This is a genomic window from Streptomyces venezuelae, from assembly GCF_008642355.1.
GTDB lineage: Bacteria > Actinomycetota > Actinomycetes > Streptomycetales > Streptomycetaceae > Streptomyces > Streptomyces venezuelae_B.
This window is the reverse complement of sequence record NZ_CP029193.1, coordinates 1,541,543-1,768,005: the sequence shown is the minus strand read 5'-3', so window position 1 is coordinate 1,768,005 and position 226,463 is coordinate 1,541,543. Positions and strand designations below refer to the sequence as shown.

The 226,463-nt window shown below is 71.5% G+C and carries 203 protein-coding genes, 3 rRNA genes, 3 pseudogenes and 1 riboswitch (2 of these 210 running past the window's edge); of the genes and pseudogenes, 122 read left to right on the top strand and 87 right to left on the bottom strand.

Features of this window, described 5'->3' with window-relative positions:
• On the top strand, nt 1-178 hold the 3' portion of the coding sequence (locus tag DEJ47_RS08190; RefSeq protein WP_150166382.1) for an alkene reductase. 896 nt of this gene lie to the left of the window's left edge; 178 of the gene's 1,074 nt are visible here — the last part of the coding sequence; the start codon falls outside the window, past its left edge; the stop codon is at nt 176-178.
• A gap of 59 nt (nt 179-237) precedes the next feature.
• Here the strand turns inward: DEJ47_RS08190 and thpD are convergent, their stop codons facing one another.
• The 6 genes and pseudogenes from thpD to DEJ47_RS08160 form a co-directional block, all read right to left on the bottom strand.
• On the bottom strand, nt 238-1,137 hold the full coding sequence (thpD, locus tag DEJ47_RS08185; protein WP_150166380.1) for an ectoine hydroxylase: 900 nt from the start codon (nt 1,135-1,137) through the stop codon (nt 238-240).
• Nucleotides 1,138-1,188: 51 nt separating this feature from the next.
• A complete protein-coding gene (locus DEJ47_RS08180) occupies nt 1,189-1,593 on the bottom strand; it encodes an ectoine synthase (RefSeq protein WP_150166377.1) in 405 nt (134 codons plus the stop codon).
• A 52-nt stretch (nt 1,594-1,645) separates the two neighbouring features.
• Nucleotides 1,646-2,917 carry a diaminobutyrate--2-oxoglutarate transaminase gene (ectB, locus tag DEJ47_RS08175; RefSeq protein WP_150166375.1) on the bottom strand — a complete coding sequence of 424 codons (1,272 nt, stop codon included), beginning with the start codon at nt 2,915-2,917 and terminating at the stop codon, nt 1,646-1,648.
• 122 nt (nt 2,918-3,039) lie between these two features.
• The gene (gene ectA, locus DEJ47_RS08170; protein ID WP_150166373.1) at nt 3,040-3,591 is read right to left on the bottom strand and encodes a diaminobutyrate acetyltransferase; all 552 of its coding nucleotides are present in this window, start codon (nt 3,589-3,591) and stop codon (nt 3,040-3,042) included.
• A 350-nt stretch (nt 3,592-3,941) separates the two neighbouring features.
• The gene (locus DEJ47_RS08165) at nt 3,942-4,466 is read right to left on the bottom strand and encodes a DinB family protein (RefSeq protein WP_150166371.1); all 525 of its coding nucleotides are present in this window, start codon (nt 4,464-4,466) and stop codon (nt 3,942-3,944) included.
• 63 nt (nt 4,467-4,529) lie between these two features.
• Nucleotides 4,530-5,626: pseudogene (locus DEJ47_RS08160) on the bottom strand (pyridoxal-phosphate-dependent aminotransferase family protein).
• A gap of 135 nt (nt 5,627-5,761) precedes the next feature.
• Between DEJ47_RS08160 and DEJ47_RS08155 the strand changes: the two are divergent.
• A complete protein-coding gene (locus DEJ47_RS08155) occupies nt 5,762-6,859 on the top strand; it encodes an amidohydrolase family protein (protein ID WP_150166369.1) in 1,098 nt (365 codons plus the stop codon).
• A gap of 318 nt (nt 6,860-7,177) precedes the next feature.
• On the top strand, nt 7,178-8,113 hold the full coding sequence (locus DEJ47_RS08150) for an SCO1860 family LAETG-anchored protein (RefSeq protein WP_150166367.1): 936 nt from the start codon (nt 7,178-7,180) through the stop codon (nt 8,111-8,113).
• 84 nt (nt 8,114-8,197) lie between these two features.
• On the opposite strand, the gene cobC is transcribed toward DEJ47_RS08150, so the two are convergent.
• Complete coding sequence (gene cobC / locus DEJ47_RS08145; RefSeq protein WP_150166366.1) at nt 8,198-9,664, bottom strand: Rv2231c family pyridoxal phosphate-dependent protein CobC; 1,467 nt, start codon at nt 9,662-9,664, stop codon at nt 8,198-8,200.
• 73 nt (nt 9,665-9,737) lie between these two features.
• Between cobC and DEJ47_RS08140 the strand changes: the two genes are divergently transcribed.
• Complete coding sequence (locus tag DEJ47_RS08140; RefSeq protein WP_150166365.1) at nt 9,738-10,469, top strand: ZIP family metal transporter; 732 nt, start codon at nt 9,738-9,740, stop codon at nt 10,467-10,469.
• A gap of 14 nt (nt 10,470-10,483) precedes the next feature.
• Here the strand turns inward: DEJ47_RS08140 and DEJ47_RS08135 are convergent, their stop codons facing one another.
• The 7 genes from DEJ47_RS08135 to DEJ47_RS08105 form a co-directional block, all read right to left on the bottom strand.
• The gene (locus tag DEJ47_RS08135) at nt 10,484-11,881 is read right to left on the bottom strand and encodes a cobyrinate a,c-diamide synthase (protein ID WP_150166364.1); all 1,398 of its coding nucleotides are present in this window, start codon (nt 11,879-11,881) and stop codon (nt 10,484-10,486) included.
• Nucleotides 11,875-12,483 (bottom strand): cob(I)yrinic acid a,c-diamide adenosyltransferase, encoded by a 609-nt coding sequence (cobO, locus tag DEJ47_RS08130; RefSeq protein WP_150166363.1) that lies wholly within the window; start codon nt 12,481-12,483, stop codon nt 11,875-11,877. Before cobO ends, DEJ47_RS08135 begins: the two co-directional genes overlap by 7 nt.
• Nucleotides 12,483-14,576, bottom strand: coding sequence for a putative cobaltochelatase (locus DEJ47_RS08125; protein WP_150166362.1), 2,094 nt, complete (start codon nt 14,574-14,576; stop codon nt 12,483-12,485). Before DEJ47_RS08125 ends, cobO begins: the two co-directional genes overlap by 1 nt.
• Nucleotides 14,573-16,150 (bottom strand): cobyric acid synthase, encoded by a 1,578-nt coding sequence (locus DEJ47_RS08120; RefSeq protein WP_150166360.1) that lies wholly within the window; start codon nt 16,148-16,150, stop codon nt 14,573-14,575. Before DEJ47_RS08120 ends, DEJ47_RS08125 begins: the two co-directional genes overlap by 4 nt.
• Complete coding sequence (locus DEJ47_RS08115) at nt 16,147-17,103, bottom strand: cobalamin biosynthesis protein (protein WP_150166357.1); 957 nt, start codon at nt 17,101-17,103, stop codon at nt 16,147-16,149. Before DEJ47_RS08115 ends, DEJ47_RS08120 begins: the two co-directional genes overlap by 4 nt.
• 36 nt (nt 17,104-17,139) lie before the next feature.
• A riboswitch (cobalamin riboswitch) is annotated at nt 17,140-17,283 on the bottom strand.
• 106 nt (nt 17,284-17,389) lie between these two features.
• Nucleotides 17,390-17,614, bottom strand: coding sequence for a hypothetical protein (locus DEJ47_RS08110; protein WP_150166355.1), 225 nt, complete (start codon nt 17,612-17,614; stop codon nt 17,390-17,392).
• 12 nt (nt 17,615-17,626) lie between these two features.
• Nucleotides 17,627-18,922 (bottom strand): inorganic phosphate transporter, encoded by a 1,296-nt coding sequence (locus DEJ47_RS08105; RefSeq protein WP_150166353.1) that lies wholly within the window; start codon nt 18,920-18,922, stop codon nt 17,627-17,629.
• A 314-nt stretch (nt 18,923-19,236) separates the two neighbouring features.
• Between DEJ47_RS08105 and DEJ47_RS08100 the strand changes: the two genes are divergently transcribed.
• The 3 genes from DEJ47_RS08100 (at nt 19,237) to DEJ47_RS08090 (ending at nt 22,658) form a co-directional block, all read left to right on the top strand.
• Entirely contained in the window at nt 19,237-19,959 is a 723-nt protein-coding gene (locus DEJ47_RS08100; protein ID WP_150166351.1) for a class II aldolase/adducin family protein, read from the top strand.
• Between the two features lie 10 nt (nt 19,960-19,969).
• Nucleotides 19,970-21,106, top strand: a complete 1,137-nt coding sequence (locus DEJ47_RS08095) for an alpha/beta hydrolase family protein (protein ID WP_150166349.1) — start codon at nt 19,970-19,972, stop codon at nt 21,104-21,106.
• A 100-nt stretch (nt 21,107-21,206) separates the two neighbouring features.
• On the top strand, nt 21,207-22,658 hold the full coding sequence (locus DEJ47_RS08090; RefSeq protein WP_161236041.1) for a hypothetical protein: 1,452 nt from the start codon (nt 21,207-21,209) through the stop codon (nt 22,656-22,658).
• Between the two features lie 28 nt (nt 22,659-22,686).
• On the opposite strand, the gene DEJ47_RS08085 is transcribed toward DEJ47_RS08090, so the two are convergent.
• Complete coding sequence (locus DEJ47_RS08085; RefSeq protein WP_150166347.1) at nt 22,687-23,577, bottom strand: neutral zinc metallopeptidase; 891 nt, start codon at nt 23,575-23,577, stop codon at nt 22,687-22,689.
• Nucleotides 23,578-23,804: 227 nt separating this feature from the next.
• Here DEJ47_RS08085 and DEJ47_RS08080 point away from each other — a divergent pair, with 227 nt between their 5' ends.
• From DEJ47_RS08080 to DEJ47_RS08065, 4 genes are all read left to right on the top strand, one after another.
• Nucleotides 23,805-24,560 carry a hypothetical protein gene (locus DEJ47_RS08080; RefSeq protein WP_150166345.1) on the top strand — a complete coding sequence of 252 codons (756 nt, stop codon included), beginning with the start codon at nt 23,805-23,807 and terminating at the stop codon, nt 24,558-24,560.
• Nucleotides 24,561-24,681: 121 nt separating this feature from the next.
• Entirely contained in the window at nt 24,682-26,280 is a 1,599-nt protein-coding gene (gene abc-f / locus DEJ47_RS08075; protein WP_150166343.1) for a ribosomal protection-like ABC-F family protein, read from the top strand.
• A 363-nt stretch (nt 26,281-26,643) separates the two neighbouring features.
• Nucleotides 26,644-26,865, top strand: a complete 222-nt coding sequence (locus tag DEJ47_RS08070; protein WP_055550175.1) for a helix-turn-helix domain-containing protein — start codon at nt 26,644-26,646, stop codon at nt 26,863-26,865.
• A gap of 135 nt (nt 26,866-27,000) precedes the next feature.
• Nucleotides 27,001-27,804 carry an enoyl-CoA hydratase/isomerase family protein gene (locus DEJ47_RS08065; RefSeq protein WP_150166341.1) on the top strand — a complete coding sequence of 268 codons (804 nt, stop codon included), beginning with the start codon at nt 27,001-27,003 and terminating at the stop codon, nt 27,802-27,804.
• Between the two features lie 12 nt (nt 27,805-27,816).
• Here the strand turns inward: DEJ47_RS08065 and DEJ47_RS08060 are convergent, their stop codons facing one another.
• Nucleotides 27,817-28,551 (bottom strand): nucleopolyhedrovirus P10 family protein, encoded by a 735-nt coding sequence (locus DEJ47_RS08060; protein ID WP_150166339.1) that lies wholly within the window; start codon nt 28,549-28,551, stop codon nt 27,817-27,819.
• Between the two features lie 108 nt (nt 28,552-28,659).
• Between DEJ47_RS08060 and DEJ47_RS08055 the strand changes: the two genes are divergently transcribed.
• The 5 genes from DEJ47_RS08055 to amaP are packed head-to-tail and all read left to right on the top strand — an operon-like array spanning nt 28,660 to nt 30,963.
• Nucleotides 28,660-29,154 (top strand): Asp23/Gls24 family envelope stress response protein, encoded by a 495-nt coding sequence (locus tag DEJ47_RS08055; RefSeq protein WP_150166337.1) that lies wholly within the window; start codon nt 28,660-28,662, stop codon nt 29,152-29,154.
• A 26-nt stretch (nt 29,155-29,180) separates the two neighbouring features.
• Nucleotides 29,181-29,366: a hypothetical protein gene (locus DEJ47_RS08050; RefSeq protein WP_150166335.1), complete on the top strand. Its 186-nt coding sequence runs from the start codon at nt 29,181-29,183 to the stop codon at nt 29,364-29,366.
• Nucleotides 29,367-29,369: 3 nt separating this feature from the next.
• A complete protein-coding gene (locus DEJ47_RS08045; protein ID WP_150166333.1) occupies nt 29,370-29,714 on the top strand; it encodes an Asp23/Gls24 family envelope stress response protein in 345 nt (114 codons plus the stop codon).
• On the top strand, nt 29,711-30,379 hold the full coding sequence (locus DEJ47_RS08040) for a DUF6286 domain-containing protein (RefSeq protein WP_150166331.1): 669 nt from the start codon (nt 29,711-29,713) through the stop codon (nt 30,377-30,379). The genes DEJ47_RS08045 and DEJ47_RS08040 overlap by 4 nt, the downstream gene beginning before the upstream one ends.
• Nucleotides 30,376-30,963, top strand: coding sequence for an alkaline shock response membrane anchor protein AmaP (gene amaP / locus DEJ47_RS08035; RefSeq protein ID WP_150166329.1), 588 nt, complete (start codon nt 30,376-30,378; stop codon nt 30,961-30,963). Before DEJ47_RS08040 ends, amaP begins: the two co-directional genes overlap by 4 nt.
• Before the next feature lie 12 nt (nt 30,964-30,975).
• Here amaP and DEJ47_RS08030 read toward each other — a convergent pair whose 3' ends face one another.
• The 6 genes from DEJ47_RS08030 to DEJ47_RS08005 all read right to left on the bottom strand — a co-directional run bounded on the left by DEJ47_RS08030 (nt 30,976) and on the right by DEJ47_RS08005 (nt 36,488).
• Nucleotides 30,976-31,731, bottom strand: a complete 756-nt coding sequence (locus DEJ47_RS08030) for an SDR family oxidoreductase (protein WP_150166327.1) — start codon at nt 31,729-31,731, stop codon at nt 30,976-30,978.
• 4 nt (nt 31,732-31,735) lie between these two features.
• On the bottom strand, nt 31,736-33,514 hold the full coding sequence (locus tag DEJ47_RS08025; protein WP_398334483.1) for a glycoside hydrolase family 15 protein: 1,779 nt from the start codon (nt 33,512-33,514) through the stop codon (nt 31,736-31,738).
• A gap of 133 nt (nt 33,515-33,647) precedes the next feature.
• The gene (locus tag DEJ47_RS08020) at nt 33,648-34,436 is read right to left on the bottom strand and encodes an SURF1 family protein (protein WP_150166325.1); all 789 of its coding nucleotides are present in this window, start codon (nt 34,434-34,436) and stop codon (nt 33,648-33,650) included.
• Nucleotides 34,437-34,485: 49 nt separating this feature from the next.
• Nucleotides 34,486-34,719, bottom strand: a complete 234-nt coding sequence (locus tag DEJ47_RS08015; protein ID WP_150166323.1) for a hypothetical protein — start codon at nt 34,717-34,719, stop codon at nt 34,486-34,488.
• A 106-nt stretch (nt 34,720-34,825) separates the two neighbouring features.
• A complete protein-coding gene (locus tag DEJ47_RS08010; RefSeq protein WP_150166321.1) occupies nt 34,826-35,821 on the bottom strand; it encodes a DEDDh family exonuclease in 996 nt (331 codons plus the stop codon).
• A 31-nt stretch (nt 35,822-35,852) separates the two neighbouring features.
• Complete coding sequence (locus DEJ47_RS08005; protein WP_150166319.1) at nt 35,853-36,488, bottom strand: TetR/AcrR family transcriptional regulator; 636 nt, start codon at nt 36,486-36,488, stop codon at nt 35,853-35,855.
• A gap of 83 nt (nt 36,489-36,571) precedes the next feature.
• Between DEJ47_RS08005 and DEJ47_RS08000 the strand changes: the two genes are divergently transcribed.
• From DEJ47_RS08000 to DEJ47_RS07975, 6 genes are all read left to right on the top strand, one after another.
• Entirely contained in the window at nt 36,572-37,369 is a 798-nt protein-coding gene (locus DEJ47_RS08000) for an acetoacetate decarboxylase family protein (RefSeq protein ID WP_150166317.1), read from the top strand.
• 1 nt (nt 37,370) lies between these two features.
• Nucleotides 37,371-38,255 carry an SDR family NAD(P)-dependent oxidoreductase gene (locus DEJ47_RS07995; RefSeq protein WP_150166315.1) on the top strand — a complete coding sequence of 295 codons (885 nt, stop codon included), beginning with the start codon at nt 37,371-37,373 and terminating at the stop codon, nt 38,253-38,255.
• 14 nt (nt 38,256-38,269) lie between these two features.
• Entirely contained in the window at nt 38,270-39,559 is a 1,290-nt protein-coding gene (locus DEJ47_RS07990) for an amidohydrolase family protein (RefSeq protein ID WP_150166313.1), read from the top strand.
• Nucleotides 39,556-40,800 (top strand): amidohydrolase family protein, encoded by a 1,245-nt coding sequence (locus DEJ47_RS07985; protein WP_150166311.1) that lies wholly within the window; start codon nt 39,556-39,558, stop codon nt 40,798-40,800. Before DEJ47_RS07990 ends, DEJ47_RS07985 begins: the two co-directional genes overlap by 4 nt.
• Before the next feature lie 146 nt (nt 40,801-40,946).
• Nucleotides 40,947-41,861: a sterol desaturase family protein gene (locus tag DEJ47_RS07980; RefSeq protein WP_150166309.1), complete on the top strand. Its 915-nt coding sequence runs from the start codon at nt 40,947-40,949 to the stop codon at nt 41,859-41,861.
• On the top strand, nt 41,858-42,577 hold the full coding sequence (locus DEJ47_RS07975) for a lysoplasmalogenase (protein WP_150166307.1): 720 nt from the start codon (nt 41,858-41,860) through the stop codon (nt 42,575-42,577). Before DEJ47_RS07980 ends, DEJ47_RS07975 begins: the two co-directional genes overlap by 4 nt.
• Here DEJ47_RS07975 and DEJ47_RS07970 read toward each other — a convergent pair.
• From DEJ47_RS07970 to DEJ47_RS07955, 4 genes are all read right to left on the bottom strand, one after another.
• Entirely contained in the window at nt 42,484-43,446 is a 963-nt protein-coding gene (locus tag DEJ47_RS07970) for a CopD family protein (RefSeq protein WP_150175494.1), read from the bottom strand. The two genes, DEJ47_RS07975 and DEJ47_RS07970, sit on opposite strands and share 94 nt — an antisense overlap.
• A gap of 214 nt (nt 43,447-43,660) precedes the next feature.
• The gene (locus tag DEJ47_RS07965) at nt 43,661-44,203 is read right to left on the bottom strand and encodes a hypothetical protein (RefSeq protein ID WP_150166305.1); all 543 of its coding nucleotides are present in this window, start codon (nt 44,201-44,203) and stop codon (nt 43,661-43,663) included.
• 82 nt (nt 44,204-44,285) lie between these two features.
• Entirely contained in the window at nt 44,286-45,863 is a 1,578-nt protein-coding gene (locus DEJ47_RS07960) for a S8 family serine peptidase (protein ID WP_223828269.1), read from the bottom strand.
• A gap of 14 nt (nt 45,864-45,877) precedes the next feature.
• A complete protein-coding gene (locus DEJ47_RS07955) occupies nt 45,878-47,422 on the bottom strand; it encodes a S8 family serine peptidase (protein WP_150166303.1) in 1,545 nt (514 codons plus the stop codon).
• Nucleotides 47,423-47,771: 349 nt separating this feature from the next.
• Between DEJ47_RS07955 and DEJ47_RS07950 the strand changes: the two genes are divergently transcribed.
• The 3 genes from DEJ47_RS07950 (at nt 47,772) to moaA (ending at nt 50,991) form a co-directional block, all read left to right on the top strand.
• Nucleotides 47,772-48,191, top strand: coding sequence for a DUF485 domain-containing protein (locus tag DEJ47_RS07950; RefSeq protein ID WP_150166301.1), 420 nt, complete (start codon nt 47,772-47,774; stop codon nt 48,189-48,191).
• Nucleotides 48,188-49,825 carry a cation acetate symporter gene (locus tag DEJ47_RS07945; RefSeq protein ID WP_150166299.1) on the top strand — a complete coding sequence of 546 codons (1,638 nt, stop codon included), beginning with the start codon at nt 48,188-48,190 and terminating at the stop codon, nt 49,823-49,825. The genes DEJ47_RS07950 and DEJ47_RS07945 overlap by 4 nt, the downstream gene beginning before the upstream one ends.
• Nucleotides 49,826-49,983: 158 nt before the next feature.
• Entirely contained in the window at nt 49,984-50,991 is a 1,008-nt protein-coding gene (moaA, locus tag DEJ47_RS07940) for a GTP 3',8-cyclase MoaA (RefSeq protein ID WP_223828268.1), read from the top strand.
• On the opposite strand, the gene DEJ47_RS07935 is transcribed toward moaA, so the two are convergent.
• On the bottom strand, nt 50,988-51,218 hold the full coding sequence (locus tag DEJ47_RS07935) for a hypothetical protein (RefSeq protein ID WP_223828267.1): 231 nt from the start codon (nt 51,216-51,218) through the stop codon (nt 50,988-50,990). The genes moaA and DEJ47_RS07935 overlap by 4 nt on opposite strands.
• 189 nt (nt 51,219-51,407) lie before the next feature.
• Complete coding sequence (locus DEJ47_RS07930) at nt 51,408-51,794, bottom strand: DUF3099 domain-containing protein (protein WP_150166294.1); 387 nt, start codon at nt 51,792-51,794, stop codon at nt 51,408-51,410.
• Nucleotides 51,795-52,019: 225 nt separating this feature from the next.
• On the opposite strand from DEJ47_RS07930, the gene DEJ47_RS07925 reads away from it, so the two are divergent.
• On the top strand, nt 52,020-52,295 hold the full coding sequence (locus tag DEJ47_RS07925) for a GlsB/YeaQ/YmgE family stress response membrane protein (RefSeq protein ID WP_150166292.1): 276 nt from the start codon (nt 52,020-52,022) through the stop codon (nt 52,293-52,295).
• 65 nt (nt 52,296-52,360) lie between these two features.
• Here DEJ47_RS07925 and tyrS read toward each other — a convergent pair whose 3' ends face one another.
• Genes tyrS through DEJ47_RS07910 form a run of 3 tightly spaced genes read right to left on the bottom strand, consistent with a single transcriptional unit; the run spans nt 52,361 to nt 56,598 of the window.
• Nucleotides 52,361-53,626 carry a tyrosine--tRNA ligase gene (gene tyrS / locus DEJ47_RS07920; RefSeq protein WP_150166290.1) on the bottom strand — a complete coding sequence of 422 codons (1,266 nt, stop codon included), beginning with the start codon at nt 53,624-53,626 and terminating at the stop codon, nt 52,361-52,363.
• Nucleotides 53,627-53,683: 57 nt separating this feature from the next.
• Entirely contained in the window at nt 53,684-55,078 is a 1,395-nt protein-coding gene (locus DEJ47_RS07915; RefSeq protein WP_150166288.1) for a metallopeptidase TldD-related protein, read from the bottom strand.
• Nucleotides 55,075-56,598: a TldD/PmbA family protein gene (locus DEJ47_RS07910; protein ID WP_150166286.1), complete on the bottom strand. Its 1,524-nt coding sequence runs from the start codon at nt 56,596-56,598 to the stop codon at nt 55,075-55,077. Before DEJ47_RS07910 ends, DEJ47_RS07915 begins: the two co-directional genes overlap by 4 nt.
• A gap of 186 nt (nt 56,599-56,784) precedes the next feature.
• Between DEJ47_RS07910 and fabG the strand changes: the two genes are divergently transcribed.
• From fabG to DEJ47_RS07895, 3 genes are all read left to right on the top strand, one after another.
• Nucleotides 56,785-57,504: a 3-oxoacyl-[acyl-carrier-protein] reductase gene (gene fabG / locus DEJ47_RS07905; protein ID WP_150166284.1), complete on the top strand. Its 720-nt coding sequence runs from the start codon at nt 56,785-56,787 to the stop codon at nt 57,502-57,504.
• Between the two features lie 4 nt (nt 57,505-57,508).
• The gene (fabI, locus tag DEJ47_RS07900) at nt 57,509-58,270 is read left to right on the top strand and encodes an enoyl-ACP reductase FabI (RefSeq protein ID WP_150166281.1); all 762 of its coding nucleotides are present in this window, start codon (nt 57,509-57,511) and stop codon (nt 58,268-58,270) included.
• Between the two features lie 140 nt (nt 58,271-58,410).
• The gene (locus tag DEJ47_RS07895; RefSeq protein ID WP_223828266.1) at nt 58,411-58,728 is read left to right on the top strand and encodes a hypothetical protein; all 318 of its coding nucleotides are present in this window, start codon (nt 58,411-58,413) and stop codon (nt 58,726-58,728) included.
• Nucleotides 58,729-58,734: 6 nt separating this feature from the next.
• On the opposite strand, the gene DEJ47_RS07890 is transcribed toward DEJ47_RS07895, so the two are convergent.
• Nucleotides 58,735-59,421 (bottom strand): FadR/GntR family transcriptional regulator, encoded by a 687-nt coding sequence (locus tag DEJ47_RS07890; protein ID WP_150166277.1) that lies wholly within the window; start codon nt 59,419-59,421, stop codon nt 58,735-58,737.
• 131 nt (nt 59,422-59,552) lie between these two features.
• Here DEJ47_RS07890 and DEJ47_RS07885 point away from each other — a divergent pair, with 131 nt between their 5' ends.
• The 4 genes from DEJ47_RS07885 to DEJ47_RS07870 all read left to right on the top strand — a co-directional run bounded on the left by DEJ47_RS07885 (nt 59,553) and on the right by DEJ47_RS07870 (nt 62,031).
• Nucleotides 59,553-60,860, top strand: coding sequence for a CynX/NimT family MFS transporter (locus DEJ47_RS07885; protein WP_398333123.1), 1,308 nt, complete (start codon nt 59,553-59,555; stop codon nt 60,858-60,860).
• A gap of 63 nt (nt 60,861-60,923) precedes the next feature.
• Nucleotides 60,924-61,040, top strand: a complete 117-nt coding sequence (locus DEJ47_RS37335) for an SGM_5486 family transporter-associated protein (RefSeq protein ID WP_150166275.1) — start codon at nt 60,924-60,926, stop codon at nt 61,038-61,040.
• A gap of 120 nt (nt 61,041-61,160) precedes the next feature.
• Complete coding sequence (locus tag DEJ47_RS07875; protein WP_398333117.1) at nt 61,161-61,424, top strand: hypothetical protein; 264 nt, start codon at nt 61,161-61,163, stop codon at nt 61,422-61,424.
• A gap of 88 nt (nt 61,425-61,512) precedes the next feature.
• On the top strand, nt 61,513-62,031 hold the full coding sequence (locus DEJ47_RS07870; protein ID WP_150166273.1) for a SixA phosphatase family protein: 519 nt from the start codon (nt 61,513-61,515) through the stop codon (nt 62,029-62,031).
• 58 nt (nt 62,032-62,089) lie between these two features.
• Here the strand turns inward: DEJ47_RS07870 and serB are convergent, their stop codons facing one another.
• Complete coding sequence (serB, locus tag DEJ47_RS07865) at nt 62,090-63,304, bottom strand: phosphoserine phosphatase SerB (RefSeq protein WP_150166271.1); 1,215 nt, start codon at nt 63,302-63,304, stop codon at nt 62,090-62,092.
• A gap of 631 nt (nt 63,305-63,935) precedes the next feature.
• The gene (locus DEJ47_RS07860) at nt 63,936-65,789 is read right to left on the bottom strand and encodes a streptophobe family protein (RefSeq protein WP_150166269.1); all 1,854 of its coding nucleotides are present in this window, start codon (nt 65,787-65,789) and stop codon (nt 63,936-63,938) included.
• 266 nt (nt 65,790-66,055) lie between these two features.
• Between DEJ47_RS07860 and DEJ47_RS07855 the strand changes: the two genes are divergently transcribed.
• On the top strand, nt 66,056-68,677 hold the full coding sequence (locus DEJ47_RS07855; RefSeq protein WP_150166267.1) for an FHA domain-containing protein: 2,622 nt from the start codon (nt 66,056-66,058) through the stop codon (nt 68,675-68,677).
• A 113-nt stretch (nt 68,678-68,790) separates the two neighbouring features.
• Here the strand turns inward: DEJ47_RS07855 and DEJ47_RS07850 are convergent, their stop codons facing one another.
• A complete protein-coding gene (locus DEJ47_RS07850) occupies nt 68,791-69,507 on the bottom strand; it encodes a transglycosylase SLT domain-containing protein (protein ID WP_150166265.1) in 717 nt (238 codons plus the stop codon).
• Nucleotides 69,508-69,945: 438 nt separating this feature from the next.
• Here DEJ47_RS07850 and DEJ47_RS07845 point away from each other — a divergent pair, with 438 nt between their 5' ends.
• The 4 genes from DEJ47_RS07845 (at nt 69,946) to DEJ47_RS07830 (ending at nt 72,466) form a co-directional block, all read left to right on the top strand.
• Nucleotides 69,946-71,091: a GAF domain-containing sensor histidine kinase gene (locus tag DEJ47_RS07845; protein WP_150166263.1), complete on the top strand. Its 1,146-nt coding sequence runs from the start codon at nt 69,946-69,948 to the stop codon at nt 71,089-71,091.
• Nucleotides 71,084-71,746, top strand: coding sequence for a response regulator (locus DEJ47_RS07840; RefSeq protein ID WP_223828265.1), 663 nt, complete (start codon nt 71,084-71,086; stop codon nt 71,744-71,746). The genes DEJ47_RS07845 and DEJ47_RS07840 overlap by 8 nt, the downstream gene beginning before the upstream one ends.
• Before the next feature lie 149 nt (nt 71,747-71,895).
• Nucleotides 71,896-72,141, top strand: coding sequence for a chaplin (locus DEJ47_RS07835; RefSeq protein ID WP_150166261.1), 246 nt, complete (start codon nt 71,896-71,898; stop codon nt 72,139-72,141).
• Between the two features lie 76 nt (nt 72,142-72,217).
• Nucleotides 72,218-72,466 carry a chaplin gene (locus DEJ47_RS07830; RefSeq protein ID WP_150166259.1) on the top strand — a complete coding sequence of 83 codons (249 nt, stop codon included), beginning with the start codon at nt 72,218-72,220 and terminating at the stop codon, nt 72,464-72,466.
• A 77-nt stretch (nt 72,467-72,543) separates the two neighbouring features.
• On the opposite strand, the gene DEJ47_RS07825 is transcribed toward DEJ47_RS07830, so the two are convergent.
• On the bottom strand, nt 72,544-73,335 hold the full coding sequence (locus DEJ47_RS07825) for a hypothetical protein (protein WP_150166257.1): 792 nt from the start codon (nt 73,333-73,335) through the stop codon (nt 72,544-72,546).
• Nucleotides 73,336-73,456: 121 nt separating this feature from the next.
• Between DEJ47_RS07825 and DEJ47_RS07820 the strand changes: the two genes are divergently transcribed.
• From DEJ47_RS07820 to DEJ47_RS07810, 3 genes are all read left to right on the top strand, one after another.
• A complete protein-coding gene (locus tag DEJ47_RS07820) occupies nt 73,457-74,254 on the top strand; it encodes an ABC transporter ATP-binding protein (protein ID WP_150166255.1) in 798 nt (265 codons plus the stop codon).
• A gap of 45 nt (nt 74,255-74,299) precedes the next feature.
• Complete coding sequence (locus DEJ47_RS07815) at nt 74,300-74,728, top strand: NfeD family protein (protein WP_150166253.1); 429 nt, start codon at nt 74,300-74,302, stop codon at nt 74,726-74,728.
• Between the two features lie 125 nt (nt 74,729-74,853).
• Entirely contained in the window at nt 74,854-75,792 is a 939-nt protein-coding gene (locus DEJ47_RS07810) for an SPFH domain-containing protein (RefSeq protein WP_150166251.1), read from the top strand.
• A gap of 29 nt (nt 75,793-75,821) precedes the next feature.
• On the opposite strand, the gene DEJ47_RS07805 is transcribed toward DEJ47_RS07810, so the two are convergent.
• The 3 genes from DEJ47_RS07805 to DEJ47_RS07795 all read right to left on the bottom strand — a co-directional run bounded on the left by DEJ47_RS07805 (nt 75,822) and on the right by DEJ47_RS07795 (nt 77,865).
• Entirely contained in the window at nt 75,822-76,328 is a 507-nt protein-coding gene (locus tag DEJ47_RS07805) for an HNH endonuclease (RefSeq protein ID WP_150166249.1), read from the bottom strand.
• A 167-nt stretch (nt 76,329-76,495) separates the two neighbouring features.
• Nucleotides 76,496-77,035 carry a YbhB/YbcL family Raf kinase inhibitor-like protein gene (locus DEJ47_RS07800; RefSeq protein WP_150166247.1) on the bottom strand — a complete coding sequence of 180 codons (540 nt, stop codon included), beginning with the start codon at nt 77,033-77,035 and terminating at the stop codon, nt 76,496-76,498.
• Nucleotides 77,036-77,082: 47 nt separating this feature from the next.
• A complete protein-coding gene (locus DEJ47_RS07795) occupies nt 77,083-77,865 on the bottom strand; it encodes a sporulation protein (RefSeq protein WP_150166245.1) in 783 nt (260 codons plus the stop codon).
• 161 nt (nt 77,866-78,026) lie between these two features.
• On the opposite strand from DEJ47_RS07795, the gene DEJ47_RS07790 reads away from it, so the two are divergent.
• From DEJ47_RS07790 to DEJ47_RS36785, 6 genes are all read left to right on the top strand, one after another.
• Nucleotides 78,027-78,668 (top strand): DNA-3-methyladenine glycosylase, encoded by a 642-nt coding sequence (locus DEJ47_RS07790; RefSeq protein WP_150166243.1) that lies wholly within the window; start codon nt 78,027-78,029, stop codon nt 78,666-78,668.
• 536 nt (nt 78,669-79,204) lie between these two features.
• Nucleotides 79,205-80,730: ribosomal RNA gene (locus DEJ47_RS07785) — 16S ribosomal RNA — on the top strand.
• Between the two features lie 310 nt (nt 80,731-81,040).
• Nucleotides 81,041-84,164: ribosomal RNA gene (locus tag DEJ47_RS07780) — 23S ribosomal RNA — on the top strand.
• Nucleotides 84,165-84,302: 138 nt separating this feature from the next.
• A 5S ribosomal RNA gene (rrf, locus tag DEJ47_RS07775) occupies nt 84,303-84,419 on the top strand.
• The 16S, 23S and 5S rRNA genes sit together here, the layout of an rRNA operon.
• A gap of 183 nt (nt 84,420-84,602) precedes the next feature.
• Nucleotides 84,603-85,889 (top strand): hypothetical protein, encoded by a 1,287-nt coding sequence (locus DEJ47_RS36790; RefSeq protein ID WP_223828792.1) that lies wholly within the window; start codon nt 84,603-84,605, stop codon nt 85,887-85,889.
• Nucleotides 85,781-86,548, top strand: coding sequence for a tetratricopeptide repeat protein (locus DEJ47_RS36785; RefSeq protein ID WP_161236379.1), 768 nt, complete (start codon nt 85,781-85,783; stop codon nt 86,546-86,548). Before DEJ47_RS36790 ends, DEJ47_RS36785 begins: the two co-directional genes overlap by 109 nt.
• Nucleotides 86,549-86,616: 68 nt before the next feature.
• Here DEJ47_RS36785 and DEJ47_RS07765 read toward each other — a convergent pair whose 3' ends face one another.
• Nucleotides 86,617-87,909: a DUF1015 family protein gene (locus tag DEJ47_RS07765; RefSeq protein ID WP_150166238.1), complete on the bottom strand. Its 1,293-nt coding sequence runs from the start codon at nt 87,907-87,909 to the stop codon at nt 86,617-86,619.
• Nucleotides 87,910-87,981: 72 nt separating this feature from the next.
• Here DEJ47_RS07765 and DEJ47_RS07760 point away from each other — a divergent pair, with 72 nt between their 5' ends.
• Nucleotides 87,982-89,034 carry an HAD hydrolase-like protein gene (locus DEJ47_RS07760; RefSeq protein WP_150166236.1) on the top strand — a complete coding sequence of 351 codons (1,053 nt, stop codon included), beginning with the start codon at nt 87,982-87,984 and terminating at the stop codon, nt 89,032-89,034.
• 51 nt (nt 89,035-89,085) lie between these two features.
• On the opposite strand, the gene DEJ47_RS07755 is transcribed toward DEJ47_RS07760, so the two are convergent.
• A complete protein-coding gene (locus DEJ47_RS07755) occupies nt 89,086-89,919 on the bottom strand; it encodes a siderophore-interacting protein (RefSeq protein ID WP_150166234.1) in 834 nt (277 codons plus the stop codon).
• A 93-nt stretch (nt 89,920-90,012) separates the two neighbouring features.
• Here DEJ47_RS07755 and DEJ47_RS07750 point away from each other — a divergent pair, with 93 nt between their 5' ends.
• Genes DEJ47_RS07750 through DEJ47_RS07740 form a run of 3 tightly spaced genes read left to right on the top strand, consistent with a single transcriptional unit; the run spans nt 90,013 to nt 92,992 of the window.
• Nucleotides 90,013-91,053 (top strand): FecCD family ABC transporter permease, encoded by a 1,041-nt coding sequence (locus DEJ47_RS07750; RefSeq protein WP_150166232.1) that lies wholly within the window; start codon nt 90,013-90,015, stop codon nt 91,051-91,053.
• The gene (locus DEJ47_RS07745) at nt 91,050-92,078 is read left to right on the top strand and encodes a FecCD family ABC transporter permease (protein WP_150166230.1); all 1,029 of its coding nucleotides are present in this window, start codon (nt 91,050-91,052) and stop codon (nt 92,076-92,078) included. The genes DEJ47_RS07750 and DEJ47_RS07745 overlap by 4 nt, the downstream gene beginning before the upstream one ends.
• Nucleotides 92,075-92,992: an ABC transporter ATP-binding protein gene (locus DEJ47_RS07740; protein ID WP_398338732.1), complete on the top strand. Its 918-nt coding sequence runs from the start codon at nt 92,075-92,077 to the stop codon at nt 92,990-92,992. Before DEJ47_RS07745 ends, DEJ47_RS07740 begins: the two co-directional genes overlap by 4 nt.
• Here DEJ47_RS07740 and DEJ47_RS07735 read toward each other — a convergent pair.
• Nucleotides 92,976-93,323 (bottom strand): alkyl sulfatase C-terminal domain-containing protein, encoded by a 348-nt coding sequence (locus DEJ47_RS07735; RefSeq protein ID WP_150166226.1) that lies wholly within the window; start codon nt 93,321-93,323, stop codon nt 92,976-92,978. The genes DEJ47_RS07740 and DEJ47_RS07735 overlap by 17 nt on opposite strands.
• A gap of 42 nt (nt 93,324-93,365) precedes the next feature.
• On the opposite strand from DEJ47_RS07735, the gene DEJ47_RS07730 reads away from it, so the two are divergent.
• Genes DEJ47_RS07730 through DEJ47_RS07720 form a run of 3 tightly spaced genes read left to right on the top strand, consistent with a single transcriptional unit; the run spans nt 93,366 to nt 95,420 of the window.
• Nucleotides 93,366-93,680 (top strand): hypothetical protein, encoded by a 315-nt coding sequence (locus DEJ47_RS07730; RefSeq protein ID WP_150166224.1) that lies wholly within the window; start codon nt 93,366-93,368, stop codon nt 93,678-93,680.
• Between the two features lie 7 nt (nt 93,681-93,687).
• Nucleotides 93,688-94,503, top strand: coding sequence for a TlyA family RNA methyltransferase (locus tag DEJ47_RS07725; protein ID WP_150166222.1), 816 nt, complete (start codon nt 93,688-93,690; stop codon nt 94,501-94,503).
• An 11-nt stretch (nt 94,504-94,514) separates the two neighbouring features.
• The gene (locus DEJ47_RS07720) at nt 94,515-95,420 is read left to right on the top strand and encodes an NAD kinase (protein WP_150175489.1); all 906 of its coding nucleotides are present in this window, start codon (nt 94,515-94,517) and stop codon (nt 95,418-95,420) included.
• A 101-nt stretch (nt 95,421-95,521) separates the two neighbouring features.
• Here the strand turns inward: DEJ47_RS07720 and DEJ47_RS07715 are convergent, their stop codons facing one another.
• Complete coding sequence (locus DEJ47_RS07715; RefSeq protein ID WP_223828264.1) at nt 95,522-96,877, bottom strand: FtsX-like permease family protein; 1,356 nt, start codon at nt 96,875-96,877, stop codon at nt 95,522-95,524.
• A gap of 234 nt (nt 96,878-97,111) precedes the next feature.
• On the opposite strand from DEJ47_RS07715, the gene recN reads away from it, so the two are divergent.
• From recN to DEJ47_RS07695, 4 genes are all read left to right on the top strand, one after another.
• A complete protein-coding gene (gene recN, locus DEJ47_RS07710) occupies nt 97,112-98,839 on the top strand; it encodes a DNA repair protein RecN (protein WP_150175488.1) in 1,728 nt (575 codons plus the stop codon).
• A 50-nt stretch (nt 98,840-98,889) separates the two neighbouring features.
• On the top strand, nt 98,890-99,651 hold the full coding sequence (locus tag DEJ47_RS07705) for a hypothetical protein (RefSeq protein ID WP_150166218.1): 762 nt from the start codon (nt 98,890-98,892) through the stop codon (nt 99,649-99,651).
• 87 nt (nt 99,652-99,738) lie between these two features.
• Complete coding sequence (locus tag DEJ47_RS07700; protein WP_150166216.1) at nt 99,739-100,812, top strand: hypothetical protein; 1,074 nt, start codon at nt 99,739-99,741, stop codon at nt 100,810-100,812.
• A 200-nt stretch (nt 100,813-101,012) separates the two neighbouring features.
• The gene (locus DEJ47_RS07695; RefSeq protein WP_150166214.1) at nt 101,013-102,149 is read left to right on the top strand and encodes a glycosyltransferase family 4 protein; all 1,137 of its coding nucleotides are present in this window, start codon (nt 101,013-101,015) and stop codon (nt 102,147-102,149) included.
• 23 nt (nt 102,150-102,172) lie between these two features.
• On the opposite strand, the gene DEJ47_RS07690 is transcribed toward DEJ47_RS07695, so the two are convergent.
• Together DEJ47_RS07690 and DEJ47_RS07685 are read right to left on the bottom strand one after the other, a co-directional pair.
• Entirely contained in the window at nt 102,173-103,816 is a 1,644-nt protein-coding gene (locus DEJ47_RS07690; protein ID WP_150166212.1) for a PucR family transcriptional regulator, read from the bottom strand.
• Between the two features lie 176 nt (nt 103,817-103,992).
• Nucleotides 103,993-105,804 (bottom strand): glycoside hydrolase family 15 protein, encoded by a 1,812-nt coding sequence (locus tag DEJ47_RS07685; RefSeq protein WP_150175487.1) that lies wholly within the window; start codon nt 105,802-105,804, stop codon nt 103,993-103,995.
• A gap of 443 nt (nt 105,805-106,247) precedes the next feature.
• On the opposite strand from DEJ47_RS07685, the gene DEJ47_RS07680 reads away from it, so the two are divergent.
• The 11 genes from DEJ47_RS07680 (at nt 106,248) to DEJ47_RS07630 (ending at nt 118,797) form a co-directional block, all read left to right on the top strand.
• Nucleotides 106,248-107,924: a CTP synthase gene (locus tag DEJ47_RS07680; protein ID WP_150166210.1), complete on the top strand. Its 1,677-nt coding sequence runs from the start codon at nt 106,248-106,250 to the stop codon at nt 107,922-107,924.
• Between the two features lie 86 nt (nt 107,925-108,010).
• Nucleotides 108,011-108,637 carry an NUDIX domain-containing protein gene (locus DEJ47_RS07675; RefSeq protein WP_150166208.1) on the top strand — a complete coding sequence of 209 codons (627 nt, stop codon included), beginning with the start codon at nt 108,011-108,013 and terminating at the stop codon, nt 108,635-108,637.
• Between the two features lie 166 nt (nt 108,638-108,803).
• A complete protein-coding gene (locus DEJ47_RS07670; RefSeq protein WP_190415324.1) occupies nt 108,804-110,894 on the top strand; it encodes a tetratricopeptide repeat protein in 2,091 nt (696 codons plus the stop codon).
• A gap of 145 nt (nt 110,895-111,039) precedes the next feature.
• A complete protein-coding gene (gene ald / locus DEJ47_RS07665; protein WP_150166206.1) occupies nt 111,040-112,155 on the top strand; it encodes an alanine dehydrogenase in 1,116 nt (371 codons plus the stop codon).
• Nucleotides 112,156-112,479: 324 nt separating this feature from the next.
• Entirely contained in the window at nt 112,480-113,652 is a 1,173-nt protein-coding gene (locus tag DEJ47_RS07660) for a ParA family protein (RefSeq protein WP_223828263.1), read from the top strand.
• Nucleotides 113,637-114,224, top strand: coding sequence for a hypothetical protein (locus DEJ47_RS07655; protein ID WP_150166202.1), 588 nt, complete (start codon nt 113,637-113,639; stop codon nt 114,222-114,224). Before DEJ47_RS07660 ends, DEJ47_RS07655 begins: the two co-directional genes overlap by 16 nt.
• 19 nt (nt 114,225-114,243) lie before the next feature.
• On the top strand, nt 114,244-115,209 hold the full coding sequence (locus tag DEJ47_RS07650) for a segregation and condensation protein A (protein ID WP_150166200.1): 966 nt from the start codon (nt 114,244-114,246) through the stop codon (nt 115,207-115,209).
• Nucleotides 115,206-115,862, top strand: coding sequence for an SMC-Scp complex subunit ScpB (scpB, locus tag DEJ47_RS07645; protein WP_263398887.1), 657 nt, complete (start codon nt 115,206-115,208; stop codon nt 115,860-115,862). The genes DEJ47_RS07650 and scpB overlap by 4 nt, the downstream gene beginning before the upstream one ends.
• A 12-nt stretch (nt 115,863-115,874) precedes the next feature.
• Entirely contained in the window at nt 115,875-117,002 is a 1,128-nt protein-coding gene (locus DEJ47_RS07640) for a pseudouridine synthase (protein WP_150166198.1), read from the top strand.
• Between the two features lie 71 nt (nt 117,003-117,073).
• On the top strand, nt 117,074-117,799 hold the full coding sequence (locus DEJ47_RS07635; RefSeq protein ID WP_150166196.1) for an NUDIX hydrolase: 726 nt from the start codon (nt 117,074-117,076) through the stop codon (nt 117,797-117,799).
• The gene (locus tag DEJ47_RS07630; RefSeq protein WP_150166194.1) at nt 117,796-118,797 is read left to right on the top strand and encodes an ADP-ribosylglycohydrolase family protein; all 1,002 of its coding nucleotides are present in this window, start codon (nt 117,796-117,798) and stop codon (nt 118,795-118,797) included. Before DEJ47_RS07635 ends, DEJ47_RS07630 begins: the two co-directional genes overlap by 4 nt.
• Before the next feature lie 26 nt (nt 118,798-118,823).
• Here DEJ47_RS07630 and DEJ47_RS07625 read toward each other — a convergent pair whose 3' ends face one another.
• On the bottom strand, nt 118,824-119,588 hold the full coding sequence (locus tag DEJ47_RS07625; protein WP_150166192.1) for a DNA polymerase beta superfamily protein: 765 nt from the start codon (nt 119,586-119,588) through the stop codon (nt 118,824-118,826).
• Between the two features lie 240 nt (nt 119,589-119,828).
• Between DEJ47_RS07625 and aroH the strand changes: the two genes are divergently transcribed.
• The 5 genes from aroH (at nt 119,829) to der (ending at nt 124,284) form a co-directional block, all read left to right on the top strand.
• Nucleotides 119,829-120,191 carry a chorismate mutase gene (gene aroH, locus DEJ47_RS07620; RefSeq protein ID WP_150166190.1) on the top strand — a complete coding sequence of 121 codons (363 nt, stop codon included), beginning with the start codon at nt 119,829-119,831 and terminating at the stop codon, nt 120,189-120,191.
• Complete coding sequence (locus tag DEJ47_RS07615; RefSeq protein WP_150166188.1) at nt 120,188-121,273, top strand: prephenate dehydrogenase; 1,086 nt, start codon at nt 120,188-120,190, stop codon at nt 121,271-121,273. The genes aroH and DEJ47_RS07615 overlap by 4 nt, the downstream gene beginning before the upstream one ends.
• Before the next feature lie 111 nt (nt 121,274-121,384).
• Nucleotides 121,385-122,080, top strand: coding sequence for a (d)CMP kinase (gene cmk, locus DEJ47_RS07610; RefSeq protein ID WP_150166186.1), 696 nt, complete (start codon nt 121,385-121,387; stop codon nt 122,078-122,080).
• 56 nt (nt 122,081-122,136) lie between these two features.
• Nucleotides 122,137-122,724 (top strand): lysophospholipid acyltransferase family protein, encoded by a 588-nt coding sequence (locus tag DEJ47_RS07605; RefSeq protein ID WP_202456546.1) that lies wholly within the window; start codon nt 122,137-122,139, stop codon nt 122,722-122,724.
• Nucleotides 122,725-122,805: 81 nt separating this feature from the next.
• Nucleotides 122,806-124,284, top strand: a complete 1,479-nt coding sequence (der, locus tag DEJ47_RS07600; protein ID WP_150166182.1) for a ribosome biogenesis GTPase Der — start codon at nt 122,806-122,808, stop codon at nt 124,282-124,284.
• A 99-nt stretch (nt 124,285-124,383) separates the two neighbouring features.
• Here the strand turns inward: der and DEJ47_RS07595 are convergent, their stop codons facing one another.
• Together DEJ47_RS07595 and DEJ47_RS07590 are read right to left on the bottom strand one after the other, a co-directional pair.
• Complete coding sequence (locus DEJ47_RS07595) at nt 124,384-124,680, bottom strand: hypothetical protein (protein ID WP_202456539.1); 297 nt, start codon at nt 124,678-124,680, stop codon at nt 124,384-124,386.
• Nucleotides 124,681-124,855: 175 nt separating this feature from the next.
• Nucleotides 124,856-125,638 carry a hypothetical protein gene (locus DEJ47_RS07590; protein WP_150166178.1) on the bottom strand — a complete coding sequence of 261 codons (783 nt, stop codon included), beginning with the start codon at nt 125,636-125,638 and terminating at the stop codon, nt 124,856-124,858.
• 524 nt (nt 125,639-126,162) lie between these two features.
• Here DEJ47_RS07590 and DEJ47_RS07585 point away from each other — a divergent pair.
• The gene (locus DEJ47_RS07585) at nt 126,163-126,777 is read left to right on the top strand and encodes a transglycosylase family protein (protein ID WP_150166176.1); all 615 of its coding nucleotides are present in this window, start codon (nt 126,163-126,165) and stop codon (nt 126,775-126,777) included.
• 122 nt (nt 126,778-126,899) lie between these two features.
• Nucleotides 126,900-127,424, top strand: coding sequence for a transglycosylase family protein (locus DEJ47_RS07580; protein WP_398338747.1), 525 nt, complete (start codon nt 126,900-126,902; stop codon nt 127,422-127,424).
• On the opposite strand, the gene DEJ47_RS07575 is transcribed toward DEJ47_RS07580, so the two are convergent.
• The 3 genes from DEJ47_RS07575 to DEJ47_RS07565 are packed head-to-tail and all read right to left on the bottom strand — an operon-like array spanning nt 127,390 to nt 131,314.
• Nucleotides 127,390-128,091 (bottom strand): ATP-binding cassette domain-containing protein, encoded by a 702-nt coding sequence (locus DEJ47_RS07575; protein WP_150166172.1) that lies wholly within the window; start codon nt 128,089-128,091, stop codon nt 127,390-127,392. The genes DEJ47_RS07580 and DEJ47_RS07575 overlap by 35 nt on opposite strands.
• On the bottom strand, nt 128,092-130,776 hold the full coding sequence (locus tag DEJ47_RS07570; RefSeq protein ID WP_150166169.1) for an ABC transporter permease subunit: 2,685 nt from the start codon (nt 130,774-130,776) through the stop codon (nt 128,092-128,094).
• Nucleotides 130,777-130,780: 4 nt separating this feature from the next.
• Entirely contained in the window at nt 130,781-131,314 is a 534-nt protein-coding gene (locus DEJ47_RS07565; RefSeq protein WP_150175484.1) for a hypothetical protein, read from the bottom strand.
• 146 nt (nt 131,315-131,460) lie between these two features.
• Between DEJ47_RS07565 and DEJ47_RS07560 the strand changes: the two genes are divergently transcribed.
• The 5 genes from DEJ47_RS07560 to DEJ47_RS07540 all read left to right on the top strand — a co-directional run bounded on the left by DEJ47_RS07560 (nt 131,461) and on the right by DEJ47_RS07540 (nt 136,723).
• A complete protein-coding gene (locus DEJ47_RS07560) occupies nt 131,461-132,036 on the top strand; it encodes a hypothetical protein (RefSeq protein WP_190415322.1) in 576 nt (191 codons plus the stop codon).
• The gene (locus tag DEJ47_RS07555) at nt 132,011-133,303 is read left to right on the top strand and encodes an ABC transporter substrate-binding protein (protein ID WP_150166167.1); all 1,293 of its coding nucleotides are present in this window, start codon (nt 132,011-132,013) and stop codon (nt 133,301-133,303) included. The genes DEJ47_RS07560 and DEJ47_RS07555 overlap by 26 nt, the downstream gene beginning before the upstream one ends.
• 163 nt (nt 133,304-133,466) lie before the next feature.
• A complete protein-coding gene (locus tag DEJ47_RS07550; protein WP_150166165.1) occupies nt 133,467-134,729 on the top strand; it encodes a glycosyltransferase family 4 protein in 1,263 nt (420 codons plus the stop codon).
• Entirely contained in the window at nt 134,726-135,619 is an 894-nt protein-coding gene (locus tag DEJ47_RS07545) for a hypothetical protein (protein WP_150166163.1), read from the top strand. The genes DEJ47_RS07550 and DEJ47_RS07545 overlap by 4 nt, the downstream gene beginning before the upstream one ends.
• A gap of 27 nt (nt 135,620-135,646) precedes the next feature.
• Entirely contained in the window at nt 135,647-136,723 is a 1,077-nt protein-coding gene (locus DEJ47_RS07540; RefSeq protein ID WP_150166161.1) for a helix-turn-helix transcriptional regulator, read from the top strand.
• Between the two features lie 43 nt (nt 136,724-136,766).
• On the opposite strand, the pseudogene ctaD reads toward DEJ47_RS07540, so the two are convergent.
• Nucleotides 136,767-138,296: pseudogene (ctaD, locus tag DEJ47_RS07535) on the bottom strand (cytochrome c oxidase subunit I); the annotation flags it as partial.
• Nucleotides 138,297-138,758: 462 nt separating this feature from the next.
• Here ctaD and DEJ47_RS07530 point away from each other — a divergent pair.
• Nucleotides 138,759-138,974: an I78 family peptidase inhibitor gene (locus tag DEJ47_RS07530; RefSeq protein ID WP_150166159.1), complete on the top strand. Its 216-nt coding sequence runs from the start codon at nt 138,759-138,761 to the stop codon at nt 138,972-138,974.
• A gap of 136 nt (nt 138,975-139,110) precedes the next feature.
• Here the strand turns inward: DEJ47_RS07530 and DEJ47_RS07525 are convergent, their stop codons facing one another.
• Both DEJ47_RS07525 and DEJ47_RS07520 read right to left on the bottom strand, forming a co-directional pair.
• Complete coding sequence (locus DEJ47_RS07525) at nt 139,111-140,139, bottom strand: phosphatase PAP2 family protein (protein ID WP_150166157.1); 1,029 nt, start codon at nt 140,137-140,139, stop codon at nt 139,111-139,113.
• 248 nt (nt 140,140-140,387) lie between these two features.
• The gene (locus DEJ47_RS07520; RefSeq protein WP_150166155.1) at nt 140,388-141,536 is read right to left on the bottom strand and encodes a mannosyltransferase family protein; all 1,149 of its coding nucleotides are present in this window, start codon (nt 141,534-141,536) and stop codon (nt 140,388-140,390) included.
• 230 nt (nt 141,537-141,766) lie between these two features.
• Between DEJ47_RS07520 and DEJ47_RS07515 the strand changes: the two genes are divergently transcribed.
• Complete coding sequence (locus tag DEJ47_RS07515; protein WP_150166153.1) at nt 141,767-143,398, top strand: MFS transporter; 1,632 nt, start codon at nt 141,767-141,769, stop codon at nt 143,396-143,398.
• Nucleotides 143,399-143,641: 243 nt separating this feature from the next.
• On the top strand, nt 143,642-144,838 hold the full coding sequence (locus DEJ47_RS07510; RefSeq protein ID WP_150166151.1) for an acyl-CoA dehydrogenase family protein: 1,197 nt from the start codon (nt 143,642-143,644) through the stop codon (nt 144,836-144,838).
• A 10-nt stretch (nt 144,839-144,848) separates the two neighbouring features.
• On the opposite strand, the gene DEJ47_RS07505 is transcribed toward DEJ47_RS07510, so the two are convergent.
• Nucleotides 144,849-145,298: a cell division protein SepF gene (locus tag DEJ47_RS07505; protein WP_150166149.1), complete on the bottom strand. Its 450-nt coding sequence runs from the start codon at nt 145,296-145,298 to the stop codon at nt 144,849-144,851.
• Between the two features lie 291 nt (nt 145,299-145,589).
• On the opposite strand from DEJ47_RS07505, the gene DEJ47_RS07500 reads away from it, so the two are divergent.
• Nucleotides 145,590-146,906, top strand: coding sequence for a DUF5685 family protein (locus tag DEJ47_RS07500; RefSeq protein WP_190415320.1), 1,317 nt, complete (start codon nt 145,590-145,592; stop codon nt 146,904-146,906).
• 21 nt (nt 146,907-146,927) lie between these two features.
• On the opposite strand, the gene DEJ47_RS07495 is transcribed toward DEJ47_RS07500, so the two are convergent.
• A complete protein-coding gene (locus DEJ47_RS07495) occupies nt 146,928-147,890 on the bottom strand; it encodes an ABC transporter substrate-binding protein (RefSeq protein WP_150166145.1) in 963 nt (320 codons plus the stop codon).
• Nucleotides 147,891-148,389: 499 nt separating this feature from the next.
• Here DEJ47_RS07495 and DEJ47_RS07490 point away from each other — a divergent pair, with 499 nt between their 5' ends.
• The 10 genes from DEJ47_RS07490 (at nt 148,390) to adhE (ending at nt 161,339) form a co-directional block, all read left to right on the top strand.
• A complete protein-coding gene (locus tag DEJ47_RS07490; protein ID WP_150166143.1) occupies nt 148,390-149,256 on the top strand; it encodes an amino acid ABC transporter permease in 867 nt (288 codons plus the stop codon).
• Entirely contained in the window at nt 149,253-151,034 is a 1,782-nt protein-coding gene (locus DEJ47_RS07485; protein ID WP_150166141.1) for an FAD/NAD(P)-binding protein, read from the top strand. Before DEJ47_RS07490 ends, DEJ47_RS07485 begins: the two co-directional genes overlap by 4 nt.
• Entirely contained in the window at nt 151,018-151,794 is a 777-nt protein-coding gene (locus DEJ47_RS07480; RefSeq protein WP_272924188.1) for an amino acid ABC transporter ATP-binding protein, read from the top strand. Before DEJ47_RS07485 ends, DEJ47_RS07480 begins: the two co-directional genes overlap by 17 nt.
• Before the next feature lie 16 nt (nt 151,795-151,810).
• A complete protein-coding gene (locus DEJ47_RS07475) occupies nt 151,811-152,872 on the top strand; it encodes an LLM class flavin-dependent oxidoreductase (protein ID WP_150166139.1) in 1,062 nt (353 codons plus the stop codon).
• Nucleotides 152,869-154,188, top strand: coding sequence for an NtaA/DmoA family FMN-dependent monooxygenase (locus DEJ47_RS07470; RefSeq protein WP_150166136.1), 1,320 nt, complete (start codon nt 152,869-152,871; stop codon nt 154,186-154,188). Before DEJ47_RS07475 ends, DEJ47_RS07470 begins: the two co-directional genes overlap by 4 nt.
• Nucleotides 154,189-154,193: 5 nt before the next feature.
• Nucleotides 154,194-154,997: a DUF1684 domain-containing protein gene (locus tag DEJ47_RS07465; RefSeq protein ID WP_161236814.1), complete on the top strand. Its 804-nt coding sequence runs from the start codon at nt 154,194-154,196 to the stop codon at nt 154,995-154,997.
• Between the two features lie 172 nt (nt 154,998-155,169).
• Nucleotides 155,170-156,075 (top strand): S1 family peptidase, encoded by a 906-nt coding sequence (locus DEJ47_RS07460; protein WP_150166132.1) that lies wholly within the window; start codon nt 155,170-155,172, stop codon nt 156,073-156,075.
• A gap of 153 nt (nt 156,076-156,228) precedes the next feature.
• Nucleotides 156,229-157,110, top strand: coding sequence for a slipin family protein (locus DEJ47_RS07455; protein ID WP_150166130.1), 882 nt, complete (start codon nt 156,229-156,231; stop codon nt 157,108-157,110).
• A gap of 277 nt (nt 157,111-157,387) precedes the next feature.
• Nucleotides 157,388-158,467, top strand: coding sequence for a S1 family peptidase (locus tag DEJ47_RS07450; RefSeq protein ID WP_150166128.1), 1,080 nt, complete (start codon nt 157,388-157,390; stop codon nt 158,465-158,467).
• Nucleotides 158,468-158,732: 265 nt separating this feature from the next.
• The gene (adhE, locus tag DEJ47_RS07445) at nt 158,733-161,339 is read left to right on the top strand and encodes a bifunctional acetaldehyde-CoA/alcohol dehydrogenase (protein WP_150166126.1); all 2,607 of its coding nucleotides are present in this window, start codon (nt 158,733-158,735) and stop codon (nt 161,337-161,339) included.
• An 81-nt stretch (nt 161,340-161,420) separates the two neighbouring features.
• On the opposite strand, the gene DEJ47_RS07440 is transcribed toward adhE, so the two are convergent.
• Together DEJ47_RS07440 and DEJ47_RS07435 are read right to left on the bottom strand one after the other, a co-directional pair.
• Nucleotides 161,421-162,569 (bottom strand): AAA family ATPase, encoded by a 1,149-nt coding sequence (locus tag DEJ47_RS07440; protein ID WP_150166124.1) that lies wholly within the window; start codon nt 162,567-162,569, stop codon nt 161,421-161,423.
• A 45-nt stretch (nt 162,570-162,614) separates the two neighbouring features.
• Nucleotides 162,615-163,670 carry a DUF3533 domain-containing protein gene (locus tag DEJ47_RS07435; protein ID WP_150166122.1) on the bottom strand — a complete coding sequence of 352 codons (1,056 nt, stop codon included), beginning with the start codon at nt 163,668-163,670 and terminating at the stop codon, nt 162,615-162,617.
• A gap of 193 nt (nt 163,671-163,863) precedes the next feature.
• Here DEJ47_RS07435 and DEJ47_RS07430 point away from each other — a divergent pair, with 193 nt between their 5' ends.
• The 3 genes from DEJ47_RS07430 (at nt 163,864) to DEJ47_RS07420 (ending at nt 169,395) form a co-directional block, all read left to right on the top strand.
• Entirely contained in the window at nt 163,864-167,316 is a 3,453-nt protein-coding gene (locus DEJ47_RS07430) for a DNA polymerase III subunit alpha (RefSeq protein WP_150166120.1), read from the top strand.
• Nucleotides 167,313-168,341 (top strand): DNA polymerase thumb domain-containing protein, encoded by a 1,029-nt coding sequence (locus DEJ47_RS07425; protein WP_150166118.1) that lies wholly within the window; start codon nt 167,313-167,315, stop codon nt 168,339-168,341. The genes DEJ47_RS07430 and DEJ47_RS07425 overlap by 4 nt, the downstream gene beginning before the upstream one ends.
• Nucleotides 168,342-168,528: 187 nt before the next feature.
• Nucleotides 168,529-169,395 (top strand): esterase/lipase family protein, encoded by an 867-nt coding sequence (locus tag DEJ47_RS07420; protein ID WP_150166116.1) that lies wholly within the window; start codon nt 168,529-168,531, stop codon nt 169,393-169,395.
• Between the two features lie 52 nt (nt 169,396-169,447).
• Here DEJ47_RS07420 and DEJ47_RS07415 read toward each other — a convergent pair whose 3' ends face one another.
• Both DEJ47_RS07415 and DEJ47_RS07410 read right to left on the bottom strand, forming a co-directional pair.
• Entirely contained in the window at nt 169,448-170,461 is a 1,014-nt protein-coding gene (locus DEJ47_RS07415; protein WP_150166114.1) for a lytic polysaccharide monooxygenase, read from the bottom strand.
• A 201-nt stretch (nt 170,462-170,662) separates the two neighbouring features.
• Nucleotides 170,663-171,370, bottom strand: a complete 708-nt coding sequence (locus tag DEJ47_RS07410) for a response regulator (protein ID WP_150166112.1) — start codon at nt 171,368-171,370, stop codon at nt 170,663-170,665.
• A gap of 143 nt (nt 171,371-171,513) precedes the next feature.
• On the opposite strand from DEJ47_RS07410, the gene DEJ47_RS07405 reads away from it, so the two are divergent.
• The 4 genes from DEJ47_RS07405 to DEJ47_RS07390 are packed head-to-tail and all read left to right on the top strand — an operon-like array spanning nt 171,514 to nt 175,019.
• Entirely contained in the window at nt 171,514-172,497 is a 984-nt protein-coding gene (locus DEJ47_RS07405) for a Bug family tripartite tricarboxylate transporter substrate binding protein (RefSeq protein ID WP_150166110.1), read from the top strand.
• Nucleotides 172,494-173,042 carry a tripartite tricarboxylate transporter TctB family protein gene (locus DEJ47_RS07400; RefSeq protein WP_223828262.1) on the top strand — a complete coding sequence of 183 codons (549 nt, stop codon included), beginning with the start codon at nt 172,494-172,496 and terminating at the stop codon, nt 173,040-173,042. The genes DEJ47_RS07405 and DEJ47_RS07400 overlap by 4 nt, the downstream gene beginning before the upstream one ends.
• A 1-nt stretch (nt 173,043) precedes the next feature.
• Nucleotides 173,044-174,549 (top strand): tripartite tricarboxylate transporter permease, encoded by a 1,506-nt coding sequence (locus DEJ47_RS07395; protein WP_150166106.1) that lies wholly within the window; start codon nt 173,044-173,046, stop codon nt 174,547-174,549.
• A complete protein-coding gene (locus DEJ47_RS07390) occupies nt 174,546-175,019 on the top strand; it encodes a GNAT family N-acetyltransferase (RefSeq protein ID WP_150166104.1) in 474 nt (157 codons plus the stop codon). The genes DEJ47_RS07395 and DEJ47_RS07390 overlap by 4 nt, the downstream gene beginning before the upstream one ends.
• Nucleotides 175,020-175,043: 24 nt before the next feature.
• On the opposite strand, the gene DEJ47_RS36350 is transcribed toward DEJ47_RS07390, so the two are convergent.
• From DEJ47_RS36350 to DEJ47_RS07380, 3 genes are read right to left on the bottom strand one after another with little or no spacing between them, the layout of a single operon-like run.
• On the bottom strand, nt 175,044-175,184 hold the full coding sequence (locus DEJ47_RS36350; protein ID WP_165283996.1) for a hypothetical protein: 141 nt from the start codon (nt 175,182-175,184) through the stop codon (nt 175,044-175,046).
• 43 nt (nt 175,185-175,227) lie between these two features.
• Complete coding sequence (locus tag DEJ47_RS07385; protein ID WP_150166102.1) at nt 175,228-175,776, bottom strand: DUF402 domain-containing protein; 549 nt, start codon at nt 175,774-175,776, stop codon at nt 175,228-175,230.
• Nucleotides 175,757-176,692 (bottom strand): GNAT family N-acetyltransferase, encoded by a 936-nt coding sequence (locus tag DEJ47_RS07380; protein WP_150166100.1) that lies wholly within the window; start codon nt 176,690-176,692, stop codon nt 175,757-175,759. Before DEJ47_RS07380 ends, DEJ47_RS07385 begins: the two co-directional genes overlap by 20 nt.
• Before the next feature lie 97 nt (nt 176,693-176,789).
• On the opposite strand from DEJ47_RS07380, the gene DEJ47_RS07375 reads away from it, so the two are divergent.
• Entirely contained in the window at nt 176,790-177,170 is a 381-nt protein-coding gene (locus tag DEJ47_RS07375) for a GntR family transcriptional regulator (protein ID WP_190415318.1), read from the top strand.
• 12 nt (nt 177,171-177,182) lie between these two features.
• Here the strand turns inward: DEJ47_RS07375 and DEJ47_RS07370 are convergent, their stop codons facing one another.
• Nucleotides 177,183-178,277: a DUF5925 domain-containing protein gene (locus DEJ47_RS07370; protein ID WP_150166096.1), complete on the bottom strand. Its 1,095-nt coding sequence runs from the start codon at nt 178,275-178,277 to the stop codon at nt 177,183-177,185.
• Nucleotides 178,278-178,383: 106 nt separating this feature from the next.
• Between DEJ47_RS07370 and DEJ47_RS07365 the strand changes: the two genes are divergently transcribed.
• Complete coding sequence (locus DEJ47_RS07365) at nt 178,384-179,808, top strand: GH39 family glycosyl hydrolase (protein WP_150166094.1); 1,425 nt, start codon at nt 178,384-178,386, stop codon at nt 179,806-179,808.
• 31 nt (nt 179,809-179,839) lie between these two features.
• Here DEJ47_RS07365 and DEJ47_RS07360 read toward each other — a convergent pair whose 3' ends face one another.
• The 6 genes from DEJ47_RS07360 to DEJ47_RS07335 form a co-directional block, all read right to left on the bottom strand.
• On the bottom strand, nt 179,840-183,730 hold the full coding sequence (locus DEJ47_RS07360; protein WP_398338768.1) for a lipopolysaccharide biosynthesis protein: 3,891 nt from the start codon (nt 183,728-183,730) through the stop codon (nt 179,840-179,842).
• A complete protein-coding gene (locus DEJ47_RS07355; protein ID WP_190415316.1) occupies nt 183,723-184,526 on the bottom strand; it encodes a polysaccharide deacetylase family protein in 804 nt (267 codons plus the stop codon). Before DEJ47_RS07355 ends, DEJ47_RS07360 begins: the two co-directional genes overlap by 8 nt.
• Complete coding sequence (locus DEJ47_RS07350; protein ID WP_150166093.1) at nt 184,523-185,572, bottom strand: glycosyltransferase family 2 protein; 1,050 nt, start codon at nt 185,570-185,572, stop codon at nt 184,523-184,525. Before DEJ47_RS07350 ends, DEJ47_RS07355 begins: the two co-directional genes overlap by 4 nt.
• Nucleotides 185,569-186,411 (bottom strand): glycosyltransferase family 2 protein, encoded by an 843-nt coding sequence (locus DEJ47_RS07345; protein ID WP_150166091.1) that lies wholly within the window; start codon nt 186,409-186,411, stop codon nt 185,569-185,571. Before DEJ47_RS07345 ends, DEJ47_RS07350 begins: the two co-directional genes overlap by 4 nt.
• A gap of 362 nt (nt 186,412-186,773) precedes the next feature.
• Entirely contained in the window at nt 186,774-187,895 is a 1,122-nt protein-coding gene (locus DEJ47_RS07340) for a GNAT family N-acetyltransferase (protein ID WP_150166089.1), read from the bottom strand.
• Between the two features lies 1 nt (nt 187,896).
• Complete coding sequence (locus DEJ47_RS07335) at nt 187,897-188,340, bottom strand: DUF1616 domain-containing protein (RefSeq protein ID WP_223828261.1); 444 nt, start codon at nt 188,338-188,340, stop codon at nt 187,897-187,899.
• 235 nt (nt 188,341-188,575) lie between these two features.
• Here DEJ47_RS07335 and DEJ47_RS07330 point away from each other — a divergent pair, with 235 nt between their 5' ends.
• Entirely contained in the window at nt 188,576-189,397 is an 822-nt protein-coding gene (locus DEJ47_RS07330; protein ID WP_150166087.1) for an SGNH/GDSL hydrolase family protein, read from the top strand.
• 18 nt (nt 189,398-189,415) lie between these two features.
• On the opposite strand, the gene DEJ47_RS07325 is transcribed toward DEJ47_RS07330, so the two are convergent.
• The 4 genes from DEJ47_RS07325 to DEJ47_RS07310 all read right to left on the bottom strand — a co-directional run bounded on the left by DEJ47_RS07325 (nt 189,416) and on the right by DEJ47_RS07310 (nt 195,600).
• On the bottom strand, nt 189,416-191,104 hold the full coding sequence (locus tag DEJ47_RS07325) for a serine/threonine-protein kinase (protein ID WP_150166085.1): 1,689 nt from the start codon (nt 191,102-191,104) through the stop codon (nt 189,416-189,418).
• A gap of 31 nt (nt 191,105-191,135) precedes the next feature.
• Nucleotides 191,136-192,542, bottom strand: coding sequence for a nickel transporter (locus tag DEJ47_RS07320; RefSeq protein WP_223828677.1), 1,407 nt, complete (start codon nt 192,540-192,542; stop codon nt 191,136-191,138).
• 41 nt (nt 192,543-192,583) lie between these two features.
• Nucleotides 192,584-193,918: a tetratricopeptide repeat protein gene (locus tag DEJ47_RS36345; RefSeq protein WP_190415314.1), complete on the bottom strand. Its 1,335-nt coding sequence runs from the start codon at nt 193,916-193,918 to the stop codon at nt 192,584-192,586.
• 128 nt (nt 193,919-194,046) lie between these two features.
• Nucleotides 194,047-195,600 carry a DUF4331 domain-containing protein gene (locus tag DEJ47_RS07310; protein WP_150166082.1) on the bottom strand — a complete coding sequence of 518 codons (1,554 nt, stop codon included), beginning with the start codon at nt 195,598-195,600 and terminating at the stop codon, nt 194,047-194,049.
• 109 nt (nt 195,601-195,709) lie between these two features.
• Between DEJ47_RS07310 and sigK the strand changes: the two genes are divergently transcribed.
• Together sigK and DEJ47_RS07300 are read left to right on the top strand one after the other, a co-directional pair.
• The gene (sigK, locus tag DEJ47_RS07305; protein WP_398338808.1) at nt 195,710-196,333 is read left to right on the top strand and encodes an ECF RNA polymerase sigma factor SigK; all 624 of its coding nucleotides are present in this window, start codon (nt 195,710-195,712) and stop codon (nt 196,331-196,333) included.
• A gap of 490 nt (nt 196,334-196,823) precedes the next feature.
• A complete protein-coding gene (locus tag DEJ47_RS07300) occupies nt 196,824-197,093 on the top strand; it encodes a hypothetical protein (RefSeq protein WP_150166078.1) in 270 nt (89 codons plus the stop codon).
• A gap of 221 nt (nt 197,094-197,314) precedes the next feature.
• Here DEJ47_RS07300 and DEJ47_RS07295 read toward each other — a convergent pair whose 3' ends face one another.
• Nucleotides 197,315-198,097: an ABC transporter permease gene (locus DEJ47_RS07295; protein ID WP_150166076.1), complete on the bottom strand. Its 783-nt coding sequence runs from the start codon at nt 198,095-198,097 to the stop codon at nt 197,315-197,317.
• A 70-nt stretch (nt 198,098-198,167) separates the two neighbouring features.
• A complete protein-coding gene (locus DEJ47_RS07290; protein WP_150166073.1) occupies nt 198,168-199,100 on the bottom strand; it encodes an ATP-binding cassette domain-containing protein in 933 nt (310 codons plus the stop codon).
• A 64-nt stretch (nt 199,101-199,164) separates the two neighbouring features.
• Here DEJ47_RS07290 and DEJ47_RS07285 point away from each other — a divergent pair, with 64 nt between their 5' ends.
• Nucleotides 199,165-199,884, top strand: coding sequence for a TetR/AcrR family transcriptional regulator (locus DEJ47_RS07285; protein ID WP_150166071.1), 720 nt, complete (start codon nt 199,165-199,167; stop codon nt 199,882-199,884).
• A 9-nt stretch (nt 199,885-199,893) separates the two neighbouring features.
• Here the strand turns inward: DEJ47_RS07285 and DEJ47_RS07280 are convergent, their stop codons facing one another.
• From DEJ47_RS07280 to hmgA, 3 genes are read right to left on the bottom strand one after another with little or no spacing between them, the layout of a single operon-like run.
• Nucleotides 199,894-201,099, bottom strand: coding sequence for a type ISP restriction/modification enzyme (locus tag DEJ47_RS07280; protein ID WP_190415312.1), 1,206 nt, complete (start codon nt 201,097-201,099; stop codon nt 199,894-199,896).
• A 25-nt stretch (nt 201,100-201,124) separates the two neighbouring features.
• The gene (locus DEJ47_RS07275; RefSeq protein WP_150166067.1) at nt 201,125-201,874 is read right to left on the bottom strand and encodes a GntR family transcriptional regulator; all 750 of its coding nucleotides are present in this window, start codon (nt 201,872-201,874) and stop codon (nt 201,125-201,127) included.
• 27 nt (nt 201,875-201,901) lie between these two features.
• On the bottom strand, nt 201,902-203,251 hold the full coding sequence (gene hmgA / locus DEJ47_RS07270) for a homogentisate 1,2-dioxygenase (protein ID WP_150166065.1): 1,350 nt from the start codon (nt 203,249-203,251) through the stop codon (nt 201,902-201,904).
• Between the two features lie 212 nt (nt 203,252-203,463).
• Between hmgA and DEJ47_RS07265 the strand changes: the two genes are divergently transcribed.
• The 3 genes from DEJ47_RS07265 (at nt 203,464) to DEJ47_RS07255 (ending at nt 206,883) form a co-directional block, all read left to right on the top strand.
• Entirely contained in the window at nt 203,464-204,051 is a 588-nt protein-coding gene (locus DEJ47_RS07265) for a TetR/AcrR family transcriptional regulator (protein WP_223828675.1), read from the top strand.
• A 169-nt stretch (nt 204,052-204,220) separates the two neighbouring features.
• Complete coding sequence (locus tag DEJ47_RS07260; RefSeq protein ID WP_150166061.1) at nt 204,221-205,648, top strand: CitMHS family transporter; 1,428 nt, start codon at nt 204,221-204,223, stop codon at nt 205,646-205,648.
• Complete coding sequence (locus tag DEJ47_RS07255; RefSeq protein WP_150166059.1) at nt 205,648-206,883, top strand: MFS transporter; 1,236 nt, start codon at nt 205,648-205,650, stop codon at nt 206,881-206,883. Before DEJ47_RS07260 ends, DEJ47_RS07255 begins: the two co-directional genes overlap by 1 nt.
• Here DEJ47_RS07255 and DEJ47_RS07250 read toward each other — a convergent pair.
• Nucleotides 206,867-208,075, bottom strand: coding sequence for a S8 family peptidase (locus DEJ47_RS07250; protein ID WP_150166057.1), 1,209 nt, complete (start codon nt 208,073-208,075; stop codon nt 206,867-206,869). The genes DEJ47_RS07255 and DEJ47_RS07250 overlap by 17 nt on opposite strands.
• 398 nt (nt 208,076-208,473) lie before the next feature.
• Nucleotides 208,474-209,526, bottom strand: a complete 1,053-nt coding sequence (locus DEJ47_RS07245) for a sulfotransferase family protein (RefSeq protein ID WP_223828260.1) — start codon at nt 209,524-209,526, stop codon at nt 208,474-208,476.
• Nucleotides 209,527-209,777: 251 nt separating this feature from the next.
• Between DEJ47_RS07245 and DEJ47_RS07240 the strand changes: the two genes are divergently transcribed.
• Together DEJ47_RS07240 and DEJ47_RS07235 are read left to right on the top strand one after the other, a co-directional pair.
• Nucleotides 209,778-211,172 carry an aldehyde dehydrogenase family protein gene (locus DEJ47_RS07240; RefSeq protein WP_150166053.1) on the top strand — a complete coding sequence of 465 codons (1,395 nt, stop codon included), beginning with the start codon at nt 209,778-209,780 and terminating at the stop codon, nt 211,170-211,172.
• 47 nt (nt 211,173-211,219) lie between these two features.
• Nucleotides 211,220-212,299: a Zn-dependent alcohol dehydrogenase gene (locus DEJ47_RS07235; protein ID WP_150175477.1), complete on the top strand. Its 1,080-nt coding sequence runs from the start codon at nt 211,220-211,222 to the stop codon at nt 212,297-212,299.
• A 17-nt stretch (nt 212,300-212,316) separates the two neighbouring features.
• On the opposite strand, the gene DEJ47_RS07230 is transcribed toward DEJ47_RS07235, so the two are convergent.
• Nucleotides 212,317-213,336, bottom strand: a complete 1,020-nt coding sequence (locus DEJ47_RS07230) for an urea transporter (RefSeq protein ID WP_150166051.1) — start codon at nt 213,334-213,336, stop codon at nt 212,317-212,319.
• A 172-nt stretch (nt 213,337-213,508) separates the two neighbouring features.
• On the opposite strand from DEJ47_RS07230, the gene DEJ47_RS07225 reads away from it, so the two are divergent.
• Nucleotides 213,509-214,084 (top strand): TetR/AcrR family transcriptional regulator, encoded by a 576-nt coding sequence (locus DEJ47_RS07225; protein WP_150166049.1) that lies wholly within the window; start codon nt 213,509-213,511, stop codon nt 214,082-214,084.
• Nucleotides 214,085-214,117: 33 nt separating this feature from the next.
• Here the strand turns inward: DEJ47_RS07225 and DEJ47_RS07220 are convergent, their stop codons facing one another.
• Nucleotides 214,118-214,765 (bottom strand): TetR/AcrR family transcriptional regulator, encoded by a 648-nt coding sequence (locus DEJ47_RS07220; RefSeq protein ID WP_150166047.1) that lies wholly within the window; start codon nt 214,763-214,765, stop codon nt 214,118-214,120.
• A 72-nt stretch (nt 214,766-214,837) separates the two neighbouring features.
• On the opposite strand from DEJ47_RS07220, the gene DEJ47_RS07215 reads away from it, so the two are divergent.
• From DEJ47_RS07215 to DEJ47_RS07205, 3 genes and pseudogenes are all read left to right on the top strand, one after another.
• A complete protein-coding gene (locus DEJ47_RS07215) occupies nt 214,838-215,989 on the top strand; it encodes an acyl-CoA dehydrogenase family protein (protein WP_150166045.1) in 1,152 nt (383 codons plus the stop codon).
• A gap of 70 nt (nt 215,990-216,059) precedes the next feature.
• A pseudogene (locus DEJ47_RS07210) lies at nt 216,060-216,272 on the top strand (YiaA/YiaB family inner membrane protein); the annotation flags it as partial.
• 78 nt (nt 216,273-216,350) lie between these two features.
• A complete protein-coding gene (locus tag DEJ47_RS07205; RefSeq protein WP_150166041.1) occupies nt 216,351-216,989 on the top strand; it encodes a TetR/AcrR family transcriptional regulator in 639 nt (212 codons plus the stop codon).
• On the opposite strand, the gene DEJ47_RS07200 is transcribed toward DEJ47_RS07205, so the two are convergent.
• A complete protein-coding gene (locus DEJ47_RS07200; RefSeq protein WP_150166039.1) occupies nt 216,980-217,444 on the bottom strand; it encodes a MaoC family dehydratase in 465 nt (154 codons plus the stop codon). The genes DEJ47_RS07205 and DEJ47_RS07200 overlap by 10 nt on opposite strands.
• Before the next feature lie 94 nt (nt 217,445-217,538).
• Between DEJ47_RS07200 and soxR the strand changes: the two genes are divergently transcribed.
• A complete protein-coding gene (soxR, locus tag DEJ47_RS07195; protein WP_150166037.1) occupies nt 217,539-218,009 on the top strand; it encodes a redox-sensitive transcriptional activator SoxR in 471 nt (156 codons plus the stop codon).
• 121 nt (nt 218,010-218,130) lie between these two features.
• Nucleotides 218,131-218,649: a hypothetical protein gene (locus DEJ47_RS07190; RefSeq protein WP_150166035.1), complete on the top strand. Its 519-nt coding sequence runs from the start codon at nt 218,131-218,133 to the stop codon at nt 218,647-218,649.
• A gap of 12 nt (nt 218,650-218,661) precedes the next feature.
• Here the strand turns inward: DEJ47_RS07190 and DEJ47_RS07185 are convergent, their stop codons facing one another.
• Entirely contained in the window at nt 218,662-219,270 is a 609-nt protein-coding gene (locus tag DEJ47_RS07185; protein ID WP_150166033.1) for a hypothetical protein, read from the bottom strand.
• A 303-nt stretch (nt 219,271-219,573) separates the two neighbouring features.
• Here DEJ47_RS07185 and DEJ47_RS07180 point away from each other — a divergent pair, with 303 nt between their 5' ends.
• On the top strand, nt 219,574-222,414 hold the full coding sequence (locus DEJ47_RS07180) for a penicillin acylase family protein (protein ID WP_150166031.1): 2,841 nt from the start codon (nt 219,574-219,576) through the stop codon (nt 222,412-222,414).
• 12 nt (nt 222,415-222,426) lie between these two features.
• Here the strand turns inward: DEJ47_RS07180 and DEJ47_RS07175 are convergent, their stop codons facing one another.
• Both DEJ47_RS07175 and DEJ47_RS07170 read right to left on the bottom strand, forming a co-directional pair.
• A complete protein-coding gene (locus DEJ47_RS07175) occupies nt 222,427-223,692 on the bottom strand; it encodes a serine-threonine protein kinase (protein WP_150166029.1) in 1,266 nt (421 codons plus the stop codon).
• Between the two features lie 55 nt (nt 223,693-223,747).
• Nucleotides 223,748-225,001, bottom strand: a complete 1,254-nt coding sequence (locus tag DEJ47_RS07170; RefSeq protein WP_150175476.1) for an MFS transporter — start codon at nt 224,999-225,001, stop codon at nt 223,748-223,750.
• 234 nt (nt 225,002-225,235) lie between these two features.
• Here DEJ47_RS07170 and DEJ47_RS07165 point away from each other — a divergent pair, with 234 nt between their 5' ends.
• Both DEJ47_RS07165 and DEJ47_RS07160 read left to right on the top strand, forming a co-directional pair.
• Nucleotides 225,236-225,937, top strand: coding sequence for an alpha/beta fold hydrolase (locus DEJ47_RS07165; protein WP_150166027.1), 702 nt, complete (start codon nt 225,236-225,238; stop codon nt 225,935-225,937).
• Nucleotides 225,938-226,037: 100 nt separating this feature from the next.
• Nucleotides 226,038-226,463 carry the 5' portion of an SDR family oxidoreductase gene (locus tag DEJ47_RS07160; protein ID WP_150166025.1) on the top strand. It continues 342 nt past the right edge of the window, so 426 of the gene's 768 nt are visible here — the first part of the coding sequence; the start codon lies at nt 226,038-226,040; its stop codon lies beyond the right edge, outside the window.

Genomic DNA, 226,463 nt, shown 5'->3' with positions numbered 1-226,463 from the left:
CCTGGTCGAGGACGGCACCGCGGACATCGTCGCCTTCGGCGCGCTGTTCCTCGCCAACCCCGACCTGCCGGCCCGCCTGAAGGCCGGCGGCCCCTACAACACCCCGGACCGCGCCACCTACTACGGCGGCACCGAGAAGGGCTACACCGACTACCCCTCCCTGACGCAGCGGCCGTGACACGGCGAACGGCCCGGCTCCCCGCATGGGGAACCGGGCCGGACTGGCCACCTATTGCGTCACTTCACGGGGGTGAAGTCCCGCGCCCCGATGTACTCGGGCCTGCGCACCGGCGCCGCGAACGGCTCCACCGCCGTGTTCTCCACGCTGTTGAACACGATGAAGACGTTGCTGCGCGGGTAGGGCGTGATGTTGTCGCCCGAGCCGTGCATGGCGTTGCAGTCGAACCACGTCGCCGAACCGGCCTCGCCCGTGAACAGGCGGATGCCGTAGTCGGACGCGAGGTGCGTGAGCGTCTCGTCCGACGGGATGCCCGCGTCCTGCATCTGCAGGGACCGCTTGTAGTTGTCCTTCGGCGTGGCGCCCGCACAGCCGAGGAACGTCTTGTGCGACCCCGGCATGATCATGAGACCACCGTTGGTGTCGTAGTTCTTCGTCAGCGCGATGGACACCGAGACGGTCCGCATGTTGGGCAGGCCGTCCTCCGCGTGCCAGGTCTCGAAGTCCGAGTGCCAGTAGAACCCGGAGGCGCCGAAGCCCGGCTTCACGTTGATCCGCGACTGGTGGACGTACACGTCCGAGCCGAGGATCTGCCGCGCCCTGCCGACGACCCGCGGGTCCGCCGCCAGCCTCGCGAAGACCTCACTGATCTTGTGCACCTCGAAGATCGACCGGATCTCCTGGGAGCGCGGCTCGACGATGGAGCGCTCGTTCTGACGCATCGCCGGATCGTTGATGAGCCGTTCCAGCTCGGAGTGGTACACGCTCACTTCGTCCGGGGTGATCAACTGGTCGATCGCCAGGAAACCGTCCCGCTCGAACCCGGCCAGATCCCCGGCCGTGATCGGCCCCGCTGCACCCGGCTCGGACCACACGACGGGGTCCTTGCGCTCGATCAGCACCTCTTCGGTGCCTCGCGTCGGGTACAGGTCACTGGTGCGTTCGGGTGCGGTGGTCATGGTGTTGCCTGCCTCTCCTCTCGTACGGCCCTGTTCGGGATGTAGGTGGTGTCAGTCCGCTTCCGGCTCCGTGAGCAGCGGGTACACGCCGTTCTCGTCGTGGTCCTCACGACCCGTGACGGGCGGGTTGAAGACACAGATGCAGTGGAAGTCCTCCTTGATCCGCATCGTGTGCTTCTCGTGCCCGTCGAGCAGGTACATGGTGCCCGGCGTGATCGTGTACTTCTCGCCGGTCGTGTCGTCGGTCAGCTCCGCCTCACCCTTGGTGCAGACGACGGCCTCGATGTGGTTCGCGTACCACATCGACGTCTCCGTGCCCGCGTACAGGATGGTCTCGTGGACGGAGAAGCCCACGCGCTCCTTGGCGAGGACGATGCGCTTGCTCTCCCAGGTGCCCGAAGCGGCCTTCACATGCCGGTCGGTGCCTTCAATGTCCTTGAACGAACGGACGATCACGGTGAGTTGGTTCCTTTTCTCTTACGGTGCCGGGGCTCGGTAGGGCGCTCGGTCAGGCGGTCTCGCGTACCGCGCGGGCCAGCGTGCGCAGCCCCTCGTCCAGCTCGTCGGGGGTGATCGTCAGCGCCGGAAGGAGCTTGACGACCTCACCCTCGGGGCCGGAGGTCTCGATGAGCAGGCCCAGTTCGAAGGCCCGCTTCGCCACGGCGCTCGCCCGGTCCTTGTCCAGGAACTCCATGCCCCAGACCAGGCCGCGACCGCGGAACTCCTTGATGTCGGCGCGGTTCTCGTCGGCGATCGAGGCGAGCGCCTGCTCGACCTGCTCGCCGCGGGCGCGGGTCTGCTTCTCCATCGCCGGGCCGTCGGTCCAGTACGTCTCCAGGGCCGCGGCGGCCGTCACGAACGCGGGGTTGTTGCCGCGGAACGTGCCGTTGTGCTCGCCCGGCTCCCACACGTCCAGCTCCGGCTTGAACATGCAGAGCGACATGGGCAGGCCGTAGCCGCTGATGGACTTCGACACCGTCACGATGTCCGGCGTGATGCCCGCCTCCTCGAAGGAGAAGAAGGCACCGGTGCGGCCGCAGCCCATCTGGATGTCGTCGACGATCAGGAGCATGTCCCAGCGCTCGCACACGTCGGCGAGCTTGCGCAGCCACTCGGCGCGGGCGACGTTGATGCCGCCCTCGCCCTGCACCGTCTCGACGATCACGGCGGCGGGCTGGTTGAGGCCGGAACCCTGGTCCTCCAGGAGCCGCTCGAACCAGATGAAGTCGGGGGTCTGACCGTCGAGGTAGTTGTCGAACGGCATCGGCGTGCCGTGCACCAGCGGGATGCCGGCGCCCGCCCGCTTGAAGGCGTTGCCGGTCACCGCGAGCGAGCCGAGCGACATGCCGTGGAAGGCGTTCGTGAACGACACGATCGACTCGCGGCCCTTGACCTTGCGGGCCAGCTTCAGCGCCGACTCCACGGCGTTGGTGCCCGTCGGGCCCGGGAACATGACCTTGTACGGCAGGTCGCGCGGGCGCAGGATGACGTTCTGGAAGGTCTCCAGGAAGGCGCGCTTCGCGGTCGTCGACATGTCGAGGCCGTGCGTGACGCCGTCCCGCTCGATGTAGTCGATGAGGGCGCGTTTCAGGACCGGGTTGTTGTGGCCGTAATTGAGCGACCCGGCTCCGGCGAAGAAGTCGAGGTACTCGTGGCCGTCCTCGTCGTACATGCGGCTGCCCTGCGCGCGGTCGAAGACCGTAGGCCAACCGCGGCAGTAGCTGCGCACCTCCGACTCCAGGGTCTCGAAGACGCTCAGGTCGGGCTGGGTGATGGTCACAGCGGATCTCCTGGGAGATGGAAAGGCGTGGGAGGTGGGGGGAGTTACGGGTGGTGCTGACGGTGCGAAGCGTGCTGGTGGTGCGTGTCTCGCGGGCATCGCCTGGGGGGAGCGAGGGCGGATCAGTGGTCCAGTGGACCGATGCGGTACAGCACCTCGGGCTCGTGGCCGTCGTCGGGGAAGAGCCCCGCGTCGAACAGGACCTTCCGCTCGACCGACGCGCCGTGTCGCCGCGCGAAGGAGAGGAAGAGCCGCTCGGACGCGGTGTTCGAGGGCGCGATCGTCGTCTCGATCCTGGTCAGCGCACGGCCCGCGGCGACCCTTGCGGTCAGTCCTTCGAGCAGGGCGCCGGCGAGGCCGCGGCCGCGCTGACCGTGGTCGACGGCCACCTGCCAGACCATCAGGACGTCGGGGTGCTCGGGCCGGATGTAGCCGGTGATGAACCCGACCGTCTCCCCGTCGGCGTCCCGGGCCACGACGGACGTGGCCGCGAAGTCGCGGCACCACAGCAGATAGCTGTAGGACGAGTTCAGGTCGAGGACCTTCGAGTCGCGGGCGATCCGCCAGATCGCGGCGCCGTCGGCGACATCGGGACTGTCGAGTCGCAGCCCCTCCGGCAGTTTTTGGAATTTCGCTTGCAGGTCGGTCGGTAGATCGGCTTGTGCAGCGGTCATGCGGAGTGAATTTACCGAGCAATTTCTTGAATTGCATCGGGGGGAGGGGTTACACAAGGGCGCCTCATGTGTTATCAGGCGTGGGTGCGCGCCCGCATGAGGTCTTGGCCTTTTAGGGTATTTTGTCCCGTACAAACTTCGCGAAACGGACGCGATGTGGAGTACGTCACATGGATGTGACGTGTCTTGCACGCGTCCGAATTGGGGGGTTTGATGCTGTCGAAATCTTAGTGTTTAGGCCCCGGGAAAGCGGGCAGAAGAATACGGGAAGCTGTGCTTCTCAGTTTATAAATAATTCGTGAGAACGTGCGCGGGAATTCAAAGTGACGCAAAGGAGCGGAGGCGTGGATTCACGATCCGGTGACCCCGTCGATACGCTCCCTGAGCAGATCGGCGTGACCGTTGTGCCGGGCGTACTCCTCGATCAGATGCACCAGGATCCAGCGCAGGCTCACGACGTCCTCGCCGCCCATGACGGCCGCCTCCTCGGCGCCGAGCCGCCCCGTGTCGTCGGGCGAACGCCCCGCGCAGATCCGCCGGTTCACCGCCACCTCCCGCTCCCACACGGCGAAGACCTCGGCGAACGTCCGGGACCGGTCCAGGGCGAAACCGCTGCGGTCCCCGTAGAGCGGCGGCACGTCACGCCGCGCGAAGACCCGCTGGATCCAGTTCCGCTCCACCTCGGCGAGATGCTGCACCAGGCCGAACAGCGAGAGCGGGGACGGCTCGACGGGCGTCCGCAGCGTCTGCTCGTCGACGAGCCCGGCGCACTTCACCGCCAGAGTGGCGCGGTGCAGGTCCAGCCAGCTCATGAGCGTCGTCGGCTCGTCGGCGGTCAGGGGCGGGATGATGCGGCCGTCCGGAAGTGTGGTCACGACAAGCACGGTGCCATGACGCGGCGGACGGCCGCAGGTGTTCCGTGCGGAACGAGGGCGGGTTCAGGCCGTCTCGAAGACGTCCGTCACCGCGCGGCGGGCGCCCTCCAGGTCCACCACGACGCCCGTCTCGCCCAGCGCGGCACCCAGCGCGGCCAGCGACGCGTGGACGACGCCACGGGTCGCTTCGGGGCCGTAGTGGTTGACCCGGATCATCTCCTTGGCGAGCGCCCCGCCCCCGGCGACCAGCGGAAGCGCGGGATCGGCGGCCAGCGCCCCGGCGACCAGCGCGGACCCGGCGGCGTCCGCAGCGTCGTGGCGACCGGCGCCGCGTCCACCGCGTCGTGCACGTACGGCTCAAGACCCCCGCCGAGCGCGATCGCCCCCGCCCGGACCGCCGCGGCGGCCGCGGCGTGCCGCGCCATCAGAGCCTCGAGACCCTCCGCCTCGATGCGCTCCACGCACGCCTCCAGCGCCAGCATCTCCAGCTGCGCCGGCGCGTGCAGCAGCGCCTTCCTGCCGCCGTCGATCCACCGCTCCTTCCAGTCCAGGAGGGAGAGGTACGAACGGCGCGGCGCCCGCGGGTTCGCCGCGATGCGCTCCCACGCCCGCTCGCTCACGGACACCGCGGAGACCCCCGCGGGACCGCCCATCGCCTTCTGCGCGCCGATCACGCACAGGTCCACGCCCCACGCGTCCGGCAGCAGCGGCTCTGCGGCCACCGAGGCGACCGCGTCCAGCATGAACAGCGCGCCGTGCTCCCGCACGACCGCGCCGATCTCCGCCACGGGATTGGTGTTGCCGGTCGCCGCCTCCGCGTGCACCAGCGACACGAAGTCGATCTCCGGGTGCTCGGCGAACGCCTCACGCACCTGCTCGGCCGTGACCGCGGTGTGGAACGGCACGGCGAGATCGATGACGGTCGCCCCGCAGTCGCGCAGCCAGTCACCGAACGTCCGGCCGTACGGACCGGTGATCACGTTCAGCGCGGTCGTGTCCGGGCCCGCCGCGCCCCGGATGCATCCCTCCAGGGGCAGCAGCGCCTCGCCCTGCATGATCACGACGTCCTGCTCGGTGGCGAGCAACCGGGCCACCCGTGCCTCGATGGCGGCGAACTGCTGGGCGCTCAGCGGCGCCAGGTCCAGGAAGGGGTGCGTCACAGTACTGCTCACGTCACTGCTCATTTCGCTCACGAGTTCGTCCGGGATGCCGTACCGAGCGTACCGATCGGCCGTCTCCCGGGCGCACCGACCGGCCCCGTACCGGGCGTTCCGGGTGCCTCCTAAGCTGCTGCCATGAGCGATCACGCGGTGCTGCACGTGAAAGGGCGGGTGCTCGTCGGACCCGACGACGTACGGGACGAGTTGTGGGTGGTCGGGGGGCGGGTGACCTACGACCGGCCCGTCGGCACCGCCGCCGACGACGTCCGTACGGTCGAGGGCTGGACCCTGCCCGGCCTGGTCGACGCCCACTGCCACGTCGGCCTCGACGCGCACGGCCCCGTCGACGCGGACACCGCGGAGAAGCAGGCCCTCACCGACCGCGAGATCGGCGCCCTCCTCCTGCGCGACGCGGGCTCGCCCTCCGACACCCACTGGATCGACGACCGCGAAGACCTCCCGAAGATCATCCGCGCGGGCCGCCACATCGCGCGCACCCGCCGCTACATCCGCAACTACGCCCACGAGATCGAACCCGACGAACTGGTCGCGTACGTCGCGCAGGAGGCCCGGCGCGGCGACGGCTGGGTCAAGCTCGTCGGCGACTGGATCGACCGTGAGGCGGGCGACCTCACGGCCTGCTGGCCCCGCGACGCGGTGCGCGCGGCGATCGCGGAGGCGCACCGCCTCGGCGCCCGCGTCACCGCCCACTGCTTCGCCGAGGACTCGCTGCGCGACCTGGTCGAGGCGGGCATCGACTGCATCGAGCACGCGACGGGCCTCACGGAGGACACGATCCCGCTCTTCGCGGAGCGCGGCGTCGCGATCGTCCCGACGCTCGTCAACATCGCCACGTTCCCGGACCTCGCCGCCGGTGGCGAGAAGAAGTTCCCCCGCTGGTCGGACCACATGCGCCGGCTGCACGCACGCCGATACGACACGGTGCGGGCCGCCTATGACGCGGGCATTCCCGTCTTCGCGGGCACCGACGCGGGCGGCTCGCTGCCGCACGGCCTGGTCGCGGCGGAGATCGTCGAGCTGACCCGCGCGGGCATCCCCGCGCTGGACGCGCTCTCCGCGACGACGTGGGGTGCGCGGGAGTGGCTCGGCCGCCCGGGGCTCACGGAGGGCGCGCCGGCGGACCTCGTGGTGTACGAGGCGGACCCGCGCGACGACGTGCGCGTGCTGGCGGCTCCGCGGCGGGTCGTGCTCAACGGCCGGGTGGTGGGCTGAGGGGTTGACCTGGGCGTTACGCGGGGGCGGTGCGGCTCGTTGGGTGTGGCCGCCGACGCGGCGGGGGCGCTCCTTGGCCCGGTCCGGACTGTTGCTGAGGTGCTCCCTGGGAACGCCTGTGCCGCAGGATTCGAATGGAAGGCCGGAATCATCCCGTTGGAGTGAACTCACGTCAGGTTGCTGACCGTTCACTCTGTGTGCGTAAAGATTCCGGCGTCGTCCCTCGTCGATGTCGGGACGACGCCATCGGCGCGCACGCGATGTCCCCATGTGGCGTGCGCACCCGGTGGCCCCTTTCTCTCGTGAGGTCCCACCACAGTGAACAGCCAGACCTTCTGTAACGCCCTCCGCGCGCATGGCCGTCGTCTCTCCGCCGTTGCCGTCACCACCGCGCTCGCCGCCGGTCCCGCGGCGCTCGCGGGTGCGGGGTCCGCGCACGCCACGGGCGGCGACAGCCACAAGGGCGGGCGGGCCGACGCCGTCGTGCTCCGCACCGGGCTGAACGTCGCCCTGCTCAACAAGACCGTGAACGTCCCGCTCAAGGTCGCCCTCAACGAAGTCCGGGCACCCGCGAGCGCGGAGAAGACCGCGCTGACCGCCCGCCTCGACGGCGTCGACGGCGGCCGCCCCTTCAGCGTGCTGCGCGCGGACGTCGCCACGGCGAAGGCGACGGTGCGGGGCGGCACGGCGCGGGGCTACAGCAACATCGCACGCGCCAAGGTGCACGTACCCGGACTTCCGCTCCTCTCCCTCGTCGAGGTCGAGCAGGTCACGTCCAAGGCGGTCTGCACGGAGGGCGAACGACCGGTTGCCGAATCGAATCTGCTGGGTGCGGTGACCGTCCTCGGCAAGAAGGTCACGCTGACGGCGAAGGGCACGACGGAGGTGAAGGTGCCGGGGGTCGGCGAGGTCACCCTCGCCCTCTCCAAGACGCACACGACATCACGCACGGCGGCGGCGTCGGCGCTGGAACTCACGGTCTCCGTGAACCCGCTGAAGCTGAACGTCGCCGAGGTGACGGGAACGGTGACGCTGGCCGGGGCGGGCTGCGAGACACCGGTGGGCGTGACGCCGCCGAAGGAGGAGGGCGAGAAGCCGCAGGGTGAGCCGGAGAAGCCGATCGAACCCAAGACGGAGGCGAACCTCGCGGAGACGGGCGGCAACTCGCTGACACCGTATGTGGCGGGGAGTGCGGTGGTCCTCCTGGTGGCGGGCGGCGGAGCGGTGACGCTGGCGCGGCGCAGCAGGGGTTAACCACGGAACACGGGGGCGGGTTCAGGCGCCCGCCCCCACTCCCACGGGAGGGTGCGTGGGTGTGATCCGTCGCGGAGCGGCGGCCTAGTCCGCACCCCCCAGCGCAGCGACAAACGCCTCGAGAAACGCAGCCGACGTGAGCCGATCCCTGACGGCGAGCCGTATCCAGTCAGGCCCCAGCCCAGGAAACGTGTCGCCACGCCGCACAGCGAACCCCCGCCCCCGAAGCCGTTCCCGGACAACACCGGCCCCCGGCACCCGCACCAGCACGAAGGGGCCCTCCGCGGGCTCCACCACGCGGACCCCGAAGGGGCCCAACTCGGCGAGCCCTGCGAGGAGGTGCGCACGGTCCGAGGCGACGCGGTGCGCCGCATGCCCCGCCTCCGCCACCGCACGGGGCCCCACGCACGCCCGCGCCGCCACGAGCGCGGGCGTCGACACCGGCCACAGCGGCTGCGCCTGCGCGAGGGCTTCGATCGTGTCGGGGGAGGCGAGGACGTACCCGATCCGAAGCCCCGCGAGCCCCCACGTCTTCGTGAGGCTGCGCAGGACGACGAGCCCGGGTACGTCCGTACGCCCCGCCAACGCCTCCCGCTCGCCCGGCACCGCGTCCATGAACGCCTCGTCGACCACCAACGTCCGCCCCGGGCGGGCCAGTTGAGCGATCGACGCGGCCGGATGCAGTACGGACGTCGGATTGGTGGGATTGCCGACGACCACCAGGTCGGCTTCCTCCGGCACCACCGCCGCGTCGAGCCGGAACCCGTCCTCCTCGCGCAGCAGCACCCGGCCCACCTCGTGCCCCGCGTCCCGCAGCGCCGCCTCGGGCTCGGTGAACTGCGGGTGGACGACATACGGGTGCCGGACCTTCAGCGCGCGGGCGAGCAGCACGAACGCCTCCGCCGCGCCCGACGTGAGCAGCACGCGGTCCGGCGTGAGGCCATGGCGCGCCGCCACCGCCTCCCGCGCCTCCCGGCCGTCCGGATACGCCGCCAGATCGTCCAGGGACGCGGCGATGAGTTCCTTGAGCCACGCCGGGGGAGTGTCGGACCGTACGTTCACGGCGAGATCGGTGAGGTCCGCACCGTCGTCGCGTACCTCCGCGTCCCCGTGGTGCCGCAGGTCGAAGGACGCGGCCGAACCCCCCGCGGCAGAACCCCGAGCGCGAGCCACGACCGCACACGTCGCCATCGCGGGACGCCCCGCGGGCGCCGACTTCCGCTTCGGCACGAGGAGTTCACCGCCGCCCCGCAGCGCCGCCGCCTCCGCCACGGACGGCGTACCCACCGCGGCGCGGGACCGCGCGGTCGGGTTCGGCACCGTCACGTCCGACAGCTCGGCCGCCGTGTACGTCACGACCGGCACCCCGAGCCGCGCCGCCGCCCCGACGATCCCCGGCTCCGCGCCCTTCACGTCGACCGTCGCCAGCTCCGCGACCGCGCTCTCGGCGAGGCCCGCTTCGCGTACCGCGTCCCGGACCAGGCCGAGCACCTCCTCCACCGGCGCGTCCTCGCAGGCGCCGACGCCGACGACGAGCACGACGTCCTCCATGGAGTGGGTCCTTTCGTGTGGGGTGGGGGCGGTGGATGTGCGGAGCAGGGGGTCAATCGGCTAGCAAGGGGCCATGGCGGTGTTCGTGGCGCTCGGCGCCTTCCTCATGACCCTGGTGGGCGGCTGGACGGCCCAGCGGGTCACCGACCGGCGCCATCTCGTCCTCGGGCTCGCGGGCGGCCTGATGCTCGGAGTTGTCGGCCTCGACCTGCTGCCGGAGGCGCTGGCCGCCGCGGGGCGGCCCGTCTTCGGCGTACCGGCTGCCCTGCTCCTCTTCGTGGCGGGCTTCCTCGTCGCCCATCTGGTGGAACGGCTCCTCGCGGGACGCCGGGCCGCCCACGGCGCCGACGAGCACGGGGGCGGGCGGGTGCCCGAGGTGGGGCTCACGGCCGCCGCGGCGATGGTCGGGCACAGCGTGATGGACGGCGTCGCGATCGGCGCGGCGTTCCAGGTGGGCGGCGGCATGGGCGTGGCCGTGGCGCTGGCCGTCGTCGCCCATGACTTCGCGGACGGCTTCAACACGTACACGCTCACGAGCCTGTACGGGAACGCCCGCCGCAAGGCGCTGGCCATGCTGTTCGCGGACGCGGTGGCCCCCGTGGCGGGCGCCGCGTCGACCCTGCTCTTCACCATTCCGGAGCAGTTGCTCGGCAGCTATCTGGGGTTCTTCGGCGGCGCGCTGCTCTACCTCGCGGCGGCGGAGATCCTGCCCGAGGCACACCACGACCACCCGGCCCGCTCGACCCTGCTGTGCACGGTGGCGGGCGCGGCGTTCATCTGGCTGGTGGTGGGCATCGCCGGCTGAGCCGCCGCCCGCGGTCACGGCGTGCACCGCTCGACGAACCGGCGCGCGACGCCCGGCTCCGCGGCCCAGTGCGTGTGCAGGTAGCTGGCGTGCACATTGCCCTGTACGAAGCCTTCGACGCGCCGCTCGGGCCGGTGCAGGCCCCACGCGGGAACGGGTCCCGCCCCCGGCTCCATGACGGTGCGGTGGAACTCGTGGCCCCGCATGCGCGTGCCCGCGGGCGCGAGGACGCTGTCCGACACGGCGACGGCCTCGCGGTACCCGAGCGTCAGCCGCTCCGACATCCGCGCCCCGGCGTCGAGCACCCCGCACATCGGCTTCCCGTCCAACTCACGGGAGAGGTAGAGCAGCCCCGCGCACTCGGCGGCGACGGGTGCCCCGGAGCGGGCGAGCTCGGCCACGGCCTTGCGCAGCGTCTCGTTGGCCGACAACTCCGGCGCGTACACCTCGGGGAATCCGCCCCCGATGACCAACCCCGCCGTGCCGTCGGGCAGTTGCTCGTCGTGGAGGGGGTCGAACGTGACGACGTCGGCTCCGGCGGCGCCGAGCAGCTCGGCGTGTTCGGCGTACGAGAAGGTGAAGGCGGGCCCACCGGCGACGGCGACGAGCGGCCTCTCCCGCGTGTCGGAGGCTTCAGCCCGTCCGGCGCTCAAGGATGAACCCGGCGACGCCGGTGATGTACCGGGCCCCGCGTGGGGGTCCCACGCCTCACCCGGCAGGGACGGCGCACTGCGCGCCAGCGCGAGAAGCCCCTCCAGGTCGCACCCTTCCCGCACCCGCGACGCCAGCGCCGCCACCGACTCCACCGCATCGCCCCGCCGCTCGGCGACCGGCACGAGCCCGAGGTGCCGCGACGGCGTCTGCACCTGCGCGGCACGCCGGAGCACACCGAGGACCGGAACCCCCGCCTCGTCCAGTGCCTCCCGCAGCAGCGTCTCGTGCCGGTCCGAGCCCACCTTGTTCAGGATGACGCCCGCGACCCGCACCTCCGGGTCCCATGACGCGAAACCGTGCACCAGCGCCGCCACCGACCGCGACTGCGACGACGCGTCGACGACCAGGACGACCGGCGCCCGCAGCAGCTTCGCGACGTGCGCGGTGGAGGCCAGCTCGCCCTGGCCCGCCGCCCCGTCGTACATCCCCATCACGCCCTCGACCACGGCGATGTCGCACCCGGCCGCGCCGTGCGCGAAGAGCGGCGCGACGAGGCCGGGCCCGCACAGGAACGCGTCGAGGTTGCGGCCGGGCCGCCCCGTCGCCAGCGCGTGGTAGCCGGGGTCGATGTAGTCGGGCCCGACCTTGTGCGGGGAGACGCTGAGCCCCGCCGCCGTGAAGGCGGCCATCAGACCCGTCGCGACGGTCGTCTTGCCACTGCCCGACGACGGCGCCGCGATGACGAGGCGAGCTACCACTCGATGCCCCTCTGGCCCTTCTGCCCGGCGTCCATCGGGTGCTTGACCTTCGACATGTCGGTCACGAGGTCGGCGAAGTCGATCAGCTTCTGCGGCGCGTTGCGGCCGGTGATGACGACGTGCTGCGTCCCCGGGCGGTCGCGCAGGACCTCGACGACCTCGTCGGTGTCGATCCAGCCCCAGTGCATGGGGTACGCGAACTCATCGAGGACGTACAGCTTGTACGTCTCCTCGGCGAGGTCCCGCTTGACCTGCTCCCAGCCCTCGCGGGCCTTGTCCTCGTTGGTCTGCTCGCCCTCGGCGGGGGCCCGCTGGATCCACGACCAGCCCTCGCCCATCTTGTGCCAGGCGACCGTGCCGCCCTCGCCCGTGGCGCCGAGGACCTTCAGCGCGTTCTCCTCGCCGACCTTCCACTTCGCCGACTTCACGAACTGGAAGACGCCGATCGGCCACCCCTGATTCCAGGCTCGCAGCGCGAGCCCGAACGCGGCGGTCGACTTGCCCTTGCCGACGCCCGTGTGGACGAAGACGAGCGGACGGTTGCGGCGCTGGCGCGTCGTGAGACCGTCGTCCGGCACGACGCTCGGCTGTCCCTGCGGCATTAAGCGGCCCTCCTGGAAGGCGAGTTCATTCCCTGTACGTCCTTGACGAGGCCGGCGATCGAGTCCGCCCGCAGCTCGTCGAGCGTCACGACCGTCCCGCCGAGCTCACCCGCGAGCTGCCCCGCGAGACCGAGCCGTACATAGCCCGACTCGCAGTCCACGACGACCGAGGCGACCCCGTCGGCCGCGAACAGCCCCGCCGCACGGCCCGCACGCGCCACCGGCTCCACGCCCCCGGTCGCCCGCCCGTCCGTCACCACGACGACCAGCGGACGCCGCGCGGCGTCCCGAAGGCGTTCGACGCGCAGCACGTCGTGCGCCTTCAGCAGACCCGCGGCCAGCGGTGTCCGCCCGCCGGTCGGCAGCTTCTCGAGACGGGCTGCCGCCGCGTCCACCGACGACGTCGGCGGCAGCGCCACCTCCGCCTCCGTGCCGCGGAACGTCACGAGCCCCACCTTGTCGCGCCGCTGATAGGCGTCGAGGAGGAGCGAGAGCACGGCGCCCTTGACGGCGCTCATCCGCTGCCGCGCCGCCATCGACCCGGAGGCGTCCACGACGAACAGCACGAGGTTGCCCTCGCGGCCCTCCCGCGTCGCCTGCCGCAGATCGTCACGGCGTACGACGAGACCGGCGCCGGAGCGCCCGCGCGCCTTCTGGTGCGGGGCCGCGGCCTGCACGGTGGCCGCCAGGTGCAGCTTGGTCAGGGCACCGCGGGGCCGCCGCGAACCGGTGGTGCGGCCGTGCTCGGTGCGGGCGCGCGAACGGCGTCCCGCGGCGCCCTCGCCGACGCCGGGGACGCTCAGCATCCTGGTGCGGAACGGCTCGGCGGCGCGTACGGCCTGCTGCTCGCCGGGGCCCGACGGGGCGCCCGCCGTGGGGGCGGGCTCCTGCGGGGCGGACGAGTCGTCGCCCGGAGTGTCCTGCGCTTCCGGTGCGTCCGGGCCCTGGTTCTGCGCGGGCAGCTCAGGGGAGTCGGGGCCGTCACCGGCCGGGGGCTGCCCGCCGCCCCCGTCAGGACCGTCGCCGTCCGGGCCGCCTCCGTCGGGGTCGTCGTCGCCCTCCGGCGGCTCGGGCTCCTCGTCCTCGCGCGCGTCCTCCAGCGCCTCGTCGAGCTTGTCCTCGTCGAGTCCGGGCGCGTCGAAGGGGTTGCGGCGCCTGCGGTGCGGCAGCGCGAGCAGCGCGGCCTGCCGCACGTCCTCGCTGAGGACATCGGTGCGGCCCGCCCACGCGGCGAGCGCCGTCGCCGTGCGCGCCATCACGATGTCCGCGCGCATCCCGTCGACCTCGAAGGCCGCACACGTCGCCGCGATCTGCCGCAACGCCCCGTCGCCGAGGACGACTCGGGGGAGCAGTGCCCTGGCCGCCACGACCCGGTCGCGCAGTGCCGACTCGTCCTCGGACCAGCGGCCCGCGAAGCCCTCGGGATCGTCGTCGTACGCGAGCCGTCGCCGTACGACCTCGACGCGCTGGTCCGTCTCGCGGGACGCGGCCACCTCGACGGTGAGACCGAACCGGTCGAGCAACTGCGGCCGCAGCTCGCCCTCTTCGGGGTTCATCGTGCCGACGAGCAGGAACCGCGCGGCGTGCCGCACGGACACGCCCTCGCGCTCGACGTACGAGGCGCCCATCGCGGCGGCGTCGAGCAGCAGGTCGACCAGGTGGTCGTGGAGGAGGTTGACCTCGTCCACGTACAGGATGCCGCGGTGCGCGTCGGCGAGCAGTCCGGGCTCGAAGGCCTTCACGCCCTCCGCCAGGGCCCGTTCGATGTCGAGGGCGCCGACGAGCCGGTCCTCGGAGGCGCCGACGGGCAGCTCGACCATGCGCGCGGGCCGCGCGGTGGCACCCGCCGACTCGTGGGGGCCGTCGGGGCAGTTGGGGTCGGGAGCCGCCGGGTCGCACGAGAAGCGGCAGCCGGCGACGACCGGCACCTCCGGCAGCAGCGCGGAGAGCGCGCGCACGGCGGTGGACTTGGCGGTGCCCTTCTCTCCCCGTACGAGTACGCCTCCCACGGCGGGCGATACGGCGTTCAGCAACAGCGCGAGCCGCAGGTCGTCCTGCCCGACGAGGGCGGTGAACGGGTACGGGGTACTCACAGAGCCTCCTTGGTGCGTTCCGGTGCCGCCGGCGGCGCGCCGGGCGCGATGAACGGCAGGCCCGCCGGCGGTCCCTGTTCGATCAGGTTCCACAGCGCGTCCGTGTCCGCGTGTTCTTCGATCAGGTCGCCCAGCAGGTCGAGCTGCTCCTCCCGCAGCGCGCCGAAGCTGGTGTCGGGGGCGGGCACGAAGCGGCGGCCCGCCGCGCGGGCGACCTCGGTGAGGAACCGGCGCCGGAACGCGTCGCTCTCCAGCGACCCGTGCCAGTGCGTGCCCCACACCTCGCCCACCCGGCAGCCGTCCAGGAAGGGTTCGCCGCCCGTCACCTCGGCGACGCCGTGGTGGATCTCGTACCCCTCGACGGGTTCGCCGAGTGCCTCGCCCACCGGCCGGGCGAGGGTCTTCTCGCGGGCGAACCGCACCCGCACCGGCAACAGCCCCAGCCCGTCGACGGAACCGGCGCGCGACTCGACGTCGTCCTCGATGTGCTCGCCGAGGACCTGGAAGCCGCCGCAGATGCCGAGCACGGGGCGGCCCTCGGCGGCGCGGCGCGCGAGGGCGTCCGCGAGGCCGCGCTCACGCAGCCACCGCAGCGCCTTCACGGTCCCGCGCGTGCCCGGCACGATCACGAGGTCCGCGTCGACGAGCTCCTCCGCCCGGTCCACGAACCGCACGACCACACCGGGTTCGGCGGCGAGCGCGTCCACGTCGGTGAAGTTGGACATCAGCGGCACCGCGCACACGGCGACGCGCAGCACGTCCTCGCCGACCGGCGGCGCCACCACGGACTCGCGCACGGCGCCCCGCAGGGACACCCGCAGGCCGTCCTCCTCGTCGATGCCGAGCCCGTGCTGGAACGGCAGCACGCCGTACGTGCGCCGTCCGGTGAGACCGAGCAGCATGTCGAGCCCGGGTTCGAGGAGGGAGACGTCGCCGCGGAACTTGTTGACGAGATACCCGGCGACCAGCTCCTGGTCGGCCGCGCTCAGCAGCGCCGTCGTCCCGAAGAACGAGGCGAAGACCCCGCCCCGGTCGATGTCCCCGACCACGAGCACGGGGAAGCGCGCGGCCCGCGCAATGCCCATGTTCACGATGTCCGTGCGCCGCAGATTGATCTCGGCGGGGCTGCCCGCGCCCTCGCAGATGACGGCGTCATACGTGCTCCGGAGCTCCTCCAGGCAACCCACGACGGTGTCGAGCAGCGCCGCCTGGCGTCCCCCGTGCAGCCTGTCCCCGGGGGACGACCCCTCAGACCCCCCGAAGAACCCGCGCGCACTCATCTCGCCCACGGGCTTGCCCATGAGGACGACCTGGCTAGAGCGGTCGCCGCCCGGTTTGAGCAGCACGGGGTTCATCAGCGCGCTCGGCTCGACGCGGGCGGCCTGCGCCTGCATGGCCTGCGCCCGCCCGATCTCGGCTCCCTCGCGCGTCACGAACGAGTTGAGGGACATGTTCTGCGCCTTGAACGGCGCGACGGACACCCCCTTGCGCGCCAGCCACCGGCAGATGCCGGCGGTGACGACGCTCTTCCCGGCGTCCGATGTGGTTCCGGCGACGAGCAGTCCACCGCTCACGAAGCTCTCCTTGACCTCAGTCGGGCGACGCCCGCGACGACCGCGACGCCGAGCGCCAGCCCGCTCACCCGCCGGGACAGCTTCACCGCCCGCTCGATGTCCCTCACCTGTACGTCGCGCCCGTCCGCGTTGAGCACGGGCCGGTGCTCGACCCGTCCCGCGTACGAGAGGGTCCCCCCGAGGCGTACGCCCAAAGCCCCCGCGAAAGCGGCCTCGACGGGACCGGCGTTGGGGCTCGGGTGGTGCGCGGCGTCGGAGCGCCAGGCGCGCACCGCCTCCGCGGGCGCGTCGCCCGCGACCACGGCCAGCGCGGCGGTGAGCCGCGCCCCGGGCCAGCCGAAGACGTCGTCGAGCCGGGCGGAGGCCCATCCGTAGCGCCGGTAGCGCGCCGACTTGTGGCCGACCATCGCGTCGAGGGTGTTCACGGCACGGAAGGCGACGAGCCCCGGCACGCCGCCGAGCGCGCCCCACACCAGGGCTCCCACCACGGCGTCGGAGGTGTTCTCGGCGACGGACTCCACGACGGCCCGCGCGATCCCGTCGGCGTCCAGGGCCTGCGGGTCCCGCCCGCACAGATGGGGCAGCCGCTCCCGGGCGACCTCGATGTCACCGGCTTCCAGGGCCCCGCCGACGGCCCGCGCCTCGCGGCCCAGCGAGGTGCCGCCGAGCACGGCCCACGTCGCGGCGGCGGTGAGCGCCACGGTTCCGGCACGGCCCGCGGCGGAGCGGCGTACGAGAGCGGAGGCCAGTGCGGCGGCGCCCGCGGCGCCCCCGGCGCACACCGCGGTGTGCAGGGCGCCCCACCCGCGGTGGTCCCGCCACAGCACCTGTTCGACGGCGCCCGCCGCCCGGCCGAACGCGGCGACCGGATGGCCTCGGCGGGGATCGCCGAGCAACAGGTCACCGAGGAATCCGGCGGCGGCGCCGTACGCGAAATCGCGATCGGCACTCATGGCGTTGTGTGTCCTCACTCAGGGTGTCCGCGCCCTGGTTCGACGTGAATCGGCGGCGAGAGTTCCTGGCTTCCGGGGAGTGGCTCCCCGGTGACAGTGGCGGGACCGCGCCGGATTCGCACCGGCTTCCTCTTCTGCCGCCGTAGTTGGCCCGGGCAGTCCACCACGCCCCGCGAATGCCCGTCAACTCGCTGTTGACCTGCGACGGGAGAGTGTGTTGGGGCCCACACACAGGAGGGGTGCGGAGCGTTTCGTACGCTCCGCACCCCTCCGGGAAACCTTGCCGTCAGGCGACGATCAGATAGATCCCGTACGCCACGGCCGCCGCGCACAGCGCGAAGCACGCGTACGCGCCGGTGCGCGCCACGGCCGCCGAACCGCCGGAGGCGGCGGTCGCCTTCTCCTGCTGGGAGAGGCCGACGATGCCGAGGGTGAAGAGGCCCACGAGGGCGACCGTCACCGCGAGGCTGACGCCGAAGACGGAGCCGAGAGCTGCCCAGTCGATGTTCATGCTGGTCTGTCCTTACACCGTCGCGGGCCGGGCGGGGTCCGCCATGGCGCCGGTCGTGGTCGTGGTCGGGGCCGAGACGCCGGCCTTGACGGACGTGTCCGGGACGGGCGAGGCGGCCAGGGTGCCCGCGGGGGGCGGCGTGACGGCGGCGATCGCGGTGGTCACGACGCCGATGGGCTCGGCCGGTACGCCCCCGTCCGTGCGGACCTCGTCGTCGGTGACGTTGGTGTGGTCGATGGCGTTGCGCCGCGAGAGCACCCAGATGACGGCGGAGCCGCCGACGAGGAGCGCGGCCGTGGCCGCGATGCCCCAGGGGCCCTGCTTGGTGAGGAACTCGGCGCCCGCGCCGACCAGACCGGCGGCCGGCAGGGTCAGACCCCACGCGACGAACATGCGGGTCGCGGTCGACCAGCGGACGACGCCGCCCTTGCGGCCGAGGCCCGCGCCCATCACGGCGCCGGAGCAGGACTGGGTGGTGGAGAGCGAGAAGCCCAGGTGCGAGGAGGCGAGGATGACCGTCGCGGCGCTGGTCTGGGCGGCGAAGCCCTGCTGCGGCTGGAGGTCGGTCAGGCCCTTGCCCATGGTGCGGATGATGCGCCAGCCGCCGAGGTAGGTGCCGAGCGCGATGGCGACACCGGCGGAGACGATGACCCACATCGGGGGGTTCGCGCCGGGGTTGAGGACACCGCCGGTGACCAGGGCGAGCGTGATGATGCCCATGGTCTTCTGCGCGTCGTTGGTGCCGTGCGCCAGCGAGACGAGGCCCGCGGAGGCGATCTGGCCCACGCGGTAGCCCTTGGCGGTGGCCTTGGTGTCGGTGTTGCGGCCGATCCGGTACGTCAGGCGCGTGGCCAGCATCGCGGCGACACCCGCCACGAGCGGCGCGGCGAGGGCCGGGATCAGGATCTTGGTGACGACGGTGCCGCCGTTGATCGACGACCAGCCCATCGACATGACCGCGGCGCCGATGAGGCCGCCGAAGAGCGCGTGGGAGGAACTGGAGGGCAGGCCGACCAGCCAGGTCAGGAGGTTCCAGAGAATCGCGCCGACGAGCGCGGCGAAGATGACCTCTGTCTTGAGGCCGTCCTCGTTGACGATGCCGCCGGAGATCGTCTTGGCGACTTCCACCGAGAGGAAGGCACCGACGAGGTTGAGCACGGCGGACATGGCCACCGCCGTCTTGGGCTTCAGAGCGCCGGTCGAGATGGTCGTCGCCATCGCGTTGGCAGTGTCGTGGAAACCGTTCGTGAAATCGAACACGAGAGCGGTGACGATCACGATCCCGAGGAGAAGCGTGATGTGTTCCATTTACCCAGGCTTCTGTTGGACGTCAGTGGCGAGTTGAACGTAGGCATTCCGGGTGAACGGAAAGTGAACTGGGCCGGGCGGTGCGGTGACTCGAAGCGGAGTCCCGCCACCTCGTCCCTTCCCGGCGTTCGACAGCGATCGTAAGGAGCGGGGGCCGGGGGCCCGCAAACCGGCCGGAGTGTCGGCCTCCGCCATCCGGTGGCCGCCCCCGCGACGCACCGCTTCGAACAGTCCGACAAGCCCGCCGAAGAGATACTGATCACCCCGCGTCCCGCGCCCCCCGGTGTCCGACGGGCGGCTGGCAGGATCGCCGCATGACTGAGCAGCAGCACGGAGACGGGGACGCCGTCGCGCAGGCCTGGGACGAGCTGGTCGACACGGCTCGCAGGACGGTCACGGACGGCCTGGTCGTCGGCACATCGGGCAACGTCTCGGTACGGGTCGGCGGCACCGTCCTCGTCACCCCGAGCGGAGTGCCCTACGACCGTCTGCGACCGCGGGACGCGGTCGGCGTCGACCTCGAAGGACGACAGCTCCTCGGCGACCTCTCACCCACCAGCGAGCTGCCCATGCACCTCGCGATCTACCGCAACACCTCCGCGGGCGCCGTCGTCCACACCCACGCCGTGCACGCCACCGCCGTCTCGATGCTGGTCCCCGAGCTCCCCGCGGTCCACTACATGGCCGGCATCCTCGGCGGCCCGCCCCGCGTCGCGCCCTACGCGCTGTACGGAACGGAGGAGCTGGCCCGGAACATGCTCGGAGCCCTGCGCGACCGCACGGGCTGCCTCCTCCAGAACCACGGAACGGTCACGTACGGAGACACCCTCTCCCAGGCGTACGACCGGACGGCCCAGCTGGAATGGATGTCCCGCCTCTGGCTCACCGCCGCCGCGGTCCCCGGCCACGCCCCGGCCCTCCTGTCCCCCTCCCAGCTGAGCGAAGCGGAAGAGCGGCTGAAGGGGTACGGACAGCACCGCGGCGATCCGGTCACCCCAGGGACGCCGCCCACTGGCCCCGAAGCCCTCCGCCCATAACACTGGGACGGTGCGCCCAGCCAAAGCGACGGCAGCGGCCGTCACCGCAGTAACAGCCGCCCTGGGGACGGCCGCGGCCGCCATCGCGGCGGGCCGTTTCGCCAGCGACGCCGCCCTCAGGGCGCCCGCCGGCCGGCCCCTGCCCACCGAGCCGCGCCTCACCGTGCACGCCACGGCCGCGGGCCAGGTCAGCCTCACCCGCGCCCTGGCGAGCCTGCGCCCCGGCACGTACGGCCTCAGCGGCAACGGCACCCACGCCATCGTCGGACCCGTCCTGGACTCCGCCCCGCACGAGGCCGACACCGTCGTGCGCCGCCTCGAAGCCGTCACCCACGGCACCCTGGAGCCCGGCGCCCGCGTCCGGCTCACGCCCCAGGTCCACATCGGCGACCCGCGCACCGCACTCGGCCTCGAACACTCCGACGTCGTCGTCCCCGGTGAACTCGGCGGCCTCCCCGCCTGGTTCGTGCCCGCCACCCGGGACACCTGGGTCATCACGGTGCACGGCCTCGGCACCACCCGCGAGCACCCCATGGTCGTCATGGACTTCCTCAACCGCCTGCGCATCCCCGTCCTCGACCTCGCCTACCGCGGCGACCTCGGCGCGCCCCGCTCCCCGGACGGCCTCGGCCACCTCGGCGAGACCGAGTGGCGCGACCTGGACGCCGCCATCCGCCACGCCGTGCGCAACGGCGCCGAGCGCGTCGTCCTGCACGGCTGGTCCACCGGCGCCGCCATGTGCCTGCACGCCGCGGCGCACTCGGCGCTCCGCGACCGCATCAGCGGCCTCGTTCTCGACTCGCCGGTACTGAACTGGGAGGTCACCCTGAAGGCCCTCGCCGGCGCCCGCCGCACCCCGGGACCCCTCCTTCCGCTTGCGGTCCGTGCGGCACAGGGGCGCACGGGCCTGCGCGGCGACCGCATCCTGGCGTCCGCGGGACCCGACGCCCTGCAGGTCCCCACCCTCGTCGTGCACGGCCCCGACGACGCCGTCGCCCCCTGGGTCTACTCCCTCAGGATGGCCGAACGGCGCCCGGACCTGGTCACGTTGCACCCCGTACCGGACGCGCCGCACGGCGCCATGTGGAACGCGGACCCCGCGGCCTACGAAGAGGTGCTGCGCCGCTTCCTCACCCCGCTGATCTGACCTTCGGAACCCTCGACGCGCGACATCCGCGCATCGCCTTCGAAGGCCCGTGCCGCCATTCCGTTTGGGTTTTCGGACCGTCAACAGGAAGACTGCTCCTGTGACGTCCCGTACCCCGCGCGACTCCAGGCTCCGACTTGTCCGCGCGCCCCGCCAGAGGGCCGAAGAGCGAGGAGAGGCCCGGCGCGACCCAGCACGGCCCCTGTCCGCCGCGCCCGGCGCGATGGGCAACCGCCGCACGCGCCGTCCCGCCCCCCGTCCGCCGGAGGGCACGCCCGCTCCCGCGGAGCTCGCGCGGGGCGCACGAGCCGTCCTCGCCGCCGCCGCACGCGTCGCCCGCTGGGCCGACGCGGCCCTCCGCCCCGGCCCCGGCGGCACCGGGGCGACCCCCGACGGAAAGGGCACCCTCTCCGACGCCACCGCCGAACGGGCCGCCGCCGAACTGGGACTGACCCCCGCTCAGGTCCGCGCCGACTGGGACACCGCCCGCCTCTCCGGCCTCATCGAGGTGCACGGCGACAGCGCACGCCCCGGCTGGCGGCTGCGCGTGTGGGACCGCGACGACACCGCCGTACTGCGCGGCTGGGTCGCCCTCTTCGACGCCTGGTCGCTCGCCCACCCCGCGCCCGACGACCTGGCCCCCGCGGCCGTCGCCGAGACCGTCGAGGCCATGCCGCAGGTCCTGTCCCTCCTCCAGCTGTCGGCGGGCCCCGTGCCCGTGCCGCAGCTCCTCGACCTCCTCGACCAGCGCGTCACGGAACTGCGCACCGAACGCTGCGAGATCGCCGACGGGCCCGAGCCGGAGACCCCCGCCGAGGCCCCGCGGGACGCCCCGCTCCCCGCCCTCCTCGACTGGGCCCTGCACGGCCTCGCCGCCGTGGGAGCGCTCACCTGCGCCGAAGGACAGGCGACGCTCACCCCGCTCGGCAGCTGGGCGGTCTGGGTCAAGCTCGAACAGATCTGCGTCGCCGCGCAGAGCCCCGCCGGGCACTTCGAGCAGTCCGCCGAGGACATGCTGCGCGGCTGCGCACGCCTGCGCCCCAACGCGGCCCGCGCCGAATACCGCGCCTGGCTCGCCGCGCGCCCCGTCGGCAGCGCCGTCACCGACCTCCTCACCGCCGCACGTGGCGAGGACGCCCTCCTGCGCGGCCTCGCCTTCGAGGCGCTGCGCGTCGTCGGCGCACCGGCCGAGCCGGACGTCAGGGCCGTCGTCGAGGAGTCCTCCCTGCGCCCCTACGCGCTGCTGTGGCTCGCCGAGCAGGAAGGCGCCGACCCCGAGGACGTCCATCTCGTGCTCACCCGCGAGGAGTCCACCTGGCTCTGGGTCGACACCGCGGCGGCCGTCGCCGACCACGGAGAGGCCGATCTCCTCGTCCGGCACCTGGAGTCGGCGGTCCAGCCCACCGTCCCCGCCCTCCTCGACGAGGTCCGCCGCGTCGGGCACCCCCGCACCGTGCAGGTCCTCGTCGCCCTCGCCGCGGCCCACCCCGACCCGGCGCTCGCCAAGGCCGTGCGCCGGGCGGCCTTCCAGGTCCACACCGGCGGCGAGTGAGCCGCAGCGCTCCGAAGCCGCGGATGCCTCAGCGGAACGTGTCGCACCGGCCCATGTCGCCGGTGCGGTACCCCTCGTAGAACCACTGCTGCCGCTGCTGGGCCGAGCCGTGCGTCCAGGACTCCGGCGTGACCCGGCCCTGGAACTTCTCCTGGATCCGGTCGTCGCCCACCGCGGCCGCCGCGTCCAGGCCGTCGCGGATGTCGTTGTCGTCGAGGCTGCTGATCAGCGGCCTGCCCGTGCGATCGTCCGGGCTGCGCGTCGCGTGCCGCGCCCACACCCCGGCGTAGCAGTCGGCCTGCAGCTCCACCTTCACGGCGTTGCTGTCCCGGCCCGTGCGGCCGTCCTGGGAGCGCTGCAGCGTACCCATCAGGTTCTGCACGTGGTGCCCGTACTCGTGCGCCACGACGTACGCCTGCGCGAAGGGCCCGCCGCTCGACCCGAACTTGGTCCGCAGGTCGTCGAAGAAGTCCAGGTCCAGATAGACCTTCCGGTCACCGGGGCAGTAGAACGGGCCGACCGCCGACGTGGCGGCGCCGCACGCGGTGCCCACGCGGCCCGTGAACAGGATGGTCCGCGCGGGGGAGTACGTGCCCTCCCGGCGCTGGAACTCGGGCCGCCAGAAGTCCTGCACGCTGTTGACCACCGCCACGATGCGGCAGTCCTCCTTGCTGTTCGCGTCCCGCCCCTTGTGGCAGGTCTGCTGCACCTGCGCCAGGGACGACGAGGTCGCCGCGGGCTCGTCGTTGCCGGAGGAGAGCCCCAGCTGGTCGGGGCCGACCCCGAAGAAGAGCCCCAGGAGCAGGGCGATCAGGCCGGCGATGCCTCCGCCCACCGTCGCCCGGCCGCCGGGGATCCGACTGCCGCGCACATCCTGCACCTCCGAGGTGTCCAGGTCGGCGTCGTCGTCGAACTGCATGGGCGTACCCCTCTGCCGCGCATCCGGAACGGCACCCGCCGTCCCGCGCCGGACCACCGGCCACTTCATCCTGATACGCCCGCCCCCGCCGAGCCCCGGAGGAAGGTCCGAACGGGGGACACGGAGCACCCCTCACGCCGTGTCGCCCCGCCGCACGGCAGGTACCCCCTGAGCCCGCGGCTACGCTCTGCGCCTGATCCATGGGCAGGGGTACCGAAGGGGGCGTCATGGCCGCTCTGCCGCTCGACGCGACGGGCCACGCCCCGGCCCGCCGGGGCACGCGCATCGCCCTGCCCGTCGCCCTCGCCGTGCTCGCCCTGCCCCTCATCACCGCCGCGCACCACTCGCGGCCCGCGCCCTACGGAGACCGCCTCACCGTCCACGCACGCGTGGACGACGCGCGGCCCGGCCGGGAACCCGCCCTTCGCGCGACGGACCGAGCCGTCCAGGCGTACGACAAGGAGAGCGGCGCCCCGCGCTGGACGTACACCCGCGCGGGACGCCGTCCCGTCACCCTCCTGCCCGCGCCCGGCCACGCCTTCACGCTCTGGAGCGACGGCCTGGTCACCGACACCGCGCGGGCCGACGGAGGCTCCGTGCGCTGGCACCGCGCCGTCCCCGCGAGCGCCGACTGGCTGCGCACCCCGGCCGCCCGAGCGGGCGCCGGGGTCCTCCAGCCGCTCACCCCGGACGCCGGCATGCTCGCCGTCGTCACCCCGCACCGCATCGCCGCCTACCGCACGGCGGACGGCGACCTGCGCTGGGTGCTGCCCGCGAAGACCGGCTGCTCCTTCGAACCGGCACGCTCCGTCCGCCGGGGCGGGGCGCTCCTGGTCGCCCAGCCCTGCACGGGCCCGGCCGCCGCCTGGACCGCGCAGGTCGTCGCCGTGGACGACTACGGCAGAATCGTTCCGGGCCGCACCCCGCTGGGCAACGGCGACCTGCGGCGGAGCCCCGGCGGCGCCGGGAGCCCGGAAAACTAGTTGCGACGGCCCGTTAGACTGGCTGTCATGGCAGCACCTCTCCTCAGTTGGACGGCATAGACACCGGTCCTGAGCACCTCAGTCGTCCCTCTCGCCGTCCACTCTGTTTCAGGAGAACCCCGTGATCACCGCTTCCGGCATCGAGCTGCGCGCCGGCGCCCGCATCCTCATCGAGAACGCCACCTTCCGCATCGCGAAGGGCGACCGCATCGGCCTCGTCGGCCGCAACGGCGCGGGCAAGACCACCCTCACGAAGTGCCTGGCGGGTGAGGGCATGCCCGCGGGCGGCACCATCTCCCGCTCCGGAGAGGTCGGCTACCTCCCGCAGGACCCCCGCACCGGCGACCTCGACGTGCTCGCCCGCAACCGCATCCTCTCCGCGCGCGGGCTCGACGTACTGATCCGCAAGATGCGCGAGAACGAGCAGCGCATCGCGAACGGCTCGGGCGCCACCCGCGAGAAGGCCCTCAAGCAGTACGAGCGCCAGGAGACGGAGTTCCTCACCAAGGGCGGGTACGCCGCCGAGGCCGAGGCCGCCACCATCGCCGCCGCGCTCAACCTCCCGGACCGCGTGCTCGGCCAGCCCCTGCACACGCTCTCCGGTGGTCAGCGCCGCCGTATCGAGCTGGCCCGCATCCTGTTCTCGGACGCCGACACGCTCCTCCTCGACGAGCCGACCAACCACCTCGACGCCGACTCGATCGTCTGGCTGCGGGACTACCTGAAGACGTACCGCGGCGGCTTCATCGTGATCTCCCACGACGTCGACCTCGTCGAGACGGTCGTGAACAAGGTCTTCTACCTGGACGCCAACCGCGCCCAGATCGACGTCTACAACATGGGCTGGAAGCTCTACCAGCAGCAGCGCGAGTCCGACGAGAAGCGCCGCAAGCGCGAGCGCCAGAACGCCGAGAAGAAGGCCGCGACGCTGCACTCGCAGGCCGACAAGATGCGCGCCAAGGCCACCAAGACCGTCGCCGCCCAGAACATGGCCAAACGCGCCGACAAGCTCCTCGCGGGCCTGGAGGCCGTGCGCCAGAGCGACAAGGTCGCCAAGCTGCGCTTCCCCGAGCCCGCGCCGTGCGGCAAGACCCCGCTGATGGCCGAGGGTCTCTCGAAGTCGTACGGCTCGCTGGAGATCTTCACCGACGTCGACCTCGCCATCGACAAGGGCTCGCGCGTCGTCATCCTCGGCCTCAACGGCGCGGGCAAGACCACGCTGCTCCGGCTCCTCGGCGGCGCCGAGAAGCCCGACACCGGCCAGGTCATCGAGGGGCACGGCCTGAAGCTCGGGTACTACGCGCAGGAGCACGAGACCCTCGACCCCGAGCGCACGGTCCTGGAGAACATGCGCTCCGCCGCCCCCGACCTCGACCTCGTCGAGGTGCGCAAGACGCTCGGCTCGTTCCTCTTCTCCGGAGACGACGTCGACAAGCCCGCCGGTGTGCTCTCCGGCGGCGAGAAGACCCGGCTCGCGCTCGCGACCCTCGTCGTCTCCTCGGCCAACGTCCTCCTCCTCGACGAGCCCACGAACAACCTCGACCCGGCCAGCCGCGAGGAGATCCTCGGCGCGCTGCGCACCTACAAGGGAGCCGTCGTCCTCGTCACGCACGACGAGGGCGCCGTCGAGGCGCTCCAGCCGGAGCGCATCATCCTGCTGCCCGACGGCGTCGAGGACCTGTGGGGCCAGGACTACGCAGACCTCGTGGCCCTCGCCTGAGACCCTCCGCGCCGTCCACCCTGCTTGATCGAATGACTGATCCACTGGGTATGGATCATTCGGCCGATCCGTGATCCCTCATCTGTGTGAGCCCGCCTCGTACCGAGGTGTGGCATACACGGATTTCCGCGCTGAGCTGCGACAAGGCGCGCCTTGGCGATGGTCACGGCGCTGACCTGGGGATTCGCTGTTCCGCGCGCTCCCTCGCGCGCGGAACGCCGCGCGGAATCGTTCACTCCGCTCGTGATGTCCGTCCCCGAGGGGACGAACCCCGCCGTACGGACCTTGTCGAATGGGTGGCCAGGAAGCCCGAGAGGGGTGATCATGAGAAGTCCAGAGCGCACTTCCCATGAGGAGGCACGGGTGGCCGAGACTCTGAAGAAGGGCAGCCGGGTAACCGGCGCCGCGCGCGACAAGCTCGCGGCAGACCTGAAGAAGAAGTACGACGGCGGTGCGAGCATCCGGGCGTTGGCCGAGGAGACCGGCCGCTCGTACGGCTTCGTGCACCGCATGCTCAGCGAATCCGGCGTCACGCTGCGGGGACGTGGCGGGGCGACGCGAGGCAAGAAGGCCGCCGCCGGCTGACGGCTGGCGGCACGCTGTCCCATGGTCCGATGGTGACCACCCGGTCGGTCGGCTGACCGGCCGGGTGGTTACTGTGCAGTCACTTACGGGCGCTCCCGGCGTCCGGCCCGACCGCACCCCCATCGGAGGCACCCCATGGCTTCGTCCGACAGCGAGCTCGCACCGGTTCTCGACAAGGACGGCGTACGCCTCACCATCGACGAGGCCGTCGCCACAGTGACGCTGACCAATCCGGCCAAGCGCAACGCCCAATCTCCCGCGCTGTGGAGGGCGTTGGTCGAGGCCGGTCAGCTGTTGCCGGGCAGCGTCCGCGTCGTGGTGCTGCGCGGAGAGGGCAAGTCCTTCTCCGCGGGGCTCGACCGGCAGGCGTTCACGCCCGAGGGCTTCGACGGCGAACCGTCCTTCATCGATCTGGCACGCGGTGAGGACGGCCTTCTCGACGCCACGATCACCGAGTACCAGGAAGCGTTCACCTGGTGGCGGCGGAGCGACATCGTGTCCATCGCCGCCGTCCAGGGCCACGCCATCGGCGCCGGCTTCCAGCTCGCGCTCGCCTGCGATCTGCGGATCGCGGCGGACGACGTTCAGTTCGCCATGCGCGAGACCAGCCTGGGCCTGGTCCCCGACCTCACCGGCACGCACCCGCTGGTGGGACTCGTCGGCTACGCCCGTGCGCTGGAGATCTGCGCCACCGGGCGCTTCGTCCACGCCGACGAGGCCGAGCGGGTGGGCCTCGCCAACCTCGTCGTGCCCGCCGACCAGCTCGACGCTGCCGCCACGGACCTGGCCGCCGCGCTCATCGCCGCGCCCCGCGACGCGGTCATCGAGACGAAGGCCCTGCTGCAGGGCGCGGTGGGCCGCTCCTACGAAGAGCAGCGCGTCGCCGAACGCGCCGCCCAGGGCCGCCGCCTGCGCGACCTCGCGGGCCTCGGCGACTGAACGTATCCGCCGTTACCGCACCTCGGTGACGAGCACCGCCACCGAGGGACCGTCCGGCAGGGCCGCGCCGACCGCTTCACGGACCGCCAGTGCCACGTCCAGGGCGCGGTGTTCGCGGTCCGTCGCGAGTTCCACGCGCGCGTGGCGGCGCGGCAGCGTGCCCGTCGCCGGGGGCTCCTCGAAGTGGACGGCGCGGCCCAGGACGCCGGTCAGGCGGGTCACACCGGGGACCGAAAGGGCGGCCCGTTCGGCGCGAGCCTCGTCGGTGTCGGCGCCCTCCGCAGGGGGCGGCTCGGGGGACGGGTGCGGGGGACCGTCGGCCGGCCGCGCCGGGGCCTCGTCCGTCCCGTCCGCCTCGTCGAGGAGCGCCGTCGCTTTCAGGTCCACCTCGGTCGTGACCAGACCGAGCCCGGCAGCCGCCTCGTACAGCGCCGCGCGCAGCCGGTCCGCCGCCGCGGGCAGTGGTTCACCGGCGACCGCCGCGAACTCCCCGGTGATCCGCAGCGGCCCTGGCCCCAGCGCGCTCGGGGGCGGCGGAACGGCGGGGGTCCCCGCCCGGTCAGGGGCGGCGAGCGCGATGCGCACCGCGCCGAGCCGCACCCCGGGCACCCGCTCAGCCATCTGGCGCAACGCGCCGTCCGCCGCCGATTCCGTCATCCACACGCCGTCCGCGGCACCGCCGAGCGGCAGCACCCGGCCGAGTCCCAGCTGTCGGCGCACCGCTTGCGTCCATCCCTCTCCCGTCATGGCCCCAGCCTGCCGCATCCCGGGCGCGCGGGCGCGGGGTCGCGCTTAATGTGGGCGGAGAAGCAGCCCCACTCGGGCAGTTCCCCTTTCGAAAGGGACGGGACGGCCATGACCGACACCGGACAGCGGAAGGCGTCGCAGACGCTGCAGAAGGACTCCCCGGACTCACCGGAGGAGAGCGCGGCCCGGTCCGCGCCCGGCCGGGGCGGCGGTGACCCCGGCAGCAGAGGCCGCACCACCATCGCGGACGGCGTCGTCGAGAAGATCGCCGGCCTCGCCGCGCGGGACGTCGACGGCGTGCACGCGATGGGCGGCGGCCTCGCCCGGACCTTCGGCGCCGTGCGCGACCGCGTGCCGGGCGGCTCGAAGTCCGTGTCGCGCGGTGTGAAGGCCGAGGTCGGCGAGGTGCAGACGGCGATCGACCTGGAGATCGTCGTCGAGTACGGCGTCTCGATCGCGGACGTCACCCAGGACGTACGGGAGAACGTGATCACGGCCGTCGAGCGCATGACAGGCCTTGAAGTCGTCGAGGTCAACATCGCGGTGAGCGACGTGAAGCTGCCCGACGAGGACGACGACGAGCAACAAGGACGCCTTCAGTAGGCAGCCCACACGAGGAGGGAGCGCACATGAGTATGGCCGTGATCGGCATGATCGCGGGAATGGCTCTGGGCTTCGCCGGATACTTCGGCGGTTTCGGGGCGTTCCTGCTGGTGGCCGCCCTGGGCGCCATCGGCTTCGTCGCCGGCAAGTTCCTCGACGGAGACCTCGAACCCGGCGAGTTCTTCCGCACCCGCGGCGACCGGCGGCGGTGAGCGGTGGCGGCACAGGTCGCGCCCCGGGAGCGCGGCGCGACCCGGATCGCCGACCGGGTCGTCGCGAAGATCGCCGCGCGAGCGGCACGTGAGGCGGTGGACACGGTCCCGGCCGACGGATCACCGCCCCGCGCCACGGTCTCCGTCCACCACGAGGCGGCCCGCATCCGCGTCAGCCTGGAGCTGGAGTACCCCTGCGACATCGGCGGGCAGTGCGGCGCGGTGCGTCGCCATGTCACCGAACGGGTAGAGGCGTTGGCGGGGATGGACGTACCCGAGGTGGCCGTTCAGGTGGAGCGGCTGCACTCCTCGCAGGTACGCGCCGCGGCACAGGGGAGGACACGATGAGTGAACCCCACGGGGGCGGCACCCAGCCGCTGCCGGTCGTCGAACAGTCGGACGGCGAGCTGCGCCAGTCCGCGTCCGCGACGGCGTACGACCCGCTGCCCACGCTCTCCGACGACGACGAGAAGGCTTCCCGGTTCTGGTCGCCCCGCCGGGTGCCCGCCGCCCTCCTCGCCCTGGTCGTCCTCGGCGCCGCGGGACTGCTCCTCTACGACATCGTCGCCGTCCGGGCCGACCACCCCGCCATGCACTGGCGGCGCGAACTCGCCCACCAGCTCGGCAGGCGCCCCCTCGACGACACCGCGGTGCTCGTCGGAGCCGCGGTCGCCGCGCTCCTCGGCCTCTGGCTCCTCGTGCTCGCCGTGACACCCGGGCAGCGCGGCATCCTGCCGATGCGCCGCACCCACTCCGACGTGCGCGGCGGCCTGTACCGCGGCGCCGCCGCCATGGTCCTGCGCGACCGGGCCATGGACGTGCCCGGCGTGCAGTCCGTGCGGGTCCGAATGAAGCGCTCCAAGGTCGACGTGCGCGCGGTGTCCCACTTCCGTGAGCTCGACGACGTGCGCGGTGACCTGGACGCGACGCTCGCCGACGGCATCCGCGACCTCGGCCTCGCCCGCGCCCCCGGACTCGCCGTCCATGTGGCCCGGCCCGGCAGGAAGGGGTGAGCGGCGTGCTGCGTACGGTCAACCGCGTCGTCCTGGCCCTGGCCGGACTCGTCCTGCTGGTCCTCGGCGGCTCCGTGCTCGCCGTCGGACTCGGCGCGTCCCCGCCCTCCTGGTGGATCCACGACGGTCGGCACGACGTGCTGGTCAGCGCCGCCGACCGGGCGCGGTGGCGGGACGACGGATGGTTCTGGCCCACGGTGATCGCCGCCCTGGCGGTGCTCGTCCTGCTCGCGCTGTGGTGGCTCTCCGCCCAGCTGCGCAGGCGCCGACTCGCCGAGGTCCTGGTGGAGACCGGGGACGGCGAGGGCGCGCTGCTGCGCGGCCGTGCCATGGAGAACGTCCTGGCCGGCGAGGCCGAGACCCTGGACGGCGTGGACCGCGCCCAGGTCGTCCTCACCGGCAGGCGCGGCGCACCGCAGGCGCGCGTGGACCTCACCCTCGCCCCGCACGCCGCCCCGTCCGACGCGCTGCACCAGCTCTCCACCGACACGCTCGCCCGGGGCCGCGAGTCGGCGGGCCTCGCGTCCCTGCCGGCCACGGTCCGGCTGCGGGCCGCCAAGCACCGGGCGGAGAGGGTCAGCTGAGGATTCGCGCCGTCAGAACCCGGCGCGCGCGCCGCCGTCCACCGGCACCATGATCCCCGTCAGGTACGAGGCCGCGGGCGAGAGCAGGAACGCCGCGGTGCGGCCGAATTCCTGCGGGGTGCCGTAGCGCCGCAGGGGGATGCCCGCCTCGTTGGCGGCGCGGGTGGCCTCCGGGTCGGGGGAGAGGCCGTCCAGCTGGCGCATGCGGTCGGTGCCGATCCGGCCGGGCAGCACGCCGACCACCCGGATGCCGCGCGGGCCGAGCTCGTCCGCGAGGGACTTGGCGAACCCGGCGAGCCCCGGCCGCAGACCATTGGAGATGGTCAGGCCCGCGATCGGCTCGTACACCGACCCGGAGAGCACGAACCCGATGACGCCACCCTCACCGAGCTCCGCCGCCGCGGTCCGCGCCAGGCGCACCGCTCCGAGGAACACCGACTCGAACGCCGCCTGCCACTGCTCGTCGGTGTTGTCCGCGACGAAGCCGGGCGCGGGCCCGCCGACGCTGATCAGCACACCGTCGAAGCGCCCGAAGTGCTCACGCGCGGCGGCGACGAGCGAGGCCGCGGAGTCGGGGTCCGCGTTGTCCGCGACGACGCCCACCGCGTTCGGGCCGAGCTCGGCCGCCGCCTCGTCGACCGTCTTCTGCTGACGGCCCGTGACCACGACCTTCGCGCCGTCCGCGACGAGTTCGCGGGCGGTGGCGTTGCCGAGGCCGCGGGTGGCGCCGGTGACTACGTAGACACGGTTTTCCAGTCCAAGATCCATGGACCTAGTCTCCCGCGTCCGCCCCGTAGAGCGCGAGGGCGGTATGCACCAGGCCGATGTGGCTGAATGCCTGCGGGAAGTTGCCGAGCTGACGGCGGGACGTGGGGTCGTACTCCTCCGCGAGCAGCCCCACGTCGTTGCGGAGCGCGAGCAGGCGGTCGAACAGTTCGCGCGCCTCCTTCGTACGGCCCGTCATGTGCAGGGCGTCCGCCAGCCAGAACGAGCAGACGACGAAGACGCCCTCCTGTCCCGGCAGGCCGTCGATCTCCGTCTGGTCGGCGGTGTAGCGGCGCAGGAGCCCGCCGTGGCCGAGCTCGGCGTGGACCGCGTCGATGGTGCCGATGACGCGTGGGTCGTCGGGCGGCAGGAATCCCACACGCGGTATCAGCAGCAGTGACGCGTCCAGTTCGGTCGAGCCGTAGGACTGCGTGAACGTGTTGCGCTCCGGGTCGTAGCCGCGCTCGCAGACCTCGCGGTGCACCTCGTCCCGCAGCGTGCGCCACCGGTCGAGGTCGCCGCGGAGCTTCGGGTTCTCCTCCAGAGCGCGCACGGTGCGGTCGGCGGCGACCCAGACCATCACCTTCGAGTACACGAAGTGCCTGCGCGGGCCGCGCACCTCCCACAGGCCCTGGTCCGGCTCGCGCCACTTCTTGTGCAGGAATTCGAGCAGGGACAGCTGGAGGTGCCAGGCGTGCGGCGGGGTGGCGAGGCCCGAACGGTCGGCGAGGGCGAGGGAGTCGACGACCTCGCCGTACACGTCGAGCTGCAGCTGTTCGACCGCTTCGTTGCCGATGCGGACCGGCGCGGAGTCCGCGTACCCGGACAGCCACGGAACCTCGTACTCCGGCAGTCTGCGCTCTCCGGCGAGGCCGTACACGATCTGCAGGTCCGCCGGGTTGCCCGCGACGGCGCGCAGCAGCCAGTCGCGCCACGCCTCGGCCTCCTCCGAGAAGCCGGCCGCGAGCAGCGCGCCCAGGGTGAGGGTGGAGTCGCGCAGCCAGCAGAAGCGGTAGTCCCAGTTGCGCACGCCGCCGGGCTCCTCGGGCAGCGAGGTGGTGGGGGCGGCGACGATGCCGCCCGTCGGGGCGTACGTGAGGGCCTTGAGGGTGATGAGGGAGCGCAGCACCGCGTCCCGGTGCGGTCCGTCGTAGTGGCACTGGGACGTCCAGGCGCGCCAGTCCTCCAGGCTGTGCTCCAGCGACTCGTACGGGTCGACGAGCGAGGGGCGCGGCTCGTGCGAGGGGTGCCAGGTCAGGACGAAAGCGACCTTTTCCCCCTCTTCGACGGTGAACTCGGAGTGCGTGCCGAAGGCGTGGCCCCAGGTGTGCACGGACGGCTCGCTGCGGAGCCACACGGAGTCGGGGCCCGCGACGGCGACGCGGTGCCCGTCCTTCTGGCGCATCCAGGGCACGACCGAGCCGTAGTCGAACCGCAGCCGGAGCGTGCTGCGCACGGTGACGCGGCCTTTGAGGCCCTCGACGATGCGGACGACGTCGGGGGCGCGGTCGCGCTGCGGCATGAAGTCCGTGACGCGGACGGAGCCGTCCTCCGTGTCCCATTCCGAGTCGAGGACGAGGGAGTCGGGACGGTAGGCGCGGCGGGTGCAGGCCCCGGCGTCCTTGGGCGCTATGCGCCAGTGCCCGTTCTCCTCGTCGCCGAGCAGCGCGGCGAAGCAGGCGGGCGAGTCGAAGCGGGGCAGGCAGAGCCATCCGATGGAGCCGTCCCTGCCGACGAGGGCGGCGGTCTGGTGGTCGCCGATCAGCGCGAGGTCCTCGATGGGCACGAGCTCTGCGGCGGACGGGAGGTCGGTGGCGGGCGCGAGGTCTTCGATGTGGCGGGACACGGATGACGGTTTCCCGGAGTGGGGCCCCGTCAATCCGGCGTGCTGCGGGGCTTCCGGCACGGATCCTGGAGCCCTAGACGGCGGCCGGTGTCGCTTCCGGGGCGGTGGCCTCGGCGGCGGCCGCGCGGTCGCGCCGCTCCCTGCGGACCAGGACCACCCAGCCGATGGGGACGCCCGCGGCGAACAGCCACCACTGGACCGCGTACGCCATGTGCGCGCCGATGCTGCTGTGGTCGGGCTCGCCGATCAGCTCGGGGGAGCCGCTCTTGGCCTCGGGGGAGGAGAGCTCGACATAGCCGCCGAGGACCTCCTTGCCGAGGGCGTCCGCCTGCTGCCCGCTGCTGATCAGCATGATCTGACGGTCCGGAAGGCCGCGGACGTCCTTGATGCCGCTGGCCGCGGACGTCTCGTCGGCCATGAGGCGGCCGGTGACGGTGATCTCGCCCTTGGGGGGCGCGGGGATCTTCGGGAAGGCGGTCTGCGGGCCGTCGGCGGGGATCCAGCCGCGGTTGACGAGCAGGATCTTGCCGTCGTGCAGGGCGAACGGGGTCAGGACGTGGAAGCCGACCGCGTCGTCGGAGTTGGTCCGCCGCCGCACCACGACCTCGTGCCGCGCGTCGAACGTCCCCTTGGCGCTCACCCGGCGGTAGAGGTCCTCCTTGGGCACCTCGTGACCGGGCGAGGTGAGCTTCTCGGCCGGGACCGGGTCGGCGTTCAGCGCGTCCGAGATCCGCTGGTTCTGGGCGACGCGGTTCTCGTGGCGGTGCAGCTGCCAGAAGCCGAGCTCGACCATCACCGGGATGAGAACGAGGGCGATGAGGGTGAGGATCACCCACTGCCGGGACAACAGGAAGCGGTACACCCCACGACGGTACCTCTCGGGTCGTGGGGTGCCCGGCGGCGGGGTCCGGTCAGACGTTGTCGACGATGCCCACCCGCCCCTCCGCGCGCGAGCAGTGGGCGCCGCAGTACCAGTGGCCCTCCACCTCGACGCCCTGGCCGATGATGCGGCACCGGCAGTGCTCGCAGATGGGCGCCATGCGGTGGATGGCGCAGGAGAAGCAGTCGAAGACGTGCACCGCCCCTTGGGCGTGCACCTCGAAGGACATGCCGTAGTCGTTTCCGCAGACCTCGCAACGTGCCATGCGCCTCAGGGTGGGACGCGGCGGCGGCGCGGGGCGAGCGGCCGGTGGGCGAGTCGCTCGGAATCACCCGTCTGACGGGCGGGGCCCGGGTCGACGGTTCAGACGGTTACGACTCCGTGGCGGGCGTCACGTCCTGGAGGAGCTGTCCGAACGCCGCCTCGTCGATCACGGGCGTGCCGAACGAGCGCGCCTTGACCGTCTTGGAGGTGCCCGAGTCCGGGTCGTTCGTGACGAGCAGGCTCGTGAGGCGAGACACACTCGTAGCGATGTGCAGGCCAGCCTCCACCGCGCGGTCCTCCAGGAGTTCACGCTCCACGGAGGTGTCTCCGGAGAACGCGACCCGCATGCCCTGCTTGAGCGGTTTGCCCGGTTCGTAACGACCCGGGTTCGGGTACGGGCACGGCGGGCGCTTCCGCGAAGGGCGCCAACTTCCGGGCCGGTACGACGAGGAGGGTGTCGGTCCCGTCGACTGGCGGACGATGCGCGGCGCGCCGTCCGACCACTCCGTGAGGGGCCTGCACTCCAGGAGCGGCAGGCGGACGTTGCCGCCGGCCGCCGCCAGCAGACTGGGACGGAAGGCCTCGGCCAGCACGCGTGCGTCGTCCAGGGCGTTGTGCGCGTGGCGCTGCTCGACGCCGAAGTGCGCGGCCAGGGACTCCAGCTTGTGGTTGGGCAGCGGGAGCGCCAGCTCCTTGGAGAGCGCGATGGTGCACAGGCGTTGGCGCACGGGGGCGGTGCGCTCCGCGCGCGCGTACTCCCTCGCGATCATCGACCAGTCGAAGACGGCGTTGTGCGCGACGAGGACGCGCCCTTCGAGCCGGGCCGCGAACTCCTCGGCGACGTCCTTGAAGAGCGGGGCGTCCGCGAGCATCTCGCTGGTGAGCCCGTGGATCCAGACGGGGCCCGGGTCGCGCTGGGGGTTCACCAGCGTGTACCAGTGGTCCTCGATGTCGCCCCGGGCGTTCACGCGGTAGACGGCGGCCGACACTATGCGGTCGTCGCGGGCCAGGCCGGTGGTCTCCACGTCGACGACCGCGTATCCCGTTGGATACGCGGCCGGCCAGGGCACTGCGGACGCTGCGGTCGTGCGGTCTTCGAGCATGGTCCATGAGGATACGGGCCGCGACCGACAGTCAGGGCGCCGGTCCGAGAAGCCCGGCCACCAGAGCCCGCACGGAGGTGGCGAAAACCGCCTCCGGATCGACGGGTCCCGCGAGCGCGCGGGCGAGCGCGGCGTCCTGCTCCGCTGCCTGAGCCGTCCACAACTCCTCCTCGCCGGGCCGCTGCACGGGCGCCCGTTCGCGGGCGCGCTCGACCAGGACGTGACCGACGACGTGGATCTGGACGGCCCGTACGGCCTCGGCGGCGCGGGCGCCGCGCAGCCCCGCCTCATGGACCTCGTGGACGAGGGTGCGCTGGGCGGGCAGGAACATCCTCTCCGTCAGACCGCGTTCGTGGACCATCGCGACGAGGTGCGGGTGGTCGAGGAGCTGGTGGCGCAGGGCGCGGGCCACGGAGGCGACGCGCTGGACGGGGGTGCGTCCTGTGGCGCGGATCTCGCCGAGGTCGTCGAGGGTGCGCTCGACGAGGGCGTCCAGGAGCGACTCGCGGTTGCCGACGTGCCAGTAGATGGAGGTGACGGCGGTGCCGAGCTCGGCGGCGAGCGCCCGCATCGTCAGGGCCCGCGGGCCGTGCCGCTTGACGAGGTGCGCGGCGGTGTCGAGCACGACGGCCCGGTTCAGCTGCGTGCGCGTCTCTTTACCCTTCACGGGTCCTGTTGTAACTGTGTTACAGACCCACCGCAAGTCCCGCCCGCGGTCCCCCGGTCCGCGCCGACGAAGGGTGGTACGACATGGCACGTATTCGCTACGGAGCACGTGACGAGGCGGAGATCGCCGCCGCGCGCGCCGCGGGTTCCAGGCTCCCCGACATCTGGTCCACGGGTGTCGTGGCCGTCTGGGAAAGCGATCCGGACGTGGTCGCCGCGGTCCTCCCGCCGCCGCTGAAGCCCACCGGACGCCCGCTGGTGCGGGCGAACATCAGCAAGGTCGACCTGCCGGGCTATCCGCTGGGCGCGGGCTCGGTCGCCGTCGCCGCCGAGCACGGGGGAGTGGCGGGCTGGTATCCGCTGGTGATGCCGATGACCCACGAGCGTGCCCTCATCGGCGGGCGCGAGGTGTTCGGGGAGCCGAAGAAGCTCGGCGAGGTGGAGGTCGAGCGGGACGGCCTGGTGGTACGGGCCCGTCTCGCCCGGCACGGCATCGCCTTCGTGGAGGTGCGGGGCGCGGTCAGCGGCGACCTGCCGCTGCCCGAGCCGACGCGGAAGACCGACTTCTACTTCAAGTTCCTTCCCGCGGTGGACGGTTCGGGTTTCGAGGCGGACCCCGTGCTCGTGCACTGCGTACGGAACGAGAAGGTCCGCAAGCTGGAGGCCGTCACCGGCGACGTGGTGCTGCGCGAGTCGATGTACGACCCCGTGGCCGACCTGCCGGTGCGCTCCCTCGTCGAGATCACCATCGGCGAGAAGACCACCGACCAGCAGGGCCGCGTCGTCGAGCGCGTCAGCGCCCAGTCCCTGCTGCCCTACATCCACCAGCGCTACGACGACCCGGCGCAGATCCTCGACGGGCCGCCCGAGGGGAGCGTCTGAGATGGAGCTGTGTGCGGGGCAGGTCGCCGTCGTCACGGGCGCGGCGAGCGGCATCGGGCTCGCCATGGCGCGCCGGTTCGCGGCGGACGGGCTGGCGGTGGTCCTCGCCGACGTCGAGACCGGCGCTCTGGAGAAGGCCGCGGCGGAACTGCGCGAGGACGGGGCGACCGTGCACGCGCGCGTGGTCGACGTCGGGGTGCGCGAGCAGGTCTTCGCCCTCGCCGACGAGGCGTACGACAGGTTCGGCGCCGTCCATGTGCTCTGCAACAACGCGGGGGTCGGCTCGGGCGCCGAGGGCCGCATGTGGGAGCACGAGCCGAACGACTGGAAGTGGGCCTTCGAAGTCAATGTCTGGGGCGTCTTCCACGGCATCCAGGCCTTCGTGCCCCGGATGATCGCGGGCGGCGAACCGGGCCACGTCGTCAACACCTCCTCCGGGGACGGCGGCATCGCCCCGCTGCCCACCGCCTCCGTGTACGCGGTCACCAAGGCCGCCGTGGTGACGATGACCGAGTCGCTGTACGCGCATCTGAAGGCGGAGCACGCGCGCGTGGGTGCCTCCGTGCTCTTCCCCGGACCCCACATGCTCCGCACCGGCCTCTGGGAGTCGCACCGCAACCGGCCCGACCGGTACGCCAAGTCCCGCCCCCGCAGGGCCCCTTACCGCAGCCTCGGCCAGTGGGAGGCCGCCATGCGGGAGGCGGGCGAGGAGGTGCGGTTCACGCCCGTCGAGGAGGTCGCGGACTTCGTGGCCGAGGGCATCGCCGCCGGCCGGTTCTGGCTGCTCCCGGCGAGCGAGCACAGCGACCGGCAGATCCGGGCGCGGTCGCAGTCGATGCTCGACCGGTCCGACCCGGCGTACCTGGAACGCTTCATCCTGGACTGAGTGAGGGACGTGCCATGACGGACCAGCGGAACGACCCGTACCTGATCATCTCCTCCGACTGCCACGCCGGACTCCCCACCGAGGAGTACCGGCCCTACCTCGATCGCCGCTTCCATCGCGACTTCGACGCCTTCCTCGGCGAGCGCGGCGCCCGCCGCGAGGAGGCCACCCGCCTGGGCATCCGCAACGACGCCTTCGCCGCCAAGTGGTTCCAGGACAACGAAGAGGGCCTGCGCGGCGGCTGGGACGCCGCACAGCGCCTCAAGGAGCTGGACGGCGACGGGGTGGCCGCCGAGGTCGTCTTCCCCGACGCGGACGCCGTCGACAGCCGCACCGCCGCGCCCTTCGGCGTCGGCCTCGGCCTCTCCGGCGACCAGGACCCCCAGCTCGGCATGGCGGGCGCCCAGGCCCACAACCGGTGGCTGGCCGACTTCGTGTCCGAGCACCCCGAACGGCACTGCGGCGTCGCCCTGTTGCCCATCACCGGGGACGTGGACCGTGTCGTCGCCGAGGTCCACCGCGCCAAGGAGTCGGGGCTCGGTGCGCTGATGATCCCCTCCATGTGGGTCGACAAGGCGCCCTACCACGACCGGCGCTACGACCCGGTGTGGGCGGCGGCGGCCGAGTGCGCGATGCCCGTGGTCACCCACTCCGGAGCGGCGCCCCGCCACGAGTACGGCGACCACCTGGGGATCTACGTCTCCGAAGTGACCTGGTGGCCCGCCCGCCCCCTGTGGTTCATGCTCTGGTCCGGCGTCTTCGAACGCCATCCGGGGCTCAAGTTCGGCGTCGCCGAGTCCGGCTGCTGGTGGCTGCCGAACCTCCTGTGGTTCATGGACCGTCTCTACCTGGGCGCGCACGGCGGCAAGAAGCTCTCCCCGTTCGAGGAGCTGAAGCGGCCCCCGCACGAATACCTGGACCGGCAGATCTTCGTCTGCGCCACCAACACCAAACGGCGCGAGCTCGCCCAGCGGTACGAGATCGGGGTCGACAACATCCTGTGGGGCAGCGACTTCCCGCACCCCGAGGGCACCTGGCCCGACACGCGCGCGTGGCTGCGCAAGACCTTCCACGACATCCCCGTGGCGGAGACCCGCCGCATGCTGGGCCTCGCCGCCGCCGAGGTCTTCGGCTTCGACACGGCGGCACTCGCGCCGCTGGCCCGCCGCATCGGCCCGACCCCCGCCGACCTCGGCCAGGACGCCGACCAGACGTCCGCCGAGGCTTCCTGGGCCCGCTCGCGCGAGGTGGGCCGCCACTGGCTGACCGACCACGACTTCCCGACGCTGGGGGTGACCCGATGACCGGGGACCGCTACACCGTCATCTCCGCGGACTGCCACGCGGGCGCCGATCTCCTCGACTACCGGCCGTACCTGGAGTCGCGCCACCACGACGCGTTCGACGCGTGGGCGGCCACGTACGTCAACCCGTACGAGGACCTCCTCGCCGACACCGCCGACCGCAACTGGAACTCCGACCGCCGCATCGCCGAGCTCGAGGCGGACGGCATCGTCGCCGAGGTCGTCTTCCCCAACACCATCCCGCCGTTCTTCCCCTCGGCGTCCCTCATGGCACCGGCGCCGACCCGCGAGGAGTTCGAGCAGCGCTGGGCCGGGCTGCGCGCCCACAACCGCTGGCTCGCGGACTTCTGCGCCGCCGCGCCGGGCCGCAGGGCGGGCGTCTTCCAGATCCTCCTCAACGACGTCGACCGGGCCGTCGAGGAGATCCACCGCTCCGTGGAGGCGGGCCTGACGGGCGGCCTCATGCTGCCCGGCACCCCACCGGGCTCAGGCCTGCCCGAGCTCCACTCGTCGGCGTACGACCCCATCTGGGCGGCCTGCGCCGACCTCGGCGTGCCCGTCAACCACCACGCGGGCTCGGCGTCCCCGCCGCTCGGCGAGGAACCGGCCGCCCGCGCGGTGTTCATGGTGGAGACGACGTGGTTCTCCCACCGGGCGCTGTGGCACCTCGCGTTCGGCGGGGCCTTCCGCCGCCACCCCGACCTCAGACTGGTCCTCACCGAACAGGGCTCGGGCTGGATCCCGGGCGTGCTCGACATGCTGGACTACTACCACGGACGGCTCGTCGCGGCGGCGCGGCGCTCGGGCGCGGACGCGGCGGAGACCGCCGAGTCGAAGTTCGGCGCGGGCCTCGCCGACGCCATGGGCAAGGGTCCCTCCGAGGTATGGCGCGACAACTGCTTCGTCGGCGCGAGCTTCATGCGCCCCCACGAGGCGGCCCTGCGCGACCGCATCGGCCTCGACAAGATCATGTGGGGCAGCGACTACCCGCACGACGAGGGAACGTACCCCTACTCGCGCGAAGGCCTGCGCGTCGCCTACGCCGGCCTCCCCAGGGACGAGATCGCCGCCATGGTCGGCGGCAACGCGGCCCGCGTCTACGGCTTCGACCTGGAACGGCTCGGAGAGATCGCCGCGCGCGTGGGGCCAACAGTCGGAGAACTGGACGAACCCTTGAAGGAGCCGCCCGCCGACGCGACGAGTCCGGTGTTCGCGGCGGGAGGGGCGGTACGGGTCTGGTGAGCGGGCGAGCAGGGGGGCCGGGAGCCCCCCTGCGGTTTGAAACCGGATCTTTGGCGAGGATCACCAACATCCATACCCGTACCGCCGGTAATACTTGTCGGTAACAACCCCTAGTCGTGGGCGAATAGCCGTTCTACGGTGCCTGCATGTCCCCGAACCTGCCCGATGTCGTGCTGTGGTCCATCCCGGCCTTCGTGCTGCTCACCGTCGTCGAGATCGTGAGCCACCGGATCCATCCCGACGAGGATGCCGCGGGGTACGAGACCAAGGACGCCGCGACCAGCATCACCATGGGGCTCGGCAGCCTCGTCTTCGACTTCCTGTGGAAGATCCCCATCGTCGCGGTCTACTCGGGCGTCTACGCGCTGACGCCGCTGCGCGTGCCCGTCCTGTGGTGGACGATCCCCCTGATGCTCCTCGCGCAGGACTTCTTCTACTACTGGTCGCACCGCGGCCACCACGTCATCCGTGTCCTGTGGGCCTGCCACGTGGTGCACCACTCCAGCGAGAAGTTCAACTTCACCACCGCGCTCCGCCAGCCCTGGACGAGCCTGACCGTGTGGCCCTTCTACCTGCCGCTGATCGCCTGCGGCGTCCACCCGGCGGCGCTCGCGTTCTGCTCGTCGGCCAACCTCGTCTACCAGTTCTGGATCCACACCGAGCGCATCGGGAAGCTCCCCCGCCCCATCGAGTACGTCTTCAACACGCCCTCGCACCACCGCGTGCACCACGCGTCCCAGGGCGGCTACCTCGACCGCAACTTCGGCGGCATCCTCATCGTCTGGGACCGCGTGTTCGGCTCCTGGGTCGCCGAGACCGACCGCCCCGTGTACGGCCTCACGAAGAACATCCACACGTACAACCCGCTGCGCGTGGCGACCCACGAGTACGCCGCCATCGCCAGGGACCTGAAGGCGGCGACCGGCTGGCGCGAACGGGCGGGACGCGTCTTCCGCGGCCCCGGCTGGCAGCCGGCGCCCGCCGAAGTACCGGCAGCCCCCGAGGCGGCCCCGGCCGCCCTGCCCGCCTCCGACACCCCCGTCCCGGAGCGCGCCGCGTGACGCGAAGGCCCGCCCCGCGGACGGTCCTCGGCGCCTTCGGCGTCGCCGCGCTCGGCGACCTCCTCGCGCTCCTCGCGGACTTCGGGCCCGGCCACGCCGTCTGCAAGCCGCTGCTCATGCCGCTCCTCGCGGCGTACGTCGCCCTGCGGAACGGGCCCCGGCTGCTGATCGCCGCCCTCCTCTTCGGGTGGGGCGGCGACACCTTCCTGCTCTTCGACGCCGAGCCCGCCTTCCTCGCGGGGATGGGCTCCTTCGCCGCCGGGCACGTCTGCTACCTCGTGCTCTTCAGGCGGTACGGGACACGGGCCCCACGCGCGCGTGGAGCCGGACTCGTCGCCGCGTACGCCCTCGCGCTCATCGGTACCGTCGCGCTGCTCTGGCCCGACCTGCCCGCCGACATGCGGGGGCCCGTCGCGGGCTACAGCCTGCTGCTCACCGCCATGGCGTTCGGCGCCACCGCGCTCGGTCCCGCGGCGGCCGCGGGAGGGGCGCTCTTCCTGCTCTCGGACACCCTCATCGCGACCGGCGTGGCCGAGTGGCCCCAGCTGCCCCGGCCCGACTTCGCGATCATGCTCACGTACATCGCGGCCCAGTTCCTGCTCGCCGAAGGGGTTCTGACCGCTCACCAGCGAATCGGTACCGGCACCGCGGTGAGCAGCGCCGAGAGGACGACCACGACCCCCAGTGCGACCACCTCCCCGCGCGCGGGAACGTAGGCCGATGCGCGGTCCCCGGCGCCGCGCAGCCGACGACGGGCCAGCGCCGCGAGCACCGCGACGACCAGGACGAGCAGCACCTTGGCGAGCAGAGTGCGGCCGTAGGCCGTCCCGGTGAGCTGGTCGACGACCGTGTCCGCGGGCATCCGGCGCAGCGTGCTGCACACCCCGGTCACGGTGATCGCGGCGAACAGGACGGCGGCCACGCGCGCGTAGAGCCCCAGTACCGCGACGGCCTGCTCCGGAGAGGACGTCCGCCAGCGGCACAGGACGCGCAGGACGTGCAGCAGTCCGCCCGCCCACAGCGCGCCGCAGGTGAGGTGGACGAGCGTGAGGCCGCTGCCCAGCAGAGGGGAGTCCTCCACCGGGGGGTGGGCCCGCAACGCCTCCGCGACGATCACCGCGGCCAGCGGGAGTGCCGCGCCTGCCGGGCGCCGGGAGCGTGCCAACAGCGCGGCCACGACGAACGCGTTGACCTCCAGGAGGGCGAGACGCCCGTCCCGGGTGTCGTACAGCCGCCCGATGTCCAGGTCCGAGAGCTCCCGCGGGACCAGGTTCCCGTTCGCCACGACGGTCGCGAGCCCCAGCGCCGCGACGCACCCCGCCCACGCGGCGTACGCCGACCAGCTGCCCGGCACCCGGTCGAGCGGCGCCCCCGGGACCCGGCGCACGAGCCGCACGGCGAACACCTCGCCCAACTGCACGCACAGGGCGGAGAACAGGACCGCCCGCAGGAACGTGATCCCGCCGGTGCCGGGCGCGCGGGCCTCGCCGGTGTCGTGCAGCGCCGCCGAAGGGCCGAGCAGGGAGACCAGCGCGGCGACGGCCACGAGGACGAGCACGGCCACGGCCCGGCCGACGGAGGGCATGGGGCGCGGTGCGCGGTGCGAGACGGGGGCGGCGGCAGTGGCAGGGGCCGGTATGCCGGTCGCGGCATCGCCTCCGGGCTCGACGGACGGTCCTGTGGAGCTCACCACATGATCTTCACCAGGGCTTCAGGCGGCGGGCAAGTCCTGGGGGACAACCGGTGCAAAGCCGTTCCGATCGGACCAGGTCACTCATTTCTGTCGAGTCACCCACTCCTCACGTGCTCGCCGACCACCACAGCCTGACCGATCTCTCCGGCTCGGAGGGCCGCAGCTCCCACCCCCGGGCGGTCGCCACCTGGACGACGTAGTGCCCGCCGCACCCGCGGTAGGCGCGCCGCGGGATCTCGCACTCGGAGGGCGGCAGCGGCTTCTTGGGCCGCCGCGGAGCCGATGCCTTGGCCGTCCACGCGGCGACGAGCTTGTCGACCCTCGCGCGGTAGTGCGCGGTGTCCCCCTCGTACCGCATCTCGGACCAGAGCACGCACCAGCGGGGCAGCGTGAAGACGCGGCCGAGCGCTTTGTCCATGAACCGGTCGAAGGCCTTGTCGTACGACGAGCTCACCGCCGTGATCACCTCGGTGGCCAGGCCGATGGCGAGAGTGCCGAGGAAGATCGCGGCCCCCAGGACGACCCAGAACGGCAGGAACAGCACCGTCGCGACGAACCGGGCCACCAGCTGCCACCGGGGGCGGGTGGGCCACGCGACCCAGTGCTCCGTGCCGGCGACGACGAACTCGGAGTTCTTGTACTCGTACATGACACGCGATCCTCTCGTGGGCCGACGGGAAAGGGCCGGGCGGCCCCCAAGCCGCCCGGCCCCACCTCACCGCGTTCCGGCGCTACTTGCGCACGGCGTCCAGCGCGTCGGCCATGCCCACGCCGTAGAAGCCGTTCTTGTTCCGGCCGCCCTCGCAGACCGCGTCGACCTTGCCGTCGGCGTCGTAGTCGTACGGCTTCGTGCAGGCCATCGCGTCCGCCTGGCGGTAGAGCAGCGCCTTGATGCGCGCCGCCGAGGCGTGCGGATGCGTCGACTTCAGCAGCGCGGCCACACCCGCCGCGTGCGGCGATGCCATCGACGTACCGGCCTTGTAGCCGAACTTGCCGCCGGGCAGCGTCGACAGGATGCGGCCGTCGACGGCCGGCGCGTTCGGCGCCTGGTACTTCGTGGAGTCGCCGCCGGGAGCCGCGATGTCCACGACGCCGTTGCCGTAGTTCGAGTAAGACGACTTGATGCCCTTCGCACCGGTCGCCGAGACCGTCACGACACCGGGCAGCTGCGACGGAAGGTCGAGGCAGTCCTTGGTCTTGATGACCCGCGGCACCGGAGTCGTGTCGTCGGGGCTCGACTCGTCGAGGATCTCGTCCTGGGCGAGGTCGGTCTTCGCGTTGCCCGCGGCCGCGACGTTCACCGCGCCCTTGCGCTCCGCGTACTTCGAGGCCCGCCCGACCGCGTCGACCAGCGCCTTCTGGTCGGCGTCGGTCTTGCAGTTGAACAGCCACGGGTCGGTGTAGTAGCTGTTGTTGGTGACGTCGACGCCGTGGTCGGCCGCCCACATGAAGCCGCAGACCACGGCCTCCGTGTAGTACATGCCGGTCGCCGGCTCGGCCACCTTCAGGCTCGCGACCTTCACGCCGGGCGCGACACCGGTGACGCCGGTGCCGTTCTTCGCGGCGGCGATGGTGCCCGCCACGTGCATGCCGTGGTCGCTTTCCCCGGCCACCGGACGCCACGCGTCGCCCTTCTGGACGGGCACGCCGCCCAGACAGCTCGCGGACGCCTCACGGTCGAAGTTCGGCGCGATGTCGGGGTGCGTGTCGTCGACCCCCGAGTCGAGCACGCCGACCGTGACCTTGCTGCTGCCGAGCGAGACCTTGTGTGCCTTGTCCGCCTTCATGGCGGGCAGGTCCCACTGCAGCGGCTCCAGCTCGTCCTGACCGGCCGACGCCTTGCCGGCCGCGGCCTTCGCCTCCTGGGCGGTCAGCGGCCGCTCCGACTCCAGGGCGTCGTCGGCCTGCGCGGACAGCGGCGCCGTCCGTGTCGCGCCCGCCGAGTCGACGCCCTTGACCTTGCGGATCGTCTTCGCGAAGTCGGGGTTCGCCGAGTGGACGACGATGACGCCGATCTTGTCGTACGCGATGACGACATCGCCGCCCGCCTTGGCGATGGCCTTCTTCGCGCGCTCCGCGCTCCCCTTGCCGGGGCGGACGTTGACGACGTAGCTCATCGACGCGGCGTCCGCGGTCGGCAACCCCAGGGCCTGCGACACCGAGGCCGGAGTGTCCGGGACCGCAGCGGGCCGGGCCGAGGCCGTGCCCGGCAGGAAGGCGACGGCCGAGACCAGCGCGACGCCGAGGGGCAGGGCCAGCGCGCGCCGGGAGCGCAGGAAGGCCGTGGCCGATATGTGGGACTTGTGCACGTTCTCTCTCCCCGTCACTTCTTCTTCACGGCGTCGAGCGCGTCGACGAGACCACTGCCGTAGAAGCTGTTGTCGTTCCTGCCGCTCTGGCAGACCGCATCGGCGTCGCCGTCACCGTCGGGGTCGTACGGACCCGCCGGGCACTCGAGCCGGTCGGCCTGCTTCTTCAGGAGCCGCTGCACCTCGGCCGGGCTCGCCTCGGGGTGCGTGGACTTGATCAGCGCGGCGACGCCCGAGGCGTGCGGCGCGGCCATCGAGGTGCCCTGCAGCCAGCCGTACTCGCCGCCCGGCATGGTGGAGAGGATGCGGCCGTTCTTCGACGGGGTGTCCGCCGGGACCTGCCACTTGTCGCCGCCCGGGGCGGCGATGTCGACGACACCCTTGCCGTAGCTGGAGTAGATCGACTTCAGGTCCTTCACGCCCGTCGCGCTGGTGGTGACGACGCCCGGGAGCTGGGTCGGCACGTCGAGGCACTCGTGCGGGTCGATCGTGCGGGTCACCGGGGTGGAGTCGTCCGGGCTGGAGTCGTCGACGATCGCGTCGGAGTCCAGGTCGTGGTTGGAGTTGCCCGCGGAGGCGACGTGCAGGGTGCCCTTCTTCTGCCCGTACAGCTGCGCGCGGTTGACCGCGTCGAGGATCGCCCTCTGGTCCGGGTCGTCCTTGCAGTTGTACAGCCACGGGTCCACGTAGTAGCTGTTGTTGGTGATCTCGACGCCGTGCTCGGCGGCGAACACGAAGGCACAGACCACGTTCTCCGGGTAGAACAGCTCGTCGACCGGGTCGGCGACCCTGATGGCGGAGATCTTCACGCCGGGTGCCACGCCCGCGACGCCGACGCCGTTGCGCGCGGCGGCGATCTCACCGGCGACGTGCGTGCCGTGGTAGCTGTCCTTCGACGACGGGCGCCAGGCACCCGCGGAGGTGTCCGCCTTGCCGCCGACGCAGCTCGCCGACTGCGACGGCGAGAAGTTGGCCGCGAGGTCGGGGTGGGTGTCGTCGACGCCGGTGTCGATCACGGCGACGGTGACCTTCTTGCTGCCCGGGTTGATCTTCGCGGCCTTGTCGGCGTCTATCGCGCGCAGATCCCACTGGTCGGCCTCCATCGGCTCGGCGCCGGGGGCGGCGCTCCGCTTCAGGGCCTTGGCCTCGGACTTGGAGAGCAGCTTCGCCTTGCCGTCCTCCGTGGTGCCGGCGGCCTTCAGAGGCGAGGTGTGGGTCGCGCCCGCGGACTGGACACCGCGGACCTTGCGTATCTGCTCGCCGAACTGCGGGTTCGACGAGTGCGCGACGATGACGCCGATCTTCTCGTGCGTGACGACGACCGAGCCGCCGGCCCTGGCGATCGCCTTCTTGACGTACGCGAGCGTCTTGCGGTCGGTACGGGTGTTGACGACGTACGCGAAGACGGGGGCGTCCTCCGCGGCCTTCGCCGACACCGGGGCGGGCGACTCGTTCGGGGCCGCTGTCGCGGCGCCGGGCACGAAACCGACCGAGGCGGCGAGCGCGAGGCCGAGCGGCACGATCAGTGCCGTACGACGTCTGGAACGCAGATGAGCCATGGGATCTCCACATCATCCGGAGACGGAACCGCACGCGGAATCGCATACGGAACTGCCCGAACACGACTGGTGCTCGGGCAGGTACATGACGGGTGGTTCAGGGTGAAGCTAACCCTGAAACCTCCAGGCCAGCAATGACTTGCTGAAGAAATGGGGGAGTTCGACCACGTCGGACGCGCCGCCGGGACGTTGAGCAGACAACGGAAGCAACATCAACCCCCTGTCGGATCACGTCCCATGGCCTTAGCATCGCCATCCGTGGCTCACGTGATCCGCGTCACGCTGAATGAGACCGGAGCCCATGGAACAACTGTCCGTCCCCACCCCACCCGCACCACGAGGAGACTCCGTGGCCACCGACGCACCGCCCCCTTCGAAGGGTGGCGCAGAAAAAGAACCCGCTCCCCACGCGCCCTCCACGGAGGAGTTCGCCGAGGTGCAGGAGAGCGCGGAATTCGGTGAACTGCGCTCCGCGCACCGCTCGTTCGCCTTCCCGCTCACCATCGCCTTCATCGCCTGGTACCTCGTGTACGTCCTGCTCTCCAACTACGCGGGCGAGTTCATGGGCACCAAGCTCTTCGGCAACATCAACGTCGCCCTGGTCCTCGGGCTCGGGCAGTTCCTGACCACGTTCCTCATCGCCTGGTTCTACTCGCGCCACGCCGCCGCGAAGCTCGACCCGAAGGCCGAGGCCATCAGGTCCCGCATGGAACACCGCCCGCAGACGCCGCTGGACGGCCCGCAGACCCGCCTGGAGGGCGACGCATGAGCCTCGCGCACCCCGCCGTCATCGAGCTGGCGGCCGCGTCCGACGCCTCCGAGCACCGGCCGCTCATCATCAGCCTTTTCGCGGCCTTCGTCGTCGCGACCCTCTTCATCACCGTCTGGGCGGGGCGGCAGACCAAGAGCGCCGCCGACTTCTACGCGGGCGGCCGCCAGTTCACCGGCTTCCAGAACGGCCTCGCGATCTCCGGCGACTACATGTCCGCCGCGTCCTTCCTCGGCATCGCGGGCGCCATCGCCCTCTTCGGCTACGACGGATTCCTCTACTCCATCGGCTTCCTGGTCGCCTGGCTCGTGGCGCTCCTCCTGGTCGCCGAACCGCTGCGCAACTCCGGGCGCTACACGATGGGCGACGTCCTCGCGTACCGCATGCGCCAGCGTCCGGTCCGCACCGCTGCCGGCACCTCCACCATCGTCGTGTCGATCTTCTACCTGCTCGCGCAGATGGCGGGCGCGGGCGTCCTCGTCTCGCTGCTGCTGGGCATCACCAGTGACGCCGGAAAGATCCTCATCGTCGCCCTCGTCGGCGTCCTGATGATCGTCTACGTCACCATCGGCGGCATGAAGGGCACCACCTGGGTGCAGATGGTCAAGGCCGTCCTGCTCATCACCGGCACCGTCCTCATCACCTTCCTCATCCTCCTGAAGTTCAACTTCAACGTCTCCGACCTGCTCGGCACGGCCGCCTCCAACAGCGGCAAGGGCTCGGCGTTCCTGGAGCCCGGCCTCAAGTACGGCGTGTCAGGCACCTCGAAGCTGGACTTCATCTCGCTCGGCATCGCGCTGGTCCTCGGCACCGCGGGACTGCCGCACATCCTCATCCGCTTCTACACGGTGCCCACGGCCAAGGCCGCCCGTAAGTCCGTGAACTGGGCGATCGGCATCATCGGCGCCTTCTACCTGATGACGATCGTCCTCGGCTTCGGCGCCGCAGCCCTGCTCAAGCCCGGCGAGATCATCGCCTCCAACAAGGCGGGCAACACGGCGGCACCGCTCGCCGCCCTGGAGATCGGCGGCGGCGGCGACTCGACCGGCGGCGCGATCCTGCTCGCCGTGATCTCCGCGGTAGCCTTCGCCACGATCCTCGCGGTCGTCGCGGGCCTCACCCTCGCCTCGTCGTCCTCGTTCGCGCACGACATCTACGCGAACGTGATCCGCAAGGGCAAGGCCACGGAGAAGGAGGAGATGAAGGCGGCACGCTGGTCGACCGTGTTCATCGGCATCGTCTCCATCGCGCTCGGCGCCCTGGCCCGCGACCTCAACGTGGCGGGCCTGGTCGCCCTCGCCTTCGCCGTCGCGGCCTCCGCCAACCTGCCGACGATCCTCTACAGCCTGTTCTGGAAGAGGTTCACCACGCAGGGTGCCCTCTGGTCCATCTACGGAGGCCTTGTCGCCGCGGTCGGCCTGGTGCTGTTCTCACCGGTCGTCTCCGGCAAGCCGTCGTCGATGTTCCCCGACGCGAACTTCGACTTCTTCCCGCTGGAGAACCCGGGCCTCATCTCCATCCCGCTGGGCTTCCTGCTCGGCTGGCTCGGCTCGCTCCTCTCCAAGGAGGAGCCGGACAAGGGCAAGTACGCGGAGCTGGAGGTCAAGTCCCTCACGGGCGTGGGAGCCCACTGACGGGATCTTGTTCACACGTTCGTAGCGGCCGCGTCGTAGAGTCCTACGACGCGGCCGTACCGTTCCTCGTGGCAAATGGCCCATGGCGTTGTCAGAGGCGTCGCGTAAGGTCGAAAGCAGTGGACCCAGAACATCCAACCGCCGGGGAGGGGGCCGCAGTGCTCATCGACACGTTTGGCCGCGTAGCCACTGACCTGCGCGTATCGCTGACCGACCGCTGCAATCTGCGCTGCACGTACTGCATGCCGGAAGAGGGCCTGCAGTGGCTGGCCAAGCCCGACCTGCTCACGGACGACGAGATCGTCCGCCTCGTCCGGATCGCCGTCACCCACCTGGGCATCCGCGAGGTCCGCTTCACCGGCGGCGAGCCCCTGCTCCGGCCCGGCCTCGTCGGCATCGTCGAGCGCTGCGCCCAGCTGGAGCCCCGCCCCAAGATGTCCCTGACGACGAACGGCATCGGCCTCAAGCGCACGGCGAAGGCCCTCAAGGCCGCCGGCCTGGACCGGGTCAACGTCTCCCTGGACACGCTGCGTCCCGATGTCTTCAAGACGCTCACCCGCCGCGACCGCCACAAGGACGTCCTGGAAGGCCTCGAAGCCGCCCGCGACGCGGGCCTCACCCCGGTGAAGGTCAACACCGTCCTGATGCCGGGCCTGAACGACGACGAGGCCCCCGACCTGCTGGCCTGGGCGGTGGAGAACGACTACGAACTCCGCTTCATCGAGCAGATGCCCCTGGACGCCCAGCACGGCTGGAAGCGCGACGGCATGATCACCGCGGGTGACATCCTGGAGTCCCTGCGCACCCGCTTCGACCTCACCGAGGAGGGCTCCACGGAGCGCGGCTCCGCCCCCGCCGAGCGGTGGATCGTGGACGGCGGCCCGCACCGCGTCGGCGTCATCGCCTCCGTCACCCGCCCGTTCTGCTCGGCCTGCGACCGCACCCGCCTGACGGCCGACGGCCAGGTCCGCACCTGCCTCTTCGCCACCGAGGAGACGGACCTGCGCGCGGCCCTGCGCGCGGCCCCCGAAGACACCGAGGGCGGCTCGGACGAGGCCATCGCAGCCATCTGGAAGCAGGCCATGTGGGGCAAGAAGGCGGGCTCGGGCCTGGACGACCCGACCTTCGCGCAACCGGACCGCCCGATGTCGGCGATCGGCGGCTAGCTCGTGGCGGTGGGCGGCGGGCCCGTCTCCCACTCCTCCAGCGTCACGACGTCCTTCAGGAATCCCCGTACACCCAGGAACTGCGAGAGGTGTTCGCGGTGTTCGTCGCACGCGAGCCACGTCTTGCGGCGGTCCGGGGTGTGGATCTTGGGGTTGTTCCAGGCGAGCACCCAGACCGCGTCGACGCGGCAGCCCTTGGCGGAACAGATCGGGTTTTCGTCACTCACAGGCGCGTCCAAAAAGTGCTTCACACAAGGCGACGCCGAGCAGCCACGGGGGGAGCTGCCCGGCGTCGGTCTGTCGCTCCGACGGGGGATGCGGAGCGCGTACGAAGTATGTCATGGGGGACCCGGCTACTGGCACCGGAACTACATGATTGATCTGAGGTTTTCTTGAGCTTGGCGCAACGTCGACGGTCAGCTCGGTTCGGTCGCCGCGTCGCGCCGCTGGTCGTACGCGGACCCGGGGGGATCTTCCGGGACGGATTCCGCGGTGGCGGCCGCGACGGGCGGCGCCAGCATTGGCCGAGATGGAGCGGGCACGAACGTCGACGGCAGCGAAGGCGGACTCTCCCGGCCGGCGTTGGCGATGACGACGGAGATGTACGGCAGGAGGACACCGAGCACCAGTGCGACGAGCGCGACGTGCCGCTCGACGTTCCAGAGCACCGCGGCGGCCACCACCGACACGGTCCGCACCGACATGGAGATCACATAGCGGCGCTGCCTGCCCCGCACGTCCTCCGCCAGACCCTGCCGGGCCCCGGTGATCCGGAAGACCTGGCCGCTGCTCTGCTTCCGCATCACGTTCCACCGCCCTGTCCGCTGTGCCGGACTCTCCCTGGAATCCGCCCCTGGTCCGACCCGTCCAACGTTACGCCGCGGCTGCGCCGCCTACGAGACCGGGGCAGCCCTCACCTCGGTGCCCCGCCTGCGTCCTGCCACGTATGGAGCCGCCCGACATGCGCCGTATGGCGTACGGGACGAGACTGGCCGTAACGCTCATGTAGAGCCGACGAGGAGGCAGCTATGGGCTGGTTGTGGGCGATCATCGTGGGATTCGTGCTGGGTCTTGTCGCCAAGGCGATTCTGCCCGGCAAGCAGCACAGTCCTCTCTGGCTGACCACGGTGTTCGGCATCATCGGAGCCGTCCTGGGCAACTGGCTCGCGACGCAGTTCGGCATCAATGAGACCAAGGGCATCGACTGGGGCCGGCACGCGCTCCAGCTGGTCGCGGCGCTCGTCGTCGTCGGCCTCGGTGACGCGGCGTACACCATGCTCCGCGGCAACAAACGCAGGGCGTAGCCGCCTCGCACGGGAAGGGGGCCGGTCCACCGGGACCGGCCCCCTTCCCTGCGTACGGGGTGCGGCTACCGCGTGACCTCGACCGCCGCCAGGTTCTTCTTGCCGCGGCGCAGCACCAGCCACCGCCCGTGCAGCAGGTCCTCGCGGGCCGGCACGGCGTCCTCGGCGGCGACCTTCACGTTGTTCACGTAGGCACCACCCTCCTTGACCGTGCGCCGGGCGGCGGACTTGCTCGCCACCAGGCCGACCTCGGCGAGCAGGTCCACGACCGGGCCGAGCTCGGCGACCTCGACGCGCGGCAGCTCCGAGAGGGCCGCGGCCAGCGTCGCCTCGTCCAGGCCGGCCAGCTCGCCCTGCCCGAAGAGCGCCTTGGACGCGGCGATCACCGCGGCGCACTGGTCCGCGCCGTGCACCAGCGTGGTCAGCTCCTCGGCGAGCGCACGCTGCGCGGCACGCGCCTGCGGACGCTCCTCCGTCTGCTTCTCGATCTCCTCCAGCTCCTCGCGGGACTTGAAGGACAGGATCCGCATGTACGTCGAGATGTCCCGGTCGTCCGTGTTCAGCCAGAACTGGTAGAACGCGTACGGCGTCGTCATCGTCGGGTCGAGCCAGACCGCGCCGCCCTCGGACTTGCCGAACTTGGTGCCGTCCGACTTGAGCATCAGCGGCGTGCCGAGCGCGTGGACCGCGGCGTCCGGCTCCAGGCGGTGGATCAGGTCGATGCCCGCCGTGAGGTTGCCCCACTGGTCGCTGCCGCCGGTCTGCAGCGTGCAGCCGTACCGCCGGTAGAGCTCCAGGAAGTCCATGCCCTGCAGCAGCTGGTAGCTGAACTCCGTGTACGAGATGCCTTCCTGCGACTCCAGGCGGCGGGCCACGGAGTCCTTGGTCAGCATCTTGTTCACGCGGAAGTGCTTGCCGATGTCGCGCAGGAACTCGATCGCGGACATGCCCGCGGTCCAGTCCAGGTTGTTCACCATCGTCGCGCCGTTCTCGCCCTCGAAGGACAGGAACGGCTCGATCTGCGAGCGCAGCCGCGCCACCCAGTTAGCGACCGTCTCCGGGTCGTTCAGGGTGCGCTCGGCGGTCGGCCGCGGGTCGCCGATCTGGCCCGTCGCCCCGCCGACCAGCGCCAGCGGGCGATGGCCCGCCTGCTGGAGCCGACGGACGGTGAGGACCTGCACGAGGTGCCCGACGTGCAGGCTCGCCGCGGTCGGGTCGAAGCCGCAATAGAACGTGACGGGACCGTCCGCGAGCGCCTTGCGCAGTGCGTCTTCATCGGTGGACAGGGCGAAAAGCCCCCGCCACTTCAGCTCGTCGACGATGTCCGTCACGGGTCTCGCGTCTCCTTGGGTGTGCTTACACGGTGCACGTGAGTGCAGGGTCCGAGGTTATACGCCCGGACTGACCGAACTCATATTGAAATCCGGGACGCGCAGCGCGGGCATCGCGGCGCGGGTGAAGTAGTCGCCCCACTCGCGCGGCAGCGTCTTCTCCGTACGGCCCGCCTCCGTCGCCCGGCCGAGCAGGTCCACGGGCGACTCGTTGAAGCGGAAGTTGTTCACCTCGCCCACGACCTCGCCGTTCTCGACGAGGTACACCCCGTCCCTGGTCAGCCCCGTGAGCAGCAGCGTCGCCGGGTCCACCTCGCGGATGTACCAGAGGCAGGTCAGCAGCAGTCCGCGCTCGGTGGCCGCGACCATCTCGTCCAGCGTGCGCTCGCCGCCGCCGTCCAGGACGAGGTTGTCGACGGCCGGTGTCACCGGGAGCCCGGTCAGCTCCGCGCTGTGCCGACTGGTGGCCAGGTGAGCGAGCTCACCGGCGCGGATCCACTCGGTCGCGGACAGCGGCAGGCCGTTGTCGAAGACCGAGGCGTCGCCGCCCGAGGCGTGCGCGAGCACGAAGGGCGCCGACTCCAGGCCCGGCTCGTGCGGGTCGCTGCGCAGCGTCAGCGGCAGTTCGGTGATCCGCTCGCCGAGCCGTGTCGCGCCGCCCGGCTTGGAGAACACCGTGCGGCCCTCGGCGGCGTCACGGGCCGAGGACTGCCACAGCTGGTAGATCAGCAGGTCGGCGACGGCGGTCGGCGGCAGCAGCGTCTCGTACCGCCCCGCGGGCAGGTCGATACGGCGCTCCGCCCACCCGAGGCGCCGGGCGAGCTCCGCGTCGAGCGCGGCCGGGTCGACATCCTTGAAGTCGCGGGTGGCGCGCCCCGCCCACGCGGACCGGGTGCGGTCGGGCGACTTGGCGTTGAGCTCCAGGGTGCCGTTGGGCTGGTCGTGACGGAGGCGGAGCCCCGTCGACGTACCGAGGTAGCTCGACACGAACTCGTGGTTCGCGAAGCCGTACAGCTCCCGGCCGCCCGCGCGGGCCCGTGCGAACGCCTCGCCGAGCGCCGGGGCGAACTCCGCGAAGACCGCCGAGGACGTCTCGACGGGCGCCTCAGTGAAGTCCGGGGAGGCGGCCGTGCCGGTCACCAGCGGCTGCGCGTCCTCGGCGGGCCCGGCCCCGCGCGCGGCCTCCTCGGCGGCCCGCACCAGCGGCTCGAGCTCGTCCGCGGTCACGGCGGAGCGCGACACGACGCCGGAGGCGGTGCCCTCCTTGCCGTCGACGGTCGCGATGACCGTGAGGGTGCGTCCGCGCGTGACGCCATTGGTGGTCAGGGCGTTGCCCGCCCAGCGCAGGTTCGCGCTCGACTCCTCGTCGGCGATCACGACGCAGCCGTCGGCGGTGGACAGTTCGAGGGCGCGCTCGACGATCTCGTGCGGCTTGGTGGCGCTGCGGCTCATCGACCGGCCTCCTGCGTGGTGTTCAGAATGTTCACGCCCCGGAACAGGGCGGACGGGCAGCCGTGCGAGACCGCGGCGATCTGACCGGGCTGGGCCTTGCCGCAGTTGAAGGCGCCGCCGAGCACGTACGTCTGCGGACCGCCGACCGCGGCCATCGACCCCCAGAAGTCGGTGGTCGTCGCCTGGTAGGCGACGTCGCGCAGCTGCCCGGCGAGCCGCCCGTTCTCGATCTTGTAGAAGCGCTGCCCGGTGAACTGGAAGTTGTAGCGCTGCATGTCGATGGACCACGACCGGTCCCCGACCACATAGATCCCGCAGTCCACGCCCGCGATCAGGTCGTCCGTGGAGAGCCCGCCGGGATCCGGCTGGAGCGACACGTTCGCCATGCGCTGCACCGGGACGTGACCGGGTGAGTCGGCGTACGCGCAGCCGTTGGAGCGCTCGAAGCCGGTGAGCCTCGCGATGCGCCGGTCCAGCTGGTAGCCGACCAGGGTGCCGTCCTTGACCAGGTCCCAGGACTGCGCGGCCACGCCCTCGTCGTCGTACCCGATCGTCGCGAGCCCGTGCTCGGCCGTCCGGTCGCCCGTCACGTTCATCAGCGAGGAGCCGTACGCGAGCTTGCCCAGCTGGTCGAAGGTGGCGAACGACGTGCCCGCGTACGCCGCCTCGTAACCGAGCGCGCGGTCCAGCTCCGTGGCGTGGCCGATGGACTCGTGGATCGTCAGCCACAGGTTCGACGGATCGACGACGAGGTCGTACGAACCCGCCCGGACGCTCGGCGCCCGCATCTTCTCCGCCAAAAGCTCCGGAATCCGCGCGAGCTCCGCCTCCCAGTCCCAGCCGGTCCCCGTGAGGTACTCCCAGCCGCGGCCGACCGGCGGCGCGATCGTCCGCATCGAGTCGAACTCACCGCTCGACCCGTCGACGGCCACCGCGGTCAGCTGCGGGTGCAGCCGCACGCGCTGCTGCGTCGTCGACGTCCCCGCCGTATCCGCGTAGAACTTGTTCTCGTGCACGGTCATCAGCGACGCGTCGACGTGCGTGACCCCGTCGGCCGCCAGCAGCCGCGCGCTCCAGTCGGCGAGCAGCCCCGCCTTCTCCTCGTCCGGCACGGAGAACGGATCGATCTCGTACGAGGAGATCCACGTCTTGTCCGCGTGCACCGGCTCGTCCGCGAGCTCCACACGTTCGGTCGACCCGGCCGCCTTGATGACCTGCGCGGACAGCTTCGCCATGGCCACGGCCTGCGAGGCGACGCGCGCCGCCGCGTCCATCGTCATGTCGACACCGGAGGCGAACCCCCAGGTGCCGCCGTGCACCACACGGACCGCGTACCCGAGGTCCGTGGTGTCGGAACTGCCCGCCGGCCTGGCGTCGCGCAGCAGCCAGGACGCGCTGCGCACCCGCTCCAGGCGGAAGTCCGCGTGGTCGGCGCCGAGCGCCCGCGCGCGGGCCAGCGCGGCGTCGGCGAGAGCCCGCAGCGGCAGCGCCGTGAAGGCTTCATCGATGGAATGGGGCACGGATGTCTCCCTGCTGTCGGCTCCGGTCAGCCCCGATCATGTCGCGCCCGGCGCCCCTGCGGCCAGAGGTTTCTGTAGGGATCCGACAGCGAGTCCTCTGAGCCACTGTCGGTCGCCGATTCTCCGTATCGCGACAGGTACCGATAGGTTTTCGAGGTACCAGACCACCAAGGAAAGGGTGATCCGTTGAGCCGCTCGGTTCTCGTCACCGGAGGAAACCGGGGCATCGGCCTCGCCATCGCCCGCGCCTTCGCCGACGCCGGCGACAAGGTCGCGATCACCTACCGCTCGGGTGAGCCACCGAAGCTCCTCACCGACGCCGGAGTCCTCGCCGTCAAGTGCGACATCACCGACGCCGAGCAGGTGGAGCAGGCCTACAAGGAGATCGAGGAGAAGCACGGGAACGTCGAGGTCCTGGTCGCCAACGCGGGCATCACCAAGGACCAGCTCCTGATGCGCATGTCCGAGGAGGACTTCACGTCCGTCCTCGACACCAACCTCACCGGCACCTTCCGCGTCGTCAAGCGTGCCAACCGCGGCATGCTGCGCGCCAAGAAGGGCCGCGTCGTCCTCATCTCCTCGGTCGTCGGCCTCCTGGGCGGCGCCGGGCAGGCGAACTACGCCGCCTCCAAGGCGGGTCTGGTCGGCTTCGCGCGGTCGCTCGCCCGCGAGCTCGGCTCGCGCAACCTCACCTTCAACGTCGTCGCCCCCGGTTTTGTCGACACCGACATGACCAAGGTGCTGACGGACGAGCAGCGCGAGGGAATCGTCTCCCAGGTGCCGCTCGGCCGTTACGCGCAGCCCGAGGAGATCGCCGCCGCGGTGAAGTTCCTCGCGTCGGACGACGCTTCTTACATCACTGGAGCCGTCATCCCCGTTGACGGCGGATTGGGCATGGGTCACTGATCACATGAGCGGAATTCTCGACGGCAAGCGCATCCTCATCACGGGTGTGCTGACGGAGTCCTCCATCGCCTTCCACGCGGCCAAGGTCGCCCAGGAGCAGGGCGCGGAGGTCATTCTGACCGCTTTCCCGCGGCCCACGCTCACCGAGCGCATCGCCAAGAAGCTCCCCAAGCCCGCCAAGGTCATCGAGCTCGACGTGACCAACCAGGAGCACCTCGACCGCCTCGCCGGCGTCGTCAAGGAGGAGCTCGGCGGCCTCGACGGCATCGTGCACTCCATCGGCTTCGCGCCGCAGGGCGCGTTCAACTTCCTGGAGGCGTCCTTCGAGGACGTGTCCACGGCGATGCACGTCTCGGCGTACTCCCTGAAGTCGCTCACCATGGCCTGCCGCCCGCTGTTCGAGGGCGGCGCCTCGGTCGTCGGCCTCACCTTCGACGCGCAGTACGCCTGGCCGAAGTACGACTGGATGGGCCCGGCCAAGGCCGCCCTGGAGGCCACCAGCCGCTACCTCGCCCGCGACCTGGGCAAGGAGGACATCCGCTGCAACCTGATCTCGGCGGGCCCGCTCGGCTCCATGGCGGCCAAGTCGATCCCGGGCTTCGAGGAGCTCGCGGACGTCTGGAACACCCGCTCCCCGCTGAACTGGGACATGGCCGACCCGGAGCCCGCGGGCCGCGGCGTCGTCGCCCTGCTCTCGGACTTCTTCCCGAAGACCACCGGCGAGATCATCCACGTCGACGGCGGCGTGCACATGATGGGTGCCTGATCAGGCGCTCGCCCTGCGTACGTCTGTGGAGGCCCCGTCACCCGCGACGAGCGGGGGGCGGGGCCTCACCCGTTCGGCCCTCTGGCCGGGCGGTCGCGGGGGAGTGACCGGCACTCTGAAGTGTGCGTCTTACAGGTGCGGTGCTCGTGGCTCTCGCTCTTGTGGTCGCCGCGCCGAGCGCCGCGCCGCAGGGGTCTCCCCACACGCGTGAGACGCCCTCGAAACCTCGGCCCTTCGGGTCCGAGTGCCGCACCGGTATCGCCGGCTCCCACGTCATCGCGTACTGCCACAACCCCTACCCGGAGACCGACCGGGTCCGGCTGCACGTGGAGTGCGACCGGTGGTGGGACATCGACACGGACTCCCGGCCCGTCGACGCGGACGCCGCGATGACGGTGCGTCTCACCGGGCGGTGCTGGAAAGAAGTCCGCTCGGTGTGGGTCAGCCACCAGAAGTGAGTGCGGTCAGCTGTCGGCCGTGAAGCGGTCCGGGCGGCACATGAACGGGTAGCCCGCGGCCTCCGTGGCGGCGGCCTCCGCGTCGCCCGCGCGGATCGCGTCGACCAGCCGAGCGTGGTCCATGTGCGCCTCGGGCGTCAGCTCCCCGCCGATGTCCTCGCGCAGCCAGTCCCGCAGCACCTCGCCGAGGTCCGCGTAGAGCGCCGTCATGACGTCGTTGTGCGACGCGGCGACGACGGCCATGTGAAACGTCGCGTCGGCCGTCACGAACGCCTCCGCGTCCCCGGATGCCCACACCTCCTCGCGGCGCACGAGCAGCGCGTCCAACTGCTTGAGGTCCCGCTCCGTGCGGCGCTCGGCGGCGAGCTTCGCCGCACTGGACTCCAGCGTGCTGCGCAGCTCCGCGATGTGCCGCGGATCCGCGTCGGCGAACCTGCGCTGCATCACGCCCGCGAGCTCGCTCGTCGCGACCACGTACGTCCCCGAGCCCTGCCGGATGTCGAGCAGGCCGTTGTGCGCGAGGGCGCGTACGGCCTCCCTGACCGTGTTCCTGGCCACGCCCAGCTGGTCGACCAGCTCGGGCTCGGTGGGAATGCGGGAACCGACCGGCCACTCGCCCGACGAGATCTGGTTGCGCAGCTCGGAGATGACCTGTTCGGAGAGCGCCGAACGGCGAGGGGTGGTCAGCGGCATGACGTTCCTTCGTGCGTGGCCGATGGGTGAGAGGCGATGGGTGAGAGGCGATGGGTGAGAGGTGACGGATGAGAGGCAGTGTGACGCAATCGATTGGACAGCCAATCATCCCATGATTCTATGATGGCTCCATGGCTAGCGAGAAGACCGAGACGATGACCCCGACGGCACAGCCCTCCGCACTGACCGACAGCGCGGAGAAACAGGCCCCCACGCGCGCGTGGGCCACGCGCCTCGTCATCGTCGGCATCGTCCTCGCCGCCCTGAACCTCCGCCCGGCCATCACCAGCCTCGGCGCCCTCCTCGAAGAGGTCCGCGACGGCCTCGGCATGAGCGGCACCCTCGCGGGACTGCTCACCTCCGTGCCGCCGCTCTGCTTCGCGGTCTTCGGTGTGATGGCACCCCGCCTGGCCAAGCGCTTCGGCCCCAGCGCGGTCGTCTGCGTCGGCATGGCCGCCATCGCCGCCGGCCTGATGATCCGGCCCTTCATCGGCGGCACCGCGGGCTTCCTCGCCGCCACGGCCCTCGCCCTCGCGGGCATCGCCGTCAGCAACGTCCTGATGCCCGTCATCGTCAAGCGCTGGTTCCCCGACCGCGTCGGCTCCATGACCGGCCTGTACTCGATGGCGCTGGCCCTCGGCACCTCCCTCGCGGCGGCCCTCACCGTGCCCGTCACCGACGGCCTCGGCGGACGCTGGCAGACCGGACTCGCCGTGTGGGCGTTGCTCGCCGTCGTCGCCGTCATCCCCTGGATCCCGCTCGTCCGCGACCGCGGCCAGACCGCGGCCGCCGTGCCCGAGCACGTCAGCGCCGCCGTACGGCGCGAGGACGACGGGCTGCGCATCACCTCCAGCCGCACCGCGTGGGCACTCGCCGTCTTCTTCGGCCTCCAGGCCACCGCCGCGTACATCACGATGGGCTGGATGCCGCAGATCTTCCGCGACGCGGGCGTCCCCGCGGGCGAGGCGGGCGTCCTGCTCGCCGTCACGATGGCCATGGGCGTGCCCCTGGCGTTCGTCATCCCGCGGGTCGCCACACGCCTCACCAACCAGGGCCCGGTCGTGATCGTCCTCGGTGCGTGCGGTCTCGCTGGTTACGCGGGCCTCTACCTCGCCCCCGCGGGCGGCGCCTGGGCCTGGGCCCTGCTGCTCGGCATCTCCAACTGCGCCTTCCCGCTCGCCCTCACCATGGTCGGCATGCGCGCCAAGAGCAGCGTGGGCGTGGCCAAGCTGTCCGCCTTCGCGCAGAGCACCGGGTACCTGATCTCGATCCCGGGCCCGCTCCTCGTGGGCGTGCTCTACCAGCACAGCGGCGGCTGGGGGCTGCCCCTGGCGCTCATGGCCGGCCTCATGGTGCCGCAGATCGTCGTCGGCACCCTCGCGGGCCGCAACCGCACGGTCGAGGACGAGGTGGCGGCGTCGAGGGGCGCGGCGGCCTGATCCCCCGGCTTCCGGGGCGACCCCGACGCGGAGGGGACGGGCAAAGGGTGCGAGACTGGCCGTATGCCCGTCCTTGACCCGAACCCCCAGAACGGCCAGAAGAAGCTGCTCATCGTGCTCGGCTCGATGCTGGCCATCACCGTGATCATCGGCATCATCGCGTCGATCGCCTCGCCGTGAACCGCCCCCGGACCGGGCCATGGTGGGGGTAGCACCCCCACCCCCTAGGGGGCCAGTGTCAGGGTCAAGTGGGTGGATCTCCGGATGGGTTGAGGAGCGCCAATCGCCTAACTTCGAGTTGTGGCCGCGAAGACGCGGCACGGAGCACTCGAGGACCACGGAGGCGACATGGCGGCCCGACCGGACACCCTGCGCGACGCGGCGAAGTCGGGCAGCATCGAGGTCCAGCTTCCCTGGTGGGCGATCGCCCTTCCCGCCGTCGCCTTCGCGGCGCTGCTCCTGCTGATCCTGAACCCCGTGGACGCGCACGCGGCATCCAGCGAACCGGTGATCACCAACCTCCTGGAGCGGATACAGACGCTGATCCTGCGCACGGCCTCCTGAGGCCGTTCACGGGGGCGTCGTCACCCGCGCCGGGAGACCGCACCAACTCCCTGCGCCCCGTGGCGCGTTTCATGCGAAGCTGGGAAGCATGAGCGTCGCAGAACCCCGCAGGATTGTCCTCTTCCGGCATGCGAAGGCCGACTGGCCGCAGGTTTCCGACCACGAGAGGCCGCTCGCCGAGCGCGGACGCCGGGACGCACCCGTCGCCGGGCGCAAGCTGGCCGACAGCGGCATCGCCTTCGACCTGGCCCTCTGCTCGACCGCCACCCGGACCCGTGAGACCTGGAAGCTCGCCGTCCAGGAACTCCCGCAGCGGCCGAAGACCGTCTACGAGGATCGGGTGTACGAAGCCTCTCCCGGTGAGCTGATCGCCGTGCTCAACGAAACCCCGGACGACGTGCAGAACCTCGTCCTGATCGGCCACAACCCCGGCATCCAGGGTCTTACCGACGTCCTCGCCGGGAGCACCGAGGGTGACGCCAGGGAACGGCTCAACCGCAGGGGCTTCCCGACCGCGGCCTTCGCCGTCCTGACGTACTCCGGTTCGTGGAAGGCGCTGGAGCCCGGCGTGGCCACGCTCGTCGACTACTGGGCGCCGTCCGAGTAGTCACTCCCCCCGCCCGTAGAAAAGGGCCCGGCACCGTCACGGTGCCGGGCCCTTGTCCTCAGTCGGTGTGAGTGTCCGCCGCCTCGACCTCTTCGCGGGTGATGCCGAGGAGGTAGAGGACGGTGTCCAGGAAGGGGACGTTCACCGCGGTGTGCGCCGCCTCGCGGACCACGGGCTTGGCGTTGAAGGCGACGCCGAGGCCCGCCGCGTTCAGCATGTCCAGGTCGTTCGCGCCGTCGCCGATCGCGACGGTCTGCTCCAGCGGGACACCGGCCTCCGTGGCGAAGCGGCGCAGCAGCCGGGCCTTGCCCGCGCGGTCGACGATCTCGCCGGTCACCTTGCCGGTCAGCTTGCCGTCGACGATCTCCAGGGTGTTGGCCTGGGCGAAGTCGAGGCCGAGACGTTCCTTCAGGTCGTCGGTGACCTGGGTGAAACCGCCCGAGACGACGCCCACTTGGTAGCCGAGGCGCTTGAGGGTGCGGATCAGGGTGCGGGCGCCCGGCGTGAGCCGGACCTCGGAGCGGACCTTGTCCACGACCGAGGCGTCGAGACCCGCGAGGAGCGCGACGCGGGCGTGCAGCGACTGCTCGAAGTCCAGCTCCCCGCGCATCGCAGCCGCCGTCACCTCGGCGACCTCGGCCTCGCATCCGGCGTGCGCGGCGAAGAGTTCGATGACCTCGTCCTGGATGAGCGTCGAGTCGACGTCCATCACGACCAGGCGCTGGGCGCGGCGGTGCAGGCCCGCCGCCACGACCGCGACGTCCACGCCGAGCCGCGCGGCCTCTATGGCGAGGGCGGTGCGCAGCGGCTCCGTCTCGGTGCCGGACACCGCGAACTCGACCGCGGTGACGGGGTACTTGGCGAGCCGGAAGATACGGTCGATGTTGCCGCCGGTGGCGGTGATGCTCGCGGCGATCGCGGCCGTCGACTCGGAGGTCAGCGGGTGGCCGAGGACGGTCACCAGCGAACGGCCGAGGCCTCGCGGCCTGTTGTCGCCGATGCCCGAGATGATCTCGGCCTGCATCTTCATGGACTCCGCCCAGCTGTGGACGGTGGCGCGCAGATCACCCTCCAGGCCGGCGGGCGGCTCGGTCACGAGCGCGCACAGCACGATCCGGCCGCGGGTGACGACCTGCTCGATGTCGACGACGTCGACGGAGTAGGCGGCGAGGGTGTCGAAGAGCCCGGCGGTGATGCCGGGGCGGTCCTTGCCGAAGATCTTGACGAGGAGCGTCGGGATGTCGGCGGGCTGAGGGGGCTGCGAAGCACTCATGGTGATCCCTACGGTATCCGCCCTCTTCTCGCGCCCGCCCGCCAGTCCGCCTGCCGGACGCCCCGGTGACTCCGTCCCGATTCCCCCAGTCCGTCCGCCGGACGCCGCCCGTGGCTCCGAACCGGTTCCCGCACCCACCCGGGCACCCGCGGCGCAAGGCACCGCCAGGAACCAACGCCGCAGCCTCCCCGCCTGCCCCGAAGAGCACCTGCGGCCAACCGCCCCGTTTGCTTCGCGGGCCGACGTACCCGCCGAAGCCCATCGCCCGTCCGGCCCGCTTCTTCGAGGCGAGGCCCACCATGGAGACCGATCATCCCGCCCGTGCACCCCCTCGTGACGCAAGGTGCCGCCCAAAGCCGACGGCCCGCCGTTGCTCACCCGCTCCGGCCCGTCTGCCTTGCGGGGTGACGTGCCCGTCGAGCCGATGGCCCGTCTCGCTCGCCGCCCAGGGGCGGCGAGCTCCGCCGATGGAAGCCTTGCGCCCCGCTGGTGCACCCCGCAACGTGACCTCACCGTCGGGGCCGCTCGCCGCGCCCCGCCCTCCCGCTGTGGGCAGGCGTGCCGCAGGGCGGCACGGGTGGGCACAGCCCACGGTGCCGGGGGCGGCACAGCCCACGGTGCCGGAGACCGTTCAGTCGGGCCTCCGCGGGGTCTTAGGGGGTGGTGGCGGAGGTGGAGGCGGGGGTGGCCAGTCTGCGGAGCGGGAGCGGCGTCGGGATGGTGGGGGAGGAGGGACCACCGGACCCCGGACGGTGGGGGCGCCGGAGACGTCCCGGTCGGAGCCCGAAGGGAGCGGCGCCTCATGAGGGGACTCCGGCGGGCGCCCAGCCCCCGGTGGCCCACCAGACCTCGCCGCCCCCGCGGCCCTCGAATCCGTGCGCAAGTACGGGTTCGTATCCGGGTTCGGCGGCCGGTACGGCGCCCTGGGCGCGTACGGTCCCGCCCCCGAATCGCCGGGCCCGTACGGCCCCGCCTCCGGATTCCGAGGCGCATACGGCCCCGCCCCGGAATCCCCAACCACATACGCCCCCGCCCCCGCAGGCACGGCAGCGGAACCCCGACCCCCGGGTAGACCCCCCGCGCCGGAGGCGAGGGCCAAGGGTGCCGCCCGGCCACCCGCCGCCCCCGTGAGCAACGCGAGCCCCGCCCCCGCCAGCCCCGCCCCGAACCCCCACGCCGCACCCAGCAGCGCCGCCATCCCCACCCGTCCGTGCACCTCGATCCCCGCGTCGAACGCGTCGAAGCCGAACACGGAGAGCGAGGCGTCCGCCGAGACCTCCGTCAGCCACACCAGGAGCGGCAGGCCCAGCGCGGTCACGACCGCGAGGCGTACCCCGCACCGCCCCGCGAACCCCGCCGCGGACAACGTGTCCCGGGCGCGTGGAGTGCGTACCGCCGTCAGCACGCCCGCGAAAAGCATCGCCATGGCCGCCGCGACCCCCAACAGCCATACCCTGCCGTCGAGTTCGGCGAGTCGGCCGAGGGTCAGGGCCTGGTCGGAGGGACCCGTCAGGAGGTCGTCCACCGGGTCCGGCAGGAAGCGTGTGAGCGCGCCCGTCGCCCTGCCGTCCCACGGGACGAAGAGGCCGACCGGCAGCCCGAGCCACACCCCGTTCGGCGCCCCGAGCAGCGCCGCGCCCGCGATCCGCTTCGGATGGTCGTCGCCGATCATCGCGTACGCCGCCGCGGCGAACCCCGCGGCGACCGCCGTCAGCGCCACCGTGACCAGCGCGGACACGGCAGGACGCACCACCCGGTGCAGGCCGTCCGCAGCGCGCGGCAACGGCGTGCGGCGCGAGGCGAGGAGGGCGATGAGGAGGACGCCGGTCACCCAGACCGCGCCGCCGAGCAGCGTCGGCCCCGTGTCGACCGTGAACCCGACCGACGCCTTCGCGTCCACGAGATCCCCGAGCCGGCCGGGGAGCAGTCCACCGATGTCGCCGATTCCACCGGGCAGCTTGTCGCCGATACCGCCCGGCAGCTCGTCGATGCCCTTCTCGATTCCCTTGTCGATCCCGAGCTGCTCGCCGTCGATCGTGACGAGGTCGTGACCGACCCAGGCGAGCCCCGCGAGCATCCCGAGGAAGAGGACGATCACCGCACCCGCACGCGCGACGAGTTCGGCGGGAGAGATCACGACCCCCGCCCCACGCAGCGAACGCAAGAAGAAGTGGGCGAGCAGGAGCGCTCCGACCAAACCCACACCGAGTGGCGCAATATCGACTGTCGTGGTCGCCTCGGCGTCGTCCAGACCGAAGGCGGAGACGTCGCCGGACGGCGTGACCGAACCTCCCGCGCCCAGTGCGACGGTGGCCGCCGTCAGCGGCCCGAGCGCGGCCACCGCGTCCGCGCCGAGCAGATGCAGGGCGAGCGCGGCCGTCCCCGCCATGCCCACCAGCGCCCAACTGACCGCGGCGATCGCGGAGAGCAGCACATCGCCCCACCGCACGCCCCGGCTCTCGCCGTTCCGTTCCTCGGCCTGCATCAGGACCCCCCGGACCGCAGCGCGTTGCCCTGAATGCACTTAATGCTCTCAATGAGCATGATCCGTATGCACTGGTGGGCGCTTACTACTCTCCGGGGCGATTTCTTCTCCGTCAACGGGGCAACCCGTCACGCGCGTACGCAGTCTTCACAAGGCCCGACTTTCGGTCAGAGCCCTCCGCCTGAAATAGTTCCTCCCGATGTTCGACATCCCTAGACTCCCCATCGATGGGGGCTAGCTCGGGGGACAACTCAGTGGGGCATGGAGTGCCGGAACTCGTACTGGAATTGAATGGCAGGACCTGGACGCTCGACGCGTCCAGGCCGTACACCCTCGGACGTGATCCGCAGGGGGATATCTCGCTCGACGACGCCAGGGTGTCCTGGCGTCATGCGACGATCAGCTGGAGCGGCCGTAGTTGGATCATCGAGGACCACGGCAGCACCAATGGCACCTTCGTGCAGGGCCAGCGGATCCACCAGATGGAAATCGGTCCGGGCACGGCCGTGCACCTCGGCAACGCGACCGACGGTCCGCTGGTGAACGTGTCCGGTGGCGCCGCGGCCGCGGCCGTCTCCACGCCGCAGCACGCTCAGCAGCACGCGCCCCAGCAGCACCAGCAGGAAGCACCCGGCTGGGCCGCTCAGGCAGCGCAGCAGCAGGCACCCCAGCAGCAGGCCCCGTACCAGCCGCAGCAGCAGGGCTGGCAGCAGCAACAGCAGCCGCCGCAGCAGCACCAGGCGCCGGTGCACCAGCAGCAGCCGCCTCAGCAGCAGCACCAGTCGCACGTGCCCCCGCAGCAGGGCGGCCCGTCCGAGCAGTACGTACAGAAAACTCCGGGTTCCGGCGGCGTCGCGGGGGCCCCGCCGGTCCACGGCGACCGCAGCCCGACGACGTTCCACCAGCTGGCCCTGGGCCGCAAGATGCGGATCGGCCGTGCGCTCGAGAACGAGCTGGTCGTCTCCGACCTGCAGGTCTCGCGCCACCACGCCGAGTTCACGGCGACGCCCGACGGCCGCTTCGAGATCCACGACCTCGGGTCCCACAACGGCACGTACGTCAACGGCCAGCCGATCGCGAAGTCCTCCACGGTCACCATCGGCCCGAACGACATCGTCGGCGTCGGCCACTCGACCTTCCGCATCGTCGGCGGACAGCTCGAGGAGTTCGTCGACACCGGTGACGTCTCCTTCTCGGCCCGCCACCTCACGGTCACGGTCGACGGCGGCAAGCAGATCCTCAAGGACGTCTCCTTCGGCGTCCCGGAGAAGTCGCTGATCGCGGTCATCGGCCCCTCGGGTTCCGGCAAGTCCACCCTGCTCAAGGCGCTCACCGGCTACCGGCCCGCCAACCAGGGCGACGTCCTGTACGACAACAGGAACCTCTACAAGCAGTTCGCCGAGCTGCGTCAGCGCATCGGTCTGGTCCCGCAGGACGACATCCTGCACAAGGAGCTGACCGTCAAGAAGGCCCTCAAGTACGCGGCCAAGCTGCGCTTCCCGGCCGACACCACGGAGGCCGAGCGCGAGTCCCGCATCGACGAGGTGCTGCGCGAGCTCAAGCTGGACATCCACAAGGAGAAGAAGGTCACCTCCCTCTCCGGCGGCCAGCGCAAGCGCGTGTCGGTGGCCCTGGAGCTCCTGACCAAGCCCTCGCTGATCTTCCTGGACGAGCCGACCTCCGGCCTCGACCCGGGCATGGACCGCGACGTCATGCAGCTCCTGCGCGGCCTCGCCGACGACGGCCGCACGGTCCTCGTCGTCACGCACTCGGTCGCCGAGCTGGCGATCTGCGACAAGCTCCTGGTGATGGCGCCCGGCGGTTCGGTGGCGTACTTCGGCCCGCCGGAGGAAGCCCTCAACTTCTTCGGCTACAGCACCTGGGCCGACGTCTTCTCCGCCTTCGAGAACTACCGCGACTACGACTGGGCGGGCCGCTGGAAGGGCTCGCAGCACTACCAGATGTACGCCGCGGACATCGACGCCGTCGCCGCGCAGTCCGTACAGATGCCGCCGCCGCAGGCGGTCAGGCCACCGAAACCGCAGGGCTGGGGGTCACAGCTGTGGACCCTGATCCGGCGCTACGTCTCCGTGATCGCCTCCGACAAGGGCTTCATGGGCCTGATGGTGATCCTGCCCGCGGTCCTCGGCATCGTCAGCGTCGTGATCCCGGCCGACTTCGGCCTCGCGCCACCGAAACCGCCGGTCAAGTTCAACGGGGACGCCGGCACCATCATGCTGATCCTCGCGGTCGGCATGTGCTTCTCCGGCGCGGCCAACTCCGTACGTGAGCTGATCAAGGAACGGGTCATCTACGAACGGGAACGGGCCACCGGCCTGTCCCGCTCGGCGTACCTGATGTCCAAGGTCATCGTCCTCGGCGTGATCACGGCCCTCCAGGGCGTCATCATCTGCGGCATCGGCTTCGCCCCCCGCGAGCTGCCGGAAGAGGGCCTCATCATGCCCCCGGCCGCGGAGATCTGCCTGACGATCATCGCGCTCGGCTTCACGTCGATGATGTTCGGCCTGGTCATCTCCTCGCTGGTGAAGACCTCCGAGAAGACCATGCCGCTCCTGGTCATGTTCGCGATCGTCCAGGTCGTGTTCACCGGCGTCCTCTTCCAGATCTACGGCTCGCCCGGCCTGGAGCAGTTCGCCTGGCTCATGCCGTCCCGCTGGGCCATCGCAGGCGCGGGCGCCACGCTCGACCTGGCGCACCTCATGCCGCCGTGGGACCCGAAGAAGCCGAACGACCTCGACCCGCTGTGGGAGCACTCCGCGGGCCAGTGGGGCCTCAACATCACGATCCTGATCCTGCTCGGCGTCATCTGCGGCTTCGCGGTCGCGCGCCTGCTGCGCCGCCACGAGCCGGAGGTCATGCGCAAGTGACCCGGTGCCCTCGGGCACACGAGAAGGGCGGCACCCCGCACGGGGTGCCGCCCTTCGGCGTCTCGCGAACCTCAGCGTCGGCTGAAGAGGTCCAGTGATCAGGCGATCAAGGCTCAGTAGGCGCCGTTCACGTTGTCCATCGAGCCGTACCGGTCGGCGGCGTAGTTGGCCGCGGCCGTGATGTTGGCGACCGGGTCGTAGATGTTCGTCGAGGTGCCCTCGACGTGATAGGCGTCGAACGTCGGCTTGATGACCTGGAGCAGGCCGATCGACGGGGTGCCGTTGATCGCGTTGATGTCCCAGCCGTTCACGGCGTTCGGGTTGCCCGAGGACTCACGGATGATGTTGCGGTGCAGGCCCTCGTAGGTGCCGGGGATGCCCTTGGACTTCATGATGTCGAGGGACTGGCGGATCCAGCCGTCGAGGTTGTTGGCGTAGACCGGCTTGCGGGCGGCGGCCCGGCTGGCGGCCTCCTTGGCCTTGCGCTCGTCCTCGGCCCGCTTCTTCGCGGCGGCCTCGTCGGCGCGCTTCTTGGCCTCGTCGGCCTTCTTCTTCTCGGCGGCGGCCTTCTCGGCGGCGTCCTTGGCCTGCTTGTCGGCGTTGGACTGCTGCTTCGAGACGCTGGCGTGGACGGCCTGCTGCGCGTTGGTGCCCGCGGCGAAGGCGACGGGGGAGACGTCGCCGGCGGCCTGGGTGGTGGCCTCGGAGTTGCCCGGCACGAGGGAGAACGCGAGGGCGGCGGCGCCGAGCGTGGCGACACCGGCGATCGAGAGCTTCTGGCTCTTGGTCACGGTCGAGCGACTATGACCAGGAAGGCTGTGCTTGGACATGCGAGATGGACCTCTTCGGATAGCGGAGGTCGCTCTGAACCGGTGGGGGACAGGGTGCTTCTCCGGCAAAACGCCGCGGTGCAGAGACCGCGGCGCCGAGCGACGGGAGCAATTCTTAGCGGCAGCAAAAATCTGTGGCAAAGGTGTGACGTACGATCGCGCATAGTGGATCAGTCGATCCGCACAAGCCTCCGACGGCACGCATCCCCGTGACATTAAGGGATTCTTTAACTCCTAGGGACCTTCGTACGTGATGTGCGTCCTATGCGCGGGCTCACATCGAACACGTAACAGTCTCACCATGAGTTGCCCGAGCAACGCTCTCCGTGAGGGTGCCCATCGCGGCGCGCACGGACCATGGACCTAGGCCCCGCGCCCTAGGCGCAGGCCTCCACAGGGCGGATACGCACGGTCACACCCCGCCGGTAGCGTGGGTCCATGAGCCAAGGACCCCGATCCGGCCTGACCGCGGTGAGCTCCGCGCTCCTCGCCATGAGCAGGCACCTCGAGGTGCGCGACGTCCTCAAGACGATCGTCGCCTCGGCCCGCGAGCTGCTCGACGCCGAGTACGCCGCGCTCGGGGTCCCGGACGACCACGGCGGCTTCGCCCAGTTCGTCGTCGACGGGGTCAGCGACGACCAGTGGAAGGCCATCGGCCCGCTGCCCCGGCAGCACGGCATCCTCGCCTCGATGCTGCAGAAGGGCGAGACCGTCCGCCTCGGCGACGTGCGCGAGGACCCGCGCTTCGGCGGCTGGCCCTCCGCCCACCCGGACATGTCCGACTTTCTGGGCGTGCCCATCCGCTCCGACGACGAGACACTCGGCGCGCTCTTCCTCGCCAACAAGAAGTGCCCCAAGCCCCAGGGCATGTGCGGCTTCACCGAGGACGACGCCGAGCTCCTCGCCATCCTCGCCCAGCACGCCGCCATCGCCCTCACCAACGCCCGCCTGTACGAGCGCAGCCGCGAGCTGACCATCGCCGAGGAACGCTCCCGCCTCGCCCACGAACTGCACGACGCGGTCAGCCAGAAACTCTTCTCGCTGCGCCTGACGGCCCAGGCCGCCGCGGCCCTCGTGGACCGCGACCCGTCCCGCGCCAAGGGCGAACTGCAACAGGTCGCGGTGCTCGCGGCCGAAGCCGCCGACGAACTGCGCGCCGCCGTCGTCGAGCTGCGCCCCGCGGCCCTCGACGAGGACGGCCTGGTGGCCACCTTGCGCACCCACACCCAGGTGCTGCACCGCGCGCACTCCGCCGAGGTCACCTTCGAGAGCAACGGGGTGCGCGCCCTGCCCGCCTCCCAGGAAGAAGCCATGCTGCGGGTCGCCCAGGAGGCCCTGCACAACGCTCTGCGCCACTCCGGCGCCGAGCACGTCGCCGTGTTCCTGGACAAGCGCGGCGCCGGCGCCGCGCTGCGCGTCGTCGACGACGGCTCGGGCTTCGACCCGAGGACGGTGCGGAGGGCAGGGCGCCACCTCGGTCTGGTCTCCATGCGGGACCGGGCGAGCGGGGTCGGCGGACGGCTGACCGTGGATTCGGAGCCCGGCAAGGGCACAACGATCGAGATGGAGGTCCCCGGTGGCTGACGCGGTGCTCAACACAGGGACGAAAATCCGGGTGCTGCTCGTCGACGACCACCAGGTGGTCCGCCGAGGCCTGCGCACGTTCCTGGAGATCCAGGACGACATCGACGTCGTCGGAGAGGCGTCGGACGGCGCCGGAGGAGTCGCCCAGGCCGAGGAGCTGAAACCGGACGTCGTCCTGATGGACGTCAAGATGCCCGGCATGGACGGCGTCGAGGCGCTGCGCAAGCTCCGCGAACTGGCCAACCCCGCGCGCGTGCTCATCGTCACCAGCTTCACCGAGCAGCGCACGGTCGTCCCGGCCCTGCGCGCCGGCGCCGCGGGATACGTGTACAAGGACGTCGACCCGGACGCCCTCGCCGGCGCCATCCGCTCCGTGCACGCCGGGCACGTGCTCCTGCAGCCCGAGGTGGCGGGCGCCCTCCTCTCCCAGGAGGAGACGGGCGGCGGGCAGGGCAGGGGCGGCTCGCTCACCGAACGGGAGCGCGAGGTCCTCTGCCTGATCGCCGACGGCCGCTCGAACCGCGAGATCGCCCGCGCCCTCGTCCTCTCCGAGAAGACCGTCAAGACCCATGTCTCGAACATCCTGATGAAGCTCGACCTGGCGGACCGCACCCAGGCCGCGCTCTGGGCCGTACGCCACGGCGTGACCGGCTGAGACCGCCCCGTCGCCCCGTCGACCCGCGGTCTGAGATTCATACCGTCGTGTGGATGTCCCCCGGATGGCGTATCCCCGGGGGCGTTCGGGCGTTCTCCAGTGCGTGCTGCGGCGGCTGGCCGCAGCTTCTGCTCAGGAGGAACGTAGAAGTGAAGAACCTGAAGAAGGCCGCTGCCGTCACGATGGTGGCCGGCGGCCTGGTTGCGGCCGGCGCCGGCATGGCTTCCGCCCACGGTGGCGCGCACGCCGACGGAGTCGCCAAGAACTCCCCCGGTGTCGTCTCGGGCAACCTGGTCCAGGCCCCGGTCCACGTCCCGGTGAACGTCTGCGGCAACACCGTCACCGTCATCGGCGGCCTCAACCCGGTGTTCGGCAACGTCTGCAAGAACTTCTGATCGCATCCTGCGAGCAGCACGCCCCCTGGCCCCGGCATCCCCGGGGTCACCCATGTCAGCAGGAGGAGCACGTCCCATGAACAGCATCGCCAAGAAGGCCGCACTCGCCGTCGTCGCCGCCGGTCTCGCCGCGGGCGCGTCCGCCGGAGTCGCCTCCGCCACCTCGGACGCGCAGGCCGACGGTGTCGCCACGAAGTCCCCGGGCATCGGCTCCGGCAACCTCGTCCAGGTGCCGGTCGACGTCCCGGTCAACGCCACCGGCAACAGCGTCAACGTCATCGGTGTCCTCAACCCGGCGTTCGCCAACCACACGGTGAACCGCTGAGGCACAAGCCCCGGCGCGGGCCCCGCGGACCGAGACGGTCCGCGGGGCCCCCGCGTCATCCGCACGAGGACAGGACCTCAGCGCCCGCCGCCCCGCTCCCGCTCCTCCACATACGAGTTGAACGCGGCCACCTGCGCCCGCCGCGCCGTCCGCTCCACGGGCCGCAGCGCCTGCCCACGCGCGGCCATCTCCGACGCGCTCACAGCCCCGCCGTGCCCGTTCTCGTACGCCAGCGAGATCAGCAGACCGACCCGCTGAGCCAGCTCGAGGACCCGCACCGCACGCGGCGGATAACCGGGCGCGAGCAGCTCGCGCCCCCGCTCCGCACGCGCCCGGTACGCGTCGAGCGCCGCCTCCGCCACCGGCCCCGACCCGGCGACGTCGAGCCGCGACAACACCTCCGTCGCCTCCCGCAGCGCCTCCGCGAGCTCCCGCTCCGCCTCGCCGAGCGAGGGGACATCGGCGGGCGGCGCCTCACGCACGGGCAGGCAGTGCCAGACGACCTCCACATGGACGTCGCCGTCGGGCCCCGCCTCGTACACCTCGGGCACGAGCCCGTACGGCGCGCCGAAACCGACGACGGCCTCCTCCGCCTCCAAGGCGCGCGCATTGAACTCGGGCGGCCCGCTCAGCCCCAGCGGATGCCCCGGCGCGGGCAGCGCCACCCGCAGACCGGTCACCCCCAGCGAGCGCAGCCGTCCCATGGCGAGCGTCAGACCGACCGGGCCCGATTCCCCGGGAAGTCCTTCGACGCGGTGCACCGCGTCGTCGCCGACCATCGCGAGCACGGCGTCATCCGGAGAAACAAGTCCGGCCAAAAGGGCATTTCCCCATGCGGCCAGGCGTCCTGAGCGTGGTTCCGAGAGCATGCACACAGCCTAAGGACCGGCCTCACGACAGGAACGGTCGGCCGGTGGCGTAGGTTTTATCCGGGGGCCGCGTCCACAGGCGCGAGCGACGACCGAGACTGCAATGGGAGACAGCGCGCTCATGAGCGATGTACTGGAGCTTGAGGACGTATCTGTGGTCCGCGAGGGCCGGGCTCTGGTGGACCAGGTCTCCTGGTCGGTCAAGGAAGGGGAGCGCTGGGTCATCCTCGGCCCCAACGGCGCCGGCAAGACCACCCTCCTCAACGTCGCGTCCAGCTACCTCTACCCGAGCACCGGCACCGCCACCATCCTCGGCGAGACCCTCGGCAAGCCCGGCACGGACGTCTTCGAACTGCGCCCGCGCATCGGCGTCGCCGGCATCGCGATGGCGGAGAAGCTGCCCAAGCGCCAGACCGTCCTCCAGACGGTCCTCACCGCCGCCTACGGAATGACCGCCGGTTGGCACGAGGACTACGAAGACGTGGACGAGCAGCGCGCCCGCGCCTTCCTCGACCGCCTCGGCATGAGCGACTACCTCGACCGCAGGTTCGGCACCCTCTCCGAGGGCGAGCGCAAGCGCACCCTGATCGCCCGCGCCCTGATGACCGACCCCGAGCTGCTCCTCCTCGACGAGCCCGCCGCGGGCCTCGACCTCGGCGGTCGCGAAGATCTCGTACGCCGCCTCGGCCGCCTCGCCCGCGACCCGATCGCCCCCTCGATGATCATGGTCACGCACCACGTCGAGGAGATCGCGCCCGGCTTCACCCACGTCCTGATGATCCGCCAGGGCAAGGTCCTCGCCGCGGGCCCGCTGGAGTTGGAGCTCACCTCCCGCAACCTCTCCCTCTGTTTCGGCCTCCCGCTGGTCGTCGAGCAGCGCAACGACCGCTGGACCGCCACGGGCCTCCCGCTCAGCTGATCGGCGCCCTGTCCCCGGAGGGACCCGCGGTCCTACGATGACCACGTGGACATCGACGCATGGGTGTGGTGGCTGATCGGGGCCGCCGCGCTCGGAATCCCACTCGTACTGACCGCGATGCCGGAGTTCGGCATGCTCGCCGTCGGCGCCGTCGCGGCCTCCGTGACCGCGGGCCTCGGCGGCGGCGTCGTGCTCCAAGTCGTCGTCTTCGCCGCGGTATCGGTGGCGCTCATCGCCGTCGTACGCCCGATCGCGACCCGGCACCGCGCCGGACGGCCCGAACTGGCCACCGGAGTCGAGGCCCTGAAGGGCAGATCCGCACTGGTCCTCGAACGGGTCGACGGCTCCGGCGGACGCATCAAGCTGGCGGGAGAGATCTGGTCGGCCCGCGCCCTCGACACCGACCGTGCCTACGAAGCGGGCCAGGAGGTCGACGTCGTGGAGATCGACGGAGCGACGGCCGTCGTCATGTGAATGCCCCACGGGCGGTACGACGGTCTGACAGACTCGACCAGCAAGATCTTCGCGACCGCGCGGAATCTTTCGGGAACGCGGAATCTTTCGGGAACACCGAGGCATGAAGGGTACGGGGAACCACGATGCAACCAATCATCATCGTCCTGATCATTCTGGTGGTGCTGGTATTCATCGCCCTGATCAAGACCATCCAGGTCATCCCACAGGCCAGCGCCGCCATCGTCGAACGCTTCGGCCGCTACACCCGCACGCTGAACGCCGGACTGAACATCGTCGTCCCGTTCATCGACTCGATCCGCAACCGCATCGACCTGCGTGAACAGGTCGTCCCCTTCCCGCCGCAGCCCGTGATCACCCAGGACAACCTGGTGGTCAACATCGACACTGTCATCTACTACCAGGTGACCGACGCCAGGGCCGCGACATACGAGGTCGCCAGCTACATCCAGGCGATCGAGCAGCTCACCGTCACCACCCTGCGCAACATCATCGGTGGCATGGACCTGGAGCGGACCCTGACCTCCCGCGAGGAGATCAACGCGGCCCTGCGCGGCGTCCTCGACGAGGCGACCGGCAAGTGGGGCATCCGTGTCAACCGCGTCGAGCTCAAGGCGATCGAGCCGCCGACCTCCATCCAGGACTCGATGGAGAAGCAGATGCGCGCCGACCGCGACAAGCGCGCGGCGATCCTCCAGGCCGAAGGTGTACGGCAGTCGGAGATCCTGCGCGCCGAGGGCGAGAAGCAGTCCGCGATCCTGCGCGCCGAAGGTGAGGCCAAGGCCGCCGCCCTGCGCGCCGAAGGCGAGGCCCAGGCGATCCGCACGGTCTTCGAGTCGATCCACGCGGGCGACCCCGACCAGAAGCTCCTGTCCTACCAGTACCTCCAGATGCTCCCGAAGATCGCCGAGGGCGACGCCAACAAGCTCTGGATCGTGCCCAGCGAGATCGGCGACGCCCTCAAGGGCCTCGGCGGCGCACTCGGCAACTTCGGCCCGCTCGGCGGCGGTTCCGGCGGCTCGGCCCCCGCCACCGAGCGCCGCGAACAGCCCCCGATCGACTGACGAGCCACGACGGTCCCGCGGCCACAGCGTCAGGCCGCGGGCCGCGCCAGCCAGTGAGGCAGGGAGGCCAAGTCCTCCCGCCCGAGCGCCAGGAGCATCGCGTCCGCGGGCGTCGGCTCGAACGGCTGCCGCAGCAGCGGCATCCCCGCCTCCTCCGGAGTACGGTTCGCTTTGCGGTGGTTGTCCAGCGCGCACGAAGCGACCGTGTTCAGCCAGGAGTCGGCGCCGCCCTGCGACCGCGGGACCACGTGGTCCACGGTCGTGGCGCGCCTGCCGCAGTACGCACACCGGTGCCGGTCCCTGACCAGCACGCCCCGCCTCGACCACGGTGCCTGTCTTCGGAACGGCACCCGCACGTACCTGCAGAGCCTGATCACCCGGGGCACGGGTATGTCGATCGCCGCCGCGCGCACACGCAGTCCGGGGTGGGCGTGCTCGACCACGGCCTTGTCCTGGAGCACCAGAACGACGGCCCGGTTGAGCGACACCGTCGAGAGCGGCTCGAAGCTCGCGTTCAGCACCAACGTGTCCCGCATCAACCTGCCCACCTCCCGTATGCACCGGCCCACCGCTTGGCGGGCTGGGGATCAACTCTGGCCGGGCACGCCGAGATGGACAACGCAATAAAAAATGCCCGCCTCTGATCACTTCCATGACCAGAGGCGGGCAAACACTGAGTGAACGCTCAGTACCTGACAGTTGCTCAGCTCTCCGCGGGAGCCGCGTACTCGGCGATCACCTGGGCGCGCGCCAGCGTGTGGAACCGGAGGTTGAAGCCCACGAACGCGGGCGGGGCGTCCGAATCGGGACCCAGTTTCTCCTGGTCCACCGCGTACACGGTGAACACATAACGGTGCGGCCGGTCGCCGGCAGGCGGCGCCGCCCCCCCGAAGTCCTTCGTCCCGAAGTCGTTGCGCACCTGCACCGCGCCCTCGGGCAGCCCCTCGAACTTCCCGCTGCCCGCACCGCCCGGCAGCTCGGTCACCGAGACCGGGATGTCGAAGACGGTCCAGTGCCAGAACCCGCTGCCCGTCGGGGCGTCCGGGTCGAAGCAGGTCACGGCGAAGCTCTTGGTCTCCGGCGGGAAGCCCTCCCACCGCAGCTGCGGCGAGGTGTTCCCGGCCGCGTAGACCTGAGCGTCCTTGAGGACCGCACCCGGCTCGAAGTCCTCGCTCGTGACCGTGAAGGACGGCACGGGCGGGTGGAAGTCATGGGGGAGCGGCGGCCTCTTGAGCTCGCTCACGTAGGCACCTCCTGGTTGATTGCTGGTCCTCGTCGATCCCTCCGAGCCTAGAACCAGTTGCGCTTGCTGCCGACCTGGGACAGCCACTCGTTCAGGTACGCCGCCCAGTCCGTCCCCTGGAAGTCGTTGAGCCCGACCTTGAACGAACGGAACGAGTCGCTGCCCTCGCTGAACAGACCCGGCTTCTTGTCCATCTCCAGGACGACGTCCATCTCGCGGTCGTCGGCGACGAAGCTCAGCTCGACCTGGTTGAGCCCGCGGTACTGCTGCGGCGGGAAGAACTCGATCTCCTGATAGAAGGGCAGCTTCTGCCGTGTGCCGCGGATGTGGCCGCGCTCCATGTCCGCGCTCTTGAAGCGGAAGCCCAGCTGGATGAAGGCGTCCAGGATGGCCTGCTGTGCCGGCAGCGGGTGCACGTTGATCGGGTCCAGGTCACTGGAGTCCACGGCGCGCGCGATCTCCAGCTCGGTGGTCACACCGATGTTCATGCCGCGCAGCTGCTGCCCGTCGATGCTCGTGACCGGGGTCTCCCAGGGGATCTCCAGGGTGAACTGCACGGCGTGCACCTGCTTGGCCTGGAGCGTGAAGGCGCCGCCGAGCCGTACCTTGGTGAACTCGATGTCCTGCTTGGTCTCCTGGTCGTTGCCCTCGACCTCGACCCGTGCCTGCAGACCGACGGAGAGACCCTCGATCTCCTGGTCCACCGAACCGCCCTGGATCCGCACCTCGCCCTGGACGACGCCGCCCGGGACCACGTTGACCTCGGCCAGCACGGTCTCCACCGAGGCGCCACCGGCGCCCAGACTCGCGAGCAGCTTCTTGAACCCCATGACACTCCATCCCCAGGCCGCCGCCTGTGGCTCGTCCCGACGTGAATACTTGATCGATAGAAACGCGAGGGAACCGTCCGTGGTTCCGCACCCTCACCCTGACAACCGAGCGGCCCGTGGCCCACCCGTGTAGGAAGACAAGTGCAGTACGCTCGTACGGCATGATCGCGAGCCCTGACCGTACGCCCCTGACCCGAGACTTCTTCGACCGGCCGGTCCTGGAGGTCGCCCCGGATCTGCTCGGCCGCATCCTCGTACGCGACTCGGCGGACGGCCCGATCGAAGTGCGCCTCACGGAGGTGGAGGCGTACGCCGGTGAGGTCGACCCCGGCTCCCATGCCTACCGTGGTCGCACCGCCCGGAACAGCGTGATGTTCGGACAGGGCGGACACATGTACGTCTACTTCACCTACGGCATGTGGCACTGCATGAACCTGGTGTGCGGTCCTGAGGGCAAGGCAGGCGCGGTCCTGCTGCGCGCGGGCGAGATCACGGAGGGCGTGGAGCTCGCCCGCACACGACGACTCTCGGCCCGCAACGACAAGGAACTGGCCAAAGGTCCCGCCCGCCTGGCCACCGCACTTGACGTGGACCGGCAGCTCGACGGTGCCGACGTCTGCGGGGACCCGTCCTCCCCGTTCTCCGTACTGACCGGCACACCCACCCCGTCCGACCAGGTCAGCAGCGGACCGCGCACGGGCGTGGCGGGGGAGGGCGGCGTCCACCCGTGGCGCTTCTGGATGACCAACGACCCTACGGTCAGCCCCTATCGGGCCCATGTGCCCCGTCGCCGCCGAACTTGACGCGGCCTTGGTGCCTCCGTAAGGTAGTCCGAGTCGCTTGAACCGGGTACGGCAATCTGCCGACAGCGGGAAGCGGCCAACCACTACCAAACGACTTCCCCTCGGCGGGGTCCTTTTCCGTATGCCTGCATGCCGGAATTCGAACTCGCGAGACTCGATTATGAGTTGCGGAGGGAATCCGCTAAAGTAGTGAGCACGCCGAAAGGCAAAGGCCCTCCAACGGCCACCGGAAATGAAATCCGAACCGGAAACGGAACGGAAAACGGATCTGGTAAGGTTGGAAACACGAAATGCCGAAGGGAAGCGCCCGGAGGAAAGCCCCAGAAAATGTTCTGCGGGTGAGTACAAAGGAAGCGTCCGTTCCTTGAGAACTCAACAGCGTGCCAAAAGTCAACGCCAGATATGTTGATAACCCCGGCTCACTTCGGTGAGTTGGAGGTTCCTTTGAAAAACACAGCGAGGACGCTGTGAACGGACGGGATTATTCCTCCCGACCGTTCCGCTCTCGTGCTGTGTCACCGGATTACCGGTACACATTCACGGAGAGTTTGATCCTGGCTCAGGACGAACGCTGGCGGCGTGCTTAACACATGCAAGTCGAACGATGAACCACTTCGGTGGGGATTAGTGGCGAACGGGTGAGTAACACGTGGGCAATCTGCCCTTCACTCTGGGACAAGCCCTGGAAACGGGGTCTAATACCGGATAACACCTTCCCTCTCCTGAGGGAGGGTTAAAAGCTCCGGCGGTGAAGGATGAGCCCGCGGCCTATCAGCTTGTTGGTGAGGTAATGGCTCACCAAGGCGACGACGGGTAGCCGGCCTGAGAGGGCGACCGGCCACACTGGGACTGAGACACGGCCCAGACTCCTACGGGAGGCAGCAGTGGGGAATATTGCACAATGGGCGAAAGCCTGATGCAGCGACGCCGCGTGAGGGATGACGGCCTTCGGGTTGTAAACCTCTTTCAGCAGGGAAGAAGCGAAAGTGACGGTACCTGCAGAAGAAGCGCCGGCTAACTACGTGCCAGCAGCCGCGGTAATACGTAGGGCGCAAGCGTTGTCCGGAATTATTGGGCGTAAAGAGCTCGTAGGCGGCTTGTCACGTCGGTTGTGAAAGCCCGGGGCTTAACCCCGGGTCTGCAGTCGATACGGGCAGGCTAGAGTGTGGTAGGGGAGATCGGAATTCCTGGTGTAGCGGTGAAATGCGCAGATATCAGGAGGAACACCGGTGGCGAAGGCGGATCTCTGGGCCATTACTGACGCTGAGGAGCGAAAGCGTGGGGAGCGAACAGGATTAGATACCCTGGTAGTCCACGCCGTAAACGGTGGGAACTAGGTGTTGGCGACATTCCACGTCGTCGGTGCCGCAGCTAACGCATTAAGTTCCCCGCCTGGGGAGTACGGCCGCAAGGCTAAAACTCAAAGGAATTGACGGGGGCCCGCACAAGCAGCGGAGCATGTGGCTTAATTCGACGCAACGCGAAGAACCTTACCAAGGCTTGACATACACCGGAAAGCATCAGAGATGGTGCCCCCCTTGTGGTCGGTGTACAGGTGGTGCATGGCTGTCGTCAGCTCGTGTCGTGAGATGTTGGGTTAAGTCCCGCAACGAGCGCAACCCTTGTTCTGTGTTGCCAGCATGCCCTTCGGGGTGATGGGGACTCACAGAAGACCGCCGGGGTCAACTCGGAGGAAGGTGGGGACGACGTCAAGTCATCATGCCCCTTATGTCTTGGGCTGCACACGTGCTACAATGGCAGGTACAATGAGCAGCGATACCGCGAGGTGGAGCGAATCTCAAAAAGCCTGTCTCAGTTCGGATTGGGGTCTGCAACTCGACCCCATGAAGTCGGAGTTGCTAGTAATCGCAGATCAGCATTGCTGCGGTGAATACGTTCCCGGGCCTTGTACACACCGCCCGTCACGTCACGAAAGTCGGTAACACCCGAAGCCGGTGGCCCAACCCCTTGTGGGAGGGAGCTGTCGAAGGTGGGACTGGCGATTGGGACGAAGTCGTAACAAGGTAGCCGTACCGGAAGGTGCGGCTGGATCACCTCCTTTCTAAGGAGCACTTCTTACCGAGTCCGCTCGGTCAGAGGCCACTACGTCGGCAAACGTCCGACGGTGGTTGCTCATGGGTGGAACGTTGACTACTCGGCACACTTGATCGTCTTCTCCTTCTAGTACTGCTCGTCAGAGCGTGGAGGGTTGAGGGAAGCGGTAAGGGTGTCGGGCACGCTGTTGGGTATCTGAAGGTACGGCCGGTTTACGGCTGCCTTCAGTGCCGACCCCAGTGCACTCACTGGTTTCCAGTGGGGTGATGGGTGGTTGGTCGTTGTTTGAGAACTGCACAGTGGACGCGAGCATCTGTGGCCAAGTTTTTAAGGGCGCACGGTGGATGCCTTGGCACCAGGAACCGATGAAGGACGTGGGAGGCCACGATAGTCCCCGGGGAGTCGTCAACCAGGCTTTGATCCGGGGGTTTCCGAATGGGGAAACCCGGCAGTCGTCATGGGCTGTCACCCGCTGCTGAACACATAGGCAGTGTGGAGGGAACGCGGGGAAGTGAAACATCTCAGTACCCGCAGGAAGAGAAAACAACCGTGATTCCGGGAGTAGTGGCGAGCGAAACCGGATGAGGCCAAACCGTATGCGTGTGAGACCCGGCAGGGGTTGCGCATACGGGGTTGTGGGATCTCTCTTTCACAGTCTGCCGGCTGTGAGACGAGTCAGAAACCGTTGATGTAGGCGAAGGACATGCGAAAGGTCCGGCGTAGAGGGTAAGACCCCCGTAGTCGAAACGTCAGCGGCTCGTTTGAGAGACACCCAAGTAGCACGGGGCCCGAGAAATCCCGTGTGAATCTGGCGGGACCACCCGTTAAGCCTAAATATTCCCTGGTGACCGATAGCGGATAGTACCGTGAGGGAATGGTGAAAAGTACCGCGGGAGCGGAGTGAAATAGTACCTGAAACCGTGTGCCTACAAGCCGTGGGAGCGTCGGATGCTGGACTTGTCCAGCATCTCGTGACTGCGTGCCTTTTGAAGAATGAGCCTGCGAGTTTGCGGTGTGTTGCGAGGTTAACCCGTGTGGGGAAGCCGTAGCGAAAGCGAGTCCGAATAGGGCGGTTTAGTAGCGCGCTCAAGACCCGAAGCGGAGTGATCTAGCCATGGGCAGGTTGAAGCGGCTGTAAGAGGTCGTGGAGGACCGAACCCACCAGGGTTGAAAACCTGGGGGATGACCTGTGGTTAGGGGTGAAAGGCCAATCAAACTCCGTGATAGCTGGTTCTCCCCGAAATGCATTTAGGTGCAGCGTCGTGTGTTTCTTGCCGGAGGTAGAGCACTGGATAGGCGATGGGCCCTACCGGGTTACTGACCTTAGCCAAACTCCGAATGCCGGTAAGTGAGAGCGCGGCAGTGAGACTGTGGGGGATAAGCTCCATGGTCGAGAGGGAAACAGCCCAGAGCATCGACTAAGGCCCCTAAGCGTACGCTAAGTGGGAAAGGATGTGGAGTCGCAGAGACAACCAGGAGGTTGGCTTAGAAGCAGCCACCCTTGAAAGAGTGCGTAATAGCTCACTGGTCTAGTGATTCCGCGCCGACAATGTAGCGGGGCTCAAGCGTACCGCCGAAGTCGTGTCATTCCAGCACATACCCCCAACGGGGGCTGGGATGGGTAGGGGAGCGTCGTGTGCCGGGTGAAGCTGCGCCGGAAGGCAGTGGTGGACGGTTCACGAGTGAGAATGCAGGCATGAGTAGCGATACATACGTGAGAAACGTGTGCGCCGATTGACTAAGGGTTCCTGGGTCAAGCTGATCTGCCCAGGGTAAGTCGGGACCTAAGGCGAGGCCGACAGGCGTAGTCGATGGATAACCGGTTGATATTCCGGTACCCGCTGTGAAGCGTCAAACATCGAGCCCATTAATGCTAAGGCCGTGAAGCCGCCCTGGAGCCTTCGGGCAAAGGGGAGTGGTGGAGCCGCTGACCCAAGGTGGTAGTAGGTGAGTGATGGGGTGACGCAGGAAGGTAGTCCAGCCCGGGCGGTGGTTGTCCCGGGGTAAGGGTGTAGCCCGTCATCTAGGTAAATCCGGATGACATGTGGGTGAGACCTGATGCCGAGCCGATTGTGGTGAAGTGGATGATCCTATGCTGTCGAGAAAAGCCTCTAGCGAGTTTCATGGCGGCCCGTACCCTAAACCGACTCAGGTGGTCAGGTAGAGAATACCGAGGCGTTCGGGTGAACTATGGTTAAGGAACTCGGCAAAATGCCCCCGTAACTTCGGGAGAAGGGGGGCCATTCCTGGTGATGAGTTTTGCACTCTGAGCTGGGGGTGGCCGCAGAGACCAGCGAGAAGCGACTGTTTACTAAAAACACAGGTCCGTGCGAAGCCGTAAGGCGATGTATACGGACTGACGCCTGCCCGGTGCTGGAACGTTAAGGGGACCGGTTAGTGCGCTTTCGGGCGTGCGAAGCTGAGAACTTAAGCGCCAGTAAACGGCGGTGGTAACTATAACCATCCTAAGGTAGCGAAATTCCTTGTCGGGTAAGTTCCGACCTGCACGAATGGCGTAACGACTTCTCGACTGTCTCAACCATAGGCCCGGTGAAATTGCACTACGAGTAAAGATGCTCGTTTCGCGCAGAAGGACGGAAAGACCCCGGGACCTTTACTACAGTTTGATATTGGTGTTCGGTTCGGCTTGTGTAGGATAGGTGGGAGACTGTGAAGCGGGCACGCCAGTGTTCGTGGAGTCAACGTTGAAATACCACTCTGGTCGTGCTGGATGTCTAACCTCGGTCCGTGATCCGGATCAGGGACAGTGTCTGATGGGTAGTTTAACTGGGGCGGTTGCCTCCCAAAGGGTAACGGAGGCGCCCAAAGGTTCCCTCAGCCTGGTTGGTAATCAGGTGTTGAGTGTAAGTGCACAAGGGAGCTTGACTGTGAGACCGACGGGTCGAGCAGGGACGAAAGTCGGGACTAGTGATCCGGCGGTGGCTTGTGGAAGCGCCGTCGCTCAACGGATAAAAGGTACCCCGGGGATAACAGGCTGATCTTCCCCAAGAGTCCATATCGACGGGATGGTTTGGCACCTCGATGTCGGCTCGTCGCATCCTGGGGCTGGAGTCGGTCCCAAGGGTTGGGCTGTTCGCCCATTAAAGCGGTACGCGAGCTGGGTTTAGAACGTCGTGAGACAGTTCGGTCCCTATCCTCTGTGCGCGTAGGAATATTGAGAAGGGCTGTCCCTAGTACGAGAGGACCGGGACGGACGAACCTCTGGTGTGCCAGTTGTCCTGCCAAGGGCATGGCTGGTTGGCTACGTTCGGAAAGGATAACCGCTGAAAGCATCTAAGCGGGAAGCCTGCTTCGAGATGAGTATTCCCACCCCCTTTGAGGGGTTAAGGCTCCCAGTAGACGACTGGGTTGATAGGCCAGATCTGGAAGCCCGGTAACGGGTGGAGGTGACTGGTACTAATAGGCCGAGGGCTTGTCCTCAGTTGCTCGCGTCCACTGTGTTGGTTCTGAAACAACGAACAGTTGTGTCGGCTGAACAGCGTCACTATTTAATTGAAAAGTGTGCTTGTTCGCTGCCCTGTTTGAGATCCTGCCTATCCGCAGGATATTTCATAGGGTTTCGGTGGTCATAGCGTGAGGGAAACGCCCGGTTACATTCCGAACCCGGAAGCTAAGCCTCAAAGCGCCGATGGTACTGCAGGGGGGACCCTGTGGGAGAGTAGGACGCCGCCGAACAATCTTTGGAGGACCCCTGGTCCCAGCGTTCACGCTGGGACCAGGGGTCCTTTTGTTTTTGTCGAAGCGCGCCGGCACCCCGGCTGCGCGAGAATGACTGCGGTACCGAAGACTAGGAGTCACCCATGTCCCCCAACTCTCCCGACGAGCGACCCGAGCGCGACCAGCGCCGCAGGGACAGTGGTGACCGGGGCGGGTACCGCGGGGCGGCCCCCCGACGGGACAACGACCGCGGCGACCGTGGTGGTGACCGCGGCGGCTTCCGCCGTGACGACCGGCGCGACGACAACCGTGGCGGTGGCTACCGAGGTCGCGACGACCGCCGGGACGACCGGCGCGACGGTGACCGTGACCGTGGTGGCCGTCCGCCGTTCCGTCGCGACGACCGGTCCGGTGGGCCTCGTCGCGACGACCGGCGTGACGGCGACCGGGGTGGGTTCCGTCGTGATGATCGCCGTGACGGCGACCGGCCCGCATTCCGTCGGGACGACCGCCGCGATGACCGGCGTGACAATGACCGCGGTGAGCGTGGTGGGTTCCGGCGTGACGACAACCGTGGCGGCGGTGGCGGTGGCTACCGCGGGCGCGACGACCGGTCCGGTGGGCCTCGTCGCGACGACCGGCGTGACAACGACCGGGGTGGGTTCCGCCGCGATGATCGCCGTGACGGCGACCGGCCCGCGTTCCGTCGGGACGACCGCCGCGATGACCGCTCGTTCGACCGCCGCGATGACCGCTCGTTCGACCGCCGTGACGACCGCCGTGACGACCGGCGCGATGACCGGCGTGACAATGATCGCGGTGAGCGTGGGGGGTTCCGGCGTGACGACAACCGTGGCGGCGGTGGCGGTGGCTACCGCGGGCGCGACGACCGGTCCGGTGGTGACCGTGGTGGGTTCCGCCGCGACGACCGGTCCGGTGGACCTCGTCGTGACGACCGGCGTGACGGCGACCGTGGTGGGTTCCGTCGTGATGACCGTCGTGATGGGGATCGCGGTGGGTTCCGTCGTGATGACCGCCGTGACGGCGACCGGCCCGCGTTCCGTCGGGACGACCGCCGCGATGACCGCTCGTTCGACCGCCGTGACGACCGTCGCGATGACCGGCGCGATGACCGGCGCGACAATGACCGCGGTGAGCGTGGTGGGTTCCGGCGTGACGACAACCGTGGCGGCGGTGGCGGTGGCTACCGCGGGCGCGACGACCGGGGACGTGACGACCGCGGGCGTGGGCCGCGTCGCGACGACCGTGGCGGGCGACCCGGTGGCGGTGGGTTCCGTGGACGGGACGACCGGCGTGACGGGGACCGCGGTGGATACCGCGGCGGGCGTGACGACCGTGATCGCGAGCCCATCAGGCGGCTGCCGATCCCGGAGGACGTCACGGGCTACGAGATCGACAAGGACGTACAGCAGGAGCTGCAGAGCCTTCCCAAGGGGCTCGCTGAGGACGTCGCCAAGAACCTGGTGATGGTCGCCAAGCTCATCGACGAGGAGCCCGAGCAGGCGTACGCCTACTCGCGGATCGCCCTGCGGCTCGCCTCCAGGGTCGCCGCCGTGCGCGAGGCCGCAGGCTTCGCCGCGTACGCGAACCAGAAGTACAGCGAGGCGCTCGCCGAGTTCCGTGCCGCCCGGCGCATGACCGGCAGCGTCGAGCTGTGGCCCGTCATGGCCGACTGCGAGCGCGGGCTCGGCAGGCCCGAGAAGGCCCTGGAGATGGCCGGCGCCCCCGAGGTGCACAAGCTCGACAAGGCCGGACAGGTCGAGATGCGGCTCGTCGCCGCCGGGGCGCGCCGCGACCTGGACCAGATCGACGCGGCCATCGTCACGCTGCAGAGCCCCGAGCTGGCCTCGAACTCCGTGCAGCCCTGGACGGCCCGTCTGCGGTACGCGTACGCCGACGCGCTGCTCGCGGCCGGACGCGAGGACGAGGCGCGCGAGTGGTTCGCCAAGGTCATCGAGTCCGACAAGGACGGCAGCACCGACGCGTCCGACCGGCTCGCCGAGCTGGACGGCGTCGAGTTCGTCGACCTGGACGAGGTTGATGGGGAAGACGCTGACGAGGTCGACGTCGATGGTGCCGTCGACGCCGATGGTGATGTCGACGGTCGCGACCGCGACAGGGATTGACGTGTAGGCATTGGCGTAGGCATGAATGGGCGGGCCCCTCCGGGGGCCCGCCCTTTTTGCGTTGCGTTTCAGAAAGTGAGGTCGCGCAGTACCAGGCCCGTCGCCGGCTTGGGGCCGAACGAGGTCGACTTGCGGGGCATCGTGACGCCCTGGCGGGCCAGGTCGCGGACGACCTCCTCGCGTACCGGGTGCATCAGGATCGCCGTGCCGCCGTCGCGTTCCGCCTTCTCGACCGTCGCCGCGGTGTCGTGGATGTACGCGATGTGGTCCGGAGTGTCCGGGATCTGCCACACGTGGTCGAGGAGCGTGGAGTGCAGGACCGTCGCGTCGAGGGTGCGCCAGGCCACGGGGTGGTCGTTCGGGATCGTGCGGGCGAGGAGCTCGGGGGACGGGTCGTCGATCAGGTGGAAGGCGCCGTCGCCGGCGAGCAGGAAGGCGTTGCCCTTCGCCGCTGTCTCGGCGAGCGCTTCGAGGGCGTGGTCGAGCGGGCCTTCGACGGTCCGTATGCGGAAGGAGTCGCCGAGGGCGGCGAGGGCGTCGGACACCGGAAGGCGGTGGAGGTAGCGGTGGATGGCGCGGACGCGCAGCGGGTAGCGGGCCGTGTCCACCAGGAGGACCAGGCCGTAGTCCCAGGCGCTCGGTGACGGGTGCTCGGCCCGCAGGCGCAGGTTGGTCGCCCAGCGGTGGTGGCCGTCCGCGATCAGGGCCTGGTGGTGGGCGAGGTCGGACTGGATCTCGGCGATCTCCGCGGGGTCCGTGACGGCCCACAGGCGGTGGTGGAACCCGTCCTCCGTGGTCGTCGAGAGGAGAGGCTCGCGGCGGGCGGTGCGTTCGACGACGGCCGTCGCACCGTCTGGTTCGGTCTCCCCGTCGGGGTCGTCGCTGCGGTACGTCAGGAGCAGCGGTTCCAGGTTCGCGGACGTCGCCCGCATGAGGGCGGCGCGGTCCTCGACGACGTGCGGCATGACGCCCTCATGGGGGAGGACGACGCCGTCCGCTGCCTCCGAGAGGCGGAGCGCGCCGATGACGCCGCGCTGCAGGATCTCGCTGTCCCGCTGTTCGTAGACGTACAGGCTCGGCTCGGCGTCGGGGGCGAGGACGCCCTCGGCGAGCCAGGTGTGGAGGGTGTCGGCGGCCTGCTGGTTGCGGGCTTCCGGGGTGGTGGCCTGCGGGAGGATCAGCCGGACGATGTTGTGCGGGTCGGCGGACTCCAGGTGGAGCAGGCCGTCCGGCCGTACGACCACGTCGTACGGCGGTGAGGTCACCGCGGCGAGACTGCCGACCCGTTCGGGGACGTAGCGCACACCCCGGAACGGGATCAGGTCGAGGCCGGTGACGTCTTTGTGACCCGCTGTGTTCATTAGGGCATCGTATGTGTGTCGGTGGCATGAGCGATGATCGGGGGAGTGGGATCGAGCGAGGAGCGATGTGTAATGAGCCAGGCCGCTAGCGGGACTGCAGACCGCCGTGTCAGGACGTGCCCGGACGGCAGCGAGCGGGCGCTGAGTGAGGTCTACGACACGGCTCTCCTCGACCTCGACGGGGTGGTCTACGCAGGCGGGCACGCCATCGCGCACGCCGTCGAGTCGCTCGGCGCCGCGCGCGACGGCGGGATGCACCTCGCGTACGTCACGAACAACGCGCTGCGGACGCCGGACGCGGTGGCGGAGCACCTGACGGAGCTGGGGATCGCGACGGACGGCTCGGACGTCATCACGTCGGCGCAGGCCGCGGCCCGGCTGGTGAGCGAGCATGTGCCGCAGGGCGCGCGGGTGCTCGTGATCGGCGGCGAGGGGCTGCGGGTCGCGCTGCGCGAGCGGGGGCTCGAGCCGGTCGAGTCGGCGGATGACGATCCGGCGGCGGTGGTGCAGGGGTACGGGGGACCGGACATGGCGTGGGGGCGCTTCGCGGAGGCCTGTTACGCCATCGCGCGCGGAGTGCCGTGGTTCGCGTCGAACACGGACCTGACGATTCCGAGCGCCCGCGGCATCGCTCCCGGCAACGGCGCGGCGGTCGAGGTCGTCCGGATCGCGACGGGCGCGGAGCCTCAGGTGGCGGGGAAGCCGCTGCCCCCGATGCACCGCGAGACGATCCTGCGGACCGGCGCCGAGCGGCCGCTCGTGGTGGGCGACCGCCTCGACACGGACATCGAGGGCGCGTTCAACGGCGAGGTGGACTCGCTGCTCGTGCTGACCGGCGTCACGGACGGCGCGCAGCTGCTCGCCGCGCCTCCCGAGCATCGGCCGACGTACGTGGACGTGGATCTGCGCGGCATGCTCACCGGTCAGCCCGACGTCGCCCCGGTGGACAGCGGGTTCGGCTGCGGCGGCTGGACCGCTTCGGTGCGTGGCGATGAGCTGGTGCTGGACGGCGAGGGCGAGGCCGTCGACGGGCTGCGGGCGCTGTGCGCGGCGGCCTGGACGGAGGCGGGAGACGGTACGTGCGGTATCGACGCGGGGAAGGCGCTGTCCCGGCTGGGGTTGTGAGGACCCGGGACTCGGTCGGTGGTCCGCGCGCTCCGGTCGGGGAGGGGCTCGTCAGGCGGCTTCGCCGGAGTCGATCAGCTGGTCCGTCGTCGTTCCCTTGCGCCAGTAGCCGGAGAACGACACCCGCTTACGGTCGTGACCGCGCTCGCCGACGAGGTGGCGGCGGACGGCCTTGACGGTCGCGGACTCGCCGGCGATCCATGCGTAGGGGGTGCCTTCGGGGAGGTCCGTGCCGCGGATCGCGTCCGGGGTGGTGCCCACCCGCGTCAGCCAGTGGATCTCGGCGTCGGCCTTGGTGGGCAGCTCCTGGCGGTCCGCGAGGTCGTGGACCTCGATCCAGACGCGGGTCGGCAGACCCGCGGGGAGCGTCTCCAGGATGTTGGCGACGGCGGGCAGCGCCGACTCGTCGGCGGCCAGGAGCAGCCAGTCGGTGTCGTCGGGGAGGCGGAAGTCGTACGCCGAGTTCTCCTCCTCGACCGGGGCGAGGACGCCGATGCGGGACCCCGGCCGGGCGGTCCGCGCCCAGCTGGTCGCCGGGCCGTCGGCGGGCGACGGGGCGGGGCTGTGCACGGCGAAGTCGATGATCAGCTCGTCGGGGTCGCGGCGCAGTTCACGGGTCGTGTACGTGCGCATGATGCCCCGTACCGAAGGGTCGAGGTCGCACCAGGCGGCGTACCACTCCAGGTCGTCCCCCGACGACGTGTCCGGCATGACCGGGGCGTCCTGGCCCGGGTGCGGCAGGAAGATCTTGACGCGCTGGTCGAGGCCCGCGGTCGCCATGCCGGACAGGTCGGCGCCGGTGAACGTCACGCGGATCATGGCCGGGGTGATGTGCTGGGCGCGCACCACGTCGACGTCGAAGAACCGGTACGGGGAGTCTGTCATCGCTTGAGCCTCTTCGAGTCGGGGACGGCGACGTGCATCTGGCCGGGGTGCCCGTCATCGCAGTTCAGTGCGAGGGTAGGCTAACCTAACCAGGTGTTGGTCGACAGTCCCCCAGAATCGCGCGCGGAGACCGCCGCGCCCCCCGGACGCCGCGCGATACGCGGCGTCGGGCTGCTCGTCGCGCTGGCCGTCCTGTTCCTCGTGTTCCTCGCGAGCATCGCGGTCGGCGCCAAATCGATGTCCATGGACCAGGTCTGGCACGGACTGTTTCAGGACACCGGGACGTACGGGGACGTCGTCGTCGGTGAGCGGCTCGCCCGCAGCCTCCTCGGACTGCTCGCCGGAGTCGCGCTCGGTCTCTCCGGCGCCGTCCTCCAGGCGCTCACCCGCAACCCGCTGGCCGACCCCGGACTGCTCGGCATCAACCTCGGCGCGTCCGCCGCCGTCGTCAGCGCGATCAGCTTCTTCGGCGTCACCTCGCTCAGCGGCTACGTGTGGTTCGCCTTCACCGGCGCACTGCTCGTCGGCGTACTGCTCTACTTCCTCGGCGGATCGCGCGGCGCGACCCCGGTACGGCTCGCGCTGGCCGGCACCGCGCTCAGCGCGGCCCTCTACGGCTACCTGCAGGCCGTCATGATCATGGACGGTGCGGCGCTGAACAAGATGCGCTTCTGGACCGTCGGTTCGCTGGCCTCCGCCAACATGGACACCATCAAGCAGGTGCTGCCCTTCCTCGCGATCGGCACCGTGCTCGCCCTCTCCCTGGCCCGGCCGCTGAACGCCATGGCCATGGGCGACGACACCGCCCGTGCGCTCGGCGCCCACCTCACGCGCACCCGCGTCCTGTCCATGGCGGCGGCGACCCTGCTCTGCGGGGCCGCGACCGCCGCCTGCGGCCCGATCGTGTTCGTCGGCCTGATGGTGCCGCACATGGTGCGCTCCTTCACCGGGCCCGACCTGCGCTGGATCCTGCCGTACTCGGCGGTCCTCTCGCCGGTCCTGCTGCTCGGCGCGGACGTCGTCGGGCGCGTCGTGGCCCGGCCCGCCGAACTCCAGGTCGGCATCGTGACCGCGGTCATCGGGGCGCCGGTCTTCGTCTTCCTCGTCCGTCGGCGCAAGGTGGCCCAGCTGTGAAGGCGATACGCACCCGGGGCGGCCTCTCCGTCCGCCTCGATGTCCGCACGGCCGTGGTCGTCGCCCTCCTCGTGGTCGCCGCGCTCGTCTCCGGCGTCGTCCTGATCGGCACCGGCGACTTCGACATCCCGGCCGCCGACGTCGTCCGCACCCTGCTCGGCAACGGCGACGCGGGGCAGGAGTTCATCATCAACGACCTGCGGCTGCCGCGGGTCCTCGTCGGGCTCCTGGTGGGCGCGGCCCTCGGGCTCGGCGGCGCGCTGTTCCAGTCCATCGCGCGCAACCCATTGGGCAGCCCGGACGTGCTCGGCCTCGGGCAGGGCTCGACCGCCGGGGCGCTCACCATGATCGTCCTGTTCCAGGGCAGCGCGGTGCAGGTCGCGGCGGGCGCGCTCGTCGGCGGTCTCGTCACCGGCCTCGCCATCTACCTGCTCGCCTGGAAGCGCGGCGTGCACGGCTACCGTCTCGTCCTCGTCGGCATCGGCGTCTCCGCGTTCATCACGGCCATCAACGGCTACCTGCTGACCAAGGCGGACTTCGTCGACGCCGCGCGTGCCGTGGTCTGGATGACCGGTTCCCTCAACGGCCGCGACTGGGAGCAGGTCTGGCCGCTGCTCGTGCTCTGCGCCGTCCTCGTACCGCTCGTGCTCCTGTACGGGCGTCCGCTGCGGATGCTGGAGATGGGCGACGACGCCGCGAACTCGCTCGGCGTACGCGTCGAACGCACCCGGTTCGTGCTGCTCGGCGCCTCCGTGCTGCTCACCGCTGCCGCCACCGCCGCCGCGGGCCCCGTCAGCTTCGTCGCACTCACCGCACCCCAGCTCGCGCGGCGCCTCACACGTGCCCCAGGGCCCAACCTGATGCCTGCCATGTTCATGGGCGCCACCCTCCTGATCGTCGCGGACTGGGCCTCGCAGCGGGCCTTCGGCGCCGACCAGCTGCCCGTCGGCGTCGTCACCGGCGTGCTCGGCGGCGTCTACCTGCTGTGGCTGCTCGTCAGCCAGCGCAAGGCGGGACGGATATGAAGCCGCGCCGCACGGACGGGAAGGCTCGCCCCGCACCCGTTCGCGAACCCGTACCACCCCACGACCAGGAGCGTGCTGCTGTGAACCGGCTCATCGCCGACGACGTCACCCTCGGCTACGACCAGCGCGTCATCGCGGAGAAGCTGTCCGTCGAGATCCCCGACAACTCCTTCACCGTCATCGTGGGGCCCAACGCCTGCGGCAAGTCCACGCTGCTGCGCGCCCTGTCCCGCATGCTCAAGCCGTCCACCGGGCGCGTCCTGCTCGACGGGAACGTCATCCAGTCGATGCCGGCGAAGAAGGTCGCCAAGACGCTCGGGCTCCTCCCGCAGTCGTCCGTCGCGCCCGACGGCATCACCGTCGGCGACCTCGTCGCCCGCGGCCGCTACCCCCACCAGGGGCTGCTGCGGCAGTGGTCCGAGGACGACGAGCGGATCGTCAACGAGTCCATGGCGTCGACCGGCGTGGGCGAGCTCGCGGAGCGGTACGTCGACGAGCTCTCCGGCGGTCAGCGCCAGCGCGTCTGGATCGCCATGGCGCTCGCCCAGCAGACGCCGCTGCTGCTCCTCGACGAGCCGACGACGTTCCTGGACATCCAGCACCAGCTCGACGTCCTCGACCTCTGCGCCGAGCTCCACGAGGAGCAGGGCCGTACGCTCGTCGCCGTCCTGCACGACCTCAACCACGCGGCCCGCTACGCCACGCACCTCATCGCGCTGCGCGACGGCGCGGTGCTCGCCGAGGGCGCGCCGTCCGACATCGTCACGGCGGAGCTCGTGAAGGAGGCGTTCGGCATCGACTGCCGGATCATCGACGACCCGGAGACGGGAACGCCGCTGGTGGTGCCGGCGGCGCGGGCAGGACGGCGGACAGCTGTCGGGGCGGGGACCTCGACGGCTAAAGCAGCGACCTGAGCCGCAGCAGGTCGCGGAAGCCCGCTTCCAGTTTCACCCGGCCCGACGCCCACGCCTTCGCGAAGTTCAGCTCGCCGTCCACCATCGCCAGCAGGTCGTCCCCGCTCATCGCGAGACGGATCTCCGCCTTCTCGCGCGGCGGGCCCGGGTGGCTGTCGAGGACCGTGATCCGGCCGTTCTCGAGCCGGCCCGTGAAGGTGGCGTCGAGATCGGTGATGCGGCAGCTCAGCGAACGGTTCAGGGCAGCGGCACTGCGCACGTCGCCGTCGGCCGACGCGAGATTGTCGGAGAGTTTGTCGAGTGCCGTACGGCACTCCGCCATGGTCGCCATCGTGATCGACCGTACCCCAGGGCTTCGCGGTAGCGTCGTGCCATGAGCGACTCTTTCGCGGGCCCCGGACCGGGGGAGGCGGTGGAGCCGGAGCTCCAGGCTCCGGACGATCCTTCGTACGACCCCGCAGCCCCCGCCCCCCTCGGCGTCGAGCCCACGCCCACCGGCAACGCCGAGGTGGACGCCTGTCTCGCCCGGCTCGGCGACGCGGACCACCTCGCCACGGACGGCCACATCGAGGTGTACGAGGATGTACACCGGGGCCTGCGCGACGCGCTGACCGCGCTCGACGCGCGCCCCGGACCGCCGGCACCCACCGGGGCACCGGCAACTCGATCTTCGTACGACAGGAGCTGAACCGAACGTGGCAGGAGTGGCACGACGCCGCCTCGACGCCGAGCTCGTCCGCAGGAAGCTCGCGCGCTCGCGTGAGCACGCGAGCCAGCTGATCGCCGCAGGCCGGGTCGCGGTCGGCAAGACCGTCGCGACCAAGGCGGCGACGCAGGTCGAGACGGCCGCCGCGATCGTGGTGACGCAGGACGACAGCGACCCCGACTACGTCTCCCGCGGCGGGCACAAACTCGCGGGCGCCCTCACCGCCTTCGGGCCGCAGGGGCTGACGGTCGAGGGGCGCCGCGCGCTGGACGCGGGCGCGTCCACCGGCGGCTTCACCGACGTGCTGCTGCGCGCGGGCGCCGCGCACGTCGTCGCCGTCGACGTCGGGTACGGCCAGCTCGCCTGGTCGCTGCAGAGCGACGACCGGGTCACCGTGAAGGACCGCACGAACGTACGCGAGTTGACGCTCGAAGCGATCGACGGGATCCCCGTCGACGTGGTCGTCGGGGACCTCTCCTTCATTCCGCTCGGCCTCGTGCTGCCCGCCCTCGTGCGGTGCGCGGCGCCCGACGCCGACCTCGTCCTCATGGTCAAGCCGCAGTTCGAGGTCGGCAAGGAACGGCTCGGCAGCGGCGGCGTGGTGCGCAGCGCCGAACTGCGGGCGGACGCCGTGCGCAACGTGGCACGGCAGGCGTGGGGGCTCGGCCTCGGGGTGCGCGGGGTGACCGCGAGCCCGCTGCCCGGGCCCTCCGGCAACGTCGAGTACTTTCTGTGGCTGCGCGCCGGGGCCGATGAGCTGGACCCGGCGGATGTTGACCGTGCCGTGGCGGAGGGGCCCCGTTGACCGAGACCCGAGTGACCGAGAACCGAGCTCGTACCGTCTTCCTGCTCGCGCACACCGGGCGGCCCGCGGCCATCCGCAGCGCCGAACTCGTCGTCCAGGGGCTGCTGCGCAGCGGCCTCGGCGTGCGGGTCCTGGAGGCGGAGGCGGTGGACCTGCCGCTGCCCGCCGAGGTCGAGACGGTCGAGGAGGCCACGGCCGACTGCATCGACGACTGCGAGCTGATCGTCGTCCTCGGCGGTGACGGGACGCTGCTGCGGGGCGCCGAGTTCGCGCGGGCGTCCGGGGTGCCGATGCTCGGGGTGAACCTCGGGCGGGTCGGCTTCCTCGCGGAGGCCGAGCGGGACGACCTCGACAAGGTCGTCGACCGGGTGGTCACCAAGGCGTACGAGGTCGAGGAGCGCATGACGATCGACGTCGTCGTGCACCGCAACGGTGACGTCGTGTACCGCGACTGGGCGCTGAACGAGGCGGCGGTGCAGAAGGTGTCGCCCGAGCGGATGCTCGAAGTCGTCCTGGAGATCGACGGGCGGCCCGTCACGGGGTTCGGCTGCGACGGCATCGTCTGCGCGACGCCCACGGGGTCCACGGCGTACGCGTTCTCCGCGGGTGGGCCCGTGGTGTGGCCGGAGGTCGAGGCGCTGCTCATGGTGCCCATCAGCGCGCACGCGCTCTTCGCGAAGCCGCTCGTGACGTCGCCGGACTCCGTGCTCGCCGTCGAGGTCCAGCCGCATACGCCGCACGGGGTGCTGTGGTGTGACGGGCGGCGGACTCTCGAGCTGCCCTCGGGGGCGCGGGTCGAGGTGCGGCGGGGTGCGGTGCCGGTGCGGCTCGCTCGGCTGCATCACGCTTCGTTCACTGATCGACTTGTCGCCAAGTTCGCGTTGCCGGTCTCCGGGTGGCGGGGGGCTCCTCAGTAGGTTCATGGTGCGGGGCCCGGCCGGGGGCGTTGTGCTGTGCGGGGCGTGGGGGTCGGGCGCACAGTTCCCCGCGCCCTGGCCAGCCTTCGCCCCCGGCGCTTTCACGTGGTGCTCAGCACGGAGATCGCTCGTCTGCGCATCGCAGCGCGGACCGGGACGCCCGTTGCCAGGAGGGTCAGGAGCAGGGTGCCCGTCGCTATCGCCGCCGGCACCGGCCACGGCATGTACGGGAGTGCCGATCCGAAGGCCGTGCTGAGGATGGGGGCCAGCGTGCCCAGGGCGATCGCCGTGCCCAGGAGCAGCGCCGTTCCCGCCACCACCACCGCCTCCCACGCCGCCATCGCGCCGACCTGGGCGCGGCGGCTGCCGACGACCCGCAGCAGCGCGACGTCGCGGCGGCGTTCGAAGGAGATCATCGCGAGGGTGTTCGCCGCGGCTATGGCGGCGAAGCCCGCGTACAGGCCCGTGCCCACGTAGTCGAGCCAGACCTCGCCCCGGTCGCCCGCCGAACCCGTGTGGTGCTGGGCCGTCGTGTGCATGCCGATCTTGGTGAGGCCGAAGCCCACGACCAGGACGAGCGGGACCACCGCGGCGGAGAAGCGGCGCGGCTGGGAGCGGACGTTGAGCATCGCCAGGCGTGCGCTCGGGCCGAACCGGCCGACCACCGACGAGACCAGCCAGGCCGCGGGGCCGATGATGCGTGGACCGAGCAGGCCCGCGCCCACGCAGAAGAGGATGAGGACCAAAAACGCGCCCTCGCCCGCCTCCTCCGCCGGTTGGGAGGACAGGAGCACCGCGACGGTGCAGGCGGCAGCCACTGCCAGGACGCCGAGCGGTGCGCGGAGCAGGCCCAGGCCGCGGCGGCCCGTCGCCGCCTCGCTCAGGGCGCGGGCCGGGCGGAGCAGGGAGAACCGGAGCGCGGACAGCAGCGCGGCGAGCGTCGTCGTCACCACGGCCACGCCGAGGCACACCGGCAGGGCGACCCAGCTGAAACGGAAGTCGGCCTCGGCGGGGAGCAGCCCGTGGTCGACCATTCCGGCGTGCCACCACCGGGCGCCCACGCCGCCGAGCACGAAGCCGACGAGGGCCGCGGGAAGCGAGGCCGCCAGCGCCTGCGCGGCCACCGCGCGGCGGATCTGGCGGGGTCTGGCGCCGATGGAGCGCACCGTCGCCAGCTCGCGGTGCTGCTGCGCGACGGCCGTGCCCATCGTCGACACGACCACGAATATCGACATGTAGACCGAACCGATCAGCAGGACGACGGCCATGTCGCCCACGCCGTTCTCCGTGATCTGTCTGCGGGCCGCCGCCGAGACGTCGCTCCGGTCCGTGCTCGTCGTGCCGAGCATCATCGTCGACGCGCTCACCACGGTCGCCGCGAAGAGTGCGGCCACCGCCGTCCCCACGAAGGCGGGGCGGTGCGCGCGCAGGGCCGCTCGGGCCAGTCCAGTTGCCATGTGGATCATGGTCTCGCCGGGCGGGGAGCGGAACCATGTGGAGAACCGGTGGATCTTGCGGGGGATAGCCCCACCCCCTGGCGCGGCGTGCTGGTCGCCTGTTCCAGGGGCCCACTCCGGCGGGTGACAGCCGATTCCTGCGCGCCGCTTCGACCTGCGTCTTCACAGGAGGGGCGCGGGGCCCGTCGCACACCGGCCCTCTGACCTCGTAAGGTCTTGTCCGTGTTGGAGGAGATGCGGATACGGTCGCTCGGAGTCATCGACGACGCGGTCGTCGAGCTGTCACCGGGCTTCACCGCCGTGACGGGTGAGACCGGTGCGGGCAAGACGATGGTGGTCACCAGCCTTGGCCTGCTGCTCGGCGGGCGCGCCGACCCCGCCCTGGTGCGGATCGGCGCGAAGTCGGCGGTGGTCGAGGGGCGCATCGCCGTGCCCGCCGGCGCCCCGGCCGTGGTGCGTGCCGAGGAGGCGGGGGCGGAGCTCGACGACGGTGCGCTGCTGATCAGCCGTACCGTCTCGGCGGAGGGCCGCTCACGGGCGCACCTCGGCGGGCGCTCCGTGCCCGTCGGCCTGCTGTCCGAGCTCGCGGACGACCTCGTCGCCGTGCACGGCCAGACCGACCAGCAGGGCCTCCTCAGACCGGCCCGCCAGCGCGCCGCCCTCGACCGGTACGCGGGCGACGCCGTCACCGTGCCGCTCACCAAGTACACGGCCGCGTACCGCAGGCTGCGGGCCGTCACGACCGAGGTCGAGGAGATCACCACCCGCGCGCGGGAGCGCGCCCAGGAAGCGGATCTGCTGCGCTTCGGCCTGGAGGAGATCGCGGGCGTCGAACCGCGTGCGGGCGAGGACACCGAACTCGCCGCCGAGGCCGAGCGGCTCGGCCACGCGGAGGCGCTCGCCTCCGCCGCCACGGCCGCGCACGCCGCGCTCGCGGGCAACCCCGAGGACCCCGAGGTCGTGGACGCCTCGACGCTGGTCGCGGGCGCCTCACGGGCCCTTGATGCCGTACGTTCCCACGATCCCGCCCTGTCCGCGCTCGCCGACCGCCTCGGCGAGATCGGCATCCTGCTCGGCGACGTGGCGGGCGAGCTCGCCGGGTACGCCGACGACCTGGACGCCGACCCGCTGCGGCTCGCCGCGGTCGAGGAGCGCAGGGCCGCGCTGACGCAGCTCACCAGGAAGTACGGCGAGGACATCGACGCCGTCCTCGCGTGGGCGGAGGAGGGCGCGGCGCGTCTCACGGAACTGGAGGGCGACGACGACCGGCTCGGGGAGCTGACCGCCGAGCGTGACGCGCTGCGCGCCGAACTCGCCGGGCTCGCGCAGGCGCTGACCGACGCCCGTCAGGAGGCGGCCACGCGGTTCGCCGCGGCGGTCACCGAGGAGCTCGCCTCGCTGGCGATGCCCCACGCGCGCGTGTCGATCGCCATCAGCAGCACGGAGGTCCCGGAGGGCGCGGACGGCGTGGAGGTCGACGGCCGCACCGTGGCGTACGGGCCCGCGGGCGTCGACGAGGTGGAGCTGCTGCTCGCCCCGCACCCCGGGGCCCCGCCCCGGCCCATCGCCAAGGGTGCGTCGGGCGGTGAGCTGTCGCGCGTGATGCTCGCCGTCGAGGTGGTCTTCGCGGGCACGGACCCCGTCCCGACGTACCTCTTCGACGAGGTCGACGCGGGCGTCGGCGGCAAGGCGGCGGTCGAGATCGGCCGGCGCCTCGCACGCCTCGCCAAGTCGGCGCAGGTCGTGGTCGTCACCCACCTCCCGCAGGTCGCGGCCTTCGCCGACCGCCAGCTGCTCGTGGAGAAGACCAACGACGGCATGGTGACGCGCTCCGGAGTGCAGGTCCTGGAGGGCGAGGACCGGGTGCGCGAACTGTCGCGCATGCTGGCGGGACAGGAGGACTCGGAGACGGCCCGCGCCCACGCGGAGGAGCTGCTCGCGACAGCTCGGGGCGACGGGTGACCGGGCCCGGGTGACGTAGGGCGTACGGGGGCGCCCCATAGGGTGATCGCATGATCGAACGGAAGCTCGGGGCACGGCTGGGCGCCGCGGCCGTCGCCGCTGCCGCCACCCGTGCCGGGACCGCCGCGCTGCGGTCCCTAGCGCCCGGTGGGGCCGAGCGGTGGACACGGAAGAACTACGCGGGCAGGAGCGTCGGCCTGTACGCCGGGCCCGCCGTTGCCGTCGGAGCGGCCGCCGGTGTCGCCGCGCTGCCCGCGAGGGCGCGTGTGGCCGCCGTGCTTGCCGTGCTCGGCGCCGGTGCCTGCGGGGGCTACGACGACGTGGCGGGGGCCGGGGACCCGCGCCGCGGGTTCCGCGCGCACCTCGGGGCGCTGCGGAACGGCGAGCTCACCAGCGGCGCCGTGAAGCTCTTCGGCATCTCCGCGGCGGGACTCGCCGCCGGGGCCCTCCTGAAGGAACGGCCCGTGGACAGGGTCCTCGCGGGCGTGGTCATCGCGGGCACCGCCCACCTCGTGAACCTCGTGGACGTCCGTCCGGGGCAGGCCGGGGCGGCCGTGCTCGCGCTTGCTGCGCCGGGGCTGCTGCGCAAGGGGCCGGGCGCGGTCGTCGCCGCCGCGTCCATGGGGGCCGCGGCCGCCGTCCTGCCCGACGACATCGGCGAGCGCACGATGCTCGGCGACACGGGCGCGCACGCTCTGGGCGCGGCCCTCGGCGCGGCCATGGCCGCGGGCAACGGCCGCAAGGGTCTCGCCGCGCACGCGGCGGCGCTGGTGGCTGTGGCGGCGTACGCGGACAAAAGGGTTGGATCGTGATCGTTGCGGCGGGTTAGGGTCTGACGGTTCGGGGGCGCGGGGGGTTTGGGACCGGGGCGCACAAGGGGTGGGACCGGGGGGACGGGCGTGGTCGTGTTCGCGTGCGTGCGGTGCGATGCCGTGCTCACCCGGCCCGTCGAACGGGTCGCGCTTCCCGTACGGGCTCGTCAGACGTACGGACACGATCTGCTCCCCGCGCTCATGGAGTCCGGCACCTACGCCGTCGACCCGGAGCCCTCCGGGCCGCCCTTCCGGCCCTGGAGCGAGGTCGGGGCCGAGGCGGCGGCCGAGCGCGGCGTGTTCGCGCCCGTGCACCGGCTCTCCTTCGGCGCTCCGGGCGCGGTCGTGGTCGCGCCGGGGGACACCCGCGGCACCGTCCTGATCCCCGAGCGGTGCGACGGCTACTGCATCGGACTCGACGGGCGGGACGGCCCGAACCTGGCGTGCGCGCGGTGCGGGAGCGCGGTGGCGACCCGTATCGACGACTGTTCGCTGTGGCAGGCGGTGTGGTTCGTTCCGGACGCCGTCCGCCGCGTGCCCGAGCACGACGGCGACGTGCGTTCCGCGGACCGCGGCGCCGACTGGGACGCCCTCGCCCGGGAGTACCGGGCGGCCCCGCCGGTCGAGCCGTGCGGGGGGTGGGACGCCCGGTGGGAGGCGGCGGTCGGGGCTGCGCTGGCACACGTGCTGGCGGCGTCGGGGGGCGCGCCGGTGGGTCTGCCCGACGGGATCCTCACGGACACGTTCGGCCGCGCTCTCGACGCGCTGCTTCCCTCGGGGCCCGCGACGCGGCGGCTCGTTCCGGCCGGGCCCGGTCTTCCGGCGGCCTTGGGGGCCACCGACATCGCCCTGGTGCCCAGGCATCCGCGGACGGGTGAGGTGTGGCAGCCGTCGGACCGCGCGGCCGCGGTCGTGCCGCTCGAAGCGGACGTGTGGCTCCATGTGGCCTTCCCGCGCGAGCCGTTGCCGGTCCCGGCGACAGGCGGGCTGCCCGACGGGGTCTACCGCGACGATCCGCTGCCGCTGCGCCCGGTCCGCCTCTTCGCGGCCGACCGGCACGTCTTCCTCCATACGCTGGCCCGGCTGCCCGCCGTCCGCGAACCCTGGCTGCGCGCGGTGTACGACCCCGTCCAGGACGCCCCGTTCGGGCATCCGTTCTAGGCGAGTCCCCCGCGAGGTGTCCGCAACCTCCCATATCTCTCCCCCGTGTGGGTGATCCCGCCCGCGGAGTTGCCCCGCCAAATGCGGAAGTGACCTTTCGGCAGTGCCGGAACGCCCGTGCCTCCTGGCATCCTTGGCGCAGCATCTGCCCGAGTACCCGTCCGAGCACCCACCGACGCAGACCCAGGAGCCCCCGCCACGTGAGCCACGTGAGCAGCCACTCGCCGCACGGACAGACGCCGCTGCACACCGTTCAGGTCCTCGGAGGTGGCAGCGCGGGCAGCAGCGCGCACGTCAGATCGCTGGCCGCGGGACTCAGCGCCCGGGGCCTCCGGGTCACCGTCTGCGCCCCCGACGAGGCCGCCCGCACCTACGACTTCACCGGCGCCGGCGCCCGCCACATCCCCGTGCCCCGCAGCGGCGACCCCGCCTCCGTCGCCGCCCTCCGCGCCGCCTGCGCCGACGCCGACCTCGTGCACGCGCACGGCCTGCACGCGGCCCTCCGTGCCTCTCTCGCGCTCACCGGGCGCCGCGTCCCCCTCGTCGTCACCTGGCACACCCGCGCACAGGCGGAGGGCGCCCGCGCCCGCCTGCTGCGCCTCCTGGAGCGGCGCGTCGCCAAGACCGCGGCCGTCGTCCTCGGCACCTCGTCCGACCTGGTCGACCGGGCCCGCAGCAGAGGCGCACGCGACGCCCGCCTCGCCGCCGTCGCCCTGCCCGCGCCGCGCCGCCCGCGGCCCACCGAGGAACCCGACGGCTTCCTCCACAAGGCGCGTGCCGAAGTCGGCGCCGTGGACCGGCCGTTGATCCTCGCGGTGGGCGCCCTCGAACGGAACGGCGGCTACGACGTCCTGCTCGACGCCACGCGCGCGTGGCGCCATCTGGACCCGCTGCCGCTGCTCGTCGTCGCGGGGGAGGGGCCCGAACGAGCCGCCCTGCAGCGCCGCATCGAGGAGGAGCTGCTGCCGGTCCGGCTCGTCGGGCGCCGCGACGACGTCCCCGAGCTCCTCGCCGCCGCCGACCTCGCCGTGCTGCCCAGCAGCTGGGAGTCCCGCTCCGTGCTCGCCCAGGAAGCGCTCCACGCGCGCGTGCCGCTCGTGGCGACCGCGGTCGGCGGCATCCCCGAACTCGTCGGCGACGCCGCCGAACTCGTCGCGTACGGCGACGCGGAAGCCCTCGCCACGGCCGTCGCACGCCTCCTCGCCGACCCCGTGCGCCGGGCGGAACTCAGGGACAGGGGCGCGGCCCAGGCCGCCACGTGGCCGACCGAGGACGAAACGGTCACTCAAGTCCTCAGCGTCTACGACGAGTTGACCCAGCCCCTCCCGTACACCTGAGGCACCACGGCCCTGCTCACGGGCTACGCCACGTGCCGGCGCGCCCGCAGCGCCAGGCTCAACGCGAGCACCGTCTGCGGGTCGTCGAGATCCGTGCCCAGCAACTCGCTGATCCTCGCGAGCCGGTTGTACAGGGTCTGCCGGTTCAGATGCAGTTCGCGCGCGGTCTCCGCCTTGCGTCCCGCGTGCGCCAGATACGTCTGCAGCGTCGGCAGCAGCGGCGGCTTGGACCGCTGGTCGTGGGCGCGCAGCGGGCCGATCGCGCGGTCCACGAACGCCGCGAGGACCCCGTCCTCGTCGTGCCGGTGCAACCGCCACAGCAGCAGGTCGATGTCGAGCCGCCGCGCGTCGTACCAGGGCCGGTCGGAGAGCCCCTGCGCCGCCGTCGCCGTCTCCGCCGCGTGCCGCAGTCCCGCCGACGCCGCCGCCCAGCCGCCCGCGACCCCGACCACCACCACGGGCGGCTGCGCCCCCGGCCGCTGCATCCCCGCCCGCTCGACACCGGCGCGCAGCGCGGCGGCGACCCGGTCCGCCACCGCCGTCCGCTCCGACTCCGTGCGCAGACCGAGCAGCAGCGGCACCCGCCCCTCCACGGGACGTACGCCGAGCAGCGCGGGCACCCCCACCGAAGCCAGCTCCTCCGCGACCGCCCGCGCCAGGACCGCCCACCCGCCGCCGGTCGGCAGGCCGTCGGCGAGCCGCATCACCACCGGCAGCAGCGGGCTGTCGGCCGACCCGGGCCGGAAACCGAGCACACGGGCCTGCGCGGGAGCGTCCTCGGCGGCGATGCGGCCCTCCGCGAGGTCGGTGAGGAAGTCCCCGCGACCGCGCGCGGCGAGCTCCTCCTCCTGGCGGGCCTGCATCAGGACCACCGCGAGGCTGCTCGCCGCCCGTTCCGCGGCGATGCGGTGCACCGGCAGCGGCGCCGACTCCACGGCGAGCAGGACGAGCCTGGCCCGCACCGACCCCGCGCCAGGACCCCCGCCCGGCACGTCGACGATGACCGCGCTCGCGGGCGGGCCCTCCCGGTCTGCGGCGCGCCCCCGCAGCCCCTCCCACACCTGGAGCGGGTCCGCGCACTCGGTGCCCGCTCCGGCGGCGTACAGGAGCTGGCCGTCCGCCGTCTCCAGGAACACCGGGTTGCCGCTGAACTCCGCGAGGATCCCGAGCACCTGCGGCGTGCCGCCCCCGCCGAGCAGCGCCTCCGTGCAGCGCCTGTGCACCTCCTCGGCCTGCTGGAGGAGCGCGTAGTGGCCGTTGACGATCTCGGTGTGCACTTCCTCGGTGACCGTCACGAACGGCACCTCCCGGTGCAGCTGCACCAGCGGCAGACCCGCCGAGCGCGCCGTCTCCACGATCGCCGCGGGCAGCCGTGCGAAGCGTGGGCCCAGTTCGACGACGAGCGCCGCGATGCCCCGCTCGGCGAGGTCGCGCACGAAGGCGCGCTGCTCGGCGGGGCGGGCACCGAGCCCGAGGCCCGTGGTGAGCAGCAGCTCGCCGCCCTTGAGCAGCGAGGCGATGTTGGGCACCTCGCCCGCGTGCACCCACCGCACGGTCCGCTGGAGCCGCTCCGCGCCCGCGACGACCTCGGGGAGCCCGCCGCGCAGCCCCGGAAGTTCCAGCGCGCGCTGCACCGTGATGCCGCCCTGAGTGCCCTGACTGTCCATGGCGCGGACGCTACCGGGGCGCACGTCCGGCGAACATCTCCGGACGATCACAGGGCCGGTCCCCGGTGACGGCGGCCCGGCAACTCGACGCATCGGCGCGGCAATTGCGGACACCCCCGCTCCCTGTGACGTACGCCACAGGGAGCGGGGGTGCCGGGTGCCGGGTGCCGAAGGCGCTAGCCCCCGTAAGCCCCCGAGGCCGTCAGCCGCAGCGCCGTGTCGATCAGCGGCACGTGGCTGAACGCCTGCGGGAAGTTGCCGACCTGCCGCTGGAGGCGCGGGTCCCACTCCTCGGCGAGCAGACCCAGGTCGTTGCGGAGGGCGAGGAGCTTCTCGAAGAGCTTGCGGGCCTCGTCGACCCGGCCGATCATCGCGAGGTCGTCGGCCATCCAGAACGAGCAGGCGAGGAACGCGCCCTCGTCGCCCTCCAGGCCGTCCAGGTTCTCCTCGTCGCCGGACGTCGGGTAGCGCAGGATGAACCCGTCCGAGGTCGAGAGCTCCCGCTGGATCGCCTCGATCGTGCCGATGACGCGCTTGTCGTCCGGCGGCAGGAAGCCCATCTGCGGAATCAGCAGCAGTGAGGCGTCCAGCTCCTTCGAGCCGTACGACTGCGTGAAGGTGTTCCGCTCCTTGTCGTAACCCTTCTCGCACACGTCCCGGTGGATGTCGTCGCGCAGTTTGCGCCACTCCTCCAGCGGGCCGTCCGCGTCACCGGACTCGATGAGCTTGATGGTGCGGTCCACCGCGACCCACGCCATCACCTTCGAGTGAACGAAGTGGCGGCGCGGACCGCGCACCTCCCAGATGCCCTCGTCCGGCTCGTCCCAGTGGTCCTCGAGATACTTGATCAGCTTGAGCTGGAGGAGTGACGCGTAGTCGTTGCGGGCCAGGCCCGTCATGTGCGCCAGGTGCAGCGCCTCGGTCACCTCGCCGTACACGTCGAGCTGCAGCTGGCCGGCCGCGCCGTTGCCCGCCCGGACCGGCTGCGAGTTCTCGTACCCCGGCAGCCAGTCCAGCTCCGTCTCGCCGAGCTCGCGCTCGCCCGCGATGCCGTACATGATCTGCAGGTTCTCCGGGTCGCCCGCGACCGCCCGCAGCAGCCACTCGCGCCACGCGCGGGCCTCCTCGCGGTATCCGGTGCGCAGCAGCGAGGAGAGCGTGATCGCCGCGTCGCGCAGCCAGGTGAAGCGGTAGTCCCAGTTGCGGGAGCCGCCCACGTCCTCGGGCAGCGAGGTGGTCGGCGCCGCGACGATGCCACCGGTCGGCGCGTACGTGAGCGCCTTGAGCGTGATCAGCGAGCGGACCACGGCCTCGCGGTACGGGCCGTGGTACGTGCAGTGGTCGACCCACTCCCGCCAGAACTCCTCCGTGGCGGCGAGCGCGTTCTCGGGCTCGGGCAGCGCGGGCTGGTCCTTGTGGGAGGGCTGCCAGGAGATGGTGAACGCGATCCGCTCACCGGGGGAGACGGTGAAGTCGGAGTACGTCGTCAGGTCCTTGCCGTAGGTCTCGGCCTCGGTGTCGTGCCAGACCGAGTCGGGGCCCGCGACGGCCACGGTGCGCCCGTCGACCTTGTGCACCCAGGGCACCACACGGCCGTAGCTGAAACGCATCCGCAGGGCCGAGCGCATGGGCACCCGGCCGCTGACACCCTCGACGATCCGCACCAGCTGCGGCGCGTCGGTGTCGCGCGGAGGCATGAAATCGATCACGCGGACGGTTCCGCGTTTCGTGTCCCACTCGGATTCGAGCACCAGGGAGTCGCCGCGGTAGCTGCGGCGCGCGGCAGTGGGTGGCTGCGCGTCCGGTTCGTGTGCGGGCCCAAGGCGCCAGAAGCCGTGCTCCTCGGTGCCCAGCAGGCCGGCAAAAATGGCGTGGGAATCGAAGCGGGGCAGGCACAGCCAGTCGACTGTGCCGTCCCGGCAGACCAGGGCTGCGGTCTGCATGTCTCCGATGAGTGCGTAGTCCTCGATGCGCCCGGCCACGTCTATCTCCAGTCGAACGGCCACGTTCGCCCCGCGGGGCGCTTACAGATCAGCGGTCAAGTGATCGTCGACGAGCGCTTGTTCCGGGGTCAAGGCGGGATGGTGCCGTGTGCCGGATGGGCTCGGCAGCGATTGTCCGAGCAGGATACGACGCACCTTAGTGATCTGCGCGCCCCTCCCGGCAACGAGGCGCCGCCGAACGGGTGAGCGGCAGGTGAGAGGCGGTGCGGCGGGGAAAACTGGGGGCGTGCGGGTCTGGTGACCGGCCTGTGTGCGCACGGTGGCGGAGCGTGGCCGGACGCGGGCTCGGTCGGTCGCTGATACCCTGGTAGCCCGTGAGCCGGTGGTCATAGAACCCCCGAACCGCAGCGACGGCACCTCCCCGAACCTCAGGCGGGAGCGCCGGTACGCACCCTCCAGACCGCGACCACGGGAGCCCCCCTTTGGCCATGCAGCCCAAATCCCCGACGACCAAGCACATCTTCGTCACCGGGGGTGTCGCCTCTTCCCTCGGCAAGGGTCTGACTGCCTCCAGCCTGGGTGCGCTCCTCAAGGCGCGCGGACTGCGCGTCACCATGCAGAAGCTCGACCCGTACCTGAACGTCGACCCCGGCACGATGAACCCCTTCCAGCACGGTGAGGTGTTCGTCACGAACGACGGCGCCGAGACCGACCTGGACATCGGCCACTACGAGCGCTTCCTCGACGTCGACCTCGACGGCTCGGCGAACGTCACCACCGGCCAGGTCTACTCCCAGGTGATCGCCAAGGAGCGGCGCGGCGAGTACCTCGGCGACACCGTGCAGGTCATCCCGCACATCACCAACGAGATCAAGCACCGCATCCGCCGCATGGCGACCGACGACGTCGACGTCGTCATCACCGAGGTCGGCGGCACGGTCGGCGACATCGAGTCGCTGCCGTTCCTGGAGACCGTTCGCCAGGTCCGCCACGAGGTCGGCCGCGACAACGTCTTCGTGGTGCACATCTCGCTGCTGCCCTACATCGGCCCGTCCGGCGAGCTGAAGACCAAGCCGACCCAGCACTCCGTCGCCGCGCTGCGCAACATCGGCATCCAGCCGGACGCCATCGTCCTGCGCGCCGACCGCGAGGTGCCGACCGCCATCAAGCGCAAGATCTCGCTGATGTGCGACGTCGACGAGGCCGCCGTGGTCGCCGCCATCGACGCCAAGTCGATCTACGACATCCCGAAGGTGCTGCACACCGAGGGCCTCGACGCCTACGTGGTGCGCAAGCTCGACCTGCCGTTCCGCGACGTCGACTGGACGCAGTGGGACGACCTGCTCGACCGCGTGCACAACCCGCAGCACGAGGTCACCGTCGCGCTCGTCGGCAAGTACATCGACCTGCCCGACGCCTACCTCTCCATCACCGAGGCCATGCGCGCCGGCGGCTTCGCCAACAAGGCCCGCGTCAAGGTCAAGTGGGTCACCTCGGACGACTGCAAGACCCCGGCCGGCGCCAAGAAGCAGCTCGCCGACTGCGACGCGATCCTGATCCCCGGCGGCTTCGGCGACCGCGGTGTCTCCGGCAAGGTCGGCGCGATCCAGTACGCCCGCGAGAACAAGGTGCCGCTGCTCGGCATCTGCCTCGGCCTGCAGTGCATCGTCATCGAGGCCGCCCGCAACCTCGCGGACATCCCCGACGCCAACTCCACGGAGTTCGACGCGGCCACCGGCCACCCGGTGATCTCCACCATGGCCGAGCAGCTCGACATCGTCGCCGGTGAGGGCGACATGGGCGGCACGATGCGCCTGGGCATGTACCCCGCCAAGCTCGCCGAGGGCTCCATCGTGCGCGAGGTGTACGAGGGCAAGGAGTACGTCGAGGAGCGCCACCGCCACCGCTACGAGGTGAACAACGCCTACCGCGCGGACCTGGAGAAGAAGGCCGGGATCCTGTTCTCCGGCACCTCCCCGGACGGCAAGCTCGTCGAGTACGTCGAGTACCCGCGCGAGGTCCACCCCTACCTGGTCGCCACGCAGGCCCACCCGGAGCTGCGCTCCCGGCCGACCCGCCCGCACCCGCTCTTCGCGGGTCTGGTGAAGGCCGCCGTCGAGCGCCAGCAGGGCCGGCAGAAGTCCGGAGGCAAGTCCGGCAAGTAACACCGGAGCGGTACGGTTGCCGGGGTGCGTGTCCGAGGGGACGCGCACCCCGGTTTCTTTTTGCACGTGTGGGAGGACAGGGCGACATGACGATCAAGGACACCGCCGAGGAGTGGCAGGTCACGGCGACGGACACCCCGTTCGTCGGGAACAAGACCTCCGTCCGCACCGACGACGTGGTCATGCCCGACGGCTCGGTCGTCCGCCGCGACTACCAGGTCCACCCCGGCTCGGTGGCCGTCCTCGCCCTGGACGACACGGGCCGCGTCCTGGTCATCCGCCAGTACCGCCACCCGGTCCGCCACAAGCTCTGGGAGATCCCCGCGGGCCTCCTCGACGTCCCCGGCGAGAACCCGCTGCACGCCGCCCAGCGCGAGCTCTACGAAGAGGCGCACGTCAAGGCCGAGGACTGGCGTGTCCTCACCGACGTCTACACCACCCCCGGCGGCTGCGACGAAGCCGTGCGGATCTTCCTCGCCCGTGATCTGTCCGAGGCCGAGGGGGAGCGCTTCGCGGTCGAGGAGGAGGAGTCCGACATGGAACTCGCCCGGGTGCCACTCGACGAGCTCGTCCGCGGCGTGCTCGCCGGTGAGCTGCACAACAACTGCCTGGTCGTCGGCGTGCTGTCACTGGTCGCCGCCCAGAACGGCGACGGCCTCGACGCGTTGCGCCCGGCCGAGGCGCCCTGGCCCGCCCGCCCCTTCGACGCGTAGGCCCCGCTGGAGCACGCACGGGTTCCGATATGACGATCCACTGATCCGATCGGGCGACTTGTGCGCGCCGTGCGGCCGGAACCGCCGCAGGGCCTGAACTAGGCTCTGAAAGCGTCCCGCCCGGAGTCCCGGCGGGTTCGTGCGCAGGCGGACGGGAGCGTGGCCCGTGACGGATCAGGCGGTCGACACGGACGGTGCGACGGCGGGCGGCGCCGTGCCGCCGCCCGCGAGTGCCCTGGAACCGACAAGGGGTCAGTTCGTCGGCAGACGCCGTGAATTGAAGGAACTCCGCGCGGACATCGACCGCGCGGGCCTCGACACCCTCTCGGGCCGCAAGGCGCCCCGCGCGCGCGTCCTGCTCGTCGCGGGCCGCCCCGGCTCAGGACGCACCTCGCTCGCCGAGGAACTCGCCCGGCAGCTCGCCGACGACTACCCCGACGCCGTGCTGCGCGCCCGCCTCACGGACCCCGACGGCAGCCGGGTGCCCACCGAACGCACCGCCCGCGAACTCCTGGACGCGCTCGGCGTGCCCGCACCCCCCGGAGCCGCCGAGGACGACCTCACCGGCATCCTCCGGGACGCGCTCTCCGCACGCAGGGCGCTGCTCCTGCTCGACGACGCCACGGACGCCGAGCAGGTCGACCCGCTCCTTCCCGACACCCCGGACTGCCTGGTCGTCGCGGTGGCCGAGGGCCCGCTCACCGGCATCCCCGACGTGCGGCCCTGCACACTCGGCGGCCTCGACAAGGCCGCCGCCGTCGAGCTCCTCGCGCGCGCCGCCGGACCGGTCCGCATCACCGTGGACCCGCGCTCCGCCGAGTCCCTCGTCGAGGCGTGCGCGGCCCACCCGGCGGCGCTCGTCCTCGCCGGCGGCTGGCTCGGAAGCCGGCCCAAGGCGGCCGTCGCCGATCTGGCCAAGCAGATCCACGACATGCCGGACGAGGGCTCGCCCCTCGCCCGTGTCTTCGCTCACACCTACGCCTCGCTGCCCGGGCCCCCCGCCCGGATACTGCGGTTCCTCTCCCTCGCCCCGGCAGGACACGTCGACCCGCACACCGCGTCCGCGCTCGCGGGCTGCTCGGTCTCCGCGGCCAGGACCACCCTCGACGACTTCGTCGCCCTCGGGCTCGTGCGCGCCGTCGAATCCCCGCTGCCGCAGTACGAGGTGCCGGGCTGCCTTGTACCGCTCCTGAAGGCCCGCACCGAGAGCCAGGACCGCCCCGCCGAGATCCAGCTGGCCCGCGCCCGCATGCTGGAGCGGACCGTGCGCCTGCTCCAGTCCTGCCGGGCCGTCACGGAACCGGACGCCTCCGCGGCCCGCAGGAAACTCGCCGGGATGCCGCGCGCCCTGCGCTTCCCGGGACCGCGGGCGGCCGCCGAGTGGCTGCGCATCCGCCGGCCCGCGCTGCTCGCCGCCGCACGCCTCGCGGTGGCCGACGGCGAGCTCGACACCCTCGCCCGGCGCCTGATGGCCGCCCTGGTCAGAGCTTTGGTGGCACACCGCGGCACCGAGGACGCCGCCCCGGAGCTGTACGGCATCCACCGGCTCGTCCTCGACGTCGCCGAGCGGCGGAACCTGCCGCGCGAGCAGGCCGCGGCGCTGCTGAACCTGGCGGATCTGGACGCGCAGACGGGACGTACGCGCGACGCGCTCGCCCGCTACCGGGCGGCGCTGGACGCGGGACGCGCGGCCGGTGATCCGTACGCGACCGGACGCGCGATGGAATCCGTAGGCGGCGCCTACCAGGAACTGGGGGACTGGTCGCGGGCCTCCGACTGGTTCGGCAGGGCTCTGGCCCAGCGCCTGGCCCGCGGGGAGCGCACGGACGCCGCCCGGCTGTACGGCCGGATCGGCGCGGCGCACACCTACGCGGGGCGCTACGGAGAGGCGCTGCGCAACTGGAGCTCGGCCGTCACCGGGTACCGCCGGAGCGGCGATGTGGCCGCCCAGGCACGGGCGTTGAGCGAGATGGCCCGCGTGCAGGAGTACGCGGGACGGCCCGAGGAGTCGCTGAGGACCTGCCAGGAGGCCGTCGAGCTCGCGCGGCACGCCGAGGACGTACGCCTTCAGGCGGCGCTGCAGCTCCGGCTCGCCGACACCCTGGAGCGGCTCGGCGACCCGGCGGCCGCCCGGCTGCACCGCGGTGCGGCCGAGCGCATGCTGGGAGAGGAGCTCCCGCAGTCCGCGAGGCTTGAAACGAACGGTGGAGCAGCCCCTTCCGCCTACGAAATCCGTAGTGCTTCGACAGAAGATTGAAGTATTGAAAGGCTAGACAGCGAGAAATCCTTCATTAGACTGGCTCCGCCGCGTACCTCTGCGGTGTTTCCCGCTGCGCCCCCACGCGTACCGGTATGCGTTGCATTGCCCGAAAAATCCCCTGAGCCAAGGACCGTGATCGACGATGAAGGTCGGCATCCCCCGCGAGGTCAAGAACAACGAGTTCCGGGTGGCCATCACCCCCGCCGGTGTGCACGAGCTCGTGCGCCACGGCCGCGAGGTCGTCATCGAGCGGAACGCCGGCGTCGGCTCCTCGATCACGGACGCCGAGTACGTCTCGGCGGGCGCCAAGATCCTGGACACCGCCGATGAGGTCTGGGCCACCGCGGACCTGCTCCTGAAGGTCAAGGAGCCCATCGCGGAGGAGTACCACCGACTCCGCAAGGACCAGACCCTCTTCACCTACCTGCACCTGGCCGCGTCCAAGGAGTGCACGGACGCGCTCCTGGAGTCGGGCACCACCGCCATCGCGTACGAGACGGTCGAGACCGCCAACCGCGCGCTCCCGCTGCTCGCCCCGATGTCCGAGGTCGCTGGCCGCCTGGCCCCGCAGGTCGGCGCCTACCACCTGATGGCCGCCAACGGCGGCCGCGGCGTCCTGCCGGGCGGTGTCCCCGGTGTGGCCGCGGGCAAGGCCGTCGTCATCGGCGGCGGCGTCTCCGGCTGGAACGCCGCGCAGATCGCCATCGGCATGGGCTTCCACGTGACCCTGCTCGACAAGGACATCAACAAGCTCAAGGAAGCCGACAAGATCTTCGGCACGAAGATCCAGACCGTCGTCTCCAACGCCTTCGAGCTGGAGAAGGCCTGCCTCGAGGCCGACCTCGTCATCGGCGCCGTCCTCATCCCGGGCGCCAAGGCCCCGAAGCTGGTCACCAACGAGCTCGTCTCGCGCATGAAGCCCGGGAGTGTCCTTGTCGACATCGCGATCGACCAGGGCGGCTGCTTCGAGGACTCGCACGCGACCACGCACGCCGAGCCGACCTTCCCGGTCCACAACTCGGTCTTCTACTGCGTCGCCAACATGCCCGGCGCCGTCCCCAACACGTCGACGTACGCGCTGACCAACGCGACCATGCCGTACATCGTGTCCCTGGCGAACAACGGCTGGGTCGAGGCGCTGCGCCGCGACCACGCCCTCGCGCTGGGTCTCAACACGCATGACGGCAAGGTCGTTTACAAGGAGGTCGCGGAGGCCCACGGTCTCGACCACGTCGAGCTGGAGTCGCTCATCGGCTGAACCTGACCGCTTTCGTCAACGAAAGTCGTCAATCTCACGCCCGCGGCCGGACCTTGAGAGGGGTCCGGCCGTATGCGTATCAGTGTGGACACGCTCAACTGGCCTTGAACGTAACCCTTTAACCGTTTCGCCCACCCCCGAAACGCGGCGACGGCAGGCCGCACGCCCTTGACACAAGGGTGTTCCATTGCCGACACATCGGGCCGGGTCCGGCGGATTGTGTTGCTGCGGAGCGGTGACACGCCATAGAGTCGCCAACCGTCGGCATGGTGCCACGCTGACCTATCGAGAAATTTCCTGGTCACCAAGGAGGTAAGACGACTTGTGAATGAGTCGACATTTGCTCCCGGGGGTGGTCAACCAGGAACGTCTGTGCGGGACCAGGGTTCCGAGGGGCTCGAAGCCGTCGGCTCGGTCGCTGTCCGCACCTTCGAAGCCCGGCAGGGCCCCCAGCCGACACAGTCAGCACCCCAGAGCATGGATGGCCATCACGTGAACGCCATGGCCGGCGACCGGAGTGGCGATAACACCCACACCCACCTCGCCGACTACGAGGAACTGCCCCAGGGGCACTTCTACGACCCCGACGCCGAGTACGAGCCCGATCCGGAGTACGCGGCCACGCTCGCGCCGGACGCCGCCCGTCAGCGCCGTGAGCGCATCGGCCCGACGGGACGCCCGCTGCCGTACTTCCCGATTCCTGGTCCGCTGACCGACCACGGTCCCGCGAAGATCATCGCGATGTGCAACCAGAAGGGCGGCGTCGGCAAGACGACGTCGACCATCAACCTGGGCGCGGCCCTCGCGGAGTACGGACGCCGGGTCCTGCTCGTCGACTTCGACCCGCAGGGCGCCCTCTCCGTGGGTCTCGGGGTCAACCCGATGGAGCTGGACCTGACGGTCTACAACCTCCTCATGGAGCGCGGCATGTCCGCGGACGAGGTGCTCCTGAAGACGGCGGTCCCCAACATGGACCTGCTGCCCAGCAACATCGACCTGTCGGCCGCCGAGGTGCAGCTGGTGAGCGAGGTCGCGCGCGAGTCCACGCTGCAGCGCGCCCTGAAGCCGCTCATGCAGGACTACGACTACATCGTGATCGACTGTCAGCCCTCGCTCGGCCTGCTCACCGTGAACGCCCTGACGGCGGCTCACAAGGTGATCGTGCCGCTCGAGTGCGAGTTCTTCGCGCTGCGCGGTGTGGCCCTCCTGACGGAGACCATCGAGAAGGTCCAGGAGCGGCTCAACCCCGACCTGGAGCTCGACGGCATCCTCGCGACCATGTACGACTCCCGCACGGTGCACAGCCGTGAGGTGCTCGCGCGCGTGGTCGAGGCGTTCGACGACCACGTCTACCACACGGTCATCGGCCGCACGGTGCGCTTCCCGGAGACCACGGTCGCCGGTGAGCCGATCACCACGTACGCCTCCAACTCGGTCGGCGCGGCCGCCTATCGCCAGCTCGCCAGGGAGGTGCTCGCCCGGTGTCACGCCGAGTGAGTCTGCCCGGGGCCGACGAACTGTTCCGTACGACCGGGGGAATGGCGCTGCAGGCGTCGTCGCCGCGACGCCAGGCGAACGGCGAGGCGAAGGTGCCCGCTCCGGCGGGCGAGAGCGACGAGGCGGCGGCCTCCGCCGAGGACGCGGCGCAGGGCGACGGTGAGCCCGCCGAACACGCGGCGTCGGACGCGGAGTCGGGTACCGAGTCGCGCGCGAGGGCGGCAGGTGCCGAGGGCGACAAGGGAACCGGACGGCGCTCGGGAACGGCGCAGGAAGGTTCGGCCGCGCAGGGCGGCAAGTCCGGCGGCTCGTCCACCGCGCAGGCGCGGCGGCGGGCACGGGCGGCGAACCGGCGGCCCAGCGGGCGCGAGCGGCACGACGAGAAGATCACCGTGTACGTCTCCGCCGAGGAGCTGATGGACCTCGAACACGCGCGGCTCGTGCTGCGCGGCGAGCACGGCCTCGCGGTCGACCGCGGGCGGATCGTGCGGGAGGCGGTCGCCGTCGTCCTCGCAGATCTGGAGTCCCGCGGGGACGCGAGCATCCTCGTGCGACGGTTGCGCGGGCGGTAGGGGTAGCGTTTCTGGCCTCATGGCCTCGAACAGTGAACCCGTACCGCCCCCGCCCACCCGCCGCCGCGCCCTGGGGCGCGGGCCCGGCGCGGCACCCGTGGAGCGGGAAGCGGTGGAGGAGCTCCCAGAGCCCGCCGAGCCCGCCGAATCCGCCGAATCCGCCGAGCCCGGCGAGCCCGGCGACGGGCGGTTCAAGGTCCGGCTCGCGAACTTCGAGGGGCCGTTCGACCTCCTGCTCCAGCTGATCTCGAAGCACAAGCTGGACGTCACCGAGGTCGCGCTCTCCAAGGTCACCGACGAGTTCATGGCGCACATCCGGGCCATGGGCGCCGACTGGGACCTGGACCAGACGACCGAGTTCCTCGTCGTCGCCGCCACGCTGCTCGACCTGAAGGCCGCGCGGCTGCTGCCGGCCGCCGAGGTCGAGGACGAGGCCGATCTCGCGCTTCTGGAGGCGCGGGACCTGCTCTTCGCGCGGCTCCTGCAGTACCGCGCGTACAAACAGGTCGCGGACATCTTCAGCGGGCGGCTCGACGACGAGGCGCGGCGCTATCCGCGGACCGTGGGCCTCGAACCGCACCACGCCGAACTGCTCCCGGAAGTCGTCATCAGCATCGGGGCGGAAGGATTCGCCAAGCTCGCCGTCAAGGCGATGCAGCCCCGTGCGAAGCCGCAGGTGTACGTGGAACACATCCACGCCCCGCTCGTCTCCGTGCAGGAACAGGCCGGGCTCGTCGTCGCCCGGCTGCGGGAGCGGGGCGAGGCCAGCTTCCGGGTGCTCGTGGAGGACGCGGGGGACACCCTGACCGTCGTCGCCCGCTTCCTCGCCCTCCTGGAGCTCTACCGGGAGAAGGCCGTCGCCCTGGACCAGGAGGACCCCCTGGGCGAGCTGATGGTCCGCTGGACCGGCGGGGACGGCGCAGCGGAGCCGACCGTGACCGACGAGTTCGACCGGGCACCCGAGCCCTTGGAGGAGAAGGCGTGAGCGCGCAGAGCCCTGTGGGGGAGCCGGCCGGTGCCGTGGCCGATCTTGAGCTGCGGCCCGCCCTCGAGGCCGTCCTGATGGTCGTCGACGAGCCGGCGACCGAGGAACACCTCGCGAAGATCCTGCAGCGGCCCAGGCGCGCCGTGGCCGACGCGCTGCGGGAGCTGGCCGACGAGTACACCGTGCAGAAGCGCGGTTTCGAGCTGCGGCTCGTGGCCGGCGGGTGGCGGTTCTACACGCGGCCGGAGTACGCCGCCGCGGTGGAGGGCTTCGTCCTGGACGGGCAGCAGGCGCGGCTCACCCAGGCGGCCCTGGAGACCCTCGCCGTCGTCGCGTACCGCCAGCCGGTCAGCCGTTCCCGGGTCTCCGCGGTGCGCGGGGTGAACTGTGACGGCGTGATGCGCACGCTCCTCCAGAGGGGTCTGGTGGAGGAGGCGGGCGCGGAACCCGAAACAGGTGCGATCCTGTACAGGACGACGAACTACTTCCTGGAGCGGATGGGCCTGCGCGGCCTGGACGAGCTCCCGGAGCTCGCGCCCTTCCTCCCCGAGGCGGACGCGATCGAAGGGGAGACGCAGGAAGGCGTCCCGTCGTTCGACCCGGACGCACCCGATGCGCCGGGGTACGAGTACACCCAGGACTCAGCCGACTAGACGGAACTTTTGATGCGAAGCAGCAGCGGCAGGAACAGCAGCGGAAACAACGGCGGGAGCCGTGGTGGCAACAGCGGCGGCCGCGGCGGGAGCAGCGGTGGCCGCGGTAACCACCGCGGTGCCGGTAACAACCGCGATGACAAGCAGGGCGGCTCCGGCCGTCCGAAGAAGCCGCGTCCGGAGGAGCGGCGTTACGACGTGGGTTCCGGCGGCACGCAGGACGGTCCGAAGTCGGGCCGTGGCGCCTCGGCGCGCGGTGGCGCCAAGGGCGGGCCGAAGCAGGGACAGGGCACCGGACGGGGCCGCTGGGCCCCGGCCACCTCGCGTGAGTACGACGCGCGGGCCGAGGAGCGCAACCGCGAGCGGTACGCGGGCAAGCAGAAGACCAGCCTGCCCAAGACCTTCCCGGGCGCCGAGCAGGAGGGCGAGCGGCTGCAGAAGGTCCTGGCCCGTGCGGGCTACGGTTCGCGCCGTGCCTGTGAGGAGCTGGTCGAGGAGGCCCGTGTCGAGGTCAACGGCGAGATCGTCCTCGAGCAGGGCATGCGCGTGGACCCCGAGAAGGACGAGATCAAGGTCGACGGCCTGACCGTGGCCACGCAGTCGTACCAGTTCTTCTCCCTGAACAAGCCCGCGGGTGTCGTCTCCACCATGGAGGACACCGAGGGGCGCCAGTGCCTGGGCGACTACGTGACCAACCGCGAGACGCGGCTCTTCCACGTGGGGCGGCTCGACACCGAGACCGAGGGTGTCATCCTGCTCACCAACCACGGCGAGCTGGCGCACCGCCTGACCCACCCCAAGTACGGCGTGAAGAAGGTCTACCTCGCGCACATCGTGGGCCCCATCCCGCGTGACCTGGGCAAGCAGCTCAAGGACGGCATCCAGCTGGAGGACGGGTACGCCCGCGCGGACCACTTCCGCGTCGTCGAGCAGACCGGCAAGAACTACCTCGTCGAGGTCACCCTCCACGAGGGGCGCAAGCACATCGTGCGGCGCATGCTCGCCGAGGCGGGCTTCCCCGTCGACAAGCTGGTGCGGGTGGCCTTCGGGCCGATCACCCTGGGCGACCAGAAGTCGGGCTGGCTGCGTCGCCTCTCCAACACGGAGGTCGGGATGCTGATGCAGGAGGTCGACCTCTAGGAATCGCTTGCCCGGACCACCCCCCTCTCTTTATAGTCATCAAGACCATAAAGAGAGGGGGGTGGTCGTGCATGCAGGGGTACGACAAGCACGCCTTCGAGCCGTTCGCCGTCACCGTGGACCTGGCCGTGTTCACCATCCGTGACGGCGCGCTGCACGTCCTGCTCGTCGAACGCGGCCAGGAGCCGTACGCGGGACGCTGGGCGCTGCCCGGCGGCTTCGTGCTGCCCGACGAGTCCGCCGAGGCGGCGGCCGGGCGTGAGCTCGCCGAGGAGACGGGGATCGCCGACGTCGGACGGCTGCACCTGGAGCAGGTGCGGACCTACAGCGATCCGGACCGCGATCCGCGCATGCGGGTCGTCTCCGTCGCCTTCGCGGCGCTCGTCCCGGACCCGCCGGAGGTCCACGGCGGCGGTGACGCGGCCCGCGCCGCCTGGCTGCCGTACAGTCCCGCCACATACCGGCCGCTCGCCTTCGACCACGACCGGATCCTCGCCGACGCCCACGACCGGATCGGCGCCAAGCTGGAGTACACCGGACTCGCCACCGCCTTCTGCGCACCTGAGTTCACCCTCGGCGAGCTGCGCCAGGTCTACGAAGCGGTGTGGGGCGCCGAGCTCGACCCCGCCAACTTCCGGCGCAAGGTGGTCGGCACGGCCGGGCTCGTGGAGGCCGTGCCAGGAGCCGCGCGGCTGACCGGCGGACGCGGGAAGCCCGCCGCCCTCTTCCGGGCCGGAACCGCCTCCGCCCTGCACCCGCCCCTGCTGCGCCCCGCCCCGGAAGGACAGACCTCATGAAGCGTGCCGCCACGGGATCCCTCATAGGGCTCGCCCTCGGGGACGCGCTCGGCTTCCCGACCGAGTTCAACGATGTGCCCGCGATCCTCGCCACGTGCGGGCCCTGGCGGGAGATGGCGCTGCCGGACCCGGCGTACATCACCGACGACACGCAGATGACGCTCGCCCTGAGCCGCGGCCTGCGCACCGCCACGGACCGCGGCCTGCTCGGACCCAAACGTCTGGAGCGGCCGCTGCGCGAGGAGTTCGTGGACTGGTACCAGTCGCCGGAGAACAACCGCGCGCCCGGCAACACCTGCCTCAAGGCCTGCTACCTCCTCAAGACGGGCAAGCCGTGGGAGGAGGCGAGCCAGGTGCACTCCAAGGGGTGCGGCGCCAACATGCGCGTCGCGCCGGTCGGACTCGCGCCCGGCCTCACCGACGAACAGCGCGCGGGCGCCGCCCAGCTGCAGTCCGCCCTCACCCACGGCCATCCGACCGCGCTCGCCGCCTCCGACCTCACCGCCCACGCCGTCCGGCTGCTCGCCGAGGGCGCCGAGCCGACCGGCCTCGTCGGGCTCCTGCGCTCGTACGCGTACGAGAACCGGGAGACGTACCACGAGCGCTGGCTCGGCGAGCTGTGGACGCGGAGCGGGGACGCGTCGCCCCGGGCGTTCATCGCGCGGGGCTGGGACGAGTGCCTCGGCGTCCTGGAGCGGCTCCGTGACGCGCTCCGCTCGCCCTCGCCGGAGACCGACCCGTGCCTCGCGACGGGCGAGGGCTGGATCGCCGAGGAAGCCTTCGCCACGGGCCTGCTCTGCTTCCTGATGTTCGTCGACGAACCGCTCACCGCGCTCCGCAGGGCGGCCTGCACGTCGGGCGACTCGGACTCGATCGCCTGCCTCACCGGCGCTTTCGCGGGCGCCCACCTCGGCGCGGACGCCTGGCCGACGGAGTGGACGGGCCGGATCGAACACGGGGCCGAACTCCGGGAGTTCGGGGCGCTTTGGGACGCTTGATCGGATGCGGCGAGGCGCGGGCGGCGTCAGTGCTGTGCGATGTGCTGCGTGGTGCCCGCGCCGCGTACGGCGTGCTGCTCGGTCCCGTCGTCCGCGTACGCCTCCAAGGCCCTCAGGGCTGACGCCCGGCGTGTGCGGAGCAGGAAGTCCTCGATTCGGGCCCGGTCGGGGGCGGGCGGGAGCGGGGTGTGGGTGGCCGCCTCCTGCGACTCGGCGGCGAGACGGTTCATCCAGGACTCGACCTGCGGCCAGGACAGCTCGCCCCGCTTCACCGCCAGCAGTGGCTCCCGCTGCTCGCCGACGTCGACGGCGAGCTCGCCGGTGCGCAGCAGGTCGCGGCAGGACGTCAGCAGCCGCAGCAGGTGCATGGCGTGCTTCCAGCGCGGTGCGCCGTGCGTGCGGACGTCGGCGTCGAGCTTCTTGCGCTGGCCCAGCGCGTAGCGGACGAAGGTGTCGTGGGCCTGGCGGGAGAGGAACGCGCCGCGCAGCGCGAGCAGTTCCCGCCCGGTGTCGGTGACGTGTTCCACGAGCGGGGAGTGCAGGCACTCCAGGACGTTCGGATTGGCCCGCAGCGCGAGCTCGCAGAACCGTTCCAGCTCCCAGCTGAACTGTTCGTCGGCCGGGCCGTCCACGTGCGTCGGGGGTTTGTCGAAGCGCCAGAAGAGGGGCGTGGGGGCCAGGAAGATGCCTCTGCGGTCCGTGTCGCTGTCGTCCGTGGCCAGGCCGAAGGCGCGCGAACCCATCACGCAGGAGTAGACGGTGTGGTCGCGTACCAGGTCCTGAGGGTGCATGCGGGGAGCGTACGGGGCCGGATCAGCCCAGGGTGATCGAATTTCCGGTGACCGTGATCTTCTCCTCGGCAGCGGGCAGCGGGCAGCGGGCAGCGGGCAGCGGGCGCGGGGCGGGACCCTCCGCCCTCGTCCAGGGTCCGGGCCGCCCGTCTCGGCAGACGGGCGCCGCGCGCCTCCGTGCCGGACGCTGGATACGCTTGACGCTCATCCAAGGCGTACGTGGGCAAGAGGGGCAGTGACGTGGCGGTACGAGCGGTCCGGGGCGCCGTCCAGCTGGAGCGGGACGAGGCCGGGCACATGGCCGAGCAGGTCGGCGCGCTCCTCACCGCCGTCCTGGAGCGGAACGGTCTGACGCGGGAGGACCTGATCAGCATCTGGTTCACGGCGACACCGGACCTGCACTGCGACTTCCCCGCGGCCGCCGCCCGCGGACTCGGCATCGTCGACGTACCGCTGATCTGCGCGCAGGAACTGGACGTCGAGGGCGCCATGCCCCGCGTCGTCCGCGTACTCGCGCACATCGACACCGACCGGGCCCGCTCCGAGATCACCCACGTGTACCTCGGCGCCGCGGCCGCACTCCGCAAGGACATCGCCCAGTGAGAACCGCCCTCGTCATCGGCACCGGCCTGATCGGCACCTCCGCAGCCCTGGCCCTCGCCTCCCGCGGCGTCGCCGTTCACCTCGCCGACCACGACCCCGAGCAGGCCCGCACCGCCGCCGCGCTCGGCGCGGGCACGGACGAGGCGCCCGCGGGCGCCGTCGACCTCTGCGTCGTCGCCGTACCGCCCGCGCACGTCGCCACCTCGCTCGCCGACGCGATGGGCCGCGGGGTCGCGCGCGCCTACCTCGACGTGGCGAGCGTCAAGGGCGGACCGCGCCGCGAGCTGGAGGCGCTCGGCCTCGACCTCACCCCGTACATCGGCACGCACCCCATGTCCGGACGCGAGCGCAGCGGCCCGCTGGCCGCCACCGCCGACCTCTTCGAGGGCCGGCCCTGGGTGCTCACGCCGACCCGGGACACCGACACCGAGGTGCTCAACCTCGCCCTGGAGCTCGTCGCCCTCTGCCGGGCCGTGCCCGTCGTCATGGACGCCGACGCCCACGACCGGGCGGTCGCCCTCGTCTCGCACATGCCGCACCTGGTCTCCAGCATGGTCGCGGCCCGCCTGGAGCACGCCGAGGAGTCCGCGGTACGCCTCTGCGGCCAGGGTATCCGCGACGTCACGCGGATCGCCGCGTCCGACCCGCGGATGTGGATCGACATCCTCTCCGCCAACCCGGGACCGGTCGCCGACCTGCTCGCGGACGTCGCCGCCGACCTCGACGAGACGGTGACGGCGCTGCGCGCGCTGCAGTCCGCCGACGGCTCGAAGTTCGCCGAGGGCGCCGCCGGGGTCGAGAGCATGCTGCGCCGCGGCAACGCGGGACAGGTCAGGGTGCCCGGCAAGCACGGCGCCGCTCCGGCCGCGTACGAGATCGTCGCGGTGCTCATCAACGACCAGCCGGGCCAGCTGGCGCGCATCTTCGCCGACGCGGACAGTGCGGGCGTCAACATCGAGGACGTCCGCATCGAGCACGCGACCGGGCAGCAGGCCGGTCTGGTGCAGCTCATGGTCGAGCCGAGGTCCGTGCCGGTGCTGACGGCGGCGCTGCGGGAGCGGGGCTGGTCGATCCGGCAGTAGCGGGCCCGTGCGGGGGCTGTCGGGGCAGCGTGTGCGAGCCAGTAACCTTGTGCGGGGCGCGTTCGCGCCCGCCTCCCTGGCCCGCGTCATGCGAAAGGTGCCCACAGCCCCGTGGAAACAGCCGAAACCGCCGCCCCGGCAGCCGTGATCGTCGCCATCGACGGACCGTCCGGCACGGGCAAGTCGAGCACCTCGAAGGCTGTCGCCGCCCAGCTCGGCCTCAGCTACCTGGACACCGGTGCCCAGTACCGGGCCATCACCTGGTGGATGGTGCACCACGGCATCGACCTGACCGACCCGACCGCCATCGCGGCCGTGGCGGGCAAGCCCGAGATCGTCTCGGGCACCGACCCGGCCGCCCCGACCATCACGGTCGACGGCACGGACGTCGCCGGGCCGATCCGCACCACCGACGTCACCTCGAAGGTCAGCGCGGTCAGCGCCGTCCCCGAGGTCCGCACCCGCATCACCGAGCTGCAGCGCACCATCGCGGTCTCGGCAGAGAAGGGCATCGTCGTCGAGGGCCGTGACATCGGCACGACCGTGCTGCCCGACGCCGACCTGAAGATCTTCCTCACCGCGTCGCCCGAGGCGCGCGCCGCCCGCCGCTCCGGCGAGCTGAAGGGCGCCGACATCAAGGCGACCCAGGAAGCGCTGATCAAGCGGGACGCGGCCGACTCCAGCCGCAAGACGTCCCCGCTGGCCAAGGCGGACGACGCCGTCGAGGTCGACACGACCGAGCTCACGCTCCAGCAGGTCATCGAGTGCGTCGTCACCCTTGTCGAGGAGAAGCGGGCCGGCAAGTGACAGAGGGTGCTTCCGAGCGGGGCGCGGAGGTCGGCCGCCGGATCGGCGTCGGCCTCATGTACGGCCTGTGGAAGCCGCGGGTGCTCGGCGCCTGGCGGGTGCCCGCGAGCGGCCCCGTCATCCTGGCCGTCAACCACGCGCACAACGTCGACGGCCCGATGGTCATGGGCGTCGCGCCCCGGCCCACGCACTTCCTGATCAAGAAGGAAGCGTTCATCGGGCCCCTCGGCTCCTTCCTGCACGGGATCGGCCAGCTGAAGGTGGACCGCTCGGTCGCCGACCGCACGGCCATCACGCGGGCGCTCGGCGTCCTGGAGCAGGGCGGTGTCCTGGGCATCTTCCCGGAGGGCACGCGGGGCGAGGGCGACTTCGCGTCGCTGCGGGCCGGGCTCGCGTACTTCGCCGTGCGGGGCGGCGCCCCGATCGTGCCGGTCGCGGTGCTGGGAAGCACCGAGCGTCCTGGACGGTTGATAAAGCAGCTGCCCCCGCTCCGCAGCCGGGTCGACGTCGTCTTCGGGGACCCCTTCGACGCGGGCGACGGCAGCGGCCGCCGCACACGCAAGGCGCTCGACGAGGCGACCGTCCGCATCCAGGAGCGGCTCACCGGCCACCTGGAAAACGCCAGGCGCCTGACCGGGCGCTGAGCGAGACTTATCAAGTAGTGCGCAGGACCGACATGAGGCCGGTGCACCGATCACCACGATGAACGACGAGGTACGGACTTCATGAACGACCAGATCCAGCCCGAGGGCGACGGCTTCGCCGAGCACGACCACGGGGCGCTCGGCGACGCCGAGTACGCACAGTTCATGGAGCTCGCCGCCGAAGAGGGCTTCGACATCGAGGACGTCGAGGGCGCCATCGAGGAGGCGGGCCACGGCCCGCTGCCCGTCCTCGCCGTCATCGGCCGCCCCAATGTCGGCAAGTCGACTCTGGTGAACCGCATCATCGGCCGCCGCGAGGCCGTCGTGGAGGACCGCCCCGGCGTGACCCGCGACCGCGTCACCTATGAGGCCGAGTGGTCGGGCCGCCGCTTCAAGCTCGTCGACACCGGCGGCTGGGAGCAGGACGTGCTCGGCATCGACGCGTCCGTCGCCGCCCAGGCGGAGTACGCGATCGAGGCGGCGGACGCCGTGGTCTTCGTCGTCGACGCCACGGTCGGCGCCACCGACACGGACGAGGCCGTCGTGCGCCTGCTCCGCAAGTCCGGCAAGCCCGTCGTGCTCTGCGCCAACAAGGTCGACGGCCCCTCCGGCGAGGCCGACGCCACCGCCCTGTGGTCCCTCGGCCTCGGCGAGCCGCACCCGATCTCCGCGCTGCACGGCCGCGGCACCGGCGACATGCTGGACGCCGTCCTGGAGGCGCTGCCCGAGGCGCCCGCGCAGACCTTCGGCACGGCCATCGGCGGCCCGCGCCGCATCGCGCTCATCGGCCGCCCGAACGTCGGCAAGTCCTCGCTGCTCAACAAGGTGGCCAACGAGGACCGCGTGGTCGTCAACGAGCTGGCGGGCACCACCCGCGACCCGGTCGACGAGCTCATCGAGCTGGGCGGCGTGACCTGGAAGTTCGTCGACACGGCGGGCATCCGCAAGCGCGTCCACCTCCAGCAGGGCGCGGACTACTACGCCTCGCTGCGCACCGCCGCCGCCGTCGAGAAGGCGGAGGTCGCGGTGATCCTCATCGACGCCTCCGAGACCATCTCGGTCCAGGACCAGCGCATCGTGACGATGGCCGTCGAGGCGGGCCGCGCCATCGTCGTCGCGTACAACAAGTGGGACACCCTCGACGAGGAGCGCCGCTACTACCTGGAGCGGGAGATCGAGACCGAGCTCGGCCAGGTCGCCTGGGCGCCGCGCGTCAACGTGTCGGCGGCCACCGGGCGCCACATGGAGAAGCTGGTCCCGGCGATCGAGACGGCCCTGGAGGGCTGGGAGACGCGCGTGCCGACCGGCCGCCTGAACGCGTTCCTCGGCGAGATCGTCGCCTCGCACCCGCACCCGGTCCGCGGCGGCAAGCAGCCCCGCATCCTCTTCGGCACGCAGGCAGGCACCAAGCCGCCGCGGTTCGTCTTCTTCGCCTCCGGCTTCATCGAGGCGGGCTACCGCCGCTTCCTGGAGCGCCGTCTGCGTGAGGAGTTCGGCTTCGAGGGCACGCCGATCCACATCTCGGTGCGGGTGCGCGAGAAGCGCGGCCGCAAGAAGTAACGCGAAAAGACGACGCGCCCGCGCACGCGTCGTACACAGACCGGTGCCCGGCCCCCCGTCGTGGGGAGGCCGGGCATTCGGCTGTCCGGGCGGAGGCGCTCAGCGCTCGCGGCGCGGGCCGGGCGGCAGCGCCGCGGGGACCTGGTAGTGGCTTGTGCCGTGGTGCTCGTACTGACCGTGGCGCGCCATGTGGAACGGGCTGTAACGGGAGTCGTGCCGTCCGTCGGAGCGGTGCTGCGCGCCGTACGGCCCCTGCGCGAAGGCGGTGAACCCCAGATCCTCCTCGCCGCTGCGGTCGCCCGGCAGGGCCCGGAAGGCCCTGAGGTACTCCGAGTACAGCGCGTCGTAGATGGGTGTGGCCGAGTGGTGGCCCGTCGAGTCCTGTGCGGTGCGCATGGACGGGATGGGGCTCTGGTACGCCGGCCGGTGGCGGGAGGGGTCGTATGGATGCACGTATGTGCCAACGAAACGGGCGCTCCCCGGATGCGGGGGCCGCACCTGTTTCCCCGTCCGGCACCAGGGTGACCGGTGCGTTCGGGGTGCGGGGCGGCCCCCGCGGGCGGTCGGCCGCTCAGGTTCCGGCGAGCGGCAGCGCGCTCGCGACGAGACGGCCGTGGGTCGCCGCCTTGTCCAGCGCGTCCCGCAGCATGTCCTCGCGGGGCTGCCGGCCGATGGAGCCGACGGGGGCGGCGAAGAGCAGCACGGTCTGGGTCTTGTTGGCCGCGGTCCGCCAGTCCTCGGTGACCTGGAGCGGATGGTGCGCCTGCCACCAGGCGACGGGGGAGCCGCCGTTGGTGCCGGGCTGCAGGATGGCGTGCAGCTGGCCCATGGCGAGCAGCACCGACCAGCCGGGCAGCGCGGGCGGCACGGTGTCGAGGGAGGCGGCGGGCGTGAAGCCCTGCTCGACCAGGAGCGACAGGAACTCGTCGCCGCCGCCGGGCGCGCTGCCGGGGCGGGCGATGGCCCCGGTCGGCTCCACGACGAGGGCGGGGCGCAGCTCGCCCTCGATCAGGACGAGGCCGCTGGTCACGCCGAGCACGGCCTGGCTGGGCGCCGCGTCGTCCGCCGTGGCGCCGTCGTCGCCGGTGATCGAACGGACGGCGCCCTGCAGCTGCTCCTCGGTGACCGTGACGATCTGCGAGGGCAGGCAGGTGGCGTGGGCGAAGGCGAGCACGGCCGTCTCGTCGCCGACGAACAGGACGGTGCTGGTGCGCTCCTGTTCCGCGTCGCCGGGGGTGCGGCAGGACGTGCAGTCGTAGCTGCCCGGGGTGTTGTCTCCGGCGAGCAGCCGGTCGGCTTCTTCGTCGCCGATCTCGGCGCGTACGTCGTCGCTGACGTCCAGCATGCGCGGCACGGGGGGCTCCTCGGAATCGTCATCTGGGGTGCATGGGGAGGGTGTGACGGGCCGGACCGTGTCCGGCTCATAAGGACTCAACGGCGGATCAGTGGCGCAAGTCACGCACGAAGGCGAACGGAATCGAACCATCCGCAGCGGAGGGTGAAACGGGCGGCGGAATGTGTCACTCCGCGCCAACAGGTGCTGGATGCACGGAGGTTGAGCCGGTGAGCCGGGTCACAGATCGCCGATGGGGGAGGTCAATAAATCCGCATATCAGCCCATGAAGTGGGTGGCGTGAACTTGCTGATACCGGGGGTAACGCCCAACTGGCCTGGAATGACAAGGACTTGGTTGATACGGGGCGGAAGGGCTCCTAGATTCCACCGCCGTGTGCAGCGAGCACCGCTCGGGTACGTCCGCCGGTCGCATCAGCCAGCTCCAGCACCGACACCGGCGGGCGGGGCCGGCCGGACCCCGGCGCCGGATGCGTGAGGGGCCGCACGGCCAGGGGGAGCCCGGGTCCTGCGAGAGGGAGATCCATGTCCGCACGTCCCAAGAGCACGCGCACCATGGCAGTGATCGGAGGGGCCGCGCTCCTGGCCCCGCTGACCCTGCTCGCCGCGACCGGCCGGGCCGGAGCCGCGGATGGCGGAGTGTGGGACCGCATCGCACGGTGCGAGAGCGGCGGAAACTGGCAGACCAACACGGGCAACGGCTACTACGGCGGGCTGCAGTTCTCCGCCGGTACGTGGCGTGCCTACGGCGGCGGGGCCTACGCGCCGACCGCCGACAGGGCGTCGAAGGCGCAGCAGATCGCCGTCGCCGCCAAGGTGCAGCGGGCGCAGGGGTGGGGTGCGTGGCCCACCTGCGCGGCACGGGCCGGGGCCTGCGGAAACGCCCCGTCCGCCGCGGCGCCGGTGCCCAAGGCGGCGAAACCCGCACCCAGGGCCGCGAAGTCTGTGCCCCAGGCCGGCGGGACCGCCGACCGCTCCGACCGGGGGGCCTCGCGCGGCTACACCGTCCGGCAGGGCGACACCCTCAGCCTCGTCGCGGCCCGGCACGGGACGCACTGGCAGCGGGTGTACGCGGCCAACCGGCAGGTCATCGGCGGTGACCCGAACATGATCGTGCCGGGGCAGCGGCTGAGCCTCTGATCGGATCGTCCGACCGGGTGGAGCAGGCTCCGCGGCGGCGCGGCAGGTCCTGGGCCCGCCGCGGGGCTGCCTAGCGTGACCCGATGCACCTGAAGTCGATTCAGCTTGTCAGGTCCTTGTCCGTGTCCGCGGTCGTCGGCGCGATCCTTGCGGTAGCGCTGCCCGCGGGCGCCGCGTACGGCACCGCGAAGCCGTACGACTGCTCCCTGGACAAGGGCCCGTGGCACTGCCTCGCCGAGTGCGAGAGCAACGGGCGATGGCAGACCAACACGGGCAACGGCTTCTACGGAGGACTGCAGTTCTGGCAGCCCACCTGGGAGGAGTACGGCGGGCTCAAGTACGCGCCGCGCGCCGACCTCGCCACCCGGGAGGAGCAGATCAAGGTCGCCGAGAAGGTGTTGCACACCCAGGGCTGGAAGGCATGGCCCGCCTGCTCCAAGGCGGTCGGCATCGAGCGGTTCGACCGCCGCGTCCACACGGTGAAGCCGGGCGAGACGCTCAGCTCGATCGCCCGCCGCCACGACGTGAAGGGAGGCTGGCAGACCCTGTACAAGACCAACCGGGACAAGGTCGGGAGCCGTCCCGAACGGCTCGCCGTCGGCACGCTCCTCGTCATTCCGGGGCGTACGGCGACCGGGCGGGGCTGAATTCTCCGGGCCCCCCGCCGAACTCCTTCGGTTCCCCGCTGAACGCGACCGCGCCCCGGCGCAGTTCGTGCACGACTGCCGCCCGGCCCGCGCCTTCCCGCAGGCCGGGCGGCAACCGCTGTTCGGCGAGGACCACGCAGGCGTCGAGGCCCCACAGGAGGGCGTACGTGCGGGCGGCCACGGCGGGCGACATGCCCAGGGTCGGCTCATCCAGGAGGATGACTCCGGCGTCCGACAGGAGTGCCCTGGAGATCGCCAGCATGCGTTGCTCGCCTCCCGAGAGGGTGCCCGCGCGGCGGGACAGGAGGGGGCGCAGCTCGGGGTAGGCGTCCAGCGCGCGGGCGGGGTTGTTCGTGGGGTGGGCGAGGGCGAGGTTCTCCGCGACGGTCAGGGAGGGGAACACGGCGGCCCGGTCCGGTACGAAGCAGAGGCCCTGGGCGGCGCGTTCGTGGGCGGGCCGGTGTGTGATGTCCCGTCCGTCGCGGACGACGGCGCCGGACGAGAGCGGGACCGTGCCGGCGAGGGCGCGCAGAGCGGTGGTCCGGCCTGCGCCGTTGCGGCCGAGGAGGACGGTGAGGGCGGCGGCGGGGGCGGCCAGCGTGATGCCGTGCAGGGCTTCCAGGGGGCCGTAGTGGACGCGGGCGCCGCGCAGTTCGATGCCGCGCATTCAGTGCGCCTCTTCCAGTACCTGGTCCGCGGGGCCGCTCGTCACGATGCGGCCCGCCGCCATCACGTGCACGGTGTCGGCGAGGCCCGCCACGAGGTCGAGGTCGTGCTCGACGACGAGGAGCGCCATGCCGTCGGCGGCGAGCGCGCGCAGGAGTGTGGCCAGAGCCGCGACCTCGGCCGCGTCCAGGCCCGCGGCCGGCTCGTCCAGGAGGAGGGTGTGGGGGTCGCCCGCGAGAGCTCTGGCCAGTTCCGTGCGTCTGAGGGTGCCGGTGGAGAGGTCGGTGGCGGGATGGGTGTGGAGGGTCATGAGGTCCAGGAGGCGGAGGGCTTGGGTGACGGCGGTGCGGCGGCGGTTCCTGTCAGCGCCCACCTGGACGTTCTCCGCGATCGTCAGGGACGGGAAGACGGCCAGTTGCTGGAACGTGCGGGCCATCCCGGCGCGGGTGCGGGCGTGTGCGGGAAGCGTGGTGATGTCGCGGGTGCCGAGCGTGATGCGTCCGGAGACGGGGCGGAGGGTTCCCGCGAGGCAGTGGAAGAGCGTGCTCTTGCCCGCGCCGTTGGGGCCCACTATCGCGGTCACGTGTCCTGGGGGGACGCTGAGACTGACGTCGTGCAGAGCGGTGAAGCCGTCGTAGGTGAGGGTGAGGTGCTGAGCGTTGAGGGTGCCGCCCTCGCGCGGGGCCCGTTTCGGGTGCGGGGCCGCGGGGGTGTCCGCGTGCTCGCCATCCCCGCGGTGGGGCCCGTTTGTATGGGCTCGGTCATCGGAGCCACTGTGCCGCGCTCGCAGAAACCGCCACGTCCCCTTACGCCGGTTCGGCGGCTGCGGGACGGCGGGGGCCGAGCGCACGGACTCGCGGGCCCTCATGCCTGCCGGGGTCAGGCGTGGGGTGCGGATGAAGTGGCGCGTCGCTGCGCGCAGCGCCTCGTAGGGGCCGCCCGGGAAGCGGCCCGTCAGGATGGCCAGGAGACCTATCAGGGCCGCTGCCGAGCCGCCTCGCGTTCCCGCGTCCAGGCCCACCAGGAGCGCTGCCGCCGTCAGCGCACCGAGCACGCTGTCCGAGCCGAGGACGATGATCGCGGCGAACCACAGCAGGCCGCGCACGGGGTCGTACGCCCCCGAGTCGAACGCCCGTTGGCCCATCGCGAGCATGCCGCCGCCGAGTGCCGCGAGCGCCGCCCCGGTCACGAACGCCGTGAGTTTGAGGGCCGGTACCGGCACGCCGGCTGCCGCCGCGCCCGCCTCGTGGTCCCGCATCGCCGCGAGCGCCCGGCCCGTGCGACCCCTGCGCAGCGCGACGACCAGGAGCAGCGAGGCGGTGAGGAGGGCCAGTTCCAGGACGTAGTACGTGCGGTCGCTCGTGAAGCCCGCGGGGCGGCCCAGGGTTAGGCCCGACGTCGCGTACGGCTGGGTGAAGACGAAGCGGCTGACGCCCACGCCCACCGCGAACGTGGCGAGGGCCAGGGCCAGGCCGTGGCGGCTGATCGCGGGCCAGCCGGTGAGCAGGCCGAGGGGTGCGACCAGGAGGACCGCAACGGCGAGAGCGGGCAGGTGGGGGAGTTCGGGGAGGCCGGGGAAGCGGCCCGCCGTGAGCAGGGCGGTGAAGAGGGCGCCCAGGCCCGCGTACGCCGCCTGCCCGAGCGAGATCTGGCCGCCCCTGCCCGTGACGACCACCAGCGAGAGCAGGATCACCGCGAGCGCCGGGACCTGGACCGCCGTCGTCAGGTCGGAACCGGCGAAGCCGAGCGGGATGAGGAAGAGCACGGCCGCCACGGTCCAGGCCCCCGGCGGCGTGGGGACGCGGGCCGTCGCCGTGCGGGGCAGGGCGTCCTTTGAGCCGATGCCGGGCAGGAACAGCGCCGCGACCAGCAGGGCGATCACGAAGAGGTTCGCGCCCGCGGTCTGGAGGAGCTGCTCCGGCAGACCGCCCGGGTGCAGACGCGTCAACTGGCTCTGGGCCACGCCCAGGCAGAGGGCGGCCGCCACGGCGATCGGCAGACTGCGCATGCCGGCGACCACGGCGACCGCCACCACTTCCATGACGAGGAGCGGCATGCCGTACGGGTCGAGACGTACGTAGGGGGCGAGCAGGACGCCTGTGAGGCCCGCGGTGAAGGAGCCGAAGGCCCAGCCCGCCGCGGCCACCCGGTCCGCGTCGATGCCGGAGAGCACGGCGAGGCGGCGGTTGTCGACGACCGCGCGCAGCTCGCCGCCGAAGCGCGTCCAGCGGGTCAGCGCGCCCACCGCGGCGGCGAGGGCGACGGCCGCGCCCAACTGGGCCCAGGGCTCCGCCGGGACGAGTTCGGGCGCGTCGTCGCGGGCTCCGGGGCCCCAGAGGAGGGCCGCCCCGCCGACGAGCAGGACGAAGACGCCGATGGAGGCCACCAAGGTGCGTGCCGGGTCCCCGCCGAGCACCGCGAGGGGGCGGAACACCGCCCGGTCCAGGAGCAGGCCGATGCCGGGGGCGAGCAGGAGGAGAGTGACCGACGCGGCCAGGGGGAGCGGCCAGTGCCATTCGACGGTCAGCTGGCGCAGGACGTAGGCGCAGAGCATCGCCACCGCGCCGTGCGCGAAGTTGAGGACGCCGGTCGCGCGGTGGGTGACGATCAGCCCGATGCCGGTGAGGGCCGCCGCGCTGCCGACCGAGAGCCCGGCCAGGGTGAGGTCGTAGCTCAGGGACGCCACCGGGTCAGGGCTCCGGGGCGGGGGAGGGCGGTGGGCCTTCGGGTTCCGGAGGGCGTTCCGGTTCGCAGATCGGGCAGGGCGCGAGGGCCTGTGCGGAGAGGACCGTGGCGTCCGCGGGGACCGCCTCCGGCTTCCCCGCGACCAGCGGGCAGTCCGCGCGGTGCCAGAGCGTGCCGCCGGGGACCATGAGGGGTGTGCCGTCGGCCGTGGTGCGGGTTCGTTCCGGGGGCGCGGGCGGCTCCGTCGTGACCAGCAGCCCGTACAACTCCTCGACGCGCGCCGCCGCGAGGACGCTCCTGCCGTGCGTGAGCAGCAGCGTGCCCGCGACGATCAGCGCGGCGCCCGGCACCGTGCAGGACGCGAGGTAGGGCAGCTGCCGCTCGGCGAACCGTTCCCCGGAGACGCCGTACCAGCCGAGCACGCACAGCACCGCGCCGACGGCGAGCGACGCGAACGCCGCCCACAGCATGGGGTGCAGGGCCCGCAGGCGTGCCGTGCCGGACGCACCGGCCGTCCGAGCTGTCCGATCCGCCCGCATCGAGGCCCCCTGGGACACGTCGTCGGTCACATCAGTAACGTCGGTGGGCTGTCCATGTCAGCCGATGGCTTGCACTATGCCTTCTGGAAGCCGACGCTGAAAGCTCCGGGCCCGCACGGCCCGGACCGATACCCGGTGGTGACCAGATGGTTCTCGGGATCAGCCCCAGGCGGGGGACGCACCAAGGGCGGGGCAGTGCCCGGAGCGCGGCGCTGGCGGCCGCCGCGGTCCTGCTGATCGGACCGGCCGCCGCGGCCTGCGGCGACGACAGCGGGGGCGGGGACGGACCGACGCCGCCCGAGCCGTCCGTGGAGAAGACCACCGAGCCGTCCGACGACGGCGGCGGGTCCGCGTCCGCTCCCGCCGATCCGGCGGCGGCGGAGAAAGAGGTCACGGAGAACTGGGAGAAGTTCTTCGACCCGAAGACGTCGCTGAAGGAGAAGGAGACCGTCCTGGAGAACGGTCCCGAGATGCGCGACGTCCTGGAGAGCTTCAGCGGCGACGAGCGCGGCAAGCAGGTCGCGGCGGACGTGACCGAGGTCGCGTTCGGCTCGGCGACGGAGGCGGACGTGACGTACGCGCTGACGCTGAAGGGCGCCACGGCGCTGCCCGACGCCTCGGGGACGGCCGTCAACCAGGACGACACCTGGAAGGTCTCCGTCAAGACCCTCTGCGCCCTGGTGAAGTTGAGCGGCAATGAGTCGCCGGGTCCCGGCTGCTGAGACGCTGCTCGTCGTCGCGGTCCTGCTGGCGGGCGCGGCCTGCGGGAGCCGGCTGCCCGAGAGCGACTTCGAGCGGCGCGGCACGGCGCCCGCACCGGCCGGGGGAGCGCCGGTCAGGGTCGGCATCATCACGAGCGCGACCAGTCCGGTCGGCGGCGCAGCGTTCACCGGGCCGCGCGACGGGGCCAAGGCCTACTTCGACCGGCTGAACGCGCGGGGCGGCATCGAGGGGCGCAGGGTCGAGGTGCGCACCTGCGACGACGGCGGCAGCGGCGTCGGCAACAACGACTGCGTGCACCGGCTCGTCGAGGAGCAGAAGGTCGCCGCGCTCGTCGCCACCTCGTCCCTGGACTATGCGGGCGCGGCCCGCGTCTCGCGTGCCGGCGTGCCCGACATCGGGGGACAGCCCATCGGGGCTGCGTACGAGACGTATCCGCACCTGTACGGGATCTACGGCAGCCTCGCGCCGCGCGACGGGAAGCCGGGCTGGGACGGCGAGCTGTACGGCGGGACCGAGGTCTACCGCTACTTCAAGCGGGAGCAGGGCGCGCGGACCGCGGCCGTCGTCTCCTACAACCAGGCCGCCTCCGCCGCGTACGCCCGGCTCGTCACCCGGGGCCTGCGGGCCGAGGGCTACAAGGTGGTCACCGAACAGGTCGACTTCGCGCTCCCCAACTTCCGCGCCGCCGCGGCCGACCTCAAGGAACAGGGCGCCGACCTGGTCTTCGACGCGATGGACACGCACGGCAACGCCCGGCTGTGCGAGGCGATGGACGATGTCGGCGCGAAGGTCACCGCCAAGGTCACCAACGTGCAGAACTGGACCTCGTCCGTCGGCGACGACTACAAGGACGCGCCCCGCTGCCGCAACGCCCTGTGGGCCACCGGGTCGAGCAGGAACTACGAGGACACCGGGCACCCGGCCGTGCGCGAGTTCCGCGCGGCCCTGCGCGGCAAGGCGCTTTCCCAGTGGCACCTGGAGGGCTGGGCCGCCGCCATGTGGTTCACCGACGCAGCGAAGTCCTGCCTGAGCGGTGGCGGCGGCGACGTCACGCGCGCGTGCGTGGACGCTTTCATGAACCGGAACAAGCCGTATTCGGCGCGGGGGCTGCTGATTCCCGTGACGTACGAGCACCGGGCGGAGCCGCCGACGACCCGCAGGACGTGTCTGTCCGTGGCGCGCTGGCGGGACGGTGAGGGATGGGTCACACAGGGTGACATGAACGAACAATGTTTCGACGTACCGCAGCTCGCGTACCAGCCTTGATGCACGGGACCGTGAAAAGGTTCCCATCCGTGGCTACCGATCACGCATCTGTTCGGAAACAAGATGGTGAGGAAACCCAACCCTTGGCCAGGAATCCCCGTCTAACCCTGCGGTAGGCGGACGAGGGGGACTGTCCGCATGGAAGCGCGGAATACGGGGACGCATGCACATCTCTTTCCTCATACACAACGCGTACGGGATCGGAGGGACGATCCGGACGACGTACAACTTGGCGAACACGCTGGCCCAGCAGCACGACGTCGAGGTCGTATCCGTCTTCCGGCACCGTGACGAGCCAGTCTTCGCGCCTGACCAGCGCGTCCGACTGAGCCACCTCGTCGACCTGCGCAAGGACACGGCCGGCTACGAGGGGGACGACCCCGAGCACCTGCGCCCCGCCCGGACGTTCCCCAGCGCCGAGGGCCGCTACAAGCAGTACAGCGCGCTGACCGACCGGCGCATCGCCGCCCACCTCGCGGGCGTCGAGGCGGACGTCGTCATCGGCACCCGGCCCGGTCTCAACGTGCACCTCGCCCGCCAGACCGCGCGCGGGCCGCTGCGCGTGGGCCAGGAGCACCTCACGCTCGACAGCCACAGCAAGGAACTGCGCCGCCAGCTCCGCAGCGTCTACCCCCGCCTCGACGTCCTGACCACGACGACCGAGGCCGACGCCCGCGCGTACACCCGCAAGATGCGGCTGCCCGGCGTACACGTCCAGGCCGTGCCGAATCCCGTCCCCGCGCCCGGCATCGAGCCCGCCGACGGCTCCCACAAGTGGGTCGTCGCGGCGGGCCGCCTCGCCCCTGTCAAGCGGTACGACCTGCTGATCAGGGCCTTCGACAAGGTGCGGCGCGAGCGCCCCGACTGGCGGCTGCGGATCTACGGAGGCGGCAAGCAGAAGGACAAGCTGCGCGCCCTGATCGACGAGCTCGGCCTGTACAACCACGTCTTCCTCATGGGCCCCGCCCACCCGATCGAGCCCGAGTGGGCCAAGGGCTCGATCGCCGCCGTCACCTCCAGCCTGGAGTCCTTCGGCATGACGATCGTCGAGGCGATGCGCTGCGGACTGCCCGTCGTCGCCACCGACTGCCCGCACGGCCCCGGCGAGATCATCTCCAACGGCGTCGACGGCCGGCTCGTCGAGGTCGGCAACGCCGACGCCATCGCCCGCGGACTGCTCGAACTGATCAACAACGACTCGCTGCGGCAGCAGATGGCGGGCGCGGCGCTGCAGGACTCCGAGCGCTTCGACCCGGAACGCATCGCCGAGCGCTACGACACCATGTTCACCGGGATGCTCGCCCGGGGGAGCTCGGTGGGGGGCCGGATGCGCGGCACCCTGCACCGCACGCGCGGCGCGCTGCTCGGGGGCGCGTACGCCGTGCGGGACCTCGGCCGGGCACAGACGAAGGGATCGACCGCATGACGGCCTTGGCCACCTCGCAGGCGGCGCACGCCGGGGACGACCAGGAGGCGTCGGGGGCGCCGCGTGCCGACTGCATCGCGGACTCCGCCGGGGGACTCACGTTCGACGTCACCGACACCGCCGAGCCGGGCACGGAGGCCGTCGCACACCTCGTGCTGCGCCTGCGCGACGCCGACTCCGGCGAGGACACCGAGAGCACCGTACGGCTGCCGCTGACCCCGTCGGGCGACGGCAGGCTGCGGGCCGCGCTGCCCAGCAGCGTCGAGCTCGCCGAAGGCCGCTGGAACGCGTACGCGCAGGTCGCGGGCGGCGAGCCGCGCCGCCTCATGCCGGGCGTCAACGACCTGCGCTCTCTGGTCGACCGCGCGCCGAGCGGCAGCCGCGGCCACGTCGCGGTCCGCATCCCGTACGCGACGAAGCAGGGCAACCTCTCGGTGCGCAGCTGGCTGCGCGCCCCGCACGCGGAGACCGGCGAGATAGAGATATCCGGCACCGCCATGACCGTCCGGGGCCGGGTGTACGGCACCGCCCTCGCCGACACCGGATACGTCGAGGCCGTCCGGCGCGACGAGAAGGACGCCGTCCGGCGGGCCGAGATCACCGCGGACGGGCCCGAGTTCTCCTTCGCGCTGCCCTACGGCCCGCTCGCCGACCGCGGAGCGGGCCCCTGGGACCTGTGGCTGCGCCCCGTCGGCGAGAGCGGCCCGCGCGTGCGTCTCGCCCGGCTCCTGGACGACGTCCCGGACAAGAAGGCGATCTTCACGTACCCGGTCGTGCCGTGCGTGACGGAGGAGCACGGCACGCTGGAGGCGGGCCCGTACTACACGCTCGACAACGACCTGTCCGTGCGGGTCCGCGAGACGGCCGCGGGGAAGGGGGCGGGCGCGTAGGGCCCTCCCACCGGCACAATCACGTCCATGTTGGAGACCTCGGCACGCCTGCTCCGCCTGCTCTCCCTGCTGCAGGCCCATCGTGAATGGTCGGGCGCGGACCTCGCCGAACGGCTCGGCGTCACCCCGCGCACGGTCCGGCGCGACGTGGACCGGCTGCGGGAGCTCGGTTACCCCGTGAACGCGAGCCCCGGCACCGGGGGCGGCTACCAGCTCGGCGCGGGGGCCGAGCTGCCGCCGCTGCTCCTCGACGACGACGAGGCCGTCGCCGTCGCCGTGGGGCTGCGCACCGCCGCCGGGCAGGGCGTCGAGGGCATCGGCGAGAGCTCGGTCCGTGCGCTCTCCAAACTCGAACAGGTGCTGCCGAACCGGCTGCGCCGCCGCGTCGGCGCCCTCAACGCGTTCACCGTGCCGCTGCTGCGCGCCCCGCGGCGGGACGGCGTCGACCCGGCGGTCCTCACCGAACTCGCCGACCTCTGCCGGGACTCGGAGCGGCTGCGCTTCGACTACCGGGACCACGGCGGCAGTTCGAGCCGCAGGACGGTCGAGCCGCACCGCCTGGTCTGCACCGAGCGCCGCTGGTACCTGGTGGCCTGGGACCTCGACCGCGAGGACTGGCGCACGTTCCGCGCGGACCGCATCGACCCGAGGCCGCCGCACGGCCCCCGCTTCACGCCCCGCACCCCGCCGGCCGAGGATCTCGCCGCCTACGTCGCGCAAGGCCTCTCCACGCGCGCGTACGCCGCACACGCCGTCGTCCGTCTCCTCGTCCCCGCGGAGGAGGCGGCCCAGCGGCTCTCGCCGGCCGACGGCACCCTGGAGGCCGAGACCGCGCGGACCTGTCTGCTGCGCACGGGCGCGACGAGCCTGGACGTGATGGTCTTCCACGTGCTGTTCCTGGGCATGGAGTTCGAGGTCGTCGAGCCCTTGGAGCTCGCCGACCGGATCAGGTCGGCGAGGGACCTCCTGAGCCGGGCCCTGGACCGGGGTGCTCGGTCTGCGGATCCTGACGCGGCCGGTCCTGGTCCCGCGCCTCGAACGCCGCGTACTCGGGATGGTGCAGGTCGAACGCCGGGGACTCGGAGCGGACCCGGGGCAGCGTGACGAAGTTGTGCCGGGGCGGCGGGCAGGAGGTCGCCCACTCCAGGGAGCGGCCGAAGCCCCACGGGTCGTCGACCTCGACCTTCCGGCCGTACTTGGCGGTCTTCCAGACGTTGTAGAGGAACGGCAGTGTCGACATGCCGAGCAGGAACGCGCCGATGGACGAGACGGTGTTGAGCACCGTGAAGCCGTCCGCCGCCAGGTAGTCCGCGTACCGCCGCGGCATGCCCTCGGCGCCCAGCCAGTGCTGGACGAGGAACGTCGTGTGGAAGCCGATGAAGAGCGTCCAGAAGTGGATCTTCCCGAGCCGTTCGTCGAGCATCTTGCCGGTCAGCTTCGGCCACCAGAAGTAGAAGCCGCCGAAGGTCGCGAAGACGACGGTGCCGAACACGACGTAGTGGAAGTGCGCGACGACGAAGTACGTGTCGGTGACGTGGAAGTCGATGGGCGGCGAGGCGAGCAGAACACCGGTGAGACCGCCGAAGAGGAAGCTCACCAGGAACCCGACCGACCACAGCATGGGTGTCTCGAAGGACAGTGAGCCCTTGAGCATCGTGCCCGTCCAGTTGAAGAACTTCACGCCCGTCGGGACGGCGATGAGGAAGGACATGAAGGAGAAGAAGGGCAGCAGGACCGCGCCGGTGGCGAACATGTGGTGCGCCCAGACGACCACGGAGAGACCGGTGATGGCCATCGTCGCGCCGACCAGCGGCAGATAGCCGAAGATCGGCTTCCGGCTGAAGACGGGGATGATCTCGGTGACGATGCCGAAGAACGGCAGCGCGATGATGTAGACCTCGGGATGCCCGAAGAACCAGAAGAGGTGCTGCCACAGCAGCGCACCGCCGTTCTCCGAGGCGAAGACGAGCGAGTGGAAGCGCCGGTCCGCCTCCAGGACGAGCAGCGCCGCGGCGAGCACGGGGAACGCGATCAGCACCAGGATCGAGGTGAACAGGACGTTCCAGGTGAAGACGGGCATCCGGAACATCGTCATGCCGGGCGCCCGCATGCCGATGATGGTGGTCACGAAGTTGACCGCGCCGAGGATCGTGCCGAAGCCGGAGAGCGCGAGCCCCATGATCCACAGGTCGGCGCCGATGCCCGGCGACCGCTCCATGCTGTTGAGCGGGGCGTACGCGAACCAGCCGAACGCCGCGGGCCCGCTCGGCACGAGGAGCGAGCCGAGGACCATCAGGCCGCCGAAGAGGAACAGCCAGTACGAGAGCATGTTCAGCCGCGGGAAGGCGACGTCGGGCGAGCCGATCTGCAGCGGCATGATCTCGTTGGCGAACCCCGCGAACGTCGGTGTCGCGAAGAGCAGCAGCATGATCGTGCCGTGCATGGTGAAGGCCTGGTTGAACTCCTCGTTGCTCATCAGCTGCAACCCGGGGCGGGCCAGTTCGGCCCGCATGAGCAGGGCGAGCGCGCCGGCGATGAGGAAGAAGACGAACGACGTGATCAGGTAGAGGTGCCCGATCTTCTTGTGGTCCGTGGTCGTCAGCCAGTCCACGACGATCCGGCCGGGACGACGGTCCCGCACCGGTTGTTCGGCCGCCCGCGCCGTCTCGGTCCCCATCGCCCGCCCCTCCGCCCTGGCGTCCCGGACCCCGCCCGAAGCCGCCCGTCCGAAGCTGTTCGAAGCCCACCCATGATGCTCGCGTCGCCGCGGCTCCGACAGGGGGCAAGCCGGAATGGCGAATTCCTCCACACTTCGTCACCTCCCGCGCGGGGGCCGGGATTCGGAAAAGCGGGCGTCCGGAAAAGCGCGTGACGAGGGGGCGCGATCTTATTCGGACCGGTCTTTTCCGGGCGTATGGGAGAACCCTTCCGAGTGACGTCCGGACACTCGCGAATTACACCTGTACAAGTACGGAACCGCCCATACGTGTGACGGAGTTCGACCAAAACGCGCGTCGTGATCCTGTGACGAAAGCGTGACCGGAGAGGTATCGGTGACGCATGGTGTGCGTCTTCAGGGCCCCGCCCGAGCGCCTCCCGGCCTTCCCCGGCGGGGCCGTGCTCGCCTACGGTGGCGGGCATGGCACCTATCCCGACCCCTCCCGCAGAGCCCCAGGACAGCCCGGAAGGTTACGTCGGTCTGCCGGCCGACGGCGCCGAGCGGCAGGCGCGCGAGCGCGGCTGGTCCACCGTCAGGACGCTGCAGCCGGGCGCGATCATCACGATGGAGTACCTCGCGGGGCGGCTCAACTTCGAGGTCAAGGACGGCGTCGTCGCGCGCTGCTGGAAGGGCTGAGCCCGTACGTCCGTACGCCCTGAGCCGCGTGAGCACACGAACACGCGGACGGCGGAAGGCCCCGGTTCCGAGCGGGAACCGGGGCCTTCGCGGTGCGGGGGCTTGGCTGTGCGTACCGGCCCCCGCCGTCCTCGGGTCAGCCGCCCGCCACCGGGCGGGCCGACGTCGTGCCGCGCGGCACGCGGTCGGAGTGCGGCGGGCGGCGGCTGCCCGCCGGGGTGACCGGGGTCCGCTCCGAGCGGGCCGTGTGGGGTCCGGGTGCCAGGTAGGCCGCGGGGCGTGCGCCGCGGGCGGCCGCGACCGGCTCGCGCACCGGCGCGTCCCCCTCCGGGGCCGTGCGCGGCGGGACCATGGCGGAGGCGCCGACCGGCGAGGCGCCGGTCCCGGGCACCGTGATGATGCCGGTGCGGCGGGCCCGCCAGGACTCGCGGAGGCTGAAGATCATGGCCTCCACCCGGGTGATCGGCGTCTCGAACCAGGGCAGCGCGAGCAGGATGAGCAGCCCCGCGGCCCAGCCGAGGAAGACGTCGCTCAGCCAGTGCGTACCGAGGTAGACGGTGGTGAGGCCGACGCTCAGCGAGACCACCGCGGAGAGGGCCGACAGATAGCGGCGGGTGCGCGGGGTCGAGGCGAGGTACGCCAGGATTCCCCAGGTCACGACGGCGTTGGCGGTGTGGCCCGAAGGGAATATATCGCCGCCGAGCCACATCTCGTTCGAGCCGATCGCGGTGGCGTAGTGCGGACCGAGGCGGCCCATGCCGATCTTCGCGGCGCCCACGGTGACGTTGAGCAGGAGCAGGGCGGCGCCGAACATGAGGAGCGGGCGCAGCGTGTGCTGCCGCCAGGAGCGCCAGCCCAGCCAGGCGGCGACCATCACGGCCGTCGGACCGCGCTGGCCGAGCACGACCCAGTAGTCGAGGAAGGCGTGGATCTCCGGCCACTGCTGGTAGGGCCGGAAGAACATGACCTGCCAGTCGAACCGCACCAGCCACGAGGTGGTCAGCACGGCGACGACGATGGCCAGGTAGAAGGCCAGGGTCGCGCTGAAGAGCACGACCCTGTGCCGGCTCATCCTCGGCACATCGAGGTGGGTCGGTCGTTCCGGCTCACGGTCCAGCCGGGCGAAGACCCGGTCAAGACGGGTGAGGTTTCGTTCGGTACGCACCCAATCGACGTTACAGCGAGTGAGTGCGGCACTAGGCCGAATCAGTGTCTTTGTGATGACGATGTGATGTGGGATTGATCTCAACGCGGGGTTTATTCCTGCGGTTTGTTTATTCCGCACCGACCGCCTTAGTCAATTGCCTGATCATTTCCGGCGCAGTTATATACCCCTTATGAATTCGTTCACCGGGTCCTGGTGCGGAATTTCCCGTCCGATCACCGGACGGCACGGAAATGATCATGACGCGATCAGGGCGGGCCCGAGCCGTGCAGCCAGAACGCCCCGTAGACCGCGCTCGCCACCGCCACGCCGCCGAGGACCAGCGCCGACCTGGGCGTCCGTAGTCGGGCGAGCGCCACCGCGACCGGCAGCAGCAGCGGGAACGCGGGCATCAGGAGCCGCGGCTTCGAGCCGAAGTAGCCGGCGGCGCAGAGGGCGAGCACGACGACGATCCCGCCGTAGACGAGCAGCGGCAGCGGCTGCCCCCGGCGCACGCACAGGACGTACAGCCACACCACCAGACCGACACCGACGATCAGCCCGAGGCCCGCGAGGGCGCCCGGCACCGAGGTGAACTTCTCCCCGATGAAGCGCACGAACGCGTAACCGAAGTCGAAGCCGTTGCCCCAGCCCGCCTGCACGTCGAGGTAGCCGAAGAGACCGCCGCCGGTGCGCCGCCCGACCCACAGGACGTAGGCCGCGGCGCCCAGCGGGGCCAGGACCACACCGAGCAGCATGCGCCGGTCCGCCCGCCGCTCCCGGTACATCCGGACGGCGGCCGCCGCCCAGATCGCGGCGACCACCGCCGCGCCCACCGGCCGCGTCAGACCCGCCAGCGAGGCGAGCAGGCCCGCCGTCACCCAGCGCTCCCTGAGCACCGCGTACAACGACCAGGCCGCGAGCGCCGTGAACAAGGACTCGCTGTACGCCATCGACTGCACGATGCCGACCGGCAGCACCGCCCACAGCGCGGTCGCGCAGATCCCGGCCCGCCGCCCGTACACGTGGTCGGCGACCGCGAAGATCCCGGCGGCGGCGAAGAGCGACGCGACCCAGCTGACCACGAGCCCCGCGTCGGCGTACGACAGAGGGCTCACCGCCGAGACGAGCCGCTCCAGCCACGGCAGCAGCGGGAAGAACGCGAGGTTCGAGTGGACGCTGCCGTCCGGAAGGGTCACTTCCCAGCCGTATCCGTGCTCGGCGACACGGGTGTACCAGAGGGAGTCCCAGCGGGCGGACAACAAGGTGTGCGGACTCTTGCCCGCCGCCGCGCCCCAGACCGCGAGCACGGCGACGCCCAGCGCACGCACCCCCGCGTACACGAGGAGCGCGGGCGCCGCGCGGCGCAGCACGGAGCCCGCCGGGGAGGGCGGAAGGCGTTGATCAAGATCAGTCACGGGCTCGATTATCGGCCGTCGCGGGAACCGGACGCGGCCACGGGGCGTGGCCGGAGGCAACGGGCGTGGCGCATGCCACATCACATCCGTACAACCGTGAGAGGTCCGCCACGCGCCCCGGGCGCGGACTCGCGTACTCTGACGGCTCACTCGCCCTGTTCGCGCCGCCGAGGCCGGGAGTTCACCACCCCGCAGGCCGCCGATGCGAGGGACCACTGGGAGGTACGCACATGTCCGGGACGACCACGGCCGCAGCACCGCACGGCCGTCGGGGATCCGGGGCCGGTGCCGGGGCCAACCGCTGGGTCGTGCTCGTCGTCCTCTGCGTGAGCCTGCTGCTCGTCGCCGTCGACGCCACCGTCCTGCACGTAGCGGTGCCCGCGGTCACCGAGGACCTGAAGCCCGGCGCCATGGAACTGCTGTGGATCGTCGACATCTATCCACTCGTCTGCGCCTCGCTCCTCATCCTCTTCGGCACGCTCGGCGACCGCGTCGGCCGCAGACGCGTCCTCCTCCTCGGGTACGCCCTCTTCGGCGTCGCCTCCGCGATCGCGGCCCTCGCGGACAACGCGCAGGTCCTCATCGCGGCCCGCGCGCTGCTCGGCGTCGGCGGCGCGATGATCATGCCCGCGACGCTGTCGATCCTGCGCCAGGTCTTCCCCGACCGGCGCGAGCGGGCCGTCGCCATCGGTCTCTGGAGCGCGGTCGCCGCGGTGGGCGCGGCCGTCGGGCCGTTGCTCGGCGGGTTCCTCCTCGAGCACTTCTGGTGGGGCTCGGTCTTCCTCATAAACATCCCGCTGATGCTGGTCAGCCTGCCCATCGGCCGCTGGCTGCTGCCCGAGTCGACCGGTGACAGGGACGGGCCGTGGGACGTCGTCGGCGCGCTGATGGCCGCGACCGGGCTCTTCGGCCTCGTCCTCGGCGTGAAACGCCTCGGCGGCGGCGAGGACCCGCTCGGCCTCACGACCCTCCTCTCCCTCTTCCTCGGCGGCGCCCTGCTCATCGGCTTCGTCCGCAGACAGCGGCGGCGCACGCATCCGCTGGTCGACCTGTCGATGTTCATGCGGCCCGCGTTCAGCACCTCGGTCGGCTGCATCGTCCTCGCCATGCTCGCGCTCGTGGGCCTGGAACTGATCGCCGCGCAGTACCTCCAGCTGGTGCTGGGGCTCTCTCCGCTGGAGACAGGGCTGCGGCTGCTGCCCCTGACGGTCGCCGCGATGGCCGCGGGGCTCGCCGGCTCGAAGATGCTCAGTGGCCTCGGGCCGCGCACGATGGTCTGCGCCGGGTTCTGCCTGACCGCGTTCGCCGTGCTGCTGCTCACGGGTATGGGCGGCCACGCGAACGACGCGCTGCTCCTGAGCGGGTTCGTGCTGCTGGGCTTCGGCCTGGAGACGACGCTGTTCGGTGCGTACGAGTCGATGCTGAGCGAGGCGCCGCAGACGCAGGCGGGGGGCGCGGCGGCGATCGGTGAGACGTCGTACCAGCTCGGGGCGGGGATCGGCATCGCGCTGCTCGGCAGCGTGATGAACGCGGCGTACGCGCCGGGGCTCTCTTCGGTGCAGGGGGTCTCCGCCGCGGACAGCGCGGCGGCGGGGCACTCGCTGGGGGAGGCGTACGAAGTCGCCGCGCGGGTCGGGGGCGGGGCGGGGGCCGCGCTGCGGAGCGCGGCTCGGGACTCCTTCGTGCATGGGCTGCATGTGACCTTGCTGGTCAGTGCGGGGTTGCTGTTGCTCGGGGCGGTGGCTGCGCTGCGGCTCCCGCGGAGGATGGAGTGTGGGGCCTCCGTCCCCGCGGGGCGGGCCGAGGTGCCGGCTCCTCGTGACCCCGCGCGGGTCGGGGCGGGGTCTTCTGTGGACGTATGACCCCTCCGGGGCGGGGTTTCTTCGGGGTGCGGGTCGGGGTTGTGGCCGGCCGCAGTTCCCCGCGCCCCTGGAAAGCCCGGTCGGTTTCTCGGGTGCGGGTGTGGGGGCTTGTCGGCCGTTCCCCGCGCCCCTTGCGGGGCTCGCCGGTGCGGAGGAGCGGTCTGGACGTGGGGGAGAGTGCGTCGTAACGTCGGCGCGAGTGTGCTGACTAACAGTGCTAGTTTTGTGTTGCCGGAGGCCCGCATGTCCGCAAGCGCCCGCATCCCTCTGCCGCCCTTCGACCCCGCCGACCCCCTCGGCATCGACGACCTCCTCGACCCGGAGGACCTCGCGATCCGCGACACCGTCCGGACCTGGGCGGCCGACCGCGTCCTGCCGCACATCGCCGACTGGTACGAGAAGGGTGAGCTGCCCGGCATCCGTGAGCTGGCCCGGGAGCTGGGATCGCTCGGGGCGCTCGGGATGTCCCTTCAGGGGTACGGCTGCGCGGGCGCCAGTGCCGTGCAGTACGGGCTCGCCTGCCTGGAGCTGGAGGCCGCCGACTCCGGCATCCGTTCCCTCGTCTCCGTGCAGGGCTCACTCGCCATGTACGCCATCCACCGCTTCGGCGCCGAGGAGCAGAAGCAGCGCTGGCTGCCGGGCATGGCCGCCGGCGAGATCATCGGCTGTTTCGGCCTGACCGAGCCCGACCACGGCTCCGACCCGGCGTCCATGCGCACGCACGCGAAGAAGGACGGCACCGACTGGGTGCTCAGCGGCCGGAAGATGTGGATCACGAACGGTTCCGTGGCCGGGGTCGCCGTCGTCTGGGCACAGACCGACGACGGGATCAGGGGGTTCGTCGTACCGACCGACAGTCCCGGTTTCTCCGCGCCCGAGATCAAGCACAAGTGGTCGCTGCGCGCGAGCGTCACCAGCGAGCTGGTCCTCGACGAGGTGCGGCTGCCCGCCGACGCGGTGCTGCCCGAGGCCGTCGGCCTCAAGGGCCCGCTGAGCTGTCTCTCGCACGCCCGCTACGGCATCGTCTGGGGCGCCATGGGCGCGGCGCGCTCCTCCTTCGAGGCAGCCGTCGACTACGCGCGCAGCCGCGAGCAGTTCGGCCGGGCCATCGGCGGCTTCCAGCTCACCCAGGCCAAGATCGCCGACATGGCGGTCGAACTGCACAAGGGCGTCCTGCTCGCCCACCACCTGGGACGGCGCATGGACGCGGGGAAGCTGCGCCCCGAGCAGATCAGCTTCGGCAAGCTCAACAACGCCCGTGAGGCGATCGAGATCTGCCGCACGGCCAGGACCATCCTGGGCGCCAACGGGATCTCGCTGGAGTACCCCGTCATGCGGCACGCGACGAACCTCGAGTCCGTGCTCACCTACGAGGGCACGTCCGAGATGCATCAGCTGGTGCTGGGCAAGGCGCTCACCGGTCTCGACGCCTTCCGGTGAGCGGCCTCGCCTAGCTCTGGTTGAAGAAGCCGTCCGACGCGCGGCTCCCGGCCTCGCCGTTGACGATCTGCGTGTCGGCAGGCGTGAGCAGGAAGACCCGCGTGGCGACCCGCTCGATCGAACCGCGCAGGCCGAACGTGAGGCCCGCCGCGAAGTCGACCACGCGCTTGGCGTCGGTGGGCTCCATGGACGTCAGGTTCATGATGACCGGGACACCGTCCCGGAAGAGCTCACCGATGCGGCGGGCGTCCCGGAAGCTGTCCGGGGTCACGGTCCCGATCCGGTGTTCCTGCTCCTGGGCCTTCTCGCTCGCCACCCGCACACGCGGGTCGGTGACCCAGGCCTCCGGCTGGTCGGGCCCCTCGCTCCGGTCGTCTTCGTAGCCGTCGTCGTAGTAACGCTCGTCGTTGTTGTCGTCGACGAGGCCAAGCCAAGCACTCGCCTTGCGCACCGATCCCATGGACGCCTCCTCTCGCAGCGGTTTCCCTGAATTCCGCATCCCTATCGTCGTCCATGATGCGGATGATGCGCCAAGTGGATAGTCGCCGCGCGGGGTTTTCGTGACGGTACTGGTGCAGAGTCAACACGCCGATGTGCGGTGCGCTCCAAGGGTCGTACTGTGCACGGCTGCTGACAGTGAGTGAAATATGATTCTTCACGGCGTATGGGTGACGGCCGGTGCGTACGGGTGAACGAGGCGATGGCTACGATGCCGGGGTTGATCACACACGGGCCTCTCGGGGGAGTCGTCTTGTTCGGAATCGTCAGGCCCTGCAGCCATCGCCTCGGCGAAGGACTCAAGACCCAGTGGATGGCGCATCTGTGCGGGCTCTGCCTCGCGCTGCGCGGCGACCACGGGCAGTTCGCCCGCGTCGTCACCAACTATGACGGCCTGATCATCTCGGTTCTGACGGAGGCTCAGGCGGAGCGGACCACCGGATGGCGGCGCACCGCGGGGCCGTGCCCGCTGCGCGGCATGCGGACCGCCTCCGTCGCCCAGGGGGAGGGGGCGCGGCTCGCCGCCGCCGTCTCGCTGGTGCTCGCCTCGGCGAAGGTCCGTGACCATGTCGTCGACGGGGACGGCATCCTGGCACGCAGGCCGGTGGCCGTCGCCGCCCGGCGCGTGGCACGGAACTGGGACAGGGCGGGCGCGCGGACCGGCGCCGATGTGGGGTTCGACACGGCGGTCCTGGTCGACGCCGTCGAACGGCAGGCCGGCGTCGAGGCCTTGGCGGGCCCCGGCACCTCGCTGCTCGCGGTCACCGAGCCGACGGAGACCGCGACCGCCGCGGCCTTCGCGCACACCGCCGTGCTCGCCGGACGGCCCGGCAACGCGGCACCGCTCGCCGAGGCGGGCCGCCTCTTCGGCCGCCTCGCCCACCTCCTCGACGCCGTCGAGGACAGGGAAGCTGACGCCGCGTCGGGTGCGTGGAACCCGCTCACCGCGACCGGCACGTCACTCGCCGAGGCGCGCCGTCTCGCCGACGACGCGCTGCACGGCATCCGGCTCGCACTGCGCGACGCCGAGTTCACCGACGGCAAGCTGGCGCACCGGTTGCTCGCGCACGAGCTGGGCACGTCGATCGACCGCGCCTTCGGCACGGTGGCCTGTGGGCATGCTCACGGCGACATGGCGCATGAGGTGACGGCGCATCAGGGCGGGGCCTTCGGCCCGCCGCAGGGAGGCGCGGGTGCGGGTGCGTACGGTGCTCCTCCGCAGGGTGGGCCCTACGGAGGCGGGAACCCGTACGGGGGCGGCGATCCTCACGGGGGCGGCAATCCGTACGGCGGCGGGACCCCCGGTGGGCCGGTCGGGCCTGGTGGGCCCGGCGGACCCGGCGGCTTCGGCGGTGGGCCCGCCTTCGAGCCACAGCCGCCGAAGCCCGGCAAGCGCGGCTTCTGGGCGGGGTGTGCCGTCGCCATCGGGCTCTGCTGCACCTGCAAGGTGTGCTGCGCCGAGGAGTACGAGGGCCCCTGGTCCCGCAAGAAGCGCGAGGGCTGCTGCCACAAGTGCGACTGCGACTGCGGCTGCTGCGAGTGCTGCGCCTGCTGCGACTGCGGGCTCTGACCCCTCCCCGGCAGGCGTGTGTCAGTCCTTGATCTCCGGCGGGGAGATCCGGGACCGCTCGATCGCCGAGCCCCGCGTGCCCCACTTCTTCAGGATGCGGTCGTACGTGCCGTCCTCGATGAGCCGGTCCACCGCCGCCCGGAAGGCGGGCGTGAGCTCCGAGCCCTTCTTGAAGGCGAAGCCGACGTCGAGCCGCCGGTACTCGCCGAGGAACTTCAGACCCTCCTGCTGTTTCACCGCGTAGCGCAGACCGTTGATGGTGGACATCACCACGTCGGCGCGGCCCTGCTGGAGCGCGGCCCAGATCGCGCCCTGCTCGGCGTACGTCTTCACGCTGTACGGCTTCTTGCCCGCCTCCTCGCAGACGTGCTTGTTGTCCTCCAGCGTGACCTCGAAGGTGGTGCCCACGCCGGTCGCCACGTTCAGGCCGCACAGCTGCTCGAAGTCGGTGACCTTCTTGAGCCTGCTGTCCTGGCGGACGGCGAAGCCCTGGCCGTCGTTGATGTAGGTGACGAAGTCGATGGTCTTCCGGCGCTCGTCGGTGACGCCGAAGTTGCCCGTTCCGAGGTCGTACTTGCCGCTGCCCAGGGCCGGCAGGATCGCCTCGAAGCTCGCCGCCTCCCGTTTCAGCCGCAGGCCGAGGACCTTGGCGACCGCGTCCGCGAAGTCGATGTCCTGGCCGACGATCGTCCTGCCGTCCTCCAGGTAGAGCGCGCCGGGCGGTGTGCCGCCGACGGAGGAGGCGACGGACAGCGAACCGGCGGCGCGTACGTCCTCGGGGAGCAGACGCGCCGCCGATTCGTTCTTCCTGACCGAGGACACGACATCCGCGGTCGGGATCTTCGCGCCCCCGCCGGCCGGAGCGGCGGCGCCGGCCGGTCCGGCGGCGTCACCGCCCGCACCGCACGCGGTCAGGGCGAGGGTGGCCGCGGTGATCAGGGCGAAGGCCGCCGGGATGCGGCGGGACTGCGGGGGCGTGCTCATGGCGTGACGGTCTCCAGCTCGGCAGGGCAGGGCGAAGCGGACGTACGGGAGTACGAGACGTACGAGGGGAGGGGGTGTCACCGCTCGTGGCACGGGAACGGCGACGTACGCGTGTGAAGGCGGGGGCGACGGCGCGCGGCGGCGCGGGCGTCGGACGTACGCGGAAGACCGACCGGTCCGAAGAGGGAGTAGAGAGACGGGCCCGGAACGGGCCCGGCGCGCAGGGGGTCGGCTCAGAAAGACATCAACAAGACGCCGACCACACTCGACCGAAGTCGATGTGGGAGCGCGTGACCAGCCACTGCTGCGGATGCATGGGCCAAGTGGAACAGGCATCCGTTTCCGCGTCAACTGCCGTGAGACGTAAGGCTCACATCCTGGACAGCCTTGACAACGCGTGTCCGCCACACCGTAATGTCGAGGCGGATCGTGCTGAGGGGCTCGGTCCATGTGAAGGCGTCACCCGTGTTCGATCTTCTGTATCCACGGAGCCTTCCGCATGTCTTCCGACACCCTCGCCAAACCGGCGCCGGTCCCCGAGCCCCGCGAATCCACCGAACTCCCCGCCGAGCCGCGCATCGTGCCCCGCCCCCGCGCGGGACAGTGGACGGCGGCCGTCGTCGTCCTCGTCCTGCTCGCGCTGGCGGCCACCTCCGTCGTACGCAACGACGCGTTCCAATGGGACGTCGTCGGCGACTACTTCACCTCCGCCTCCGTGCTGCGCGGGCTCGGGCTCACGCTCTGGCTGACCGCCCTCGTCATGGCGCTCGGCTTCGCCCTCGGCACGCTCCTCGCCCTGGGCAGGCTCTCCGCCAACCCCGTGCTGCGGGCGGTGAGCTGGGGGTACGTCTGGTTCTTCAGGTCGATGCCGATCCTGGTGCAGCTGCTCTTCTGGTTCAACATCGGTGCGCTGTACCCGCAGCTGTTCGGCGTGAAGACGGTGAACCTGCTCGGCCCCGTCACCATCGCCGTCATCGGGCTCACCCTGCACGAGGCCGCGTACGCCGCCGAAGTGGTGCGCGGCGGGATCCTCTCCGTCGACCGCGGGCAGACCGAGGCCGCGCAGTCGCTGGGTCTCGGGCGGTGGCGCAGGTGGCGGCGGATCGTCCTGCCGCAGGCCATGCGGTCCATCGTGCCGCCGGCCGGGAACATGCTGATCGGCACCCTCAAGGGCACCTCGATCGTCTCCGTCATCGCCGTGCAGGACCTGCTCTACTCCGTGCAGCTCGTCTACCACCGCACCTACCAGGTCATCCCGCTGCTCATGGTCGCCACCACCTGGTACGTCGTGGTCACCTCGGTGCTCGGCGTCGGCCAGTACTACGTCGAGCGGCACTACGCCAAGGGCTCGGAGCGTGCCCGGTGAGGCGGTCGCTCGTCATCGTGGGCGCGGGGCCGCGCGCCACCGGCATCCTGGAGCGGCTCGGTGCCAACGCGGCCGAGATGTACGGCGACGCGGGTCTCGACATCCACCTCGTCGACCCCTACCCGCCGGGCGGCGGCCGCATCTGGCGGCACGACCAGTCGCCGCTCCTCTGGATGAACTCGCAGGCCCAGGACGTCACGATGTTCACCGACGAGACCGTGGAGGTCGCAGGACCCGTCCTGCCGGGACCGGCGCTCCACGAGTGGACCGGGCGCGACGGGCGGGCCTTCCTCGGCCGCCGCGAGCAGAGCGCCTACCTGCGCTGGGTGTACGAGAAGGCCGTCGCCGCGCTGCCCGAAGGCGTCGTCGTCCACCACCACCGCCGCAGGGCCCTGCGCGTCACCGGGGCACGCGACACCCGCCAGGAAGTGGCGCTCGAAGGCGTCGACGCGCCCCTCGACGCCGATCTCGTCATCCTCGCGCAGGGGCACCTGGACGCCGAACTCGACCACGAGCAGAGCGACTTGGCCGCGTACGCCGAGCGCACCGGTCTCGTGCACCTGCCGCCCGACTTCACCGCCGACACCGACCTGTCGCCGCTCGAACCCGGGGCCCCCGTCATCGTGCGCGGCTTCGGTCTCGCCTTCGTCGACCTGATGGTTCTCCTCACCGAAGGGCGCGGCGGACGGTACGAAGGGGACACATACCACCCCTCGGGGCGCGAGCCGATCCTGTACGTCGGGTCGCGGCGCGGCGTCCCCTACCGCTCGAAGATCGGCTACGACTGGGACGGCGAACGGCCGCCACTTCCCCGTTACCTGGGCCCCGCCCAGATCGACGGGCTCCTCGCGCGACCCGACGGGTACGACTTCCGGCGCGACGTCTGGCCGCTCGTCGAGAAGGAGCTCGGCTTCGCCCACTACCACCGCCTCTTCGCCGCCCACCCCGACCGCACCCGCACCGCCTGGACCGACTTCGACGAGAAGTACGCGGCCTGCGACCCCGGCAGCCCCGAACTGGACGCCCTCGTCGCCTCCGCCGTGCCCGACCCCGCCGACCGGCTCGACCTCACCGCGCTCGACCACCCGCTGGCAGGCGTGCGCCACACCTCGTACGCGGCGCTGCAGGACGGTCTGCGCGCCCACATCGCCGACGACCTCGCGCGCAGGCACGACCCCGGACACAGCCCCGACCTCGCCGTCTTCCTCGGACTGCTCTCCGTGTACGGGCAGCTGATGCGGCTCGGCGACGTCGGGACGTGGTGGCACGGCTTCTTCAGCTACCTGGCATCGGGGCCGCCGGGCCCCCGCCTGAAGCAGCTGCTCGCCCTCTCCCGCGCCGGAGTCGTCCGGTTCCTCGGCGCGGACGTGCAGGTCAGCGCCGGGGACGGGGTGTTCCGCGCCCAGAGCCCCACTCTGCCCGGACAGATCACCGAGGCCCGCGCGCTCGTCGAGGCGCGGCTCCCGCAGCCCACCCTCGCCCGCACCCGCGACCCGCTCCTGCGCGCCCTGCACGCCGAGGGCGCCGCGTCGACAGCGGCCGGACTCCTCGCCGTGGACCCGGCCGACGGACGCGTGCTCGACCGGGCGGGCACACCCCACCCGCGCCGCTTCGCCCTCGGCCCGCACACCGACGCGCGCGGCGCCGGAGCGTTCACCCGGCCCCGCACCAACAGCCCCACCTTCCGGCAGAACGACGCCACGGCACGCGCCGTACTCGACTTCCTGCGCACCCACAGGACCACGACCACGCGAGGGACCCATGACGCAGCCCAGTGACACCCCCATGGTCGACGTCCGTTCCGTGCACAAGTCCTTCGGCTCCCTGCCGGTCCTGAAGGGCGTCGACCTGCACGTCGGCCGGGGCGAGGTCACCGTCGTCATCGGGCCGTCCGGATCCGGCAAGTCCACCCTCCTGCGCACCATCAACCACCTGGAGAAGGTCGACGCGGGACGGATCACCGTCGACGGATCGCTCATCGGCTACCGGCGCTCCGGCGACAAGCTGCACGAGCTGCCCGAACGCGAGGTGCTCAAACAGCGCACCCGGATCGGCTTCGTCTTCCAGAACTTCAACCTCTTCCCGCACCTGACCGTCCTGGAGAACCTCGTCGAGGCACCCGTCTCCGCGCTCAAACGACCCCGCCGCGCCGCGGAACGGGCCGCGCGGGAGCTCCTGGAGCGCGTCGGCCTCGCCGACAAGGCCGGCACGTACCCGCGACAGCTCTCCGGCGGACAGCAGCAGCGCGTCGCCATCGCCCGCGCGCTCGCCCTGGAACCGCGCCTGCTCCTCTTCGACGAGCCGACGTCGGCTCTCGACCCCGAACTGGTCGGCGAGGTCCTCGACGTCATCAAGGACCTCGCCCGGCAGGGCACCACGATGATCGTCGTCACCCACGAGATCGGCTTCGCCCGCGAGGTGGCCGACACCGTCGTCTTCATGGACGACGGCCGCGTCGTCGAACAGGGCGCCCCCGCCGACGTACTCGACAGGCCGCGCCACGACCGTACGCGCGCCTTCCTCTCCAAGGTCCTCTAGTCCTCCGGGAGTACGCATGCCTTCCCTCCACCTCGCCGTCGCCATCGACCGGCCCGACACCCACGAAGCGGCCCCCTACCTCGAATCGGCGCTCCTCGCCGAGCACGGCGCGCTCGACTTCGTGACGCTCCACGACTCCTTCGCGCGCCCCGGGCCCGACGCGCTCGCCGTGGCCGCCAGGATCGCGCCCGGCACCGCGCGGATCGGCCTCGTGCCGACCGTCACGACCACGCACACCGAGCCGTTCCACGTGCAGGCCGCCGTGGCGACCCTCGACTGGGTCAGCCACGGGCGGGCCGGCTGGGCGCTCGACGTCTCGGCGACGGAGGCCGAGGCACGGCTCTTCGGGCGGCGGAGAGCGGCGCCGCGCGAGGAGCTGTGGCGGGAGGCCGGTGACGTCGCCGAAGCCGCGGCCCGGCTGTGGGACAGCTGGGAGGACGACGCGGAGATACGGGACGTGGCGACCGGCCGCTTCATCGACCGGGACAAGCTGCACTACGCCGACTTCGCGGGCCGTACGTTCTCGGTGCGCGGGCCCTCCATCGTGCCGCGCCCGCCGCAGGGCCACCCGGTGCGGGTCGTCGACGCGACCGCGCCGCAGGCCCGCGAGACCGCCGCACGGCACGCGGACGTCGCCCTGGTGCGCGCCGCCTCCGTCGAGCGGGCCGACACCGCGCGCGCCGAACTGCGCGGCCTGGCCGCCCGGTACGGGCGCGACCCGCAGACGCTGCTCGTCTTCGCCGCCCTCGACGTCGACCTCGGCGGCGGCGAGCACGCCGCCGAACCGGGCCACGGCGGCGGCCCGCTGCCCACCGCCGGAGGCCCCGCCTACCGCGGCGGGCCCGTCGACCTCGCCGAGCTCATCGCCGACTGGCACCGCGCGGGCGCCGTCGACGGCTTCCACCTCACACCCGCCGAGCCACGGCGTGACCTGGAGCGGCTCGTCAACGGCACCGTCGCGCTGCTCCAGCACCGCGGCCTGTTCCGCACCTTCTATCCGGGCAGCACGCTCCGCGAACACCTCGGGCTCGCCCGGCCCGCCAACCGGTACGCAGCGATCACGGGGGAGTCCGCATGACACAGCGACACGAGACGACCCAGCGACCCAAGCCCGTCCACCTCGCCGCCCACTTCCCCGGCGTCAACAGCACCACCGTCTGGTCCGACCCCGCATCCGGCTCGCACATCGACTTCTCGTCCTTCGCGTCGCTCGCCCGCACCGCCGAACGCGGCCTCTTCGACTTCTTCTTCCTCGCCGAAGGGCTGCGGCTGCGCGAGCACAAGGGGCGCATCCACGACCTGGACGTCGTCGGGCGGCCCGAATCGCTGACCGTCCTGACCGCGCTCGCCGCCGTCACCGAGCGGCTCGGGCTCGCCGGCACCGTCAACGCGACGTTCAACGAACCCTTCGAGCTGGCCCGCAGGTTCGCCGCCCTCGACCACCTGAGCGCGGGGCGCGCCGCCTGGAACGTGGTCACCACGTCGGACGCGTTCACCGGCGAGAACTTCCGGCGCGGCGGCTACCTCGACCGGGCCGACCGGTACACCCGCGCCGCCGAGTTCCTGGCGACCGCCCGCGAACTGTGGGACTCCTGGACGCCGGACGGCAGGCCGCGGCCGTTCGCGCACCACGGGCGGCACTTCTCCGTCGAGGGCGAGTTCACCGCGCCCCGCTCCCCGCAGGGGCACCCCGTCGTCATCCAGGCGGGCGACTCACCGGAGGGGCGGGAGTTCGCCGCGTCCGCCGCCGACGTGATCTTCACGCGGCACGGCACGCTGGAGGCAGGACGGGAGTTCTACGCCGACGTGAAGGGCCGTCTCGCGAAGTACGGGCGCTCCGCCGACGACCTGAAGATCATGCCCGGGGTCACCTTCGTCCTCGGCGACACCGCGGCCGAGGCACAGGAGAAGGCCACCGAGATCCGCCGCAAGCAGGTCTCCCCGCAGAACGCGATCCTCGCCCTCGAACAGGTCTGGGGCGTCGACCTCTCCGCGTACGACCCGGACGGGCCGCTGCCCGACATCGACCCGGACCCGGACTCCGAACTCGTCCAGGGCCGGGTGAAGATCGGCGACCCCTTCGCCGTCGCCGCCAAGTGGCGGGCACTGTCCGAGGCCAAGGGGCTCTCCATCCGCCAGACCGTCATCGAGACCACGGCACACCAGTCCTTCATCGGCACCCCGGACCGGGTCGCCGCCGACCTGACGGAGTTCGTGCGCACCGACGCCGCCGACGGCTTCATCCTCGTGCCGCACCTCACCCCCGGCGGCCTCGACGACTTCGTGGACCGGGTGGTGCCGCTGCTCCAGGAGCGCGGCGCGTACCGCACGGCGTACGAGGGCACGACGCTCCGCTCCCACCTCGGGCTGCGCGAGCCGGTATGGAAGGGTTGATCACCATGAGCACCGGGCACCCCGCGGACGCGGCACAGGACTGGAAGCACTGGCACGAGCAGCGGACGGAGACCGTGTCGGCCCCCTACGGGCCGCTCTCCCTCACCGGCACGCACTGGCTCGCCGACCACCCGGAGGGACACCTCCCCGGCATCCCCGGGCACTGGGCGGACACGCCCGACGCGGTCGTCCTGACGACAGGTTCGGACGACGGCCTCGCCGTGGACGGTGCGCCCTTCACCGGCGAGGTCCGCCTCGGCGCCGACGGCGGTCCTGTCGCCGATGCCCGTGTCGCCCTCGGCGGGCGCCGTCTCGTCGTGATACGGCGCGAAGGCCTGTGGGCGGTGCGCGACTTCGACCCGGACGCCCCCGCGCGCCGCGCCTTCCGCTCCATCGACGCCACCGCGTACGACGAGCGCTGGGCGGTGCCGGGGCGGTTCACCCCGTACGACGAGGACCGGACCGTCACGGTCGGCAACGCGGACGGCAAGGAGCGCGGGCTCGGACTCGGCGGTGAACTCTCCTTCAGGATCGGGGGAGTCGAGCACGTCCTCAAGGTGAGCATCGAGGCCGACGGGTCGCTGTGGGCGGTCTTCGCGGATGCCACCAGTGGCATTTCCAGCTACCGCTTCCGCTTCCTGCGGCCCGCCGCACCGGACGCCGACGGCCGCACCACCGTCGACTTCAACCGTGCGCTGCTGCCCCCGTGCGCCTTCGCCGACCACTTCATCTGCCCTTTCCCGCCGCCCGGCAACACGCTGCCCGTCGACATCGCGGCGGGAGAGCGGAACCTCAAGGGCAGGCCCTAGGGGCCTGTCTCGGCCGAAAGGCGCCCTTGTGCGGCTCGTGTCCGCCCCCCAATACTCCCGAGCAGCGCTTGTCAGGAGCACGGCGTAACCGGAATCCGGGCTGTCTCTTTGGCTGCGCCTCACGGGTCCTCAACCCACAAGGACCCACTGACTTCCCTCGGGAGGAACAAACGTGAGGATCAAGCGCACCATCCCCCACAACGGCATATCAAGACACACCCGTCTGCTCGCCGTGGCCACCGGGCTCGTCGCCGCCGGAGCGCTCGCCGTGCCCGCGGCCACCGCGCAGGACGGCGCCGCCACCTTCAGCGCAGCGCAGCTGGAACAGGCCAGTGACGCCGTCCTCGGCGCCGACGTCGCCGGCACCGCCTGGGGCGTCGACCCGAAGACCAAGCAGGTCGTCGTGACCGCCGACAGCACGGTCTCCAAGGCCGAGATCGCGAAGCTCAAGGACGCGGCGGGAAGCAACGCCGACGCGCTGAAGATCGAACGCACCCCCGGGAAGTTCCAGAAGTACATCTCCGGCGGCGACGCGATCTACGCGAGCAGCTGGCGCTGCTCGCTCGGCTTCAACGTGCGCAACAGCGCCGGCGCCTACTACTTCCTGACCGCCGGTCACTGCACCGACGGGGCGACCACCTGGTGGGCCAACTCGGCGAAGACCACCGTGCTCGGCACCACGTCGGGCTCCAGCTTCCCGACGAACGACTACGGCATCGTGCGCTACACGAACAACTCCATCACCAAGTCCGGCACCGTGGGGAGCCAGGACATCACCCGCGCCGCCGACCCGACCGTCGGACAGAACGTCACCCGGCGCGGCTCCACGACCGGTACGCACAGCGGCCGCGTCACCGCCCTGAACCAGACGGTGAACTACGGTGGCGGCGACGTCGTCTACGGCATGATCAAGACCACGGTCTGCGCCGAGCCGGGCGACAGCGGCGGCCCGCTGTACTCGGGCTCCACGGCCCTCGGTCTGACCTCCGGCGGCAGCGGCAACTGCTCGTCGGGCGGCACCACGTTCTTCCAGCCGGTCACCGAGGCGCTGCGCGCGTACAACGTCAGCGTCTACTGACACAGCGGCGTCTGCCGACCCATCGCCCACCGGCAGAGTCCCACCGTCACAGGCCCCCGTCCGGACACCGGGCGGGGGCTCGCTCTTGCCCGGGGGGCGAGCTACCTTCGAAGGAGCGCGCAACACGCCCAATTCGGACCCTGGGGGGCCGGCATGGTCGAGGAGCTGGTGGCGGTGGGGCTGACCCTCGGGTCGGTCGGAGCGGTCTACGCGATGGCGGCGGCGCGCGTCATCAAACAGTACGAGCGGGGTGTGGTGCTGCGCCTCGGAAAGCTCCAGAGCTCCGTGCGCGGACCGGGGTTCACCATGATCGTGCCGCTGGTGGACCGGCTCCACCGCGTCAACATGCAGATCGTGACGATGCCGGTGCCCGCCCAGGACGGCATCACGCGCGACAACGTCACGGTCCGCGTCGACGCCGTCATCTACTTCAAGGTGATGGACGCCGCCGAGGCGGTCGTCGAGGTGGAGGACTACCGCTTCGCGGTCTCGCAGATGGCACAGACGTCACTGCGCTCCATCATCGGCAAGAGCAACCTGGACGACCTGCTGTCCAACCGGGAGAAGCTCAACCAGGGCCTGGAGCTGATGATCGACTCCCCGGCCATCGGGTGGGGCGTGCAGATCGACCGCGTCGAGATCAAGGACGTGTCGCTGCCCGAGACGATGAAGCGGTCCATGGCCCGCCAGGCGGAGGCCGACCGCGAGCGGCGCGCCCGCGTCATCAACGCCGACGCCGAACTCCAGGCCTCCAAGAAGCTCGCCGAGGCCGCCCATGAGATGTCCGAGGAGCCCGCGGCGCTCCAACTCCGGCTCCTGCAGACCGTGGTGGCCGTCGCCGCCGAGAAGAACTCCACCCTCGTCCTGCCCTTCCCCGTGGAGCTTCTCCGCTTCCTGGAACGAGCCCAGCAGGGAGCGCAGCCGCAGTCTCGGGGGAATTACGCGGAGCCAGGGAAGCTGGCGGATTCCGGAGCGGGAGACGCGGAAGCCGGAGAGCTCGGACCTGCCGCAGGGTCGAGATCCGGACAGGACTAGTCCTCACCGGCTGACGACCGTTCCTCGCGCGCGGTGTTTGCGATGGGGACCGACGTGCCGTGACCCGGCTCACTCAACGCACAGGGGGCGCACTGTCGTTCCCGCATGCGCGTCCTGAAGTGGACCTTGTGTGCGACCGGATGGCGTCGGGATAGTTAGCGGGTCAACTTGGCATGGACGCGGCTAATTCAGCGCGGTGGTTCCGTGCTGCGCAAGACCGCGACCCGCGAGGCCCCCACGCCGGACGGGTCGGTCCCCCCACAGGAGGTCGTGAGCTTTGAAGCACCGACGCATACCCAAGCGCCGTGCCGCCGTGGCAGGCGCGGGCATCGCCGCGCTGGTCGCCGCGGGAATCACCTTCCAGACTGCGAACGCGAGCGAGAACTCCCCCGCCCCCACCCCGGACACCCTCTCCGTGGCCGAGGCCGGAAAGCTCGCCTCGTCGCTGGGCAAGGAGCTCGGCGCGGACGCCGCGGGCACGTACTACGACGCCAAGGCCAAGGCCCTCGTCGTGAACGTGCTCGACGAGAGCGCCGCGGACGCCGTCGAGTCGGCGGGCGGCAAGGCCAGAATCGTCGAGAACTCCCTCGCCGAGCTGAAGAGCGCCCGCGCGACGCTCGACGACAAGGCAGCCGTGCCCGGCACCTCGTGGGCGATGGACCCGGCCACCAACAAGGTCGTCGTCACGGCCGACCGCACGGTCAAGGGCGCGAAGCTCGACAAGGTCGCCTCGATCGTGAAGAGCCTCGGCGGCAAGGCCGAACTGAAGCACAGCAAGGGTGAGTACAAGGCCTTCATCGCCGGCGGCGACGCGATCTGGGGAGGCGGCTCGCGCTGCTCGCTCGGGTTCAACGTCGTCAAGGGCGGCGAGCCGTACTTCCTGACGGCGGGGCACTGCGGCAACGCGGTGAAGAGCTGGTCCGACTCGCAGGGCGGCTCGGAGATCGGTGTCACGGAGGAGTCCAGCTTCCCGGGCAACGACTACGCCATCGTGAAGTACACGGCCGACACCCCGCACCCCAGCGAGGTGAACCTCTACGGCGGCACCCAGGCCATCAGCAAGGCCGGGGACGCCACGGTCGGACAGAAGGTCACGCGCAGCGGCAGCACCACCCAGGTGCACGACGGTGACGTCACCGCGCTCGACGCCACGGTCAACTATCAGGAGGGCCAGGTCGACGGTCTGATCCAGACCACGGTCTGCGCCGAGCCCGGCGACAGCGGCGGCGCGCTCTTCGCCGGCGACACCGCGCTCGGTCTCACCTCGGGCGGCAGCGGTGACTGCTCGTCCGGCGGCGAGACCTTCTTCCAGCCGGTTCCGGAGGCCCTCTCGGCCTACGGAGCGGAAATCGGCTGACCTCGCAGGACGCTCGACGCCCCGCCCCCGAGGAATCGGGGGCGGGGCTTTTCCGCATTTCTTGTGAAAGTTTTCACAAGCGCACAGGGGTCTAAAGTCCCCCGAGATTTCCGCAGGTCAACGTCGCTTTCCCATGTTTGCGCGTTCCCTTTGAAGGACCTTGTGCCCTCTGGTTGAGGCCCTTTTCGGTGCCTCGCGGGAGGCGCGCAGGTGTGGAATTGAGGTGGAGCGAAAAGCCCCAGGAATCCGACGAAGGAGCGCCGCCATGCAGGCCAACGAGATGGTGGACGGACTGGTCGAGAGGGCGCTGACGGCCCTCGGCCGGTTCGCTACGTACGACCAGGAGCAGGTCGACCACATCGTCAAGAAGGCCTCCCTCGCGGCACTGAGCCGGCACGGGGAGCTCGCGCGGCAGGCCGTCGAGGAGACCGGCCGCGGCCTCTTCGAGGACAAGGCCGTCAAGAACCTCTTCGCCTGCGAGCACGTCGTCAACTCGCTGCGCGGTCTGAAGACGGCGGGTGTCGTCTCCCGCGACGAACTGAACGGCGTCACCGAGATCGCCGAACCGGTCGGCGTCGTCTGTGCGATGACCCCGGTCACCAACCCGACCTCCACCACGGTCTTCAAGGCGCTCATCGCCCTCAAGACCCGCAACCCGATCGTCTTCGCCTTCCACCCGAGCGCCCAGCGCTGCTCCGCGGAGGCCGCGCGGATCGTGCGGGACGCGGCGGTCGAGGCGGGCGCGCCCGAGGACTGCGTGCAGTGGATCGAGGAGCCCTCGATGGAGGCCACCGGCCTCCTCATGAACCACGACGGCATCTCCACGATCCTCGCCACCGGCGGCAACGCGATGGTCAAGGCCGCCTACTCCTGCGGCAAGCCCGCGCTCGGCGTCGGCGCGGGCAACGTACCCGCGTACGTCGCACGCAGCGGGAAGCTGCGGCGGGCCGTGCACGACATCGTGCTCTCCAAGGCCTTCGACCACGGCATGATCTGCGCCTCCGAGCAGGCCGTCATCCTCGACCGGGAGATCTACGACGAGGGGATCGAGGAGTTCCGGCGGCTCGGCGCGTACGTCGTCACGGCGGCCGAGAAGACCAAGCTGGAGGAGTTCGTCTTCGGCACGACCGCCTTCGCCAACAACTGCGCGGGCGCCAAGCTGAACGCGGACGTCGTCGGCAGGTCCCCGCAATGGATCGCCGAACAGGCCGGATTCGAGGTCCCCGAGGGCACGTCGGTCATCGTCGCCGAGTGCGCCGAGGTCGGCGAGGGCGAACCGCTCACCCGCGAGAAGCTCTCCCCGGTCCTCGCCGCCCTGAAGGCCGACACCACCGAGCAGGGCATCGAACTGGCCGCGCGGATGGTCGAGTTCCACGGACTCGGGCACAGCGCCGCCATCCACACCGAGGACGAGGAGCTCGCCGAGGAGTTCGGCAGGCGCGTCAAGGCGGTCCGCGTCATCGTCAACGCGCCCTCCACCTTCGGCGGCATCGGCGACGTCTACAACTCCTTCCTCCCCTCGCTCACCCTCGGCTGCGGCAGCTACGGACACAACTCGGTGTCCGACAACGTCTCCGCGGTCAACCTGGTCAACATCAAGCGGATCGGACGGCGCAACAACAACATGCAGTGGTTCAAGGTCCCGCCGAAGATCTACTTCGAGCGCAACGCGCTCCGCTACCTCGGTGAGATGGACGGCATCAAGCGGGTCTCGATCGTCACCGACAGGACCATGTCGGACCTCGGGTTCGTCGCCCGCGTGACCGACATCCTCGCGGCCCGCCCGTCGGCCGTCACCGTCCAGGTCATCGACGACGTCGAACCCAACCCGGAGCTCTCCACGGTGCGGGCGGGCGCCGCACGGATGCGGGACTTCGGGCCGGACACGATCATCGCCCTCGGCGGCGGATCGCCGATGGACGCGGCGAAGATCATGTGGCTCATGTACGAGCACCCCGAGGTCGAGTTCGCGGACACCAAGGAGAAGTTCTTCGACATCCGCAAGAGGGCGTTCAAGTTCCCCGGACTCGGCGAGAAGGCGCAGCTCGTGGCCGTCCCGACGACCTCGGGCACCGGCTCGGAGGTCACCCCGTTCGCGGTCATCTCCGACCCCGAGGCCGCCCAGAAGTACCCCCTCGCCGACTACGCGCTCACCCCGAACGTCGCGATCGTCGACCCCGTCCTGCCGATGCGGCTCCCGGCGACCGTCACCGCCGATTCCGGCTTCGACGCGCTGACCCACGCCACGGAGGCGTACGTCTCGGCGTACGCGAACGACTACACCGACGGGCTCTGCCTCCAGGCCATCAAGCTGATCTTCGAGAACCTGGAGCGGTGCGTCGTGAACGGGGCGGAGGACCCCGAGGCGCGCGAGAAGATGCACAACGCCTCGACCGTCGCGGGCATGGCCTTCGCCAACGCCTTCCTCGGCCTGGTCCACGCGATGGCGCACACGCTCGGCAACACGTTCCACGTCGCCCACGGCCGCACCAACGCGCTGCTCCTGCCGCACGTCATCCGGCACAACGGCACAGTGTCCGGCAAGGCGACGCCCTGGCCGAAGGCCGAGGTCTACCGGGCGCCCGAGCGGTTCCAGGAGATCGCCCGCATGCTGGGCCTGGCGGCGGCGACGCCCGAGGAGGGCGTCGAGTCCTATGCCCGAGCGGTCGAGGAGCTGCGCGCCAAGTGCGGTATCCCCGCGTCCTTCCAGGAGGAGGGGGTGGACGAGGCGGCCTTCCTGGAGGCTCTGCCGCAGCAGGCGATGAACGCGTACGCGGATCAGTGCGCGCCCGCCAATCCGCGGATGCCGATGCTCTCCGAGATGGAGGGGCTCATGCGGCAGGCGTTTTACGGGGACGGGGGAGGGGCCTGATCCGGTTCGCCGGCTGCGGGTTGTGCGCGGCTGGTCGCGCAGTTCCCCGCGCCCCTGATGAGGCGCCCCGCAAGGGGCGCCTCATCGTTTGGGCCAGTACCACAAGGGCTCGTCCAGGAGGCTCTCTCGGCCTGCGACGGTCGTCTGGCCCGACTCCTTCGTCAGTTCGATGGAGTTGACGTCGACCCGGTGGCGGGCCGCGCCCTTGGCCACGGCCTCGGCGAGGGGGCGGGCATGGGTCACCAGGACGACCTGCGTGTCCTTCGTCGCCGCGACGATCAGATCCGCGAGCGGGCGCAGGAGGTCCGGGTGCAGGCTCGTCTCCGGCTCGTTCAGGACGAGGAGGGACGGCGGGCGGGGGGTGAGGAGCGCCGCGGTCCACAGGAGGTAGCGCAGCGTGCCGTCGGAGAGCTCCGCGGGGCCCAGCGGGCGCAGCAGCCCGTGCTGGTGCAGCTGGAGCTCGAACCGGCCGCCGTTGTCGACGACGCGGACCCGGCTGCCGGGGAAGGCGTCGTCCACCGCGTCGTCGAGCGCCTCGTCGTCGCCGATCTCCCGGATGGTCTGCAGGGCGGCGGCAAGATCCGCGCCGTCGTGGGCGAGGACCGGCGTGCGGGTGCCGATGCGGGCGGCGCGGGCGGGCGCGTCGGCGTCGGTGCGCACGTGGTCGTAGAACCGCCAGGAGCGGATCAGCTCGCGCAGCCGCAGCAGGTCGGGCGCCAGCTGCGGGTCGGCGAACTCGCTCAGCATGCTGTCGTACGGACGGATGCCCTGGGTGCGGTGCCAGCCGCCGTCGGCCGTGCGGGTGCGCACCGCGGGGCCCGCGCGGTCGCAGAGCAGCGCCGCGGGCCGCAGGACGGGGCCCGCCCAGGTGGACTCGCGCTTGATCTCGGGGTCGAGCTGGAACAGGGACGGTGAGCCGCCGGGGCCCGCGCCGCTGGACTGGGGGAGGCCGAAGTCCACCGCGTACCCGAACTCGTCACCGGCGAAGCCGAGCTTCAGCCCCGTGGGCTCGGCCTTCCGCTCGCCCGCCCAGAGCGCGGACGGCAGGCCGCCCTCGCGGGCCAGGGCCGCGACCGCGCCGCCCGTGGCGGAGTCGGCGAGCAGGCGCAGCGAGCGGTACAGGCTGGACTTGCCCGTGCCGTTCGCGCCCGTGATCACGTTCAGCCGGTCCAGCGGGACGATCAGCTTGCGCAGGGAGCGGTAGTTCTCGACGGCGAGTGTGCGGATCATGCGTCTCAGCCTCGCACCCGGGTCTGACAACGCCCGGCGCCCACGTCATTCGAAGCGCCTGCTGCCGCTGCCGTAGTTCGTGCCGCTGAGGTCGATGGTGCCGCTGTTGTGCGTCTTGCGGCGGGCGGACAGGGCGAGGGTGACGACGATGCCGAGGAGCGCCCAGGCGGCGAGGACGAGCAGCGGGCGGGTGATCGAGTTCCCGTCGAAGTAGGCGATGGAGCGGGCGACCCAGGTGCCCGCGCCCGGCTGCAGCCAGGGCCCGATCGCCTCCCAGAAGGGTGGCAGCATCGGCAGCGGGAAGGCGCCGCCCGCGCTGGGGTTGCCGCCGATGACGACGAGGAGGACGGCGAGGCCGATGCCGACGATGCCGGTGAGCGCCTGGAGGGCGAGGGTGATCGCGCCGACTCCGAAGATCACCAGCGCGCCGAGGCCCCACAGACCGAGGACGCTGCCGGGCAGGGCGCCGAGGATCGGCCCGATGATGACCGCGCCGCCGAGGCCGCCGACGATCGCGTAGAGCGCCATGGTGCCGAGCCTGATGACCGCGCGGGGCACGTTGGAGGCCCGGGAGCCCGCGCTGATCGCGAGGATCGACGCGCACAGGTAGCCGCCGACGCACCAGCCGACGACCAGGTAGAACGACGAGAGGCCGTTGAAGTCCTGGTCCGACGCGGGGGCCACGTCGTCGGTCTTCACCGTGCGCTTCTCGGCGGCGTCGACGTCGGTGACGAGGCTGGTGAGGGTCCTGGAGAGGGCGGTGCCGCCGCCGGAGGCGACCAGGAGGGTGTCGGTGGTGCCGCGCGGGTCGACGAGCAGGGCGCCGTCGATGTCGCGGTTCATGATCTGGTGGCGGGCCGCGGCCTCGTCCTTGAGGACGCGGGGGTCGAGCGGGTCGCCGGGGAGCTTCTTCAGCTTGTCGGCGGTCTGCTCGGCCGCGGCGCCGGGGGCGACGACTCCGAAGGGCACGTCTGTGGGTTTCGGGTTGTGCAGGGCCCCTACGTAGGAGGCGATGAACAGCAGCTGCAGGGCGAGTACGCCGAGGACGAGCAGGGCTGCTCGCGGGGTGACGGCGCTCTTCAATTCGTCGGCGAACCTCATGCCTCCACGCTCCGGGGTGCGGGGCGTTTGCGCAGGTGGGATGGGCCGAACGGACGATACGGGGTGACGGGGCCGGTGGGGGCAGCCTTCGCTCGCTAATCGAACGTATGTGTCGTACGTGTATTCGAAACTGGTCTATGGTGGAGACGGGGGATGGCCAGATCGGATCGGTTCGGAGTGTCAGGAGGTGCGTGTGCCCGGGTTCACGCATCTGCACACCGTCTCCGGTTTCTCCCTGCGGTACGGCGCCTCGCACCCGGAGCGGCTCGCCGAGCGCGCCGCCGAACGCGGCATGGACGCCCTCGCGCTCACCGACCGGGACACCCTCGCGGGCACCGTCCGGTTCGCCAAGGCCGCGGCCAAGGCGGGCGTACGGCCACTGTTCGGGGCCGAACTCGCCGTGGGCGCGCCCGCACCCACGAGGGGCGAGCACCGGCGGGCCCCCGTGCGCGGCGGCGCCTTCATCGACGAGTCGACGCCCCGCGTCACCTTCCTCGCCAGGGACGGCGCCACCGGCTGGGCCGCGCTCTGCCGCCTGGTCACCGCCGCGCACCGCGACGGCACGGCACAGGGGCAGGGACAGGGGCAGCCCGTCCTGCCGTGGCAGGAGAACCACGGCGAAGGCCTCACCGTGCTGCTCGGCCCCGCCTCCGACGTGGGGCGCGCGCTCGCCGCGGGCCGCCCCGACCGGGCAGCCCGCCTCCTCGCCCCCTGGCGCGAGCGGTACGGCGACGCGCTGCGCCTTGAATCCGTCTGGCACGGCCGCGAGGGCACGGGCCCCGGCTCCCTGCGCCTGGCCGCGCGCACCGTCGGCTTCGCCGCCGAACAGGGCGTACGCCCCGTCCTGAGCAACGCCGTGCGCTACGCCGACCCAGGCCAGGGCCCGGTCGCCGACGTCCTCGACGCCGCCCGCCGCCTCGTCCCCGTCGACCCGACCAAGGAACTCGACAGCGGCGAGCGGTGGCTGAAGGGCACCGACGCCATGCTGCAGGTCGCCGAACGCGTCGTCGAGGCGGCGGGCTTCCGCCGCGACACCGCCCACCGCCTCGTCGAACAGACCGGGGTGGCCGCCGCCGAATGCCTCGTCGACCCCGAGGACGACATCGGCATCGGCTCCGTGCACTTCCCCGAACCGCACCTCGTCGGCGCCGGGCGCCGCACCGCGCAGCGCGTCCTCGCCTCGCGGGCCGCGGCGGGCATGGTGCTGCGCGGCTACGACTCCCGGCGCGACTACTGGGAGCGGATGCACCACGAGCTGGACATCATCGACCACCACGGATACGCCTCGTACTTCCTGACCGTGGCCCAGGTCGTCGACGACGTGCGGGGCCTCGGCATCCGCGTCGCGGCGCGCGGCTCCGGCGCCGGGTCCCTGGTCAACCACCTCATCGGCATCGCGCACGCCGACCCCGTCGAGCACGGGCTGCTCATGGAGCGGTTCCTGTCCAAGCGGCGGCACGTCCTGCCGGACATCGACATCGACGTCGAGTCGGCCCGCCGCCTGGAGGTCTACCGCGCGATCATCGACCGCTTCGGCCCCGAGCGCGTCGCGACGGTCGCCATGCCCGAGACGTACCGGGTGCGCCACGCCATACGCGACGTGGGCGCCGCCCTCTCCATGGACCCGGCCGACATCGACCGGATCGCCAAGGCCTTCCCGCACATCCGCGCCCGCGACGCCCGCTCCGCGATGAAGGAGCTGCCCGAACTCCGGGAGATCGCCGAGGAACTGGGCGACCGCGACCGGCTGTGGGACCTCGTCGAGGCGCTGGACGCGCTGCCGCGCGGGGTCGCCATGCACCCGTGCGGGGTGCTGCTCTCCGACGCCTCGCTGCTCGACCGCACCCCCGTCATGCCGACCAGCGGCGAGGGCCTGCCCATGTCGCAGTTCGACAAGGACGACGTCGAGGACCTCGGCCTGCTCAAGCTGGACGTGCTCGGCGTGCGGATGCAGTCGGCGATGGCGCACGCGGTGGCGGAGGTCGAGCGGGCCACGGGGGAGCGGGTCGACCTGGACGCGGTGGAGCCGGGCGACCCGGCGACGTACCGGCTCATCCAGTCCACCGAGACGCTGGGCTGCTTCCAGATCGAGTCGCCGGGCCAGCGCGACCTGGTCGGGCGGCTCCAGCCGGCGACCTTCCACGACCTGGTGGTCGACATCTCGCTGTTCCGTCCTGGCCCGGTCGCCGCCGACATGGTGCGGCCCTTCATCGAGTCCCGGCACGGCCGCGCGCCCGTCCGCTACCCCCACCCCGACCTCGCGGAGCCCCTGAAGGAGACGTACGGCGTCGTCGTCTTCCACGAGCAGGTCATCCAGATCGTCGACATCATGACCGGCTGCGGGCGCGACGAGGCGGACCGGGTGCGGCGCGGGCTCTCCGACCCCGAGTCGCAGGGCCGGATCCGCTTCTGGTTCGCGCAGCACGCGGCGGCCAGGGGGTACGACGCGGAGACCATCGGCCGCACCTGGGGGATCGTCGAGGCCTTCGGCTCGTACGGTTTCTGCAAGGCGCACGCGGTGGCCTTCGCCGTGCCCACCTACCAGTCGGCGTGGCTGAAGGCCCACCATCCGGCCGCGTTCTACGCCGGGCTGCTCACGCACGACCCCGGCATGTACCCGAAGCGGCTGCTGCTCGCGGACGCGCGGCGGCGCGGAGTGCCGATCCTTCCCCTGGACGTGAACCGGTCGGCGGTCGCTCATCGTATCGAACTGGTGTCCGGTTCTGAGGGTGCGCCGGACCGGTGGGGGCTGCGGCTCGCGCTCTCCGACGTGCACGGCATCAGCGAGGCCGAGGCCGCCCGGATCGCCGACGGGCAGCCCTACACCTCGCTCGTCGACTTCTGGGAGCGCGCCAGGCCCTCCAAGCCGGTCGCCCAGCGGCTCGCCCAGGTCGGCGCGCTCGACGCGTTCGGCGCCAACCGCCGCGACCTGCAGCTGCACCTGGCCGAGCTGCGGCGCGGCGCGCGCGGCGCGGCCGGTGCCCAACTGCCCCTGGCGGGCGGCCGGAAGACGGCGCCCGCGGGCCTGCCCGACCTGGACGACGCGGAGCGGCTCAGCGCCGAACTCGGCGTCCTCGGCATGGACTCCTCGCGTCACCTCATGGCCGACCACCGCGCCTTCCTGGACGAGCTCGGCGCGCTCAGCGCCCGGCGCCTGCGCGAGGCCGAACACGGGGCGACCGTCCTGGTCGCGGGCGCCAAGGCCGCCACGCAGACCCCGCCGATCCGCTCCGGCAAGCGCGTCATCTTCACCACCCTGGACGACGGCACGGGCCTGATCGACCTGGCCTTCTTCGACGACGCCCACGAGCGGTGCGCGCACACCGTCTTCCACTCCTGGCTGCTGCTCGTGCGCGGCGTGGTGCAGCGCCGCGGGCCGCGCAGCCTCAGCGTGGTGGGCGCGGCGGCGTGGAATCTGGCGGAGCTGGCGGAGGTGCGGGCGGAGGGGGGTCTCGATGCGGTGGCGCTGCGCTTGGCGGAGCCGGGCCCCGAGGGGGAAGAAGGGGGCGGGAGTCCGGCTGGTGGCCGCCGCATCCGTCTGGCCAACGGCTTCGAGATGCACCCCTGGGCGGACCTGCGTCCGGCGGGCGAAGGGACGGCGACGACAAGGAAGCTGTGGCACCAGAGTTCGGGGAGCGCGGGATGAACGACGGCGAGCGCGGGACGAGCGATGGCGAGCGCGGGACGAGCGACGGCGTCACCACCCTCTACGTGCGCTTCCTGCTGCCGCCCATGCACGAAGCGCTCCTGCCTCAACTCATCGCCCTGCTCGGTGAGTTCACCCCGCAGGTCGAGGCTCTTCCGCCCGACGCCGCGCTCGTCGACGTACGGGGAGCGCGGCGGTACTTCGGACGGAGCGCCGTCGGCCTCGCCGCGCTGATCCGGGTGCGGGCGCTCGCGCTGTACGGGGTGGAGTGCGCGATCGGCGCCGGGCCTGGCCCGATGCTGGCGCGGATGGCCGCGCGCGGCGCCGCCCCCGGCGTGACCCGCTCGGTGCCCGAAGGGGAGGACGGCGTAAGGGAGTTCCTCGCCGAGCGGCCGGTCGGCGAGCTGCCCGGCATCGGCCGCGCCACCGCCCGCACCCTCTGCGAGTACGGCCTCGACTCCCTCGGGAAGGTCGGCGCCGCACCTCTGTCCACCCTGCAGCGGCTGGTCGGCGCCCGTGCGGGCCGCGAGCTGAGCGAGAAGGCGCGGGGCATCGACCGCACCCGGGTCGTGCCGAACGCCGCCGCGCGCTCGCTCTCCGTCGAACGGCCCTTCCCCCGCGACGAGCTCGACCCCTTCCGGCACCGGCGCGCGCTGCTCTCCGGCGCGGAGGAACTGGGGGCGCGGATGCGCGACGAGGACCAGGTGTGCCGCACGCTGGTCCTCACGGTGCGGTACGCCGACCGGTCCACGACCACCCGTTCCAAGGCTCTTCCCGAGCAGACCGCCCACTCCACCGAGCTGGCCAGGACCGCGTACCGCATGTACGACGCGCTGGGCCTCCAGCGGGCCAGGGTGCGCGCCCTCTCCCTGCGCGCCGAGGGCCTCGCCCCCGCCGAACACGCCACCCACCAGCTGTCGTTCGACCCGACGGACGAGAAGACGCGTCGCATCGAGGAGGTCGCGGACCGGGCGCGGGCGAAGTTCGGTCCGGGCGCGATCGTGCCGGGGACGCTGGCGGCGTGACGGCGCCGGGGCCCGCGTCGTGACCGCGCCAGTGAACGCTGGAACTTTTTGCGACGCGCCGCTTCACTCTTCACCTACTCGCGCGTAATTTGACGTGAGCACGGCATCCTGCTGATCCGGGTCACAGGGCGTACCGCCACCGCACCTCCCCTTGAGCGCACTCCCCGAGCCGCGAGGAGATCACACGATGCTGCCCTGGAGACGAGCGCTGCGCGCGCTCGCCGCCGCCCTGCTCGTCACGGGCGCGGTCACCCTCACCCCCGCCACGGCCACCGCCGACACGACGTCCACCGCACCCGCCACGTCCCGCGGCTGGAACGACTACGACTGCAAGCCGTCCGCCGCCCACCCCCGCCCGGTCGTCCTCGTGCACGGCACGTTCGGGAACTCCGTCGACAACTGGCTCGTCCTCGCGCCATACCTGGTCAAGCGCGGCTACTGCGTCTACTCCCTGGACTACGGCCAGCTGCCGGGCGTCCCGTTCTTCAACGGACTCGGCCCCATCGCCAAGTCGGCGGAGCAGCTCGACGTCTTCGTCGACAAGGTGCTCGCCTCGACGGGCGCGAAGAAGGTAGACCTCGTCGGACACTCGCAGGGAGGCATGATGCCGCGCCACTACCTCAAGTTCCTCGGCGGCGCCGCCGAGGTGAACGCCCTGATCGGCCTCGCCCCCGACAACCACGGCACCACGCTGCTCGGCCTCACCAGGCTGCTGCCGTACTTCCCCGGCATCGAGGACCTGCTGACCACCAAGACCCCGAGCCTCGCCGACCAGGTCGCGGGCTCACCCTTCCTGACCAGGCTCAACGAGGGCGGCGACACGGTGCCCGGCGTGCGCTACACCGTCATCGCCACCAAGTACGACGAGGTCGTCACCCCGTACCGTTCCCAGTTCCTGAACGGCCCGGACGTCCGCAACGTCACCCTCCAGGACCTGTGCCCCGTCGCCCTGTCCGAGCACGTCGCGATCGGCATCCTGGACCGCGTCGCCCACCACGAGGTGGCGAACGCCCTGGACCCGGCGCACGCGACGCCGAGCACGTGCCTGTCGTGACACGCGCCCGGCGCCGTCTCCGCTGACTGGTCCGGGGTTACGGCACAGGCCCTCAGCGGCCGTGGCGTCCGGCGGCCCGACGGCGGGTCGTGGCGAACATCGCCGCGGCACCGACGGCCAGGATGGCGGCGCCGCCCATGGCGATGTACGGCGTGGTGCTGTCGCCGCCGGTCTCGGCGAGGTTGTCGTTCGCCGTGGTGACCGGCTTCTCGGCGCCGCCGTTCACCTCCGGCCGGTTGTCACCGGCCGCCTCGTCCGCGTCCGCGACCGGAGCGGCGGGCGCGGCGCCGGTGGCCTCGGCGCCCGTCTCGGCGTCGGAGTCCCCGTGGCCGTGGTGCTCGACGGAGGACTTGTCGGCGCCGGCCGCGATGTCCTGGTCGGTGGGCGCGGAGGCGGCCGGGGCCGGGGCGCTGCCGCCCGAACTACCGCTGTCCTTCCCGAAGACGACGTCGGAGCAGGTGTAGAAGGCCTCGGGGGAATCGGAGCGCTGCCAGATCGAGTAGATCAGGTGGCGGCCCTCACGGGCGGGGATCTTGCCGTCGAAGACGTAGTCGCCGTTCTCCATCTTCGGGTCGGTGACCTTGACGAAGGGCTTCTCCTCCAGGTCCGACCACTTCAGGGGCTTCGACGGGTCGTACGACTCCTTCGTGACGAACAGCTCGAAGGAGCCCTTGTGCGGGGCGGTGCCCTTGTAGCGGAACGTGTGGTTGCCCGCGGACAGCTTGCTGGACGGCCAGTCGCCGCGCGGCAGGTCGAGCCCCTTGTACTTGTCGTTCCCGGCGCTGCACAGCTTCCCGTCCGGGATGATCTCCTTCGACTTCCCCGCGGCGTTGGCGATGTTCACGCCGTTCCAGTCGTAGAAGGCCTGAGCGCCACTGGCCGCGACGGCTGCCTTGCAGGCGGCCGACTTGGGCGACTCGGGCCCCTCCTGGAAGCAGGCGGAGACCCGGCTGACCGGGTCCGTCATCGACCCGTGCGCGGCGGCGGGCGTGACCGAGAGGGCGGTCAGGGCGAGCGGCGCGACACCGACGGCGGCGAGGCTTGCGACCTTGCGGCGTGCAGACATGGGGGTTCTCCTCAAACGGCGGTTCAGGGGGACACGGGGCAGTGGCGAACGGGCGGCACGGCCCCCCGAGCACCAGCGGCACCGACGGTTCGTCACCGCCCCGGCGACCAGAAAACTAGCCCCTGAAATCCGCGAAATCCCCTGCTGGGGACGGGGAAGGGAGATCCTTATGGTCGCTTTAAGGGAGCCTTCGGACTCCGCTCAGGTCGTGCCCGAATTGCCCTCACCCAGCCACCGGTACCGCCGCTCCGGCCGCCCCGTCCCCCCGTACCGGAGCGACACCTCCGCCCGGCGCGTGGCCGCGAAGAACTCCAGATAGCGGCGGGCGCTCACACGGGAGAGGGCGCCTGCCTCGGCGCACTCCGAGGCCGAGAGGCCGGACGGGTGGTCGCGGAGGGTCTGTTCCACCAGGTCCGCCGTGTGGGCGGCCAGGCCCTTGGGGAGTTCCCGGGAGCCGGGCGGACGCGTGCCGAAGATCTGGTCGACGTCCTCCTGGCGGGCCTCCGCCAGGCCGTCCAGGCGGGCCCGCAGCGCGGCGACGTGGCGCAACTGCTCCTGGAGTGCGGCCTGATTGAAGGGCTTGATGAGGTAGTGCAGCGCGCCCGCCCGCAGCGCCGCCCGCACCACCTCCGCGTCCCGCGCCGCCGTGATGAACAGGGCGTCCACCGGCACGCGCCCCGGCTCCCGCTCCTCGGCCGCCCGCAACTCGCGCAGGACCGCGATGCCGTCCATGTCGGGCAGGTACACGTCGAGGAGGACGAGGTCGGGGCGCACGTCCCCGGCGAGGCGCAGTGCCTCCGTGCCGCTGTGGGCGACCCCGGCCACGGTGAAGCCGGGCACCGCCGCGACGTACCGACTGTGCAGCTTGGCGACCATGAAGTCGTCGTCCACGACCAGCACCCTCGTCATCGCCGCAGGCTATGGGCGCGACCACAACGACCACAACGTCCGTTGATTCCGGAAGAGCGACAGGTTGTTAACACCCGGGCAACATGTGGGCCACCTCAGAGCTCGTCTCCCGACCGACTACACGCCGACAGGTGGTGGCACACGTGCGCCTGCGCACCCCCCTCGCCCTGTCCGGGGCCGCACTCCTCGTGCTCGTGGCGCCGCCGCTGCTCACCACGGGCAGCGGCGCCGACACCGGCACACAGATCCCCGGCCTGCGCTTCATGGTCCCCAACACGCCCGGCGGCGGCTACGACATCACCGCGCGCACCGCCGCGAAGAACGCCGAGGACGCCGGACTCACCCACAACATCGAGGTGTTCAACCTGCCCGGCGCGGGCGGTACCGTCGGCCTGACCCGCCTCGTCGGCGAGCACGGCAACGGCAAGCTCGCCATGTCCATGGGCCTCGGCGTCGTCGGCGCCGCCCGCTCCAACGACTCGCCCAAGACCCTCGCCGACACGACCCCCATCGCCCGGCTCACCGAGGAGCAGGACGTCGTCGTGGTCGCCAAGAACTCCCCGTACAAGACCATCGGGCAGCTCGTCGACGCCTGGAAGGAGAACCCGGGCAAGGTGCCTGTGGGCGGGGGATCCTCACCCGGCGGGCCCGACCACCTCGCCCCGATGCTCATGGCCCGCGCCGCCGGCATCGACCCGAAGAAGGTCAACTACGTGCCCTTCGACGGCGGCGGGGAACTTCTCGCCTCCATCCTCGGGAACAAGGTCGCCTTCGGGGTCTCGGGGGTCGGTGAGTACCTCGACCAGATCAGGTCGGGGGAACTCCGGCTCCTCGCCGTCACCGGACCCGAGCGGGTCAAGGGCCTGGACGGGCCCACCCTCAAGGAGTCCGGCTACGACGTGGACTTCACCAACTGGCGCGGCATCGTCGCCCCACCAGGACTCAGCGACGCCGAGCGCAAGAAGCTCATCGGGCTCGTCAGGAAGCTGCACGCCTCCGAGGAGTGGCGAGAGTCCCTGAAGAAGAACGGATGGGACGACGCCTTCCTCACCGGAGAGAAGTTCGGCGACTTCCTGGACGCCCAGGACCGGCGCGTCGTCTCCGTACTGAAGGAGCTGGGGCTGTGACCACGACCGGAGTTCCCGACCGCCCCGGCACCCCCGACGCACCGCGCGGTCGCCGCGCCTGGCTGCGCGAGCACTCCGAGCTCGGCGTCTGCGTCCTGCTGCTCGCGCTCGGCACGCTCGTCCTCACCGACGCCCTCACCATGGACGTCGAGATCGCCCAGCGCGGGCCCATCGGCCCGAAGACCGTGCCCATCGTGGTCGGCGCCGGGCTGCTCGTCGTCGCGCTCCTGCTCGCCGTCGACGTCCTGCGCGGCGGGCGCGGCGAAGCCGAGGGCGGCGAGGACGTCGACCTGTCCGAACCCGCCGACTGGCGCACCGTGCTGCTCCTCGCCGGGGTCTTCCTCGCCACCGCCGTCCTCATCGAACCCGTCGGCTTCCCCATCGCGGGGGCGCTGCTCTTCTGGGGCGCCGCCTACGCACTCGGCAGCCGCCACCTCGACCGCGACCCGCTCATCGCCGCCGGGCTCTCCGTCGTCACGTACGAGATCTTCAACAACCTGCTCGGCGTGCCCCTGCCGGGCGGCCCCCTGATGGGAGTGCTGTGACATGGACGCCTTCACCTCCCTCATGGACGGCTTCGGCACGGCCCTGACCCCGGTCAACCTCCTGTGGGCCGCCGTCGGCGTGCTCCTCGGGACCGCGATCGGCGTGCTTCCCGGCATCGGGCCCGCGATGGCCGTCGCGCTGCTGCTCCCCGTGACGTACGGACTCGAACCGACCGGCGCCTTCATCATGTTCGCCGGCATCTACTACGGCGCCATGTTCGGCGGCTCGACCACCTCCATCCTGCTCAACACACCCGGCGAGAGCGCCGCCGTCGTCGCCGCGATGGAAGGCCACCCGATGGCCAAGGCGGGCCGCGGCGCCCAGGCCCTCGCGGCCGCCGCCATCGGACACTTCGCCGGCGGCATGATCGGCACGCTGCTCCTGGTCGCGCTCGCCCCCACCGTCGCCGACCTCGCCGTCGACATCGGCGCGCCCGACTACTTCGCCATCATGGTGCTCGCGTTCATCGCCGTCACCTCCGTGCTCGGCTCGTCCCGCATCCGCGGCCTCGCCTCGCTCCTCATCGGCCTGACCATCGGCCTGGTCGGCCTCGACCAGATGACGGGCCAGCAGCGGCTCACCTTCGGCTCGCTCCAGCTCGCCGACGGCATCGACGTCGTCATCGTCGCGGTGGGCCTCTTCGCCATCGGCGAGGCACTGTGGGTCGCCGCCCACCTGCGCCGCACCAGCGGACAGGCGATCCCCGTGGGCCGGCCCTGGCTCGGCGGGGACGACGTGAGGCGGACCTGGAAGTCCTGGCTGCGCGGCCCCCTCATCGGCTTCCCGTTCGGCGCGATCCCGGCGGGCGGCGCGGAGATCCCGACGTTCCTGTCGTACGTGACGGAGAAGCGGCTGTCGAAGCACAAGGACGAATGGGGCAAGGGCGCCATCGAGGGCGTCGCGGGCCCGGAGTCCGCGGCCTCCGCGTCGGCGGCGGGCACCCTCGTCTCCATGCTGACGCTCGGCCTGCCCACGACCGCCGTCGCGGCCGTGATGCTCGCCGCGTTCCAGCAGTACGGCATCCAGCCGGGCCCGCTCCTCTTCGAACGCGAGGCGGACCTCGTCTGGGGCCTCATCGCCTCCCTGTTCGTCGGCATGGTGCTCCTGCTGGCCCTCAACCTGCCGCTCGCCCCCGTCTGGGCGAAGCTCCTGCGCATCCCGCGGTCCTACCTCTACGCGGGCATCCTCTTCTTCGCGGCCGTCGGCGCCTACGCGGTCGGCGGCGAGGCGCTCGACCTCGTCGTCCTCCTCGTCATCGGCCTGATCGGCTTCGGCATGCGGCGCTACGGACTGCCGGTCCTGCCCGCCGTCATCGGCGTCATCCTCGGCCCGAACGCCGAGCAGCAGCTGCGCCGCGCCCTGCAGATCAGCGACGGCGACGCGGGCGGGCTCCTCACGCCGTTCTCCGTCACGGTCTATGGCCTCGTCGTCCTGATCGTGGCCTGGCCGTTGTTGAAGAAGGCGGTGGTGCGGGCGCGACGCCGTGACGTAGACGTAGAGGCATGACCACCACCGAGGGCCCCACGGACATCCGCCTCGCCACCGCCGCCGACGTGCCCGCCGTGCGGGCGGTCACCGACGCGGCGTACCACCACTACATCGAACGCATCGGGCTCGTCCCCCGCCCGATGGAGGCCGACCACGCGGCCGATGTGGCGGAGGGCTTCGTGTACGTCACCGGGGACCCCGTGGTGGGTCTCCTGGTGCTCGTCCCGCGCCCCTACGAAGGGCGGCTCATCCTGGAGTCGATCGCGGTCCACCCCGACGCCGCGGGGCGGGGGGTGGGCCGCCGACTGCTCTCCTTCGTGGAAGCCCACGCGCGTCAGCTGGGGCTTCCCGAGATCCGGCTCTACACGAACGCACTCATGTGGGAGAACCAGAAGATCTACGAACGGTACGGGTACGAGGTCGTCGAGCGCCGCGTGGACGGACCGTACGACCGGATCCACTACCGCAAGCGGCTCCAGGACCGCTGACCGTGTGGTCGCACCCGCGGCAGCTCAGCCGTCCGGCCACCACGTCCGCTGGACGTCCTTGCGGACCTCGGGCCTCTCCTGCGGCCGGGACTCCGCCTCCTGACGCTCCCGCACCCGACGGCTGACGGTCTTGGCGGCGGGTTTGTGCGTGGTCACTCGGCGCATCGCGGCCTCCCTGCCTTCTGCTTCCTGCCTTACCGATGTCCATTCAAGGCACGTCGTAGACCTCTTGGCGCCCGCTTTCTGATCGAGGGCCGAATGTCAGTGGCAGCTGGGACCCTCGGGGCGCGGCGCTCAGGGCCAGTGCCTCCAGCTCGTCCAGGGCGTGGACCGCCGCGGTGGCCGCCTCCGGGTCCGTCGCGGCGAGGCCGCTCTCCGCGAACTCGTCCTCGTCCAGGCGCAGTACGGTGCCGCGGTCGGCCGAGACCCACAGGTCCAGGTCCAGATCCTCGACCGTGAGGACGGCGCCGTCGCGGACGGCCGGGCGGGTCACGTCGCAGTACCAGCCCTTGAGGGTGGCGTCCGCGGCGTACACCTCCTTGATCGCGTACCAGCGGTCGCGCCAGTAGTGCTCCACGAAGGTGTCGCCCGGCTCGAAGCGCACGAAGCCGAAGTCGCGGACCCCGGGGGCCGCCCACGGCGCACGGACGGCGATGTGGCTGCCGTCGTCGTGCAGCAGCGCCGCGGGGTAACGGATCTTCGTGCGGCCCGCCTTGACGAGCACGACCTCCACGTCGTCACCCGAGGGTGCGGACATGGCGGACCTCCGTATCGCAGATCTCGTAGCCGAACCACTTGTTGATCGCCAGCATCGGCTCGTTCCCGGCGTCGTTGCCCGTGAACGCCTCCGTGCAGCCCGCCGCGCGGGCCCGGTGCAGGGAGTCGTTCTTGGCGAGCTTGGCCAGGCCGCGGCCGCGGTGGGCGCGGGCCGTGCCGGTCATGTTGGACGCGTAGCGCCCCGCGCCGTCCGTGCGGGCCAGGCTGAACGAGGCCGGGCGCCCGTCCACGAGCGCCACCGTGGTGAGCTCCTGGCTGACCAACGGGTGGCGCCAGGTCTCGGCGAGCCAGTGCTCGTAGTCCGTGAACTCGGCGGCCACGTCACTGGGTTCGTCCGCCACCGTCTCCGCGTCCAGCGCGAACAGCGGGCGCGCGTCGTCCGCGAACACCGACCCGGGCACCAGCTCCACTCCGGCCGGGGGCTCGCCGCGGGACGGCAGCGTGCCGTGCGCCAGGTCGAGGCGGAGGAAGTGCGCGCTGCGCCGCGCCCGGTAGCCGTGGCGGGCGGCGAAGGCGAGGTTCGCGGGCTCGTCCATGACCCACGAGTAGACGTCCCGCACCCCCGCGTCGGCGAGGTACTCCTCCGCCGTGCGCAGCAGCAGCGTCCCGGCGCCCAGGCCGAGCCGCTCGGGATGGACGTAGATGTTGGCGAAACCCTGGCCCGGCTCCGGACTGTCGTGGGCGATGCCGACCTGTGCCGTGCCGATGACCTCGCCGCCGGTCTCCGCGATCAACTGCCGGTACCCGGCGTCGGGATGGGCGTGGGCGCGGTCGAAGGCGACCGCGGCGGGCGTGGTGAGCATGGCGGGCACGCAGGCCCGGCGTACGGCGGAGAAACCCGCGTCGTCGGCGGCGCTGGTCGGTCCGTCGTCGAGGGCTCGGACGATCACTGTCATGGGCCGCACGGTACGGGCGGGACGCGCCGCACCGCTCCTCATTTTCCGCGGGCCGTTCCACCCCTCGTTTCCCGCGCCCGTGCGGGACAATCACCCTGTGACGCTGAAGATCGACATCGATGGGGGCGCGAGCGACGCGCCGTACGAGCAGGTGCGCGCCCGGATCGCCGAACAGGCGAGGTCCGGGGCGCTGCCCGCCGGTTACAAGCTGCCGACCGTGCGGGGGCTCGCCGAAACCCTCGGCCTCGCCGCCAACACGGTGGCCAAGGCCTACCGGGCGCTGGAGGCCGACGGGGTCATCGAGACCCGGGGGCGGAACGGGACGTTCGTCGCGGCGGCGGGGGACGCGGCCGCACGGGCCGCGTCGGCCGAGGCGCAGGCGTACGCCGAGCGGGCCCGCAGGCTCGGCCTCTCGGAGGACGCCGCGCTCGCGGCGGTGCGGGACGCGCTGCGCGCGGCATACGGGAACTCCGGGTAGGGCCACCCGCGCCTACAGGTACAGCCCCGCGTCCGCCCCCTCCCGCTGCCCCGGCACCGACGTCGGCGACGTCCCCCGGCGCAGGGCGAACAGTTCCGCGAGGGTCGCGCCCTCGCGGGGCACCCCCTCCTCCGTGCCGAGCCACTCCACGGCCTCGGGGCGGGTCAGCGGGCCCACCTCTACGCGGGCCAGGCAGCGGCCGGGGCGGACCACCGCGGGGTGCAGGCGCTCCAGGTCCTCGTTGGTCGTGACGCCCACCAGCACGTTCCTGCCCTGGCCGAGCAGGCCGTCCGTCAGGTTGAGCAGCCGGGAGAGGGCCTGGCCCGCCGTGTGCTTGGCCTCGCCACGGATCAGTTCGTCGCAGTCCTCGAGGAGCAGCAGCCGCCAGCGGCCCTTTGCCGTCCCGTCGTCCTCCCCGATCGCGATGTCCATCAGATAGCCGACGTCGCTGAAGAGGCGCTCCGGGTCAAGGACGCAGTCCACCTGACACCAGTCGCGCCACGAGCGCGCGAGCGTCCGCAGCGCCGACGTCTTGCCGGTGCCCGGCGGGCCGTGGAGCAGCAGCAGACGGCCCGAGATGTCCTCGGGGGTCGTCTTCATCAGGGTGTCCATGGCGTCGGCGACCGGCGCCGTGTAGTTGGCCCGCACCTCGTCCCACGTACCGGCCGAGATCTGGCGGGTGGTGCGGTGCGGGCCGCGCCGCGGCGAGACGTACCAGAAGCCCATCGTCACGTTCTCCGGCTGGGGCTCCGGCTCGTCCTGCGCGCCGTCCGTGGCCTGCCCGAGGATCCGCTCGGCGAGTTCGGCGCTGGTCGCCGTCACCGTGACGTCCGCGCCGCGGTTCCAGCGCGAGACCAGCAGCGTCCAGCCCTCGCCCTCGGCGAGCGTGGCGCTGCGGTCGTCGTCGCGGGCGGCGCGCAGCACCTTCGCGCCGGGCGGCAGCAGCGTGGAACCGGACTTGACGCGGTCGATGTTGGCGCTGTGCGAGAAGGGCTGCTCGCCGGTGGCGAAGCGGCCGAGGAAGAGAGCGTCCACGACATCCGTGGGGGAGTCGCTGTCGTCGACGTTGAGCCGGATCGGCAGTGCGTCCTGTGGGTTCGCAGACATGCCGACATGATCCGGCACGTGTGCGCCGTTGTGCACCCGTTTTCCGCCGTGCGCCGTCGTCCGGAACCTGTTCCGCCGCCGACCCGCCCCGCTAGCCTTGCCGACGATGGGACGACATGAGTGGAACCGGACCGCACGGCGGTGGCGTCTCGCCGCTCTGCTCGGCGTCGGTCTGACGGCACTCGCCCTGGTGATCACGCTGGTCAACACGTTGCCCGGCGACCGGGGCAGCACGGCGGGCACCACCCCGGACGGGGACAAGGTGCACGGCACGCCGGTCGTCCCGCCCGGGGCCGCCGAGCCGCAGGTGGGCTGGGGCTTCACGCACACCCAGTACAGCGCGGACGACGGCGGCGACGAGGCCGTCGAGCGCGTTCGCGCCGAACTCGCGGACCAGGGTGGGCACGTCCCACAGATCCAGCACATCATGGGCTGGGGCGCGGGCAACCCCGAGCCGGTGCAGGGGCGTTACGACTTCTCGGCGATGGACCGCCGGATGGACTTCGTCCGGGCGAGCGAGGGCACCCCCGTCGTCACGCTGTGCTGCGCGCCCGACTGGATGAAGGGCGGCGAGCCCGGCGCGGACAACACGGACTGGAGCCAGCAGTCCCTGGAGACCGCCCCCGAGCGCGCGCACTACAAGGACTTCGCGAAGCTCGCCGCGACCGTCGCGAAGCGCTACCCGGACGTGCGGCACTTCGTCGTCTGGAACGAGTTCAAGGGCTTCTGGAACGACGACCGGGGCCGCTGGGACTACGAGGGGTACACCGAGCTCTACAACCTCGTCCACAGAGAGCTCAAGAAGGTCGACGAGGACATCATGGTCGGCGGCCCCTACCTGGTGATGAACAGCTTCGACCCGCGCCGGACCGAGGGCGTCGCCAAGGAGCCCAAGGGCCCGTGGGGCCGCATGGACCAGCGGATCCTCGACGCCTTCGACTACTGGAACAAGCACAAGGCGGGCGCCGACTTCGTGGTCGTCGACGGCTCCAGCTACACCGCGGACGACGAGCTGCTCCCCGACGAGTTCGGGGCCACCGAGAAGTTCACGGACGTCGGCAAGTGGGTGCGGGAGCGGACCGGCGATCTGCCGCTGTGGTGGGCCGAGTACTACGTGGAGCCGGGCGACAGCCAGGACAACCGCGACGACTGGTCCGAGGCGCACCGCGTCGCCGTCCAGGCGACGGGCCTGATGGCGATGGCCCGCGGCGGCGCCACGAGCGGCTTCTACTGGAACCCGCAGAAACGCGGCAAGAAATGCGCGGGCTGCCTCTGGACCTCCACGGAGCTCCCCGACGGCGGGCGGAAGCTGCCGATGCTGGACCTCGTCGAGCGGTTCGGCAGGGAGTTCGGTCCCGGCACGACGTACGAGAAGGTGTCCGTCGCCGCCGACGACCGGCAGGACGTCCGTGTCCTCGCCGACGACGAGGCTGTCCTCGTGGTCAACACCCGCGACCGGCGGATCAGCGCGAGCGTCGACGGACGGCGGCTCGACCTGGCGGGGTACGAGGTGAAGTGGCTCAAGCGCTGACCGCGCCCCCCGGCCCGTACGGGCGCCCTCCTCACGCCATCGTCACGAACCGCTGGATCAGCGAGGCCAGCAGCACCGCGAGCAGCGGCAGCGAGAACCAGAAGCTGCCCTGCAACCACCGCTGCTGCCGCACGCTCGGCGCCGCCGCGACCCGCACCATCTCCCGCGCCCCGAGGAGCAGGACGAGCGCCACCGCGGCGAGCCCGCCCACGACCGACCACGGCGTCCACGTCACCTTCGGCCCGGCGGGGCCCGGGGCGGGCTCCGGGGCCACGCCGTCCGGCTGCCGGCTGAGGGTGTAGAGGGTCGCGTCGGCGTTGGAGAAGACCTTCTTGAGGTCGTCGCGGTCGTCCAGGTGGTGGAGGAGGCGCGGCTCCCACGACTTCGCGTATCCGGCGTCCAGCTGCAGATAGGTGGTCTGGCCGCGGTTGATCATCAGAAACGAGTTGGGGCCCGCGTCCTTGAGCGCTTTGACCAGGCCCGACACCAGGACCGGGTCGGTGGGCGCCGGGGTGGGAACGTACTCCAGCTTCTCCATGTCGCGGGCGCCCCACGGGATCGACGGGGTGACGTTCTCGACGGTGTCGTCGCTCATCCACAGGAGCCGCGCCGTCGGGTCGTCGTGCGCGTACAGGTACTCCATCGCCGCGACCTCTCCCGGCCTGACCCGCTCGAAGGGCTCGTTGCCCCAGCGGGCCACCAGGAACCCGCCCATCAGGACGAGCCCGGCCATCAGCGCGGCCAGTGGCGCGAGGCTCACCCGGTCGCGGTCGCGCTCGTCCGGGGTGAGGCCCGCGCGCGGGAACAGCGCGAGACCGGCGAGCAGGGCGGCACCCGGCAGCGCGAACATGAAGACGCGCAGGGCCATCTCGCCGCCGTACGACTGCATGCCGAAGCCCAGGAACGGCACGAAGGTCAGGACGAGCAGCGAGCGCTCGCCGTACTTGTAGAAGTGCCGCCGCCACCAGCCCCAGCACGCGAACGCCAGCACGCCGCCCGCCATCGCCACGCGCACGTACAGCACCAGCCGGTGGGTCGAACTGCCGCCCTCGATGCGCCCGGAGACCGACGACGACACGTTGCCGCCGACGCCGCCGACCCCGCCGAACAGCTCGTCGAAGTGGCCCGACCAGTACGGTTCGGCGAGGAAGCCCAGCCAGACGACGACGAGCACGCCGCACAGGATCGGCAGTCCGCGCAGCTCGGAGCGGCCGACCAGGACGAGCACCGTGAGGACGCCGAGCATCACGAACGGCGTGAGCTGGTGGGCGGGGACCGTCGCGGCGAACAGACCGATGAGGACCAGGAGCAGCACGGCGCGCTCCGTGCGGCCCGCCGGCTCGACCTCCGTCTCGCCCGGCCGCCGCTTGGCCCACAGCATGCGCGGCGCGCGGAACCACACCATCAGGACGGCGACGAAGGCGATGTAGAGCAGGAACGTGAAGCCCTGCGGCGAGAAGTAGTCCTGTCCCACCCAGCCGCTCAGGACGAAGATCCACAGGCCCGTCCACTTGGCGCGCCAGGCCGCCCGCATGGAGCGCACGAGCAGGAACATCGGCGCCAGGTAGAGGAGTTGGATGACCGTCGGCCACCAGCGGATCACCTCGGTCAGGTCCGAGACGCCGCACGCCTTCGCGACGAACGCGGCCGCCGCGAAGAACCCGGGCCAGCTCCAGCGCGCGTCCAGGTCCGGCACGGCGGTGCCGGTCCTGTCGATGTACTCCAGGAAACCCAGGTGCTGCCAGGCCGTGGCGAACCGCGGCTCGGACTCGACGACGGCGGGCAGCGCGTGCAGCGACACGACGGTCGCGAGCAGGGTGACCAGGAGGAGGCTCTTGATCGGCCGGTCCATCCAGAGCAGCGCGGCGAACACGACGACGAGGAGGGCGGCGCCGATCAGTGTCGGCGTCGGCAGTACGGAGACCAGCCCGAGCCCGCCCATGTCGTCCAGGTCCTGCTCGCCGAGGCGGAGGACGGGCAGCCAGTAGAGGGCGAGCGCGGCGGTGAGGAGCATCGCCATGATGACGACGTTGTGGCGGGGGGTGCGCTGGTCCTCGGGGGCCTCGGGGGCCTCGGTAGCCTCGGGTTTCTCGGGCTCGAAGGGCGCGCCGGACGCGTCGGGTTCCGCGAGCTCCACCCCCTCCGCGAGCTCCACCCCCTCCGCTGGCGTCGGCTCGCGCGGCGGTGCCGGCGGCACCTTGTCCGCCACCGGCCCGGCAGGGGATCTCAGCGCCCAGGTCGGCCGGTGCTCCATGTCGTCGTCCCCCTCGCTCCGCGCCGCGGGCGCCGTGAAGACGGGCGTGCCCGAGACAGGCGTGCCAGGACCCGGCCGCACGTCCGGCCGCCGCTCCTGGTGGTCGAAGTCGAGCTGCACGGCGAGCTGGAGGGTCGGCGAGTCGAGCGACTCGCGCAACGCCCACGCGGTCCCGTGCCGCTCCTTGTGCGCCCCGGGACTCCGCCGGCCCGTCGCCCCGGCCACCCGCATCTGCACCGTGGGCGCGTCCGGCGTCCCCAGGTCGGCCAGATCCCCGTCGGGCGCCGCGCGTTCCGCCTTCGCCGAGGGCGCGGCCCGCACCACGCGGTACAGCTTCGGCGCCGCGACGGCCACGATCACGGCGAGGCTGGAGATCTCGGCGACACCCGCGCCGGTCAGCCCCATGCGCGGCAGCAGGATGAGCGTCAGGCCGAGCACCAGGACGCACAGCAGGCCCTGCAGCCAGGCGATCCCGGAGGTCTTGCTCTGCGCGCGCTGCACCGCGAAGTACGTCTCCATGACGACCCGGAGGAGCGCGCCCACCGCGAACCAGCGCAGCAGGGGAGTGGCCGCGTCCGCGTACCCCTGTCCGAACATGCGCAGGATCAGCGGCGCCGCGAGGAACAGGACCGCGCACACCGGCAGCATGATCGTCGCCATCCGGCGCAGCGCCGCCCGGGTGTTGGCGGCGAGCAGCGCGGGATCGTGCGCGCCCTCCACGGTCAGCGAGGCGCCCATGTTGATGGCGAGGAGGTTGACGGTGCCGCCGATGGTCGTGGTGATGTAGAAGTACGCGTTGTCGACCGAGCTGACCTGCGAGGCGACGATGACCGGGACGAGGTAGACCACGGCGAGCGAGAAGAGCGAACCGGTGTAGTCGCCGGCGAGGAAGCGGCCGATCTCGCGCAGCGTCGGCGGGTGCGCCTTCCCGGCGGTGGCCTTCACATGGCGCGGCACCAGGCGCCGGAAGACCAGCCAGCCGAGCGGGATCACCGACACGAGGATCGAGGCGACCCAGGAGACGAAGACACCGGCGGTGGGGATCGCCGCGGCGATCGCGATGAGCAGGCCCAGCTTGGCGACCGAGAAGACGGTGTTGCCGACGGGCACCCAGAGCGCGCTGCGCAGCCCCGTCAGAACACCGTCCTGCAGGGTCAGGACCGACCAGGCCACGACGGCGAGCACGAAGCCGACGCCGTGGACGGGCCCGTGCAGGAAGCGGTACGACGGCCCCCACAGATCGAGCGTGAGCAGGAAGACGGCGGCGGCGAGTGCCACCGCCACCGAACTGCCCGCGTAGGTACGGAAGATGAGCCTGCCCGTGGCGCGCCCCGCGACGGGGATGAACCGTGCCAGGGCGCCCGTCAGGGTCACGGCGGTGAGCCCCGCGAGGAGCTTCATGGCGGCGATCGCCGCCGATCCCTGGCCGACCGCAGACTCCGAGTAGTAGCGGGCGGCCGCCAGCCAGAAGCCGACGCCGAGCACGCCGGAGATACCGGTGTTGAGCATCAGCGCGTACGCGTTGCGGAACAGCGGGCTGTCGCCGCCGCCGCGGCCGGGCAGGCGCATTCCGCGGCGCCCGCCGGACGTACCGGCCGGTGTCCGCTTCCCGGAGTCCCCGGAACCGGGACCGGAGACGCCGGTATGGGCCGTGGTCGTGTCAGACACGGGAACCGATTGCCTTCCGGCGGACCTGTCGGGCTCTGCGGACCAGGGCGTACCCCTTGGTCAGGGTGCGGTCCTCGGCGAAGGTGCGGCCGAGCGCGCGTCCTGTCACCAGACGCTCGAACTCCTCGGCGCCGGTGGTGCGGCGCACGGTGACGCGCCGCAGGGCGTATGGCCCCTGGGCGCGGCGGGCCAGGCCGTTGCCGACGGCGAGGGCCTGCCGGAACCCCGTCTCGCGCACCCGTTCACGGACCCGTCGGCTGGAGTAGCCGTAGGGGTACGCGAACGACACGGGCCGGGCGCCCAGCTGGTCGGCGACGATGTCGCGGCAGCGCCGCAGCTCGTACCGGAGCGCGCCCTCGTCCAGCTGGTCGAGCTCGGGGTGTGTGTGGCTGTGCCCGCCGATCTCCGCGCCGTCGGCGGCGAGTTCGCGGACCTGGTCCCAGTCGAGCATGCGGTCGAGGCCGCCCCCGGTGTCGTACGCGCCGCGCAGCCAGCCGGTGGAGACGAACAGGGTCGACGCGAAGCCGTGTTCGGAGAGCACGGGCAGCGCGTACCGGTGGACGCCCTCGTAGCCGTCGTCGAAGGTGATCAGGACGGGCCGTTCGGGCAGCGCCTTGCCCGGCGACCGCCAGGCGGCGGCCAGCTGGGCGGTCGTGAGCGGCGTGAACCCCCGCTCGCCGAGCACCTCCATCTGGCGTGCGAAGGCGTCGGGCGACACCGAAAGGGCGTGGGTCGCGGCGCTCGGCACGCGCGCCACGGAGTGGTACATCAGGATCGGCACGGTCTCCGTGCTCATGCGGCTGCCCCCTCGCCCCCCGTGCTCCTCACGCCTTCGGCACGCCCGCCGGTGTCGCCGACCGGCCCCGCCGAGAACGCCGCGCCTCCCCTGCGCGCACGGACACTCCCGACTACGTACCCTGCCGTCGCGGTGAGCACTCCCGCCACGATGGCCCCCGCGCGGCCCGCGCCACCGGGCCGTCCGAGGGCGGCGTCGCGCAGGCCTCGGGCGACGCCGGAGGGCAGCACGCGCGTGGTGTACCGCCGTTCGGACTCGAGGCCCTTCGACGCGCCGACGCTGCGGGCGACGAGCGCCTTGGAGAGGCCTTCCGCGTACGTCCGCGTACGGAAGTAGCCGAACCGTTCCCGGGCGGCGGGCACCCGGTGGTGGATCACCGCGCGGTCGTCGATGAGTAGGACGGCGTCCGGGACGGCGCGGGCGAGGCGGATGCAGAACTCCGTCTCCTCGCAGCCCAGCGGACGCTTGTCGCCGTCGCGTCCGATGCCCGTGGCGAAGCCGCCCGCCGCGTCGAACGCGGCGCGCCGGAACGAGGCGTTGCCGCCGAGAACGTTGCGCACCCGCACCCGGCCGCGGGGGAGCCCCTTGTACGTGCAGCCGACGACCCAGTCGAACTCCTCGGGGAACCAGTCGGGCCGCCCGCCGGACTCCCAGGCGGGCAGGGTGCGGCCGCCGACGGCGAGGACCCGCGGGTCGTCGAACCCTTCGGCGAAGTACCGCAGCCAGTCCCGTTCGGCGACGGCGTCGTCGTCGAGGAAGGCGATGACGTCGCCGCGGGCCGCGGCGATCCCGGTGTTGCGGCCCGCCGAGAGGCCGCGGGGGCCCGCGTTGGCGAGCACCCGCACGTCCCCGGAGCCGTCGTACGCCTCGTACTCCTTGGTGAGCCGTTCGAGGAGCGTGGGGTTGTGGTCCACCACGAGGAGCGTTTCGCGGGCCGTCAGCGACTGCGCGCCGACCGAGGAGACCGCCGCGAGGATGTCCTCCCAGCGGTCCTCCGTGTACACGCAGACGACGACGGAGATCCCTGCGCCGGTCTGTGCGCTCAAGACGCCTCTCCCCGCCCCGCGGGGAGAGGCAGGGCGCGGGCGGCCTTGCGCCGCGCGCCGCGTCTGTCGCGGTTGGAGCGCTCCGAGAGGATCACCTTCAGTACGCGGATGCCGTCACGGACGGCCCTGAGGTTGCTGGTGCCGTGGATCCGCAGGTACTCGTGGCTCGGTATCTCCTGGACCTTGAGCCCCGCCTTGACGACCCGGATGTTCATCAGGGTCTCGACCTCGAAGCCGGTGCAGTCGAGCTCGATCTTGTCGAGGCAGTGCCGCCAGAACGCGTTGTAGCCGTAGCACAGGTCGGTGTAGCGGGCCCCGAACTTGGTGTTCACGACGGAGCACAGGACGTGGTTGCCGAGCTTGCGGATCGGCGTCATGTCGTCCGTGCCGCCGCCGTTGGCGAAGCGGGAGCCCTTGGCGAAGTCCGCGCCCGAGACGAGGGCGGAGACGTAGGAGACGATCTCCTGGCCGTCGGCCGAGCCGTCGGCGTCGACCATCACGATGATGTCGCCCGTGCACGCGGCGAAGCCGGTGATCAGCGCGTCGCCCTTGCCCTTGCCGAGCTGGCGGACGACCTTCACGTCCGGCCACAGGTCGCGGGCCACGGCGACCGTGTCGTCGGTGGAGTTGCCGTCCACGAGGACCACCTCGTGGATCCAGTCGGGCAGTGTCTTGAAGACGTACGGCAGATTCTCCGCTTCGTTCATGGCGGGTATGACCACACTGACCGGCGGTGTGATCGCCAAGTGCGTCGAGATCGGACGGTAGTTTCCGGGGTTTCCGGCGATCTCTTTCAACGGGTCTTGTCCGGCATGTGCCGGGCGCACAAATGAACTCATGAGTCCGGTGGTCCCTCTCGTCCGGTGGACCGCCCGCCCCCGGGCGGTCCGGCAATTGATCCGGTTCGAAAGGGGGGTTCACACTTGAGCATGACGAAATCGATCTCCGTGCATGTCGAGTGAGCTGGCATTGCGCGGGACGTGACTCGGTCGAAGAGCGGTCACCGAGCACGGCACCCCCCTACCGCGCCCCGCTCGGGTGCCACCGCGATCCTGAGCCCTCCCCCGGATCGCATTGCGTGATGGACCGTTGCGGGTGGATGTACGACGGTATTGATGATTGAGACTGTATGGCAAGACCTGGAACGTGGTCCCACGTTTCTCATGATTTGAGTAATCTGTGCGATCACATTCGGACTGCCTTATTCCTTGCCCCTAGATCGAAATTCCCCGCCTCTAGATCGAATTCGACCCACCTGCTTGAGCAGTTTGTCGGCCGGTTCGAAGAATTCCGGTCGTGATTGCACGGTGTTCCGCAGTGCCCTGACCGGTGCGCGCCGCGCGAGGTGTCCGAACGCCACCGGGCTGCGGAGCGCCACCCACCCCTCGGAGACGGTGAGATCGCGGGTCTTGAGGGAGTCCTTGTACGCCTTCTGGCCGCGCCCGAGATCGAGGTACGCGATGCCGTCGGCCGCCGCGGCCTCGGCCATGCGCAGATGCAGGACCAGACCGGGCGAGTACTTGGCGAACGCCGGGTCGTACGCGGGGAACCAGCAGGCGAGGATCCGTTCGGAGCGCAGCCCGAAGTGCGCGGCGACCGGCGCGTCCCCGGCGTAGAGGACCGAGAGGGCTCCGGCGAACGAGTCGGAGCGGGTGTGGAAGAGCCGGCGCGCGAGGTGGGCGATCCACGGCTGCGCGAAGCGGTCGCTGCGGCCGGTCCTGCGGTACTGCGCGGACTTCCAGCCCATCAGCGTGGCCAGGGCCGCGGGGTCGCGCTCGTCGTGCACGTAACGGACGGGGCCGTGATCGCGGCCGAGCCTGCGCTCCTTGGCCAGTGTGGTGCGAGTGAACTTCGGTGCGCGCGTGCGAAGTTGGCTCAGATAGGCCTCATAGCCCCGGTCGACGTCCATGACGGGGGACGGGAAGGAGCCGGACGCACTCGCCTCGAACGGTGTCTGCCCGCCCACCAGGTGATCGAACTCCCACACCGAGAGGCCGCAGGCCCGCAGCAGGTCCCGCGCGTCCCAGTCGAAACCCGGCCGGTGGACCAGGCCCTGGCAGTCAGAGACACCGAGACCGATGGCGCGGCCGACACCGGCCACGGACCGCTGGAAGGGCAGGAACGCGGCTTGCCCGCCCTCCTCGCGCACGACGGCGATCCGCACCCCGCGCCGCTCGTGCCCGATCGCGAGCGCGAACTCGGGGGAGAGGAAGGGGTTGGCGAGCTCGGGCGAGCCGTCGAGGTGGGCCTTGGACTGCAGTGCGGTCCACGCCGCCCGGTCGGCCGCGGTGAGCTCGCCGGGGCGGTGCACGGTGATGTTCACGTCAGCAGGTCCACCACTTCGCCCCGCGGTGGCGCAGCCGCCGTGCTGCGCTCGGCAGGGCGATGAGCGAGCTGAGCGCCGCGACCGCGACGACGCCCCCGCGCATCGACCACACGTGCAGCGCCAGCATGCCCTGCGCGACGAGCAGGTTGACGGCCAGCGCCCCGGACACGGCGACCACCGCCCGGCCCCACGGTGTGAGGGCGCGCAGCGCGGTGCCGATGGCGGCGCCCGGCGCGGCGAGCAGGAAGAAGAGGGTGAAGGGGGCGCGCAGCGGCGAACCCAGGTCGACGAGCGCGAGCACCGCGCCGACGCCGCCCACGGCGACGGCCGCCCCGGCGAGCAGCGGCAGCAGATCCTGCACCGGTTGCGGGGCCTTCTCCGCGCCCCGTCCGGCCTGTTGCCCTGTGTCTGCGGGCGCGGCCTTGATCCTGATGGTCTGCATTGGTGACTTTGCCCCCCGACGCACCGGATGCCGGGCCTCAATGTCGCGCAGCCTCCGGCGGCCCGTCAAGATGCGGAGGAGGTGTGCAGATGTTCCCCGCCACACCCGTGAGCGGTAGATGAACTTCCCACGTGGGCAAGGGAATTGTTGAGGAATTCATTGACATGGACACTATCGGCGGCCGGGGGAGCGGTGCTACCACGGTCGAGGCAGAAATCCTGCTAAGGGAGGTTCCATGAAATTGTCCCGAATCACGGCATACATGTCCTCGCTCCTCCTCGCGGCCGCCTTCGCGCTCACCGGCGCGGCAGCGGCCCACGCGGACCAGGCGACCGCCCAGAAGGCCGCGGCCACCGGTTACGTGGCCCTCGGCGACTCCTACTCCTCGGGTGTCGGCGCGGGCAGCTACGACAGCGGAAGCGGCAACTGCAAGCGCAGCACCCGCGCCTACCCCGCACTGTGGGCGAAGGCCCACTCACCCTCCAGCTTCAACTTCACGGCGTGCTCGGGTGCTCGTACGGGTGATGTTCTGGCGAACCAGCTGGGCCCGCTCGGCAGCGGCACCGGACTCGTCTCGATCTCCGTCGGCGGCAACGACGCGGGCTTCGCCGACGTCATGACCACCTGCGTCCTGCAGTCCGAGAGCAACTGCATCGCACGTATCAACCAGGCCCGCCAGTACGTGGACTCCACGCTCCCCGGCAACCTCGACAAGGTGTACGACGCGATCAGCGCGAAGGCACCCTCCGCCCGCGTCGTCGTCCTCGGCTACCCCCGCTTCTACAAGCTGAACGGCAGCTGTCTCGCCGGCCTCTCCGAGCGCGAGCGGGCCGCCATCAACGACGCGTCCGACTACCTCAACACGGCCACCGCCAAGCGCGCCGCCGACCACGGCTTCGCCTTCGGCAACGTCACGTCGGCCTTCTCCGGGCACGAGATCTGCTCGGGCAGCCCGTGGCTGCACAGCGTGAACTGGACCAACATCGGCGAGTCCTACCACCCCACCGCCGCCGGCCAGTCCGGTGGCTACCTCCCCGTGTTCACCGCGGCGGCCTGACCCCCCGCCCGGCCCCACCTACCCGTTCGGCGTGTAGGAGGCCCCGCCCGTCGGGGTCTCCTCCTCGCACGTCACCGTGTACGCGACCGAGTTCGACGTCGCCGACACCGGCTTGCGCACCTGGACGTGGACCGAGTTCTGATACGTCCCGCCGTCCTGGTCGTACGCGGTCTCCACGTGGTTCACCTGCCGGGTCTTCCCGCCGCCCGAGGAGAAGGACAGCGTCTTCCAGCCCGGATCGCCCGACTCGCCGGACGCCGTGACCCAGCGGTACTCGACGGTGGCGGGGACGCGCCCCACGGTGAACGTCGCGGTGAACGCCGGCGCCTGACCGGCCGCCGGTGGGCACGCCCCCTCGTACTGCGTGTGGGCGCCCACGACGTGCACCTTCACGCTCTGGGCGGGCGGCTTGGTGGTGCCGCCGTCGCCACCGCCGTTGTTCCCGGTGCTGCCGCCGCTGCCGCCGCCGCTTCCGCTGTTCCCGCCGCTGCCTCCGCTGCCGCCCGTGGAGCCGCCGTCGTCCTTCCCGCCCGTGGACCCGCCCGACCCTCCCCCGTCGTTGTCGCCGGTGGACCCGGTCGTCCCCGCGCCGGTGTTCCGGCTCCCCTCGGAGCCGCCGTTGCCGCCGCCGTCGTCGTCCCGGCCGATCAGGGCGTACGTGATCCCGCCGAGAGCCAGCGCCAGCGCGACGAGCCCCGCCACCAGGGCGGCCTTCGCCCGGCGGTCCCTGCGCGGTTCGTCCGCAGGGGTGCCGACGACCGTGGCAGGACCCGGCGGCGGAACGGGGTAGGGCACGGGCGGTGACGGCTCCGAGGGCGGCCGTCCGGCCGTGGTCGTCGGCAGGTACGGGAACGCCGCCTCCGTGCGCGGGGTGCCGCCCCCGGCCACGATCCGCAGATCGCGCTCGGCCTCGGCGGCGGACATCCGCTCGTCCGGGTCCTTCCGGAGCAGCCCCTCGATCACCGACGTGAGGGGTCCGGCGTGGCTGGCGGGCGGCAGCTCCTCGTCGACCACCGCGCGCAACGTGCTCAGCGGGGTGTCCTGACGGAACGGCGAGCTGCCCTCCACCGCGGCGTACAGCAGCACACCGAGCGACCACAGGTCGGACGCGGGCCCCGGCCGCTGCCCCAACGCCCGCTCCGGAGCGAGGAATTCGGGCGACCCGACGACCTCTCCGGTCATCGTCAGCTGCGAACTCCCCTCGACGAGCGCGATCCCGAAGTCCGTCAGGACGACACGGCCGTCGTTCGCGATCAGTACGTTGCCGGGCTTCACGTCGCGGTGCAGGACACCGGCGTCGTGCGCGGCGCGCAGGGCGCCGAGGATCTCGGCGCCGATCTCGGCGGTCCGCTGCGGGGTCAGCGCGCCCTCGGCCTCCAGCACGTCGGAGAGCGACAGGCCGCGCACCAGCTCCATGACGATCCAGGGGCGGCCGTGCTCGCTCGCGACGTCGTAGACCGTCACCACGTTCCGGTGCGGGATGCGGGCGGCGGCCCAGGCCTCCCGCTCGAGGCGCACGTACAGCCGGTCCACATCGGGCGCCGGGAGCCCGGCGGGGGCACGCACTTCCTTGACGGCCACCTCGCGGCCGAGCACCTCGTCCCTGGCACGCCACACGGTACCCATGCCGCCCTCGCCCAACGGGGCAAGGAGGCGGTACCGCCCGGCGATCACGCGCTCTGGCCGGCTCACGGGCGCCCCCCCCATCCGCAGCGGTGCGATTCTCCACAAAACTAGCTCAACCGAGCGCCGTTGCAGCCCCCTTGAACACCAATCCGCACCCAAGAACGAGAACCACGCAGGCCGAACCGAGCGGCAGGAACCGCCGCGCTCCCCGGCGCACCCACTCAGGGCCCACGCGCCGCCCCGCGAACGACCCCACGCGCACGACGAGGAACCCGGCGGCCGTCAGCGTGCCCGCGAGCCCCACCCCGTACGCGACCACGAGCAGCAGCCCGAACCACGCCTCCCCGAGCGCGGCGGCGCCGACCAGCACGACGACGGCGGACGGACTCGGCACGAGCCCTCCGGCGAAACCGAGGAAGAGCGTGCCGCGCAGCCCGGTGCCGGGGGAGTGGTGGTGGCCGTGGTCGTGATGGTGCGTGTGACCGTGCTCGTGGGTGTGCCCGTGCCCGTGGCCCGTCCCGCGCCGCCGCCACGCCCTGCGTACGAGCAGCACCCCCGCACCCGTGACGAGCACCCCGCTGACCACGCCGAGCCAGGCGACCACCGACGGGCCCGCGGCGGAGCCCCCGCTCACCAGCAGACCGAGGGCGAGCACGCCCAGGGTGTGCGTGACGGTCACGGACGCGGCGAGCGGCAGCACGTCGCCTACGGAGGCACGGCCGCGGGCCGCAGCGGTGGCGGCCATGAGGGTCTTGCCGTGGCCCGGCGCGAGCGCGTGCAGGGCGCCGAGGAGCGCGGCGGTGCCGAGGGCGAGCGCCGCGAAGGCCGGGGTGAGCGGATGCCGGCCGACGAGGCCGGTGAGGGCCTGCGCCCACCGGTCGGCACCACGGGGCAGCACGGAGGCCACGCCGCTCTCCCTCTCCCCGGGGCGGGCGTCCGGGAGGGCGGGGCCGCCCGGCGTGATCCGCAGCGACGCGGACGCGGTGCCCGGCGGGGCGGACAACAGCCGCTTCGGGTAGCGGGTGAGCCGCCCCGACGCGGACCTTTGCGGCACGTCGGAGCGGGTGAGGGTCATCCGGTCGCCGCGGGCGGTGACCTCACGCCAGCCGGTGCCGTCCCGCCCGCCGCTGCGGAACTCGACGCTCACTCCGTCGTTCCGCGGCAGGGGAGCGGTGAAGGCGCATTCGACGCGGAGGGTGCCGAGGCCCGCCTGTCCCGGCCGATCGAGGGCCCGCGCGGCGCCCACGGTCAGCTCCGTGTCGCGCCCCGCGACGGTGAGGCGGGCGTCGTCGGCCGCGTCCCGGCAGCGCTGCCGGGCCCAGGCGGCCCGGCCCGCCTCACGGATGCGGGGCGCGGCCTGCGCGGCGGGGATCTCGGCCAGATCCTCCACGTGGTCGACCGTCAGGCGTCCCGGCCCGGCGACGAGTCCGTCGTACCGACTGACGGTGAAGTTGCCCAGCGGATGCGCGTGCGCCGTGCCACCGAGGCCGCCGAGCGCGACACCCACCCCGAGCACCACACCGGCCCAGACACCCAGGGCCACCTGGCTCCCCGGGCGCCTCACGGCACGTCACCCCCGAGCGACCGCAGCGCCTCCCGCGCCTCGCGCGCACCCACCGGCGAGAAACCGGGGTTCAGGCGCAGCGCCGACGTCAGCGATCTGCGCGCCGCCGTCTCGTCCCCGACGGCCCGTTCGATCATCCCGCGGTGGTAGCGGAACGCCGCCTCCTCGAACCCTGTGGCCGTCGCGCGCCGCGCGTACCGCAGAGCCTCCTCGTCCCTGCCGTTCACGTGCAGCGCCCACGCGAGCGCGTCCGCCGTGTGGACCGTCCTGCGCCGCTCCCACGCGGCGCGCGCCGCCCGCAGCGCCTCCGCCTCGTCCCCGTGGTCGGCGGAGGCGAGCGCCGTGTCGAGGTCCGGGTCGACCCCGTTCGCCCGGGCCAGCGCGGCCCACGCGTCCACGAGGCGGTACTGCTCACGGGCCCGCGTCAGGTCGCCCCCGGCCTCGTACAGCTCGCCGAGCGCGACGAGAGGCCCCGGCAGCGGCTGCCGTCCGACGACGTCGCGCAGCCCGGCCACCGCCGCGGCCGTCCCGCCCCGCGCGGCCCGCGCCCTGGCCCGGCACTCCAGGGCCGGCAGGTACGTGGAGTCCGCCCGCAGCGCGGCTCCGCAGTGCCGCAGCGCTGCCTTGTACTCGCCCTGCCGCCAGGCCAGTTGGCCGAGCGCGGTCGCCACGTACGCGACGTCGCCGGGCGCGGTCGCCCCGTCGAGCGCCCGCTCCAGGACACGCCGCGCGGTCGCGGTGTCGCCACGCAGCTCGCGCACGTACGCGTACCGCGTGAAGACGGGGACGCCGGGCCGTCGCGCGTCCGCCTCGTCGGCCGCGCGGGACGCCGCGTCGTAGCGCCCGAGTTCGACGAGGGCGTCGATACGGGTGGCAAGGGCCCGTTCGCCGTACGGGTTCTCGGCGAGGGCGGCCTCGGCGTGGCGCAGGGCGCCGCGGAAGTCGTGCCGGGCGGCGGCGACGGCGGCGCGCCCCGCGAGCGCCGCGTCGTATCCGGGGCGCAGCCGGAGGGAGCGGTCCAGGGCGCGGTCGGCGGCGCGGTAGAGGGCCGGGTCGCCGCGGGTGCGGGCCTGTTCGACGTAGGCCGTGCCGAGCGTGGCCCAGGACGCGAAGTCCTTCGGCTGCTCGCGCAGCCTGGTCCTGAGCGCCTCCACGCCCCGGTCCAGGTCGCCGCCGCGCAGACCGTCGAGCGGCGCGGCGGGCCCGACCGCGGCGGGCGTCGACCGCCCAGCCCCCTCGTCGCCACCGCCGCTGACGACGACGGCGCCCGAGGTGAGCGCGAGAGCCAGCGCGACGACGGCCACGGCGCTCCGTACGGAGATGCGTGCCATGGAGAGAACCAATCGTTCGGGAGAAGCGAAAGAGGGAAGAGGCGCGGTCCGCACGGGGATCAGGTGCGGACCGCGCCCGTTCGGGGAGGGAGGAGCGGGAAGGAGGCCCGGGAGGGCCCCGGAGGGGCTCAGAAGGCCCCGCCGGCCCCCCGCCTCCGCGCCCGCCACCACGTGAGCCCGAGCCCGACGAGGAGCACACCCGCGGCGCCGGCCGCCGCGGAGGCGATCAGCACCGCGTCGGATCCGCCGGACCCGTCGGACACCGACGGCGCCCGGACCTTCGCGCCGCCCCCGAGCGCGCCGCGCATCGAGGTGTTGTCGCCGCCGCCCTTGGCCGCCGGCGCGTGCGTCGGCGACGTGGGCAGCGCCAGGTACGGGAAGGTCTTGCCGAACGCCATGTCGTTCGCGTCCACCGCGTCGCCCAGGTCGTTCTTGTTGCCCACGAGTTCACCCGCGACGGCCTGCAGCTCGATGTCGACGACGTCGTCGGCGAGCCGCCGCCCGTTCGGGAACCCCGCGTTGTCCCCGTCGAGGACGCCGAGCCGCTTCGGGTCGGCCGACGGCTTGATGGAGGTGTTGAGCCGCAGAGCCTCCGCGGGCCGTACGTTCGGCGGCTGGTTGAGGTCCTTCACGCCGGTCAGGAAGACGGAGACCAGGTCCTTCCTCGGCTCGGCCGGCGCCTTGATGCCGTAGACCTTCTCCAGGAGCCTCGCCAGTTCGGGCTTCTGCACGTACTGCAGGAAGTCCGCGTCGTTCCACGGCGAGGACGCGTTGAACTTGTCCTTGTCGCGCAGCGGCACCACGAGTTCGTCGACCAGCGGGCTGCCGAGCCGCGACACCTGCGTGTAGTCGCCCTTGGCGTTCTTGCGCTGGGTCGTCGACCAGACGCCGACGACCGGCTGCTTCTCCGACTGGCGTATGTCGGCGGTCGGGACCTGCAGCGCCACCGAGTTCACGCTGTACCCCTTGAGGGTGTCGTCACCGACCTGCGAGAGGTCACCGCCGTACAGCGAGTCGAACACCTGCAGATCGAGGAAGAACGGGTCGTCGGCCTGCCCGACGTACGACGTGCCGCCGCCGGCGACCTTCCGCACCGCCTGGTCGCGGAGCTTCTTGTAGTCGGGCATGGACGCGTCGCCCACCCGCGACGGCGCGACCGGCAGGTTGTTCGCGACCTTCTTGGTGGAGACGACCTTCTGGTCCTTCAGCTTCAGCAGGTCGATGTCGTACGTCTGCGTGAAGTTGAGGTCGGGGTCGTCGAGGCTGGTCACCTGTCCCGTGTTGTACAGGAACGTGTTGCCGTTCCTGACCTTGCTGTCGAACGTCCAGCGGTAGATCAGATCGCCCTGCGCGTCCCCGTCGCTGTCGATGTGGATGTCGTACTGGGCGTCATCAGGGAAGGGGTAGAAGTTGGGTCCGCCCGCGGGCTCCTCGAACGGGGTCCAGTTCGCCACGAGGGTCGTGGTGTCCGGCTTGTCGGGGCTGACGAACGCGTACACGTCCGTGTTGTCGTACTGCGGCTGCCCCGAGATCAGCGGGGCCTCCCGGTGGCTGGAGGCCCGCGCGGAGCCCGGCTCCAGCGCACTCACCCCGGCGGCTGCGAGCCCCCCGGCGGCGAGCGCGCCGCAGACCAGCGCGGCGAGGCCGCGACGCCCCTGCGGGCTCCTGGCATGTGCTGTCATCGCATCCGTCCTTGCGTGTCCGGTGAACCTGGCCCGACCCGGCCGACTGGTGCGCACGGGTCGACTGACACAGGCCATTCGGGGCCGCCGCACCGGCGGATTGGCGCGGATTTCCATCCGCCGAGGCCCCCGCGCCGAATGCCGGGCAGCCGCACGAGCGGCCGCCGGGCGTCGGGGGACGGGGGAACAAATGAAGGCGGACGAACTGCTGACGAGGGTCGCGGAAGGAGACCAGGAGGCGTTCGAGGAGCTCTACGGGCTGGTGTCGGCGCAGGTGTTCGGCCTCGTGCGCAGAGTCCTGCGCGACCACGCGCAGTCCGAGGAGGTGACCCAGGAAGTGCTCGTCGAACTCTGGCGCTCCGCTCCCCGGTTCGACCCGGCGCGCGGCCGCGCCCTGCCGTGGATCCTCACGCTGGCGCACCGCAGGGCGGTGGACCGGGTGCGCAGCGTACGGGCCGCGATCGAGCGGGAGGCACGCGCGGCACGGCGCGGCGAGGGGCCCGCCTTCGACCAGGTCGCCGAGGCGGTCGAGGCGGGCCTGGAGCGCGAGTGGGTGCGCGGCTGCCTCGGCAGCCTCACCGACCTGCAACGTCAGGCGGTCGTGCTCGCCTATTACGACGGCTGCACCTACCGCGAGGTGGCCCACCGCCTGTCCGTGCCGCTCGGCACGGTCAAGACCCGGATGCGCGACGGGCTGCTGCGGCTGCGGGACTGTCTGGAGACCGTCCTGTGAGGCCTCCTTGAGCGCAGGGCCGAGAGGGACGCGGGGGCCGAGGGGGCGGGCGGCCCGCCGTACGCCTGGCGTGCGCGGCCTCCGCCCCGGCGCCGCCCGCCCCGCGGGAACGGGGGCGGGCTGCCGTACGCCGAACGCCCCGAGCGGGCCCCGACGGGTGTGCGTGCCCGAACCGGTCCCTTGTCCCCGGATCCGTCATCGGCGGCGCGCCGCAAGAGGCGTGAACCGCACGTGAGATAGCCCACGTCCCGTTCCGCCGACGGGCGCGGGACGACCGCGCAGCGCCCGCTCAGGAGGGGCGATCGGACTCCCTCCGACCCACTGTCGGACCCTTTGTCCAACTCGCCCTGGAATCAGTTGGATTCGGAGAGTAATCGTCAACCTCCTTATGGGGTAGGTGAATCCTGTGACCGGGATACACGCGTGTACCGATGGGGCGATAGGGTTAACCTGCCCTGGGCCGGGTGCCCTCGTACGGGTGGGGAGTGACATGGAACAGATAACAGTGCGCAGCAGGGCGCGTGTCCCTGCGATCACTTGTGGCAGCAGCGCGAGCAGTTCGCGTCTCGACCGTCACCTCTCGGTGCTGGGCGGTCCCGCCGTCCCGCAGCGCGAGGCACACGAGGCGACGCTGCTGATGCGTGAGCTGACCTCACGTGACGCCGCGCACGCCCGCAGCAGCAGGGGTGCCCGAGTGAGCCGTGTCTCGCTCTTCGCGCCGCTGCGCCGGTTGCGGCGTTCGCTGTTCGGCGGACGCTGACCGCGGGTGGTCCCCGGGACTGAACCGCCGCTCCGCGGCGGATCTTTCCCCCCCACTCCGCTCCGCCCCGTAGCCACCCACCACCCCCGCACGCATCACCCGTGCCGCGTGCATCCGTCAAACCGACGAGTTTCAGCCAGAACCGCATCGACCGCTGGGCCGCATCGCCCAAACTCCCCCCGGTCGGTGCGGTTTTGCCATGTCGGTCCCCTGTCCCCGGGTCAGCGGGGGCCGCGCGCGTAGCGCCGGACGGCGAGCGGTACGCACACCGCGAGCAGCGCGAGCGACCACAGGATTGCTCCCGCCACCGGATGCGCCACCGGCCAGGCCGCGTCCGCCGGGACCGGCGCGTTGCCGAACAGGTCGCGCACCGCCGTCGCCACCGCGCTGATCGGATTCCACTCGGCGACGAGACGCAGCCAGGACGGCAGCCCGTCGGTCGGGATGTACGCGTTCGAGAGCAGCGGCAGCATGAACGTCGCGCTCCCCAGCTGGCCCGCCGCCTCCTCGCTCTGCGAGACGAGACCCAGCAGGATGCCGACCCAGGCGGTGGCGTACCGGAAGAGCAGCAGAAGCCCGAACGCGCCCGCCGCGGCGACCGGCCCGCCCTCGATCCGCCACCCCATGGCGAGCCCGACGAGCACCAGCGGCACGAGCCCGGCGGCGGTCGTCACCAGATCGGCGAGCGCCTGCCCCAGCGGCACGGCCGCCCTGCTCATCGGCAGCGTCCGCAGCCGGTCCATGACGCCGCGGTGGGTGTCCTGGGCGGCGGTGAACATTCCTGTCATGACGCCGTTCGCGGCGGTCGCGACGAGCATCCCCGGCACCAGGAAGGCCCGGTAGTCGGAGCCGGGCATCGCGAGGGCGCTGCCGAAGACATAGCCGAAGAAGAGCAGGAAGACGATGGGCATCGTCTGGGTCATGACGAGGATCGCGGGCGCGTGCCGGACGCGCTGCAGGTGCCGGCCGAGCATGGCGGTGCCGTCGTGGAGGATGGCGCTCATGGGGGAGACCTCCGGGGGTCGGGAGTCGAACGTCGGGAGTCGGGTTCCGAGGGGCGGCCGCGGGGCCGGTTCAGGCGATGAGACGCAGGAAGACGTCGTCCAGTGAGGGTCGCCGCAGGCGTACGTCGACGACGGGCACCCCGGCCGCGTCCAGTTCGCGGACGAGGCGCGGGAGCGTGAGCGCGGGGTCGAGGGCGACCACTCCGGCCGTGCGGGTCTCCGCGTCGAGCATGGGCTCCGCCCCCGTCAGCTGGTCCAGGACCACCGCCGCCGCGGGCAGTGCCGCGTCCTCCGCGACGACGACCTCCGCGTAACTCCCGATCTGGGCCTTCAGCTCGGCGGGAGTGCCGCGGTGTGCCGCGCGGCCGCCGTCGATCAGCACGATGTCGTCGGCCAACTGGTCGGCCTCCTCCAGGTACTGGGTCGTCAGGAGCACCGTCGTGCCCTCACCGGCCAGCTTCCGCACGGACTCCCAGATGGCGTTCCTGCTGTGCGGGTCCAGGCCCGTGGTGGGCTCGTCGAGGAAGAGCACGGCGGGCCGGGTGATCAGACCGACCGCGAGGTCGAGACGGCGCCGCATGCCGCCCGAGTACGTGCGCGCGGGTCGCTCCGCCGCCCCGGTGAGCCCGAACCGCTCCAGGAGTTCGTCGGCGCGCCCGCGCGGCGCCCGGAGGAGCCGGGCGAAGAGGCGCAGGTTCTCGCGGCCCGTCAGGTCACCGTCGACCGACGCGTACTGGCCGATCACGCCGATGTGCCGACGCACCGCAGCCGCGTCCCGCACCACGTCGTGCCCCGCCACCCGGGCGGTCCCGGCATCCGGCATCAGCAGCGTCGTCAGGACCCGCACCGCCGTGGTCTTGCCCGCGCCGTTGGGTCCGAGGAGCCCGCAGACGGTGCCTCGCGGGATGGCCAGGTCAAGGCCGCGCAGCGCGCTGACGGCGCTCTCGCCGGAGCCGAAGCGCTTCGCCAGACCCTCACTAAGTACAGCGTACGTAGAAGTCATGCATCGCACCGTACCTCACTACGTACGCTGTACGTAACTAACATGGTGGGCGAGGTGATGATCAATGGCGGGCCGAGCGGCCACTCCCGAAGTGATCTGGGCGCGCCCCGAGCGTGCGGGCCGCGGCCCCAAGCCCGCGCACAGCAGGGCCGACATCGCGGCGGCGGCCGTCCGCATCGCCGACGCGGACGGCATCGACGCGGTGTCCATGCGGCGGGTGGCGGGCGAGCTGGGCTGCGGCACGATGTCGCTGTACAACTACGTGCCGCGCAAGGAGGACCTGTACGAGCTGATGGTCGACGCGGTCAGCGGCGAGTACGAGCTGGCCGAGGAGGCCGTGGGCGGCGACTGGTACGCAGGGATGCTCGGCCTCGGCCGGCAGACCCGGGCCATCCTGCACCGGCACCCGTGGCTCGTGCGCGTGATGTCGACGGTCTACGGCTCCAGCCCGAACGCGCTGCGCTACCTGGAGCACTGCCTCGGCGTCCTGGACCGCCTCGACGCGCCCTACGGCACGAAGATGGAGCTCATCGCCATGGTCAACGGCACGGCGATGACGTCCGTGGCCAACGAGATCGCCGTGGCCGAGCGCACCAGGGGTCTGCCCTGGTCACCGGAGCAGGAGCAGGAGGTCCGGTCCGCCTACCTGGCGGGGCAGCTGGCGGGCGGGGCGTATCCGCGGCTCGCGGGGATGGTGGCGCAGGCGCCGCCGCCCGGCGACGCCGACGAGAGCTTCGAGCGGGCGCTGCGCAGACTCCTCGACTCGTTCCGCCCGGAGGGCTGAGACCCGGCGCTAGAGCAGGGCGAACTGGCCGTCCGGGCCCTCTTCGTGGTGGTCGAGGACGGACGCGGGACGGCGGGCGGAGCCGGGTACGGGCAGGACGCCCGCGTCGTGCAGCTCGGCCCCGGTGACCACGGCTCCCAGGGATGCCGCCAGTTCCGTCCGCCGGGGGGCGAGTTCGGCCAGCAGCGCCAGCACCGTGATGAGTTCGAGGAGCTCGGACGTCCACGTCTGGGGCCACGTCGTGGGGCGGATCGCCTCCAGCGTGCCCGTCTCGCCCGCCTCCGTGCGCAGCGCGAACCAGCGCTCGACGACACGCACCCCGCTCACCTCGTACTCCCACGCCTCCCGCGGCACCGGTGAGATGACGCCCTCGTCGCCGACGTACAGGATCGCCTCGTCGGCGTCGTACGACAGGCCGGTGGGCCGGGCGGGCAGCGGGGCCCGGACGTACGGCCTGCGGCCGCCGGGCAGTTTCGGGCGTTCGCCGTTGCCGCGCAGCTGCAGCCAGAGCAGCCGCCCGCCGAGCTCCACGCCCCGCGTCCACACGTCGGCGTCGCGGGTGAGCGGCACCCGGCAGCCCGCCGCCGAGCCGGTACCGGCGGCGAGGACCCAGGCCAGCAGGTCGCGCGCGGTGACCTCCTGGCCGCCGAGGACGTCCGCGAGGTGGGTGAGCAGGCCCGGGGCCACGTTGGGCTCCCGGCCTCCGGGGCGCCGGAACAGGGGGCGTATCCGCCCCGGGCGTCCGGCCGGGGAGCGGCCGTCCGGCAGGACACCGGACGCGAGGACGGCGGGGCCCGCCGCTCCGGGAACGTAGCCCTGCTCGACCGCGAAGAGCTGGCCCTCGCCCGCCACCCGCCACAGTTCGGGGCGTGCGACGTCGATGAGGCGGTGGTCGGGGATCAGCCACTGCTCGTCGAAGGGGCCGTGCAGGACGCGCACGGGCTCGGGGCAGGGCCCCGACTCCCTGGCCAGGCGGCCCGTTCCGCCGCCGTGGCCGGGCAGCTGGGCGACCGCGGTGTGCAGGGTGCGCGCGCGGGTGGGGCGGAAGAGGGCCTCGCGGTCCGGTCCCTCGGCGCGGACGAAGGCGTTCCAACGGGCCCGCAGGGAAGCCGGATCCGGGCCCATCGGCCACCCGCGGCCCGGCCGGAGCGGTGCGACGGACCACGGCATGAGGTCCGCGAGCAGCGGCGCTTCGTCGTGCGTCACGCCCGGCATCGTACGACGTGCCCGCCCGGTCCCGTCACGTCGCGTCGAGCGTGACCGAGAACGAGAAGCGGTCGCCGCGGTAGTGGATGCGGGCCACGTCCAGCGTGCGGCCGTCCTCGTCGTACGTGACGCCGGTGTAGTGCAGGATCGGGCTGAGCAGCGGCACTTCGAGGAGCCGCGCGGTCTCCGGGTCGGCGAGCGTGGCCTCGACGGTGTCCGTGATGCGGCTGATGCGGACGCCCACCACATCGCGCAGAACCTTCGTCATGGGCCAGCGCACGAGGTCGTCCAGGTCGATGCGGGACGCCAGTTCGGGCCGGATGTAGTTGCGGGCGTGGTTGGTGGGCTCGCCCGTCTTCTCGTCGCAGCGCAGCCGGTGGTACGTCGCCACCTCCGCCGAACCCGGGAAGTGCCCGGCGAGGTCGGCGGGGGGCGGGGCGGCGCCGTGGTCGAGGAGCCGGGTCGTCATGCCCGACTGCTGCGCCACGATCGCGTCGACCGAGCCGAGCAGGCGGACGGGGGCGCCGCGCCGCGCGCTCGGCTCGATGAAGGTGCCCCGCCGTCGGTGGCGGGTGATCAGCCCCTCGTCCTCCAGCTCCTTGAGCGCCTGCCGCATGGTCAGCACGCTCACCCCGTAATGCCCCGCCAACTGCTCCTCGGTGGGCAGCCGGAGCGGGGCGTCGGGGGAGCGGCCGAGTATCGAGGCGCGCAAGGACTGCGACACCTGATACCAGAGCGGCAGCTTCCGATTCAGGACGATCGAGTCCGGGGCGAAAGCGGTCACAATCTCTCCGAATCAGGTGGCGTCGCGTCAGTTGCGGAAGTGACGCTCCAGACCCTGCCACACGTCGTCGTAACCGCGCTGCAGGTGGGACGCCCCGGCCGCCTGCTCCGTCGCCGTCACCGGCCACCGCGTCTCGAACATGAAGGCGAGACCGTCGTCGATCTTCTGCGGCTTCAGCTCGGCTGCGGACGCCTTCTCGAACGTCTCACGGTCCGGGCCGTGCGCCGACATCATGTTGTGCAGCGAGCCGCCGCCCGGCACAAAGCCTTCCGCCTTCGCGTCGTACGCACCCTCGATCAGGCCCATGTACTCGCTCATCACGTTCCGGTGGAAGTACGGCGGACGGAACGTGTCCTCGCCCACCAGCCAGCGCGGCGCGAACACCACGAAGTCGACGCCCGCGAGGCCCGGGGTGTCGGACGGCGAGGTGAGCACGGTGAAGATCGACGGGTCCGGGTGGTCGTAGCTGATCGAGCCGATGACGTTGAAGCGGTGCAGGTCGTAGACGTACGGGACGTGGTTGCCGTGCCAGGCGACCACGTCGAGCGGTGAGTGGTCGTACGTGGCGCGCCACAGGTTGCCGCAGAACTTGTTCACCACCTCCACCGGGCCCTCGACGTCCTCGTACGCCGCGACGGGCGCCCGGAAGTCGCGCGCGTTGGCCAGCCCGTTGGCCCCGATCGGGCCGAGGTCGGGGAGCTGGAACGGGGCACCGTAGTTCTCGCACACGTACCCGCGGGCGCTCGCGTCGAGGAGCTCCACGCGGAAGCGGACACCGCGCGGGATCAGCGCGACCTCGCCCGGCTCGGCGTGCAGCAGCCCGAACTCGGTGCGCAGGAGCAGCCCGCCGCGCTCGGGCACGATCAGCAGTTCGCCGTCGGCGTCGCTGAACACCCGTTCCCGCATCGAGGAGTTGGCGTGGTACAGGTGGATGCCCATACCGGTGCGCTGCGTCGCGTCGCCGTTGCCGCCCAGCGTCCACAGGCCCGCCAGGAAGTCCGTGCCGGGCGCGGGCTCGGGGAGGGGGTTCCAGCGCAGCCGGTTCGGGTCGGGCACCGACTCGTTGAACGGGGCCGTGCGGAGCGCGCCGTTGTCGGTGCGCGTGAACTGCGGGTGCGCGGCCGAGGGACGGATGCGGTACAGCCACGAGCGGCGGTTGTGCGCGCGGGGCTCGGTGAAGGCGCTGCCGCTCAGCTGCTCGGCGTAGAGACCGAGGGGTGCGCGCTGAGGGGAGTTCCGGCCGTGCGGCAGGGCGCCGGGCACGGCTTCGGAGCTGTGTTCGTTGCCGAAGCCGGAGAGGTAGGCCAGCCCTTCGGCGATCTTGCGGGCGTCGCCCGCGTCCGTTCGGCCCGCGTCGTCTGCGTGGTCCCCGATCATCACACCGCTCCCTCATGAGTGATTCCTATGGGACACCGTAGGATTCACTTTTTCCTTCCGCAAGAGGAAGCGAAGAGGAAGCGGCAAGGTGAGTGATGCTCTACTCTCCCGGAATGCCCCACCCGAAGCCGCCCCACGACGCCCCGCAGGCCCCGCCCCAGGGCGCGCGCCCCGAGGGCTCCCGCCCCGATGGCTCCCGGCCCCCGTCCTCCATGCGCCGCCTCCCCGTGCAGGAACGCAGCGCGGAGCGTCTGACACGCATCCTCGACGCCTGCGCCGCAGTCCTGGACGAGACCGGTTACGACGGCCTCACCACCCGCGCCGTCGCCCAGCGCGCCGGCGTCCCCATCGGCTCGGTCTACCGCTTCTTCGGCAACAAGAGGGCGCTCACGGACGCGCTGGCCCACCGCAACCTCGACGCGTACGCGGAACGGGTGGCCGCCCGTGTGACCGGCGTCGAACACGGCGACTGGCGCGGCGCCGTCGACGCGGCCTTCGACGAGTACCTGGTGATGATGCGCACCGTCCCCGGCTTCGGCCTCGTCGACTTCGGCGTCCCCTCCGCGCCGGACGCGATGCCGGACGCCAACTCGCAGGTCGCCGACCGGGTCGCCGCCCTGCTCGCCCTCCACCTGAACCGCCCGCTGGACGACGCACTGCGCCGCACCATCCTCGTCGGCGTCGAAGTGGTCGACGCGGTCCTCCAGCTCGCCTTCCGCGCCGCCCCTGCGGGAGACCCGGCGCTCATCGACGAGGCACGGATCCTCCTGCACGCCTACTTCGCGCGGTCCCTGGACTGAAGGCACGGGCGAGGCCCTTCCGGCGCACGCCCGTGACCCCGCCCGTGACCAGGAGTTTTGCGCTTATTGCTCGCGCGTCAACATCTTGTTAACGGTTGATGGCGGGTCCTAACGTCGACCGGACCGCCAGACCTGGTGGGAGTTCGATGGTGAACGTTAGGTAGCCCCCATGCTGACAATCCTCGGATTCGTCATGATCGCCACCTTCCTGGTGCTGATCATGATGAAGAAGATGTCGCCGATCGCGGCACTGGTGCTGATCCCCGCGCTCTTCTGCGTGTTCGTAGGAAAGGGAGCCCATCTCGGGGACTACGTCCTCGAAGGCGTCGGCAATCTCGCGCCCACGGCGGCCATGCTCATGTTCGCCATCGTGTACTTCGGCGTCATGATCGACGTCGGCCTCTTCGACCCGATCGTCCGGGGCATCCTGCGCTTCTGCAAGGCCGACCCCGTGCGCATCGTGGTCGGCACCGCCGTGCTCGCCGCGATCGTCTCCCTCGACGGCGACGGCTCGACGACCTTCATGATCACGGTCTCGGCGATGTATCCGCTGTACAAGCGCCTCAAGATGAGCCTCGTCGTGATGACGGGTGTCGCCGCGACCGCCAACGGCGTCATGAACACGCTGCCCTGGGGCGGCCCGACCGCCCGCGCCGCGACGGCGCTCAAGGTCGACGCCGCCGGCATCTTCGTCCCGATGATCCCGGCGCTCGCCATGGGTCTCGTCGCCGTCTTCCTCCTCGCGTACGCCCTGGGTCTGCGTGAGCGCAAGCGGCTCGGCATCCTCTCGCTGGACGAGGTCCTGGAGAAGGAGACGGCCGACGAGACGGTCCTCGTCGGCGCGGGCGGTGACGGCGACGGCCGTACGTCCCTCACGAAGAAGACCACCGGGGGCGTGGGCGACGGCGCGGACGCACCCGAGAGCGACAGCGGAAGCGACGGTGACGACGACGGATTCCAGGGGCTCGACCCCGGCCGTCCCACTCTGCGCCCCAAGCTCTACTGGTTCAACGCCGCCCTCACCGTCCTCCTGCTCACCGCCATGATCATGGAGTGGCTGCCGATCCCGGTCCTCTTCCTGCTCGGTGCCGCGCTCGCCCTCACCGTCAACTTCCCGCACATGCCCGACCAGAAGGCCCGCATCGGAGCCCACGCCGAGAACGTCCTCAACGTCACCGGCATGGTCTTCGCGGCCGCCGTCTTCACCGGTGTGCTCCAGGGCACCGGCATGGTCGACCACATGGCCGACTGGCTCGTCGACGCCATCCCCGACGGCATGGGACCGCAGATGGGCCTGGTCACCGGGCTGCTCTCCATCCCGCTCACCTACTTCATGTCCAACGACGGCTTCTACTTCGGCGTCCTGCCCGTCCTCGCCGAAGCGGGCCAGGCGCACGGCGTCGGCACCCTGGAGATCGCCCGCGCCTCCATCGCCGGTCAGGCCCTGCACATGTCGAGCCCGCTCGTGCCCGCCGTGTACGTCCTGGTCGGCATGGCCAAGGTGGAGTTCGGCGACCACACCAGGTTTACCGTCAAGTGGGCCGTGCTCACCTCACTGGTGGTGCTCGGCGCCGGAATCCTCTTCGGCATCATCTGATGCCCCACGCGACATCCGGGCCCGGTGGCAGGGGCTGGCTGCTCCGTCTCGTCATCGCCTTCAGCTTCGCGCAGGGGGCGGTGTCGATGGCGCGGCCCGCCGTCTCCTACCGGGCCCTCGCCCTCGGCGCCGACGAGCGGGCCATCGGCGTCATCGCGGGCGTGTACGCGCTGCTGCCGCTCTTCGCCGCCGTACCGCTCGGGCGCAGGACGGACGACGGGCGGTGCGCGCCGCTGCTGCCCGTCGGCGTCGTCCTCATCTCCGGAGGCTGCGCCCTCAGCGGCGTCGCGGGCTCGCTCACCGCGATGGCGGCCTGGAGCGGTGTCATGGGGCTCGGGCACCTCTGCTTCGTGATCGGCGCGCAGTCGATCGTCGCCCGGCAGTCCGCACCCGCCGAACAGGACCGCAACTTCGGCCACTTCACCATCGGGGCCTCTCTCGGCCAGCTGATCGGGCCGATCGCCGCCGGTGCGCTGATCGGCGGCGACATGGACCGTACGAGTGCGCTCGCCCTGCTCGTGGCGGCGGCGGTCGGCGCGGTCTCCCTCGCCTCGCTGTGGCGCATCGAGCACAAGCGGCCGACGTCCTTGGCCCCCGTGCGTGCCGAGCGCGTGCCGGTCCTCGGCATCCTGCGCACCCGCGGTGTGCCCGCGGGCATCTTCGTCAGCCTCGCCGTGCTCTCCGCGACGGACATCCTCACCGCGTACCTGCCGGTCGTCGGCGAGCACCGGGGCATCGCGCCCGCCACGGTGGGGCTGCTCCTGTCACTGCGGGCGGCGGCGACCATCGCCTGCCGGCTCGTGATGACGCCCCTGATCCGGCTCCTGGGCAGGACGGCGCTGCTGACCACCACCTGCCTCGTCGCCGGGCTGCTCTGCGCGGGCATCGCGTTGCCCCTGCCGGTGTGGGGCCTCGCGCTCGCGCTCGCGGTGCTCGGCTTCTGTCTCGGCGTCGGCCAGCCGCTGTCCATGACGACCGTCGTCCAGGCGGCACCGGACGGCGCGCGCTCCACGGCGCTCGCGCTGCGGCTCACCGGCAACCGGCTCGGGCAGGTCGCGGCGCCCGCCGCGGCGGGCCTGATCGCGGGGGTCGCGGGCGTGGCGGCGCCGTTCGTGATGCTGGGCGGGCTGCTGTTCGCGGCGGCGGGCCTCGGCGCACGGAAGCGCCCCGGGGGCGCGGAAGACCCCCGGGGCACTCATGGCCGTGCCGGGCAGCGAGTTACTGGACGATCTTGAGCAGCCTGTTCGGCGAACCCGAGCCGGGGCTGGTCACCACGCTCGGCGTGGCACCATTCACGAGCGCCGAGGCGACCTGCGCCGGGGTGGCCGAGGTGTGGCCCGCCAGGTAGACGGCGGCGGCGCCCGCGACGTGCGGGGCGGCCATCGACGTACCGGAGATGGTGTTGGTCGCCGTGTCGCCGGTGTGCCAGCCCGCCTTGATGTTCACGCCGGGCGCGAAGATGTCCAGGACCGAGCCGTAGTTGGAGAAGCTCGCGCGGGCGTCCGTGTTGCTGGTGGCGCCCACGGTGACGGCCTCCGGCACGCGGGCCGGGGAGGTGGTGGAGGCGTTGGTGTTGGAGTTGCCCGCCGCGACCGCGTAGGTGACGCCGTCGGCGATGGACCGCTTCACCGCGTTGTCGAGCGTGGTGGACGCGCCGCCGCCGAGCGACATGTTGGCCACGGCCGGGGCGCCCGCGGCGTGGTTGCTCGTCACCCAGTCGATGCCCGCGACGACACCGGCGGTGGTGCCGGAGCCGTTGTTGTCGAGGACGCGGACGGCCACGATCCTGGCCTTCTTCGCGACGCCGTACGTCTTGCCCGCGATGGTCGTGGCGACGTGCGTGCCGTGGCCGTTGCCGTCCTGGGCGGTGTTGTCGCCGTCGACCGCGTCGTAGCCGTTCACCGCGCGGCCGCTGATCTCGGAGTGCGAGATGCGGACACCGGTGTCGATGACGTACGCGGTGACGCCGGTCCCGGCGCTGTCCGGGTAGGTGTAGGTGCCGGACAGCGGCAGCCTCGTCTGGTCGATGCGGTCCAGGCCCCAGGGGGCGTTGGACTGGGTCGCATCGACGTGGAGTCTCTGGTTCTGCTCGACCGAGGCGACCGCGGGGTCGGCGGCGAGTCTGCGCGCCTCCGCGGCGCTCAGCTTCACGGAGTAGCCGTTGAGCGCGGACTTGAACGTCTTCTGCACCGAGCCGCCGTACTCGGCTATGAGGCCCTTGCCCTCGCTCGTGGCGGCCTTGAGGCCGGAGCTCTCCTTCAGCGTGACGAGGTAGCTGCCCTTGATCGCGTCGGCGGAACCCGCCGCGATCACACGGCCCTCGGCGGGCGTGGCCTGGGCGGGCAGGGCGGTGACCGCACCGAGGACGGCGGCGGCGGTCGAGATCGCGGCGGCGATCACAGTCTTCTTGCTGCGAAGCATGGCCATTACGAGGGAGTCCTCCTCATAGGCGGCGTGCCCGGGTAGGGCGACGCGACTGTGGGGGGTGCGCGCGGAATCGCACACACAGAAGGGAGCGGTGGGGTGCCGCTCCCGTCGCGATCAGTAGCGTGGCCGCTCCACCCGCCCCGGGCAAGAGAGTTGACGCCTTGTCATGCCACTTTCACGTTTTTGAAATCGAATACGGGCCGAATGGGTGGGGTGTGTCCGGAAAACAGATCGGGACGGTCCGGGGCGCGGGCGCGGCCCACGCACCCCGCACTGTCCGCTGAGCGAACAAATCGCTGGTCGGAGAGCTGACGGAGGCCTCAAGGCGAGCTGGAGCGGGGCTCGGCGCGAGCTGGAATCCGCCACCGGGCGTGCCCCGCCCGGACCCGCCGCCGTGCTCAAGCGGAATGGTGCGACGTCTCGCGGAGGGCGCGAGTGCCCCCCGTACACGCCTCCCGCAGGGCGTCGTACTCGGCGGCCGTCAGCTGCTTCCGGGCGGAGCCCCGGCGACCGTGGTCGAGGCGGTCGCACGCGTTCTCCAGCCAGCCCGGGGCCGGGTCGACGCCGACGAACTCGGCGAGTCGGGCGAGTTCGTCCTGCGGGGCGTCCAAGAGGTCCTCGTAGCCGAGCGTCATGCGCTGCCCCATCGGCACGCCGTCGAGGAAACGCACGCCCTGGACGACGAGTTCGGACCACAGGTCGCCGAACGGCCGCACCGGGAAGTCGCGGTCCCGCACGAGCGCGGGGTCGAACCGCTCGCCGAGCAGCGGCGCGAGCTCCGGCGGCAGGGAGCGCACCTGCTCCTCCGTGAGGTCGCCCAGGCTCTCGACCCCCGCCCGCTCCGCGATCTCCCGCATCAGCGTGATCACGCGGTACCCGGAGTGGCGGCTCATGGACAGCGCGCAGTCCGGCCCGTCCCGGTGGAGGTGCACGAACTTCGCGTACGGGAAGGCGGCGCGCAGCCGCGGCACCCAGCCCGTCGAGTAGCCGGAGCGCTCCACGACGGCGGAGCGGCCGAAGCGGGCGGCCAGGAGGTCGAAGAGCGCCTCGTGGTGGGCCGCGGCGGCACGGACGGGCCACTCCACGACCGCCGCGCGGACCTCGTCGAGCAGACCGTCGGGGTCGTCCGTGAGGTGCGGCAGCACCATGAGGGAGAGGGCGGGGATGCCGGTGGTCTCCGGGTCGTACCGGCCGCCGTGCGTGCGGGTGTAGAGGAACTCCGGCATCGGCACCCCGCTGCGGAGCATCCCCGCGAAGTACGGCGTGGGGCGGTGGAGGGCCTCCCAGAACTCCGCGCCCGACAGCACGCCTTCGGGGAAGGCCGTGTCGCCGACCGAGGCCATGTACTCGTTCAGGCTGAGCACGTCGGGGTGGCTGTTGAGGATGCGGGACAGGGCGGAGGAGCCGCTGCGGCCGGTGCCGACGACGAAGGTCAGATTGCGCAAGGTCACTCTCCAGGGACGTGTGGCACGGGCGTGCCCGTGCGGTGGACTGAGGCGGCTGGTGCATTGAGGCGGGTAGTGGGCGGAGGCGTGCGGCGGGCAGAGGCGTGCCGTGGACAGAGGTGTGCCATGGACAGAGGTGTGCCGTCCCCGCACCTCAGCACAGCCGGGCTCCCGACACCAGATGCCCCTGGTGCCGGAAAACTATCAGCGCTAGTTTGTATGCGGTCGTCTACCGGTCGTCCACCTGGAGGAATGCCATGAAGGCCCACGACGGGATGTACATCGACGGCGCCTGGCGGCCGGCCGCGGGCACCGACACCATCACGGTCCTGAACCCCGCCGACGAGCAGCCCGTCGGCCGGGTCCCGGCCGGCACCGCGGAGGACGTCGACGCCGCGGTCCGTGCCGCCCGCGCCGCCCTGCCCGGCTGGGCCGCCACCCCGCCCGCCGAACGCGCCGCCCTGATCGGCGCGCTCCGCGACCGCCTCGTCGCCCGCAAGGACGAGGTCGCCGAGACCGTCACCGCCGAGCTCGGCGCACCGCTGCCCTTCTCGCAGGCCGTGCACGCGGGCGTGCCGATCCTGGTCTCCGGGTCGTACGCCGAGCTCGCCGCGACCCACCCCTTCGAGGAGCGGGTCGGCAACTCCACCGTCTATCTGGAGCCGGTCGGCGTGGTCGGCGCGATCACGCCCTGGAACTATCCCCTCCACCAGATCGTCAACAAGGTGGCCCCCGCGCTCGCCGCGGGCTGCACCGTTGTCCTCAAGCCCGCCGAGGACACCCCCCTCACCGCCCAGCTCTTCGCCGAGGCGGTGGACGAGGCGGGCGTGCCCGCGGGCGTGTTCAACCTCGTCACCGGCCTCGGCCCGGTCGCCGGGCAGGCCCTCGCCGAGCACGAGGGCGTCGACCTCGTCTCGTTCACCGGGTCGACGGCGGTCGGCAAGCGGATCGGCGCCACCGCGGGCGCGGCCGTCAAACGCGTCGCCCTGGAGCTCGGCGGCAAGTCTGCCAACGTCATCCTGCCGAGCGCGGACCTCGCCAAGGCCGTCAACGTGGGCGTCGCCAACGTCATGTCCAACTCCGGCCAGACGTGCAGCGCGTGGACACGGATGCTGGTCCACACCGACCGGTACGACGAGGCGGTGGAGCTCGCCGCGGCCGCCGCCGCCAAGTACGGCGACCGCATCGGCCCCGTCGTCAACGCCAAGCAGCGGGAACGCGTGCGCGGCTACATCGAGAAGGGCGTCGAGGAAGGCGCCCGGATCGTCGCGGGCGGACCCGAGGCACCCGAGGGCAAGGACAAGGGGTACTACGTCCGGCCCACCGTCTTCGCCGACGTCACGCCCGAGATGACCATCGCCCAGGAGGAGATCTTCGGCCCGGTGGTCTCGGTCATCCGGTACGAGGACGAGGACGACGCCCTGCGCATCGCCAACGGCACCGTGTACGGGCTCGCGGGCGCGGTGTGGGCGGCCGACGACACGGAGGCCGTCGCGTTCGCCCGCCGCATGGACACCGGCCAGGTCGACATCAACGGCGGCGGCTTCAACCCCCTCGCCCCCTTCGGCGGCTACAAGCAGTCGGGCGTCGGCCGCGAACTGGGCTCGCACGGCCTGACCGAGTACCTCCAGACCAAGTCCCTGCAGTTCTGACCGGTACGTTCGACACCATCCCGCCCCGACCCGAGGAGTACGTGAACGTGGTCCGCGCCGCCATCCTGCCCGCCGTCGGCTCCCCGCTGGAGATCGCGGAGATAGACCTCCCGGAGCCCGGCCCCGGCCGGGTCCGGGTGCGTCTCGCAGCCGCCGGGGTCTGCCACTCCGACCTGTCCCTGTCCAACGGCACGATGCGGGTGCCGGTGCCCGCGGTCCTCGGCCACGAGGGGGCGGGCACCGTGGTCTCCGTCGGCGAGGGCGTCACGCACGTCGCGCCCGGCGCCGGTGTCGTCCTCAACTGGGCGCCGTCCTGCGGCAGCTGCCACGCCTGCTCCCTCGGCGAGGTGTGGCTCTGCGGCAACGCCCTGGCGGGCGCCGCGGACGTCTACGCCCGGCGCCCGGACGGCACCGACCTCCACCCCGGGCTGAACGTCGCCGCGTTCGCCGAGGAGACGGTGGTCGCCGCCGACTGCGTCCTGCCGGTGCCGGACGGAGTCCCGCTCACCGACGCGGCCCTGCTCGGCTGCGCCGTCCTGACCGGCTACGGCGCCGTTCACCACTCGGCGCGGGTCCGCGAGGGCGAGAGCGTCGCGGTCTTCGGCGTCGGCGGGGTGGGCCTCGCCACGCTGCAGGCGGCGCGGATCGCGGGCGCCGGGCGGATCGTCGCCGTCGACGTCTCCCCGGAGAAGGAGGCGCTGGCCCGCACGGCGGGCGCCACGGACTACGTGGTCGCCTCGGAGACGACGGCCCGCGACATCCGCGGGCTCACCGGCGGCCAGGGCGTCGACGTGGCGGTGGAGTGCGTCGGCCGCGCGGTGACGATCCGTACGGCCTGGGAGTCGACGCGGCGCGGTGGCCGCACCACGGTCGTCGGCATCGGCGGCAAGGAGCAGCAGGTCACGTTCAACGCCCTGGAGCTCTTCCACTGGGGCAGGACCCTGTCGGGCTGCGTGTACGGCAATTGCGACCCGACGGTGGACCTGCCGGTCCTCGCGGAACACGTGAGGGCGGGCCGCCTGGACCTGGGTGCCCTGGTGACCGACCGCATCGGACTCGACGGCATCCCGGCGGCGTTCGAGAACATGCTGGCGGGCAAGGGCGGCCGGGCGCTGGTCATCTTCTGACCGATGTCCGTCCCCGGTCAGTCCCCGTCGCCCGAACCGGTCAGCCGGGGGAAGGACTTGGCCGCCGCGAGGAACACGAACGTCGTCAGGACGAACGGCCAGGTGAAGGCGTGGCCGCCGGACGGCGCGAAGAGGGCCGAGACCGCGGGCCCGAGCGCCGTCGCGGCGGCGGCTCCCACGAGCGCGTACGTGAGGGTCGCCGTGCGGGCCGGCAGGAAGACGCCGCACAGGGCGAGGGCGACGAGCACGGCGTTGTAGCCCATCGTGCCGTCGGCGATCCGTGCCGCGGGCGCGCCGAGGGCCCACGCGGTGGCGATCCCCGCGGCGTTGCCGAGACAGGCGACGGCGGCGCTGCGGGGCCCCGCGACGAGGAAGCCGAGCAACAGCAGGGCACCCACGTACCACTGCGGCATGAAGAAGATCTGGGCGAAACCGGCGAGGAAACCCCGGGCGAGCTCGCCCGCCTCGACGGAGGTCGTGCCCGACGCGGGCAGCGGGAGGGCGGCGACGCCCTGCCCGGTGTGCCAGAGCCGTCCGAAGCCGGGCGCGGCGATGGTCACCGCCGTGGCGAGCAGGCAGTACGGGAGGGTGAGCGAGGGGAGGCCCCATACGCCGAGCACCCGGACCACGGCCGCCGTCACGACCGTCACGACCACACAGCCCGCGACCGCGAGCAGCGCCGTCGACAGGTGGGCCGCACCGAGGAAGACCGCGAAACAGAGCGCCGTCAGGCAGGCGTTGAAGCCTTCGAGGCCGGTCGAGACACGGCCCCGGTCCACGCCGAGGAGCCGCGCGGTGGCCGTCCCCACGGCGGTGCCGACCAGCCCGTACACCCCGTACTCCCAGCCCGCCGCGAACAACGCCGCGGTGAAGAGGGTGCCGGTGGCGGCGTTCGGCAGAAAGGTGACCTGGCCCTGGCCGCGCAGCACCTGTGCCGCGAAGACCCGGACGCGGACCGCCGCCTCGGTCCGTTCCCCGCCCGCGGCCGCGCCCCTCGACCCGCCGCCGACCGAATCACCGGCATCCACCGCATCCATCGCGTGCCCCACGGCCACCCACCCCCAGGTCCCTCTGCCGTCCGGCTTGTACCGCCCGACGAGACGGATGCAGGGTACATCTGTAGGGGGTCGGCTTGCGCGGACGGTTACTCCCGCTGTAGTACTCATGTTGTAGTGGTAGGTGTGTAGTACTGCGAATGGAGTGGTGTCGATGGTGCGCAGGAACGACGGGCGGCGGGCGGCTCTGGTCGATGCCGCCATCGAGGTGCTGGCCAGGGAAGGTGCGCGCGGGCTGACCTTCCGGGCCGTGGACACCGAGGCGGGCGTGCCCACCGGGACCGCGTCCAACTACTTCGGCAACCGCGACGACCTGCTCACCCAGGCCGGCGCCCGGGTCTACGAGCGCCTGACGCCCGAACCCGCCGAGGTCGAGCGGCAGCGTGCCGCCAAGCCGGACAAGGAGACCTATGTCGAGCTGATGCGGGAGGTCGTCGGCCGCGTCAGCGGTTTCCGTACGGGTTATCTGGCGCTGCTCGAACTCCGTCTGGAGGCCACCCGGCGCCCGGAGCTCCGCGCCGTCCTGACCGAGCGGGTCCGGGCGGACCTGGCGTCGAACCTCTCGTACCACGAGGCGTCGGGGCTGCCCGGCGACGCCACCGCCGTCAAGCTCCTCTACCTCGCCTTCAACTGGCTCATCGTCGAACAGCTCACCCTCCCCGACTTCCTCACCGACGCCGAGCGCGACGCCCTCGTCGCGGCCGCCGTGGACCGCATCGTCACGGACTGACGCGGGCCCCGGCGCGCGCGGGCGTCCGGTCCCTCAGGCCCGCGCCGCCACCTGCTCGTACTGCAGCGCCAGCCCGTCGAGCAGCGCCCGCAGGCCCACCTCGAAGGCCCGCTCGTCGATGACCTGCTGGCGGTCGGCGAGCAGGTGGGCCTGGCCGAGGTGCGGGTAGTCGGCGGGGTCGTACGCCGCCTCGTCGTCCACGAAGCCCCCGGCGAACGAGCCGATCGCGGAGCCCATCACGAAGTACCGCATCAGCGCGCCGATCGACGTCGCCTGCGCGGCGGGCCAGCCCGCGTCGACCATCGCGCCGAACACCGCGTCCGCGAGCCGCAGTCCGGCCGGCCTGCGCCCGGGGCCGCGCGCGAGCACCGGCACGATGTTGGGGTGCAGGGTGAGGGCCGCCCGGTAGGAGACCGCCCAGTCGTGCAGAGCCGTGCGCCAGTCCCGCGCGTCGTCGGGCTCGAACATCGACAGGTCGACCTGTGCGCTCACCGAGTCGGCGACCGCCTCCAGGATCTGGTCCTTGGTGCGGAAGTGGTTGTAGAGGGAGGGCCCGCTGACGCCGAGCTCCGCGGCGAGGCGGCGCGTCGAGACGGCCGCGAGCCCCTCGGCGTCCACGAGCGCGCGCGCCGTCTCGACGATGCGTTCTCGGCTGAGGAGGGGCTTGCGCGGTCGGGCCATGCGGCACATAGTAGGGCTGCCGCGAGAAACTAGCAGTGCTAATTTAAATGTCGACGTGAAGAGGTGCCCCCGATGAACCTGGAGCTCAGCGACGAGCAGACCGCCGTCCGGGAGCTGGCCGAGGACTTCGTCGCGCGCGAGATCGCACCGCACGTCGTCGAGTGGGACCGCGCGGAGAGCGTCGACCGCACCCTGGTGAAGAAGCTCGGCGAAGTCGGCTTTCTCGGGCTCACCATCGACGAGGAGTACGGCGGCTCGGGCGGCGACCACCTCGCGTACTGCCTGGTGACCGAGGAGCTCGGGCGCGGTGACTCCTCCGTGCGCGGCATCGTCTCCGTCTCGCTCGGCCTGGTCGCCAAGACCATCGCCCACTGGGGCAGCGAGGAGCAGAAGCGGCAGTGGCTGCCGGGGCTCACCTCCGGCGAGTACGTCGGATGCTTCGGGCTCACCGAACCGGGCACCGGCTCCGACGCGGGCAGCCTCAGCACGCGGGCGGTGCGCGACGGGGACTCGTACGTCGTCAACGGCACGAAGATGTTCATCACGAACGGCACCTGGGCCGATGTCGTGCTCCTCTTCGCCCGCACCGGCGACGCCCCCGGCCACAAGGGTGTGTCCGCCTTCCTCGTCCCCACCGACACCCCCGGCCTCACCCGCCGCACCCTCCACGGCAAGCTCGGCCTGCGCGGCCAGGCCACCGCCGAACTCGTCCTGGAGGACGTCCGCGTGCCCGCCTCGGCCATGATGGCGCCCGAGGGCAAGGGCTTCTCCGTCGCCATGTCGGCCCTCGCGAAGGGGCGGATGTCGGTGGCGGCGGGCTGCGTCGGCATCGCGAGGGCCGCCCTGGACGCGGCGGTGCGGTACGCCACCGAGCGCGAGCAGTTCGGGAAGACCATCGCCCACCACCAGCTGGTGCAGGAGCTGATCAGCGACATCGCGGTCGACGTGGACGCCGCGCGCCTGCTGACCTGGCGGGTCGCCGATCTGATCGACCGGGGGCAGCCGTTCGCCACGGAGTCCTCCAAGGCCAAGCTGTTCGCCTCCGAGGCCGCGGTGCGGGCCGCGAACAACGCTCTTCAGGTCTTCGGAGGGTACGGCTACATCGACGAGTACCCGGCGGGCAAGCTGCTGCGCGACGCCCGCGTCATGACCCTCTACGAAGGCACGAGCCAGATACAGAAGCTCGTCATCGGCCGCGCGCTGACGGGGGTTTCGGCCTTCTGAACCCTTCTGAGTACCGGCCTGAGTACGTGAGCGGATACCGGGTCCGCCGTTCCTCCCCGAAGCTGACGGCATGACCGATCCGTTCGTCAAACAGCAGCAGACCACCAACGCCTTCTACGGCCAGGCCGTCGCCTCCTTCGCGGTCTCCCTCGGTGCCGTCGCCGTCGGCATCGGCTACTTGGACGCATCGGCCTGGGTGCGGGGCTTCCTCGCCATCGCCGTGCTCTACCTGACGACCTCCGCGTTCACCCTCGCCAAGGTGATCAGGGACCGGCAGGAGGCGCCCTGACCCGGCCGACGCGCTAAGCGCTTGCTCACCGTCAGGGGTATGGTGTCCCTCCCGAACGGTGAAGGAGTGGACATGGGTACGGCGGAGGAGACGCCCGGCGAGGAGCAGCCGTGGGGCGAGGTCAGCCCCGACGCGGCCAGGCGGCTGCTGGTCGCCGCCGTCGAGGCCTTCGCCGAGCGTGGCTACCACGCGACGACGACCCGGGACATCGCGGGCCGTGCCGGCATGAGCCCCGCCGCGCTCTACATCCACTACAAGACGAAGGAAGAGCTGCTCCACCGCATCAGCCGGATCGGCCACGACAAGGCCCTGACGATCCTGCGGACCGCGGCGGACGGCGCGGGCGGCCCCGCCGAACGGCTCCAGGAAGCCGTCCGGTCCTTCGTCGGCTGGCACGCCGCGCACCACACGACCGCGCGGGTCGTGCAGTACGAGCTGGACGCGCTCGGCGACGAGCACCGTACCGAGATCGTCGCGCTGCGCCGCCAGTCGGACGCGGCCGTGCGGGACATCATCAACGACGGCGTGCGGACGGGGGAGTTCGACGTCCCCGACGTGCCCGGCACCACGCTCGCCGTCCTGTCGCTCTGCATCGACGTCGCCCGCTGGTTCAACGCGGCGGGACACCGGACGCCCGACGAGGTCGGCGCGCTCTACGCCGACCTCGTGCTGCGCATGGTGGGCGCCAGGCCCGTGGAGCCTCAGAAGTAGTAGCGCGACACCGACTCCGCCACGCAGGCCGGCTTGTCGCCGCCCTCGCGCTCGACGGTGACCTTGGCCGTCACCTGTACGCCGCCGTCCTTGGTCGGCGTGACGTCCGTGAGCACGGCGGTCGCGCGCAGCCGCGAGCCGACCGGCACGGGGGAGGGGAAGCGGACCTTCTCCGTGCCGTAGTTGAGGCCCATCTTCATGCCCTCGACGCGCATCGTCTGCGGCACCAGGATCGGCAGCAGCGACAGCGTCAGGTAGCCGTGCGCGATGGTCGTCCCGAAGGGGCCCTCGGCCGCCTTCTCCGCGTCCACGTGGATCCACTGGTGATCGCCGGTCGCCTCGGCGAAGAGGTCGATCCGCTTCTGGTCGATCTCCAGCCAGTCGCTGTACCCGAGCTGCTCGCCGACTCCGGCGCGCAGCTCCTCGGGCGACGTGAAGATCCTCGGCTCCGCCATGTCCCTGGCCTCCTAGACGTATGCAGACTAAGCGCTTGCTCAGCATGGTGCGTGGGCCCACGCGTGTCAACGGACCAGCCAGTAGGTTTGTGGTGTGCCCCAGATACCGGAGAAGGTCCACGAACTCACCGTCGGCCAGCTCGCCGACCGCAGCGGCGTCGCCGTGTCCGCCCTGCACTTCTACGAGTCCAAGGGCCTCATCACCAGCCGCCGCACCTCCGGCAACCAGCGCCGCTACCACCGGGACACGCTCCGCCGCGTCGCCTTCATCCGCGCCTCCCAGCGCGTCGGCATCCCGCTCTCGACGATCCGCGAGGCCCTCGACTCGCTCCCCGAGGAGCGCACGCCGACCCGCGAGGACTGGGCGCGGCTCTCCGAGGGGTGGCGCTCGGAGCTGGACGAGCGCATCAAGCAGCTGGGCAGGCTGCGCGACCACCTGACCGACTGCATCGGCTGCGGCTGCCTGTCCCTGGACACCTGCGTGCTGTCCAACCCCGACGACGTCTTCGGCGAGCGGCACAGCGGCTCCCGCCTCCTGGTGGACCGCGGACCCCGGAAGCGGTAGCGGCGACCGGTCCGGAATTTCCTGTGCCATGTCTGGCCGCAACTGGGTCCGGCGTATCAACGTGTGTTCTACGTAAGCGAATCCGCCGGCACAGACACAGACACAGAACGGGGGAGAGCCGATGTCCGTCGCCATTTGCTCACTGCTGTGGGACGCCGCACGCCACGGGAAGCAGGCCGTCAAGTACGACAGTGACGGCTACCACCTGGTGCGCTTCCCGTACGGCGCCGGTGACGAGTCGTACGATCCGTGGCGCATGCACGACCCGTCGAAGGGTCTGACGAGCCCTTCGGAGTACCCGGACGCGCGCTCAGGACTGATATGGCCCAGCCACGAGGGCTGGGGCATGCTCTCGGCGATGGTCTTCTGGGAGCCGGACGCGAAGGCGACCGAGTTCCGCTCGCGGTACGTCCGTGACCCGCTGAACCTCTCGACGGGGTACGACTCGACCGCGACGACCGACTCCGCGCCGACCAGGGGCGGGCAGTACAGGACCTACCTCTGGCAGATGTTCGTGCACCCGGGCACACCGCTCGGCCTGAAGATCTCGGCACGCGGCGTGGGAGACGTGAAGCTCCGCACGCCGCTGATCCACGCCCAGTTCAAACTGGCGATCCACACGGATGTGGTCACGCCCTGACCGCTCCGTTCCTCACGCCGACACCAGGGGACGCAACCGCCTCGCGCGCGCCCGGTCCACGGCGTCGGCCGTGAGGACCGGGCCGGGCACGACGATGCCGCAGCCCGTGCAGACCGCTCCCGACGACGGCTCGTGCGCCAGGCCGTGCTTCCAGGTGAGGGCGGTGTCCGCGCAGACGGGGCAGCTCGTGCCCGGCTCCCGCTCCAGCGCCGTGATGAGCCGGCGCAGGACCTCGGCGAGGGGTTCGTCCGGGTGGACGTCGGGGTCGTCGCACCAGGCCACGCCGCACCCACCCCAGGTGCAGCGGTGCCAGTCGTCGACGCTGCCGGGGCGCCTGAGCCCGTCGTGCTTCTCCTTGCGGCGGCGTTCGGCGAAATCCGCCTCGTAGGCGAGCCACACCGCCCGCGCCGCCTCCAGTTCGTTGAGCGCCGCCACCAGCCGCACCGGATCCGGTGACCTGTCCTCGGGCCCGAACCCCGCCCGGGCGCACAAATGGTCCCAGGTCGCCCGGTGGCCGTAGGGGGCGAACCTCTCCAGGCACTTGCGCAGCGAGTAGCGCCGCAGTGCCAGGTCGCTCTTCGGATCACGCACCTGTCTCGCGAGACTCCGGAATCCGGCCATCGCCCTGCACCTCCGTCACACGTACTTCCGTACTGGTACCCGTGTTCCGCTGTCGCCGGCGTCGATGTCGAATCGAGTCCATCGAGTCCGTCACGACGTCGCCGAGTAGACGTATCGACACGCGATTCGGCTCCCTCATCGCGCGACCGTTTTTCGCCTGCCCGCACGAGCTGCGGTGATGCAGGCGCATGGGGGGCGCGTTGTGGTGATTCGGAAAAGGCGACGCTTGTTCATCTTTCACGTTGGGCAACCCGCCAGTAGCCTCCGCCGCATCGGTCTTCCGCAGAAACCGGAGGAGCACCCATGCGACGACGCATCGTCAGGCTCAGAACACTCACCGCGGGGGCGGCGCTCGCGCTCGGCGCGTCCCTGCTCGCGCCCCTGCCGGGCGCCGTCGCCGGTCCCCGGGAACCGGCCCCGAAGGAGCGGTCCGCGGCCGAGGACACGGACCTCTGCGGAGGCCAGTGCGCGGACGTCCTGCCGCCCGGCACCAACGGCAACGCGACGCTCGCCGAGATCCTCGCCCACCGCGTCCTCGGCACCAGACCCGCGCACGCGGACGACCAGTTGGGCCCGTACGACGCGCTCTCCTCCGGCTATCCGTCGCTCACCGACGACAAGCTCACCGAGTTCTTCAACGATGCCTCCTTCGGCGTACCCGGCGATCGGATAGCCTCCGTCACCAAGCCGCGCGACGACGTGACGATCACCCGGGACAAGAAGTACGGCGTCCCGCACATCAAGGGCACCACCCGCTACGGCACCGAGTTCGGCGCGGGCTTCGCCGCCGGGCAGGACCGGCTCTGGCTCATCGACCTCTTCCGGCACATCGGGCGCGGGCAGCTGACGTCGTTCGCGGGCGGCGCGCCCGCAAACCAGGGCCTGGAGCAGCAGTTCTGGCCGCAGGCCCCGTACACGGAGAAGGACCTGGAGAAGCAGGTCGAGTACATCAGGTCGACGCAGGGCGAGCGCGGCAGGCAGGCCATGGAGGACGCGCAGGCCTACATCGACGGCCTCAACGCGTACCGCACCAAGTCCAAGAACGGCCGCTACTTCCCCGGCGAGTACGTCCTGACCGGGAAGATAGACGCGATCACCAACGTCGGCGAGATCGAACCCTTCAAGATCACCGACATGATCGCGCTGGCCTCCGTGGTCGGCGGGCTGTTCGGCAACGGCGGCGGCGGCGAGGTCGAGTCCGCCCTCTCCCTCCTGGCGTCCCAGAAGAAGTACGGCGTCGAGAAGGGCACGCGGGTCTGGGAGTCCTTCCGCGCCCGCAACGACCCCGAGGCCGTCCAGACCATCCACGACGGCACGAGCTTCCCGTACGCGGGCAAGCCGGAGAAAGCACGCGGCACCGCCATGCCCGACCCCGGCTCGGTCGAGCGTGAACAGCTCGTGTACGACCGCGAGGGCGGCGCCAGGACCGGCGCCAAGGACCCCGTGAAGGCCCCGAAGAAGCTGAGGCCCGCGCAGGGCATGTACGACAAGGGTGTCCTGCCCCCGGACCTGTTCAAGGCCGACGGCCACAAGAAGGGCATGTCCAACGCCCTGCTCGTCGCCGGGAAGCACACCGCGAGCGGCAACCCCGTCGCCGTCTTCGGCCCGCAGACCGGCTACTTCGCACCCCAGCTCCTCATGCAGCAGGAGCTCCAGGGCCCCGGCATCAGCGCACGCGGCGTCTCCTTCGCGGGCGTCGGCATGTACGTCCAGCTGGGACGCGGCCAGGACTACGCCTGGTCGGCCACCTCCGCCGGGCAGGACATCACCGACACGTACGCCGTCGAACTCTGCGAACCGGGTGGCGGCGCTCCCACCAAGCAGTCGGCCGGCTATCGGTACCGCGGCACCTGCCTGCCCATGGAGAAGATGGAGCGCAAGAACGCCTGGAAGCCGACCGTCGCCGACTCCACTGCCGCGGGCTCCTACCGCATGCAGGTCTTCCGCACGAAGTACGGCATCGTCACGCACCGCGCGACCGTCGACGGCAAACCCGTCGCGTACGTCTCGCTGCGCTCCACCTACCGCCACGAAGCCGACTCGATCATCGGCTTCCAGATGCTGAACGACCCCACGTACGTCAAGGACTCCTCGACGTTCAAGAAGGCCGCGCAGAACATCAGCTACGCCTTCAACTGGTTCTACGCCGACTCCCGCGACATCGCGTACTACAACAGCGGCGCCAACCCCGAGCGCGCCGACGGCGTCGACCCCGCCCTGCCGGTCACGGCCCGGCAGGACCTCGAATGGCGTGACTTCGACCCGGAGAACAACACCTCCGCGCAGACCCCGCCCGCCGCACACCCGCAATCCGTCAACCAGGACTACTACATCTCCTGGAACAACAAGCAGGCCAAGGACTTCAGCACGGCGGGCTTCGGCGTCAGCGCCGTGCACCGCGGCGACCTGCTCGACGGACGCGTCAAGAGGCTCACCGAGCAGGGCGGCGTCACCCGCGCCTCCCTCACCCGGGCCATGTCCGAGGCCGCCGTCACCGACCTGCGCGGCGAACAGGTGCTGCCCGAGCTCCTGAAGGTGCTGCGCAGCAAGCCGGTCACCGACCCGCAACAGGCCAAGGCGGTGGAGCAGTTGGAGGCCTGGGGCAAGGCGGGCGCCCAGCGCAACCAGACGGCGGCGGGCTCCAAGACGTACGCCCACCCCGACGCCGTGCGCATCATGGACGCCTGGTGGCCGCGGCTGATCGAGGCCGAGTTCAAGCCGGGCCTCGGCACGGAGCTGTACGACGCCCTCACCTCCCAGCTCGCCACCGACGAGGCGCCGTCCGCCGGGCACGGGCCGACGGGGGCGCACGCCGGATCGGCCTTCCAGTACGGCTGGTGGGGCTATGCCGACAAGGACCTGCGCAAGGTCCTCGGGCAGCCGGTGAAGGGCGAGCTCGCCGACACCTACTGCGGTGGCGGCGAACTCGACGCCTGCCGCGACGCCCTGCTCACCACCCTCGGGCAGGCCGCCGCGAAGCCCGCCACCGAGGTCTACCCCGGTGACGACGCGTGCAAGGCCGGGGACCAGTGGTGCGCGGACTCCGTCATCCACCGGGCGCTCGGCGGCATCACGCACAAGCCGATCCAGTGGCAGAACCGCCCGACGTACCAGCAGGTCGTCGAGTTCCCCCGCCACCGGTAGACCGGAGGACCCTTACGACCGGGCGATCCGCCCCGCCGCGAACACGACGTGGGCCAGTTCCTCGTGGCACACGTCGCTGTGCGCGCCGGAGGGCGGGCCGCCCCGGCGCACCACCGACGCCGCGTCGATGCTGACGCACCCCTTGGCCGGCACCTTCTCGCCGAGCTTGATGCGTTTGGTGCCGGTCACGGACCGGATGCCGTTGTAGCCGATGGCGCCCCACCGCTCCCACAGGCCGAGGAAGCCGGAGGAGTCCCCCGCCAGCTTGGAGGCCAGGGGGTACAGCCGGCCGAGGGCGTCGTCGTGGTGCGAGTAGCAGGAGACCAGCGGCCCGTCGATGCGCTTCTGCATCCCGTGCAGCGCCCCGCCGCGCGACGTGTCGTGGGGCAGCCGCTCGGCGAACGTGTAGTGCGAGAAGGCGCCCTGGAGGAGCGTCACCGACTTCACCGCGCGCACGTCGGCGGGCATCCCGCGCAGCGCGTACGACACCAGCCGGCCCCCGAAACTGTGCCCGATGAGGTGCACCCTCACCGTCGGCACGTCCGCCGCGAGCAGACCGATCGCGGGCCCGAGCCCCAACTGGCCGACCGCGCCCGCACGGCGCTTCATCGCGTAGTACGTGCCCTGGCGCAGCAGTTCGTACGCGCCGTCCCACAGGCGGTTGCGCAGTTCGCTGAGGAGGAGGGGCTCGCCGGTGTCCGCGCGGGCGGCGGCGAACACCTCGCAGACCTTGACCGCGTCGTCGGTGAGCATGGCGGGCTCGCCCGCCCCGGTGTCCTGCCCGAAGTGCCGGGCCGGGTGGGTCTCGCGCAGGGACACCAGCTCGCGCACGTGCCGCCCGAACTCGTAGACACGCGACGGCACTTCGGAGCGTTCGGCGAGCAGTTCGGCGATCCGGTCCAGGGTCGCCGCGTGGTCGGGGAAGGCGCGGTCGAGCGCCTCCCGGGTGGTCGCGTCGAGCACGGGCTCGCCCGGTGGGGTGGCGGCGACGGGCGCGGCCGACGGGTCGAAGTCGGGGATGGGTTCGTCGGGGAACCGGATCGCGGGCCACAGCACCCCCACGTAGCCGAGGCGCACCCCCGTTCCGGCGAGATCCCGGCAGGGGGTGAAGAACCGCCGGTACAGCTGCCTGGCGTCCTTCTTCTCGTTGTTCCAGCCGTGCGCGAAGACCAGCAGGTCGGTGACGTTTTCACGTTCCGCGCCGGCCAGCAACTGCGCGCGCTGAGCGGTGTCGACGTCGCCGTCGGCGTCGAAGGTCAATTCCCAGTAGGGCTCCACGCCGGTATGGTCCTGCCGCCCGGGCCACCTGGCCAGATGCGCGGCATGGGCACGTTCACGCGAGTTCCCGCTCGCGTGTCTCGGGCAGGGCGAGGACGCACGCCAGCGACACGACCGCCATCGCGCTCACGTACCAGCCCACCGACGACGAGCCGAACGCCGACTGCAGCCGGGTCGCCACCAGCGGCGAGACGGCGCCGCCGAGGACACCGCCCAGGTTGTACGCGAGGGAGGCGCCCGAGTAGCGCACGTTCGTCCCGAACAGCTCGGGCAGGTAGGCGCCCATCGGGCCGTAGACGACGCCCATGCAGAACAGCGCGCCGCCGAGCGCCAGGGCGACGAGCACCGGCTGCCCGGTGTCCAGGAGCGGGAAGAGCACGAGCCCCCACACCACCGCGAGCGCCGAGCCCGCGAGGACCAGCCTGCGGCGCCCCGCTCCGTCGGAGCGCGTCGCGGCGAGCCAGGTGCCGGCGGCGAGGAAGAGGCAGGCCACGAGGGAGAGGCCCAGCATGGTGTCGCGGGAGATGCGCAGGGTGCCGGTGGCGTACGCGAGGCAGTACGTCGTGGCCGTGTAGAAGAGGCCGTACGCGACGACCATGCCGCCCGCGCCGAGGAGCAGTTCGCGCGGGTGGCGGCGGAGCACGTCGAGCGTGGGCGCCTTGCTCGCCTCCTGCGCCGCCATGACCTTCGCGAACACCGGCGTCTCACTGATCCGGAGCCGCACGAAGAGGCCGACGCCGACGAGCAGGAAGGAGAGCAGGAACGGCACGCGCCAGCCCCAGGAGCGGAACGCGTCGTCGGAGAGCGCGGACGACAGCAGCCAGAAGACGCCGGTCGCCGCGAAGAACCCGACGGACGGGCCGAGTTGCGGGAACGCCGCGTACATCCCGCGCTTCCTCCTCGGCGCGTGCTCCACCGCGAGCAGCGCCGCGCCGCCCCACTCGCCGCCGAGGCCGATGCCCTGCAGGAAGCGGAGCAGGATGAGCAGCAGCGGTGCCCAGACGCCCCACGTGCCGTAGCCGGGCAGGAGCCCGACGAGGGCGGTGGAGAGGCCCATCAGGAGCAGCGAGGCCACCAGGACGGACTTGCGGCCGACGCGGTCGCCGAAGTGCCCGAAGATCACCGAGCCGATGGGACGGGCCGCGAACGCCACCGCGTACGTGGAGAACGACGCGAGGGTGGCGTTGACCGGGTCGAGGGTCGGGAAGAATGCCTCGTTGAGGACGAGTGCCGCTGCCGTGCCGTAGATGTAGAAGTCGTAGAACTCGATGGCCGTTCCGATGAACGAGGCCACGGCCACCCGGCGCATGCTCTCGCCAACGCCGTGCCCGCCGTCCCCGGCGCCGTCCGCACCCGTTCCGGCGGCACCGACCTGCTGTTTCGATGTCTCAGTCGCTTCGCTGTGCACGAGCGGCACTCTCGTGGTGGGTGTAGGGGGCAGTCAATAGCTGATACGGCTGGTCTCGGTGGCTGAGACGTGTGTGCGACGACGGCCACCGGAGGGGTCTGCCCCGTTTCGCCCCGGGCGTGTACGTTCTCCGCCATGGCGGAATTCATACTGGTGGCAGGCGCGTGGCTCGGCTCCTGGGCATGGGAGGACGTGGCACGGGACCTGCGGGCCGCCGGACACGGCGCCCACCCCCTGACTCTCTCCGGCCTCGCCGACAAGCAGGACGCCCCCGCCGGGCAGCGGACCCACGTGCGCGACATCGTCGACGAGGTCGAACGCCTCGACCTGCGCGACGTCGTCCTCGTCGGGCACAGCTACGCGGGCATCCCCGTCGGCCAGGCGGCCGAGCGCATCGGAGACCGGCTGGCCCGCGTCGTGTTCGTCGACGCCGTCGTGCCCGTCGACGGCGAGTCGTTCGCCTCCCTGTGGTGGCAGGGCCAGCAGGCGTTCGAGGACATCCTCGACGACGGCGACGGCGCGTGGCTGCTCAACGCGGCGGAGTTCGACGGACAGGGGCTCGACAGCGAACAGGTCGCCAGAATCGCGAGCGGCGCGACACCGCACCCGGGCGCCACCCTGACCGAGCCCGCCGTCCTGGAGCGCCCGCTCGGCGAACTGCCCACCACGTACGTCAAGTGCCTGCTCGACGGCGAGGAGCCGTCCGACGACGCGGCCGACCTGCTCAAGAGCGAGCGCTGGCGGCTCGTCGAGATGGACACCGGGCACTGGCCGATGTTCTCCCAGCCGCGCGAACTGGCGCGGATCCTGCACGCGAGCGTCACGGGCAGGCCATAGCGCTTCGGAGGCCCCGAACCTGGGCCTCCGCACCCCTTTCCCCGCGACATACCGACTGGTTAGTCTGCCAGCGAAGCCGAGCCGCGGGCGAAGGAGAACGATCGTGGAAACCCTGCTGGACAAGGGAGTCGTCGTCACGGGCGGAGGGGGCGGCATCGGGGCCGCGCTCGCCCGCCGCTTCGCCGCCGAAGGGGCCCGCGTCGTCGTCAACGACCTCGACGGCACCAAGGCGAAGGCCGTCGCCGACGAGATCGGCGGCATCGCCGTGCCCGGCGACGCGTCCGCGATCGTGCCCGAGGCCCGTGAGGCGCTCGGCGGCACCGTCGACGTGTACTGCGCCAACGCCGGGCTCGGCTCCGGCGGCAGCGAGGCCGCGCCCGAGGAGGTCTGGGCCGCCGCCTGGGACGTCAACGTCATGGCGCACGTGCGGGCGGCCCACGCGCTGCTCCCGGACTGGCTGGAGCGGGGGAGCGGCCGCTTCGTCTCCACCGTCTCCGCGGCCGGCCTGCTCACGATGATCGGCGCC

Bases quoted from the DNA above. Each gene is read 5' to 3' on its own strand.
- thpD (WP_150166380.1), bottom strand. From the start codon at position 1,137: ATGACCACCGCACCCGAACGCACCAGTGACCTGTACCCGACGCGAGGC.
- ectA (WP_150166373.1), bottom strand. From the start codon at position 3,591: ATGACCGCTGCACAAGCCGATCTACCGACCGACCTGCAAGCGAAATTC.
- DEJ47_RS08155 (WP_150166369.1), top strand. From the start codon at position 5,762: ATGAGCGATCACGCGGTGCTGCACGTGAAAGGGCGGGTGCTCGTCGGA.
- cobC (WP_150166366.1), bottom strand. From the start codon at position 9,664: ATGGAGGACGTCGTGCTCGTCGTCGGCGTCGGCGCCTGCGAGGACGCG.
- DEJ47_RS08140 (WP_150166365.1), top strand. From the start codon at position 9,738: ATGGCGGTGTTCGTGGCGCTCGGCGCCTTCCTCATGACCCTGGTGGGC.
- cobO (WP_150166363.1), bottom strand. From the start codon at position 12,483: ATGCCGCAGGGACAGCCGAGCGTCGTGCCGGACGACGGTCTCACGACG.
- DEJ47_RS08115 (WP_150166357.1), bottom strand. From the start codon at position 17,103: ATGAGTGCCGATCGCGATTTCGCGTACGGCGCCGCCGCCGGATTCCTC.
- DEJ47_RS08110 (WP_150166355.1), bottom strand. From the start codon at position 17,614: ATGAACATCGACTGGGCAGCTCTCGGCTCCGTCTTCGGCGTCAGCCTC.
- DEJ47_RS08105 (WP_150166353.1), bottom strand. From the start codon at position 18,922: ATGGAACACATCACGCTTCTCCTCGGGATCGTGATCGTCACCGCTCTC.
- DEJ47_RS08100 (WP_150166351.1), top strand. From the start codon at position 19,237: ATGACTGAGCAGCAGCACGGAGACGGGGACGCCGTCGCGCAGGCCTGG.
- DEJ47_RS08085 (WP_150166347.1), bottom strand. From the start codon at position 23,577: ATGCAGTTCGACGACGACGCCGACCTGGACACCTCGGAGGTGCAGGAT.
- DEJ47_RS08080 (WP_150166345.1), top strand. From the start codon at position 23,805: ATGGCCGCTCTGCCGCTCGACGCGACGGGCCACGCCCCGGCCCGCCGG.
- DEJ47_RS08065 (WP_150166341.1), top strand. From the start codon at position 27,001: ATGGCTTCGTCCGACAGCGAGCTCGCACCGGTTCTCGACAAGGACGGC.
- DEJ47_RS08060 (WP_150166339.1), bottom strand. From the start codon at position 28,551: ATGACGGGAGAGGGATGGACGCAAGCGGTGCGCCGACAGCTGGGACTC.
- DEJ47_RS08055 (WP_150166337.1), top strand. From the start codon at position 28,660: ATGACCGACACCGGACAGCGGAAGGCGTCGCAGACGCTGCAGAAGGAC.
- DEJ47_RS08050 (WP_150166335.1), top strand. From the start codon at position 29,181: ATGAGTATGGCCGTGATCGGCATGATCGCGGGAATGGCTCTGGGCTTC.
- DEJ47_RS08040 (WP_150166331.1), top strand. From the start codon at position 29,711: ATGAGTGAACCCCACGGGGGCGGCACCCAGCCGCTGCCGGTCGTCGAA.
- DEJ47_RS08030 (WP_150166327.1), bottom strand. From the start codon at position 31,731: ATGGATCTTGGACTGGAAAACCGTGTCTACGTAGTCACCGGCGCCACC.
- DEJ47_RS08015 (WP_150166323.1), bottom strand. From the start codon at position 34,719: ATGGCACGTTGCGAGGTCTGCGGAAACGACTACGGCATGTCCTTCGAG.
- DEJ47_RS08010 (WP_150166321.1), bottom strand. From the start codon at position 35,821: ATGCTCGAAGACCGCACGACCGCAGCGTCCGCAGTGCCCTGGCCGGCC.
- DEJ47_RS08000 (WP_150166317.1), top strand. From the start codon at position 36,572: ATGGCACGTATTCGCTACGGAGCACGTGACGAGGCGGAGATCGCCGCC.
- DEJ47_RS07995 (WP_150166315.1), top strand. From the start codon at position 37,371: ATGGAGCTGTGTGCGGGGCAGGTCGCCGTCGTCACGGGCGCGGCGAGC.
- DEJ47_RS07990 (WP_150166313.1), top strand. From the start codon at position 38,270: ATGACGGACCAGCGGAACGACCCGTACCTGATCATCTCCTCCGACTGC.
- DEJ47_RS07985 (WP_150166311.1), top strand. From the start codon at position 39,556: ATGACCGGGGACCGCTACACCGTCATCTCCGCGGACTGCCACGCGGGC.
- DEJ47_RS07980 (WP_150166309.1), top strand. From the start codon at position 40,947: ATGTCCCCGAACCTGCCCGATGTCGTGCTGTGGTCCATCCCGGCCTTC.
- DEJ47_RS07970 (WP_150175494.1), bottom strand. From the start codon at position 43,446: ATGCCCTCCGTCGGCCGGGCCGTGGCCGTGCTCGTCCTCGTGGCCGTC.
- DEJ47_RS07965 (WP_150166305.1), bottom strand. From the start codon at position 44,203: ATGTACGAGTACAAGAACTCCGAGTTCGTCGTCGCCGGCACGGAGCAC.
- DEJ47_RS07955 (WP_150166303.1), bottom strand. From the start codon at position 47,422: ATGGCTCATCTGCGTTCCAGACGTCGTACGGCACTGATCGTGCCGCTC.
- DEJ47_RS07945 (WP_150166299.1), top strand. From the start codon at position 48,188: ATGAGCCTCGCGCACCCCGCCGTCATCGAGCTGGCGGCCGCGTCCGAC.
- DEJ47_RS07930 (WP_150166294.1), bottom strand. From the start codon at position 51,794: ATGCGGAAGCAGAGCAGCGGCCAGGTCTTCCGGATCACCGGGGCCCGG.
- DEJ47_RS07925 (WP_150166292.1), top strand. From the start codon at position 52,020: ATGGGCTGGTTGTGGGCGATCATCGTGGGATTCGTGCTGGGTCTTGTC.
- DEJ47_RS07915 (WP_150166288.1), bottom strand. From the start codon at position 55,078: ATGAGCCGCAGCGCCACCAAGCCGCACGAGATCGTCGAGCGCGCCCTC.
- fabI (WP_150166281.1), top strand. From the start codon at position 57,509: ATGAGCGGAATTCTCGACGGCAAGCGCATCCTCATCACGGGTGTGCTG.
- DEJ47_RS07890 (WP_150166277.1), bottom strand. From the start codon at position 59,421: ATGCCGCTGACCACCCCTCGCCGTTCGGCGCTCTCCGAACAGGTCATC.
- DEJ47_RS07885 (WP_398333123.1), top strand. From the start codon at position 59,553: ATGGCTAGCGAGAAGACCGAGACGATGACCCCGACGGCACAGCCCTCC.
- DEJ47_RS37335 (WP_150166275.1), top strand. From the start codon at position 60,924: ATGCCCGTCCTTGACCCGAACCCCCAGAACGGCCAGAAGAAGCTGCTC.
- DEJ47_RS07870 (WP_150166273.1), top strand. From the start codon at position 61,513: ATGAGCGTCGCAGAACCCCGCAGGATTGTCCTCTTCCGGCATGCGAAG.
- serB (WP_150166271.1), bottom strand. From the start codon at position 63,304: ATGAGTGCTTCGCAGCCCCCTCAGCCCGCCGACATCCCGACGCTCCTC.
- DEJ47_RS07860 (WP_150166269.1), bottom strand. From the start codon at position 65,789: ATGCAGGCCGAGGAACGGAACGGCGAGAGCCGGGGCGTGCGGTGGGGC.
- DEJ47_RS07850 (WP_150166265.1), bottom strand. From the start codon at position 69,507: ATGTCCAAGCACAGCCTTCCTGGTCATAGTCGCTCGACCGTGACCAAG.
- DEJ47_RS07845 (WP_150166263.1), top strand. From the start codon at position 69,946: ATGAGCCAAGGACCCCGATCCGGCCTGACCGCGGTGAGCTCCGCGCTC.
- DEJ47_RS07830 (WP_150166259.1), top strand. From the start codon at position 72,218: ATGAACAGCATCGCCAAGAAGGCCGCACTCGCCGTCGTCGCCGCCGGT.
- DEJ47_RS07825 (WP_150166257.1), bottom strand. From the start codon at position 73,335: ATGCTCTCGGAACCACGCTCAGGACGCCTGGCCGCATGGGGAAATGCC.
- DEJ47_RS07820 (WP_150166255.1), top strand. From the start codon at position 73,457: ATGAGCGATGTACTGGAGCTTGAGGACGTATCTGTGGTCCGCGAGGGC.
- DEJ47_RS07810 (WP_150166251.1), top strand. From the start codon at position 74,854: ATGCAACCAATCATCATCGTCCTGATCATTCTGGTGGTGCTGGTATTC.
- DEJ47_RS07805 (WP_150166249.1), bottom strand. From the start codon at position 76,328: ATGCGGGACACGTTGGTGCTGAACGCGAGCTTCGAGCCGCTCTCGACG.
- DEJ47_RS07795 (WP_150166245.1), bottom strand. From the start codon at position 77,865: ATGGGGTTCAAGAAGCTGCTCGCGAGTCTGGGCGCCGGTGGCGCCTCG.
- DEJ47_RS07790 (WP_150166243.1), top strand. From the start codon at position 78,027: ATGATCGCGAGCCCTGACCGTACGCCCCTGACCCGAGACTTCTTCGAC.
- DEJ47_RS07765 (WP_150166238.1), bottom strand. From the start codon at position 87,909: ATGAACACAGCGGGTCACAAAGACGTCACCGGCCTCGACCTGATCCCG.
- DEJ47_RS07760 (WP_150166236.1), top strand. From the start codon at position 87,982: ATGAGCCAGGCCGCTAGCGGGACTGCAGACCGCCGTGTCAGGACGTGC.
- DEJ47_RS07755 (WP_150166234.1), bottom strand. From the start codon at position 89,919: ATGACAGACTCCCCGTACCGGTTCTTCGACGTCGACGTGGTGCGCGCC.
- DEJ47_RS07740 (WP_398338732.1), top strand. From the start codon at position 92,075: ATGAAGCCGCGCCGCACGGACGGGAAGGCTCGCCCCGCACCCGTTCGC.
- DEJ47_RS07735 (WP_150166226.1), bottom strand. From the start codon at position 93,323: ATGGCGACCATGGCGGAGTGCCGTACGGCACTCGACAAACTCTCCGAC.
- DEJ47_RS07730 (WP_150166224.1), top strand. From the start codon at position 93,366: ATGAGCGACTCTTTCGCGGGCCCCGGACCGGGGGAGGCGGTGGAGCCG.
- DEJ47_RS07715 (WP_223828264.1), bottom strand. From the start codon at position 96,877: ATGGCAACTGGACTGGCCCGAGCGGCCCTGCGCGCGCACCGCCCCGCC.
- recN (WP_150175488.1), top strand. From the start codon at position 97,112: ATGCGGATACGGTCGCTCGGAGTCATCGACGACGCGGTCGTCGAGCTG.
- DEJ47_RS07705 (WP_150166218.1), top strand. From the start codon at position 98,890: ATGATCGAACGGAAGCTCGGGGCACGGCTGGGCGCCGCGGCCGTCGCC.
- DEJ47_RS07690 (WP_150166212.1), bottom strand. From the start codon at position 103,816: ATGGACAGTCAGGGCACTCAGGGCGGCATCACGGTGCAGCGCGCGCTG.
- DEJ47_RS07680 (WP_150166210.1), top strand. From the start codon at position 106,248: ATGCAGCCCAAATCCCCGACGACCAAGCACATCTTCGTCACCGGGGGT.
- DEJ47_RS07675 (WP_150166208.1), top strand. From the start codon at position 108,011: ATGACGATCAAGGACACCGCCGAGGAGTGGCAGGTCACGGCGACGGAC.
- ald (WP_150166206.1), top strand. From the start codon at position 111,040: ATGAAGGTCGGCATCCCCCGCGAGGTCAAGAACAACGAGTTCCGGGTG.
- DEJ47_RS07650 (WP_150166200.1), top strand. From the start codon at position 114,244: ATGGCCTCGAACAGTGAACCCGTACCGCCCCCGCCCACCCGCCGCCGC.
- DEJ47_RS07640 (WP_150166198.1), top strand. From the start codon at position 115,875: ATGCGAAGCAGCAGCGGCAGGAACAGCAGCGGAAACAACGGCGGGAGC.
- DEJ47_RS07635 (WP_150166196.1), top strand. From the start codon at position 117,074: ATGCAGGGGTACGACAAGCACGCCTTCGAGCCGTTCGCCGTCACCGTG.
- DEJ47_RS07630 (WP_150166194.1), top strand. From the start codon at position 117,796: ATGAAGCGTGCCGCCACGGGATCCCTCATAGGGCTCGCCCTCGGGGAC.
- DEJ47_RS07625 (WP_150166192.1), bottom strand. From the start codon at position 119,588: ATGCACCCTCAGGACCTGGTACGCGACCACACCGTCTACTCCTGCGTG.
- DEJ47_RS07605 (WP_202456546.1), top strand. From the start codon at position 122,137: ATGTACGGCCTGTGGAAGCCGCGGGTGCTCGGCGCCTGGCGGGTGCCC.
- der (WP_150166182.1), top strand. From the start codon at position 122,806: ATGAACGACCAGATCCAGCCCGAGGGCGACGGCTTCGCCGAGCACGAC.
- DEJ47_RS07595 (WP_202456539.1), bottom strand. From the start codon at position 124,680: ATGCGCACCGCACAGGACTCGACGGGCCACCACTCGGCCACACCCATC.
- DEJ47_RS07585 (WP_150166176.1), top strand. From the start codon at position 126,163: ATGTCCGCACGTCCCAAGAGCACGCGCACCATGGCAGTGATCGGAGGG.
- DEJ47_RS07575 (WP_150166172.1), bottom strand. From the start codon at position 128,091: ATGCGCGGCATCGAACTGCGCGGCGCCCGCGTCCACTACGGCCCCCTG.
- DEJ47_RS07565 (WP_150175484.1), bottom strand. From the start codon at position 131,314: ATGCGGGCGGATCGGACAGCTCGGACGGCCGGTGCGTCCGGCACGGCA.
- DEJ47_RS07560 (WP_190415322.1), top strand. From the start codon at position 131,461: ATGGTTCTCGGGATCAGCCCCAGGCGGGGGACGCACCAAGGGCGGGGC.
- DEJ47_RS07555 (WP_150166167.1), top strand. From the start codon at position 132,011: ATGAGTCGCCGGGTCCCGGCTGCTGAGACGCTGCTCGTCGTCGCGGTC.
- DEJ47_RS07550 (WP_150166165.1), top strand. From the start codon at position 133,467: ATGCACATCTCTTTCCTCATACACAACGCGTACGGGATCGGAGGGACG.
- DEJ47_RS07545 (WP_150166163.1), top strand. From the start codon at position 134,726: ATGACGGCCTTGGCCACCTCGCAGGCGGCGCACGCCGGGGACGACCAG.
- DEJ47_RS07540 (WP_150166161.1), top strand. From the start codon at position 135,647: ATGTTGGAGACCTCGGCACGCCTGCTCCGCCTGCTCTCCCTGCTGCAG.
- DEJ47_RS07530 (WP_150166159.1), top strand. From the start codon at position 138,759: ATGGCACCTATCCCGACCCCTCCCGCAGAGCCCCAGGACAGCCCGGAA.
- DEJ47_RS07515 (WP_150166153.1), top strand. From the start codon at position 141,767: ATGTCCGGGACGACCACGGCCGCAGCACCGCACGGCCGTCGGGGATCC.
- DEJ47_RS07510 (WP_150166151.1), top strand. From the start codon at position 143,642: ATGTCCGCAAGCGCCCGCATCCCTCTGCCGCCCTTCGACCCCGCCGAC.
- DEJ47_RS07505 (WP_150166149.1), bottom strand. From the start codon at position 145,298: ATGGGATCGGTGCGCAAGGCGAGTGCTTGGCTTGGCCTCGTCGACGAC.
- DEJ47_RS07495 (WP_150166145.1), bottom strand. From the start codon at position 147,890: ATGAGCACGCCCCCGCAGTCCCGCCGCATCCCGGCGGCCTTCGCCCTG.
- DEJ47_RS07490 (WP_150166143.1), top strand. From the start codon at position 148,390: ATGTCTTCCGACACCCTCGCCAAACCGGCGCCGGTCCCCGAGCCCCGC.
- DEJ47_RS07480 (WP_272924188.1), top strand. From the start codon at position 151,018: ATGACGCAGCCCAGTGACACCCCCATGGTCGACGTCCGTTCCGTGCAC.
- DEJ47_RS07475 (WP_150166139.1), top strand. From the start codon at position 151,811: ATGCCTTCCCTCCACCTCGCCGTCGCCATCGACCGGCCCGACACCCAC.
- DEJ47_RS07470 (WP_150166136.1), top strand. From the start codon at position 152,869: ATGACACAGCGACACGAGACGACCCAGCGACCCAAGCCCGTCCACCTC.
- DEJ47_RS07465 (WP_161236814.1), top strand. From the start codon at position 154,194: ATGAGCACCGGGCACCCCGCGGACGCGGCACAGGACTGGAAGCACTGG.
- DEJ47_RS07455 (WP_150166130.1), top strand. From the start codon at position 156,229: ATGGTCGAGGAGCTGGTGGCGGTGGGGCTGACCCTCGGGTCGGTCGGA.
- adhE (WP_150166126.1), top strand. From the start codon at position 158,733: ATGCAGGCCAACGAGATGGTGGACGGACTGGTCGAGAGGGCGCTGACG.
- DEJ47_RS07440 (WP_150166124.1), bottom strand. From the start codon at position 162,569: ATGATCCGCACACTCGCCGTCGAGAACTACCGCTCCCTGCGCAAGCTG.
- DEJ47_RS07435 (WP_150166122.1), bottom strand. From the start codon at position 163,670: ATGAGGTTCGCCGACGAATTGAAGAGCGCCGTCACCCCGCGAGCAGCC.
- DEJ47_RS07425 (WP_150166118.1), top strand. From the start codon at position 167,313: ATGAACGACGGCGAGCGCGGGACGAGCGATGGCGAGCGCGGGACGAGC.
- DEJ47_RS07420 (WP_150166116.1), top strand. From the start codon at position 168,529: ATGCTGCCCTGGAGACGAGCGCTGCGCGCGCTCGCCGCCGCCCTGCTC.
- DEJ47_RS07415 (WP_150166114.1), bottom strand. From the start codon at position 170,461: ATGTCTGCACGCCGCAAGGTCGCAAGCCTCGCCGCCGTCGGTGTCGCG.
- DEJ47_RS07410 (WP_150166112.1), bottom strand. From the start codon at position 171,370: ATGACGAGGGTGCTGGTCGTGGACGACGACTTCATGGTCGCCAAGCTG.
- DEJ47_RS07395 (WP_150166106.1), top strand. From the start codon at position 173,044: ATGGACGCCTTCACCTCCCTCATGGACGGCTTCGGCACGGCCCTGACC.
- DEJ47_RS07390 (WP_150166104.1), top strand. From the start codon at position 174,546: ATGACCACCACCGAGGGCCCCACGGACATCCGCCTCGCCACCGCCGCC.
- DEJ47_RS36350 (WP_165283996.1), bottom strand. From the start codon at position 175,184: ATGCGCCGAGTGACCACGCACAAACCCGCCGCCAAGACCGTCAGCCGT.
- DEJ47_RS07385 (WP_150166102.1), bottom strand. From the start codon at position 175,776: ATGTCCGCACCCTCGGGTGACGACGTGGAGGTCGTGCTCGTCAAGGCG.
- DEJ47_RS07380 (WP_150166100.1), bottom strand. From the start codon at position 176,692: ATGACAGTGATCGTCCGAGCCCTCGACGACGGACCGACCAGCGCCGCC.
- DEJ47_RS07370 (WP_150166096.1), bottom strand. From the start codon at position 178,277: ATGTCTGCGAACCCACAGGACGCACTGCCGATCCGGCTCAACGTCGAC.
- DEJ47_RS07365 (WP_150166094.1), top strand. From the start codon at position 178,384: ATGGGACGACATGAGTGGAACCGGACCGCACGGCGGTGGCGTCTCGCC.
- DEJ47_RS07355 (WP_190415316.1), bottom strand. From the start codon at position 184,526: ATGAGCACGGAGACCGTGCCGATCCTGATGTACCACTCCGTGGCGCGC.
- DEJ47_RS07345 (WP_150166091.1), bottom strand. From the start codon at position 186,411: ATGAGTTCATTTGTGCGCCCGGCACATGCCGGACAAGACCCGTTGAAA.
- DEJ47_RS07335 (WP_223828261.1), bottom strand. From the start codon at position 188,340: ATGCAGACCATCAGGATCAAGGCCGCGCCCGCAGACACAGGGCAACAG.
- DEJ47_RS07330 (WP_150166087.1), top strand. From the start codon at position 188,576: ATGAAATTGTCCCGAATCACGGCATACATGTCCTCGCTCCTCCTCGCG.
- DEJ47_RS07325 (WP_150166085.1), bottom strand. From the start codon at position 191,104: ATGGGGGGGGCGCCCGTGAGCCGGCCAGAGCGCGTGATCGCCGGGCGG.
- DEJ47_RS36345 (WP_190415314.1), bottom strand. From the start codon at position 193,918: ATGGCACGCATCTCCGTACGGAGCGCCGTGGCCGTCGTCGCGCTGGCT.
- DEJ47_RS07310 (WP_150166082.1), bottom strand. From the start codon at position 195,600: ATGACAGCACATGCCAGGAGCCCGCAGGGGCGTCGCGGCCTCGCCGCG.
- DEJ47_RS07300 (WP_150166078.1), top strand. From the start codon at position 196,824: ATGGAACAGATAACAGTGCGCAGCAGGGCGCGTGTCCCTGCGATCACT.
- DEJ47_RS07295 (WP_150166076.1), bottom strand. From the start codon at position 198,097: ATGAGCGCCATCCTCCACGACGGCACCGCCATGCTCGGCCGGCACCTG.
- DEJ47_RS07290 (WP_150166073.1), bottom strand. From the start codon at position 199,100: ATGACTTCTACGTACGCTGTACTTAGTGAGGGTCTGGCGAAGCGCTTC.
- DEJ47_RS07285 (WP_150166071.1), top strand. From the start codon at position 199,165: ATGGCGGGCCGAGCGGCCACTCCCGAAGTGATCTGGGCGCGCCCCGAG.
- DEJ47_RS07280 (WP_190415312.1), bottom strand. From the start codon at position 201,099: ATGCCGGGCGTGACGCACGACGAAGCGCCGCTGCTCGCGGACCTCATG.
- hmgA (WP_150166065.1), bottom strand. From the start codon at position 203,251: ATGATCGGGGACCACGCAGACGACGCGGGCCGAACGGACGCGGGCGAC.
- DEJ47_RS07265 (WP_223828675.1), top strand. From the start codon at position 203,464: ATGCGCCGCCTCCCCGTGCAGGAACGCAGCGCGGAGCGTCTGACACGC.
- DEJ47_RS07260 (WP_150166061.1), top strand. From the start codon at position 204,221: ATGCTGACAATCCTCGGATTCGTCATGATCGCCACCTTCCTGGTGCTG.
- DEJ47_RS07255 (WP_150166059.1), top strand. From the start codon at position 205,648: ATGCCCCACGCGACATCCGGGCCCGGTGGCAGGGGCTGGCTGCTCCGT.
- DEJ47_RS07250 (WP_150166057.1), bottom strand. From the start codon at position 208,075: ATGGCCATGCTTCGCAGCAAGAAGACTGTGATCGCCGCCGCGATCTCG.
- DEJ47_RS07240 (WP_150166053.1), top strand. From the start codon at position 209,778: ATGAAGGCCCACGACGGGATGTACATCGACGGCGCCTGGCGGCCGGCC.
- DEJ47_RS07230 (WP_150166051.1), bottom strand. From the start codon at position 213,336: ATGGATGCGGTGGATGCCGGTGATTCGGTCGGCGGCGGGTCGAGGGGC.
- DEJ47_RS07225 (WP_150166049.1), top strand. From the start codon at position 213,509: ATGGTGCGCAGGAACGACGGGCGGCGGGCGGCTCTGGTCGATGCCGCC.
- DEJ47_RS07220 (WP_150166047.1), bottom strand. From the start codon at position 214,765: ATGGCCCGACCGCGCAAGCCCCTCCTCAGCCGAGAACGCATCGTCGAG.
- DEJ47_RS07215 (WP_150166045.1), top strand. From the start codon at position 214,838: ATGAACCTGGAGCTCAGCGACGAGCAGACCGCCGTCCGGGAGCTGGCC.
- DEJ47_RS07205 (WP_150166041.1), top strand. From the start codon at position 216,351: ATGGGTACGGCGGAGGAGACGCCCGGCGAGGAGCAGCCGTGGGGCGAG.
- DEJ47_RS07200 (WP_150166039.1), bottom strand. From the start codon at position 217,444: ATGGCGGAGCCGAGGATCTTCACGTCGCCCGAGGAGCTGCGCGCCGGA.
- DEJ47_RS07190 (WP_150166035.1), top strand. From the start codon at position 218,131: ATGTCCGTCGCCATTTGCTCACTGCTGTGGGACGCCGCACGCCACGGG.
- DEJ47_RS07185 (WP_150166033.1), bottom strand. From the start codon at position 219,270: ATGGCCGGATTCCGGAGTCTCGCGAGACAGGTGCGTGATCCGAAGAGC.
- DEJ47_RS07180 (WP_150166031.1), top strand. From the start codon at position 219,574: ATGCGACGACGCATCGTCAGGCTCAGAACACTCACCGCGGGGGCGGCG.
- DEJ47_RS07170 (WP_150175476.1), bottom strand. From the start codon at position 225,001: ATGCGCCGGGTGGCCGTGGCCTCGTTCATCGGAACGGCCATCGAGTTC.
- DEJ47_RS07165 (WP_150166027.1), top strand. From the start codon at position 225,236: ATGGCGGAATTCATACTGGTGGCAGGCGCGTGGCTCGGCTCCTGGGCA.